Here is a 225,893-nt window from a genome sequence, read left to right on the forward strand (position 1 = left end):
TCGCGGACAGTGAAGTCTGGGACGTGCCCGACCCGGTGTCGGGGCGCGGCTACCAGGTCTTCGTTGCCCTGCCGCCGTCCTATGCAAAGCAGCCACAGCGGCGCTACCCGGTGCTGTATGTGACCGACGCCGATTACGCTTTTCCGATCATCCGGCAATTAGGACGCCGCCTGAACGTCGAAGGGCCCAAGATAGAGGAATTCATCCTGGTCGGCTTGTCTTATGGCAAGGGTGAAGATGGCGGGCCGAGCCGCCAACGTGACTACACGCCGACGCCCAATGGCCCAAGCTCGGCCCCCGCCAACGCCGTCCATGGCCAGTCGCGCGCCTATCAAGCGTATCTGCGCGATCAGGTCAAACCATTCATCGCGGATCGTTATCGGGCCGACACTGCCCGCGCAATCTTTTTGGGGCACTCTTACGGCGCCCTGCTTGGGACGCAGATCCTTTTCACCGAGCCCAGCTTGTTCAGCGGCTATATCCTCGGCAGCCCGTCTCTCTGGTATGACAAGCGGTATGCCTTCACGCTCGAAGCGCAATACGCCAAGCAGAATCAGGACCTCGCGGCAAATGTCTATCTGTATGTCGGCGCCTTTGAGGCTCTGCGCAAAGGGGATCGGCGCTACAACCAGACGGTGGACATGGTCGCCGACAACCGGGCGCTGGAAACGGCCTTGCAGGGCCGCAAGTACCCGGGCTTGAAACTGAAATCAGCGGTCCTGAACGACGAAGACCATCTCAGCGTCGCCCCGCGTGGATTCACGCAGGGCCTGAAATATCTGTTGCCTGTCCGCTGAAACCAATGCCGTCCCCACGCGCCCATCAGCGCCAGGACCGGCTTCCCACATGAATGTTTACTACCGGACAGCAAGGTTTCTGATACATTGACGCCCAAAATCAATACAAGCGCGGCCATTTTGCGGCCCCGCTTGCGCCGGGTATGACAGCGGCGCGCAGATGGTCTTTCCAGGGCATGCCGCGCTGAAGGGCTCAACTCTCAACAGTAGAACTTTGGGGTAACGGTCAAAATGAGAAAATTGGCACTGCTTGTTGTCTTGCCATCGCTGCTTGTGGGGTGCACTTCTGGGCAGATGAACATGCTGATGGGCACGCGCAATAAAACCTATAACGACGTCAATTCAATCTGGGTCGGCAGTACCGAAGAACAACTGATCTCGAAGTGGGGTCCCCCCAAAAAGAGCTATACGCTTGAAAGCGGTGCAAAAATCGTTTCATACGAAGAAATCTGGGGCCCTATGTCCGCGTATCACGTATGCATCGAAAAGTTCATGATCGACAAAGGCGTGGTGACCAAGTGGGGGATTTCGGATTGCCCATCGCGCATTTCGGGCACCCTGCCGAAAGACAGCCCTATTCCGCAACCTACCATGTAGGGAAAAGCGTCCTTGCGCGACACGCGCAAGGATTAGCCGGGTTGCGTCGGGCCTGCAAATAGATTCACACCCCTGCCCACCCTTGGGCTGTTTGCTGCGCCCGCCGCGCCTGTTTGTCCGCATACATAAGCCGGTCAGCTTCCTTGAGCGCGGCTTGTAGCGAACTGACAGCGGGATCCACGCTGACAATGCCAAAGCTTGCGCCTCGATAGTCGAAACTGCACTCATCTGAGGTATAGGTACCGATCAGCGGCAGCGCCAGCCGGCTGCGCATCTCGTCGACGACCCTTTGCGGATCGTCGGACGCGGACGGGGTCACGAGTCCAACCACAACGAACTCGTCGCCACCCCATCGACCCAGCACATCGCTTGCCCGCAGAGCCGCCGACATGCGCCGGCCAACCTCGATCAAAAATTTGTCGCCGGCCTCATGCCCATAGGTGTCGTTGATGGGTTTGAATCCATCCAGATCGATAAAGGCCACCAGCACCCATTGCTGCGTGCGCTTTGCCAGAGCGAACAACCGCTCCAACTCGGCCAATACTGCGCGTCGATTCGGCAGGCCGGTCAGCGCGTCATAGTTGGCCGCATACCGTTCATCCTGTCGGCGCATCACGATTTGGCGGGCCACATGGCCAGATAGCAGGATCACGATCAAGCCAAACACCGCAACCAGCCCCGCCATCCAGACATGCTGTCTGCGCATGGGAGCAAGATGCTCCAAACTCGCCAACGTGAGCAACTGATATTGGGTACCCGACAACGGCTGTTGCCGCAGCAGATAGGGCCTGCCTTCGATGAGCCACTGGTCGGCACTGTCTGACCCGTCTGCCGCGCGCACATCCATGAGCTCGCCTGGCTCTTCTTCGCCGTCCGGCGGAAGAACCGTGCCTGGCGGAAGAAGCGCCGCGACGTTGCGTAGCATGAACGGCTCCGACGAAGCCGTGATCACGCGCCCCTGGCGATTCACGATCAGCGCAACATGGCGCCCTGTCAGATAAAGCGCCACCTCTGGCGCGTCGAACTTGACCGTGACTGAGCCCAACGGCACGTCGTTCGAGTCCTCGATGCGACTGGCCACGAAATAGGATGGCGATTTATTCAGACGAGCAATACCGAACGAATGGCCATTGCCGGTGCGCAACGCATCAATGAGGTAGGGCCGGCCCGAGTAGATCATGCCCACGATGCTGTCCGGTTCGGCCCAATTGCTGGCCGTCACCGTATCGTCCGACATATTGTTCATGTAAATGCGCGCGTAACGCAGATCACTGGCCAGTGCGTTCATGACGTCGCCCACCCTGCGCACCAAGGGGTCTCGCGCAAACTGCGCAGCGCGCTCTTGCCGTGTCAGCTCGGCGACGCCTGGCGGGTCTGTGCGATAGCGAATTGCGAGCTCAATCACCAGACTCTGCCGCGCCACCATATTGGCCACGCTCACCATCTCGGTAAACAAGCGGTCCATCACGCGCACGGTCGTTTTAGACTCGTATTCGGCGCTGGCCGCCAGTCTAGCCAGCTGCGCAGTCACGATTCTCTGCGAAACCCACCACCCCAGGCCCGCTATCAGCGCTATCCAGACGACGGCCAACCACAGTGTGACCCGGCGCACGGAGGGCCGCATCTGTTGTTCACGCCTGCCTTGCTGCAGCAACACGTCGCTCCCCTCACGAAACAAGCGTCCAAAACAACTTTCTGTATCGTTCGTGGCCCTATTGCTCCTGGCTGGAGTATAAGCGTCGACTCTCTGGCGATCCTATGAAAATCCACTATTCAAGCGCCCAATATCCCCCGGGCCTTAATAATCTTCACATGGCAGCTATGCCTAGCAACACAATATCGTGAGAAAAGCTCCCCGGCGCTTTTGTTGACAATCCTTGACGGTGGGATTCCGGCGATATCCGCCACACACGTTCCCATGGGGATGATCGGGGGGGTAAACGCCTATAAAGTTGAGCACCCCACGTGCCGTATTAACTGCGTGGTTTGCATCTACTGACAGAGGAATGGTCGTGTCCAACAAGAATAGCAATCGGCCGGGATGGTCAAAATGGATAATCCTGGCCGCATCCGCGGCCAACTTCACGAACCCGACGTACGCGCAGTCAGTCGTCGGTACCGGCGAGGTATTGCCCGGCCCGGTCCAGACGCCGGATTGGGCTGTCGGAGGCGACCTGACTGTTGGCGATTCCCTCACCGGGACGTTGACCATCACCAATGGCGGTTCCGTAACCAATGACGGGGCGTACATTGGAAACCTGAATGGCGCCGTGGGAGCGCTGACGGTGTCGGGCCGCGACGCCGGTGGCACGGCGTCCACCTGGACCAGCCTCGGCTCCGTGCTCGTCGGGGTGGATGCTGGCAGCAGCGGCACACTGACGATCCTGGATGCTGGCATGGCCCAAAGCGACTCGGGCACCATCGGCAGCAATAACGGCAGCGTCGGGAGCGTTCTCGTTTCCGGGCCGGGGTCAACGTGGAATCTCTCGGCGGGCAGAGCATTCATGATCGGCGAAAGCGGCCGGGGCACGCTGCGGATCGACGACGGCGGCGCCGTGCACAGCGGCCAGGGCATTATCGGCTGGCTCGCCGGCAGCGATGGCAGCGCTATCGTGTCGGGCCGGACAACAGTCTGGGATCCCTTCAACAATATCTACGTAGGCTTCGAGGGTCTTGGCGACCTGCGCGTCCTGGAAGGCGCCACCGTGCGCACAGTCGGATCATCCGCGCCGGGCGCCGCCGCAACGATCTACATCGGCAACCAGGCGGGCGGCGTGGGCACGGTGACCGTTTCGAGCACAACGGCCGATATCTCTACGCTTGCCGCGAGCGACCGAATCGAAATCGGCTCGGCCGGCACGGGAACATTGACTATCGACAAGGGCGGGCTGGCGGTCGCCGGTAGCGATACGTGGCTGACCGTCGCCAGCACCGCCACCGGTACGCTGAACCTCATCGGCGACGCCAGCGGCCGCGGCGTGCTGGAGACCGGCTCGGTCATCAAGAGCGCTGGCAACGCCACTTTCAACCTGAATGGGGGTGTCCTGCGCGCCAACCGCGACGAGGCTGACTTCTTGAATGGCTTCTCGACGCAGGCGATTGGAAGCGAAGGTGCTTGGTTCGATACCAACGGCTACGAGGTAGGAGTATTGACCGCGTTCTCGGGGACCTCCAACCTCAACAAGCTGGGCGCCGGCAGGCTGACCTTGTCGGGCAACAGCGCCGCGTTTACGGGTACTACCGACATCCAGGCTGGCACGCTCCAGGCCGATGGCGTCCTCGGCGGCCCGGTGAACGTTTTCTCGGGAGCACGGCTGACCGGCACGGGACGCGTCGGTGCGACGGCCAACCGAGGCACCATCGCCCCGGGGCCGCGCAGTGGCTTCGGCACCCTGACGGTCGCCGGTGACTACACGGCACAGGGCGGCAATCTGGAAATCCGCACCCAGCTTGGCGGGGATAACTCGCCAACCGATAAGTTGGTCGTCACGGGCGACACCGCGGGCGCGACACCGGTCACCGTGAAAAACATGGCAGGCACTGGCGGGTTGACCCAACGGGGCATACAGATCGTGCAGGTCAACGGGGTCTCGGCGGGACAGTTCGACCTGGCTAACGGCGACTACGTCATCAATGGGCGTCCAGCCCTGGTAGCCGGCGCCTACGGCTATGTCCTGCAGCAGGACTCCGCAGACGGCGGCTGGTATCTGCGATCGTCCCTAACCGATCCCGGCACACCGCCAACCGATCCAGGCACGCCCCCAATCGGCCCCGGCACACCTCCGACCGGTGGCGTTTCGCCGGGCGTCGAACCGCCCTTGCTGTATCAGCCCGGTGTGCCGGTCTATGAAGCCTACGCCAACACGCTCCTTAACTTGAGCCGGCTACCCACCCTGCGCCAGCGCGTCGGCAATCGTCTCTATGATTCGGCGGATGTCGGCCGCAACGGCGTATGGAGCCGGATGGAGGGCACGACAAGCCGGCTCGAACCTTCCACGTCCACCACGGGCGCACGCCAGGACATCGACAGCTGGAAGGCGCAATTTGGTGTTGACCGTATCCTGGCGGGTCAAGAACAAGGGTCCCGCTTAGTGGGCGGCATGGCCTTTCACTACGGCAAGGCCGACACACACGTGTTTTCGGCATATGGCAACGGCACGATCGACACTACCGCCTATGGCCTGACACCAACGCTGACCTGGTACGGCAAGAATGGCCTCTATATCGATACCCAGGCCCAGGCAACCTGGTTCGAGAGCGACCTGAATTCCCGGCTGGCCGGCAAGTTGAAGGGCGGCAGCCAAGCCAACAGTTACGGGCTGAGTATCGAAGCGGGCAAGGCGTTCGGACTGAACGAGCGACTGGCGCTGATCCCGCAGGCGCAGCTGACCTACGCATCGACCCGCTTCGATAGCTTCAATGACAAATTCGGCGCGCACGTTGAAAGCGACAAGGGGGACAGCCTGCTGGCCCGCGTCGGTATTGCGCTGGACTACAAAAGCAATTGGCAAACGGGTGGCGTGAGTCGGGAATCCAGCGTCTATGGCGTCGTCAACGTGAAACATGAATTCCTGGACGGAACCCGTGTACGCGTGGCCGACGTGCCGGCGGCCAGTCGCATGGCGCGAACCTGGGGCAGCGTGGGCGCGGGAGCAAACTACGGTTGGGCGGAACGTTATGCGATCTATGGTCAGGTCGACGCCGATGTGGACTTCTCCGGCAGCTATATCGTCACGGCGACGGCGGGCTTCAGAATGACGTTTTAGTGAGTTGCCCACCGCCGGTGTTCCGCCGTGGCAAAAACCGCTATACCGCTGCTATGCTTGGGTCACTGGCCGCCCCGCCGCAGCGCCGGGCCATGGCGACAGCCTAACCGCAACCCAGGAGCATCGACATGAAGCTATCCAAACGCGCGTTATTGGCAGGGCTGACGATATCCGCGCTGTCGGCAGTGGCCCCCGCAGCCATGGCGCATCACGGGTGGTCGTGGGCGGAATCCGAACAGATGACCTTGCAAGGCACGGTTGAGGCGGTTCAGGTCGCGCCGCCTCATCCCACGTTGAGGGTGCGAGCCAACGACGGTGTCTGGGTGGTCGAACTCGGCAATCCCGCCCAAACGAAGGAAGCAGGATTCGTCGAGGGGTCGGCCCAGCCGGGCGACCCCATCACCGCTATCGGCAACCGCGACCAGGATGCCGGCAACAAGCGCATGAAGGCCGTCCAGGTCACGGTGGGCGGCAAGACCTACGACATCTATCCCAGCCGCATCAAGAAACCCTGAGCCCCACGGCCTTCAGCCATGCCCGAACTGCTTCGGTTGGCGCTGGAACAGCTTACGGCCCTGCCGCCGGCGCTGTGGCTGCGACGGTCCGCAACGGTCTACCTTTTGGTCAACGCCGCTCATATCGGCGCCATCGGCCTGTTGATCGGTTCGATCGTTCCGCTGGACTTGCGCCTGCTCGGCGTCCTCAAGCCCACCTCCTTGGCGCTCCTGGCGCCCGTGCTGGCCAGGACAGCCTCGCTCGGCCTTGTTCTTGCCGTACTGACCGGCGCCACGCTGTTCACCGTGCGGCCGCAGGAATATCTGCAGAATCCGGCATTCGTGGTGAAGATGGGCTTGCTGGGCGCGGGCGCGATCAACGCCTGGCTCGTGCGCCGGGGCGGAGCATGGGGGCAGGTTTTACAGGGAGGCCGCCCATCCAGCGCGCTGCGCTGCCAGGCCGCCGTCTCGCTGCTGCTATGGACTGGCTGCCTGGTCGCGGGCAGATGGATCGGGTTCCTGTAGCCCGCTGTTCGCCTGAAGCCAGCGACCCAATGCAGGGGGTGATGCGTGCACGCTCTCTGCAACAGACATCGTTGGCTTGAACACGTTGCCGCTTCAGGCGATTCGCAGCGCATTCTTGAAGGGCATGCCCTTGTATGGCACTGCCCGTTCATGGTCAGCCCAGATGAGCAGCAAGCAGGTCCCTGACGTCGGATACAAAGGGGGGCTCGCCAGCGCGTGAAGGTGCAAGGCTGAACTCGACGTCTGGCAGAGCAGGCAAGCCCGCGTGTCCTTCAAGAGGCGCTGCCGTTGGGGGAATCGCCGACGCATTCAGGCAGGCAATCCCCAGGCCAGCGGCCAGTGCCAGATGCAAACTGCCAATATCTGACGCGATCTGCTCAACGCTGTAAGCGACACCATGCGCGTCGAGTGTATGAAGGGCAAATCGCTGCAGCGAACATGTATCCGGCAATACGACCAGAGGAAGCCGCCCTGTGGCCGCCGCCAGGACAAATGAATTGTCAGCAACCCAATGCAGGGGCTCGCGCCGCAACCGGATTCGCCCGGAACCAGCATCGTTCGGCGGATGAGCAGTGTGCAGTATCGTCATCGACACCCCGATATCGAAGCTTCCGGCGTTCGCTTCATGCTCGATCCATGCGCTTTTGCGGACACAGACGTGCAGGCGCAATTGCGGAAACTGTTCACGGATGCGCCTGATGATGATCGGCAACGTATGCGGACGAAAATAATCCGTGATGGCCAGGCGCAAGTCCCCGGTCAGTTGGGCTCCCTGCATGTCCCGCCAGGCAGCGTCACTTAGAGACAGCAACTTTTGCGCGTGGCCCACCAGCCGCTCCCCCGCCGGGGTCAGACTGACGCCCGCCTTCCCCCGGGCCAGCAGCGATACTCCGCAAGCTTGTTCAAGCTTGCGTACCTGTTCGCTGATCGCCGATTGTGATCGATACAAGCGCGGCGCTGCGGCAGACAGGCTACCCGCGTTGGACACGACCACCAGCGTGTTCAGGAGCTCCAGATCCAGAATGCGCGACATCCATCTACCTGTTCTTCAAATAGATATCATCTTATCTTCCTGCTTTTCACGTATCAAGCAGCGCCGGATACTGACGGCTCAGGAAACCGCTAGGAGAAAAGCATGCCTGGTATCGATATCACTATTTCCGGCCAACCCGACTCGGCCTTGACCCACCAGCTCGCCGCGCAACTGACCGAACTCACGTGCCGAATACTGAAAAAAGAACCGTCGCGGACGCGGGTGGTTGTCCGGTTTGTGCCCGAAGATCAATGGTTCATAGCGGGACGTTCCCTGGCCGAGCAGGGCAAAAAATCTTTCCAACTTGAAGTCACCATCACCGGCGAAACCAATACGCGCAACGAGAAGGCCGACTATCACCAGGCGGCATACGAACTCCTCGGCGGGCTTATCGGCAATGTGCACCCCCACTCGAGCATTCATGTCGTCGACTGCCAAGCCACTTCGTATGGCTATGGAGGGGTAACGCAAGAATGGCGCTACCAGCACGCGTGAGCCCTGGAGGCCCGGATCAACGCAGTCGAGCGGCAGAGTTGCCGGACTACCTGGCATCCATGGGGGAATTCAAGTCACTCATCGACGCCTACGTGGGCCATGAAGTGGGCGATCCTCAGCGCATTGCAGCGCTAGTCATGGCGCTCGCCTCGCGCGCTGAGATTCCCGCTCGTCTCGTGCTCGGCTCGGATGCCTGGCAAGTCGTTGAAGCAGAGGAACAAGGACGCCATCAGATCATGCAACGATGGAAATCAGTCACTCTTGCGGCAGATTTTGGCTCGGCGTGGCCCGAGTGGCCTGCGGAGTGATGTCACCCCCGAACGCCGCTCACGATGGGAAGCGTCCAACGGGCAGTTCCCCTTGGAGTCAGAGGCAAGCGCCCCTCAACCTCGGGGCGCTTGCCTGGCATTCAAACAGACTGACTTATTCAATGGGATTCGAGAGCGTCGCGACCCCGGTAATTTCCACTTCCACTCGATCTCCACGGCGCATGAAAACCGGAGGGTCCCGCTTGACCCCGACACCTCCCGGGGTGCCGGTGACGATGACGTCGCCTGGCTCCAGGGTCGTGAACGTTGAAATGTAGTGAAGCAGGCGCGGAATGCCGAATATCATTTGCTCGGTGGTTGCCTGCTGCATGACCTCACCATTGAGCCGGGTGATCAACGTCAATTCCTGCCCGTCGGCAATTTCGTCGCGCGTCGTCAGATAAGGCCCGAACCCGCCCGTCTTATCGAAATTTTTGCCGGCGGTGAACTGACTGGTGTGACGCTGCCAGTCCCGAATGGAGCCGTCGTTGTAGGGAGCGTAGCCGGCGATATGATTCCACGCGTCGTCTTGCGCGATGCGGCGCCCTCCTTTGCCGATGACAATCGCGATCTCGCCTTCGTAATCGAATTCGATCGATTCCGGCGGACAGATCAGCGCTTGCCCGTGCCCTGCCTGGGAGGTGGCGGATCGCAGGAACAGCGTGGGCTCGCTGGTCGGCTCACGCTTTGACTCGATGCGATGCTCTTCATAGTTCAGGCCGACACAGATGATTTTCCCGGGGTCGGGAATGACCGGCAACAAGTTGAGCTCAGTGAGCTTCAGATGCCCTGCCCGCTCAGCGGCCTGGCGCGCAATCTCGTTCAGCGCATCGGCCTTCAGTACCGACTTCAGCGTGGGAAACGTTCCCTTGGTGAGCGCCACGCCGTCCAAGACGTGGTCTCCCTTCAGGATTCCCCAGCTTGTTCCTGATGCATTCTCGTAGCTGACCAGCTTCATGTTGTCCTTCCTCTTGGTGTGTCAATCAATCTTCACGTTGCGTTCTTTCACTAGCGACGCCCATTTGTCCCGCTCCGCGACGATGAGGTCGCGCAGTTCGGCCGGCGAGCTGCTTACAACCACTGCGCCGCGCTCCTTCACCACCGACGAGACTTCGGGCGACGCTACAGCCTTGACCAATTGATCGTGGAGTTTCTCGGTTGCGGCGGCCGGCAGGCCCTTGGGGCCGACGAAGGCGAACCAGATGTTGTCCTCAAAGCCTGGCAGCGTGTCGGCAAGCGGCGGGATATCGGGAAGCGCCGGCGAGCGGCTGGTGCTGGTGACGCCGATCGCCCGCAGCTTGCCCGCCTGTATGTAAGGCAGCGCCACCGGCAGGTTTTCGAACGCCATCTGGATCTGACCGGCGATCAAATCCTGCATCGCAGGGGCGCTGCCTTTATAAGGAACGTGGGTCAGCTCCAGCCCCGTGTCGCGCTGCAGCAGCTCGCCATTCAAGTGCCCGCTGGACCCCGTGCCCATGGACCCATAAGAGATCTTCGACTGATTGGCTTTCAGGTAGGCCAGGAAATCAGGCAGATTCTGTGCGGGCACCGATGGGTTGACAACCAGGACGTTCGGCAGAGACAGGGCCAGCGTCAAGGGAGAAATATCCTTGGCCGTGTCGACTTTCATGTCCTTGTAGATTGACGGATTGACCGTGAGGACGCTGGCCGGCACCAGCCCTATCGTGGCCCCGTCCGGGCTGGCGCGAGAGATTGCCTGCAGCCCGATCATGCCGTTGGCACCGGGGCGGTTTTCGACGATGACCGTGCGCCCGCCTTCTTTGGTCATCGCCTGGGCGGTCAGCCGGGCCACCGTGTCGCCCATCCCGCCTGGCGCGTACGGCACGATGATCGTCAGGGGGGGCTCGGCCGCATGGGCAAAAGCCAGCGTACAGGCGCACAGCACCGCGCCCGCCATCCGTTTCAGTGTGGTCGTCATTCCCTTGTCTCCTAAGCCTGCTGTTCTTTGAGCATTGTTTTTCAGGGGGCTAGGCAGCCTGTTGCACAGTCTGCCGGTACAACTCCGTCTGCGAGATGGCGAGGCTCCTTTCCCAGGGCCACCGGATACTTTCCTTCGCGGGCGTCAGGTCCACCGGTGCGCCGCCCAGGTACACCGCTCGAATGCGCGACTTGTCCTGCAAAACCTTGATGTCGGCGCAGGGATCTCCGTCGATCAGCAAGATGTCGGCGAGCTTTCCCGCTTCCAGGGTGCCGACGTTCTCCGGGTCGACGGCAATGGCGGCGTTGCGGGTGGCGCACGTGATCGCCTGCAGATTGGACATGCCCAGCATCGTGACGAATAGCTCCGGTTCGCGGGCGTGCCACTCGCCGTATGGCGTGACGGCAAAGCCCGTGTCTGTGCCGCACATCATCGTCACGCCCTGTTCGTGAGCATAAGAAAGGATTTTCTGGGCGTTGTCGACGTAGGCTTTGAAGCGGTCGATGCGCGCTTGCGTGCAACCGGCCAAGTGCCCCCAGTCGGCGATGTTTGCCATGAATGTCAGCGCGGGGCAGCAGGGTATGCCGCTGGCGGCCAGCTTGTCGGCTTCTTGCCGATTCATGCAGTCGGCATGCATGATCCAGTCCATGCCGGCCTCGATGCAGTCAACCACTGACTGGCCGCTGCGGGCGTGGGCCGTGACCCGCCGCCCAAGGCGGTGGGCTTCTTCCACGATCACGCGCAACTCTTCGGCACGGAACGACGGCACCGACGCGATACTGCCACCCGCGGGCGTGAGGATGGGGTTCTCTCCGCTGGCTGCCACTTTGATGAAGTCGACGCCGTTCTTGACCTGTTCCCGCACCACGTTGACCATCTCTTCGCGGGTTCGCGCCATGACGCCGACGCCGGAGTCCGGCGCGCCGATCCACGACGGAAAGTAGTCGGTCAGGGCCACGTTGTTGCTCAGATAGCGCCCCGCCGCGGAAATCCGGGGCCCGGGAAACAAGCCCGCCTTGATGGCGTCCCGCACGGCAACGGCCACATACCAGCTGCCACCCGGATCGCTGAACGAGGTAACGCCCGCCTGCAGGACCGATCGCGCGTGATAGACCCCGCGGATGGCGCGGTATTCCGCAGAGCCGTACAAGTCCTGTTCCTCGATCGCGCGGGCGACGCCGTAGCTGATATGGCAATGTGCATCGATGAGGCCGGGCATGACAGTCAGGCCGGAAGCGTCAACGATGTCCGCCGCGCTCGCTGGAAGCGGTTCTTCGCCCCGCGACCGGGCCACGATGCGCGTGATTCGGTTGTTGTCGATTTCAAGCCAGGCCAAGGGCGTCGGGACCGCCCCCGTACCGTCGATCAGCGTTCCGTTGGTGATGTAGTGCGGCATGAGTGCTTACCTCCACGTGACGCCAGCGGATTGGTATTGCCCCGTCTTGCCTTCAAGGAACCCGGTCAGGATCGCGTTAAAGTCATCGGGCCGCTCGTAGTAGGCTGTGTGTGCCGCGCAGGCCAGCAGCGCCAGTCGGCTGCGCGGCAGCAAATCGCGCGCGGCGATGCCGATGGCAGGAGGCACCACCTTGTCCTCTTCTCCCCAGATCAGTAACACCGGCCAGTCGTGCGCATTGAGCTTTGCGCCCACCACGTCCTGGTCCAGGTCTTGCGCGATGTAATCCCCCAGCGTGGCAAAGGATTCGGCTGCGCCCGGCGAGTTGTTGACCCGGAACTCCTCTTCCAGCATGGAAGGCGTGACCAGCGCCGAGTCGAAGATGACGCGCTGCATTTTGGTGGCGATCCCGTCGCGGGTCTGGTTATTGGCCCCCGCCCGGATCCGCCCGCGGGCTTCGTCGCCGATGGGCACGAGCCCCATGCTTCCCACCAGGACGATCCCATCGACCTTGTCCGGATGCGCACAGGCGAACGCCGACACCGCATGCCCGCCGAGCGACGTGCCGACAATGACCGCACGCTCCACGTCGACAGCCTGCAGCACGTCATGCAAGAACGCTGCATAGGCGGGAACGGAACAGGCGACGCCCTGCCCCTTCGCCGCAAAGCCATGGCCGGGCAGGTCGACGGCGAATGCGTGATAGCCGGCTTGGGCCAGAGCATCCAGGTTACGGACCCAGCGGTCGGCGCGTCCCCCGGTTCCATGGACAAACAACACGACTGGACCGGAAGTCCCGGATTCGAGTACCCGTGTGCGGGTTGTGCCGGCATTGATGGGATAACTGATCATGGCAAGGTGTCTCCTTAATGTTTAATTCACTTAGTGAATTGCTTATTCACAAATAGAACGTAAGAGCGGGCGCAAATCTGGCTCGACCTATCCCGCCGGAGGAGCCGACGGGTTGGGGCCGACAGTGACGACGGCCCTTTGAAAAATAGGTATCCTGAAGTAGAATAATTCACTAAATGAATTATCAATTCATAAAATACTACTGATCCGAATACGGCGGCGATATAAGGGATTTCACCATGACTACAAACTCTCAACCGCTTGTGGTTGGTTTATTGCGCGGGTTGTCGGTGTTGCGATGCTTTGACCACGGAAGGGAAATCCTGGGCAGCAGCGAAATCGCACGTATCACCGGCTTGCCACAACCCACCGTATGGCGTCTTTGCAAGACGCTCGAGCATGCCGGTTATCTCGTCACGACCGACGGCGGCACGCGGTTCCGGCCGGGCCTGTCGATCCTGACGCTGGGCTATGCCGCGCTGGACTCCCTGGAAATCGCGGAACTGGCTCGCCCCTTCCTTAGCGAAATTGCCGCCCGTTTCAATGGTGCAGCAAGCTTGTCCACGCGCGAAGGCGTCTCGATGCTGTATGTGGAACGATGTGAAGCCAAGGGCACCGTGCTGCACATCAATTTGCGGGTCGGATCAGAGGTTCCCATCATTCGGACGGGCACGGGATGGGGCTATCTGGCCGGACGCAAACCCGCCGAAAGGCAGGCCATCCTGGCCCAATGCAAAAGCGCGGATCCTGAGGCCTATCAACGATTCAGTGATCCCATGCAGGCAGCGCTTGAACAGTACCCAGCCGTAGGCTATGTAGAAAACGTCGGTGTGTTTTTCCCCGGCCTGACAACCGTGGCCGTGCCGCTCGTTTCCGAAACGGTTCAAACCGACTACGTGCTTAATTGCACGTCGCCGGCGGACGCCCTGAGTACCCCTGCCCTACGTGCCGAAGCGGGGGAAGCATTGAAGATGCTTGCGGAACGTCTTCGACCCGCCATCCTGCGCAGGAACTGACGCGACGCGGCGCATTGCTGGCCTGCTACTGCACACACACGGACCAAGCCCCTTTTACCGGCACTGCGCCTCTTCCAAATGCCGCGCCGTGGTGGCGCCTCACCCTCGTCGCAACGTTGCTGCGAAGGCCTGCAATGGCGTATTGAAGCGCGCGTCAAATGCCGTCTTCACGTCGACCTTGCTCGGGATATAGCCCGACTCGGCAAATACGTCGGCGATGCCTTGCAGCTCTTCGAAGACCGGCCCCGCGATCAACGAGGGCTCGCCGCCGCCGGGCGTACGGCGCGCGACCAGTCGGGAGACCTCGGCGTCCAGCCCTGCGCCGACCTGCGCCGCGGCCCACTGATCCGGATGCGCCTTGACCCAGGCATGCGAGCGCAGATCGCGCTTGATGAATTCCAGGATGGAGGCCTCGCGTGCCGGATCATCCAGGCTGTCCCGATTGGCATAGTGGAAGTTGTAGGCCGGGCGCGCGGGCACCGCCAATTGGCGCCCGCCGTGGCGGATTTCGGCGACGGCGGCGCTAGGATCCCAGATTGCCCACGCGTCTACCGATCCGTTGATGAAGGCGGACATGCCATCCGGCGGCGACAGGTAGACGGGCTTGATGTCTTCCCATTTCAGACCGCTTTCTTCCAGCATGTAGCGCAGCTTGTATTCAAAGCCCGCGCCCTTCACCAGCGACACCCGCTTGCCCTTCAGGCCCGCGACGTTCTGGATATCCGATCCCTTCGGCACCACGATTTCATGGAACAGGATGTTGGCGTAGGCGCTGCAGGCCACGGCTTTGCGCGGACGCGTAGCCAGGGCGATGACGTTGCCATCGCCGCCCGCCGTCATGTCGATCGCGCCCGAGGCCAGGGCCTCCAGCGCGGCCGGCGACGTGGGGAAACGCGACCATTCGATCTCGAAAGGCAGGTCCTGCAACTGGCCGGCCAGCTTCATGCGCAGGTCTGCGGCCAGCGCGCTGGGCACGCCGAAGCGCAGCTTGGCGTATTTGACGGCGGGCCGCGGTTGAGCGAACGCCAGCGGGGCGATCGCGCCCAACGCCAGCGCAGCGGAAGTCTTGAACAAAGTACGTCGATTCATCATGACAGAAAGGCAGCCAGGGCCGGTTAACGCTAAAGGAATCCTCGCGCGGACCTAGGCCGCGGCAGAGAGTGTGGGAACGCCCAATGCCGCCAGCAACTGCTGCTTGAGCGGCAACATGCGCGCATCGTCGCGCTGGCGCGGGCGCGGCGTCGAAACCGTGTGGTCCTGCACGATGGCACCGTCCTGCAGCACCAGGACGCGATCGGCCAGCATCACGGCCTCGTCCACATCGTGCGTGACGAGCAACACGGCGGGCCGGTGGTCTTCGAACAGCTTTTGCACCAGCACATGCATGCGGGCGCGGGTCAGGGCATCCAGCGCGGCGAACGGCTCGTCCAGCAACAGCAACTGGGGCGATCGCACCAGCGCGCGCGCAAGGGCCACGCGTTGCGCCTCGCCGCCAGACAGCGTCAATGGCCAGGCGTCCAGGCGATGGGCCAACCCGACCTCCTGCAGCGCACGCTCGGCCAGCGCACCCGAATCCGCTGCGCGCAGGGCGAAGGTGACGTTCTCGCGAGCACGCATCCAGGGGATCAGGCGGGGTTCCTGGAACACCACCGTGCGTACGTCGGGCACCTCGGCCCGGCCACTATCGGCGCTGTCCAGCCCGGCCAGGATGCGCAGCAAGGTGGACTTGCCCGAGCCGCTATGGCCCAGCAGGGCAACGAACTGGCCGGCCGGAATCTCAAGGTCAAGCGCGTCCAACACCGGTTTGCCGCCGAATGACTTGCTTAACCGCGCAATGCGCACCGGGCGGATGCCCGGCCTGTAGCGTGCGTCTGCCATCAGTGCCTCACAAACGACGGACGCCAGGCGAACACGCGCCGGTCCAGATAGCGGATCAACATATCGGTGCTCAGGCCCAAAAGCGCATAGACGATGAGACCGACGAAGATCACGTCGGTTTGCATGAATTCACGGGCATCCATGATCAGGAACCCAATACCGCTGGTGGCGTTGATCTGCTCGCCCACGACCAGGCTCAGCCAAGCCGTGCCCACCGCCAGGCGCAGGCCGACCAGGGCCGACGGCAGTGCGCCGGGCAGGATGATGTGGCGGATCATCTCGCGCCGTGTGGCGCCCAGTGTCCGGGCCGCTTCCACGATCTTGGCGTCGACGTGCCGGATGCCCGAAAACAAATTGATGTAGATGGCGAACGTGACGCCCAGCGCAACCAGCGCGATCTTGGGCGTTTCACCAATGCCGAACCACAGGATGAACAGGGGCACGATGGCCAGGTGCGGCAAGGTGCGCAGCATCTGCACCGTGGCGTCGACGATGTCCTCACCCTGGGTGCTAAGCCCGGCCATCAGCGCCAGCGTGCCGCCAACCGCGATACCAATCAGGAGGCCCGACGCGGCACGCGCCAGCGAGACCACCAGATGATGCGGCAGTTCGCCGCTGACCGTCAGCCGCCAGAACGTGTGCGCAATCGCCAGCGGCGACGGCAAGACCTCGGGCGATATCAGCCCGGCCCAGGCCAGGCCCTGCCAGACCAGTACCAGCAACAAGGGGGTTGCCGCCTTGCGCCAGCGCGACGATGCAAATGCCCGGCTCATGCGCGTCCTGCCGCGTGGCGGGAACGCGGATGCGGCAGTCCCAGGTTTTCGCGGAACGTCTTGCCCTCGTAGGCCGTGCGATACAGGCCGCGGCGCTGCAATTCAGGCACCACCAGTTCCACGAAATCGTCCAGCGCGTCGGGCAGGTACGGAGGGATGATATTGAAGCCATCCGCCCCCTCGTTCCTGAACCATTGTTCCATCTCGTCCACGATGGTTTGCGGCGTGCCGATCAATGTGTGGTGGCCGCGCGCGCCGGCTGCCTTCAGGTACAACTGGCGGATGGTCAAATTGCCCTCGCGCGCCGTTTGCAGCAGCAGTGCCTGCCGGCTCTGCCCGGCATTGGAGCTGCCCAGGTCAGGCACGGGACCATCCAGCGGATAACCGGACAAATCCAGGCCACCCAACAATTCACGCAACAGGGCCAGCCCCACGGACGGATGGATGCGATCCTGCAGCAGGTCGAACTTGGCTTGCGCCGCTTCTTGCGTGGCGGCGACGAAAGGGACGATGCCGGGCAAGACCTTCACATGGTCCGGGTCGCGCCCCTGGCCGGCCACGGCATCCTTGATGCCGCGATAGAACGCCTGCGCCGCACCCAGGCTGCGCTGCGCGGTGAAGATGACGTCGGCATGGCGCGCGCCCAGCCGCTGCCCGGTGTCGGATGACCCGGCTTGCAGGCGCACCGGATAGCCTTGAGGCGGGCGCGGCACATTCAGCGGGCCGCTGACGCGAAAGAGTTCGCCCTCATGGCCCAGCGTATGCAGCCGGGTCGGATCGAAGTACACCCCGCTGTCGCGGTCATACAAGAAGGCGTCGTCGTCCCAGCTGTCCCACAGGCCTTCGACAATTTCGACGGCCTCATGCGCCCGGGCATACCGCTGCGCATGCGCCACATGCTCGTCGCGGCTGAAGTTGCCGGCCTCGGCCTGATTGGCCGAGGTGATGATGTTCCACCCCGCGCGGCCCTTGCTCAGGTGGTCCAGCGACGCGAACTTGCGAGCCAGATGAAAGGGTTCGTTGTATGTGGTCGTGGCGCTGGCAACCAGGCCGACGTTCCGGGTAAGCGCCGCCAACGCGGACAGCAACGTGACCGGTTCCAGGTGGCTGACCAATGCAATGCGGCTCATGGCCTCGCGGTCTTGCCCGTACATGATGGCCGAGCTGTCGGCCAGGAAAAGAAAGTCGAACAGGCCGCGCTCGGCGCTGCGCGCCAATCGCGCGTAGTAGTCGATATCCGTGGCGTCGGCCAGCGGTGCGTTCGGATGCAGCCACGCCGCAATATGGAATCCGGTGGCGTTGATGAGGGCGCCGAGCTTGAGTTGTCTGGACATGGAAAACGCCGTGCTTGATAGCGGTACGAGTCTTAAGGTCTGGGCATGATACGTATACCTATGCGCATTCTTTAAATTGATTCGAGCAATTAGCAAACGCCAAAAAAGCCATGTTCTTTCAAGCCCTTTGTGCTTCAGAATGACGCCTCATCCAAACAATGCAACCACGTATTCCTATTTGAAAAGGCGTCCTCATGACCTCACTCGTTACGCCCCTGCCCTCCGACATCCTGCGCTCGATCGACGCCAATGCGGCCGATGGCTTCCAGGCGTTGCGCGTCGCCGTGCGCGACGCTGGCCCCATCGACGAAGCCACGCGTGAGCTTGTTCTGATCGCCGCCTTCGCCACCGCCGGCAACGAAATCGCCGTGCGGGCGCACACCGAACGCGCACTGGGCCTGGGCGTGACGGAAGACGCCTTGCGCCACGCCGTGCTGCTGACGCTGGGCGCCACCACCACGCTGATCCAGACCGTCAATGGCCTGAAGTGGATTCAGGAAGCTGCGCGGGCCGTCCAGGGCCAGCAGCATGGCTGACGCGCTGACGGTGGTATCCGCGGACGGCACTGCGCTGCACGTCGAAGTCCATGGCGACGCCGGCCCAGCGCTGCTGCTGGTGCACGGGTCCACGGCCACGGCCGCACGCTGGCGGCCCGTGTTGGCCGCACTGTCGGCACGGCACCGGGTGTACGCGCTGAACCGCCGTGGCCGTGCCGGCAGCGGCGACGGCCCGCAATATGCGATTGACCAGGAAGTGCAGGATGTGCAGGCGGTCATCGCCGCCCTGCCCGGCGAACGGCTGGTCCTGGTGGGCCATTCCTATGGCGCCATCTGCGCACTCGAGGCCGCCCTGCGCGAACCCCGGGTGCAGGCGTTGTCGCTGTACGAACCCCCGCTGCGCGACGCTGCCTCGGACGAAGACATGACCGCGATTGCCCAGGCCCGAGACGCCTTGGCCGCTGGACGCCCCGAAGACGCCCTGCTGCTGTTCTATCGGCTGGTGCTGAAGCTACCCGAAGTCGCCATCGACGGTCTGCGTGCCCAAGCCAACTGGACGCAACGCGTGCAGATCGCCCACACCGTGGTGCGCGAAATCGCAGCGGTGCAACACTACCGCGCTCCTTGGCCGGCGCTCAGCCGCTTGAACATTCCCGTCCAGCTGTTCCTGGGCGAACTCAGCCTGCCACGCTTCGCCCAAGCGACGCGCCAATTGGCCGACGCGCTGCCCGATGTGCAGACCGAGGTACTGACAGGCCAGGCGCACAATGGCATTGATGGCGACCCCGCCGCCTATACCAGTGCTTTGCTGGCGTTCATCGACACCCCGCAAGACGGCGCGCGCAAACCCGACCTGACCGACCCGCGTTTCGCGGCGCTGTATGACCGGCCCGGATTCCTGATCCGGCGCCTGCACCAGGTATGCAATGAGATGTTCGGCAGCGCATGTCGCAGCCTCGACCTGACCCCGAACCAATACAGCGTGCTTTTCCTGCTTGATCGTTGCGAGGTGCTGGACATCGCCGGTATCGGCCGGCTGGCTGACCTGGATCGCACCACCACGGCCCTGGTGGTCAAGATCCTGGCGGAACGGCGCTTGATTGAAAAGCGCCGCAGCAAAATCGATCAGCGCAAATACGACGTCAAGCTGACCGTGGCCGGACGGCGGCATCTGGAAGAAGCCGCCGCGCTTTCGCAAGCCTCGGTGGAACAACTGCTGGATGCCTACACCGAGCAAGAGCGCGAGTCCCTGATGATGCTGCTGCGCAAGGGGGTGCGACACTTCAGCAGAATGCTTTGACGGGTCTCGATCGAGAATATCCCCAACCCGTTCAAAGCCGCAGTGGCGGTGCCCGGACTACAGGCAATCAAGCTTCAACCGTGATGCCAGAAAATCAACGAAAGCCCGCACCTTGGCGGGTGGGAGCCTGTTCTCTTGCCAAAGCGCATGGATCGGCACCGGTTTGGGCTCGAAATCCTCAAGTATGGTTTCCACCTGTCCCGTGTCCAACAGGTGCCTGATCTGCCACATTGGCGAATAGCCGATGCCGAGTCCGGCGCTTGCTGCGGAATAGATCGCCGCCATCGTATTCGTGCGGAATGGCCCGCGGACCCCGACGTTGCGCGGCTTTCCGGCAATCTGAAAGGCCCACTGCCCTGGCCGCTGGTCAACGGTCCTGACGATACAGGCGTGCTGGCGCAATTCCGAAGGATGCGCGGGACGGCCGTGCGCTTCGAAATACGAGGGCGCGCCAAATACGACCCTGCGCAACGCCCCTAGCCGCTTGCCTTGCAGGCCGGAATCGGGCAGGTCCGCGATACGCACAACCAGGTCGAGGCCAGCGCCCGAAGGATCGACAAAGGAATCCGTCAATTGCAGATCGACTTCGACCTGCGGATACGCCCGCATGTATTCCGCGATGATCGGAACCAGGAAGTCGGGGCCGAATAGTATCGGCGCCCCCACACGCAATGTGCCGGAGGGCGCCTTCCGGCGATCAGCGACTTCCAGCCGAGCCTCCCCTATTTCCTCTAACGCCGGCTTTACCCGGCGAAAGAAAGTCTCGCCCGCTTCGCTCAGCGCCGAATGCCGCGTCGTGCGGTGGATGAGCTGAACGCCGACGTCCTCTTCCAGCGTCGCCAGGGAGCGGCTGACGGCCTGCAACGTGCGATTCAGGCGGCGAGCCGCCTTCGTCAGGCTGCCCGCTTCGGCAACATGGATGAATGCTTCAAGGTCTTCGAGGCGGCTCATTTTTCTCTCGGATATCGTGATTCTCTTTCAATACTGGAGCGTATTGTTCCACCAAACTTGAGAAAATACACTCGCTTCACTCATTCATCGATACCGAGGAGAAGCCCAGTGGAAAGCAATCAACCCGTCGTTCTGGTCGTGGGAGCCACCGGCAAATTCGCACGCATGGTCGTTCCTGAATTGGCGCGGCGCAACGTTGCGGTCCGCGCGCTCGTCCGCGACGAGGAACGCGCGGCTGTCGCCCGCTCGATGGGCGCAACAGAGATCGCCATCGGAGACCTGCGCGATGCTGGCAGCCTTGCCAGCGCTGTCCGGGGCGTCGATGGCATATTCCATATTGGCCCCGCCTTTGCTTCCGACGAAGCGGCAATGGGTATCGCCCTGGTCGAAGCCGCGCAGCAAAGCACGGTAAGAAAGTTCGTATTCTCGTCGGTGATCCAGCCGACAAACACGCGTCTGGCAAATCACGCCAGCAAGATACCGGTAGAGGACGCGCTCTACTCGTCCGGGCTGGAATATACGATCCTGCATCCCGCCAACTTCATGCAAAACATTGGGCTGGCCTGGCCGTCGATTCGCGACCATTCCTGCTTCGGAGAACCCTTTCCCAAGGACACACGGATCGCTCGTGTGGACTACCGGGATGTGGCGGAGATAGCCGCCATCGCCTTGACCGAGGACAGGCTGGCGTTCGCCACGTTGGAGCTATGTGCCGGCATGTACAGCCGTATGGAGATCGTGGCCGCCCTGTCCGAAGCGCTGGGGTATCCCGTCGCGGCGCTGCAGCCCAGTTTCAGCGAATGGGCAGCGAATGCGCGTCTTCCTTATAGCGAGGACCAATTGCTTCTGCTGTCAAAGGTCCTCGACCACTATCAAGCCTATGGACTGGGCGGAAATAGCCTTGCGCTGCGGGCTGCTCTGGGACGGGAACCGCGTTCGCTACAGGCATACATCAACGACCTGATCGCCGATAAAAAAACGGCCATTGGGAATAAGGAGCGTTGATATGCGCACACATCCTCCCAGATCAATCCTGCGGAAACTCCCGCCGGGCTATACCCGCTTCTTGATGCCGCTGCTTCTTTCAGTTTTCATGTCGGCCATCGTTTCGGCGGTGGCCACAAGCGTGGGTTTTGGCCCCGCCTTCATCACCAATTGGCCCAACGCCTGGGCCGCCTCCTGGATCGTGGCGTTTCCCAGTCTCTTGCTTTTACTGCCGCTGGTGCGCCGGATTGTCGCTTGGATGGTTGTCCAGCCGTAACCACGTTAAGTGCTCTGTGGCGCATGGCCGGGGCTGTCCCATACTACGAGGGCGCAGGCGCTCAGAAAGCTTCCTTACTCGACGGCTCCGGGCTACAGTGGCCCGTTGCCATGGATCGAGGAAGGATCGGTATGCCCGACGTAAGCCCGGATTTGAACGACAACGCGTTGTACAGAACCCTGCTGGAGTCAACCAAAGCGATTCCTTGGAAGATCGATTGGGCGACGATGAAATTCGCCTATATCGGCCCTCAGATCGAGGCATTGCTGGGTTGGAGCGCTGAAAGTTGGGCAAGCGTGGAAGACTGGGCCATGCGCATGCACCCCGAAGATCGCGAATACGTGGTGAATTTCTGCGTCACCCAATCCCAAGCCGGCGCAGACCACGAGGCGGACTACCGCGCGCTGACCAAAGACAACGGCTACGTGTGGATTCGCGACGTTGTGCACGTCGTGCGCAACGATAAGGGCGAAACCGAAGCGCTGATCGGCTTCATGTTTGACATCACCGAACGCAAGAAGACGGAAGAAAATCTACTGAGCCTGCAAAAGGAGTTGGAAGTCCTGTCCTTCAAGGATGGCTTGACGAACATTGCCAACCGGCGCCGCTTTGATAGCAGTTTCGAATTGGAATGGGAGCGGGCGCGCAGCGAACGCCGGCCGCTGTCCGTGTTGCTGCTCGACGTGGATTTTTTCAAGCAATACAACGACTTATATGGCCATACGCAGGGTGACAAGTGCCTGGTGGATATCGCCCAGACGCTGAGTTTGGCTCTGGATGGCCCTCGAGATCTGGTTGCGCGCTACGGTGGCGAAGAGTTTGTCGTGTTGTTGCCCGACGCCGATGCCGGGGTGGCGTTGAACGTCGCTGAACGTTGCCAACGACTCCTTCAGAAGAAGAATATCCTGCATGCACTGTCGCCACATGGCAGGCAGGTCACTGTCAGCATAGGAGCGGGCACGGTGATGCCAGAGGGAGAAGCGGAGCGCGCTGGCTTCATCAAAACCGTGGATCAACAGCTATATACGGCCAAGAACAACGGGCGGCACCGCATTGAGCATGTGCAGTGTGAGGCTTAAACACGCCAGCCTCCGGACCAGCCCAACCCTGCGGCTTGAATGAAAATCAACCTGAATGGACACGGCCCCTAACGGACACCGTCCAGCTCTGCGTACACCTGAGCCGCAGTCGTGACTTGCCGAAAATGATGCTTCCACAAATCGGTGCCAAGCCGCCCTGTCCTATCCAATGACGAGCCGACCGTCAGGTCTGTCAGCAAGGTGGGCGTGAGCCCGGCATCGAACAATGCAAAGCCCGCAGCAAGCACGCAGGTTTCGGTTTGAATGCCGCACACCAACACCCGGTCGACTTGAAGGCGCTTGATGTAGTCGATGGTTTCGGGCGTCTGCGCATAGCCATGCTTGACGAAAACCCTCTCCGCATCCACCAGGCTCTGGTCTTCGATCGCCGGGTGCCAACCCAGTTGCCGTTCAAAGGGAGTGACCTGCTCGTCATGCAGCTCGATCGACGCGATCGTCGGGACCCTCGCGGCAAGCGCGCGAATACCGTCTACCAGCCACTGCGGAGGGTTGAAGGTGGATTGGACGTCGACGACAAGCAATATCTGTCGCATGGGGGCTCCCTGCCTGATACCAAGGGGCACTATACCGTTTACGATACTTGAATCGCTTTCCGGCTGTCAGGAAAGCTCTAGAATCGCTACCAATCCTTGACTCCTCCAGGAGGGCCCAATGATTGACCACACCGGTATCGGCGTGGCCGATGTCGCACGCTCCGCCGTGTTCTACGACTCGGTCTTGGGAGCCCTTGGCCTTCGGCGCGTCATGCAGATTCCCAGCGACGACGGAAGCGATGCCATCGGCTATGGCATCGAGTATCCGGTTTTCTGGATCGACAAGTTTCATCCTCCTAGCGTGCGCCAGCACACTGCCTTCGCGGCGAAGAACCGCGCCGACGTCGACGCTTTTCATGCAGCCGCCCTGAGAGCGGGTGGAACCGATAACGGTGCACCCGGGTTGCGCGACATCGCCAACGGCTATCCGCCAGGCTACTATGCCGCGTTTGTGCTGGATCCCGACGGCAACAACATGGAAGCGGTCTGCCGTGGCGGCTGAAGCCGCGCGGCTGCAAGCCGCAAGTTGCAGCCGATAGCCCACGCACTTGGGCATTCGACGCTGCGTTCAGGAGACTCAGACCAATGGGAATGGAATACAAGATCAAGTTCACCGTTCCGGCCAACTACGATCCCTCGCTGTTTGCCAAGAAACTGCCAAGCCCGATCGACCTGCCTTCAATGGCGCAAATCTACAGTTATTCGCTTGAGCAGGACGGGTTCTACTTCGTGGACCACCTCGTGGACCGGCCGATTGCCTCAATGGCGCTTCGGATAGTCATTGATGAAGCGCTGAGCCACGCTGCGCGTATTGAAGTCTTCGAACCCGGAGAACCCCCGCGCCAGTTGTTCGCTGAAGACCGTCTCGACGCCTGGTTCGACGGTTCCGCCATATGTGTCGTTGCAACGGGCACGCACGGCGACCCGCTGGATTTGGGCGACGCCGAGGTCCGGGCGCTTATCGCCAAGCTTCAGCATTGCCTCGCGCAATCCCAAGCCGCAGATCAATAGAACGTTCGTCGTGCAGTCGCGACTTGCCCCGCAGCAGGCCTGCGGGCAGTTGGCGGCATGCCACTTGCTGCTGGACAGAGCGGCGCGTGAGGTCCCAGTGCGCCGCGGGTCACCTCCAAGGGACCATCAACCAGGAGCAACCATGGCGACACTTAAAGATCTGAACGTGGCGATTCTTGCAACCGACGGCTTCGAACAGGTGGAGTTGACCGGTCCGCGCCACAGCCTTCAGGCGGAAGGCGCGCGCACCGTGCTGATTTCCGCGCGTACCGAACCCATTTTGGGGATGCACCACGACAAGCCGGGCGATCGCTTCCCGGTGGATCTGACTTTTCTGCAAGCGGCGACAGAGCCTGGCGTGTTCGACGCGCTGCTGCTGCCGGGCGGCGTAGTCAATGCAGACGAGATCCGCATGCAGCCCAAGGCCCAGGAATTCGTGCGGGCGATGTTCGATGCCGGCAAGCCCGTGGCCGTCATCTGCCACGGCGCGTGGCTACTGATCTCAGCCGGCGTGGTGAAGGGGCGAAAGATGACTAGCTGGCCATCACTGCAGGACGACCTGCGCAACGCCGGCGCGGAATGGGTCGACGAGGAGGTCGTCGTTGACGGCAAGCTCGTCTCCAGTCGAAAACCGGACGATATTCCGGCCTTCAATCGGGCATTCATCGAAGTTCTGAAGGCAGCGCGTCGCTGACGCCTGTTTGGTGTCGGGCGGCGGGACCGGCCCCGTATAAGAACGGCGCTACAATCCTCGGCGGTTTTTGCCCTTGGGCCTCCGCTCAGGAGAGACACCGCAGCCCGCGTCGCGCCTGCCCTGCCTCCCTCTGATTCTTCATGGCAGTAATCCGGCCAGGCCGGATGCATTCCGCTTTTCGCGATCGAGGATTTCATGTCTCGGCAGTTGTTGGCTCTTGTCCTGGGGCCGCTTCTTGGCTTGTTCGTTGTCTGCATCGGCAACGCTTTCATTTCTTCTCTGACCACCCTTCGACTGGACGCCGCCGGCGAGTCCGCCACCGTCATCGGCTGGATTTCGTCTTCGTACTTCATCGGCCTGACGCTGGGCGCGATCTTCAACGACCGGCTGATTGTGCGCATCGGCCATATCCGCGCCTACAGCAGTTTTGCGTCGCTGATCGCGGTGACGGTGCTGCTGCAGGGCCTGATCTTCGGCGCCGGGCCGTGGTTCGTGTTGCGGCTGATCAACGGCTGGGCAAGCGTCGGCGTCTTCCTGGTGGTGGAAAGCTGGCTGTTGCTGGCCGGCGATCCGAAAATGCGCGGACGCCTGCTGGCGTTCTACATGATCTCCCTGTACGGCTCCGGCATGCTGGGCCAGATTCAGCTTGGCGCCCTCACCCAGCTGGGCGACATGGCGCCCTTCATGGTGGCGGGGCTGCTGGCCTCACTGTCGGTCATGCCGATGGTGATCATTCCGCGCATCTCGCCCCTGGTGGAACGCGTCGAACCATTGATGCCGCAGCATCTGATCCGCATGACGCCCACCGGAGTCATGGGCTGCTTCGGGTCGGGGGTGGCCATTGCGGCGGTCTACACCTTGCTGCCGCTGTACCTGCAGCGCATCGGCCTGGACGTGGCCGAAGTGGGCAAAATGATGGGCGCCGTGATCCTGGGCGCCATGGTGCTGCAGTATCCCGTTGGCCGCTGGTCCGATTTGCGCGACCGCCAGGTCGTGCTGATTGCGCTGGCGGTTTTCTGCACGGTGTTGAGTCTGTTGATCCTGCTGCTGCCCGCCGGTTCGCCGCTGCTGATCGTCTTGCTGTTCCTGTTGGGCGGCGGCGTATTCGCCATCTATCCCGTGGCGGTCAGCCACGCCGCTGATCGTGCGCCCGCGGATGCCCTGGTGCGCATGATCCAGGGCTTGCTGCTGATCAATTCGCTGGGGTCGGCGCTCAGCCCGCTGGCGATTTCGCAGGTGATGGCGAAGTACGGCGCAGCCGGGCTGTTCTGGTGTTTCGCCGTGCTGAACGTGAGCCTGATGGCCTTCTTCATGTGGCGCCGCCGCGAACGCCCTGCCCCGTCACCCGTCGCGCCCTTTGCCGCGGCCGCCCAGATGTCGCCGGCTGGCGTCGAGCTGCGCGTCACCGAGGATCTGGTCCAGGGCGCCCTGGACCATGAGATGACCGAAGACCTGACCAATGTGGTTCCCGGCATGGATGCGGCGGAACCCGTGCTGTCGGCCGCGCAGGAAACGCCGCCCGTATCGGGCGGCGGCTGACCCGTCCATCCGGCGGGGACGCCGATCCCCGCCGTAGCCTTAAGCGATTTCTGGCGGATCCAGATAGATCGGCTGGGCGGACGCCAGGCTCCCCTTCACTTGGCGCGTGAAATCATCGACCAGCACTTCTTCCTGGCCGGCTTCGATTCCCGCCAGGGCCGCCTCGGCCACCACGGCGGGGCCGGTCTTTTTCATGTCGAAGCCGTGCGTCATGTCGGTATCCATGAAACTGACATGCAGCCCCAACACGGCGGTTTTCTGGCTGCGCAGTTCAATGCGCAGCGCATTGGTAAAGCTCCATGTCGCGGATTTCGAGGCCGAATACGCGGCGAGCATCGGCCGCGCAAACCAGGTGGCATCGGACAGCACATTGATGATCGCGCCGCCGCCATGGCGGGCCAGCACCGGGGCGAAGGCCTGGCTGACCAGGACCGTTCCGTAATAGTTGGTGTCGAAGATCTCGCGGCTAAGGTCCACCATCGACGCGTCCAGCACGCTGCTGTTCAGGCGGGCGATGCCGGCGTTGTTCACCAGCAGCGTCGTGTCGCCACATTGCGCTGCCGCTTGCGCGATCGATGCCGGGTCGGTCACATCCAGCTTGACCTGAACGATGCCCGGTGTCTGGCTCTTGCCCGGCGCCCTGACGCCGGCATACACCTTTCGGGCGCCGCGTTTGAGCGCTGCCTGCGCAAACGCCAGGCCCAGACCGCGGTTCGCGCCGGTGACGAATACCACCGAATCCTTGATGTCCATGCTCAGGCCCCTTGATAGCGCGTGGCGGCGGTCTGCTTGGACAGGTTCGGAATGAGCTTCTGGCGCGCCGCCTCATAGGCATCCCAATCCGCCACGTCCGGCAGCGCAGGAATGGTGACCAATTCGCCTTGGTCGAAGCCGGCCAAGGCCGCATCCACCATGTCTTCGGCCCGCATCACGATGCCGGCGGGCAGATGCTCCAGGGGCACGCCCGCGGTCTCCCAGAATTCGGTGGCGGTGGCGCCCGGGGCAACGGCCTGGATGCGGATGTTCTTGTCGGCCAATTCGTGCTTGAGCGATTGGCTGAACGCCAGCACGAATGCCTTGCTGCCCCCGTACACGCCGTTGAGCACTTCCGGGTTGATCGCGACGATGGACGCGATGTTGATGACCGCGCCGCCGCCGCGCGCCACCATGCCGGGCACTGCGGCGTACGTCAGCCGCGTCAACGCCGTCACGTTCAGGTGGATCATGTCGGTCATCTTGCCGACGTCTGCCGTCAACAGCGGGGCGCTGGCGCCAAGCCCCGCGTTGTTTACCAGCAGGGTGATGCTGGCGTCGGTTCGCAGGACCTCTTCTACCCGCGCCAGGTCCGCCCAGTCACTCAGGTCGGCAGCGACGACTTCGATGGTGCGGCCGGTTTCATCGGCCAGACGGCTTGCCAATGCATCCAGGCGCTGGCGGTTGCGCGCCACCAGGATCAGGTTGTAGCCACGATTGGCAAGACGCTGTGCATAGACGGCGCCGATGCCGGAAGACGCGCCCGTGACCAATGCGGTGCCGGGTGAAGATTGCAGGGACATGGTTTGCTCCTTGGGACTCTGGAAACGCCGGAAGTGGCGTCGATGCAGGAAGAATAGGGAATTCCTGCTTTGTCCTAAAGGTCATATATGCCACTTTTTAGGACAGCGCTATGATGGCGGGATTCCATTTGCGCGGAGACCGCCATGCAACGCATGGGTTTTGTCGTATTCCCCGATTTCCAGGTAATGGGCTTTGCCGCCCTGACCGCCTTCGAGATCGCCAACGTGATTTCGGGCCAAGCCTATTACCGCATTCAACTACTGTCCGAGCACGGCGGGCCCATCCGGGCGTCCGCCGGCTTTACGGTCGACACGACCGCCATCGGCAGGAAGTCCTTCGACACCGTGGTCATCGGCGCCGGTATGGAGCCCTATCCGGCATCGGCGGGCATCCTGGATTTCGTGCGCCGCTCCGTGCGCACGGCCCGCCGTGTGGCCGCGCCCTGCATAGGCGCCTTCACGCTGGCCGAGGCCGGCGTGCTGGATGGCCGCCGGGCCACCACGCACTGGGCCTTTGCGCGCGAGCTGCAAGCCCGCTTTCCCCAGCTGAAGGTTGAAGAAGACCGCATCTTCATCATCGACGGCCCCGTCTGGACTTCTGCCGGGATGAGCGCCGGCATTGACCTGGCGCTGGCCATGGTGGAGAAGGACCTGGGGCCGGAGGTCGCGCGCGACACGGCGCGCAAGCTGGTCGTTTATCACCGCCGCGCGGGCGGTCAGTCGCAGTTTTCCGCCTTGCTGGCGTTGGAGCCGAAATCGGACCGCATTCAAAAGGCGCTCGACTTCGCCAAGCAGAATCTGCGTCGCGACCTGACCGTGGAAGACATGGCCAATGCGGCCAGTCTCAGTGCCCGCCAATTCAGCCGCGCGTTCCGCGCCGAGACCGGGCAGTCTCCCGCCAAAGCCGTCGAGAACCTGCGTGTGGAAGCGGCCCGGGTATTGATGGAGCAAGGCCGCCTGTCGATGGATACGATCGCCGACGAAACCGGGTTCGCGGATCGCGAACGCATGCGCCGCGCCTTTCTGCGTTCGTTCGGCCAGCCGCCTCAAGCCATGCGACGCCAGGCGAGGATGACGGGCTGATTAACCGCAGATGTAACAGGGTAGAAATACCTGCAATATCGTGAAGCCTGGACAATAAACAGGCCTCGTATACTCGCCTCCGCACCGAATATCTTGCCGGCCTTCAACGTAAGTTAATGACTGACTGCGCCAGAAGATCGCTCGTTCTATACAGAAATAAACAATCAAAACGCTTTTATAGAAATTCGACAGGACGTTTCCTAACTCATGAGAACCCTTCTGAAGGTCAGCCCGAGTATGCGCCAACGGTGCGTCCGCACCGCCATGGCCGGTCTGCTTGCCTCCACCTTCGCGGTATTCGCCGCGCCCGCGCTGGCCGCCGACGACAGCGCGCCCGTCATACCGCGATCCACGGCTGCCGCCGTGACGCCTCCCGACGCGGCCACGGTGATGTACTTCATCTACCAGATCGACGGCAAGGGCGAGACGACGTATGAAGTGGCGAACGGCAGCATCGCCACCTACTGGTTTGGCCATGCCTTCGAATCCGAAGGCAAGCACTACTACACCGGGTTTGTTTGGGAAACGGCGGAACGTTACGGCAAGCCGGGCGAAGACCAGGTCGGCCCCGAGACTCGGGTCAATCTCGCGGAATCCACCTTCGTATTGAACGATCCGGCCTCGGAACGCCCCTGGAAATTCCGCGGCTTGGAGCACACCATTGGCGAATTCGGCGCGTATGAAAGAGCGCCGGACGTCGATACCCGGCGCAAGCCGATCGAGCACCGCACGCCCGCAGGCAAGCTGTTGCTGGCCGTGCCGGACACCAGCTTCGAAAACGGCATCACGAGCGACGGGTATTCCCTTCTGGTATTCGATCCGGAACGGTTGAAGCAAGACTCCGACAACAAGGTCTGGACTTACGTGGGCAACGTCCTGACAGGCGAAGACAACAGCGCCGCCTGCGCAGACGGCGAAGTCATGCCGTGTACCAGCAGCACCGGCGAATTGGTGTTCTCCGCGGACGGCACCAACGACATGCCGCGCGTGACCGTCAAACCCAGTGGCACCACCATCTCGGGGCCGAACAAGACCCGCCAGTTGGGCGCCGCCGACGTCACGAATTACTCGTACGACGCCAAGACCAAACAGTACGTCAGCCGCTGACGCACAGCCGTAACACACAGCCGCTAATACACAGCCGCTACGCACGTAGCGGCCTTCACTGCCCCCACGCCATGAACCAGTTCCTGCTTGCCTTGATCGTGCTGCTTGCGGCGGCAAGCGTCGTCTATCGATACGTACGCCGCCGCCCTCACGACACAGGCCGCGCCATTGCCCGGGATGTGCTTGCCGGCGTCGCGGTCTATGGGCTGATCGGCCCGCTGATCGGCTTGCTGGTCGTGACGTTCACGATTTCGCTGCCGGCCACCCTGTTCAGCCTGGACGGCGTGCGCACGGCCTATCTATTCGGCGCGATGCCCGCCGTGCTGTGCGGCGTGACGGCCGGCGCTTTCAAAGCGGCGCGCACGTCGTGGCGCACGCCGGCATGGATATGCGTCGCCGGCGCGTTGTACGGGTTTCTTTTCATCCTGTCGGTCTTCGGCGCGCATCGCCTGGGCTACGTCATCGACGCCGCGAAGGCGGGCGCCCTGCCCGGTCTGGCTGCGGCCATCGTGTGCACGCTACTGTTCTACGGCAGGCCGCGGCAGGCGAGCGGACCTGCCGCGCAAGGACAATGACAATCCGCTGAAACCCCGCTGGGACAGCGCTTTCGCGCCCTCCGCTTAAAGGTGTTATTAAGCCTGCATGACTACAATTTCCGAATCGCATTCCCGATTCACCCGTCATGCCGTTGCAGCAGTTTTCATCGATACATCCCGACCGCGGCGGCATCCGTATCGCACCGCCCGATTCGCGCCAAGCCCCCTTGGCGTTGCAAGCCATCCAGCGCTTTCTGTCGGAACTAGGGCTTGGCGATACGGCAAACTGTTCGGGCGTAGCCGGCGCCGCGCCGGGCGCGCAAGCGTGGCTTAATGCCGCCTTCGCCGCGGCATGCATGCCGGACCACGACACGACGGGCGTCGCGCACACATTGAACCTGTGCACGCACGCAAACGACATCGACCTGGACCGCGAGATCGTGTTGGCCATGCTGGCCAGCCCGGTGGCGTTTTCGTTTCCCACCATCGCGGAACTGGAATCGGCGGTACGCATCCGCCGCTATATCGTCCAGGCTGCCCGCAAGACCGCATTGGCCTTCGATACGGTGCACGCCGAACGGCCGTCCGACTACTGGACCTATGATGAGGCGCGCGGCTTTACCGTGTTGCCGGGAAAGTCGCTGATCGAAGGCCTGCGCAAGGCCACGCAGCCCGAGGCCTCGGGCCAGTTGTATGCCTTCTCTTGCTACCGGGCCACGGAATACGTGACGGTGCTTGGCATTGCGCAGGAACTGCAGCAGGCCAATCCCGACCTGGGCCGTCGCCTGCAACGCCAATGGGAAACCCGCGCCGTCATGTCCGGCCGCTTTCACGAAGCCTTCCTGCACGAATACGGTTCGCTTGCCGATCCCCTGCCCCATCGCTTTTACGTGCCGGGCGACCGGCTGTGGTTCCGCAACCCAGATGCCGCCTCGTCGGACGTCGAGGGGTACGAGGGGTCATGGGTGTTCTATCTAGGCAATGGCGAGTTCAATAATTTCTGGGAACGCGGCAAGCCGTTCACGCTGACGACCAAATGCGTGGAGATCTTCCATTGGCGTCATGGGTTGAGCACGGACGCGGCCGGCAAGCTCTGCATCGACGAATGCATCGTCAAGGAACGCGTGAGGCAGACCCTGGCGGATCCCGAAGCTACAGCCGACGTCCTGGCGCGCATGACGCGGATCCGCGATCCGCAAGGCGTCTATGAACAAGGCGGCTGCATCGACGCGACGCGAGAACGGGTACGCTGGGTGCGCCCGGGCCATGCCGACATCGCCCTGCCCGAGTACCCGACGCCGCTGCCGTTGTGGTCGATCGCTGCCTGATCCCACCCCCGGCGCCCAGCGCGCGACTACTCGAAAAGCGAAGCTATCGCATACGGATGGATGGCAGGATGAATTCGAATTTCAGGCGGCGGGTGGCAAGCATCACCGCCGCCAGCACGGCGATGCCTGAAAGAATGCCCGACAGCCGTAGCAGCGCGGGCATCGGATCGTTTGCCCACTGGTGGTCCTGCACGAACACCATGATGAACGCGATGGTGAACTGGCGGCCGACATAGCTGGCACCCTGCGGGCCAGACTGCACATGGCATCCTGTCCAGACGCCCAACGACAGCACCAGCATGGACAGTACGGCCTGCCCCTGCGTCACCGGCAGCAGCGCCATTCCCAAGGCGCCGGCCAACAGGCAGCCGATCACGCGTTGCACCATTTTTTCGATGATGGGCTGGCGCGTCCCATCCACCAATTTGCCGGCCGGCAGCATCAGCACGGCAATCGCCGTCACCAGTGATTGCGCGAAGCCGGGCATATCCAGGAAGTACGTGGCCGCAGCCAGCAAGGCAATGGCCAGGGCGGCCTGCATGCCCAGCACCAGCCGGTTGCGCCGCAGCGATTCGGCCGAAGGTACCGGGATTGCCGCGGGCGGCGTCGCGCACTCGCCCCCGCCGAATGCCGTTGCCGATGCGGCGGGCGGCCGGATCCGCCGATACCAGCGCGGCCCGAAATGGAACACGCAGGCCACCACCACGCAAGCCAGCGTGCCGATCACGACTTCGGCCGCCCGCAAGGCGGCGAACACGGCCGTCGATTCCAGAGAATTCAGTACGTGCGCTTCGTAGGTCACCATCAGGGCCGTCACCCCGCCCAGCATCCAGGCGTAAGGCGCCTTGGATCCGTTGGCGTGATACGCCGCCACGCCGCCGATCGCGCCGAGCGCCGGCACGAACAGCCAGGGGCGATCACCGATCAACGGACCCGCGATGGCGCCCAGCGCCGCGCCCATCAAGGTGCCGATCACGCGGTGCGCGGCACGCTCCACCGACCCCGCGAAGCTGGTCTGCATCACGGCAAAGCCGCTGATGGCGGCCCACCAGGTATAGGACAGATGCAAGGCGTTCGCCAAGGCGACGGCAAGCGCGACCGACAGCACCGCTTCGGCACTGAAGATCGCGCGGTCCCGTGACGGCTTCCAGGCGGCCAGTTCACGCATCAACGCGGTAACGGCCGCCCGGCAGGTGCGTAGCAGCGTGCTGGCCAGGTTCATCGTATTCATCCTAGCGCCCGGCCATCCCCCCGGGCAAGCACGGCGTCAATCGGCCAACCCCGACTACGTTCGCAGGCTACTTCGCCAACCCAGCCGCCAACGCCAACGCGCGCTGCAGGAACGCGGACTGGTCATCCTTGCGGTAGCTGACGATGACTGGCGACACGAAGGCGTCGCCTTCGATCCGCACGTGGGCCACATCCTGCCGTTGCAAGCGCTGCACCGAAGCCGGCACCACCGACACGCCCAGACCCGCCGCCACCAGCCCGATCGCGGTCTGCAATTCGTTGGCCTCCTGGACGACCTGCAACGCGTAGCCCGCGGCGCGGAACAGCCCCAGCACATGGTCCGCGAAGTTCGGCCGTGGCCGCGCGGGGTACAGCACGAACGGCTCTTGCGCCAAGCGCTCCACCGATACGCTGCCCATCGCCGCCAACGGATGATGCAGCGGCACGGCGGCCATCAGCGGTTCGGTCATCAACACCCGGCGTTCGATCGCCGGATCATCCAGCAGGATCCGGCCGATGCCCAGATCAATGCGCCCTGCTTTCAACGCCTCCAGTTGCGGCAGCGTCGTCATCTCCGTCAGGCCCACTTCCACTTGGGGATCGGCGCTGCGCAGTTGGCGGATCAGTTCCGGCACGAAGCCATACAGGGTCGACGGCACAAAGCCGATGCCGAACCAGCGCCGCTGCGTTTGGCCCAGGCGGCGCGTGCCTTCCAGCACTTCCTCCAGGCGGGCGGTCAACAGCCGCGATTGCTCCAGCAGGAAGCGCCCGGCTTCGGTCAGCCGCAAGGCACGGGTGGTGCGTTCAAACAGCTGCACGCCCAATTCTTCCTCGAACTGGCGAATTTGACGGCTGAGCGGCGGCTGGGCGATGTGCAGCCGGGCGGCGGCACGCGTGAAGCTGCCCTCTTCCGCCACAGCCTGGAAGTAGCGCAGGTGTCTGAGCTGCATGGCTATTTAGACTATATAGGTATGAATAGGAACCCATATAGTCTTGGACTCAAGGTGAAAGCGCAAGCCATACTGGTGCCATCGCTTAATTTCTGGCAAAAAAAGTATGAATCCGGCAAGCATTCTCTCGGTTGAAGCCATTCTGGTGGATCTGCCCACCATCCGCGCCCATCAACTGGCCATGGCGGTCATGCAGCGGCAAACGCTCGTGATCGTGCGCCTGACGTGCAGCGACGGCATCGAAGGCATCGGCGAAGCCACCACCATTGGCGGCCTGTCTTACGGCGAAGAAAGCCCCGAGGGCATCAAGCTGGCCATCGATACCTATCTGGCCCCGGCTTTGGCCGGCCTGGACGCCACCAACATCCACGCGGCCATGCAGCGCCTGGAAAAAGTGGCCCGCGGCAACCGCTTCGCCAAGTCCGCGCTGGAAACCGCGCTGTTGGACGCCCAGGGCAAGCGGCTGAACGTGCCGGTGTCGACTTTATTGGGCGGCGCCGTGCGCACCCGCATGCCGGTGCTGTGGACCCTGGCCAGCGGCGACACCGCCCGCGATATCGAGGAAGCCGAGTCGCTGCTGCAAAGCCGCCGCCACAACACGTTCAAGCTGAAAGTGGGCCGCCGCGCCGTGTCGGAAGACGTGGCGCACGTGTCGCGCATCAAGCAGGCGCTGGGCGACCGCGCCCGTGTGACGGTGGACGTGAACCAGGCCTGGAACGAGGCCGATGCCGCCGGCGCCATCGCGCGTCTGGAAGCGGCCGGCGTGGACCTGATCGAACAGCCCATTCCGCGTGCCAACCTGGCGGGCATGGCCCGCCTGGCCGCCCGCTTCGTCGTGCCGATCATGGCGGACGAAGCCGTGAATGGCCCCGAAGACGCGCTGAACATCGCGCGCCAAGGCGCGGCCGACGTGCTGGCGCTGAAGATCGCCAAGTCGGGGGGCCTGTATGAGATGCTGCGCACCGCCGCGGTGGGCGATGCCGCCGGCATGTCGCTGTATGGCGGCACGATGCTGGAAGGCTCGGTGGGGTCGATCGCGTCGGCGCACGGCTTTGCCTGCCTGCCGCGCCTGTCCTGGGGCACCGAGCTATTCGGCCCGCTGCTGCTGAAGGACGACATCGTCGCCAACCCACCGCGCTATGCCGATTTTGAACTGGAACTACCCGCCGGCCCCGGCCTGGGGCTGACGCTGGACGAAGACAAACTGAATTTCTACCGGCGGGACCGCTGACGGCCCGCAGGGACGCAAACCACGACACCCGGCCGCGCCCGCCTTGAAGGGCGCACCCACAATAATTCAAGCATCACGGAGACAACCATGCGCATGCGCCATGTATTCAAACCCTTTGCCCGCGCCATGCTGGCCCTGTCGCTCTTGGGCGGCGCATCCGCCGCACTGGCCGACAGCTACCCTGACCGCCCGGTCAAATGGGTCGTGCCCTTCCCGCCCGGAGGCGCCATGGATAGCATCGCCCGCACGCTGGGCGAATCCATGGGCAAGCAGCTGAACACGTCCTTCATCGTCGAGAACCGCGCTGGCGCGGGCGGCAATATCGGCGCGGCTACCGTCGCACGCGCCAAACCCGACGGCTACACGATCCTGATCGTGGCCAACGGCATGGCCGTCAACCCCGCGCTGTACGCCGACTTGAACTACGACCCCATCAAGGACTTCACGCCGATCTCGCTGCTGGCCGTGGTGCCCAACGTGCTGGTCACCAATCCGTCCCGCACCAGCGCGACCAGCGTGCAGGACGTGATCGCCAAGGCCAAAGCCCAGCCACACCACTACACCTACGCCTCGGCCGGCGTGGGTACATCGATCCACCTGGCGGGCGAACTCTTCGTATCAATGACGGGCGTCGACATGCTGCACGTGCCCTACAAGGGCAGCGGCCCGGCCGTGGCCGACCTGCTGGGCGGCCAGGTGGACTACATGTTCGACAGCATCACATCGGCCAAGCCGCATGTGGCCAGCGGCAAGCTGCGCGCGCTGGCCGTCACCACCACCAAACGCTCCGCCGCCCTGCCTGACGTGCCGACCCTGCAGGAAGCCGGCGTGCCGGGCTATGAGTTGATGCCCTGGTTCGCGGCGTTCGCCCCCGCTGGCACGCCGCCGGAAGTGGTTGCCAAGCTGAACGAAGCCATGCGCAATGCGCTGGCTGAACCGAAGGTGAAGGCAACGCTGGATTCGATCGGCGCCGAGTCGATCGGAAGCAGCCCGGACGCGCTGCGCGACCATCTGGCCAAAGAAACCCAACAGTGGAAGACCTTGGTCAAGGAACGCAACATCAAGATCAACTGAGGCACCGAGGCGGGCAAGTCCGCCCCGACCCCTCAGGCCGGCGCAAGCGTTGCCGACGCATCCAGCAGATGATCGACAATGGCCAGTATCTGTTCGGCCGCTTGCCCGATGTGCCGCTCGAGCGCGGCCTCGGCCTTGTCCGCCTGGCCTTGGCGGCTTAGCGCGATCAATTCCTTGTGCTCGTCGTGGGCCTGCTGGCGGATGGGCGCATTGACGATCTGGAAGCGGAAGTAGCGTTCGGATTTCTCGTGCAGCGCGCGGACCATGCCTAGCGCCGCCGGCCGTTGCGCGGAACGGTACAGCAGTTCGTGCAGCTGCCAGTTCAGGCGCCCCCACTGCTCGGGCGCCGCTGAATCCATCTGCGTCACCACTTGCTCGGCGCGGTCCAGATCGCCGTCGTCATGCTGATGCACGGCCAGGCGGAACAACCAGGGCTCCAGCCGCATGCGGATATCGAAAAATTCCTGGACTTCCGTGCGCGACAGCATCGATACATAGGCCCCGCGGTGCGGAATCATGTCGATCAGCCCTTCGGCGCTGAGCTGGCGGATGGCCTCGCGCACCGGCAGCCGGCTCACGCCCAGCTCTTCCGCGAACAGCTCCTGGCGCAGCGCCGAACCGGGCGGGATGAGGCCGGAGAGGATGCGGTCGCGCAATTCATCCACCACCAGATCGACGGCGGTCTTGCGGACAAGCCGGCCGGCGGGTCCAGTCTGGGGACGGGGCGAAGAAACGGAAAGCGGCGAATTCTGAGACACGTAAAACCTGCCTGGTTGGGCCGCCCGACAGACGCCGAGCGGCATGGAAATACCGGCACCGGGCCCGTTGTGCCCAGGAAAACCCCGAGAGACAGCCGGTACCCGCAGCCCTTTTAATACGAGTATATTGGATCCATGATCCAGTTGGTACCGCCCGTCCCCGGACGTGGCGGTTCGAGGCCAGTCGCCTCGTTTTTTGGCCTTTTCTTTTTGGATCCAATATCCAATAACCAATATCCGCCTGAACATCAGCAGGCGGCCACGTACCAGGAGCCGCAGCATGAGCATTCAATGGAAAGGCGTTTTTCCCGCCGTCACCACCAAACTGAACCCCGATTTCTCGTTGGATCTGGACGCGTTGCGCCAAGGCCTGGAGCGGCTGATCGCCAATGGCGTGGGCGGGGTCGTGATGATGGGCATGGTGGGTGAGAACGCCCAGTTGTTGCCGGACGAGAAACTGACGGTCTTGCGTACGGCCGTGGAAACCGTGCGCGGACGCGTGCCGGTCATCTCGGGCGTGGCCGAAACCGGCACGGCGCGTGCCGCGGCGTTTGCCCAGGAAGCCGCGAAGATCGGCGTGAATGGCTTGATGGTGTTCCCCGGCCTGACCTACAAGTCGGACAACCGCGAAACAGTCGCCTTCTACCGCACGGTGGCAGAGGCCACTGCCCTGCCCATCCTGCTGTACAACAACCCGCGCGGCTACGGCGTCGACCTGACGCCGGACGTGGTGGCCGAATTGCTGGAAGCGCCGACCATCGTCGCCATCAAGGAAGAGTCCTACGACACGACCCGCGTAACCGATCTGATCACCCGTTTCGGTGATCGCCTGGCGGTAGTGTGCGGGGTGGACGACCTGATTCTGGAAAGCGCTGCGCTGGGCGTGACCGCCTGGGTGTCGGGCATGGCCAACGCCGTTCCCAAGGCCTCGGTCGATTTGCTGCGCCTGGCGGCCGAGGGCGATTTTGTCCGCGCCCGCAAGCTGTACGCGGCGCTGACCCCGCTGTTCCACCTGGATACGGTGGTCAAGCTGGTGCAGCACATCAAGCTGGCCGAGCACCTGATCACCGGCAGCGCCGAAACCGTCAAGCCGCCGCGCCTGGACCTGGCCGGCGCCGAACGCGAACGCACCATCGCCATCACCAAACAGACGCTTGCGGACCTGTCCGCCCTGGGTTACTGATCACTGATTCCGGAACCGCCACCATGCGACTCATCCGCCTGCCCGCGCTGGTCATCAGCGCCCTGATTGCCCAGTCTGCCGCCCACGCCGCCGACTATCCAACCCGCTCCATGGAACTGGTGGTCGCCTACCAGCCTGGCGGCGGTAGCGACAACACCGCCCGCGCCATCGCCGAAGCGGTGCGCCCCCCGCTGCTGGCGCAGCCCACGGTGGTGATCAACAAGCCCGGCGCAAGCGGCTCCATCGGCTGGGCGTACGTGGCCAACGCGCAGCCCGACGGCTACAAGCTGGTCCTGATGACCCCGGAAATGCTGGTGGTTCCGCTGATGGGCATCGGCAAAACGACGGTCAACGACTTCCAGCCGATCGCGCGCTTCACCGACGACCCGTCTTCGGTGACGGTGCGCGCCGATGCACCGTGGAAGACGGTGGAAGAGTTCCTGGAATACGCGAAGAAGAATCCGGAGCGGGTGGCGGTGTCCAACGCCGGGATCGGCACCGTGCCGCACATGGCGGCCGCCGCGCTGGGCGAACAGACCGGCGTGAAGTTCGTGCACGTGCCCTATCAAGGGTCGGCGCCCGCCATCATGGGCCTGCTGTCGGGCGACGTGCAGGCCACCACGGTCGCCTACGCCGAATTGCAGCAGCACGTCGACACCGGCAAGCTGCGCACGCTTGCCGTGATGGCGCCGCAGCGGCTGGAAAACCTGCCCGCCGTGCCCACTATGAAGGAACGCGGCGCCGACCTGCAATTCAGCGTATGGCGCGGCATTGGCCTGTCCAAGTCCGCCCCGGCGGACGCGGTGGCGAAATGGCGCGCCGCCGCCAGCCAGGTGGCGCAATCCAAGGAGTTCCAGACGCTCATGCGCAAGCAGAACCTGACGCCGTCCTATGCCGACCAGCCGCAGTTCGCCGCCGATGTGGCGCGCCAGGAGCAGGCCTTCAATACGCTGGTGCCCAAGCTGAACCTGAAACCGTAAGTCCAGCCGGGCCCCAAGCGCGTCACTCCACCGTTGCGCCGGACGTCTTCACGACTTCGGCCCAACGGGGTATCTCGGTGGCCATCAAGGCGCGCAACTCGTCCGGCGTGCTGCCCACGAGCTCCATGCCCATGGTCTTGCCCAGCTTCTCCTGCACGTCGGGCTCCTTCAGGATGACCGCGATTTCCTGCGCCAGCTTGTCCAGGATCGGCTTGGGCGTGCCCTTGGGTGCGTAGACGGCCTGCCAGGACGCCATCTGGAAGCCCGGCACGCCGGCCTCCTGCATGGTCGGCACTTCGGGCGCCAGCGAAATGCGGTCCTTGGTGGTGACGGCCAACAGCTTGAGCTTGCCCGTCTGCAGCAGCGGCAAGGCGGCCGTCATCTGATCGAACATGAACGTCACGGCGCCAGACGACACGTCCACCATCGCTGGCGGCGTGCCCTTGTACGGCACGTGCGTCAGCGGCACGCCGATCATGCTGGAAAAGAGCTCACCCGCCAGGTGCGTCGAGGTGCCCGCGCCCGAGGACGCAAACGTGCGCTTGTTCGGGTCGCGCTTGAGCAAGGCGATCAGGTCGGCGACCGAGTTCACGCCCAGGTTGGGATCGACCAGCAGCACGTTGGGCAGGTAGGCAATCAGCGACACCGGCTCAAAGTCCTTCACCGGGTCGTATTTCAGGTTCTTGTACAGGCTGGCATTGATGGCGTGCGTGCTGATGGTGCCGCCGAACAGCGTGTAGCCGTCGGGCGGCGCCTTGGCCACATAGGTCGCGCCGATGCCGCCGGCCGCGCCAGGCTTGTTTTCGACGATGACGTTCTGGTGCAGGCGGTCGCCCAGCTTCTGGGCCAGCACACGCCCCACCACGTCGGTCGAACCGCCGACCGTGAACGGCACCACATAGGAAATCGGCTTCTGGGCGGGCCAGTCGGCGGCGCTGGCCGACATGGCAAGCGTGCTTAGGACGGCGCCAGCCAGCAGCGCGCCCAACGCGCTGCGTCGTTGAGGTTTCATGTTGTCTCCTGCCTTGATTTATAGGTATGGTTCGCCGGCCGGGACGGCCGGCGGCAAGGCTCAGCGGCCCTGTTCTTTGCGCCAGGCGGCGAATTTGTCTTTGGTGCCCGGGTCGGTGGGCGGATACAGGCCCAGGATCGACGCTCCTTCTCGCACCTGGCTGGTCACGAAGTCTTCGAACGCGGTCATCTCCACGGCCTCGATCGAGATCTCGTCGGCCAGGTGCGCGGGGATCACCACGACGCCCTCGCGGTCGCCCACCACGATATCGCCAGGCCACACCGCCACGTCGCCGCAGCCGATGGGCGCGTTGATGTCCAGCGCCTGGTGCAGCGTCAGGTTGGTGGGCGCCGAGGGCCGCTGGTGATAGGCGGCAAAACCCAGTTCAGCGATTTCGGGCGAATCGCGAAAACCGCCATCGGTGACCACTCCCGCCACGCCGCGCTTCATCAAACGCGTGACCAGGATGGAACCCGCGGACGCGGCACGCGCGTCCTTGCGGCTGTCCATGACCAGCACAGCGCCTTCCGGGCAGGTCTCGACGGCGACGCGCTGCGGGTGCGAGCGGTCTTCGAACACCTTGATGGTGTTCAGGTCTTCACGCGCGGGGATGTAGCGCAGGGTGAACGCCGGGCCGACCATATTGGGCAGATTGGCGTTCAGCGGGCGCACGTCCTGGATGAACTGGTTGCGCAGGCCGCGCTTGAACAGGGCCGTGCACAGCGTGGCCGTGCTGATGCCGGCCAGGCGGGCGCGGGTTTCGGGATTCATTTGGGACACGATGACTCCGGGGTCGATAGACGATGAATAAGGGGGCACGCGGCGGGCACAGCCCGCCTGGCGTCTTCAGAAGATTTCGGGTTCCGGCACGGGCGCGCCGAATTCGGTTTCCAGGAAGTCGAAATCGCAACCGTCGTTGGCTTGCAGGATGTGCTTCGAATACATCCAGCCGTAGCCGCGTTCATAGCGCTTGGGCGGCGGCGTCCAGGCGGCGCGGCGCGCGGCCAGTTCTTCGTCGCTGATGTTCAGGTGAATGCTGCGGGCGGGCACGTCCACCGTGATCGTGTCGCCCGTCTTGACCAGCGCCAGCGGGCCGCCGATGTAGGCTTCAGGCGCCGCATGCAGGATGCAGGCGCCGTAGCTCGTGCCGCTCATGCGCGCGTCGGACAGGCGCAGCATATCGCGCACGCCCTGCTTCACCAGCTTGGTCGGAATTGGCAGCATGCCCCACTCCGGCATGCCGGGGCCGCCTTGCGGGCCGGCGTTGCGCAGGATCATGATGTGCTCGGGCGTGACGTCCAGGTTCTCGTCATCCACCGCGGCCTTCATGCTGGGGTAGTCGTCGAACACCAGCGCCGGGCCGGTGTGCTGCAGGAACTGCGGCGCGCAGGCGCTGGGCTTGATCACGCAGCCGTCGGGCGCGATATTGCCGCGCAGCACGGCCAGCGCGCCTTCGTCGTAGATGGCCGTGTCCAGCTTGCGGATCACGTCGTCGTTGTAGACCTCGGCGCCGGCGATGTTCTCGCCCAGCGATTTACCCGTAACGGTCATGGCCGACAGGTCCAGGTGGTCGTGCAGGCGCGACATCAGCGCAGGCAAGCCGCCCGCGTAATAGAAGTCTTCCATCAGGTAGGTGTCGCCGCTGGGCCGGATGTTGGCGATGACCGGGACCTTGCGGCTGGCGGCGTCGAAATCGTCCAGGCTGACCGCATGGCCGGCCCGGCGCGACATGGCGACCAGATGCACGATGGCGTTGGTGGAACAGCCCATCGCCATGGCGACGTTGATGGCGTTCTTGAACGATGCCAGGCTCAGGATGCGTTTGGGCGTCAGGTCGTCCCAGACCATGTCGACCACGCGGCGGCCGCATTCTGCAGACATGCGCATGTGGTTGACGTCCGCCGCCGGAATCGACGAGGCGCCCGGCAGGGTCATGCCGATGGCTTCGGCGATGGCCGTCATCGTGCTGGCCGTGCCCATCGTCATGCAGGTGCCGTAACTGCGGGCTATGCCCCCTTCCACTTCGGTCCATTGTTCTTGCGTGATCTTGCCCGCGCGGCGCTCGTCCCACAGCTTCCAGGCATCCGAACCCGACCCCAGGATCTTGCCCTTCCAGTTGCCGCGCAGCATCGGGCCCGCCGGCACGTACACGCAAGGCAGCCCGGCGCTGATGGCGCCCATGATGAGCCCCGGCGTCGTCTTGTCGCACCCGCCCATCAGCACGGCGCCGTCGACCGGGTGGCTGCGCAGCAGCTCTTCGGTTTCCATGGCCAGGAAGTTGCGGTACAGCATGGTCGTCGGCTTGACGAAGGATTCCGACACCGAGATCGCCGGCAATTCCACCGGGAAACCGCCCGCCTGGAACACACCGCGCTTGACGTCTTCGACGCGCTGCTTGAAATGGCTGTGACAGGGATTCAGGTCCGACCACGTATTGATGATGGCGATGATGGGCCGGCCGACCCAGTCGTCCGGGGCATAGCCCATTTGCATCATGCGGGAACGGTGGCCGAACGAACGCAGGTCATCCTTGGCCATCCAGGCGGCGCTGCGCAGACTTTCGTAGGTACGTTTCATAGGGGAATGAGAGTGAGGCGTGGTGGGCATGGGATCATTTAAACACTAATACATTAGTGCGTCAGCTAGGTAAAAACCCGCTACACTGCGGGCTTCGACCACCGTACTCCCGACACGCCTTCGGATGCAAAGCCAAAAGCTCAGACTGGACCGGTCGCGCCACGCCGCACCCCAGGTCTTTGAACACTTACGCGAACAAATCGTGTCGCTGGAACTCGCCCCGGGCACCGCGTTATCGCGCGTCACACTGGCCGAAACCTACGGCCTGAGCCAGACGCCCATCCGCGACGCCCTCATGCGCCTGGCCGAGGAAGCGCTGGTAGAGATCTATCCGCAGCACACCACCGTCGTCAGCCGCATCGATATCCCCGCCGCCCGGCAGGCCCATTTCCTGCGCCAATCGCTGGAACTGGAGATCGTGCACCTGTTGGCGCAACGGGCCGACCCGGTGCTGCACAAGCGCCTGCAAGCCAGCATCGACCTGCAACGCGTCAGCCATGCGAATGGCGAATACCAGCAGTTCATCGACGCCGACCAGGCCTTCCATCGCGACATGCATGCGGCTGCCGGCGTGACCAGCCTTTGGGAACTGGAGCAACGCTACAGCGGCCACCTGGACCGCCTGCGCCGACTGCATCTGCCCGAGGCCGGCAAGGCCGAACGCATCATGGACGACCACCAGCGCCTTCTGGACGCCATCGTGGCGCAGGAGCCTGGGCGGGCGCAGCAAGTGCTGCGGGAACACCTGTCCGGCACGCTCAGCCAGGTCGCAGAGATCTGCAAGCGCTATCCGGAATACGTGCTGGCGGAGTGATGCCTCGCGGCGCGGGTTACCGCGTCCCGTCGTCGGCCGATTTCTTGAATGCCGCGGTCAGCGCTTCGGACGTGTACGCCACCAGGATGGACGCCCCCTGCTCCTTCATTTCCCTGCCGAGTTCATCCCACACGCGCGTCAGCTTGGGCACGACCGAAGACGACTTCCCCTCGCGCCGCAACGAATTCAATTCGTCCGCGCTGAAGAATTTTGAATATGAGGCGGCAAGCGTCTCGTTCCACCTGGGCTGATATTTGGGCAGCGCCCCCGCCAGTTCCGTTTCGACGTAACGGTCGGCCTTGCTTTGCCCCAGATTCGATACCATCCCGCGATACGTGACGGTATTGGAGATGGTTTTCCGGGCCATCATCGGCAGGTTTCTGCCGACCTGCTGTTCCTCGACAAACCTCAGGGCCGCCGCGTAGGCTGATTCGTCTGCAGCGGAGGCTGGCGTTGACCAAAACAGGCCGGACGCGAGTGTCAACAAGGCGGCCGCCGTTGCCCGGCGAAGCGGGCGAGAAAACGTGTCGTCAATCTTAGCGAACAAGCATTCCATGGCATCACCCGAGGTAATGTGAAGTGAGTGTCTATTGCCTTGAATTCCAACGAGAAAAAACGTCCTGCCCGCTCAATCCAGCGGATACCGCCGGATCACCGTCTTCCCATCCCGCTCCGCCAGCGACATTAAGGCTTCGCCCGACGCGTCCATGCCCAACAAGCCCGTTTCCACGTCCTGCGGAACCTGGAACGGACGCCAGGTCTTGCCCTGGTCTCGCGTCGTGAAATAGGTTTTGGTGTATTCGTTGAATGAAAACAAATGGTCCGCGTAGGTCTTGATCACCCAGGCCTTGTGGCCGAACCAGGCATCGCCGATCCAGCTAGGTTTGCCCTGCACCGTGGGCGACGCCGAACGCTCGTTCCAGACGCGTTCGGCCTGATCCAGTTCGTAGATGGCGTTGCCCGAGGTCTCGAACACGGCTTCCCCTCGGGTATAGCGCGCATCGGGTGCCGGCACGGGGACCGGTGGCACGTGCGACGTGATGCGGAACGCGGGTGAGGCGCCGTCCTGGAACTCCACTTCGAACCGCCGGGTTTCCAGCACTTCATTCTTTTCCGACGCATTCAGGCTGATTCGCGTGCGCCAGCTCCAGCCTACGGCGCGTCTCTCGTCCAGGGGGTACAGCGACCAGTCATAGGCCAATTGGCCGCCGTCCTTGCCGGCTTTTTCCTGGAAGGCGCGGTCGAAGGCTTGCGCGTCGGGCCAGACCTGCTCGTCCAGCAAGGTGGCCGACCAGCGCCTGGCGCCGTCTTCGCTGACCAAGAGGCGCTGGCCGGCGTCGTGCCGCTCCAGGGCGATGACGCGATCCTGGGTCCGGAATACGGTGAACTGCAGCGGTGGCCCCAGCGTCACGTCCGGGTCGTAGGTCCAGGTCTTGCCCAAGTCATCAGAACGCAGCGTTTCCCAGGCGGCTGGGGGCTCACCCCCGGTCGGTGCGGCGGCGCTGCGCGGCGTGCCGGTGATCAGGTACAGCGTGCGGCCTTGGGGCGAACCGATCAGGCTGACGCCTGTGTCGCCGCTGATCGAACCCAGCAGTTCAAACACGCCCGTGCCCTGCCCGCCATAGATCAGATTGCGCGTGTCGGCCAGCTGCCACGGATTCTGAGGGCGCGTGTTCAGGGCAGGCACCAGCGTATCCAGCAGCGGCGCCTTTTCCAGTGCGGCCATCTCTTTGCCCGAGACCAGCCGTTGGCCAATCAGCAATTGGCGTTCGCCGAACCGTTGCAGGGACACCCGGGAAGACAAAGCAAATGGCGGGCCGTTGAGTTCGCCGATCACCTCGCTGCGCGCAAGCGGCTTGCCCAGGGGCACCAGTTGATAGATGCCATAGCCGATGATCCCCGCGACCGCGATCGCGGCGCCGCTGGCAAGCAGTCTAAGGTTCATGGCTGCAAAGCATCCTGATGCGTGGGCGCCCGCCATCTGGCCGGCGACTTTTAGGAAATTGACGAAACTATAGCGTGTCGCACATCGTTCTCTATACTGGCGTGACATACTCTCACGCCGCACCCGGCTGCACACGGAAACCCGACATGATCGCAAGGCACGCACGCTTCGCCCTGGCCCTGGCTATGCTGGGGACGGCCGGTTGGATGCAAACGGCAACTGCCGCGCCGCCCGACGTCTGCCAGGCCGTGACCGTGCGTGAAGGGGACCCGATTCCGCCCGATGCCTGCGCCGTCAATATCGTGCCTCGGAACCTGGACGTGTCGAACATCATCTTCGGCGACGGCCCGGCATGGACGCCACTGGATCCGCAGGCGATGCCCGGCGTCTTCTACGACACGGCGTCGATTGCGCCGATGACCGACCGGCCCGTCGTGATGGCGGTGACGGTCGCGTGGTTCTATGCGCAGCCGCGCGTGTCGGAGACGACCGGCCAGTCGTATGGTTCGGTGTCTCAGCCCGTTTTGCTGAACTGCAGCGCCAACACCTATACGGTCACTGAGACCCGGCATTATGCCGGCAACAATGCCACGGGCGCGCTGGTGGAATCGATTCCGGTGGCGGGGATCCACAATGCGCCGGTGGCGCGCGACCCCGTCCAGCGCAAACTGCGCGCGATGGTCTGCCCGCCCCCGGGCAAGACCGTGCGCAAGTAGGCTTGACGCCCTATCCGCGCCAATAGCGGTACAGCGTCCGCGCCGCCGCATCCAACAGGAAGCCCAGCACCCCGATCATCAGCACCATGGCCATCAGCTCGGAATAGGCCAGCCGATCACGCGTGTCCAGGATGAAATATCCCATTCCCGCAGACACGCCCAGCATTTCGCAAGGCACCAGCACGATCCACAGGATGCCGATGGCCAGGCGCACGCCGGTCAGGATATGGCCCAGCACGCCGGGCAGGATCACACTGCGCAAGGTCTCCCAGCGCGTGGCGGCCACGCTTTGGGCCAGTTGCAGCCAACGGGGATCCAGCTGCTGCACGCCGGCCGCAGTGTTCAGCACGATGGGCCAGACCGCCGCGAAGGTCAGCAGGAAATAGACGGGGTCGTCGCCCACGCCGAACACCATCACCGCAATCGGCATCCAGGACAGCGGCGAGATCATGCGCAGGAACTGCATGGCGGGCGACACCGCGGCCTCCAGCCGCCGCCAACTGCCGATCGCAAGCCCCAGCGGCACGCCGATCAACAGCGCAAAGCCCAGTCCCACGGCGATGCGCCGCAGGCTGACCAGGATATGCATGGGCAAGTCCGATGCGGTCAGCAGTTCGGCGAGGCTGACGAACGTGGCACCGGGCGAAAAGCGCCGCGCCATGCCGCCTGCGGGCGAGAAGACGTCAGTGCCTAGCCACCACAGCGCCAGCAAGGCTGCCAAGCCGGCCAGCCCCAGCGCGCACCGCCCGCCCAGGCCCAGGCCGGCGTTTCCGGCACGACTGGCCGGTTTGGCGGAAGATCCGGCTGGAGCAACGGCGGCGTGCCCTTGCGAGGCAGCGACGGACTCGCGAGCCGTCACGCCTGCACCATTTCGGTCCGCGTATAGGCGTCCGGGAAGCCGAAGCGGTTCAACCCGCCCACGGATTCGATCGCGCGTTTGACGTAACGGTCGTCGACCAGTTCACGCGCGGCGCGTGCCGGATCCAGGTCGGCCAGGAAACCCCGATCGGCCTCGATCAGCGTGTCGCGCAGGCGGCGCACCAGTTCCTCGGTATAGCTGGGAAACGGATAGGGTTGGAAGTCGATGCGCCGTTCGTCCCAGTCGGCGTGGCGGATGGCGCCAGTGCCCAGGTACCCCTCGCGGTCGGACGCGGGCGGCGCCAGCACCTTGGTCAGCGCCGGCAGGCCGTGCGGCGTGTAGCGGTTGATGCCTTCCTTGGACAGCAGCTGGGCGGTTTCGGCGCGGTTGTCGCGTATCCACAGTTGCGCCTGCACGATGGCGTCCACCACCTTTTGCGACCACTCTGGGCGTTGCTCCAGGTCGCGCTCGTGCATGAAGACCACGCAGCACGCATGGTTGCGCCAGACGTCACCGGTAAAGCGCAGCACCTTGCCCACGCCCAGGGTCTCAGCGACCGCGTTGAAGGGTTCGGCCACGATGTAGCCGGCGATGCGGTTCTGCGCCAGCGCGGGCGGCATGTCGGCCGGCGCCATCACGATCAGGTTGACTTCGTTTGCGCCGACCGATCCGTCTTTCCGCGCCACGGGCGTCAGGCCGTTCTCGCGCAGCAGATACTGCAGCATGACGTTGTGGATGGAGTACCAGAACGGGATGGCGACCGTCTTGCCGCCCAGTTCCTTGACGTTGTTGATGGCCGGCGCCACCGTCAGGCCCGATCCGCCCACGTGGTTCCAGGCCACGACCTTGGCCGGGACCTTGCTGCCGAAGCGCGCCCAGACCGTCATCGGCGACAGCAGGTGCACCACGTTCACCTGGCCCGAGATGAAGGCCTCGATCACCTGCGCCCAGCTGCGCAGCAGCGTGGGCTTTTCCGCCTTGACGCCGGCCTTGTCGAACAGGCCGTTGTTATGCGCCACCAGCAGCGGCGCGGCGTCGGTGATGGGCAAGTAGCCGATGCGCACTGGCGCGTCGGGCTCGCTTTGCGCGCGGGCGTTGAACGCCGACAGCAATGAGGTTGCGCCGCCTGCCGTCAGCAGGGCCGAGAGTTTCAACCAGTCGCGACGCGACATGTGTTCCAGGCACATCAATGAGCTCCTAGCAAGGGGTCAAACGTCAGTTCAAACTTGCACGGCATCGCCGCGCACGGCCCGCAGCGCAGCACGCAAGCGGGTCAGGATTTCCAGGCGCAGCGCGCCCATTTCGGGCAACAGGTCGGCGCGCGGGTGCGGCAGATCGACCTGCCATACGCCCAGGATGCGGCCGGGCGCGCCGCCCAGCAGCACGATCCGGTCGGCAAGCACCAGCGCTTCGTCGATATCGTGCGTGATCAGGACGGCGGCGGTGTGGAAGTCGGCCACCACCTTGCGCAGCAGCGCCTGCATCTCGCCGCGCGTCACTTCGTCCAGCGCGCCGAAGGGTTCGTCCAGCAGCAGCACCGACGGCTGGCGAGCCAGGCATCGCGCCAACGCGGTGCGCTGCGCCATGCCGCCGGACAACTGCGCCGGGCGCAGGTGCCGGGCATGCGACAGGCCAACTTCGTCGATGGCTTGGTCCACCCGCGTCCGGCGCTGGCTGTCCGTCAGCGCGGGTTGATGCTTGAAATCCAGGCCGAAGGCGACATTGCGTTCCAGAGACAGCCAAGGCAACAGGCTGGGATCCTGGAACGCCACGGCCACGCGGGGATGCACGCCCGTCAAGGGCGAGCCTTCCATCAACAGCGACCCAGCGGTCGCGGCCTGCAACCCGGCCAGCACGCGCAGCAGGCTGGACTTGCCCGCCCCGCTGGCGCCCAGCACGGCCACCACTTCGCCGCGTGCCAGATCCAGGTCCACGTCATGAAACACCGGACCCGCCGCGCCGGGATAGCGCAACGCCAAGCCGCGCGCCTGCAATACCGGCGACGCGCCGCCCGTCATGCGGCGGCCTCGGCAGCGAGTTTGGCCTGGCGTTTGGCCAGCTCGGTCTTCAACTGGACCAGACTCGGCGTGACGATCGGCAGGAACGCGGCTTCGCGCCAGCGCCGGGCGAAACCGGCGCCGGCAGGCTTCAGATACGCCGCGCCGCCGCTGGCCTGCAATTCCAGCTGCACGGCTTGATGGGCCGCTTCCGCCAGCGCGATGCGGATTTCGAACAAGGCCCAGGGTTCGGCCACGAAGCGTTCGCTACGCACGCCGGCGATCAAGCTGGCGCTAAGCGCTTCGACCTGCGCGTGCAGGGCTTGCAGCGGCTCGCCCAGGATGCCGCGCGATGCCTGGCCTTGGCCAGTTTGCGTGGCGGCCTGCAGGGCGCGGCGCGCCAGTCCGATGGACAGGCCGCATTGCAGCCCGGCGAACGCCGGCCGGGCGCGCGGCAAATACTGCCGGGCATCCGGATGGATCAACCATTCCGGGCCGATACGCACGCCCTGCACTGCCAGCGCCGCCGTGTTGCTGGATTGCAGGGCCAGCAAGGACAGGTCGGGGCTGCGGGCGAGGCCGGCGATGTCGTGCGGCAGCGCCACCACGGCAGGCGTGCCATCCGGCGCGGTGACGGCGGCGGCCACTAAAAAGCCTTGCAGGCGCAAGTTGGTCACCCAAGGCATGCGGCCATCCAGCACCCATTGGCCATCGGCTTGCCGGGCGCCGATCTGCAGGGACTCGATGCCCGACAGGAATTTCATGGCGTTGGACAGCGCGGTGGCGCCGGCGTGTTCGCCAGCCAGCAGCGGCGTCATCCAGGCGTTGGCCAAAGCCGTATTCGGGCTGCGCAGCAAGTATTCGATGAAGACGCGCTGGCTCCAGGCCACGAAGGCGCTGGCGACCGACCGCTCGGCCACTTGGGACACGGCCTCGATTGCGTCGCCGATGTCGGTGCCCGGCAAACCGCCCTGATCCGCCGGCACGCCGATTCGGAAGAGGCCCGCGTCGGCCAGCCGGGGCAGCACCGTGGCGGCGTCCAGGCTGCCGTCGTCCAGGGCATCGGCATGCTGGTCCAGCCATGCCGCCAAGTCCGGGGGCAAACTCCAGCCCGAGGCGGGGACTGCGCTAAGCGGTTGCCCCGCCATCACGCGCCGCTCCAGGCGTAGTCACGCAATTGGTCGTTCAGCGGCGTCTGGGCCAGGTTGTTGCCGAAGTTGCAGATGGTGGCCAGCCCGACGCCCACAATCACTTCCAGCGCGTTGCCGTCCGTGTAGCCGGCTTCACGCAGGGCCTGCAGGGCCTCGTCGCTGACACGGCCGCGCGTCTGGATCACGGCTTCGGTGAAGGCCGCCAACGCCTGCAGGCGTTCATCGGGCACCACGCCCTGGGCGCGCAGCGCGTCCACGACTTCGGGCGACAGCCGCGCCTTGTTGCGGGCCAGCGCCGTATGGCCGGCCACGCAGAACGTGCAGCCATGGCGGGTGCCCGCCACCAGTTGAACCACTTCGCGTTCCTGCAAGGTGAGGCCGGCGCGCGCATTGATCTGCGACAGCGTCTGGTAGGCCTCCAGCGCGACGGGTGCGTTGGCCAGCACCCCCAGCAGATTGGACAGGTATCCCGAAGCCTGTTCCGCGGCAGCCAGCGCGGCGCGCGTGGGTTCGGGGGCGCTTTGCGCGGTATGGACGGGCAGACGGGCCATGAAGATCTCCTGGAGTATCGTGGAAAAGCATATTGTGCGGGTGCCCGGCGGCAAGCGACAATGCACGAAGATCGCAACTTGATGCTAGATCTTATCGACTTTCAGCTATGCGCTTATAACCGGATTCGATCTTCCATCATCCTCCCAAACTGCGACGGCGTTCTGACCGGATCAGTTTGACGCCCCTACCCGGCCCTCTACTTTGCCTTTCACACCCGACCATACCGACCAAGCCGCCGTCGACGCCCTGTTGCTGTCCAGCCTGGAAGTCCAATCCAGCTTGTATCACCTGGGGCAATACTGCGGCAATTGGTCCGCCAGCACCAGCGGGCGGGCGCGCGCCAGTTTCCATCTGATCCTGCACGGCCGCTGCCGAGTCGACTTGGGCGAAGGGCAAGATGCGCTGACGCTGGCTGCGGGCGACGGCATCTTCTTCCTGCGCGACATCCCGCATGCCTTGACGCCGCTGGATCCGCCCGCCTCCGCCAGTGCCTTGTGCACGGCCATGGAGCCGCTGCTGCCGCGCCAGGCCGACAGCACGGGACTGGCCTGCGGGTTTTTCCAGTTCCGCCCCGGGTTGGCCGACCTGCTGGCCGATACGCTGCCCGACTACCTGGTGCTGCGCGCCGACGACGAACGCTTCCGCACGGCGCGCGGTGTTTTCGAATTGATCCTGGGGGAAACGGCGCGCGAACCGGGTGCGTCGCCCGTAGTGCTTGAACGGCTGACGGACCTGCTGATCTTCTTCATGCTGCGCCATCTGGCCATCCACGACCGGCAGGCCTATGGCCTGTTCGTGCTGGCGCGGGACCCGGCGATGGCGGGCCTGCTTCAGGCCATCCTGGAAGATCCTGCCGCCACGTGGAGCATGCAGGACATGGCGGACCGCCTGCATATGTCCAAGGCGACGTTCCATCGGCGCTTCACCCTGCAAAGCGGCACGACACCCGCGCAGCTGCTGCAACGATTGCGCATGCGCGTTGCGCGCCGCCACCTGAGCCAGGGCATGGGCATCCAGGACGCGGCCGAACGCGTGGGGTATCAATCCCAAGCCGCGTTCAGCCGCGTGTTCCAGCGTACGGAGGGGGTAGCGCCTTCGGCGTGGCGCAAGCGCGGCCCTGTCGTGGGCTAGGACCCGCCGGCGTTTTAGCCCAGCTTTAGCCCAAGCCCAGCAGCAGTTCCGCCAGCACGCCGGGATGCGTGATGTGCGCCTCGTGCGGGGCGGCGATGTCCACCCACTTCCAACCCTGCTGCGACTTCACCAGCTTGCGCGATTCTTCCAGCACCGCCAGTTCAGGCTGCGTGCAATGGATATAGGTGCGCGGACGCCCGTTGCCGATGGGATTCTTCAACGTCAGCGGCGTGGTGTAGCTGGCCAGCGGATGCGCGGTCAGGCGGCGCTTGACCCATTCGTAGTCCGCGCTGCCCGGGGTGAAGCCCCAGGCCGCGGGAATCGGATCCGGGATCGGCACGGCCAGGCCGCCCGTGGCCTTCGAGGCTGCGGCGATGCGCGCGTCGGCATCCGCCTTCGGGTAGACCGAAAACGCATTCTGGCCGCTTTGCAGCACGATGGCGTCGAAGTACACCAGGTGCGCCAGGCGCTCGGGAATGCGGTCGGCCACGCCGGTGATGGGAATGCCGCCGAAGCTGTGGCCCACCAGGATCACCTCATTCAACTCTTCCGTTTCGATGACCTGCACCAGGTCTTCGACGAAGGTATCGATGGTGATGCCCTTGTTCAGCAGGTGGGCGCGGTCGCCCATGCCGGTATAGCTGGGCGCGTAGACGCGGTGGCCGGCCGCCTGCAGGCGATCCGCTACCGGGCGCCAGCACCAGCCGCCGTGCCAGGAACCATGCGCGAGCACATAGGTCTTGGCCTTCTTGGCCGGCGCGGCGGCAAGCGCCGCCGACCCCGCCGCCAGGGCGGGCAGCCCGGCGGCCAGTTTCAACAGGGTTCTGCGGGGAATCATCGTCATTGCATTACACCTGCGCCAGCGCCTGTTCCAGGTCGGCGATCAGGTCATCGATGTGTTCGATGCCGATAGACAGGCGGACCGTCTCTTCCCGCACGCCGGCCTTTTGCAGCTCTTCGGGATTCAGCTGGCGGTGCGTGGTGGAGGCGGGGTGCGTGGCCAGCGACTTGGAGTCACCGATGTTGACCAGACGCGTGAACAGCTGCAGGGCATCCTGGAAGCGCGCACCGGCGTCGCGGCCGCCCTTCACGCCAAACGTGAACAGGCCCGGGACCTTGCCGCCCAGATACTTCTTCGCCAACGCGTGGTCGGGGTGATCCGGCAGGCCGGCGTAGTTCACCCATTCCACCTTCGGATGCTCGCGCAGGAAGTTGGCGACCTTGACGGCGTTCTCGACGATGCGGTCCACCCGCAGCGCCAGCGTTTCAATGCCTTGCAGGATCTGGAACGAGTTGAACGGCGAGATCGCCGCGCCCGTGTTGCGCAGCGGCACGACACGCGCACGGCCGATGTAGGCAGCGGCGCCGAAGGCTTCGGTGTAGACCACGCCGTGGTAGCTGACGTCGGGTTCGTTCAGGCGCTTGAAGCGCGCCTTGTGTTCGGCCCACGGGAACTTGCCGGAGTCGATGATGGCGCCGCCCAGGCTGGTGCCGTGGCCGCCCAGGTACTTGGTCAACGACTGCACCACGATGTCCGCGCCGTGCTCGATCGGGCGCAGGAGGTACGGCGACGGTACGGTGTTGTCTACGATCAGCGGCAGGCCGTGGCGGTGGGCCACGTCGGCCAGCGCGGCGATGTCGGTGATGTTGCCCAGTGGGTTGCCGACCGATTCCGCGAAGATGGCCTTGGTGCGGTCATCGATCTGCGCTTCAAAAGCGGCCAGATCGCTGGGGTTGGCAAAGCGCGTGGTGATGCCGTACTGCGGCAGCGTGTGCGCGAACAGGTTGTAGGTGCCGCCGTACAGCGTGCTGGACGAGACGATGTTGTCGCCCGCTTCGGCAATGGTCAGGATGGCGTAAGTGACCGCGGCCTGGCCCGAGGCCAGCGCCAGCGCGGCGATGCCGCCTTCCAGCGCCGCCACGCGCTGTTCCAGCACGTCGGTCGTGGGGTTCATGATGCGGGTATAGATGTTGCCCGGCACCTTCAGGTCGAACAGGTCGGCGCCATGCTGCGTATCGTCGAACGCGTAGGCAACCGTCTGATAGATGGGCACGGCAACGGCGCGCGTCGTCGGATCGGGGCGGTAGCCGCCATGCACGGCAACGGTTTCCAGGCGCCAGTTGGGCTTCTTCGGTTCAGTCATGTGTCTCTCCAGGAGATGCGTTATTGATGATTCAGATCAGACGGCAAGCGCGCGCGCGGCGCGCAAGATGCGTTCAACGTCTGCATGATTGTTATAGGCGCCGACGGACAAGCGCACGTAACCATACTCCACTACGCTGGCCACCACGCCCGCTTGGCTCAAATGGGCCAAGGCGGCGGCGGGATCGGCCACGCGCAATGCCGTGGTGGTGCTGCGCAGCGCGGCGTCGGGCGGCGACACCACGTGCGCGCCCAATGCGCGCAAGCCCTCGCTGAGCGCTTGCGACAGTTCCAGGACCCAGGGTTCGATGCGCTCGGGTTGCGCGCCTTCGATCAGGTCCAAAGCGCCGGCCCAGCCGGCGATGCCGGGATAGTTGAGGTTGCCGGTTTCCAGCCGCCGGGCATCGCCCGCATCGGACACGCCCACCTGCCATTGCAGGCCGGTCTTGTCCAGCGTGGTCACGCCCGACGGGCCGATGTACAGCGGATCCAGCGCGTCCAGCAGCTTGGGCGACACATGCAGCAGCCCCACACCCAGCGGGCCCAGCAAGCCCTTGTGCGCACCGCAAGCGAAGGCGTCCACACGCCATTCATCGACGTGGGCGCGCAACAAGCCCGCGCCCTGGATGCCGTCGACCACCAGCCATATGCCGCGTTCCGCGCAGCGGCGGCCCAGTTCGGCGATGTCGGTGCGCAAGCCCGTGCCGTACTGCACCCAAGACACCGCAATCAGGCGGGTGCGGGCGTCCACGTGCTGCCACAGATCATCGACCGTGTAGCGGTGCGATTGAGCTTGCGCCACCCGCACCTGCACGCCGCGGCGACGCAGGTTCAGCCAGGGCAAGGCGTTGGTGGGATGTTCCTGGTCGTCCACGATCAGGTTGTCGCCGTCCTGCCAGGCCAGGCCTTGCGCAACGGTGTTCAAGCCTTCGGTGGTGTTCTTGGTGAAGGCCAGCCGGCGCGCCTCTCCGCCGATCAGGCGGGCCAGGCGCACACGCAGCGCATCGGCATCGCGCAGCCATTGCGGCTTGTCGCTGCGGGCGTGCGTGATGCCATCGAAGAAGGCCGCGACGGCGTCCGCCACCTTGGGCGACAGCGGGCTGGTGTAGGCGATGTTGGCGTAGGCCTTGTCACGCGTGATGGGAAACAACTGCCTGAATTCGTCCTGCCAGCTCATGCGCGACCTTCCGTGTGAATGCAACTTGGTATGCCGGAATTCTAGGTATATGACGCGAATCTGGATAAGGCTAAGTTCTTATATTCATATGACCATATAGTCGCTCGAAAAACGCCGTCGGCCCCATAGAATTCATGCCTTTCTTGCATACACACAATACGGGAACGGCATGCGATTGACTCAACTCTTCAAGGCGGCGGGCGTCGCCGCGGCGCTGACGATTGCCGGCGCGGCGCACGCCGGCACGGTGGACACCATCAAGAAGCGCGGCGAACTGGTGTGCGGCGTCAGCCAGGGTTCGGCGGGGCTTTCCATTGCCGACAAGCAAGGCCGCTGGACGGGCCTGGACGCGGACCTGTGCCGTGCGCTGGCCGCCGCCGTGTTGGGTGACCCCGAGAAAACGCGCTTCGTCCCGCTGAGTTCGCAGCAGCGCTTCCCGGCGCTGCAGTCGGGCGAGATCGACGTGCTGAACCGCAACACGACCATCACGTCCAGCCGCGACGCGGGTCTGGGCATCGTGTCCGCCGGCATCGTCTTCTATGACGGCCAGGGCTTCCTGGTGCCGCGCAAGCTGGGCGTGAAAAGCGCCACCGAACTGGATGGCGCGCAGGTCTGCGTGCAGCCCGGCACGGTCAACGAACAGAACCTGGTCGACTACTTCAAGAAGCAAAAGCTCACGTACCGCCCGGTGGTGATCGAGAACCTGGTGGAACTGGAGCAGGCTTTCTATGCGGGCCGTTGCGACGTCTATCTGTCGGACGCCTCGACGTTGGCTGCCAGCCGCGCCGCGCGGGCCGGCAAGCCCGACGACTTCGTGATCTTGCCCGAGCGCATCAACAAATCGCCGCTGGGTCCGTTCGTGCGGCAGGATGACGCCAACTGGGCCGCCATCGTGCGCTGGACCGTCAACGCGCTGGTCGCCGCCGAAGAGCTAGGCATCACGGCGAAGAATGCCGACAGCCAGACGCAAAGCACCGACGCGCAAGTGCGCCGCCTGCTGGGCGTGGAGCCGGGCATCGGCAAGAGCTTCGGCCTGGACGAAAGCTGGGCGAAGAACGCCATCAAGGCCGTGGGCAACTACGGCGAAGTGTGGGACCGCAACCTGGGCGCGGCCACGCCGCTGAAGCTGGACCGCGGCCTGAACGCGCAGTGGAACCAGGGCGGCCTGCTGTATTCGCCGCCGTTCCAGTGAGTGTGATCCCCTGAACGCGGCAGGCGGGCCTTTGGCCCGCCTTTTGCATTGGCACCGGCCATCATGACTGCAACGACCCTTCCCTTCCCCCCTCCTGGCCCGCTGCGCCGCTGGCTGCCGTCGGTAGCCTGGATCCTGGCGCTGGGCGGCATGGCCGCCGTGCTGCTGCTGCACATTGAATCCGTACAGACGGCGCGCGGCATCCAGGGCGGATTCGGCTTCCTGTTCCAATCCGCGGGCTTTCGCATTTCGGAAAGCCTGCTCGCCGTCTCGCCCGACGATCCTTACTGGATGTCCATCGCGGCCGGCCTGGTCAATACACTTACCGTGGCGGCCGTGGCCATTCCGCTTGCGACCGCGTTGGGCATCGCGCTGGGCCTCATGCGCCTGTCGTCCCATGCCTTGACCGCGCGCTGCGCCGCCGCCATCATCGCGCCGCTGCGCAACACGCCGGTGCTGCTGCAACTGTTCGTCTGGTACGGCTTGCTGCTGCGGCTGCCGGACCTGCGGCAAGCGTGGTCGCCGCTGCCTTCCGTGCTGCTGTCCAACCGTGGGTTGGCGCTGCCCGCCGTGCAGGGCTGGCTGCCGTATGCCGCCGTCCTGCTGCTTGCCGTGGCGCTGGCCTGGCGTGCCAGGCGCCGCTGGGGCAACGGCGCGGCACTCGCCGCATTGGCCGTCGCCGCCTTGGCCTGGGCCTTGCTGCCCGCCATGCAGGTAGACCTGCCGGTCAAACGCGGCTTGGGGCTGCAAGGCGGCTGGCAGCCCAGCATCGAATTCGCGGCGCTGCTGATCGGTTTGGTCGTCTTTCATGCGGCCTACATCGCCGACATCGTGCGCGCCTCGGTCCGCGCGGTGCCCGTCGGGCTGGTCGAGGCGGGCCAGGCAATGGGCCTCGCGCCTTGGGGCGTGCTGCGGCTGGTGATCGCCCCCTACGCCACGCGCGTCGCCCTGCCCCCCTACGCAAACCAGTGCCTGGCACTGGTGAAGAACAGCACGCTGGCGATCGCGATCGGCTACCAGGAATTGATGGCCGTCATCAACACCGCCATCACCCAGACCGGCCTGGCGCTGGAGGGCATTGCATTGGCCGTAGCGGTCTATCTGACGCTGGCGCTGGTGCTGGGCGGGGGCCTGTCGGCCTGGAACGCGCGCAATACCCGGCACGGCCCTGGCGACACGCACGGCGCGCGACTGAGCGACCGCCCCTTGTGGCGCGCAACGGGAAGCAACCCGCATCCGTGGCGCGGCAAAGTCCTGTCGACGGTGTTGGCCGTGCTGCTGGCCGCGGTGGCCTGGACAATGCTGGACTGGGCCGTGTTGCGGGCCGTCTGGCTGGGCGACCCTGCGGCCTGCGCCAACGCTGCCGGCGCCTGCTGGGCCGCCGTGGGGGAAAACCTGCCGCTGCTCTTCTTCGGCACCATGTCGCCCGCCGACCGCTACCCGGCCTTCATCGCCTGCGCGGCGCTGCTGGGCGGAATCGGCTTGACGCTGGGCGCGCGCCGCCTGCCCGCCCGCGCGCGCGCCGCAGCGCTGGCCATCCTGTTGCTGATCGTCATCAGCGCCCTGACTGGTTGGCCGTGGGGCGGCGCCCTGATCGGCCCGCAGCGCTGGGGCGGCTTGCTGGTGACGTTGATCCTGGCCATCGCCGCCTTGGCCGCCGCCGTGCCGCTGGCCTTTGCGCTGGCCCTGCTACGCCGCTCCGGCAGTCGCGCAGGTTCGCTCGCTGCCGCCGGCCTGATTGAAGCCGTGCGCGGCGTTCCGCTGGTGACGCAACTGCTGTTCGCATCCTTTGTGCTGCCCATGCTGCTGGGCGGCGGGGTCTCGAAGTTCAGCATGGCGCTGGCCGCGCTGACACTGCACACGGCTTGCCTGCTGGCCGAAGTGCTGCGCGGCGCGTTGCAAGCCATCCCGCCTGGCCAGATGATGGCGGCGCGGGCGCTGGGCATGCGCCCCGCCCCGGCCTATGCCTCGGTCATCTGGCCGCAGGCCCGCCGCATTGCCGCGCCGGCCGCGCTGGGCGTCTTCGTGGGCGCCGTCAAAGACACATCCCTGGTCAGCATCATCGGCGTGTTCGATGTGCTGGGCGCGGCCAAGGCGGTGGTCGCCGGAACCGAATGGCGGCCCTACCACGTCGAAGTCTATCTGGCGGTGGCGCTACTGTACTTCGCGGCCAGCCTGGCGTTGTCGAAGGTTGCGCGGCGGATGGAGGCCCGCGCCGCCTAGAATGCGCCGACTCAGCCCTTGTTCAACGCCGCGGCGGCCTTGATCAATGCCTTGAACGCCTTTTCATCGATGTCGTCGCCTTCATGGATGTCGATGGCGCGGCGCGTGTTGCCCTCCAGGCTGGCGTTGAACAGCCCCGCCGGATCGGCCAGCGCCGCTCCCTTGGCGAAGGTCAGCTTCACCGCCGCCTTGTAGGTTTCGCCCGTGCAGAGGATGCCGCCATGCTCCCATACCGGCACCCCGCGCCATTTCCAGGTTTCGGCCACGTCCGGGACGGCCTGCTTGATCCACTTTCTGACCTGGGCCAGCGCGTCGCCGCGCCAGTCGTCCAGTTCGCGGATCCTGGCGTCGATCTTCTCGGAAGCGGTAGCGTCCTGCTCCGCGCCGGCTGCCTTGCTGGTCTTTGTTGCCATGCCTGTCGCCCTCCTCGTCGGGATGGAATCAGCCCGCCCGCGAACCGAGCGGCGTGCGGTTCAGAAATCGGTCGAAGGCGCTGAGATACGCCGCCTCCGCCGCGGTCAGCTTGCGCTGCTTGTGCCAGGTCAGGAACACGTCCATCTCGGCCACGGATTCGGCCGGCGGCAGCCGCCGCAGTTCACCGTTGACCACATCCTGGCGGATCAGGTGTTCCGGCAGGAAGCTCAGCCCGATGCCGGCCACCACCATGCGCCGAACCTCTTCGATGTTGGACGAGGTGCCGACGATCCGGCCGGTGAAACCCTGCTGGTCCCGGAAGATGGTCAGCGGCGACAACGTGTCGCCGATCTGGTCGCTGGCGAAGCACACGAAGTTCTGATCCATCAGGTCTTCGATGCTGACCCGCTGCTTGGAGAACAGCGGATGATGGCGCCCGCAGACGACGGCGTAGTGGTGGCGCAGGAACAGGCGCCGTTCCAGTCCCTCGACGGGTTTGCGGCACAGGCAGATGCCCAGTGCGGGCACGCGTTTGGTCAGCGCGTCCAGGATGGCCGCGCTGGGCAGCACGTCCATATGGAATTCGATCTTCGGGTAGCGCCGATGAAACTGCGCCAGGAAGTCGTCGTAGGCCGGGCTTTGCACCTTGCTCATCACCAGCAAGCGCAACGTGCCCGCGATTTCGGCCTTGTCCTGGATAGCGGCATTTTCGATGCGCGCCATGGTGCCGTACATGTCCCGGGCGATCGCGTAGACCTCGTCGCCCAGGCCGGTCAGCCGGAATTCGCCATTGCGGCGATGCAGCAACATGCCGCCCACCGCGTCTTCCAGCCGCTTGAGCGCCTGGCTGACCGCGGGTTGGCTCAGATGCAGCGCCTGCGCGGCGCGGCCGACCCCGCGTTCCTGCACCACGAACATGAAGGTGCGCAGCAGGTTCCAGTCCATGCGCTCGGGCGCAAGCGGCAATGAGGTGGGATTTCGGGCGGGCGGCTGGGGCATGGCGTCGCGTACGGGGTCCGGGAAAAGACAGGATCGAACCCACGCAAGCGACGCCGCGTCCCAGTGCTCAGACGCCGGCCAGCCCCGCAAAAAACCGCGACGCGTTGGATTCCAACCCTTCGATATAGTAGCCGCCTTCCTGCACGATCAGGGTCGGAAGCCGCAGGCTGCCCACCTCGCGGCCCAGGCGCTCGAAGCCGTCTTCCGTGACGCTGACCATGGCTTGGGGGTCTTTCTCGAAAATATCGAAACCCAGCGACAGCACCAGCGCGTCAGGCTGGAACAGTTCGATCGCGCGGCGCGCCTGAGCCAGGCGTTCGAAGAACACCGATTCTGGCGACCCGTGCGGCATCGGCAGGTTGACGTTGTAGCCATAGCCCTCGCCCGCCCCGCGTTCGTCCTCGAAGCCCGCGACCACGGGATAGAAGTTCTCGGGATCGCCGTGGATCGACACGTAGAGCACATCGCTGCGTTCGTAGAAGATCTCCTGGATGCCCTGGCCGTGGTGCATGTCGGTATCCAGGATGGCCACGCGCTGATACTTCGAACGCAAGCGCTGGGCGGCGATGGCGGCATTGTTCAAATAGCAGAACCCGCCAGCCGCGTCACGACGCGCATGGTGGCCGGGCGGCCGGCAGATCGCGTAGGCGTGGCGGTCGCCCACCAGCACGGCCTCGGCCCCGGCGACGGCGCACTGCGCCGACCAATAGGCCGACTGCCAGGTTTGCGGACCTACCGGGCAACTGCCATCGGCCAGGTAGCGGCCGGCCTTGGCCAGCACGCCGCGCAGCGCGTTGGGTTCGCGCACGAACACGTTGGAGACGACTTCGCCGCCCCAGTCGCCCGGCAGCTTCATCCAGTCCTCATGGGCGCTTTGCAGGAACTGCAGATAGTCCAGGGAATGCACGGCCGACAACGCGCCTGCCCCATGGTCGGCCGGCGCCTGCACGTCGAACCCCAGCTTGCGCGCCGCCTGCACCAGGCCGTCCAGACGCGCCGGCACTTCCTGGGGCGTGCGCATCTTGCCGCGCGAAAAATACGTCTGTGGATGGTGCAGCTTCTGGTCGTCGTGAAAAAATGCCTTCATGCTTGCTGATCCTTCAGTTGGAATTGCTCGGTGCGCTGGCCCACATTGCCCAGCAGCAGGACGGAAACCAGGGAAAGCAAAGAAATCGCCGAAAACAGCAACGCCAGCGGCCACCACTGGCCTTTGAAGTTCTCGGCCAGCACGGTGCCCAGCAAGGGCGTCAAACCACCGAAGATCGCGCCCGACAGCTGATAAGCCATCGAGATGCCGGTGTAGCGGATGCTCGTCGGAAAGCTGTCGCTGACGTAGCCCGCGATCACCGCGTAATAGGCGCCCATGAAGAGTACCGCCACCCCCACGCCCAGCGTAATACTGGTAAGCGAGCCCTGGTCGACCAGGTTGAACATGGCGTAAGGCGTGAACATCGACACGAATGCCATCGCGCCCAGGAAGCGCAGGTTGCCAACGCGACTGGCGATGTAGGCGGCCAGCGGCGTGATGAAGAACTGCATGATCGACACAACCAGCAGGCAATCCAGGATCACCGCCCGGTTCAGCCCGACGTACTGCGTCGTGTAGGCAATCATGAACGTGTTGGTGAAGTAGAAGCCGGCAATGCCCAGCACGTTGGCGCCGACGGCCAGCGCCAGCAGACGGGGTGCACCGCGCAACACCTGCGCAAGCGGCGCCTGGGCGGGCTTGGCCGGTTTGTGGGATGGGGCGGACTTGGCGCGGTCGGCCTGCGCCTGCTTTTCAGCCAGGAAGTCCGGCGATTCGTTGACACTTAGCCGGATCACGAAACCCACGACCAGCAGCACCGCCGAAAACAGGAACGGCACGCGCCATCCCCAGCTGAGGAACGCCGCGTCGTCCAGGCCCGTCACCAGCTTGAACATCAGCATCGACAGGATCAGCCCGGCGGGGCTGCCCAATTGCGCGAAGGACGCGAAGAAGGTGCGCTTGCTCTTGTCCGGCGAATGCTCGCCGGCCATCAGCACCGCCCCGCCCCATTCGCCGCCCACGGCAATTCCCTGCACGATCCGCAGCAGGATCAGCAGCACGGGCGCCCAGAAACCGATGGATGCATAGGTGGGCAACAGGCCGATCAGCACCGTCACCGTGCCCATCATGACCAGCGTGATCACCAGGGATTTCTTGCGGCCGATCTTGTCGCCGATATGGCCGAAAATCGCGCCGCCCAACGGCCGGGCGAAGAAGCCCACCGCGAACGTGCCCAAGGCGGCCAGGGTTCCGTAGAAGCCCGTGGCCGACGGGAAAAAGAGTTTGCCGAACACCAGCGCGGCGGCGGTGGCATAGATGTAGAAGTCGTACCACTCGATCATGGTGCCGACGAAAGCGGCGGTGGACGCGCGCACCGGCTGGTGCCCCGTCGCAGGTTTTCCCCTCATGTTTATCTCTCTTAAGGTAGGTTGAGGTCTATCAGCCCGCTGTTATAGCCCTGGCCCAACCATAAGAAAAATTCTTATTTCTTATCCGCCGAATTACTTCGGCTAATGAGTAAAAACCCTTATCACGTATTTTCGCGCCGCCGTCTTGCAGCTAGCCCGCGGCCCCGCTCATCCGCTGCAACCACGCCGGCCGCGGTGCCGCATCCAGCCAGTTCTTCACGATCAGCCCCAGCTCGGTATCGCCCGATATTCGCAGCCGGCGCTGGAAGAACAAGGTGTCCGCGTCGGTCTCAGCCCGAATCAAACGGAACAGGTCAGCCAGCTTCGCGCCCAGTTCCAATTCACATGGTGCACGGCTCCACGCAGGCCGGAACGCGCTGTCGCGCACCGTAAAGGCACTGCGCAGGCCCAGGTCTTCGATGGTGATGGCGAAACTGCGGCCGTCGAGTTCCGGCGGCGGGGACAGCCATTTGAGCCGTCTTGCCAATTCCAATCCCGCCACGAAGTGCAGGGATACCACCGGCGTGGGCACACGCCGGCCCAACTGCGCGAATAGGGCCGGCGGGTTCAGGTTCCAGGTCGCGCTCATGCAGTGGCCTCCAGCAATTCGATGCCGGAGCGGCCGTGGTAATAGCCGTTGCACCGTCCGATACCCGCAGGTGGCGCGACGGCGGCGGGCGTGCCGCCGCGACGCGTCGCGTCCAGCGCGGCCACGGCGTCCAGCGTGCCCGCCGACTGCGGGCTGACACGCAGCACGTCGACGCCCATGCGGGCCAGTTGAGGCGCCTGCGCCAGCAAATCCAGGCAGGCGGCGGACTGCACCTGGATGCCGTTGATGCCCAGGAATTCACGCGACTCGCGCGTGCGCATGTCCAAGCCATCTGGGTGTTCGATGCAGCGGAACCCGCAATCGTCCTTCTTCAGCCGAAAATGCCGCGCGGTGAAGCAGCGTGCGGAAAAGGCCAGTGCCATACGGCCCCACACCATCACTTCGGCCGCCATGTCTGCCGGCCGCTCTTCCAATAGCCGTGCGAGCGTGCCGCCGTCCATTTCCAGCGGCGCCACGAAGCGCACCGCGCCCTGGCTTGCCAGCCATTGCAGCGTGCCGCCGTGATAGGCGTTCACGTGCGGGCCCGCCACGAAAGCACGGCCTGCCAGGTGCCGCACGGCGCCCAGTTCGCCCGCTTCGACCATGAAGTCATCCTGGTCGCAAAGCTTCTTCAGCGCGTGGGCCTCTGCCCCGGTTTCGATCAGGGTGCGCCCGGACAGCACCACGGTCTTGCCTGCGGCGCGAAGGTCACGCGCCAGGCCCAACCAATCATCCGCCCGCAATTCGTGGCGTCGGCTACAGACCGTTTCGCCGATATAGAGGATGTCGGCCGCGCTGTCGGCCAGGTCGGCGTAGAAGTCCAGCGTACGCTGGCGCGGCCAGTAATACAGCAACGGGCCGACGGATATCTGGAATGCGTTCGATTTCATTTCCATGGACGTTCAAATGCGCCTTGGGTGACTTGGGATCCTTCCGCGTGGCGCGCCAGCAAGGCGTTCCATTCGGGTCGCGGCGAAAAGCGCGCGGCGTCGGCATGCACGCTGTCCAGCGCCGCACGCAAGGTCGACACCACTTGCGTAACATAGGCCGGGCTGCGCTGGCGGCCTTCGATCTTGATGGCGGACACGCCCATTTCGGCCAGGCGCGGCAACAAGCCGATGGCGTTCAGGCTGGTCGGTTCTTCCAACGCATGGTCGGCCTGCCCGTCGATTTCGAAGCGGCCTTTGCACAAGGTGGGATAGGCGGCGGGTTCGCCGGGTTCGTAGCGGTCGATCAAAATGCCGGACAGGCGCGCGTCCATGCGGCCGTTTTCTTCCACCCAGCGCACGGCGTGCGCGGGCGAACAGACGCCCTTGTTGTTGGGCGAATCGCCGGTGGCGTACGACGACAGCAGGCACCGGCCTTCGGCCATGACGCACAGGCTGCCAAAGCCGAAGACTTCGACTTCCACACTGACGTTGGCACAGATGCGCGCGACTTCGGCCAGGGTCAGAACGCGTGGCAGCACCACGCGGCGGATGCCGAATTGCTCTTTCATCAATTCAATGGCGTCGGCATGCGTGGCGGATCCCTGCACGGACAGATGCAGGCGCAAATCGGGATAGCGGTCGCTGGCGTAGGCCAGCAGCCCGGGGTCGGCCATGATGACCGCATCCGCGCCCAGCCCGTGCGCGGCGTCTACCGCGTCGCGCCATTCCTGCGCGCGGCCCGCCTGCACGAACGTGTTGATGGCGAACAGCACCTGACGCCCCTTGCGATGCGCCAGTTCGACGCCTGCACGGATGTCGTTTTCGGTGAAGTTGAGCCCGGCGAAATTGCGAGCGTTGGTCGCATTCTTGAGCCCGAGATAGACGGTGTCGGCACCCGCCTCAATGGCGGCTTTCAAGGCGGCGAGGCTGCCGGCCGGGGCCACGAGCTCGATGGGAGAGGTTCGAGTTTGCATGCCGGCCAGTCTAGGGTCCGGCGGGCATCCCGGCCTTGTCGCAGATCAAACCGGGGTGCGGCCGCAAGCGTGATGGCGCGGCGCTATTCCTCGGAATGCAGCCCGTGTTCCACGGCGTACACGGCGACCTGCACGCGACTGGTCAGGTTCAGCTTTTTCAGCACGTTCTGAACGTGGATCTTGACGGTGCTTTCGCTCACATCGAGCTCGCGCGCAATGACCTTGTTGCTGGCGCCGCGCGCCAGGCATTGGACGATTTGCGTTTCGCGCGCCGTCAGCCGGTGGCGTTCGGCGCTGCCAGAAGCCTGGGCCGCCTGCGAGGCCGCCCCGCGGAACTGGTCCACCAGCTTGGCCGTCATGCTTTCGGCAATGACCGATTCACCGGCGGCGGCGCGGCGGATGGCAGAGGTCAGGACCTCGGCGTCGATGTTCTTCACCAGATAGCCGCGGGCGCCGTCGCGCAGCGCCTGGCCCAGTTCGTCGGCCTCTTCCGAGACCGTCAGGATGATGACCGCACAGGACGGCAGGTCCTGCGTCAGTAGTTGCAGCGTTTCCAGGCCGGACAGGCCGGGAAGGTTGAGGTCCAGAAGGATGACGTCGGGCTGGAGTTCCTTGGCGCGCTTGATGCCTTCCACGCCGTCGCCGGCTTCGGCCACCACTTCGAAATCGGGTTGGCGTTGCAGCAGCAGGCGCACGCCCGAGCGGAAAAGTGTGTGGTCATCGACAAGCAGGATACGGATAGGCATGTTCAGAACGTGTCAGGCGGCCTGGCGCTCGCTGCCAGGCAAGGTCAGCGCCACGCGCGTGCCGGCGCCGGGCTGGGATTCCAGTTTTATCACGGCGCGCATCCGCGCGGCGCGCTCCTGCATGATGTGCAGGCCCACGTGGGACTCGCCGCGCGCAGCCACTTCGGCGGGGTCGTAGCCCTGCCCGTCATCCTGGATCAACAGCGAGAAGTCGCGTTCGTTGTTGACCGACACCTGCACCTGGCTGGCCTCGGAGTGCTTGCGCACATTGGACAGTGCCTCTTGCAGGATGAACAGCACTTGCAGTTGCTGCTCGGGCGGCAACGGACCGCCCTCGTCCCCTCCGAAGCGCAGCTCGGTCTGGATGCCGGTCTGTCGGCGGAAGCGCTCCACGGTGGATTCAATGGCGGCTTGCAGATCGCCCTGCCCCAGCTTGCTGCGGAAATTGGTCAGCAATTCGCGCACGTCCTGGTAGCTTTCGTCCACGCCCGTACGCAACAGCGGCAGGATCTCGCTGATCTCTTCCTGGTCGCCGCGCTTGACTGCCGCGTCCAGCATCTGCAGTTGCAGGTTCAGGAAGTTCAGGCCTTGCGCCAGGCTGTCATGCAGCCCCTGGGCGACCAGCCCGCGCTCCTGCACCACCGCCAGTTGGCGGGCCTGCGCGCTAAGCCGCCGGTTATCCAGCGCCACGCCCAGGTGCTGCCCCAGGGTTTCCAGCAACTGGGAGTCCGACGGCGCCAGACGGCGTTGCTGGCGGAAATGCAGCGAATACGATCCCAGCACTTCGTCGCGGGTCACAATACGGAACACCGCCACACTGGCAAAGCCCTCGCGTTGGCAGTTCAGATCCAGTTCGGGCGGCGAATGACGGAAATCCTGGATGACGATGACGCCTGCCTGGCGCGTTGCGACGCCGCAGTAGCAGTCGTCCACCTTCATGCAGTGCTCGGATTCCACGAGCTCGTTCGACAGCCCCACCGACACCACGAGGTTCAGCTTTTCATTGGTGGGGTCCAGCGCGCGGATGCTGCCGCCTTCGGCGTCGAACTGCAACATGACGCGGCGCAGGAAGCCGTCGCACATGGCTTCGATCTCGTTGGGCTGGTTCAGGAAGGCCGCCATGTCGTAGAGCGCGCCGATATCCCGGTTCTGCGCGGCCAACTGCGCCGTCTTGTGCTCGACGCGCTGTTCCAGGCCGGTGTACAGGTCCTGCAGCTCGTCCGCCATGCGGTTGTAGCCTCGGGCCAGCAAGCCGAATTCGTCCTGGCTTTCCACCGGCAGCCGCGTGCTGAATTCGCGTTCGGCCATGCGCTGCAAGCCGTCACGCAACCGCAGCACGGGCGCGATGATCCATAGGTACAGCAGATAGATCATAGCCAGCGTGCCAGCGCTGGCGATGGCCGCCAGAATGCCTTGCGACAGGCGCAGCGACGTGGTCTTGCCGGCGTTGTCCTGTTCGATCATCCGTACCAGCGTGTCGGCGCGCGATACGAATTCCGGCAGGGTCTGCAGATAGGCGGCCGCATCGGGCTGCGCAATGGCGCGCAAGGCGGCCGGCCGCATCACGTCTTTCCAGTAGCTGGCCACATCGTGCCATTGCGCACGGATCGCTTCGTCACTGGGGATGAACAGCGGACGGGCGGGGTTGCCTCTTGCCAGCCGCGCAATGGTCTCGTCCAGCACCGCGATCTGTTCCTGGGTGCGGACTTCTCGGCCGGCTTGCGGGCGCATCAGCTCCACTGCCACGCGGTTGGCGCGCATGCGCAGGCTGCCCGTGTCGTTGATGGCGGCGCCCGCCCCTTCCAGTTGCCACGACAGCCACAGCGTCCAGCTGATCATGGACAGCACCACCACCAGCGCCGCCAGCGAACTGGCGATGATGCGCGTGGACAGGCGATGCCGGGGGGAAGGCAGGCCGTCAAGCCCGGAGATGCGTGAAGAAGACGTCATGAAGATCGGTGCAGGCGGCGCGGTACGTTTGATAGTGTAGTCGCCTTCAACCCAGGCCCAGCGCGCCGCACAGGAAGTCCGCCACTTGGGCCGGGTCGTTCAGCGGCAAGCAGGGCAACGCGGTGTCCAGCGGCGCGTCGGTCACGATCGCCAGGAAACTGCCGTCTTCGGCGTGCAGCGGCGGCTTGCCCAGCGCGGGGCGGTAGACCTCGATGCGCGGGATCGCCGCCTGCTTGAATCCTTCCACCAGCACCAGGTCAGCCGGTGACAGGCGTGCCAACTGGTCCGCCAGGGACGGCTCCGGCGCATCCCGCAGTTCGTGCACGATGGCATACCGGTACGGCGAGGCCACCATCACCTCCTGGGCGCCCGCCAGCCGGAAGCGCGCGCTGTCCTTGCCAGGGGGCTCCATCTGGAAGTCGTGATGGCTGTGCTTGATGACATTGACGCGCAGCCCCCGCGCCGCCAGCAAAGGCAGCATCGCTTCAATCAACGTGGTTTTGCCGCTGCCGGACCGGCCGGCGATACCGAAAACTGGGCTCATGCATGCTCCGTAAACAAGGGACAGACCATAGGTAAGAACGCGTCCGCCCGCGGCGAGTATGCCAGCAATGCCCCGGCCACCAGGTCGAAATACCAGCCATGCAGCGTCAGGTCGCCCGCCTGCACGGCGCGGCGCACGAAGGGCAATTCCTCAAGGTTGCGCAGCGAAATCAGGATGGACGCCTGCTCGCAGGCGCGGCGGCGTTCGGCGTCGGTGGCGTGAGGCATCTGGCGCAGCACCCGATGGCGGGCCGGCTCGGCGATATCCATCCAGCGCTCCAGATAGTCGGTTTCGCCGTCGCTGCGCGTGCGCCGTTCCATCAGCGCCCGGATGCCGCCGCAGTGCGCGTGCCCCAGCACGATGATGCGGCTGACCCGCAACTGCTCCACGGCAAACTGTATGGCAGCCAGCACGCCCTGCAAGCCGCGGTCGGCGCTGGTGGGCGGCACCAGGTTGGCCACGTTGCGCACGGCGAAAATGTCGCCAGGGTCGCAGCCCAGCATCATGGCCGGGTCCACGCGGGAATCGCAGCAGCCGATCAGCAAGGTGCTGGGGTGCTGGCCGTCTCGCAGGTTGCGGTACAGCGCGGGCGCTTCTTCGTAATATTGCTGTTGAAAGCGCTGGAAGCCGTCGATGAAGCGTTCGATGTCTCCCATCTCAGCCCCCTGTCTGCGCCATGAACCGGACGATGCGCTCGGGGCGCGTGACGAAATCATGGCGTTCCGGCTTGGCGGCAATGCCTGCCAGGATCGCGCGCACCAGTTCGGCGTCGCTGGCTCCGCCGCGCAGGAGACGGCCCAGCGGCACCCGGGCTTCCTGCCCCAGGCACAGGTACAACGTGCCGTCCACGCCCAGCCGCACCCGGTTGCAGGTGGCGCAGAAGTGCCGCGACATGGGCGTAATCACGCCCAGCACCGGCGCGCCCTCACCCGCCGTCCAGTACCGCGCCGGGCCCGTTCCCGAAGCCGCCAACGCCGGCACCAGACCCGCCTCGGCGGCCAGGCGCGCGCCCATGGCATTCAAATCCGTGTGGGTGAAGCCGCGGCCGCATTCCCCCATCGGCATGGGTTCGATCAGGCGCAGGACAAAGCCCTGCCCCATGGCGTAGTCCAGCAGGCGGCGCACATCGGCCTTGGGCGTGGCGGCATGCACCACGCTGTTCAGCTTGATGGGCGAAAAGCCTGCCTGGCGGGCGGCCGCCAGCCCCGCCAGCACGGAATCCAGGCAATCGCGCCCGGTGATCTGGCTGAAGGCTGCGGCGTCCAGCGTGTCCAGGCTGATGTTCAGCCGCGTCACGCCCGCGGCGCGCAGGTCTTCGGCATGACGAACCAGTTGCGTGCCATTGGTAGACACCGACAGGTCGGTGAGGCCCGGCATCGCCGCGATGGCACGGGCCAAGCCCGCCACGCCGCGGCGCAACAGCGGCTCGCCGCCAGTCAGCCGGACCTTGCTGACGCCCAGGCGCACGAACAGGCCCACCAGCCTGGCCATTTCGTCATGGCGCAGCCAGTTGGCCGGGGTTTCGAAGCCCCTGAAATCCTTGGGCAGGCAGTAGCTGCAACGCAGGTCGCAGCGGTCTGTGACCGAGACGCGGAGGTAGTCGATCCGGCGTCCGAAGCCGTCTGTCAGGGGTCCTGCAGCAGGCTCGTCCATCATGCGGCGCTCCCGCCATAGACGCGTTCGGGCTCGCCGCCCGCTTCCAGGTCAATGCCCTGGACGTCGGCGCGTTCGACCAGCAGCTTGGTGTATTGCCGCCAGGCGGTGTCGCGGCTCATGGACGTGAGCGCCATGGCGATCTGCTGCGCCACGTGTTCATAAGGCAGCAGCCGGCCTTCGATGCGGCGCGTCACCCGCACGATGTGCAGGCCATGGCGGGTCTGCAACAGTTGCGGCAACAGGCCGCCCGAAGGCAACGCGAAGACAGCGCGCTCGAACTCCGGCACCGTGTCGCCACGGCCCAACTGACCCAGGTTGCCGCCCACCGTCGCCGACGGGCAGTTGGATTGCTCGCGCGCCACCTCGGCAAAGCGCGAGGGATCGGCCAGCAATTCCTGCAGCACGACGTTGGCATGGGCGCGCAGCATGTCCAGGTTCACGGTGGGTGTCACCTGGAACAGGATGTGGTCGGCCTCGACCAACTCTCCCACCATGAAGCGCTGCGGGTGCATCTGGTAGAAGCGGCGACAGGCGGCCTCGTCGGCCTCCGGCGCGGGCGCCTGCGCGGCGAGCAAGGCGCTGATGGCGCCCTCCTCGTCCTCGGCATCCAGGCCCAGACGGGCCGCTTCGTCCAGCAGCACCCGGCGCAAGACCAGCGCGGTAACCGCGTGGCGCACGGGGTTGCCGGCTTCCGCGTGCAGCGGCAGTTCGCGTTCCAGATCCGCGTCGTTCAGTTCGACGCCATTGACGATGACAGGCATGTTCGGCTCCTGGTGCGTGGGTTCAGCGCGGGCGGACCAGTTGCCAGGCGCGGCCCAGATAGCCCAGCGAGGCGAAGCCGCTCCAGACGTGGACGAGACGCGTGAACGGGAAGATCACGAACAAAGTCAGGCCCATGAACAGGTGCGCCTTGAATAGCAGCGGCACGTCGGCGATATGGCTGGCGGCGTCGCCCTGGAAGGTGACGATGTGCTGCGCCCACGTCATCAGGCGCACCATCATTTCACCGTCCATGTGACCCGCGGACAGCACGATGGTCGACAGGCCCAGCAGCAAGGTGACGAGGATCCACAACAGCAGCAGCTTGTCGCCGGGACGCGTCGTGCGGGCGATGCGCGGGTCGGTCAGGCGGCGGTGGATCAGGATCAAGAGGCCGATCAGGCAGATTCCGCCCATGACGCCGCCGGCCACCATCGCCACTGTCTGCTTCAACGTATGCGAAACGCCCAGCGTGTCCCACACCACCACCGGCGTCAGCAGCCCGGCAAGATGCCCGAAGAACAGGCCCAGGATGCCGACGTGGAACAGGATGTTGCCCAGCCGCAATTGGCCGCGGTGCAGCAACTGCGAGCTGTCCGTCTTCCACGTGTATTGCTCGCGCTCGAAACGCGCCAGGCTGCCCAACAGGAAGACCGTCAGCGCGATGTAGGGGTAGATGCCGAAAAGAAACTGATTCAGGGAATTCATGATGCGTCTTCCTGAGCATTAATGGGCGGCCGGCGCCCGGGGGTAGAAGCGCACGGTTTGCGCGCCATCGCCCGAAAACGGCCGCAACAGCGGCTCTACGCCGTCCTGGCTGACGCCGTAGGTCTCCATGGCTTCGTCCATGTCGCGCACGGGTGCTTCGGTCTGTTCCCGCGGAATCACCCGGGACTCGGCGCGCAGCACCGCGAAGATGCCAGCGTAGGGGCTGCCGCCCTTGGCCAGCCGCGCGCCGATGGCCGCCAGTACGTGAATGGCTTCGTCCAGCAGGTCCTGCGCCTGGGCCGGATCGATCACGCCCAGGAATTCCAGGAACAGCGGCACGTGGTCCGGCAGTTCGGACACGACCGGCTCGAACCCCTGGCCGCGGTAGGTCTCCAGCAGGTCGACCATGGCCTGGCCGCGGTCGCGGCTTTCGCCGTGCACGTGTTCGAACAGGTGCAGCGAGTGCGAACGGTTGCGGTCGAACGTCGCCACGTAGTTCTCCTGCACGGCGATCAGGTCGTTGGTGGCCAGGTAACCGACCAGCGGCTGCAGGGCTTCCTCGGCGTCGGGGAAGTCAGCCAGCATCGACTCCACGTCGCCCAAGGCATCCAGCAGTTCAGGCTCGGGATAGCTGAGCAAGGCGGAAAGCAAGCGGTACAAATTCATGGTTTTCTCCTTTCCTAGCGGGCCAGCGCGGCCTTCTTGCGGGATTTCGGCATTTCGATGAAGATCTCGCTGCCTTGGGGCTTGCGACCGAACAAGGTGCCTTCGGACACGCCGCCCGAGCAGCCGTTGCCGAAGGTGAATCCGCAACTGCCCTTCTCGTTGAAGCTGTCTTCCACCACTTCCTTATGGCTGCTGGGCACGACGAAACGGTCTTCGTAGTCGGCAATGGCCATGATCTTGTACATGTCCTGTACGGTTTCCTCGGTCAGGCCGACCTGCTCCAACAGCGCCGTATCGCGTTCGCCGTGCACGGTCTCAGACCGCTTATAGGCGCGCATGGCCAGCATGCGCTCCAGGGCCTGCAGCACGGGGGCTTCCTTGCCCGCCGTCAGCAGGTTGGCCAGGTAGCGCACCGGGATGCGCAGGCTGGACACGTCCGGGATCATGGCGCTCTTGCCCACGGTGCGCTGCGGCATCTGGCCGGCTTCGGCTGCCGTCTGGATGGGCGACAGCGGCGGGATGTACCAGACCATCGGCAAGGTGCGGTATTCAGGGTGCAGCGGGAAGGCCACGCGCCATTGCACCGCCATCTTGTAGACGGGCGACTGGCGCGCAGACTCCAGCCACGATTCCGGAATGCCCTGCTCGCGCGCGGCGGCGATCACTTCCGGCGAATGCGGGTCCAGGAACAGGTCCAACTGCGATTCATACAGGTCCTGCTCGTTGGCGGTGGCCGCGGCGCGTTCGATCTGGTCGGCGTCATACAGCATGACGCCCAGGTAGCGGATGCGGCCGACGCAGGTTTCCGAGCAAACGGTGGGCTGGCCGGCTTCAATACGCGGATAGCAAAACGTGCACTTTTCCGCCTTGCCGCTGCTCCAGTTGTAGTAAATCTTCTTGTACGGGCAGCCCGAGATGCACATGCGCCAGCCGCGGCACTTGTCCTGGTCCACCAGCACGATGCCGTCGTCTTCACGCTTGTAGATGGAACCGGACGGGCAGCTGGCGACACAGGCCGGATTCAGGCAGTGTTCGCACAGGCGGGGCAAGTACATCATGAAGGTGTTCTCGAACGTCGAGTACATCTCTTTCTGCACGCCTTCGAACAAGGCGTCGCGGCTGCGCGAGCTGAATTCCCCGCCCAGGTCGTCTTCCCAGTTCGGGCCCCATTGGATCTTGTCCATCTTCTTGCCGGTCAGCACCGAAATGGGCCGCGCGGTGGGCGGCGTCTGCAGCAAGGGCGCGTTCTGCAGGTGCTCGTAGTCGAAGGTGAAGGGCTCGTAGTAGTCGTCGATGGCCGGCAGGTTCGGGTTGGCGAACAGGTTGGCCAGGATGCGCAGCTTGCCGCCCTGGCGCGGTTCCAGCTTGCCGGCGGCCGTGCGCTTCCAGCCGCCCTTCCACTTGTCCTGGTTTTCCCATTCCTTGGGATAGCCGATGCCGGGCTTGGTTTCCACGTTGTTGAACCAGGCATATTCGACACCGTCGCGGCTGGTCCAGACGTTCTTGCAGGTGACCGAGCAAGTGTGGCAGCCGATGCACTTGTCCAGGTTCAGCACCATGCCGATTTGGGCGCGTATCCTCATGATTGCTTCTCTTCTTGTTGCGTTGCCTGCGTGGCGGGGTCTTCAACGAGCGGGCCTTCCAGCCAGTCCACTTTCTTCATCTTGCGCAACACCACGAACTCGTCGCGGTTGGCGCCGACCGTGCCGTAGTAATTGAAACCGTAGGCCTGCTGGGCGTAGCCGCCGATCATGTGCGTGGGCTTGAGCACCGTGCGCGTGACCGAGTTATGGATGCCGCCTCGCTTGCCGCTGGTTTCCGCCCCCGGCACGTTCACGATCTTTTCCTGGGCGTGGTACATCAGGCACATGCCCACCGGCACGCGCTGGCTGACGACCACCCGCGCGGTCAAGGTGCCGTTGACGTTGAAGACTTCGACCCAGTCGTTGTCCACCAGCCCGGCCTGCTTGGCCTCGGCTTCCGACACCCACACGTGGGGGCCGCCGCGGCTGAGCGTCAGCATGCGCAGGTTGTCCGAATACGTACTGTGGATGCCCCATTTCTGGTGCGGCGTCAGCCAGTTCAGGACCAGTTCCTTTTCGCCGTTCGGGTAGCGGCCCAGCATGGGCGCCACCGTCTTGGTGTCGATGGCCGGCTTGTAGACGCAGGAGCCTTCACCGAAATCCAGCATCCAGCGGTGGTCCTGGTAGAACTGCTGGCGGCCGGTCAGCGTGCGCCATGGGATCAGTTCGTGCACGTTCGTATAGCCGGCGTTGTAGCTGACCTCTTCGCTCTCCAGGCCCGACCAGGTCGGCGCCGAAATGATTTTGCGCGGCTGCGCCTGGACGTCGCGGAAACGGATCTTGTCGTGCTCGCGGCCGGTGGCCAGATGGGTGTGGTCGCGCCCGGTGATCTTGCCCAGCGCTTCCCAGGCCTTGACCGACACGTGGCCATTGGTCTCGGGTGCGAAGGTCAGGATCATTTCGGCCGCGTCGATGGCGGTGTCCAGGCGCGGACGGCCCTGGCTGACCCCGGCTTCCGACACGCTTTCATTGATGCCAGCCAGCTCGCGCACCTCGTGCTCGGTGTTCCAGTTGATGCCCTTGCCGCCGTTGCCCAGCTTGTCCAGCAAGGGGCCGACCGACGTGAACTTGCGGTAGATGTCGTTGTAGTCGCGTTCCACGACAGTCATCGACGGCGCGGTCTTGCCCGGCACCAGATCGCACTCGCCCAGCTTCCAGTCGCGGGGCTCGAAGGCCTGGCCCAGTTCCCCAGGGGTGTCGTGCATCAGGGGCGTCATCACCAGGTCGCGGCGCTTGCCCAGGTAGGGGCCGCCGATCTCGCTGAACTTCTTGGCCAGCAGCTTGTAAATCTCCCAGTCGGTCTTGCTCTCCCACAGGGGCTGCACCGCTTCGCTCAAGGGGTGGATGAAGGGGTGCATGTCGGACGTGTTCAGGTCGTCCTTTTCGTACCAGGTGGCCGTCGGCAGCACGATGTCGCCGTACAGGCAGGTCGTGCTCATGCGGAAGTCCAGCACCGTCAGCAAATCCAGCTTGCCTTCGGCCGCATCGTCCTGGAATGTCACTTCCGTGGGCTTGATCGCGTCGCCTTCGTCGCCGAACACCGCGTTTTGCGCGCCCAGCAGGTACTTCAGGAAGTACTCGTGGCCCTTGCCGCTGGAGCCCAGGATATTGGAACGCCAGACGAACATATTGCGCGGGAAGTTGGCCGGATCGTCCGGGTCTTCGCACGACATGCGCAGCGCACCGGACTTCAGCTGTTCAACCGCATGCGCGATGGGGTCACGACCTTCGGCCTCGGCCTGGGCCACCACATCCAGCGGGTTGGTGCGCAGTTGCGGGGCCGACGGCAGCCATCCCATGCGCTCGGCGCGGGCGTTCAGGTCGATCATGCTGAGTTCGCCGTACTTGGCGCGGTCGGCGGTCGGGCCCAGGATTTCCTGCACGTTCAGCTTTTCGTGGCGCCACTGGCTGGTGTGCGCATAGAAGAACGACGTGCCGTTCATCTGGCGCGGCGGGCGCGCCCAGTCGGAACCGAACGCCAGCGGGGCCCAGCCGAACTGCGGGCGCAGCTTTTCCTGGCCCACGTAATGCGCCCAGCCGCCGCCGCTCTTGCCCACGCAGCCGCACATCATCAGCATGTTGATGATGCCACGGTAGATCATGTCCATGTGGTACCAGTGGTTCAGGCCGGCGCCCACGATCACCATCGACTTGCCTTCGGTGTCGTGCGCGTTTTGCGCGAATTCGCGCGCCACCTGGATCACTTGCGCGCGCGGCACGCCGGTGTGCTTTTCCTGCCAGGCCGGCGTGTAGGGCACGTCGTCGTCGAACGAGGCCGCGACGTTGCCGCCGCCGAGTCCTCGGTCCAGGCCATAGTTGGCCATCTGCAGGTCGTACACCGTGGCGACCAGCGCCTCGGTGCCGTCGGCCAGGCGGATGCGGCGGGCCGGCACATTGCGCACCAGCAATTCGTCGTGTTCGCTGCCGAAGTACGGAAAGCCCACGCCGACGACATCGCTGCCGGCGTCCAACAGGCTCAACGTCGGTTCAATGTCGCGGCCACTGCCGCCGTCCTTGGATTCCAGGTTCCAGCGGCCGACCTTTTCGCCGCCGTTGACCGCGCCCTCGCCCCAGCGAAAGCCGATGCTGCCGTTGGGCGCAACCAGGTCGCCGCTCTTGGCGTCCAGCACCAGCGTCTTCCAATCGGGGTTGTTCTGTTCGCCCAGCGCGCCCTCCAGGTGCGAGGCGCGCAGGAAGTGGTCGGGGGCATAGAAGCCGTCGCGGGGTTGCAGCAGCACCAGCATCGGCATGTCGGTATAGCGCCGCACATAGTCCTGGAAGTAGGGCGACGGGTTCGCCGACAGGTGGAATTCCTTCAGGATCACGTGGCCCATGGCCATCGCCAGCGCGGCGTCGGTGCCCTGCTTGGGCGCCAGCCAGATGTCGCCGAACTTGACCATTTCGCCAAAGTCGCTGGAGACGGCCACCGTCTTGGTGCCTTTGTAGCGGACCTCGGTGTAGAAGTGGGCGTCGGGCGTGCGGGTCTGGGGCACGTTCGAGCCCCACACCATCAGGTAGGTCGAGTTGTACCAGTCGGCCGATTCCGGCACGTCGGTCTGTTCGCCCCAGATCTGCGGGCTGGCCGGCGGCAGGTCGCAATACCAGTCATAGAAGCTCAGGCACACGCCGCCCAGCAGGCTCAGGTAGCGAGCGCCGGCGGCGTAGCTGACCATGGACATGGCCGGAATCGGCGAAAAGCCGATCACGCGGTCGGGGCCGTACTTCTTGATGGTCAGCGCATTGGCGGCGGCGATGATCTCGGTGGCCGTATCCCAGTCGGCGCGCACGAAGCCGCCCAGGCCGCGGATCGACTTGTAACGCTTGGCGCGCACGGGGTCCTGGCTGATCCATTCCCACGCGGCGATCGGGTCCATGGTCTTGCGCGCTTCGCGCCACATTTCCATCAGGCGGCCCCGGATCATCGGGTACTTCACCCGCTGCGCCGAATACACGTACCAGCTGTAGGACGCGCCCCGGGGACAGCCGCGAGGCTCATGGTTGGGCAGGTCGGGACGAGTGCGGGGATAGTCCGTCTGCTGCGTTTCCCAGGTGATCAGGCCATTCTTGACGTAGACCTTCCACGAGCACGAGCCCGTGCAGTTCACCCCGTGGGTCGAACGCACGACCTTGTCGTGCTGCCAGCGGGAGCGGTATGCATTTTCCCACTTGCGGTCTTCGTTGACCGTTTCGCCGTGGCCGTCCGCAAACGTGGACTTCACCCGCGACATGAACTTCAACCGGTCCAGAAAATGACTCATTGTGTTTCTCCAAGAACGCCGGCCTGGCCGGCGCGTACTGCGATCGTTGCCGTTGAATCCACTTTAGGCGCCGCTCTGTCCCCCGCCTATTCGCCAGTGGCACAGGCGGCGCACGGCAGAGTGACTAGTCACCCAGTCAGCACGGCACCGGGGCATTGCGGCGGGCGTAGAACCACCAGGTGATCACCATGCAGGTGGCGTAGAAGCCGATGAAGCAATACAGCGCGGCCTGCACGCTGCCTGTCATTTCCAGCGACGTACCGAAGCTGCGGGGAATGAAAAAGCCGCCGTAGGCCCCGATGGCGCCGGAAAACCCCAGCACGGCCGCCGATTCCTTGGCCGCTTCGCTCATGGCCTGCTTCTGGCCGGCCGCGCCCTTGCCGGTGGCCGCCTGCGTGCGTTCGCGCAGGAAGATCACGGGGATCATGCGGAAGGTGGACCCGTTGCCCAGGCCGGTCAGCGCGAACAGCACGATGAACATGGCCAGGAAGCCGTTGAAGTCGCCGCCCTGCCCGGCCACGGGCAGGAACATCACCACGCCCAGCACCGCGGCGATCATTCCGGCGAAGGTGAGCAAGGTGACGCGCGCGCCGCCGAGCTTGTCGGACACCCAGCCGCCCACCGGACGCGTGAGCGACCCCACGAGCGGCCCCAGGAAGGCGTAGGCCGTGGGGTCGACGTTCGGGAACAGGGTCTTGGTCAGCATGGCGAAGCCCGCCGAGAAACCGATGAAGGAGCCGAAGGTGCCCACATAGAGCCAGCACATCAGCCAGTTGTGCTTGCGCTTGAAGATCACGGCCTGGTCGGCAAACGACGCGCGGGCGTCGGCGATGTCGTTCATGCCGAACCACGCGGCGATGGCCGCGATGGCGATGGGGATCACCCAGATGAAGCCGGCGTTCTGCAGCCACAGGTTCTGCTGCGCGCCATTGACGGTGATTTCCTGCGGGGCGCCGCCGGCCACGCCGAAGACGCCCACCGAGATCACGACCGGCACCACGAACTGCGCGAGCGAGACGCCCAGGTTGCCGATGCCCGCGTTCAGGCCCGTGGCCAGACCCTTCTTTTCCTTGGGGAAAAAGAAGCTGATGTTGGCCATGCTGGAACTGAAGTTGCCGCCGCCCAGGCCGCACAACAGCGCCAGGATCAGCAAGGTGGGGAACGAGGTGGTCGGGTCGCGCAGCGCGAACCCCATGCCCAGCGCCGGGATCAGGAGCGAGGCCGTGGAAATGGCCGTCCACTTGCGGCCGCCGAAGACAGGGACCAGAAAGGAATAGAAGATGCGCAACGTGGCGCCCGACAGCGCCGGCAGCGCGGTCAGCCAGAACAGCTGATTCTTCGACAGCATGAAGCCCGCGCGATCCAGGTTGACCACTACCACGCTCCACAGCATCCAGATGCTGAACGCCAGCATCAGGGCGGGGATGGAGATCCAGAGGTTGCGGTTGGCGACGCGCGCGCCGGTCTGCTTCCAGAAGCCGGGATTATCGGGCTCCCAACGCGACAGGACTTGAGTGGACATGATGAAGGCTCTTTGTAGGGGTGGGAAGGATCAGGCGGATTGCTTGGCGACGGCCGCCGACGCGCTGGCCGCGCTTTCGGGCCGGAAACTGAAGTGCATGAAGATCAGCGATACGCAGACCGTGCCGTACAGCAGCATGAAAGCGCTGGAGCGCACGCCGGTCAGGTCGAGCAGCACGCCGAACAGGATGGGCAGCACGAAGCCCCCCAAGCCGCCGGCCAGGCCGACGATGCCGGACACGGCGCCGATGTTCTCGCCGAACTCGTCCGAGATGAACTTGAAGACCGAGGCCTTGCCGATCGCCATGGCGATACCGACGATGAAGAGCAGCACGGTGAACGACACCGGTCCCAGCGCGATGCCGAAGCTGCGCGGACCATTGGCGGTCATGATGGTGAATTCGGTTTGCGGATAGCTCAGCAGGAAGAACGCCACCCAGCACACCCACATCACCCACCAGGTGGTCTTGTAGGCGCCGTGGCGGTCCGAGATCCAGCCGCCCAGCGCGCGCAACACGCCGCCGGGCAACGAGAAGCAGGCCGCCAGCAATGCGGCCAGCTTCATGTCGAAGCCGTATTCGCCGATGTAGTACTTGGTCATCCACAGCGCCAGCGCCACATAGCCGCCGAACACCACCGAGTAGTACTGGCAGTAGCGCCAGACGCGCGGGTCCTTCAGCATGGCGAACTGCGCCGACAAGGAGGCGCCCCGCGTGACGCGGTGCGCCGGGTCGGAGGCCGAGAACATCCAGAACAGCACGGCCGTGACAAGCAGCGCCACCGCATACACCTGCGGCACGATGACCCAGGCGCCGCCGGCGGCGGCGATCAGCGCCGGCGCCACGAACTTGGTGATGGCCGACCCCGAATTGCCCGCGCCGAACACGCCCATCGCCAGCCCCTGCTTGTTGCGCGGGAACCAGCGCGCCACATACGGCGTGCCGACCGAGAACGAGCCGCCCGTCAGGCCGACGAACAGCGCCAGCACCAGGAACTGCCAGTATTCGGTGGCGTAGGACAGCAGCCAGATCGGCACCACCGCCAGCAGCATCAGGATGAAGAACACCGGCCGGCCACCGTAGCGGTCGGTCCAGATGCCCAGCGGCACCCGTACCAGTGACCCGGTCAGTACCGGCATGGCGGCCAACAGGCCGAATTGGGTTTCGGACAGGCCCAGTTGCGCCTTGATGGGGATGCCCAGCACCGCAAAGATCATCCAGACCGCGAAACAGATGGTGAAGGCGAACGTGCTGGAAATCAGGACCCGCATCGGCCTGCCGGATGGGGAAGTTGCTGCTGTCATGGTTACTCTCGCTTGGCTCACGGATACAGGGAATTCAGGGCTCTAGCCTAGGGACCGCATGCCCGTGCCGCCATTCGCCGGCTGACCATCCGGCCCCGCCAATGTGCCTAGTCACTGCCGGGTTCCCGGGCATGTTTGCGCCAGATCAAACAATCGCGCTGGCGGGTGGGCAGGCGCAGGATTAATATGCATTTCAAATACACCTTTAATCCGACAGACCGCCATGCCTCCGCTGCTGACCATCGACGAACCCGCTGCGCCCGCCCGGCAGCCCCGCCCCCAATGGGGCGCTTTCACCGAAATGGGGTTCCGTCCGCTGTATCTGGCGGGCTGCTTCTGGGCGCTGGCGTCCGTATGGCTGTGGGTGCATGCGCCGGCCCGCATCACGGGCGTCATGGGCGGCATGTTCTGGCACGCGCACGAGATGCTGTGGGGCTTCGTTGCCACCATCGCCGTGGGCTTCCTGCTGACGGCGGGCGCCAACTGGACGGGCAAGAATCCGTTGCGCGGCAACGCGCTTGCGGGCCTGTGCCTGCTGTGGATCGTGGCGCGCGCGGGCTATCTGGTGCCGGGCCGGCCCGCGTTCCTGGTGGCGGCCGCGGCGGATCTGGGCTTCTTCCTGTGGGGCGCCGCCGCCTTGGGCCGCGCCGTGTGGATGACGCGCAACCAGCGCAATGCGGGGGTGCCTTTCCTGATGCTGGGGCTGGCCGCCGCCAACGCCATGTACCTGTGGGCCGTGGTGCAAGGCGATTATCTTGCCCTGATGCGTTACTTCAACGCCGGGCTGCTGTGCATGGCGGTACTGACGCAGCTGATCGCGCGCCGCGTCCTGCCCTTTTTCGCCAAACGCGCCGTGGCGGGCCTGGATATCCCCGCGCACACGCGCAGCGGACATTGGCAGTTGGGGCTAGGCGTGGTCGCCATCGCCTGCCTCACGGCCGACGCCCCGCGTTTGGCCGCGCTGGCGCTGGCGGCGACCGGACTGATCGCGCTGGCGCAATGGGTCTCCTGGAAACCCTGGGCCGTGCGCCGCGTGCCGCTGCTATGGATTCTGTATGCGGGCTATCTGGGCGTGGGGATCGGCCTGCTGGTGGGCGCCGCGCATCTGGCCGGCTACGTCGTGCGCCCGGCCTGGCCCGCGCATGTGATCGGGGTGGCCGGGTTTTCGGTGCTGATACTGGGCATGGTCACCCGCACCGCGCTGGGCCACCTGGGACGGCCGCTGCAGACCGACCGCAGCATGGTGGTCAGCTACGCGTTGATGATCCTGGCGGCGTTGCTGCGCCTGGCCGCCCTGCTGCCCACTGCCGCCACGGTCGGCTTGCTGCATGCCGCCACGACAGCCTGGGTGCTGGCCTTGGCGCTGTACCTGTGGCGCTTTTTCCCGATGATGATTCGCCCGCGCGCCGACGCCGCCAAGTCGGCGGCACCCGTCATTCGCGTGGTGCCCGTGGCCCGACGCACCTGACGCCGGGCGCCGCCCATCAGTCGCGGCCTTCGCGGCGCTCGATGGCCGCGATTTCGCGCTTCATCGCCTTGAGCCAGGACTTCAGCAGGCCCTGGTCCGAGAACTGCATGACTTCGTGTTCCAGTTCGCGGATGTATTCCTGTATGTCGACGATATCGGCGTCCAGGTCTTCCATCACCGTTTCCGGGTCGAACGAGGCGAACGGATCCAGGTCGTAGCGCAGCTTGAAGCCTTCTTCCGCGTAGGCCGCCTGGTGCAGGACGTCGTCCAACTGGGCTTGCAGGACGGCGTTGACTTGCGGCAGGCGCGCCTCGTCGATGTCGGCGGCCGTGTCCACATCGGCTTGAAGGTCGGGATTCTGCGCAGCCTGGCTGACGCGCACCTGCTCGGCGTCGTGCAGGGCTTGCCATGCCACGGCATTCGGTGTGTTGCTGCGGGTGGCCAGACGCGCCAGCGCCAGCAGCTCCTCGGCTTCGTCGTCTACGTATTGGTCCTGGATCAGGGCAAGCAGCCGGGCTGGCGACAACACGCCCGGGTCGGTGTCCGGATCCAGCCCCAATGCATCCGCCAGTTCCACCTTGGCGTCTTCGGTCTCGTCGGCCGCATCCGCGTCATAGTCCGACCCGCCGTGCTTTTTATAAAGCACTTTCAGGCGCCCGGTGTCGCAGGCCGCCGGCAGCTCGCTCTTGGCGGCCAATTCCAGCAGTTCTTCGGAAAACTCCACCACCAGTTCAGACACGAATTCGCGTTCCGACTTGGACAGCCCCATGTTCTTGTGCGCGTGGTCGAAGCACAGCACCAGCTTCATGCGCAGTTCTTGCAGCTTTTGCTCCAGCGGCGACAGCCCTTCGGAATACTTGCGCTGGTAGTCGGCCTCAACCGCCTGCCATTGCCGCACGCGGGCGCGTTCCGTCTCCAATCGGGCTTGAAGGCGTTCGAACAACTGCCGCGGACTTTCGAGGGGATGCTCACCCATGGACCTGCTCCTTGCTGACCTGCTATTGAAAATAGCCGCCACTATAACGACTAGCCAGTCACGCCGCGGCGGAACTTGCGCCCAGGCGTGCCAATTCGACGCGATTGCCGCCCAGCGCCTTCGCGCGGTACAGCGCATGGTCTGCCGCGGCAAGGCCGGCGGCCAACGGCGGCACGTCGCCGTCGAACTGCGCCAGGCCGACGCTGACGGTGGCCGGTATCCCCACGCCCCGCGCAGGATCCGCCATCGTCTCGGCGAAACGCCTGACGATGGCTTCGGCCAGCAGGTGGGCGCGGCGCGCGTCGTCGCCCGACAACAGGCACGCGAACTCTTCGCCGCCGATCCGGGCCAGTACGGCGGCCAGGCCGACCGTGCCCTGCGCCACGCCCGCAAACGAGGTCAGGACCTTGTCGCCCGTTTCGTGGCCGTGCAGGTCGTTGATCGATTTGAAATGGTCAAGGTCGAACGCAAGCATGGCAACGGGGCCCTGCCCGGCCGGGCCGCCGATGACGCGCGCGCCCTGCTCGAAGAACCACCGGCGGTTACCCAGCCGGGTCAGATAGTCGGTCTGGGATTCCTGCAGCAATTGGCCATGCGTTTCTTCGCGGATCAGCTTGACCAGCGTCATGGGCAAAATGACCGAATACAGCACGCCCTCGTACATGGTGATGTTGCTGGCGGCCCTCAACACCTCCTGGCCGAAGGTCGCCACCATCCAGGGCAGCACGCCCGCGCGGCCGGCATACAGCAACGCATGAATGGCCGTCACCACCACGATGATCCGTCGGGCCGGCAGCGCTTGCATGGCTCGGCACCGCAACATCTCCAGCGACGTCATGCCACTGATCAGGGCAATCGGCACCGCGCTGGCGTAGGCCCACACGACATCCTGCCATCGCGTCCCGGTCACCGCCCACACCAGCGCCATCACCGCCAGCAGCGCCACGGATCCGGCGCGGTATTGACGCCCCCGCAGGGACGCCACGCCGTTGAGCACCAGCAGATAACCCGAAAGAATGACAAGGTTGCTGAGCGCCGAGCCGAACGCTCCGGGAAGATCCCGCCGGAACAGGACCAGCACGCATCCCATCGCCAACGTGGCAAAGCCAGTTCCCAGCATGCGCAGCGTCTTGCTGCGCAGGGGATGGGCCCGAAGCTCCCAGAAGATCATCCCCGCGCTGGCCAGCAGCGTCCCGATGATAAGGAGATATAGGGTATGGAGATCGACGTACATGCCGTAGAAGAGGCGCATTGCGCCGGTACTTCGCGGCGACGGCCGGATTTTACGTTGAATTCCAGACAACCATATGGCGAAAACCCCTCTTGAAAACCTTCGTTAATAACGCTAATCATTATTATTAATATAGAATCTCGGCTGTCCGCAACATCCTGACTGGCAGCCCAGATGTCACTGCCCTCTTTCGCGGGCCACCCTTCCCGAACCCAGCGCCTGATCCTGATCGCCGCCGCCCTGTTGCTGGCCGTGCTGATCGCGGTTGCGTACGGGTTGATGGGGAGTCAAGGCCCCGCCCCCGCCCGCCCGCCCGAATACGGGCAAATTCCCGTGGCTGTCAGCGTAGCCGCCGCCCGCATGGGCCCGCTGCAACGCGATCTGCACGCGCTGGGCACCATCACGCCGCTGGCGCAGGTGACTTTGCGCAGCCAGGTCGACGGCGAACTGGTCCGCCTGCATTACACCGAAGGCCAGGCCGTCACCCGGGGCCAATTGCTGGCCGAAATCGACGCCCGGCCCTATCGGGCCGCGCTCGCCGCCGCCGAGGGAGAACTGGCGCGCACCCAGGCGTTGCTGGACAACGCCCAGGCCGATTTGCAGCGCTACCGGCGCCTGGCGCGCCAGGAATCCGTGGCGGGTCAGCAACTGGACACCGCCGAAGCCCAGGTGCGCGCGTACACCGCGCAGCGCCAATTGAACCGGGCCCAAGTCGCCGATGCCGAACGCCTGCTGGGTCATACGCGCATCGTCGCCCCGCAGGACGGCCGCATCGGCCTGCGCCGCATCGACGCCGGCAACCACGTGCGGGCCGACGATGCCAACGGCCTGACCACGCTGGTGCAGACGATGCCGATTTCGGCGATCTTCAGCATTTCCGAGACCCGGCTGGACATCCTGCGCCGGGCGCAGGCCAAGACGGCGGTGCTGCGGGTGCAGGCCTGGGACGCGGACGACCGCCGCATCCTGGCCGAAGGCACCCTGGAAGCGCTGGACAACCGCATCCAGACAGCCAGCGGCACCGTGCGCCTGCGCGCCCGCTTCGACAACGCCGACGAATCGCTGTTTCCCAACCAGTTCGTGAACATCAGGCTGGCCGTGGTGCAGCAGGACAATGTCATCACCATTCCGTCGGCCGCCGTGCAATATGGCTCCGAAGGCGCCTTCGTGTTCGTCATCGGCGACGACCAGCGCGCCACGCGCCGGGTCCTGCAACTGGGTTCCGCCAACGCCGGCCACGTGGTCGTGGAAGCGGGCCTGGCCGTTGCCGAGCGCGTCGTAGTCGAAGGCGTGGACCGCCTGCACGACGGACGCGACGTCCAGATCGTCGAGCCCCTAGCCGTCCCGCCCCTTACCTGATCCGCGCATGAGCCTGTCACGCCCTTTCATCCTGCGCCCGGTCGCAACGTCCTTCCTGATGATCGCCTTGCTGCTGTCGGGCATCCTGGCCTGGCGCATGCTGCCAGTCGCCGCCCTGCCGCAGGTGGATTACCCGATCATCCAGGTCACGACCCAGTACCCCGGGGCGAGTCCGACCGTCACGGCGCGCGCGGTCACGGCGCCGCTGGAGCGGCGATTCGGGCAGATCCCAGGCTTGAAACAGATGTCGTCCACCAGCGGCAGCGGCATTTCGGTGATCACGTTGCAATTCTCGCTGGACGTATCGCTGGGCGTGGCCGAACAGGAAGTGCAGGCCGCCATCAGCGCCAGCGGTTCGCTGCTGCCGACGGACCTGCCCACGCCCCCCATCTACCGCAAGGTCAACCCCGCCGACGTGCCCATCCTGACGCTGGCCGTCACGTCCGATTCGCTGCCGCTGCCCAAGGTCTACGACCTGGTGGACACGCGTATGACGCAACGCCTGTCGCAACTGTCCGGCGTGGGCATGGTCAGCCTGACCGGCGGACAACGCCCGGCCGTGCGGGTGCAGGTCAACCCGATGGCGCTGGCCGCCCGCGGCTTGCAGCTGTCCGACGTGCAGGAAGCCATCAGCAAGGCCAATTCGAACCAGCCCAAAGGCAGCTTCGACGGCCCGGTGCGCTCGGTCATCATGGACGCCAACGACCAGTTGCAAAGCGCGGAGGAATACCGCGAGCTGATCGTCGCCTGGAAGAACGGCGCACCGGTGCGGTTGGGCCAGGTCGCCACGATCGAGGACGGCGCTGAAGACCGCTACCTGGCCGCCTGGGTCGACAAGCAGCCCGCCGTGCTGGTCAACATCCAGCGCCAGCCAGGCGCCAACGTCATCGCCGTGGCCGATCAGGTCAAGGCGTTGCTACCCCAGCTGACGGCCAGCCTGCCCGCCGCGGCACAGGTGCGCATCCTGACCGACCGCACCGAGAGTATCCGTGCGTCGGTCCGCGGCGTGCAGTGGGAACTGGTGTTCGCCGTGGGCCTGGTGGTGTTGGTGACCTTCCTGTTCCTGCGCAACCTGCCCGCCACCCTGATCCCCAGCCTGGCGGTGCCGCTGTCCCTGATCGGCACCTTCGGGTTCATGCATCTTGCCGGGTTTTCCACCAATAATCTGACGCTGATGGCCCTGACCATCGGCGCGGGCTTCGTGGTGGACGACGCCATCGTCATGCTGGAGAACATCGCGCGCTACCGCGAGCAGGGCCACAGCCCCATGTCGGCCGCGCTGAAAGGCGCCGGCCAGATCGGCTTCACGCTGGTGTCGCTGACGCTGTCGCTGATCGCCGTGCTGATACCTCTACTGTTCATGGAAGACGTGGTGGGCCGGCTGTTCCGCGAATTCGCCATCACGCTGGCGGTGGCCATCCTGATATCGCTGGCGGTGTCGCTGACCCTGACGCCGATGATGTGCGCGCGCCTGCTGCCCGCGCACGTGGAATCCCGTCCCGGGCTGCTGGACCGCGTGCAGGCCCGCTACGCCGGCTGGCTGGACGTGACCTTGCGCCACCAGCGCCTGACGCTGCTGGTCATGGTGGCCACCGTGGTGCTGACGGGCCTGCTGTACCTGGCGGTGCCCAAGGGATTCTTCCCGGTGCAGGACGGCGGCGTGCTGCAAGGCGTGACCCAGTCGTCGCAGAACACCTCATTCGACGCCATGTCGCGCCGCCAGCAAGCGGTGGCGCAATCGCTGTTGGCCGACCCGGACGTGCAGAGCCTGTCGTCGTTCATCGGGATCGACGGCATGAACACCACGCTGAACACCGGCCGCCTGCTGATCAACCTGAAACCCTGGGCCGAGCGCAGCGCCCCGCTGGCAGACATCATGGCCCGGCTGGACTCCCGCGCCCGCGAGGTGCAGGGCATTTCGCTCTTCCTGCAGCCCGTGCAGGAACTGAACATCGAAGACCGCGTCAGCCGCGGCCAGTACCAGTTCACGCTGACCTCGCCCGACAGCGCGCTGCTGACCCAGTGGAGCCACGCGCTGATGCAGCGCCTGGCGCAATCGCCCGAATTGGCCGAGGTCTCGTCCGACCTGCAAGGCGACGGCCGCCAGGCCTTCCTGCAAGTCAACCGCGACACCGCCGCGCGGCTGGGCGTGACGATGGACGACGTGGTGCAGACGCTGTACAACGCGTTCGGCCAGCGCCAGGTCGCCACCCTGTTCACCCAGTCCAACCAGTACCGCGTGGTGCTGGAAGTGGACCGGCGCCTGGCCTTGAGCCCCGACGCGCTGGAACGCATCCATCTGCAGACCGAAGACGGCCAGGCGATTCCGCTGTCGGCGCTGGCCACCGTCAGCGAGCGCGCCGTGCCGCTGGCCGTGAACCACCTGTCGCAATTCCCCGCAGTGAACCTGTCGTTCAACCTGCCGCCGGGCGGCTCACTGGGCGAGGCCATCGCCGCCATCGACACCGCCCAGCGCGACATCGGCATGCCGCCCAGCGTCGAACTGCGCCTGCAGGGCGCGGCGTCGGCGTTCCAGGCGTCGCTGTCCAACACGCTGTGGCTGATGCTGGCTGCCGTGGTCACGATGTATCTGGTGCTGGGCATGCTGTATGAAAGCGCCATCCACCCCGTCACCATCCTGTCGACCCTGCCGTCGGCCACGGTGGGCGCGCTGCTGGCGCTGCTGCTGACAGGCCGGCCGCTGGACCTGATCGCCGTCATCGGCATCATCCTGCTGATCGGGCTGGTGAAGAAGAACGGCATCATGATGGTGGACTTCGCGCTGGAAGCCGAGCGCGCGCGCGGCCTGCCGCCTGAAGCCGCCATCCGCGAGGCCGCGCTGCTGCGCCTGCGCCCCATCCTGATGACGACGCTGGCCGCCTTGTTCGGCGCGCTGCCGTTGATGCTGGCCACGGGCTCCGGCGCCGAATTGCGCCAGCCGCTAGGCTGGGTAATGGTGGGTGGGCTGCTGGTCAGCCAGGTGCTGACGCTGTTCACCACCCCCGCGGTCTACCTGTTCTTCCACCGCCTGGGCCAGCGGCGTGGCGTTGCCGCCAAGCCCGCCCGGACTGACGGGCCCGCGGCATGATCCGGGCGTTGCTGCACCGGCCTGTCGCCTGCATCTTCCTGGCGCTGGCGCTGACACTGCTGGGCGCGGTGGCCTGGCGCCTGTTGCCGGTGGCGCTGCTGCCCCAGGTGGATTTCCCCACCATCGAAGTGCGTGCCGACCTGCCGGGCGCCAGCCCCGAAAGCATGGCCAGCACCGTGGCCGCGCCGCTGGAGCGCGCCTTGGGCAGCATCGCCGGCGTCAGCGCCATGACCTCGTCCAGCAACCAGGGCGCCACGCGCGTCCAGTTGCAGTTCGACCTGGACCGCGACATCAACGAAGCGGCGCGCGACGTGCAGGCCGCCATCAACGCGGCCCGCGCCGAATTGCCCGCGGGTATGCCGGGCAACCCCAGCTACCGCAAAATCAACCCGTCGCAGGCGCCCATCATGGCGCTGGCGCTCAGCTCCCCTACCCGCCCGGCCGGCCAGCTCTACGATCTGGGCGCGACGGTGCTGGCGCAGAAGATCTCGCAGATCAACGGGGTGGGCGAAGTGACGATGGGCGGCAGTTCGCTGCCCGCCGTGCGGGTGCAGGTCAATCCCAACGCACTGGCCCACTATGGCGTGGCGCTGGATGAGGTGCGCGCGGCCATCTCGGATGCGGCGCCCATGCGGCCGCAGGGCCAGCTGGATTCGGCCGGCCAGCGCTGGGAAGTCGGCACGCCAGCCCAGCCGCGCACCGCCCAGGAATACGAAAGCCTGATCGTGCGCCACGAAGATGGCGCCGTCATCCGGCTGGCGCAGGTGGCGAAGGTCAGCGATTCGGTGGAAAACCGATACAGCAGCGGCTTTCACAACCGCAACCCGGCCGTCGTGCTGACCATCAGCCGCCAGCCCGGCTCGAACATTATCGAAACCATCAAGGCCATCAACGAAGCCCTGCCCGGCCTGCGCGCGCTGATGCCGGCCGACGTGGACCTGACCGTGGCCCTGGACCGCTCGCCCGGCATCAACGCCACGCTGCGCGAAGCGCACGTCACGCTGGCGCTGGCCACGGCGCTGGTCATCCTGGTCGTGTGGCTGTTCCTGGGCAATGCGCGCGCGGCGGCGATCCCCAGCGTGGCCATTCCGGTCTGCTTGATCGCCACTTTCGCCGTCATGTACGTGTGGGGCTTTTCGCTGAACAACCTGTCGCTGATGGCGCTGATCGTGGCCGCCGGCCTGGTGGTGGACGACGCGATCGTCGTGCTGGAGAACATCTCGCGGCACATCGAACGGGGCCTGTCGCCCAGAAAGGCGGCGCTGCGCGGCGTGCGGGAAGTCGGTTTCACGCTGGTCGCCATGACCGTGGCGCTTAGCGTGGTGTTCGTCTCCATCCTGTTCATGGGCGGGCTGGTGGAACGGCTGTTCCGCGAATTCTCGATCACGCTGGTGGCAGCCACGGTGATTTCGCTGGTGGTGTCGGTGGCCATCATCCCCGCCCTGTGCGCGCGCTGGCTCAAGCCGGGCGCGGCGCATCAGGCGCCCCCCCCTCGTCCCTCTCGCATGCAGGCGGCGTTTGCACGGGTGCACGACTGGTACGGCGCGTCGCTGGCCCGTGTGCTGGGCCATGCGCGCCTGACGCTGTTGCTGCTGGCGGGCGTCATCGGGCTGAACGTCTACCTGTATGTGGACGCCCCCAAGGGCTTTTTGCCGGTGCAGGATACCGGCCAGCTGGTCGGCTTCGTGCGCGGCGACGACGGGTTCTCGTTCCAGGTCATGCAGCCCAAGATCGACCAATACCGCCAGCTGGTGCTCAAGCACCCGGCCGTGCAAGACGTCATCGGCTACAACGGCGGCGGGCTGGGCATCAGCAATTCGCTGTTCCTGATCCGGCTGAAACCCGTGTCTCAGCGCGACGAGTCCTCGACCGAGGTCATCAACTGGCTGCGTACGAACTCTCCGGCGGTGCCGGGTGGCATGTTCTTCCTGAACGTGGACCAGGACCTGCGCATGCCCGGCGGCTTCGGCAACTCGGGCGACCACGAACTGGCCATCATGGCCAGCGACGTGCCCGCCCTGCGGGAATGGTCCCGCAAGATCTCCAAGGCCATGCAGGCCATCCCGGAACTGCGCGACGTGGATGCCGAAGGCGATGGCGCCACCCAGCAGGTCGTAATCAACATCGACCGCAGCGCCGCGCAGCGCCTGGGCGTGGACATGAACACGATCAGCAGCGTGCTCAGCAATTCCTTCAGCCAGCGCCAGGTGGCCACCCTGTACGACGCCATGAACCAGTACCGGGTGGTACTGGAACTGGACCCCCGCTACACCGAAGACCCCGAGGTGCTGGAACAGGTGCAGGTCGTGGCCGCCGACGGCACGCGCGTGCCGTTGACGGCATTCGCGACGTACGAGAACGGCCTGGTCAACGACCGCGTCTTCCACGACGGGCTGTTCGCGGCCGTAGGCGTCGGCTTCTCGCTGGCCGAAGGCGTGTCCCTGGAACAGGGGCTGGCCGCCATCGACGCCACCATGGCAAAACTGATGGTGCCGTCATCCATCCAGACGCGCCTGGGCGGCGACGCCCGCAACTTCCAGCAAAGCGTGCAAGACCAGCCCTGGCTGATCCTGGCGGTGCTGATCGCCATCTATCTGGTGCTGGGCATCCTGTATGAAAGCCCGCTGCATCCGCTGACCATTTTGTCGACACTGCCTTCGGCGGGCGTGGGCGCACTGCTGGCGTTGCGCTTAGCCAACATCGAGTTCACCCTGATTGCGCTGCTGGGGCTGTTCCTGCTTGTCGGCATCGTCATGAAGAACGCGATCCTGATGATCGACTTCGCGCTCAGCCTGGAACGGCGTGAAGGATTGACGCCTGAACAGGCCATCCACCGCGCCGCAATGCTGCGCCTGCGGCCCATCGTCATGACCAATCTTGCGGGGCTGCTGGGCGCGCTGCCACTTGTGCTGGGCATGGGCGAAGGCTCCGAACTGCGGCGCCCGCTGGGCATCGCGATCGTCGGCGGCCTCATGATCAGCCAGTTCCTGACGCTGTACACGACGCCGATCGTCTACCTGGCGTTGGAACGGCTGCGGCTGAAAGTCCGCTCCACACGGGCCCGCACGGCTTAGTCCCATCGCCCTAGTCCGGCAGGACCAGTGCTTCGCATATCAATCCCCAGGCGTACATGGTAATGTCGGTGCGTGTATTCCGATAACAGCGCGTAACCACGGCGTTCCGGCGCCGACGCAGAAAAAGGGGACTATGCACGCGTCCACGCCACCCATTGTTTTTCCGCATCAAGTGGCGAACCCATCCCCGGTTTCTGATTCGTTGAAGCTTCAAACGCTGTTTACGTGATTGATCAGGCCGAAGAGACCATGACTGTGCAAACGGAATTTCCCATTGTGGGTATTGGCGCTTCCGCTGGCGGCGTCGAGGCGTTGGAAGGCTTTTTCCGCGCCGTGCCCCCGAAGCCGGGGTTGGCGTTCGTCGTGCTCACCCATTTGAGCCCCGTGCGCGAAAGCCACCTGCCCGAGGTGATCCAGCATTACACCGGCCTGAAGGTCCAGACCGCCACGCAGGACGCGGAAGTCCTGGTCGACAACGTCTACGTCCTGCCCGCCGATGCCGTGATGTCGATCCACGAAGGGCGCCTGCGGCTGCGCCAACGGGTACCCGAGCAGCGTGGCCCCCGTCCGATCGACCTGTTCTTCACGTCGCTGGCGCTGGATCGCGGCGAATTCTCGGCGGGCGTCGTGCTGTCCGGCGGCGACTCTGACGGCACGCTGGGCATCAAGGCCATCAAGGAGCAAGGCGGGTTGACCCTGGCGCAGTCGGCCGATGGCTTCGGGCCGAGCAGCCCGGAAATGCCCGCCAGCGCGATCGCCACCGGCCTGGTGGACTTCATCGTGCCGGCGGATCAGATGGGCGCCAAGCTGGTCGATTTCGCGGTCGGGCTGGGCCACCTGGACGATCTGGACGACGCTGCGGCCCAAGGGCCGGAGCGCGGCCGGCTGGAAGCCGCCAAGCACGAGATCTACGCCTTGCTGCGGACCCGCATCGGCCACGATTTCAGCGGCTACAAGAGCAAGACCTTCATGCGCCGCGTGCAGCGCCGCATGCATGTGAACCAGATGCCCACGCTGGCCGCCTATGTCGAATTCCTGAAGCAGAACTCCCAGGAAGCGGGCGCCCTGTTTCGCGACCTGCTGATCAGCGTCACGAATTTCTTTCGCGATGCCGAAGCCTTCGAATCTTTGCAGGAACAGGTCATTCCGCAACTGCTGAAAGACCGCGGCGCGACGGAAACCATACGCCTGTGGGTGCCCGGCTGCGCCACAGGCGAAGAGGTCTATTCCCTGGCGATCCTGCTGCGCGAACACCTGGACACCCTGGCGACGGCGCCTCGCGTGCAGGTTTTCGCCACTGACATCGACGACCGCGCCCTGGCCGTCGCGCGCGCGGCGCGATATCCCGCCGCCTTGCTTGAGGGGGTATCGCAGGCGCGGCGCGAGCGCTATTTCGTGGCCGATGGCGACAGCTATGTGGTCAGCAAGGCCGTGCGCGACCTGTGCATTTTCTCGCCGCACAACGTGTTGCGCGACCCGCCGTTTTCCCGGATCGACCTGGTGTCGTGCCGCAATCTGCTGATCTATTTCGGCGGCGGCATCCAGAAGCAGGTCATTCCCACCTTCCACTATGCATTGCGGCCGGGCGGCTATCTGTTCCTGGGCATGTCGGAAAACGTCACCCAGTTCAACGACCTGTTCAGCCCGATCAACAAGAAACACCGGATCTTCCAGCGCCGCACGGATATCGGCGCGCAGCCACGCCCTACGATCACCCTGCCCTCCATGCATAAACCGGACCTGCCCCATTCCGCGCTGCGCCGCGCGCAGACCGGCGCTTCGGCGCTGCGCCAATCCGTCGATAGCCAGGTGCTGGCGCAACATGCGCCGCCCCACGTGCTGGTCAACCGCGACGGCGACATCGTCTATTACTCCGGGCGCACCGGCAAGTATCTAGAGGCCGCCGCCGGCGTGCCGACGCGCCAGGTGCTGACCCTGGCGCGCAAGGGGCTGCGCCTGGACCTGCGCACGCTGTTGCACGAGGCCGCGGAAACCGGCCGGCCCGCGGTACGTGAGAGCGTGGCCGTGGAAGGCGAGGACGGCCGCGTCCAGATGGTGACCCTGACCGTGGAGCCCCTGGCCGACCACAAGGAAAACGAACCGCTGTTCCTGATCCTGTTTGCTGACCACGGCCCCCCGCTGAACCGCGACGAAGCCTACGCGCAAGGCAGCATCACGCAGCAAGGCGCGGCCCAGCAGATCGAGCTGGAACTGCGCGACACGCGCGAGCGCCTGCAATCCATGATCGAGGAATACGAGACCGCGCTGGAGGAACTGAAGTCTTCCAATGAAGAGCTGGTGTCGGTCAACGAGGAATTCCAATCCACCAACGAGGAATTGGAAGCCTCCAAGGAAGAGCTGGTATCGCTGAACGAAGAACTGCACACCGTCAACGCCGAACTCCACGGCAAGGTCGACGAGCTGGACCGCAGCAACAGCGACCTGCACAACCTGTTTGAAAGCACGGCGATCGCCACGTTGTTCCTGGACCGCGACCTGATCATCCGCAGCTTCACGCCGGCCATGGGCGACGTCTTCAACATCCTGCCCAGCGACTGCGGCCGCCCCATCACCGATCTGGCCAGCCGTTTCGACCTGCCCTCCTTCGCTAACGACATCGCCCAGGTCTACACCCACTATCAACCCATCGAACGCCGCATCGCCGGCACCCTGGACGGCAAGCACTACCTGCTGCGCCTGGTGCCTTACCGCAGCAGCGACAGCCAGGTCGACGGCGTCGTCGTGACATTCATCGACATCACCCTCATTACCCGCGCCGAACGGCGCCACCGCGTCCTGATATCCGAACTGCAGCACCGGACCCGCAACTTGCTGGCGCTGGTGCAGAGCGTGGCGCGGCGCACCTTAGGCGACGGCGAACCCTTCCAGCGTCTGGACACGCGCCTGGCCGCCCTGAGCCGCGTACAGGGCATGCTGAGCGAAACCAACGGGGAAAAGATCGAATTCAGCGGCGTCGTGCATCGCGAACTCGACGCGGTTGGCAACGAACGCCAGGTCACGATCAACGGTCCCGAGGTCCGCATCAGCCCGGAACGCATCCAGACCCTGGCGCTGGCCGTTCACGAACTGGCGACCAATGCCGTGAAATACGGCGCACTGCGCTATGAATCGGGCCGGCTGGACGTGAAATGGCGGATCGAACGCCGCGACGCCGACACCGAGCACCTGGTCCTGGATTGGACGGAGTCCGGCCTTCCCGCCGCGCCGGACGCGACGCATCAGGGCTACGGCCGTGAATTGATCGAGCAGACGCTCGTCGTCGCGCTACGCGCGCAGACCGCCCTGGAGTTCAAGGCGGACGGCATCGCCTGTCATATCGACATGCCGCTTGAGCACGCAAACGAAGCCAACGACGACGCGACGCCCAAGTAATCCTGGCTCCCGCGGCCGTCTTCACTCGCGGGAGCCGATTCGGCGGGCTTACTCCGGCAACCGCGTCGCCGCCGTCAACCGTTCGGCCATGAACGCCAGGAACTCGCGCGCCAGCAGCGGCAAAGTCCTGCCCTGCAATGTCAGCACCTGGATGCTTCGTTGCCGCATTTCCGGATTCGTGAACGGCACGCCCGCCAATTTGTCGCTGCCCACCTGGCCCATCAGGGTCAGATACCCCGTCAGCGCCACGATCCGGCTGCCGGGCAGCATCGGCAGAAACGCCGCCGAATGGTTCGACACATAGGCCGGTTCGATGTGCAGCCCCGCGTTCGCGCAGGCCGTATCGAACAGTTGCCGCACCGTCGTGCCCTGGTCGCCCAGCGACAGCGGATAGTCCGCCAGATCCCGCATGCCCACGCTGCGCCGGCTGGCCAGCGGATGATCCCGGCACATCACCGCGTACACCGGCGCCCGCGTCAGCAGTTCGGTCTTCAAGCGTTCGTCCTGCACGGTGGAATAGCGCAATGCGATCTGCGACAGGCCTTCCAGGATCTGCCGGCTGACCTCCTCGGGCCGCTCCACATGCAGATGAAACCGCGCCTGCGGCCGTACCTGCTTGAATTCGGCCATGCTGAGCGGCAGGAAGCGATGGGCGAAACCTTCGGTACACGCCAGCCGGATGGTGACGTCGCCCACGTGGCCGCGCTGGCGGATCTGGGTGGTGACGCGCTCGGCCTCCAACGCGGCGGCGTTGGCGTAAGCCGCAAGCTGCCGGCCGGCTTCGCTAAGCGCCATGCCGCGCGCCTGTCGCTCGAACAGCACGATGCCCAGGTCGTCTTCCAGCTTGGCGATCTGGCGGCTGATGGCCGAAGCCGCCACGTGCTGGGCGGCGGCAGCCCCGGCAATCGATCCGCAACGGACGACTTCCAGGAAATACCGCAAGGCCAGTGAAATCATGATGGGCTCCGAATTCATGCCTTAAAAGCATGGGAAAGATGCTAATTATCTAATTGTGGCACGGGGTGAAGCGTAATAACTTTGTGCTTCCTTTGCGTACCCGAGAGCCGATGTGATTCGCGAACAAGCCGTCCTCCATGCCGTTGAAGCCTTTGATTCCGGCGCCCTGCTGGCCACGTTGACGCGTCGCGTCGCCTACGCGACGGAAAGCGAAGTGCCGGAACAGGCGCCCGCGCAGCATGCCTACCTGAACGAAGACCTGATCCCGCTGCTGACGGCGCTGGGCTTTTCCTGTGAGGTCCACGCGAATCCCGCCGGGGTCGACCTGCCCATCCTGGTCGCGCGCCGTATCGAACAGCCCGGCCTACCGACCGTGCTGATGTATGGCCATGGCGACGTCGTGCGCGGCAACGCCGCCAAATGGGAAGCCGGCCGCGATCCCTGGCGCCTGCAAGTCGAGGGCGACCGCTGGTACGGCCGCGGCACGGCCGACAACAAGGGCCAGCACTCCATCAATCTGGAAGCGCTGCGGCAGGTCATCGCCGCACGGGACGGCAAACTGGGTTTCAACACGACCTGGCTCATCGAAACCGGCGAAGAAGCGGGCTCGCCCGGCCTGGCCGCCTTCTGCGAAGCCCAGCGCGACGCGCTGGCGGCCGACGTGTTCATTGCCAGCGACGGCCCGCGCCTGAATGCAGAACGCCCCACGCTCTTCATGGGATCGCGCGGGGCAGTCAATTTCGAATTGAAGCTGCGCGCACGCGAACGCGGTTACCACTCCGGCAACTGGGGCGGCCTGCTGGCCAATCCGGCCATCGTGCTGATGCACGCCATCGGCACGCTGGTGGATGCCAAGGGCCGCATCACCGTCGATGGCCTGCGCCCGCCCCCCATCCCGGCCGCGGTGGCTGACGCCTTGGCCGACCTGCACGTGGGCGGCGGCGAAGACGACCCCGAGATCAACGCCTGGTGGGGCGAACCCGGCCTGTCCGCGCCCGAGAAGGTGTTCGGCTGGAACAGCCTGGACGTCCTGACCTTTGGCGCGGGCGATCCCGCCAAGCCCGTGAACGCGATCCCGGCGGAAGCCGTGGCCTGGTGCCAGCTGCGTTTCGTGGTGGGCACCGACTGGCGCGCGCTGGAAACCCATGTGCGCGAACACCTGCGCCAGGCGGGGTTTGCAGACGTGCAGGTGCGGATCGGCATGCAGGCCGGCGCCACGCGTTTGTCGCCCGACAATGCCTGGGTGCGCTGGGCCGCCGCGTCGCTGGAACGCACGACCGGCAAGCGGCCCGCGCTGTTGCCCAATCTGGGCGGCTCGTTGCCCAACGATATCTTTGCCGACCAACTGGGCTTGCCCACCCTGTGGGTGCCGCACTCCTACCCGGCTTGCGCGCAGCATGCGCCCAATGAGCACCTGCTGGGCAGCGTGGCGCGCGAAGGGCTGGCCATCATGGCCGGCCTGTTCTGGGACCTGGGCGACCAGGGCCCCGCCCTGCGTGACGCGGCGGTGGCCTCGGCTACCGCGTGAATGCGTCTTCCCTTTTTCGCTTTCCCCTTTTGACTGATCGAGAGCTTTGCCATGACCGCTAGATTTTGTGCCGCCGTGATGGCGTTCAACCTTGCCGTCGCCGCCTATGCGGGCGAGGCCCATGCCGCGTATCCCGAACAGCCGATCAAGATCGTCGTGCCGTTCACGCCGGGCGGCGCCACCGACGCGGTGGCCCGGCTGCTGGCCAACAAGCTGTCGGGCAGCCTGGGGCAATCCGTGATCGTCGAGAACCGCCCTGGCGCGTCCACCGTGATCGGCGCCGACGCCGTGGCGCGCGCGCAGCCCGACGGCTACACCCTGCTGTTGTCGGGCAGCACGACCTATACCGTGCTGCCGGCGCTGAAATCGTCGTTGCCCTATGACCCGATGCACAGCTACGAACACATCGCCATCGTTGCGATGGCCCCGGTAGTGCTGTTGGCGCAGAACGGGCTGGCGGCCAATACGGTGCAGGAAGCCGCCGCGCTGGCCAAGCAGCAAAGCGACAAGGGCGGCCTGATGTACGGCACCTTCGGCCCCGGCTCCGCGCCACACCTGGCTGGCGAAATGTTCGCCGAAGCCGTGGGCGCCAAGATGATGCCGGTGCCCTACAAGGGCAGCGCGCAATTGATCACGGCCATGATCGGCGGCGAGGTCGCGTTGGGCGTGGACACGGTGTCGTCGGCCGCGCCGCAAGTGCGCGCGGGCAAGGTCCGCGCACTGGCCGTCACGGGCGAACACCGTGTACCGCAGCTGCCGGACGTGCCCACCTTTACTGAGGCGGGCATTGCCCAAGTGTCCTTTGTGGGCTGGTACGCGCTGGCCGCCCCCGCGCGCACGCCTGCGCCGGTCATCGACACGCTGAACCGCGCGGTCGCCAAGATCATGGAAGATCCGCAGGTGCGCCGCGCAGTGTCGGATCTGGCGCTTGAGCCGGTCTACCTGCCGGGCCAGGCGTTCCAGGAACAGATCGCCCGCGAACTGCGCACGTTCGGCGACGTAGCCAAGCGCGCGAACATCACGCTGGACTGATCGGGACGGCCCAGCCGGACACGGCGTCCGGCCGGGCCCCGCCGGATCAATACTTGTAGTTCACGCCCAGCATGGCGCTGAACGGCGCGCCATAGTAGTTGCTGTAGACGTTGGTGCTGGCGTAGTACTTCTTGTCGAAGATGTTGTTCAGGTTCAAGGTTGCCGACCACTGGCGGTTGAACTGGTAACGCGCCATCAGGTCCACCAGCGCATAACCGCTTTGCGACGACTCCAGCGGCTGGCCGCCCGGGCCGCGGCTGGAATAGTTGCTGCCGCTTTCCCACCGCACCCCGCCGCCCACCGTCAGGGCGCTTAGATCGCCCGGCAGGCGATACGTGGTGTACAGCTTGGCGATGTGGCGCGGCAGGCCGACTTGCGTGATGAAACCGTGCGGCAGGCGGCGGTCCACATAGGCGTAGGACAGCTGCATCTGCCAGCCCGGCGTCAGTTCGCCGGTGATTTCGGCTTCCACGCCCCGCATCACCGCGCCGTCGGCGGCCACGTAGGCGTTGTCGCCATTCGGGGCCAGACGGTCGCCGTCCAGCATGGCGTAGTTGTCCTGACGGGTCCGGAACAAGGCCAGCGAGCCGTTCAGGCGACCGTCCAGGAACGCCGACTTCAGGCCGATCTCATAGGTGTTGCCCTTGATGGGTTCCAACACGCTGCCCGTCACGCTTTGCGCCTGTTGAGGCTGGAAGATGCTCGTGTAGCTGGCATAGGCGGACAAGGTGCTGGTCAGGTCGTAGACCACGCCGGCATAGGGGGTGTAGACGCCCTGCTCGCGCATGTTGTCCGGGTAGGACGAGCCATCGTCATAGTTGTAGGACGCCTGCTGGTCCCACCACGTCACCCGCGAGCCCAATACCAGCGACAGCGCGTCAGTCGGACGCAGGCGTAGCGCCCCATAGATCGACGCCTGCTTTTCGGTGTAGTAGCGCTTGCCGGTCGATTGCCAGTCCGGCTCGGGCATGTCGCCGTTCCACTGGCGGATGTCGGGAATCTTGGCGTCATAACCCGGCGCAACCCAAAGCGGATACATGTCGTAGTCGCCCCGGGTGCGCGATGCGCTTGCACCCACTACGAGGTCGTGCTGGCGGCCGAAGGCGTCGAACGCGCCGGTCAGGCTTGCATCGACGGCATTCTGGGTCTTGGGAATGGGCCATTTGGCCACCCACACCGACGCGCCCTGGCCCGTCGTCGGGTTGGCCCAGCCGTTGCTGCTGAACCAGCCATAGGTGCGGTCGTTGTCGTCGCCGGTGCGGGACACGGTTACCGAACCCTTCCACAACGGCGCGAACTCGTGGTCCAGCGTGGCGAACACGTTGTAGCGCGTGCGGTCCTGGCGGCTCCAGTTGGTCGCCGAGTTGAAGCGTTGCGGGAAATCCGTTTTCGTGCCGTCCGCATACGCGGCCGGAAAGCCGAAGTACGAGCATGCCGTGCACTTCTTGCACTGATATTCCGCGCCGAGCGTCAGCAGGGTGCTTTCGGCCAGATCCGCCTCGACCACGCCGTAAAGCAATTGCGAATCCTGCTTCACGCGGTCAACGAACGAACCGCCCTCCTGCCACGCGCCGACCAGCCGGCCCCGCAGCTTGCCTGACTCGTCCAGCGGGCTGCCCAGGTCGAATTCCGTGCGCTTGTAGTCCCAGGAACCGACGGCCGCGCCCACGCCCGCCTCGAACTCGCGGGTGGGCCGCTTGCGCACCAGGTTGATCGACGCCGCGGGGTTGCCCGCGCCGTTCAACAGGCCGGTGGAACCGCGCACCACTTCGATCCGGTCGTACAGCGCGGTGTCCAGCCCCAGGGCATTGAAGTCCTTGTGCGTGGGCACGCCGTCCACTTGCATGTTGGTGATTTCCATGCCGCGGGCGTACAAGCCCTTTTCGTTGTCGTCGGCCGACCCCTTCTTCTTGAAGGTCAGGCCCGGCGTGTTGGCGATGGCGTCCTCCAGGGTGTTAAGCCCCTGGTCCGACAGGCGCTGGCGCGTCATCACCGAAACCGATTGCGGTGTCTCACGCAGGGTCATCGGCAGCTTGGTGGCGGTGGTGGACAGGCCCACCGTGTACGAGTCCGTGCCTTCGCTGGGCGCGGGCTCGCGCGAGCCCAGCACTTCGACCGGGGCAAGCGTCTGCGCACCGGCCACGCGCAGGCCGTAGTTGTTGCCGCCCTGGCTGACAGCCTCCAGCCCGGTGCCCGCCAGCATGGCCGCCAGGCCCGAGGCAATGCCGTAATCGCCTTGCAGGCCGGCGCTTTGCTTGCCTTGCGTCAGTTGCGCGTCGAAAGACAGCACCACGCCCGCCTGGGCGGCAAAGCGGCCCAGCGCCAGGCCCAGCGGGCCCGCGGGCACATCGTAGCGGCGGGCGGCGTCGGCCGACGGCGCGGCTTGCGCCAGCGCAGGCGGCGCCGACGCCAGCCCCATCAGGGCGACAAAGACGGCGCGCGCGATCGGCGCCAGCGGACCGGGATGGCGATGGAAAGACGTAGTGAAAGGCATAAGCTCGAGGTTTTCCGTGAATCAAATCCGACGTAATCCCTGCTAAGTCGGACGAGCACGGAAAAAGGACAATGCCAGGTGAAAATAAATCAGCCGCGGGCGACGACCCGGGTGTAATAGCGGGTGAAACGCGACACCCGGACGGGCAGCGCGCGTTCCACGGCGGCCAGCGCGCGGTCGGTGTCGTCGATCGGGAACGCGCCCGACACCCGCAGCGACGCGACCGCCTCGTCGCAGCTGAGGCGACCGGGACGGTAACGGTCCAGCTGCGCAATGAAGTCGTCCAGGCGCAAGCCATCCACGATCAAGAGGCCGCGGGTCCAGGCGTCGGGTTCGCCCGTGACGGCGCCGTCATGGCGGGCGCCCGCCCCTTCCAGCACGCCCTGTTCGCCCGCATTCAGCACCAGCGGCGGCCTTCCGTCCAGCGGCAGCAGCTCGACCGCATGCCGGAGCACCGCGACGCGCGTCTGCGTGTCTTGCCGGTTGACGGTGAAGCGCGTGCCCAGCGGGCGCACCGTGCCATGCAGCGTCGTCACGCGCAAGGGCGGCAAGCCCTGCGCGGCGTGTTCGGTATCAATCAGGATCTCGCCCGCGTGCACGGTGATATGGCGGCCGCGCGAGTCCACGGCCACGTCCACCGCGCTGGCGCTGTCCAGCCACAGCAAGGTGCCGTCCGTCAGGACCAGTTCGCGGCGTTCGCCCGTTCCCATGCGGTAGTCAGCCAGATAACTGGCCGCCATCCGCTCGACCGGTAGCGTGCGCCAGGCCACCAGGCCGCCGGCGCCAAGCAGCGCCACCGCCCCCAGGCCGTTACGCAGCACGGCGCGCCGCCGCGTGAAGTGATGGTCGGCCCGGTACAGCGTATCGGCGGCCAGCCGCGCAGGCGCCGCGCCCAGCGTGCCGCGCAGCCGTTCGACCTGCCGCCAGATGCGGGCATGTTCGGGGTCGGCCGCCAGCCAGCGGCCATGCGCCGCCACATCGGCCGCGCTGACGTCATCGGCGCATAGCCGCGCATACCATTGCGCCGCCGCGGTAATTGTCTTGTCCGCCATCGCCGCCTACTGTCGTTCCAGGGCGTAGACCAGGCACTGCTCGGTCGCGCGCGCCATGTACTTCTTGACCGAGCTGACCGTCACGCCCAGCTTGGCCGCGATGTCGGCATAGCTTGCGCCTTCCAGCTGCGACATGAGGAAAGCGCGCCGCACCTTGTTGCCCAGGCCGTGCAGCATGGCGTCGATTTCGCGGATGGTTTCCAGCAGGATGGCCTGCGTCTCGGGCGAGATCGCGTGGCCCTCGGGCTGCTGCGCCAGGGTTTCCAGCCAGGCCCGTTCCAGCACCTGGCGGCGGATGTGGTCGACCAGCGTGCGCTGCGCCACCGTGGCCAGAAAGCTGCGCGGCTGCCGCACGCCCTGCAATTGGGCCATGGACGCGGGCGAAGCCAGCAGGCGGAGGAAAGTGTCTTGCGCCAGGTCAGCGGCCTCGGCGGGCACGCTCAGGCGGCGCAACAACCAGCCGCGCAGCCAACCGTGATGGTCGCGATAGAGCAAGCCCAGCTCGCGGTGCTCCAGAGATTCCGAGGACGACATGGCCGTAGCGCGACCGCTTCCTGATTTTTAAGAATGGGAATTGTAATCATTATTGATGATGGCGGGCAATTGCCCGCCATCTTCCCGGATGCCTACCCGCCGCTACACCATGGGCGGCACCGTTTCACGCTCGGGGTGCCGGTGCTTGGCCAGCGCCTCGATGAACAGGCCCGCGCTTTTCGCCGGCGAGCCGCCGCCCATCAGCAGGCCGCCGTCTGACTCGTCAGGCGCAATGCCCGCCGATCCGAACAACTGCCCGCCCCGTCCCAACGCCAGCAGCGTCTTGCCGTGGCGGAAGGCGTCGCGCAGGAATTCCAGCGCCCGCCCGTCCGTCTGCAAGCGCCCCACGGCGCCCTCGCCGCCCGGGACGATGGCCCCATCGAACAGCCCCGAAGGGTGGTTGTCCAACGACGCGTCCGCGTCCAACGTGCTGCCGTCCTCGGCCTGCACCGGGCCGATGCGCTGGCCCACCAGCCGCACCACCACGCCTGCCTTGATCAGCGCATCTGCCACGGCCGACACGGCCGCGCCGTCCACGCCTTCGGCCACCAGGATGGCGACCTTGCGCGTGGCGACGCCGCCATCGCCCGGTCTTGCGGTCAGCGACAGCGTCGGCGACACCTCGACCTCGGGCTTGGGCGGCTCGGCGATGGCGCGCGGCAAGGGCTCGGGCAAGGCCATGCCCAACTGGTCGGCCACGGCCATGGCCAGCTCGTCCGACACGTTGCGCAGCGACGCCACCATGCGCTGCCGGATTGCCGGCACCGTCAGCTTGCTTAGCTCAAAGGCGAAAGCGTTGATGATGTGCTGCTGTTCCCAGTCTGTCTGGCTATTGAAGAACAGCGTGGCCTGGTTGTAGTGTTCGGCGAACTTCTCGGGATGGCCGCGCAGTTCGTCGCCCGTCACCGGTTCCGGGAATGGCACGAAACCTTCCATGCCGGCCTGGAAGGGGCAGCCGCCCGCCAGCGAATTCGGTTCATAAGCGACCCGTCCGCGATGGATGGCCTGGCGATGCATCCCGTCGCGCTGGTTGTTGTGCACCGGGGCAAGCGGCGCATTGATGGGGATCTCGTGGAAATTCGGGCCGCCCAGGCGCGAGATCTGCGTGTCCACGTAAGAATGGATGCGCCCGGCCAGCAGCGGGTCATTGGTGAAATCCACCCCCGGCACCACGTGCGCCGTACAGAAGGCGACCTGCTCGGTCTCGGCGAAGAAGTTGTCGGGGTTGCGGTCCAGCACCATCCGCCCGATGGGCCTGACCGGCACCAGTTCCTCGGGCACGATCTTGGTGGCGTCCAGTACGTCGAAGCTGAAGCGTTCCGCCTCTTCTTCGGTGAAGACCTGCACGCCCAGTTCCCACTCGGGGCCGTTGCCGGCGTCGATGGCTTCCCACAAGTCGCGCCGGTGAAAGTCGGGGTCGGCCCCCGACACCTTGACCGCTTCGTCCCACACCTGGGAATGGGTGCCCAGCACGGGATTCCAGTGGAACTTCACCAGCCGCGATTCGCCCTGGGCGTTGACGAAGCGGAACGTGTGCACCCCGAAGCCCTGCATCATGCGGTAGCTGCGCGGAATGCCGCGATCGGACATCACCCACATCAACATGTGCGTGGATTCCGGCATCAGCGACACGAAATCCCAGAACGTGTCGTGGGCGGATGCGGCTTGGGGCATGCCATGATGCGGCTCGGCCTTCACCGCGTGCACCAGATCCGGGAACTTCATGGCGTCCTGGATGAAGAAGACGGGGATGTTGTTGCCGACCAGGTCCCAATTGCCTTCATCGGTGTAGAACTTCACCGCGAAGCCGCGCACGTCGCGCGCCGTGTCCTTGGAGCCGCGTTCGCCCGCCACGGTCGAGAAGCGCACGAACACCGGCGTGCGCTTGCCCTTTTCGGCGAACAGCGACGCGGCCGTCAGGTCGGTCAGCGCCTCGTAGCATTCGAAGTAGCCGTGGGCGGCCGAGCCGCGCGCGTGCACGATGCGTTCAGGGATGCGCTCATGGTCGAAATGCGTGATCTTCTCGCGCAGGATGAAGTCTTTCAGCAAGGCCGGGCCGCGCAAGCCCGCCTTGAGCGAATGCTGGTTGTCCGCGACGCGCACGCCCTGATTCGTGGTCATCATCTGATCGCCAGCATCCGAGCGCACGCGCGCCAGCCGGCCATCCACGGCATTCACGCCCGGGGCGGCCGCGTCGACGGTCTTGTCCGAGACCTCGCTTTCCGACAAGGTGCTGGCGCCCACGGACGGATCGGCAAGGGGTACGTGCGCACCGGTGACCGGGCAGCGTGCCGCCTCGGCGCCGTATTCGGCAGCCTTGTCGGCATTGTGGGGGATGGCCGCCACCGTGGCGCCCACGGCGGCGGCTCGCTTGAGAGCCGGATGGCCGGGCTTGCCGGCGGGACCGGCAGCGGGACCACTATCGGTATTCATATAAGCGGTGTCGAGTGCACCGCCGCCCTTGCCTGCGGGGGGCTTGCCTGCGGGTTTCTTGCTTGCCATGGTCGGTCTCCTAGTGTTTCAGCATCTTGTCGCGCGACTGTTCGGCGCGGGATGCGCCGATCGCGGATTCCACCTGCTTGACCTCTTCGGGCGGCGGCAGCACGGCCGGAAAGCCCAACGACTCGATCCACAGTTCGCGGGACCAGCCTTGCGTGTGATACAGGTGATGGTCTTCGTCGGTCGCGACGGCGTCATAGGCCTGCTTCAGGATCTTGGCTTCCTTGCCCGTGTGCTGGTCGGCAATCACCCCGATCAGCGACCAATTCGCGTGATCCTTCGTTTCAGCCAGCACCACGCACTCGGTCGCCACCAGCTGCGCGGCATCCGGGTCGCCTGCACTGACCGCCATCTTCATGGCCTTGACCAGCGATTCGCCCAGATGACGGACGACCCCGCGGCCCGGTGTCTGGGTTTCGGGGTCGAGTCCCAGTTGTTCAAACACGGTCAAAAGGACGCGGTGGTGGGTACGCGTTTCTTCCAGGTATTCCTTCCATTCTTTCTTCAGGTCGTCGTTGATGGCACAGGACACCGCGGTCTCGTAGACGGACAGGCCGCCGATCTCGGTCTCAAGCGCCTGATAGAGCAGTTCGTGGATCTGCTGGGCGTTTCCGGCTTTGTGTTTCATCAGGGGGCTCCTTGTTCAGTGGCACCTGCGGGCTGACCAGCCAGGGGCGGACAGTCAAGCGGATGAGGCGCCACTACAGCAATCCCCATGCCTGATCGCGCAACGCCTGCCCTCGCGAAACGGAAGGGCCCGAAATCCTTAGCATCGCAACTCCGGCCCCAATTCGCTTAGAATTGGAACCATTCTCAATAAAATCAAAATCCGTCCGGCTCGCGGCGGCAACAACGAATAAAGAGGCTCGTTCTGAAATCCGGTTTCCGCCTATCCATGGCCTGGTTGCATACCTGGGTCGGTCTGTGGTTTTCCTGGCTGCTGTTCACGGTGTTCCTGACAGGGTCGCTGGCCGTGTTTTCCGAGCCCATCACCCATTGGATGACGCCCGAGCACCACGCGGCCGAAGCCCTGGCTGCCCAGCGGGAAAGCGCGCCCGTGGACCGCGCCCGGCGCCTGGAGCTGGCGATCGACTACATGTCGCGCAAGCACGCAGGCGCCGAGATGTGGGAGATCTGGCCCGTCAACCGCTCCCACGAAAACAGCCTGTCGGTCTATTGGTTCGACCAGAACGGCCAGTATGCCGATGCGGAACTGGACCCCGCGACCGGCGCCGAAATGGATGACCATCACGACGAGGAAGGCCGCGCCACGATGGGCGGCACGCACTTCGTGAACTTCCACTACACGCTGCACGAAAGCCATTACGGCCTGTGGATCGTGGCCTTCGCCACCATGGCGATGCTGGTGGCGCTGATTTCGGGCGTGGTCACCCACAAGCGCATCTTCAAGGACTTCTTCACGTTCCGCGTGAAAAAGGGGCAGCGTTCGTGGCTGGACGCGCATAACGCGGTCGCCGTGCTGACCCTGCCCTTCCAGTTCATGATCGCGTACACCGGCATCGTGATCTCCAGCGCCGAACTGATGCCCGCCCCGGTCGCTGCCCAATACGGCGCCGGCATGGAAGGAACCCGCCTGTACCTGGCCGAGATGCAGGGCGAAGTCAAACCGCTGCGCACCGGCACGCCGCTTGCAATGCCTAAGCTGGAACCCATGGTGGCCCAAGCCGAAGCGCTGATCGGCCAGGCCGCGCGCGCCATCGTCATCAACAACCCCGAAGACAGCTCCATGCGGATTGCTGTCTACGGCTGGAACGAAGACCGCGACACCTTCCACAACATCAGCGCCACCACCGGCATGGCCGAATTCTCGGGCGCCACGGGCGAACTGCTGCGCACGCGGCCCGCCGGCGGCGTCAATGGCGGCACGCCCGCGCTGGTGCGCCAGGTGATGAGCGACCTGCACATGGCGCGCTTTGGCGGGCTGGCCATCCAGTGGCTGTACTTCATCTGCGGGCTGGCGGGCGCCGCCATGATGGGCACGGGCGCCGTGCTGTTCATGGTGAAGCGGCGCGCCAAGCTGGGCAACGAATTCGGCGGCGCCACGGCGCGCATGTACCGGCTGTTCGAAGGCCTGAACGTAGCCGCGCTGGCCGGCCTCGCCGTGGCGTGCGTCAGCTACTTCTGGGCCAACCGCCTGCTGCCTGTGGCGCTGGAGAACCGGGTGCTGTGGGAACTGCGCTGCTTCTTCGGCGTATGGGCGCTGATGTTGGCGCTGGCCTGGCTGTGCAGCCCGCGCCGTGCATGGATCTCGCAGCTGGGCTTGTTGGCAGCGCTGTGCCTGCTGCTGCCGCTAATGTCGTTCGCGACGCTGGGCGACCATGTCTTCGCGCAGATCGCACGCGGCGATTGGGAAAGCGCCGGCGTTGAACTGACGGCCGTCGCCTTTGGCGTACTATCCGCCTGGGCGGCCATCCGTTTGTGGAAGAAGCCCCTGTCCGCGCCCGCCCAGCGCAAACCCCGCGCGAACCAAGAGGCAGCGGCATGAACATGAACGACGTATTCGCCATTGTGATGGCTTTGCTGCTGACCTACTCCGGCATGGCCTGCCTGAGCCTGGCGATGCCGCGCCATTACGACCAGGTCTGGGGCCGTGATCCATCGGCCGGCCATACGCGCGTACTGCGTGGCGCCGGCGTGCTGTTGCTGGCGCTGGCGCTCCTGCCTTGCGTCGGCCTGTGGGGCAATACGGTGGGCGTGGTCGCGTGGCTGGGCTGGCTGTCCGCAGGCGCGCTGCTGTGGGTGGGCATGCTGTCCTGGGCGCCGCGGCCCGCCGCCAGCACCGCCGCCCTGGCGGTGGCCATTTCGCTGGCGGGCATCGGCATCGGCTTCTGAGGCCTACTGGGCATTGCGCTTTGCGCGGGCCCCTTCCCTGTGTTTGACCCGCATCAAACCAGGCTGATATCGCGCGCAGGCTACGCGTCGATAGCACCATATGTGGTGGTAGAGTTTTCACACCCCACTACATATGGTGTCAATAATGCCTATCCAACACATCCTCAAGCGTGACGGCCGCGTCGCGGACTTTGATCGCGACAAGATCGCGCACGCCATGGCGGCGGCCGGAACCAGCACCGGGGAGTTGGATCTGGCGGGCGCGCAGGCGCTGACCGATATCGTCATCGGCGCCTTGGCGGACCAACCCTGCCCCGGCGTCGAAACCATCCAGAACCGCGTCGAAGAAGCCCTGGTCCAGGCGGGCCACTGGCGCACCGCCCGCGCGTACATCGTGCACCGCGAACAGCATGCCCGGTTGCGCTCGCTGCGCCACACCCTGGTGGATGTGGAAAGCGCCATGGAGGAATACCTGGACCAGCGCGACTGGCGCGTCAACGCCAACGCCAACCAGGGCTACAGCCTGGGCGGCCTGATCCTGAACGTGGCGGGCAAGGTCACCGCCAACTACTGGCTGTCCAACGTCTTCACGCCCGAAGCGGGCCAGGCGCACCGCGACGGCGACATCCACATCCACGACCTGGACATGCTCAGCGGTTATTGCGCCGGCTGGTCGCTGCGCCAGCTGCTGACTGAAGGCTTCAACGGCATTCCCGGCAAAGTCGAATCCACCCCGCCCAAGCACATGTCGGCCGCCATCGGCCAGATCGTCAACTTCCTGGGCACGTTGCAGAACGAATGGGCCGGCGCGCAGGCCTTCAGTTCCTTCGACACCTACATGGCGCCCTTCATCCGCCGCGACGCGATGACGTACGCCGAGGTGAAGCAGGCCATGCAGGAACTGATCTTCAACCTGAACGTGCCCAGCCGCTGGGGCACGCAGACGCCGTTCACCAACCTGACCTTCGACTGGACCTGCCCGGCCGACCTGAAGGAACAGGTGCCCTACGTGGGCGGCCAGGAAATGCCCTTCTGCTATGGCGACCTGCAGGCCGAAATGGACATGATCAACCGCGCCTACATTGAAGTGATGATGGCCGGCGACGCCAAGGGGCGCGTGTTCACCTTCCCCATTCCCACCTACAACATCACGCCCGACTTCGACTGGAACCATCCCAACACCGACCGCCTGTTCGAAATGACGGCGCGCTACGGCCTGCCCTATTTCCAGAACTTCCTGAATTCGGACCTGGAACCCCATATGGTGCGGTCCATGTGCTGCCGCCTGCAGCTGGACCTGCGCGAACTGCTCAAGCGCGGCAACGGCCTTTTCGGATCGGCGGAACAGACCGGATCGGTAGGCGTGGTCACCGTCAACTGCGCACGCCTGGGCTACACCTGCCAAGGCGACGAGGCGAAGTTGATGGCGCGCCTGGACACGCTCCTGGGCCTGGGGCGCGACGTGCTGGAGACCAAGCGCAAGGTGGTGCAGCGCTACATCGACCAGGGCCTGTACCCCTACACCCGGCGCTACCTGGGCACCTTGCGCAACCACTTCAGCACGCTGGGCGTGAACGGCATCAACGAGATGATCCGCAACTTCACGAACGATGCCGAGGACGTGACCACCGCCGCCGGCCATGCGCTGGCCGTGCGCCTCCTGGACCGCGTGCGCGACCGCATGACCGAATTCCAGGAGCAGACCGGCCACCTCTACAACCTGGAGGCCACGCCTGCCGAAGGCACGACCTACCGCTTCGCGCGCGAAGACAGGAAGCGCTATCCCGGCATCCTGCAGGCGGGGTCCGACGCCCAGCCCTACTACACCAATTCCAGCCAGCTGCCGGTGGGCCATACCGACGACCCGTTCCACGCGCTGCAACTGCAGGAAACGCTGCAAAGCAAGTACACGGGCGGCACCGTGCTGCATCTGTACATGAACGAAGCCGTGTCGTCCGCCGAAGCATGCAAGCAGCTGGTGCGCCGCGCGCTGTCGAATTTCCGGCTGCCGTACATCACGGTCACCCCCACGTTCTCGATCTGCCCCAACCACGGTTATCTGGCCGGGCATCACGAGTTCTGCCCCAAGTGCGACGCCGAACTGTTGGCCAAGCAATCCGCGTGCTGCGCACCCGCCTAGCGCGCGACATCCCGCCGCGCGCAAGCCCGGCCTTCACCCCAAGGAGTCCTCGATGCAAACCTTGACCGTCCCCGCCCCAACCGCTGCGGCACCCGTCCTGCAACTGGACGACAGCCAGCGCGTGCGCTGCGAAGTCTGGACCCGAGTGATGGGCTACCACCGTCCCGTCTCTTCCTTCAACACCGGCAAACAAGGCGAATTCAATGAACGCCGCTTCTTCGTCGAGCAACGCGCCTGAAGGCGCGCCTCAACACGCCGAGCCCGGTACGCGCAGGCTGGCCGCAAGGCCGGCCTACGCGGCCCCGCCCCAACCCGTTGCCCAACCGCTGCCGCGGCATTCGCCCGCCATCGGCGGGCTGGTGCCCTTTTCCACGGTGGACTGGCCCGGGCAACTGGCCGCCGTCGTCTTCATCTCGGGCTGCCCCTGGCGCTGCCATTACTGCCACAACACCGAATTGCAAACCCGCGCCGCCCGGTACGACTGGCGCGAAACGCGAGCCTTCCTGGCCACGCGCACCGGCCTGCTGGACGCCGTGGTGTTCTCGGGCGGCGAACCCTTGAGCGAACCCCGGCTGCCGGCGCTGATCCGCGACGTGCGGCGCATGGGATATCGGGTGGGCCTGCACACGGCGGGCATCTATCCCTTGCGCCTGGCCGATGTGCTGCGCCATCTGGATTGGGTCGGGCTGGACATCAAGGCCGATGCGCAGGGCTACGACGACATTACCGGCCGCCGCGATTCCCAGCGCCCCGCGCTGGCCTGCCTGACGCAACTGCTGTCCGCCGGCACGGAGTTCGAATGCCGCATCACCTGGCATCCCGACTGGCTGGATGAAACGCGGCTGCTGGCGCTGGCTCGAGAATTGGCGCGCCGCGGCGTGCGGCGCTTTGCGGTGCAAGGCGCGCGCAGCTCGCCAGGCATCCCGCCCGGCCGTGCACTCAGCACGCAGGCGCAAGCCCGGCTGGCCGAGTGGTTTACGGAATTCGCCTATCGCTGAGCCAACAACGCCGCCAGCGTCGCGTGAAAGCGCGGCGATCCGATCGCCCCAACGTTGCAGCGCGACCAGGGCGACGTGGCCGTCGGGTCCACGCTGAACACGCGGCCTGGCGCCATGATGACCTTTTCGGGCATCAGGTCGGCCGCCAACGTCAGCGAATCGGACACGCCGGGAAACGCCGACCACAGGTAAAGCGAACTCCCCGGCCGCGCAAAGACCTCGGCTCCCAACGAATCCAGCACCTGCAGGGCATGGCCGGTGGCGGCCTCCAGCCGTTGCCGCAGCCTGACCAGATGCCGCTCGTAATGCCCGTCGCGCAGCATCACATCCACCATGCGTTCGCAGTATTCCGAACTGCTGACGTGCACCAGCGCTTTCAGGTCGGCCAGGTCGCTGGCCAGCGCCGCGTTGCAGGCGATGAAGCCCACTCGCAGCGCCGCCGAAAACGATTTCGAGAAGCTCCCGATATAGATGGTGCGCTCCAACTGGTCGAGTGCCGACAGCCGGACCGCGGACGTGGGCTTGAAATCGGCCAGCGAGTCGTTTTCCACCACCATCAGGTTGTAGCGCTCGGACAGCTGCAGGACCTTATAGGCCTTGGCCAGCGAAATATCGGAACCGGTAGGGTTGTGCGCCAGCGACTGCGTGAAGAACAGCCGAGGCTTTTCGCGCTGCAACAAGGCTTCCAGCGCCACCACGTCGGGCCCATCGGACAGGCGCGGCACGCCCAGCATGCGCACGCCCGCCAGCTTCAGCTTGCCGAACAGGGGGTAGTACCCCGGGTTGTCCACCAGCACCGTCGCGCCCGGCGGCACGAAGTAGCGGATCACCAGATCCATGGCCTCGTTCGCGCCGTGCGTCAGTACCAGTTGCCGGGGCGCCACGTTCACGCCGACGTCGCCCAGTTTGCGCACCAGACTTTCGCGCAGCGGCGCGTAGCCGAAGCGGCTGCCATAGCGGAACAAGGCGCCCAGGCCTGTGCGCACCACCTTCTGGTGATAGCGGTCCATGCGCATGTCAGCCAGCCACTCCACGGGCGGAAAGCCGTCGCCGGCCTGCACTGCGTCGGGCTGCGTCTTGAGTTGCTCGCGCATCAGCCACACGATGTCCATCGCGCGGCTTAGCTGCCCGGGTTCCTCGTCAGCCGTCTTGCGCGCGAAATCACCGTCCAGCACGAAGAAGCCCGCGCCGCGCCGCGGTTCCACCAGCCCTTGGGCCACCAGCATCTCAAACGCCACGACCACGGTGTTCTTGGCGTACCGGTGCAGCTGCGAGAGCTCACGCAAAGACGGGAGTTTGTCGCCCGGCCGGTACACGCCGTCGGCAATCTGCTGGCCGATCAGCTTGGCCAGGCTTTCGGCGATGGGCGCGGCGCGCGGCCGCCTGCCCGGTTTGCTTGCGTCTTCCATACGTTGTTTTCCGCTTGAGTCCGGGCCAGAATTGGTGCAGTGCGATGGTACTGTTTGCCCAAACTGTACCTCTCAATAGCGGTACAGTTTACCTAGAATCAGGCCACTTAATTCTTATACGGAGACCTGCCATCGTGGCCGATTCACGCTTGCCCAACTTTCGCGCGCTGACCCCTGCGCAACGCCTGGCCACGATTGCGGACGCCGCTTCGCTGACCCCTGAAGAACAGCAGTTGCTGGCCCGCCCGGGCGCGCTCGGCCTGGACCGTGCCGACGGCATGATCGAAAACGTCATCGGCGCGTTCGAACTGCCGCTGGGCGTGGCGGGCAACTTCCAGGTCAATGGCCGCGACGTGCTGGTGCCGATGGCGGTGGAAGAACCGTCCGTCGTGGCGGCAGCCTCTTTCATGGCGAAGCTTGCGCGCGAATGCGGCGGCTTCGAGACGTCCAGCAGCCGTCCGCTGATGCGTGCCCAGGTCCAGGTGCTGGGCTTGACGGACCCGCATGGCGCGCGCCTGGCGCTGCTGCGCGAACGCGAGCGCATCGTCACGCTGGCCAACAGCCGCGACAAGGTGCTGATTGGCCTGGGCGGCGGCTGCCAGGACCTTGAAGTCCATGTCTTTCCCGACACCCCGCGCGGCCCGATGATCGTGATGCACCTGATCGTGGACGTGCGCGACGCGATGGGCGCCAACACCGTCAACACCATGGCCGAGGCCGTGGCGCCGCTGGTCGAAACAATCACGGGCGGCTCGGTACGCCTGCGCATCCTGTCCAATCTGGCCGACTTGCGTCTGGCGCGCGCCCGCGTGCGTCTGACGCCCCAGGTGCTGGACACCAAAGACCGCAGCGGCGCCGAGATCATCGAAGGCGTGCTGGACGCCTACACCTTCGCCGCCGTCGACCCCTACCGCGCCGCCACGCACAACAAGGGCATCATGAACGGCATCGACCCCGTCATCGTGGCCACCGGCAACGATTGGCGCGCGGTGGAGGCCGGCGCGCACGCCTATGCCGCCCGCTCGGGCCGCTACACGTCGCTGACGCAATGGGAAAAGGACACCTCCGGCGCGCTGGTCGGCACGATCGAGATGCCCATGCCCGTGGGCCTGGTGGGCGGCGCGACCAAGACGCATCCGCTGGCCAAACTGGCGCTGAAGATCATGGACGTGAAATCGGCGCAGGAACTGGGCGAAGTGGCGGTCGCCGTCGGCCTGGCGCAGAATCTGGGCGCGTTGCGCGCGCTGGCCACCGAAGGCATCCAGCGCGGCCACATGGCGCTGCATGCCCGCAACATCGCATTGGTGGCCGGCGCCGTGGGCGCCGAGATCGATACCATCGCCAAGCGCATGGCGGCGGAGCAGGACGTCCGCACCGACCGCGCGCTGGCCTTGCTGGAGGAACTGCGGCAGTCGCGATAAGCCCGGCCGGCCCCGGCCATATAAGAACAGAGGCGGCGCGCGGCATGGCCCGCGCCGCCCGACCCCAACGGAGAGAGACATGGAAGCAAAATCCCCGGCGCCATCCTGGCGCCTGGCCGAGGTATGGAGCGACACCGTGGACCTGCGCCAACTGGCGTGGGCCATCGGCATCGGCATCACCATCAGCGTGGCGGGCTTCTATGCCGCCAGCCGCTGGTTGCGCGGCATGGTCGCGTCCCCCGAGCTGGCGCACGCCTACGCCATGCTGGCGGGGTTGGCCGGCTGCGTGATCGCCGGCGTCATCTGCGCGCGCCTGTTCCCGCCCAAACGCGAAGTCATCGAACACACCTCCACCCATGACCCGGCCTGGCGCGCCGAAGTGCTGGCCGAACTGGCCGAGCAGCCGGGCGGCCTGGGCACGCTGGCCGATCTTCCGGAAGCCGTCGTGCGCGAACTGAAGGAACTGGACCTGTACGACCTGTTCACCGAGCCGCCCGCCGCCCAGGCGTCCGTCGCGCCCGCCCGCCCCCTGGGCGCATCCAAGGAGGCACTGGCATGAGCGATCCCGCCCTGCTTGAACAAATCATGGTAGCCGCCGCGATGGGGCTGCTGGGCGCGGTGGTGTTCGCCGCGATCGGCCTGGTATCCGGCACCGACGAAACCACGACGCTGGCCCCTTTGACCTTGCTGGTGGTGCTGCTGGGCGTACCGCCCGCCGGCGTATTCACCTTCTTCCTGGCCGGCGCGGTGGCCAAGCACATGACGCACGCCGTGCCCACTGCCCTGCTTGGCATTCCCGGCGACACGCTGGCCACACCACTGCTGCAGGACGCGAACATGCTGCGCAAGCTGGGCGTGCCGCACATCGCCCTGCGCAAGATGGTGTCCGGCGCCATCGTGGCCGCCTTTGTCGCCGTGCCGCTGGCCGTGCTGTTCGCCGTGCTGCTGGCGCCGTTCGGCGCCGCCATCACCAAGTCCGCGCCGTGGATCTTCCTGGCGGCAGCTGTGCTGATCGCCTATTTCTCGGCTGGCCGCTGGGCCGCGGTGGCGCTGCTGGTGCCCTTCGTGGTCGTCATCATCGCGCTGCAAAGCCTGACAGCCAAGTACGGCGTCAAACTGAGCATCAGCTATTTCCTGGGCATCGCCATCGGCCCGCTGATCGCAGACCTGTTCACGGTGATCTCGCCGATGGGCCGCGCGAAGATGATGCGCGACAAGGTGCGCACGTTCTCGCTGGCGCCTGACGTCAAGGGCTGGTCGGGCTACTTCCCCAATCCCTTGAAGGTGATGGACCGCACCCAGACGCGCTGGACCCTGGCCACGGCGGCGATTTCCAGCGCCACCTTCGTGTTCAGCCCCGTCGCCATGACCGTGGTGCTGGGCGAACTGGTCGGCTCACGCATCAAGCACGCCTACCATCGCCTGACGACGGTGCTGTCGGCGCGCAATGGCGTCACCGAAGCCACCTACATCGCCGAGGCGCTGATTCCGCTGATCGCCTTCGGCCTGCCGCTAAGCCCCGTTGCCGCCGGTCCTGCCGCCCCGCTCTTCAACGCCCCGCCGCGCTTTACCGTGGATGCCGCCACGGGTCAGACGCACAACCTGCACAACTTGCTGAACCACTGGGAATTCCTGGGCTACGGCATGCTGGCAGTGCTGCTGGCGGCGCTGGTTTCCTACCCCTTCGCGATGAACTTCGCGCGCCGCGCCGCGCTGTTCGTGTCGCGCAAGGTCAGCCACGAAGCCATCATCGCCACGTTCGTGGGCCTGATCATCGTGATCAGCATCTGGGAAGGCCAATTCCTGGGCCTGCTGGTGATCCTGACGATGGGCCTGTTCGGCGGCCTGCTGTCGCGGCTGTTCGGCTTCAATACCGGCGTGCAGTTCATGGGGTACTACACCGCCGTGCTGTCGGTGCCCGCCATCGTGAAGTTGATGGCGTAGGCCTCCCTAGTCCGGCAACTGCGCCTCCAGGATCGCCCCGGTCGCGGATTCCGTCATCACGACGGAACCGCCGCCGGGGCGTATCGCCACATTGGTGACGGTGCTGGCGCCGAGTGGGCTTTTCAGGAAGTGCGTGACCTCGCCCCGCGAATTAAGCACGAAAACACCTCCCAAGCTGGCGTGGGCCACCAGCAACCGGCCGTCCGGCGTGGTTGCCAGGCCATCCGGCCCGCTGGTACCGAAAAACGTCCGGAACGCCCCCATCTTGGTGATGGAGCCATCCGGCATCACGGGCGCCCGCCACACCTGATTGGCCCGGGTCACCGCCACGAAGAGCACTTTTTCCTCGGCGTCCAGGGCGATGCCATTAGGACTGGGCGCGTTCGCCAGCAGCAAGTCCAGGCGGCCGGCGTCGGCGTCGTAGCGGTAGACGCGCCCCTGCGGGTCGTGCAGCCCGGTCTGCCCCTGATCCGTGAAATACAGCCTGCCGGCTCGATCGAAAACCAGGTCATTCACGCCCTTGAACGACTCGCTGTTGCGGTGCCCCAGCACCGCTTCCACCCGGCCGCTCGCCATGTCGCAACGCAGGATGCCCAGCCGGTAGTCAGCCACCCACAAGCTGCCGTCGCGATGCAGCGCCAGCCCGTTGGGCCAGCCACCGGTTTCGGCGACCGTGTGCCAGTCGTGCATGCCGTCGACCCGCAGAATGCGCCCATGCGGAATGTCCGTTACATAGAGCGCGCCCGACGCGTCGAACACTGGCCCTTCCAGAAAGCAGTCGACGATATGGCCCGCCTTGTTGGCGTCGGCCCAGGCGCTGCGCTGCTTGCGCCGCAAGCCTTCAGGCAGGACGGCGATGACCTGTGCCTCGATGACGACGGGCGGCGTGAAGTCCAGATTCCACATGGCAACCCCCTTATTCCGGCTTGATACCGACGCGTTTTCCCACGTCCGCCCAAAGCACGACCTGATGCTGGACATAGCCGCCGAACTCGCCCACGGTCATCGACCGGTGCTGCGCGCCTTGGCGCGCCATGTTCTCGCGCATCGCCGGGTCGCTCATCACCTGGGAGACCAGGCGATTCATCTTGTCGACGATGGCAGGCGGCGTGCCCTTCGGCGCGGCCAGGCCGAACCAGTTCAGCACCTGATAGGACGGCAAGCCCGCTTGCGCGAACGTCGGTACGTCAGGCAACGTCGCCAGGCGCGCGTCGCCGCTGACGGCAAGCGCCCGCACGCGGCCGCCTTGCACAGGCGGAATTGCGGTGGGCGCCGCCGTGACCAGCACGTCGATCTGCCCGGCCATCACGTCCGCCAGCGCCGCGCCGGCGCCCCGGTACGGAATATGCGTCAGCGAAATGCCGGCTTCGCTCTTGAACATCTCGGCCGCCAGATGTGTCGAACTCGCCTGGCCGCCGGACCCGTAATTCAGCTTGCCGGGATGGGCGCGCGCATAGGCCACCAACTGCTCCATCGTCTTGAAGGGCGACTTCTCCGGCACCAGCAGCACCAGCGGCGTTTCAATGATCTCGCTGACGTGGATCAGGTCGTTCCGGTAATCCCACGGCAGCTTCGCGAACAGCAGCGGCAGCATCGTGTAGGTGGTGTCCGTCACCAGGAAAGTGCTGCCGTCGGGCGCCGACCGCACCACTTCCTGGGTGGCGATCGTGCCGGACGCGCCGGTCTTGTTGTCGACGATAAAGGTCTTGCCGGTCGCCTCGGACAGCTTCTGCGCGACCTGGCGCGCGGCGTAGTCCGTCGTGCCGCCAGGCGAATACGGCACGACCAGCCGCACGGGCTTATCGGGCCAGGCGGCCGCGTCGCCCGCGGCGTGGACCGGCAGGCAGGTCATGCCGATTACAGCGGCGGCCAACAGGCGGGGCATGGCGCGCCCGCACTTGAAAATGGATTTCATCGGGTTGTCTCCTTCGGGTTCTAGCTAGCCGCTTCAAGAGGCGGTCTGGATATTGGCCTCGCGGATCAGGCGGGCCCACTTCTGCTGTTCCTGCAGGATGTATTGCTGCGCCGCCTCGGGTGTGCCGCCCATCGCGGTGCTGCCTTCCGCGGTGAAGAGCGCCACCGTGGCCGGATCGGCCAGTACCTTTTCCACGACGCCGTTCACCGCCTGGATCACCTCGCGGGGCGTGCCGGCCGGCGCCACCAGCGCCTTCCAATCCAGCGCCTCGAAGTCGTCGAAGCCGGACTCGGCCACCGTAGGGACGTCGGGCAGGATCGGCAGCCGCGCCCGCGCGGTCACGGCCAAGGGGCGCAGCACTTTACCTTTCAGCATTTCCTGCGCGGCCTGCGGCGTGGCGAACATATAGTCGGTGTTTTCGCCCAGCAGGTCGTTCAGGGCCGGGGCCGCGCCGCGGTACGGCACGTTCAGCACTTCGAACTTCGCCTGGTACGCCAGCAGCTCGCCCGCCAGATGGCCCACCGTGCCTGACCCCGCCAGGGCCTGCTTGATGGAGCCGGGCGCGGCGCGGGCGTCGCGCACCAGATCGGCCAGCGTGTTCCAGCGCGCGTTGGCTTTGACCACCAGCACCACGGGCAGCGACGCGATCAGCGCGACGGCAGCGAAATCCTTGCCCGCGTCAAACGGCATCTTCGGCATCAACGCCGGATTGATGGCCAGGTTGGAGGTCTGCCCCAAGCCCAGCATGAATCCGTCGGGCTTGGTCTTGGCCACATAGTCCAGGCCGATGTTGCCGCCAGCGCCCGGGCGGTTTTCGACCACGACCGACCAGCCGGCCAGGCCGGTGATCTTGGCGGCGATGGCGCGGGCCACGGAATCTGTTCCGCCGCCGGGCGTGTAGGGCACGATCAGCCGGATGGGCCGGCCATCAGGGTAGCCGCCGGCCGTCTGCGCCCGCAACGGCAATGCGGCCGCGCAGAGGGCTGCGCCCAGGAATGAGCGTCGGGATAGAGTCATCATGAGGGTTTGTCTCCTTGTGTAATGTGCCTTGCCTTCAAGGCCGCGATTTCATCGTCGCGATAGCCGGCGGCGCGCAAGAGCTCGTCGGTGTGTTCGCCCACGGCCGGTGGCTGCAAGCGGATGGGCGGCTGGACGCCGTCCAATGTCAGCGGGGCCAGCGGCACCCGGGTTTCGCGGCCGTCCGGCAACGTGACCGGCGCAAGCCCGCCCGTGGCCTTCAGGTGCGGATCGTCGAAGAGCTGCTCGGGCCGGGTGATGGGCGCGAACGGCAGGCCCTCTTGTTCGAACCGGGCCGCCAGTTCCGACGCGCGGTAGCCGGCCAGATGCGAACGCAGCTGCGGCATCAGCCAATCGCGGGCCTGCACCCGGTCGTTATTCGTCTTCAGGCGCGGGTCCGCCAACCATTCCCCCAGGCCGAACGCGCGGCAGAAGATGCCCCATTGCTTGTCGCTGACGACTGCCAGGAACACCTGTTCGCCATCCTTCACCGTGAAGACGTCGTACACGGCCCATGCGGAAATGCGGCTGGGCATCGGCGCCGGCGCATTCCCCGTCATGGCGTGCTGCATCATGTGCTGCCCCACCAGGAAGACGTTGTTTTCGAATAGCGAGGCCTGCACTTCCATGCCTACGCCGGTATGTTCGCGTTGGGCCAGCGCCGCCATGGCCCCCATCGCGCCGAACATGCCGCCCATGATGTCGTTGACGCTGGCGCCGGCGCGCAGCGGATCGCCGGCGCGGCCCGTCATGTAGGCCAGCCCGCCCATCATCTGCACCACCTCGTCCAGGGCGGTCCGGTTCTCGTACGGCCCCGGCAGGAACCCCTTGTGGCTGACATAGATCAGCCGGGGGTTGCGTGCCTTCAGCGCGGCGTACCCCAAGCCCAGTTTTTCCATCACGCCGGACTTGAAGTTCTCGCTGACCACGTCGGCCGAATCGATCAGGCGAAGCGCGGCCTCGATGCCTTCTGGCTGCTTCAGGTCCAGCGCGATGCTCTTCTTGTTGCGGTTGAACATGGGGAAGAAGCCCGCGCCCGAGCCCAGCAGCCGGCGCGTGGAATCGCCCCCCATCGGTTCGACCTTGATGACCTCGGCGCCCAGGTCCGCCAGCAGCATGCCGCAGGTGGGCCCCATCACCATGTGGGTGAACTCGATGACGCGGATGCCTTCGTACGGAAGACGGGACGGGGAACGGCTGGACATATGAGCACCTTCAAAAGGAATGGATCGACGCCCTGCGGCAGGTTTCAGGCAAAGCGCCGCCCTGCGCGGCCGGCGCGTGTAGCGCCCTGCCGCGTTGGCATCGCGATCGGTAAAGGGGGGCTAGCGCGGTGGCGTGAAACCCTTGGGTAATCCAGCGTCGGGCGTCATGCCGTACAAGGGCTCGCCCGGCAGGCCGGCGGCAAGCGGCGTGCGCGCCGCGATGATGTTTTCCAGCGAGATCCCGGTACGCACGCCCATCGCCTCGAACATGAACACCAGATCTTCCGTGACGACGTTGCCCGACGCGCCGGGCGCGTAGGGGCACCCGCCCAATCCTCCCAGCGAACTGTCGAAGGTGCGCACGCCCTCGTCCCAGGCCGCCAGGCAATTGGCCAGTCCCAATCCGCGGGTGTTGTGCATATGGGCCGCGCCGGCATGCGAACCGATTTCGCTGCGCAAGCGCCGGAACAGGCGGCGCACCTGGGCGGGGTTGGCATAGCCCACGGTATCGGACAGCCCGGACTCGTCCGCGCCGGCCGCGACGCACATTGCCGCCAGCCGGATGACGTCGTCCTCCGGCACCAAGCCTTGCAAGGTGCAGCCGAACGCCGTTGAAATGCCCGCTTCCAGCTTCACGCCGGGCGCGATGGCGTCGCGCAGTTGCGCGATGGCGCGGACTTCTTCGACCATGTCTTCGGGCGTCTTGCGCACGTTGGCCAGCGAATGGGCGCGGCTGGCGGAAACCGGCATCGTCAGCTTATGGACGCCTGCGCGCAACGCGGCCTCCGCGCCGCGCAGATTTGGCACCAGCGCCATCACCGTCACCCCGGCATGCCGGACCGCATGGGCAACCACTTCCGCCGCATCGGCCATTTGCGGCAGCAGCCGGGCCGGCACGAACGACGCCACTTCGATTTCGCGCAATCCCGCCGCGACCAGCGCATCGATCCACCGCAACTTGTCGGCCGTCGGCATGGTGGCCTTCACCGATTGCAGCCCGTCGCGCGGTCCGACTTCGCTGATCAGAACGTCGGTGGGATTTGGGGCGTCATGCGCCATGCTTTCGTCTCCATAATATTCTATCTAATAGAATGATGTTCTTTAGAATAGAATTAAATGCGAACAGGAAATCGCTGTCAAGCGCGTTTTAGGCCCAACGCCAAGCGGCCCTATGCCTACAATGGCCGCCAATCGTTCTAAAGGATGGAATATGCCGACTGTAGTCCGACGCAGCGCCGGAGCTGGCCATGCCCCGTAAAGCCGTCACCGAATCCGTGGCAGACGCCGATGCCGCGGCAGGCGGCGTGGCCGCCGTCGACCGCGCGATGAGCCTGATGGCGGTCTTCACGCCCGCTGACCGCACGCTGTCGCTGGGCGAACTGGCCGACCGCACACGTCTCTACAAGAGCACCGTGCTGCGCCTGCTCGCGTCGCTGGAGCATGCGCAATGGATCCGCCGCCTGGACGACGGCCGCTACGCGCTGGGCCCCGAAGTGGCCCGCCTGCACAGCATTTATTCCGCCTCGTTTTCGTTGGAGCAGGTGGTCATGCCCGTGCTGCGCGAACTGGTGGCGACGACCGGCGAAAGCGCGGCCTATCACGTGCGCCAGGGCGATGCGCGCCTGTGCCTGTACCGCGTGGATTCCCCGCATCCGGTGCGCGACCACATCCGGGCGGGCGACCTGCTGCCGCTGGAACGCGGCAGCGGCGGGCGCGTGCTGATGGCCTATGACGACATCCTGGGCCATGCGCCGGGGCCGGATCAGGCGCTGTATGCCCGGATCCGCCATGATGGCTATTTCGCCGCGATGGGCGACCGGCTGAGCGAAGTGGCGGGCATCTCCGCCCCCGTTTTCCTGTTGTCGGGCGGCATCGCGGCGGCGGTGACGCTGACCGCCCCCGCCCACCGTTACAACCCGGATCACCTGACGCCCGTGCGGGAGGCCGCCCGCCGCCTGACGGGCCGCGTCGGCTGAGCGCAAGCGCCCTGCCATTGCCCGGCGGCTTGATCCCGCGCAAGGCGACCCGTCATCCCTTGTTCTAGCCTCTGTCCACTTGACCAGAGGAAAGACTCAACATGACGTGGTTCAAATCACTCAAACTCGCCGGACGCGAATTGCTGCCCATCGTTCAGGGCGGCATGGGCGTCGGCGTGTCCGCTCACCGTCTGGCCGGCACCGTTGCCAGCCAGAACGCGGTGGGCACCATCGCCAGCATCGATTTGCGCCATCACCACCCGGATCTGCTCGAAAAGACCGACAAATGCAATGACCGCGACGCCATCGACCGCGCCAATCTGGAAGCGCTGGACCGCGAAGTGCGCGCCGCGCTGGACACGGCGCAAGGGCGTGGCCTGGTCGCGGTGAATGTCATGAAGGCCGTGCGCGGCCACCCGGCGCTGGTGCGCCAGGCCTGCGAAAGCGGCGCGCAAGCCATCGTGATGGGCGCCGGCCTGCCCATGGACCTGCCCGAAATGACGGCCGACTTTCCCAAGGTTGCGCTGGTGCCGATCCTGTCGGAAGCGCGCGGCGTGGCCGTCGTGCTGAAAAAGTGGATGAAAAAGGGCAAGCTTGCCGACGCCGTGGTCATTGAACATCCGGGCCACGCCGGGGGGCATCTGGGCGCCGCGCGCCTGGACGACATCCACCATGAACGTTTCGATTTCCAGCGCGTGCTGACCGAATGCCACGCGTTGTTCGACGAGCTGCAACTGGGCCAGGACGCGCCCCGCCTGATCGTCGCCGGCGGCGTGGGCAGCCATGATCAGGTGCGCCACTGGCTTGCCAACGGCGCCGATGGCGTACAAGTGGGCACGGCGTTCGCCGTCACCCGGGAGGGCGACGCGCACGAGAACTTCAAGCGCGTGCTGATGGACGCCGACCCGTCGGAACTTGCCGAATTCACCAGCGTGGCCGGCCTGCCCGCGCGCGCGGTGGCAACGCCTTGGTTAACCCGCTACCTGCGCCAGGAAAAAACGCTGCAGGACGGCACGCGCGCTGATCCGCGCCGGTGCAGCCAGCGCATGGATTGCCTGACGCAATGCGGGCTGCGTGACGGCCTGTCGAAATTCGGCCAGTTCTGCATCGACCTGAAACTGGCGGCGGCGCTACGCGGCGAGGTCAGCCGGGGCCTGTTCTTCCGCGGCGCGTCCAAGCTGCCGTTCGGCGGCGCCATGCGTTCGGTGCGCGAACTGATGGACTATCTGCTGCACGGGCAGATGCCCGCCACCGCCTGACGGGGCGCCTTGGGGCCTGCCGGCCCTAACGCGCCGCCGACAGTTCGAACTGGAACACCGCGCCGCGCTCGGCGCGTTCCACCAGCCGGATCTCGCTCTGGTGCAGTTGCAGAATGCGCTGCACGATCACCAAGCCCAGGCCGCCCCCGTCGCGCGGCCCGCGGCTCAGCGCAGACGCCCGCGTGAACAGGCCGGCGCGCAGTTCGGGCGGAATGCCCTGGCCCGAATCGCTGACCTGCACCTGCACCCGGCTCTGCGCCACGCCCAGTTGCAGTTCGATCCGGCCGCCCGGCGGACTGTGGCGAATGGCGTTGTCCAGCAGGTTCGTCAGGACGCGTTCGATCAGCCCCAGATCCGCGCGCACCAGCGGCAGCGCCTGCGGGATGTCGGTGGTCAATTGCTGCTGGCGTGCTTCGGCAGCCAGTTCGAATTTCTGCAGCACGTCCTGTACCAGTTCCGGCAGCGAAAACGTTTCCGGCTCCGGCCGCACCAGACCAGATTCCAGCCGCGCCAGCTCGAACAATTCCTGGGCCAGCCGGCCCACCTTGCGGCTTTGCGCCAGCGCGATGTCCAGATAACGGCGGCGTTCGCCGGCATCCAGCGTTTCGTCTTTCAGGCGCAGGGTTTCCAGGTAACCGTGCAACGACGTCAGCGGCGTGCGCAGATCGTGCGAGATATTGGCGACCAGGTCGCGCCGCTGCTGGTCCTGACGCGTCAACTCGCGCCATTGGTCGGATATCCGCCGGCCCATCTGCACGAAGCTGCGCCGCAGCACCGAGATCTCGTCCCCGTTGCGGTCCGACGCGTCGCCAGGGCGCTCCAGCGCGGCCAGCGCCTGGCCGTCGTCGCCATCAAAAGCCCGCACCGCCCGGGTCAGGCCGCGCAACGGCCGCGTAATCAGGGCAAACGCAGTCAGGCCCGCCACCAGCCCAAGCAAGGCCACCAACGCGATCGACCACAGCGTCGTGCGCAAGACCGAGCTGCGCGACACGGACATCGCCAGCGCATCGTGCGCCTGGCCTTGCAGCACCACGTAGACATAACCCTTGTCCTGCCCCGCCACACGCACGGGCGCCGCGCTGAACACCTTTTGCACCCCGGCATTGCGCGGGTCGTCGCCCACGATGGGCAGCATGCCGCCCTCCAGCAGTCGTTTGACCGGCGCAAGGTCCACGTGGTCGCGCTTGATCTGGCCGGCGGGGGCCGCGTCGCCGACGATACGGCCGTCGTTGGACAGCAGGTAGACCTCGACCGCCGGGTTGACCGCCATCAGCATGTCGAACAGCGAACGCACCGCGTCCGGCTTCCACCCATTGGTGTCCATCAGTTCCGTCGTGCCGGCGATATGCTGCGCCAGCCCGCTGGACAAGCGCTGCACGACCTCCTGCTCGTAGCGGGAATTGGCGGCGATCTGCAGCCAGGCCGATGCGCCGCAGCAGGCCAGCAACAGCAGCGCAAAGACGCCGGACAGGCGTTGGGTCAGGGTGAAGCGTTTCATGATGCGCCTCCCGTCGCGCCCGGCGCTGCCGCGAACTTGTAGCCCCTGCCCCAGACGGTCAGGATGCGCTGCGGGTTGGAGGGATCGGCCTCGATCTTGGTGCGCAGCCGGTTGATGTGCGTATTCACCGTGTGCTCGTAACCTTCGTGCTGGTAGCCCCACACATGGTTCAGCAGATCCATCCGGGAAAAGACCTTGTCGGGGTGGCGGGCAAAGAAATGCAGCAGGTCGAATTCGCGCGGCGTCAGGTCCAGCCGGCGCTCGTCGACGTCCACGGTGCGTGAGATCGGATCGATGGAAACACCGTGCACGGCCAGGCTGCCGGCATCGATGCGCGCATTGCGTTCAACGGCATCACTGCGGCGCAGCAGCGCCCGCACCCGCGCCACCAGTTCCAGCATGGAAAACGGCTTGGCGAGGTAGTCGTCCGCGCCCAGTTCCAGGCCCAGGATGCGGTGCACTTCGCTGGACCGGGCGCTGGTGATGATGATCGGGGTGTAGCGCGCCATGGCACGCGCCCGCTTGCAGATCTCAAGCCCGTCGATGCCGGGCAGCATCAGGTCCAGGACCAGCGCGTCCCAACTGCCCTCTTCCAGCCGCCGCATGCCTTCGTTGCCGTCGGCGGCATGTTCCACCGCATAGCCTTCGTCGCGCAGGTGCAGGCGCAGCAATTCGGCGATGTGGGCGTCATCTTCAACTATCAGCACGCGTCGGGGCGTATCCATGTGGGGGCTCGGGCCAGTTCAGTACCGCCATTGTCGCCAATCCACCGGCGGGGAGTTATCACAAATATTTTAAGTTTGCGTGAGGACTCCGATATCGGGCCCGGGGAAGAATGGCTTCAACGACAGAACGCCCCGGAGACCCGCCATGTTGGCAAGCCCCGCAAGTCACGATACACCGGCCGCCCCGCGCCCGGCTGGCGCCATCCATCCCGGCTGGTTGCGGACGATGCATTGGATCAATGCGCTGGCCGTCGTGATCATGGTGATGAGCGGCTGGCGCGTCTATAACGCCGCCCCGTTCTTCGACTTCACCTTCCCCAACGGCATCACGCTGGGCGGCTGGCTGGGCGGCGCCCTGCAATGGCACTTCGCCGGCATGTGGCTGCTGTTCGCCAACGGCCTGCTGTATCTGGCGCTGAACGTGGCCACCGGCCGCCTCTGGCGCAAGTTCTTCCCCGTCAGCCCCCGCGGCGTGGCCGCGGACCTGGGCGCCGCGTTGCGCGGCAAGCTCGCCCACGACGACCTGCGCCACTACAACCAGGTGCAGAAACTGGCGTACCTGTTCGTCATGGCCGACATCGTGGTGCTGGTGCTGTCCGGGCTGGTGCTGTGGAAGTCGGTGCAGTTCGATGGGCTGCGCGACCTGCTGGGCGGCTATGAATTTGCGCGCCGCATCCATTTCTTCGCCATGGCGCTGCTGGTGGCGTTCGTGGCAGTCCATCTGGTGATGGTGGCGCTGGTTCCGCGCAGCCTCGTCGCCATGATCCGCGGCAAATAAGGAGCCCTTCGTGAGCCAGAAAAGACGCTTGTCGCTGTTGGGCCTGGACGGCCCGGCCATCCTGAAAGAAGCCAGGAACCTGCTGGCCAAACGGGTCGAGCAGCCTTCGCGCCGCACGTTCCTGCGCAACAGCCTGACGCTAGGCGGGCTGGCGATGCTGTCGGGCTGCTCGCTGTCCGACGACGAGAACGTGGAGAAGGCGCTGGCCACCGTGTCCCGCTTCAACGACCGCGTGCAAGGCTGGATCTTCGACCCCAACAAGCTGGCGCCGACCTACCCCGAATCGATGATCACTCGGCCGTTCCCGTTCAACGCCTACTACGGCATCGACGAAGTCCGCCAAGTCGAGGAAGCGTCGTTCCGGCTGGAAGTCACCGGCATGGTGGCCGACAAGCGCCAATGGCGGTTGGAGGAACTGCGCGCCATGGCCCAGATCGACCAGGTCACCCGGCACATCTGCGTGGAAGGCTGGAGCGCCATCGGCAAGTGGGGAGGCGTGCCGTTCTCGACGTTCTTGAAGCGCGTGGGCGCCGACCTGACCGCGAAATACGTGGGTTTCAAATGCTCGGACGACTACTACACCAGCATCGACATGCCGACGGCGCTGCACCCGCAGACCATCCTGGCGTTGACCTACGACGGCAAGACCTTGCCCCCCGAATACGGCTATCCCATGAAGCTGCGCATGCCCACCAAGCTTGGCTACAAGAACCCCAAGCACATTCGGGCGATTTTCGTCACCAACACCTACCCAGGCGGTTACTGGGAGGACCAGGGCTACAACTGGTTCGGCGGCAGCTAGGTGGAAATCCTGTTTGACCTCTCTTTCTCAAAGGAATACATCATGAAGACACTCACCACCGCCGCTTTCTCCCTGTGCCTGGCCTTTGGCGCCGTGGCCGCCCATGCCGCCGACAGCATGGGCAAAGACAATATGGCCAAGGATTCGATGCCCAAGGACAGCATGTCGAAAGACGGCATGTCCAAGGGCGGCATGGCAAAGGATGGGATGGCGAAAGACGGCATGGCCAAGGACGGGATGTCCAAAGGCGGCATGGCCAAGGACGGCATGTCGCACGACGGGATGAAGAAGGATTCCATGTCGAAGGACGGTATGTCGAAGGACGGTATGTCGAAGGACGGTATGTCCAAAAGCGGCATGTCCAACGACAGCATGAAGAAGTAAACGCTGAAGTCAGACTGGCGGCCGGCCTCGCGCCGCCCGCTGGCGAGCGGACCCCGCCCCTCCCTATTCCCCTAGCCGGAGCCATGCCATGACTTTGAATCGCAGAAATTTCCTGAACCTGGGCGGCGTCGCGGCCCTGGCCGCCGGCCTGGCCCCGTTGCTGGCCGCACGCAGCGCGCCGCCCGCAGCCTCGTTCCCCTACGCCTTGACCGACGCCCAATGGCGCGCCCGCCTGACGCCCGCGCAGTTCGACGTGCTGCGTCGGGAGGGCACCGAAAGACCCTACACCAGCCCCCTGAACGATGAACACCGCACCGGCACGTTCTCTTGCGCGGGCTGCGAACAGAAACTGTTTTCCTCAAGCACCAAATTCGACAGCGGCACCGGCTGGCCCAGCTTCTGGCAACCGCTGGCGGCCGCCGTCGGCGAAACCCGGGACAGCAGCTTCGGCATGGTCCGCACTGCCGTCTATTGCGCCAACTGCGGCGGCCACCTGGGGCACGTCTTCGACGACGGCCCCCGCCCGACCGGCCTGCGCTACTGCATGAACGGCGTGGCCATGACCTTCGCCCCGCAGGCTTAACCACACCGCCCTATCAGGACCCCACACCATGAACATTCCGTTTCGCAAGCTCTGCGCCACCCTGGCCGCCGCTTCTGGCCTGCTGGGGGCTGGTGCGTCCCAGGCGGCCGAATCCGCCTTCATCATTCCGCCGCCCGCCGTCGATCAGGCGAATGACGCCGCCCCGCAAGAAAAGGCCGTCATCGCCGGCGGCTGCTTCTGGGGCGTGCAAGCCGTGTTCCAGCACGTCAAGGGCGTGACCAGCGCGGTGTCCGGCTATGCCGGCGGCAAGGAAAACACCGCCAACTACGATACCGTCAGCAGCGGCCGCACCGGCCACGCCGAGGCCGTGGAAATCACCTATGACCCCAAGCAGGTCAGCTATGGACAGCTGCTGCAGATCTATTTCTCGGTAGCGCATGATCCTACCCAGCTGAACCGCCAGGGCCCGGACAGCGGCACGCAATACCGCTCAACCGTCTTCCCGGCCAACGACGGCCAACGCAAGGTGGCCGAGGCCTACATCGCGCAGCTGAACCAGACGGGCGTGTACGCAAAGGCGCTGGCGACCACGGTGGAACCGCTGCAGGGCTTCTATCCGGCCGAGGGCTACCACCAGGATTATCTGGTGCGGCACCCGTACAGCATGTACATCATGGTGAACGACATCCCCAAAGTGGAGAACCTGGCCAAGACCTTCCCGGACCGGTATCGGGACAAGCCGGTGCTGGTGAACTGAGGGTGTGCTTGCCCCTCGGCGTCCAAGAGGGCGAGCAATCGCCCTGCTGGCGCGTCGCCCTACTGCTTGGGCATAAGACTTGCTGACAAGAAAAAGCACTACGGCCCGCCCGGGGCCCCCGGTCTGGTCAACTCTGCCGCCATCGTCCTAACGCAACACGGAGGGCGACTGCCGCGCGCAACATAAAGTGCCAAAGGCGAAATTCCAAAGGAGATCAGCGATGAGCGAAAAAACTGCAATGGTCGGCTTGGCCGTCCTGCTGGGCGTCTTCTCAAGCGTGCCGGCCGCTTCGGCGCAGGGCTCGCCGCAGTCGGTAACCGAAGTTCGCGTCGACGTTGCGAAGGTGGACGCGGGATACCGCGCGTCGAAGATGAGCGGTTCCACCGTCTACAACAGCAAGAAGGAAAAGATCGGCACCGTCGACGACCTGATCCTGGGACCTCCGGATTGGGTGCCGTACGCCGTCCTTTCGGTCGGAGGCATACTCGGCGTGGGCAATCATCTCGTCACTGTGCCCCTGGCAAAAATGCAAATCACCGACGATCAGTTAGTGCTGCCCGAGGCAACCAAGGACACGCTGAAGGCGCTACCCGAGTTCAAGTACATGAAATAGGGGCGTGTCGTCGCATTGCGCGGTCCTGCCGTTGGGGCTGCGGCCGATCAAGGCTGCAGCAAGGCGATGCGGGGCTTGCACGCGGAGTGCTGCCGATCGCGTTGGCCTCTGTCTGTGGGGGATCGTTTGCGGGATGAAGTGGCCGCCCAGCGGCGCGCCGTCATCGCGGCAGAAGGCGGCATGGCAGTGCACCAGGGGCGCACCGGCATTCGCGCCGCCGTGGTCGAGGGCATCGCTACCGCCACGGAGGTCTCGACCATCGGCATCGTCTACGCCGCGCTGGTGGGGGCCACCCTCATGGGAGGGTTGCCCGGCGGGGCGGGCACCTTCACACACCAGATGGGAATCCATGCAGTGCACTACGCGATGGTCGTCATCCTGTCCATGGGCATCGGGCTCTTCGCGCCGCCCTTCGGCGTAGGGTATTACGCGGCCTGCGCCATTGGCAGGGTTGCCCCCGAGGTTGCCGGACGGGCCGGAAGGCCTGTCCGGTGCTGCGCAGGATGCGGATGCACTGGATTTCAATGCGCATTGCGATATATGGACGGCGATGTCCAAATAGGGACAATTTAGGTTTGCGTACCCATTTAGCTGTCTGCTCCACCGATAGCTGAAGGCTGAATCAGCTTGATGCCGCGCGCGGCGTTGTAGCCGTGAATTTCTTTCACATCGAGTTTGCGCATGAATTCAATGGTGTCTGCGTCGATGATCTGGCCAGGAACCATGATCGGGAACCCGGGTGGATACGGGATGACGAAGTTTGCGGATACCAACGCCGGACCGTTAGCCAACCGATCATCCAACGCTGAACTGGTAAGCGGCAAATATTCGCATTCGTCCTCGTTATAGGCCGCGAAGAATGCGGTCCGCATGTTGCCTTCGGTCGTAGCGCTGGCCGGGTTGTCGCGATAGCCGTCATGAAAGCAACTGAAATTGGGCAAGTTCGGTACGTCCTCCATCAAGCTGGCCACCTTTGCCATGAACGCCGCCCTACCCGCCTCACCTTCGGCACGGAGCCTCGCCTCTATACCTTCAGAGATTTCGACCAGCACCTTGATGAGCGCCGCGACATCGCTGCGGGTATTGTTGATATTGCTTTGCAACAGAACGCTATTGCGAGAAGTCTTGTTCAGCTGGATGTTGTATTTGGACGCCAGCAGATTCTTGAAAGCGGTACCGTCAAAGCCTGCCGTGCCGCACACCAGCGTCAGCCGAGTCGGATCCAGGCAGAACTCATCGTCCTTCAACGCCTTCACCGCGGTCAGCCAATTCATGCCGGATGCGAGATAGTCCGTGAATCCCGATTGGCGAAATTCTTGGGGAATCATCTTGTCCGCGCCCAGAACGCTGAAATAACGCGAGATAAGCGGATGCCGAGCAACTTCACGCCGGATAGCCAACGCGACTTCAACGGCACGCATCACCAGTTCGTAACCCTCCAGCTCCATTTGCCGACGAGCGATATCCAGGGAGGCGATGATCTGTGCATTAGGCGATGTCGACGCATGAATGAATACTGCTTCGTGGAAGGCGGAAACGTGATGATCGTAATCTTCGTCGCGCACGGCCACAATCGATCCCTGACGCAGACTCGACATGGACTTATGAACAGAGTCCGTCTCATAGACTCGTATGCGCATGGCCTGGGGATTGGGCACCAGTTGCCGCTCAAGCAGGCGCGGATCCCTGGGGTCCCATTGCGCGCCAAGCTCCTGGGTCTGAGCGTCCCAGGCTTGCTGGGCCGCGGGGTCGTCGCGCCACTGCGCCAGCGCGGCAGCCGCACCCATCGCCGTGCGTGGCCGCAAGAACGGTGACCAGCGCGCGAATCCGAACCACGCCTCGTCCCACAGGAATATCAAGTCGGGTTTGATAGCCAGGCATTCCGCCATCACCTGACGAGTGTTGTAGATGTGGCCATCGAATGTGCAGTTGGTCAGCGTAACCATGGCGACCTTGTCCAGCCTACCCTCTGCCTTCAGGTCCAACAGCGCCTGCTTGATCGTGCGCAGCGGCACGGCGCCATACATCGAGTATTCCGTCATGGGAAAGGCCTCTACATACAGTGGCTGCGCCCCGGAAAGCACCATCCCATAGTGATGAGACTTGTGGCAGTTGCGGTCAACGATGACAATGTCGCCCGGTTTGGTCACGGCCTGGTAGACCATCTTGTTAGACGTGGACGTTCCGTTGGTCACAAAAAAAACGTGGTCCGCACCCACCGCGCGTGCGAACTTTTCCTGTGCGACCTTGATGTTGCCGGTGGGCTCCAGCATGCTGTCCAGGCCACCGGTCGTGGCGGATGTTTCCGCCAGGAACAGATTCAGGCCGTAAAACTCGCCGAAGTCGCGGATCCAGTTTGACTTGATGATGGACTTACCGCGAGCAATCGGCAGCGCATGAAAGGTGCTGATCGGCCGCGCGGCGTAGTGCTTGAGATTGTCGAAATGGGGTGTCGTCTGGCGGTCCCTGACCCCTTCGAGAATATTGAGGTGTACCTCCATCGGTTCCTCGGCCTCGTAAAACACGCGGCGAATGACCGACGCTGCGGGATCCCCGGCAAGTTGCTCGACCTGTCGGTCCGTCAGCAGGTAGATATCGAGCTCCGGCCGTATGTTGGCGATGAAGCGCGCCAGCGTGACGCCGGACTCGGCAGACGGAGCACCCGTGAAAGTGCCCATGTGCTGGTACGCCTCCAAGAATTCCCGCAACAAATGCGTATCGTGCCTGGATTCAAACGGGATGCCGTCATAGATGACGACGGCCTCAATCTTGCCGTTCAGTATCGTGGCCAGCACCGCGTCCTCGAAGCTTCCCACCAGCACGGGTTCATAGACAACGGGGTCATCCGGCCGCCGCAATTGACGGATCTCCTGGCAAATCGAAGCCGCGCGTGTGGCAGCCATGGAAGAGACGAACAGGGTTTCAAAGTACGGCCGTCGCGTGGCCGCGCCCAATCCTGGCGGCAAACGGTCGGGCGCCTCCGCTGATGTCTCGTCGGCCTCGTCCCACTCGCTAGCGTCATAGCGATAACTGCCCGACAGCAAAGCGTTGCTCATGCGAAGCACGAGGCGGGCCGTGCCCAACGCATCGCCGTCCGCAAGCCGGTCATCAAGCGCCCGCAGCAGCTGGACGCCTGGATAAGCGAAGTAGGCCTCCATGGCGCGAAGACCGGCCAAGGCTTCCTGCACGGGCACGGCTCCTCCCTGGCTTTTTCCCGCCCTGGCCTGCGCTGCCCACCGCTTCGCCTGCGCGTTCAGATCTCGCCATCGATCCAGCCGCGCGGCCGAGTTCGAAAACAGGTGGTCCAGATGGCTGCCGTTCATATCACGACTCATGGTGTTCCCCTGTTGGTGTAGGCGATGCGCGCCTTGCACGTAATGGATAGGATGGCAATGACTGGGACATCAAGCGGCTTCACGTCGCCGAAAGCGGCCTTAAGCCAGCAGCATGATGACGACCATCCCCCAGATCGTGAGCAAGGTGTTGCCCACGGCGTAGGTGACCGTGTAGCCCAGCCCTGGCACCTGGCTCTTGGCCACTTCGCACACCATGCCGAGCGCAGCCGTCGTGGTGCGGGATCCGGCACAAATGCCGAGGATCAGCGCAGGATGAAATCGGAAGACAAACTTGGCGAGCAGCATGCCGACGATGAGCGGAACGGAAGTGGCGAAGATGCCCCAAAGGAACAGACTGATGCCCAGCTTCTGCAAGCCGACGACGAATCCTGGCCCGGCAGAGATCCCCACCACGGCAATGAATACGTTCAGCCCGACGGAGTTCATGAACCACAGCGTGGGTTCCGGAATCCGGCCAAAGGTCGGGCGAATGCCGCGAAACCATCCGAACACGATGCCGGCGATGAGCGCTCCGCCCGCAGTGGACAGCGTCACCGGAATCCCACTGATGTTGATGACGAATGCGCCGACCAATGCGCCGATCGTAATGGCAAGCGAAACGAACGCAACGTCGGTGACGTTGGTGGGCCGATCCACGTACCCCACTTCCTTGGCCGTGGCGTTGATATCCTGCGTACGGCCGACCACCGTGATGACGTCGCCGCGATACAGTTTGGATTTTGGAAGGACGGGTATGGACGTTTCGGTCGGTCCGCGCCGAATGTGCTTAAGAAACACGCCGCGAGCGCCCGGCCAGCGCGAGAGTTCCTCCAGCGTCTTGCCATCCACCTTCTTGTTCGACACGTAAATGTCGACGCCTTCAGTCTGCATATTGAGCAGTTCGGCATCTTCAACTTCGCGACCACTTGGCCCCAGCCGGGCGATCAGTTGATCCCGCTTACCGCCGATGGCGACGATGTCGCCGGCTTCGATAAGGGTGGTCCGGTCCACTTCCATGATGGTCCCGCCGCGGCGCACCCTTTCCACAAAGGCGCGGACGCCGTCCTGGGTGCCGGCCTCGATGTCTCCGATGGCCCTGCCGATGAAGGGGCTCTGCGCCGCGATCGAATAGGCTCGAACCTCGAAATCGTGCCATTCGGTCGCGCCCTCCCCGCCTCGGCCCGCGCCCAGCATCGCTTCATACTCCTTGCAGGCTCCGACCAGATCGATGCCCAGCAGCTTCGGACCGATCTGCGCCAAAATGATGGCGGAGCCGACCGTGCCGAAGATATACGTCACGGCATAGGCGATGGGCATGGCGTCCAAAAGCGCCTGGGTTTCCTCGGGCGTGCGGCCCAGCCGATTGATGGCATCGGTAGCCAGGCCCATCGAGGCCGAAATCGTCTGGGATCCGGCAAACAGGCCCGCAGCGGATCCGATATCGTATCCGGCAAGCATCGCGGCAACCACCGCTGAACCCAGGGACAGCAACGCCATGACGACAGCGAAAAGCGCCTGCGGCAAACCATCCTTGGCGATGCCGCGCACGAACTGCGGCCCGACGCCGTATCCCACCGCAAACAGGAACATCAGAAAGAACACCGACTTCACATTCGGCGATATCTTGACCCCCAGAACGCCGATGCCGATGGCGACCAGCAAGGTGGCGGTGACGGCGCCCAGGCTGAAGCCCTTGAAGCTCTTGCCGCCAACCCAATACCCGATGCCCAAGGCCAGGAAGATGGCAATCTCGGGATAGGCTTTAAGTGTAGAAACGAACCAGGTCATGGCCGGCTCCTTGATAGAGACCATGCATTGGCGAGCGGACGGCGTGCGCGCGCGCTAAGTGGCTTCTAGATTGCCTTGGTGGTCGTGGTGGCATCAGGAGCCTTGCCGTTGTCCTTGCCGCCCTTGCTGCCCTTGCCGCCCTTGCTGCCCAGCGCGCGATATCGCTCCAGATACTCATCGCGCAGGTTGCGCACGCACTGGCCGATTTTCACGTAATCCTGTTCGTTCAAATTCGCCAGCGACACGCGGCCAGAAGGATGCACCGTCCCGAACCCTTTGCCCGGCAGCAGCACCACGCCTGCTTCTTCGGCCAGCCGGAACAACAGTTCGTGGGGCTTGATATTGGCCAGCAACCATTTGACGAATTCCGGACCGACCTCGCGGCTCATCTGCTCCACGTCGAGCAGCGTGTAGTAGTCGACGACGTTCTCGTCTACCGCGTCGGGTGCAGCTCCCATGCCGCGATACAGCGCGGCCTTGCGCCCTCGAATCAGCCGCTTCATGGCTGCCTTGTAATGGTCCGCGGTATCCATAAGCGAAAACAGCGAAAACAGCACCATCTGCACTTGTTGGGGCGTCGATAGGCCAGCAGTGTGATTGAGGGCCACGGTGCGGCTGTCGGCGACGATCCGGTCGATGAACAGCAGCTTCTCGGGAGCGGTCGTGATCGATGCATAGCGCGCATTCAATCCGTCTTTTTCCGCCTGCCCGAGTTGCGCGATCTTTTCATCGAAGAGATTAGATTTATGCGCAGCAATTACGCCCAAGCGCCAGCCCGTAGCGCCAAAATATTTGGAGTAGGAATAGACCAGCAGCGTATTGCGCGGGCATAGTGCGAAAAGAGAGACAAAGTTGTCGGCGAATGTCCCGTAGACGTCGTCGGTCAGGATGATGAGGTCAGGACGATCCTTGACGATATCGGCGAGATACCGGAGGCTTTCGTCACTGACCTTCACGGACGGTGGATTGCTGGGATTCACCAAAAAGAACGCCTTGACCTTGGGATCACGCAGCTTGTCGAGCTCAGCTTTTGAATACTGCCAGCCATTGGCTGGATCGGCGTCGATCGACAATTCCGCCAAGCCAAACTCGGCCAACTCGGGAATTTCGATATAGGGCGTAAAGATGGGCTTGCCCAGCGCGATGACATCGCCTGCCTGAAGCAGATGATTGATCTTCATCGAATTGAAGAGATAGGTCATGGCCGCAGTTCCGCCTTCCACGGCATAAAGGTCGAAGTCCCCGGCAAACGGGTGGCCCCCAATCATCTCCCTGCGGATGTACTGTTTCACGATCTTTTCGCTAAGCCGTAGCATGCGGTCCGGCACGGGATAGCTGCAAGCAAGAATGCCCTGACACATCTCGTAGATGAATTCGCCTCCATCAAGGCCCAGTTGGTCCCGGACGAACGACACCGCCCCGGAAAGAAACTTTATGCCGGGAACCTCATGATGGCTGCGAGTGAACAGATCGAAGCGCTCTTCGATCCCCTCGCGTCTGGGAAAGCCCCCCACCCCTTCAGCCAGATAGGAGAATGATCGCTCGGATTCAGTCATGGCAAACAGGCCCAACTGCCAGAATCCATGGCGGGGGACCGTAGCCACAAAATTGGGATTTCCTCTCCCTGCATTGAGCATCAGCCGGTTGGTGACGCTGCCGGCCAGGGTGATGAGTTCGTCTTTTAGTTCGAAGGGAGAAAGGCTGGCGGAGGAGGACGCATGTTTGATATCCATTGAGCTTCTCCAGATCATGGACGCAACAAAAGACGCCGCGAGAATGTGGCGTTCGAGCCCCGAACCAGGAGACGCTGGATTGCGTAGGACCTGGCAGATCCCCTTGTATAGGGAACATCAAACCAGCTTAGTGACAGCGTTGTAGCGGGTACATACACAGTTTTGAGTATGGACGCCGCGGTCGCTCGCGAAGCCGCAGGCGGCTCGCGCCGCCGCCGTGACTTGAGTTATTCCAACCGGAACTGCGGCAAGGCAATCTCGGGGGAGGCCTGCTCGAAGCACACGTACACACGGCTTCCTATCCGGACCGCCTCGGGCGGACTGTCGATGATGTTGGCCATCATGCGCACGCCCTCATCCAGGTCGATCATGGCGACGACGTACGGCACTTTTTCACTCAAGGCCGCATTGCTCGGGCGCCGGTTGATGGTGTAGGTGTAGACGGTTCCCAGGCCTGCGGATTCGATCCACTCGATGCTGTCCGACAGGCAGGCCGTGCAGAACTCGCGCGGATAGAACTGGCGCGCCTTGCAGCAGCCGCATTGCTGGATGACCAGGCGGCCTTCCTTCGCGGCATCCCAGTAGGGCTGGGTGATCCGGGTCGGTTGCGGCAGCGGGCGTTGAACGTGGTCCATGGTCAGACTCCGAGAATCAGGGTGGTGTTGCAGGAAAAAACCAGCCCGGGCGCATGGACCAGAGCCAGTTCGGCCTTGGGCAGCTGGCGCTCGCCGCATTCCTTGCGCAACTGGTGCACGGCCTCGAGCAGCAGCAGCATGCCGAACTGGCCGGGATGGTTGTAGGACAGACCGCCGCCCGAGGTATTGATGGGGAAGTCCCCCCCGGGAGCCAGGCGTCCATCCGCCACGAAGGCCCCGCCCTCGCCGCGCTTGCAGAAGCCCAGCTCCTCCAGCGACTGGATCACGCCGATGGTGAAGTGGTCGTAGATCTGCACCACGTCGATGTCCGCCCGCGTGACGCCGGCCATCTCCAGCGCGGCGTCCGCCGTCTGCGCCACATTGGTGTCCAGCCAGTCCGCGGTATTGAAGGGCGTGTAATGATGCGAGAAGGATTCGGCAATGCCCATCACGTAGACCGGTGGGCGTTTGAGCGTACGAGCGCGCGCGGCGGACGTGACGATGACGGCGCCGCCGGCGTCGGTCACCAGGCAGCAGTCGCGCTGGCGCAAAGGATCGGCAATCATCTTGGAAGCCATGACTTCCTCGATCGAGGTTTCCTCGCGCCGGTAGGCCTTGGGATTGAGCTGCGCCCATTTTCGCGCCGCCACCGCCACTTCGGCCAGGTCCTTGTGGGTGGTGCCGTAGCGCTGCATGTGCAGCTGCGCCACCATCGCGTAATAGCCGATGGGACTCAGCTGCCCATAGGGCGTGATGAACTGCCCACGCGGCATGCGCATGTCCTCCGGCGTACCGCCCACCTTGCGCGTGCCGTCCGACAGCTGGGTGCTGCCGTAGGCCACCAGCGCCACCTCGCACATACCGGCCTCGATCGCGGCCATGGCGTGGCGGACGTGCATGACGCTGGACATGCCGCCCACGCTGGTTGAATCCACGTAGCGCGGGCGTATGCCCAAATATTCGGCCAGATGCAGTCCGGCGAACTTGTCGTCAACGTGCGCGAACACGCCGTCGACGTCCTGGAGAGTCAATCCCGCATCGCGCAGGGCGCGGGCCGCCGCCTGCGCCTGCAGGTCCAGCGAGGTCATCCCGGGTACTTTCCCGAGGTCGGATTCGGCGGCGCCAACGATGGCGACCGATTTCGAAAGATGCTTGGTCATGTAGGAATCTGCTCCTGTCGAAGTCCAAAAATAGGGTTCAAAGCGTCCGGGCGATCAGCTCGCGCATCACTTCAGAGGCGCCGCCGTAGATCCGATTGGGCCGCACGTCGGTATAGGCGCGGGCGATGGGATACTCGCGCATGTAGCCGTAGCCGCCGTGGAACTGCAGCAGATCGTCGATGGCGCGGGTGGCTTCGGACGCCCACAGCTTGGCCATGGCGGCGCCCCCGGCGTCGAGTTCGCCATCCAGGTATTGCTGCACGCAGCCGTCGACGAAGGCTCGGGTGGCGGCGGCCAGGGTCTTGATGTCGGCCAGCTTGAAGCGGATGTGTTGGTTGTCGATCAAGGCCTTGTCGAAGGCACGGCGTTCCTTGGTGTAGTCGACGGTCCACTGCAGCGCGCTCTCCAGCGCCATCGCGCAGCGCACCGCGATCATCAGCCGTTCGCGCACAAGCTCCTTCATCAGGTAGCCGAAGCCCTGCCCCGGTTCTCCCAGCATGTCCTCGTCCGGCACGAACATGTCCTGGAAGAACAGTTCGGCCGTGTCCTGCGCCTTCTGCCCGACCTTGTCCAGCAGCCGCCCGCGCGTGAATCCGGGCGTCGAGGCAGCGACCCAGAACAGGCTGATGCCGCGCGAGCCGGCGCCGGGATCCGTCTTGGCCACCACCAGCACGCGATCAGCATGGAAGCCGTTGGTGATAAAGGTCTTCTGGCCGTTTATGACGTAGCCGCCCTGAGCCCGGGCCGCCGCGGTGCGAATCGCCTTGACGTCGCTGCCCGCGCCTGGCTCGGTCATCGCGAGAGACGCCACGATGTTGCCCTGGGCCATGCCGGGCAGATCGCGCCGCTTCTGGCTTTCGGTGCCGAAATTCAATAAATACGGCGCCACGATGTCTGAATGCGTGGTGAAACCCGTCACGCCCGTAGCCAGCGCGCGGGCGATCTCCTCCACGACGATGATGGTGTGCAGGAAATCCCCGCCGCCGCCGCCGTATTCTTCAGGCGTGCTGGGCAGCAGGATGCCCGCCGCGCCGGCCTTGCGCCACAGGTCGCGCGGCACCAGGCCGTCTTGTTCCCATTGATGGTGATGGGGCGTGATCTCGTTTGCAATGAAGCGCGCCACCGTGTCGCGGAACAATTCGTGCTCCGCCGAGAAGAGCTTGCGTTGCTGGTTCATGCTGCCTCCTGATCTGTCATGAAGGGCCTCCTAGGGCCAGTAGCGCTGCTTGACCAGGCGCTTGAGCAGCTTGCCCGTCTCGGTGCGCGGCATGTCGGTGGAAAAATCCACGCTCTTGGGGCACTTGATGGGCGAGATGCGCTCGCGGCAATACGCGATCAGCTGCTGCGCCAGGTCAGCGCTGGCCGCGCCGGGATCACGCAATTGCACGACCGCCTTGACCTCCTCGCCGAATTCGTCGTTCGGCACGCCGACCACCGCCACATCGGCCACGGCGGGGTGCGTGCAAAGCAGGTTCTCCGCTTCCTGGGGATAGATGTTGACTCCGCCCGACACGATCATGTTGGACAGGCGATCGGTCAGGTACAGATAGCCGTCCTGGTCCAGGTAGCCGATATCGCCATAGGTGGCCCAGCCGCGCGCGTTGTAGGCGCCGCGCGTCTTGTCCGGATCCTTGTGGTATTCGAACGAACCGCCCCCCGAAAAGTAGATGACCCCGGCCTGGCCCGCCGGCAGTTCGGTCAGCCCGTCCTCGCTCATGATGTGCGCCTGGCCGAACTCCGGTCTGCCCACCGAGCCGCGATGCGCCAGCCATTCCTCGGAACCCAGCGACGTACGCCCGACCAGTTCCGTGCCGCTGTAGTACTCGTACAGGATCGGTCCCCACCACGCGATCATGGCTTCCTTGACGTCGGCCGGGCACGGTGCGGCCGCATGCACCGCGTAGCGCAGCGTGGACAGGTCGTGGCGCGTGCGCTCTGTCTCTGGCAGGCGCAGCAGACGGATGAACATGGTCGGCACCCATTGCGAATGCGTGACACCGTAGGCGGCGATGGCCTCCAGCGCCGCGGCCGCATCGAATTTTTCCATCATGACGCAGCTGCCGCCGGCGCGCAGCGCCGCCATGTTCCAGCGCACCGGGGCCGCGTGATAGAACGGCGCCGTGGACAGATAGACCGTGTCGCGATCGAACGCCTTCCAGGCGCTGCTGGGCGAGTCGCCGACACGGAAGTAGCGGTTGGCGACCGATAGCGGACGCTTGATTCCCTTGGGCAGGCCGGTGGTGCCCGACGAATAGAGGAAGTCCGTGCCTTCCGGGGTTTCCGGCAGCGCCACGTCGTCGGCGTAGCGGCCGACCCAGGCCTCGTACTGGATCGCACCGGCGTCCGCGTCGTCCATGCAGACGCGCAGCACGCCGCGCGCATCCAGGCTGTCCTCATCGGTTTCGGTCTGCGTGCAGCCGGAATAGAACAGCACGCGCGCGTCGCAGTTCTCGATGATGTAGCGCGCTTCCTCGCGCTTGAGATGCCTGCTGATGGTCGTGTAGTACAGGCCGACGCGATGCGCGGCCCACAGCAGTTCGAAGAACCGCGGATGGTTCTCCAGGAATACTGCAATCCCGTCGCCGGCCTGCAGGCCGGCATCCAGCAAGGCCGCGGCGCATTTGCGGCTGCGCAGCTCCAGCTCGCGCCAGGTCACCGTGATACCGGACGGAATCATGCGGTAGGCGATGCGATCGGGCATCTCCCGGGCATGGGCTTCAAGTGCAGACATGGTTCACCTCTGGTTTGCTCAATTGGCCAGGCGGGCAACGCCGTTGCTTAGCACCACTCTCCCGCGCTCGTCGGCCAGCGCGCGAAATTGCAGGCGGTCGCCATCGCGCCAGATTTCCACGCGCAGCGTCTCGCCCGGGAAGAACGGTGAGGAAAAGCGCGCGGCGATCGCACCCAGCCGTTGGGGCGACGCAGCTGCGCAGGCCTGCAGCAAGGCGCGCGCAGCCATTCCATAGGTGCACAGCCCGTGCAGGATGGGCCGCTCGTAACCGGCGGCGCGCGCCATGTGCGGCAGCACGTGCACCGGATTGAGGTCGCCATTCAGGCGGTACAACAAGGCTTGCTGCGGCAGCGTGGACAGCAACACGACCTGATCGGGTTCGCGCTGTGGCGTGGCCGGCAACGCCTCCGGCGGCTCGTCGCCCTGGCCAAAGCCGCCATCGGCGCGGCAGAACGACACGTGCTCCACCGTGGCCAGCGGTGCCCCGCTATCGGCGTCGGAAATGTCGCGCACCGTCACCACCAGCGCGCCCTTGCTGGCGCCTTTGTCCACCACCCGCGTGACGCGGGTCTGGCTGCGCACCGCCCCGGCCGCGGCCAGCGGGGCGTGAAACGTCATGCGGTGCTCGCCGTGCAGGATCTTCACCCAGTCGATGCCGGTGGCCGGGTCGGCTGCCCAACCGTTGGGCGCGCCGAGGGTGGCCAGGAAGGTCGGCACCACGGCCGTCCCCTCTTCGTGCACGTAGCGCAGCTCGTCTTCATTGGCCGGATCAGTGCCGTAGCCCAGACCCAGCGCATAGATCATGCAGTCGCGCGCGGTGTAGCGGTCGACGCGGTCTTCGAACTTCCAGTTGCGCAGGCGTTGATAATCGATTGCCATGGATCATGCCTCCCTAAGCATGCCGGCGGCGACCTTTCCGCCGCCGGCGTACAGGTCATTCCGCCTTGATGCCGGCGGCTTTGATGATTTTTTCCCAGCGGTCCTTTTCCGACCGGATGAAACCGTCGAACTCGGCTGCCGTGCCGCCCAGAGGAATGCCGCCCTGCTGCGCCAATTGCTTCTTCACGTCTTCATCGGCCAGGACTGCATTGAGCTCCGTATTCAGGCGCGCCACCACGGCCGGCGGCGTGCGCGCTGCGACCAGCACGCCCAGCCAGGCACCGACATCCACATCGGGATAGCCTTGCTCGGCCAGCGTCGGCACGTCGGGCAATATCTGGCTGCGTTCACGGGTGGTGACGGCCAGCGCCCGCAGCCTGCCGGCCTTGACCAACGGCGCCACGGTGATCACGTTCTCGACCGTAAAGTCGACCTGGCCAGCGACCAGGTCGTTGGTGGCCGGCGCCGCCCCCTTGTACGGCACGGTGACGGCCGTGAACTCCAGGCGATTCTTCAGCAGTTCGCCGCCCAGGTGTCCGGAGGTCCCGATCATCGACACCGCCATGGACAGGTTGCCCTGTTTGCCGCGGGCATAGTCACGGAACTCCGCCAGCGTCTTGACGGGCGCGTTGGCGTTGACGACCAGCGCATTCGGCATGGTGATGATGCGCGCCACCGGCGCAAAGTCGGACATCGCATACGGCAGCTTGCTGTACAGCGTGTAATTGACCGCGTTCGGCCCGCTGCTGCCCATGACCATCGTGTACCCGTCGGGCTCGGCCCGAAGCAAACTCTGCATGCCCAGAATGCCGGCCGCGCCGGGCACGTTTTCGACCACTACCGGCTGCCCCAGCCGTTCAGACAATTTCTTGCCCACGATCCGGCTGGTGATGTCCAGGATGCCGCCCGGCGAACTGGGCGCGATCAGCCGCAAAGGTCTGTTCGGGTAGCCCTCCGCCGCTCGCGACTTCTGCGGCAAGGCCAATGAAGTCATCAGGCCGGCAAGGACTGCCAGCGCGACTCGCCTGCGTTTGTTCATGTCTGTCTCCTGATAGTTTTCGTCTCGCGGGCTTGTGGCGCCCGCTGTCTGGACTCCGCTGGGCGGATCCCTTACTGCGCGTCAATCCACCTTCATGCCGGTCACGTCGACCACGCCCTGCCACTTCCGCACTTCGGTCTTCAGGAAAGCGCGGGCCTCCTCCGGGCCGCCGGTCAGGGGCCGGGCGTAGATCCGGTCCATGAACTCCTGCACATCGGGTTGCGTGTTGATGTCAGCGACGGCGTCGGCCAGTTTCTTTAAGACCGGTGCCGGCACCTTGGCGGGCGCCGCCATGAAGTACACCGCTTCCACGTCGTAGCCTTTGAGGCCGGCCTCTTCGATGGTGGGCAGGTCCGGCATCGCCTTCATGCGTTCGCGCCCGGTCACCGCCAGCGCCTTCAGCTTCTTGGACTGCACCAGCGGGATCGCGGTGGAGACGCTGCCGAACATCATGTCTACCGTGCCCGACATCAGGTCCACCTCGGCCGGGCTCACCCCCTTGTAGGGCACGTGCGTCATGTCGACGCCGGCCATGACCTTGAACAATTCGCCGGCCAGATGAATGGAAGAGCCCATGCCGGCCGACGCGAAGGTCAGCTTGTTGCCGCCGGCCTTGGCCTTGCGAATCAGGTCGTCGACGCCCTGGATGCTGGAGCCGGGCGGCACGACCAGGATGTTGGGTGTGGACGCCACCATGCCGATGGGCATCAGATCGAGCTCCCAGTCGTAGGGGTTGCGCTTCATGGCGGCGTTGGCAGCCACATAGTTGGCCGCCATCGCGATGATGTAGCCATCGGCCGGCGCCTGCGTCAGCGCCTGGATCGCGATGTTGCCGCCGGCGCCCGGACGGTTTTCCACGATGAACGTCTGATTGAAACGCTCCCCCAGCTTCTTGGCATACAGACGGGCGAGCAAGTCGGTGGCGCCGCCCGGCGCGAAGCCCACATAAACCCGCACCGGCTTATCCGGATAAGCGTCGGCCGCGCCCGCTGCTCCGACAGCAGTCAGGCTCAGTACCGCGGCCAACAATCCCTTCAACATTTCCATGAGTCGATCTCCTTCCGTTTTTTTTAGAGATAGGGGAACGTCGGGCCAGCTTATTCCGACATGCCGAACAGTATAACGACGTGCCGATATTAATTGTCAATATTTCCGGTGGTGTGTATATTTGTTCGGAACCTCGGAATAAATTCGAACCTGCTCGTCGCCTATCCCGAGATATCGGATTTCGGGCCCAGGGCGGCGGGCACTATCAGCTACAGAAGGGGAATGGAGATGGACCTGCAACTCACCGGTAAAGTCGCCGTCATCACGGGCTCCGGCCGCGGCATCGGCTACGCCTCGGCGCTGGCTCTGGCGCAGGAAGGCGCGCGGATCGTCATTACCGATATCAACCCCGAATCGGTGGAACAGGCGGTTGGCGGCCTGAAACAGGCGGGCCACGATGCCATCGGCGCCGTGCTGGACGTCTGCGATCCTGATCAAGTCCAGACCATGGCCGAGCTCGCGGCGCACGCGTTCGGCGGCATCGACATCCTGGTCAACAACGCCGGCTTCACACGCGACAAGTACCTGCTCAAGATGCCGGTGGAGGACTGGGACTCGGTGGTGGACACCATCCTCAAGGGCGCCTACTACTGCACCAAGGCTGCCCTGCCCTCGATGATGGAAAGGAAGTGGGGCCGCGTCATCAACATTGCCTCGCGCGCCCACTGGGGCAATCCCGGCCAGACCAACTATTCGGCCGCCAAGGCCGGGCTGATCGGATTCACCCGCGCGCTGGCGCTGGAACAAGGCAAATTCAACATCACCGCCAACGCCATCGCCCCGGGGCTGATCGAAACGCCGCTGGTGCGCGGCCTGTCAACCTATGACACGCTGCGCGCCAATGCGTTGGCGCGCCAGCCGGTGCCGCGTCTGGGCGCGGTCGAGGACATCGCCAATGCCGTGGCCTTCCTGGCTTCCGAGCGGTCCTCTTTCATCACGGGTGAACTGCTGCACGTGACCGGCGGCCGCTACGCTTCCTGATATCCCTTCCCCGCGCCCCCACTCCGGAATCCGATCAACCATGCAAAGCGCAAGCCCTGCCAGCCCGCCCCCGCTTCCCGTCCAGCAGCCCCTGGAAGTCGGCCATCGTTTCGAATCAGCCGGCCGCACCATCACCGAGGGCGATATCGTCAACTTCGCCTGCCTGTCCGGCGACTTCAACCGCCTGCACGTCGACCACGAATACGCCAGCGCCACGCCCTTCGGCCAGCGTATCGCCCACGGCCTGCTGGTGCTGTCCGTGCTGTCCGGACTGACCACCCAGTCCAGCGGCTACCGTCAGCTGGAACCTTATGTACTGGCTCTGATCGACATCCATTGCCGCTTTCCCAAACCTACCTTCATCGGCGACACCATCGTGGTGCGGGTGACGGTGGCGGAAAAAACCGGGCAGTACCGCCCAGGCAAGGACAAGGTGGTGTTCCGACGCGAAGCCATCAACCAGCGCGGCGAGGTAGTGGTTCAGGCAGACTTCGCGATGATTCTGCGGTCCATGGAGGGTGCAGCATGAAACCGTTTGCAGATCTGAGCCGCTTCATCAATCCGCGCAACGTGGCCGTGGTCGGCGCCTCCGCCCGCGAATCCAGCCAGGGGCGCCGCCTGTACGACAACCTGGTACTGCATTCGTCGGTGCCCGGCGAGGTGTACGCGGTCAACCCGGCCTACCAGGAAATCGGCGGACGGCCGTGCTGGCCCTCCATCAGCGCCCTGCCCGAGGCCGAGATCGACGTAGCGCTGATCATGATCAACGCCACGCTGGTACTGGATGCCTTGCGGCAATGCGCGGCGCGCGGGATTCCCTTCGCCGTGGTCATGACATCCGGCTTTTCGGAAGCGGGCGAGGAAGGCCAGCGGCTCGAACGCGAGATCGCCCAGTTGTGCGAGTCCACCGGCCTGCACGTCTACGGACCGAACTGCCCCGGCTTCGTGAATGTGCGCGACCGCCTGGGCATGACCTTCTCGCCCGCTTTCAAGGACGATCTGAACGCAGGCTCGATCGGCCTGGCGACCCAGGGCGGCGGACTGGGCCGCAACTTGCTGCAGGGCCTGTCTTTCGGCCAGGGCGTGGGCCTGTGGTTTTCCGCCGGCAACGAGGTGGACCTGGAAATTCCCGACTTTATCGCCCACATGGCGAACGATCCGAAGATCAGCGTAATCGCCCTGCTGATGGAAGGCGTCAAGCACGGCCGTCGGCTGACCGCCGCGCTGGAACTGGCGCGTGCCCGCAATAAGCCTGTGGTGGTGCTGAAGGTGGGGCGCTCGGAAGCCGGGGTGCGCGCAGCGCAGTCGCACACGGCGTCGGTGGCCGGCACCGCCGCCGTCAACAGCGCCGTGTTCCGCCAGTTCGGCGCCATAGAGGTGGACGACCTGGACCAATTGCTGGCGGCCTCGCGCCTGCTGACCCGGATCACGCCCAAGAGCGGCAACGGCTTGTGCATCTATACCTTCTCGGGCGGTACCGCCGCGCTGGCGGCCGACATCGCCGGCGCGGCGGGCCTCCCGATGGCAGTGTTCGCGCCCGAGACCAAGGCCGCCCTGTGCAAACTGCTGCCGGATTTCGCCAGCATGGACAATCCCGTCGACACCACCGCCGACATCCTGCGCAACCCGGAGGCCTCTGCCGCATGCCTGCGCGCGATATGCGCCGACCCACAGGTGGGCACGGTCCTGTTCCCGATCCCCATGGATTACGGTTCCATCACCGACGGCATGGCCCAGGCCATCGCCACGGTGGCGGCCGAAACCGACACCTTGATCGTGCCGGTCTGGATGAGCCGTCGCCTGGGCGGCGGCTTCCAGTTGCTGGAGACGGCCGGCCTGCTGCCTTTCCTGTCTCTGTCGGACGCCATCGCGGCCCTGTCCAAGGCCATCCCGTGGAAGCTGCCCGCGCACGAGAGCGCCGCCGCTCCCCAACAAATGGCAGCCGCGGCCGGCAAGGGTTGCATGCTTAGCGAAGCCGCCGCCAAATCCCTGCTGCGGGAAGCCGGCCTGCCCATACCTGAAGGGGTGGTGGCCGCCAGCGCCGCGCAGGCGGCCCAGGAAGCCGAGCGCCTGGGCTTTCCCGTAGTGATGAAGGTGGTCAGCGCCCAGATCGCGCACAAGACCGAAGCGGGCGGCGTCAAGCTGGGCATCGCCAGCGCCAGTGCGGCGCGGGATGCCTATGCCGCTATCCACGAGTCCGTCGCGCGCCATCGTCCCGACGCCACCATCGACGGCATCCTGGTGGAGCGCATGCTGCCGCCAGGCGGCCGCGAGGTGCTGGTCGGCGTGCACAGCGACGCGGCCTTCGGCCTGGTGCTGACCTTCGGCCTGGGCGGCATCTTCGTCGAGACCATCCGCGACGTGGCCCACCGGATGATTCCGCTGTCGCGACACGACGCGCGTGCGCTGCTCGGCGAGATCCGCTACGCCGAAGTGCTGGACGGCGTGCGCGGCCAGGCGCCTGCCGATCTCACGGCCCTGGAGGACCTGATCCTGCGGGTATCGGACTTCGCCTGGAGCCACCGCGACGCCTTGCAGGAAATGGAGCTCAACCCGGTCTGGGTCGGCGCCGAAGGACAAGGCGCGATGCCGCTGGACGCGTTGATCGGCTTGCGCCCCGGCGCCGACCCCGCCCTGGGCCAACGCCAGCCATGAGCGCCACTGGACTCTCCTTCCCGAACATACTCGCCTAGGACACGCATGGACTTCTCATTGGACTCCACCCAGATCGAATTGCGCGATTCATTGCGCCGGTACCTGGCCGCCGAAGTCGCGCCGATCGTCAACCGCTACGAAGCCGAAGCCCGCGTGGTGCCGCAGGACATGGTCCGTGCCATGCGCGACTTCGGCCTGCTGGGCGGCATGCTGCAGGAAAAGGACGGCGGCTATGGCTTGCCGATGACGACCTACGGCATGCTGATAGCCGAGCTGGCGCGCGTCTGGCCTTCGCTGCGCAGCATCGTCAGCACCAGCAATCTCGCCGCCTCGGTGCTGAGCAACGGCGGCTCGCCCTACCTCAAGGAAAAGTATTTGCCGCGGGTCCTGTCGGGCGACGCGATCGCCGCCTTTGCCCTCAGCGAACCCAACATCGGTTCGGACGCCGCCAACGTCGAAACCCGCGCCGTTGAAACCGCGAGCGGCTGGCGAGTCAACGGCCGCAAGCTCTACATCAGCCTGGGCACGGTGTGCGAGCTGGGCGTGGTGTTCGTGCAGACCCAGCGGCAAAATGGCGAGCGAGGCGTTTCCTGCCTGCTGTTCGAGCGCGCCATGGCGGGCTTTTCGTCCAGCCCCATCCACAAGATGGGCATGCTGAGTTGCCCGCTGGGCGAACTGCTGTTCGAAGACGTGGAGATTCCGGCGGCCAACCTGATCGGCACCGAGGGCAAGGGCTTTGCGCTGGCCAAGAAATACCTCAACATCGGCCGCTGCGTGGTGGCGTTCTCAGCGCTGGGCATTGCCGAGGCCGCCTATGAGGCGGCGGTAAAATACGCCGGCGACCGGGTCCAGTTCGGGCGGCCCATAGGCGGCTTCCAGCTGGTGCAGCATATGATCGCCGACATGATGACGCTGGTCGAGACCTCGCGCCTGCTGTGTTGGCGCGCCGCCGACGCGCTGGACCGCAACGCCGCCGACAGCCAAATGCTATGTTCGATGGCCAAGCGCCACGCCACCGACGCCGTGCTGCGCGTGGCGGAACTGTCCATGCAAGTGCATGGCGGCGCGGGCTACACCACGCTTTTCCCGGTCGAGCGTTATTACCGCGACGCCCGCCACCTGAGCATTGCCGAAGGCACCAACCAGATTCAGGCCTTGCTCATGGCGCAAAGCGTATTGGGCATATCCGCCTTGAAATGACCGGCTACGCCAAAGCCCCGGCCGGCTCCCCACTCAACTCCGACATCCTATGCCGCAAATTCTCCCTACCGCGCAACGTGTGCTGCAAGTCTTCGAAGTCTATGCGCGGGAACGCCGTCCCCTGACGAATTCGGAAATGGCGCGCTTTCTCGATCTGGCCGACAGCAGCTGCTCGGACCTGCTCTACACGCTGCGCCAGGCCGGCTATCTGCTGCGCACACCGAAATCGCGCTACTTCCACCCGACGGGCAGGCTGCTCGACGTGGCGCAAGGCATCTCGGCGGCCGACCCGCTGCAGGCCTTCGCATCCGAAGCGCTGGAGATCCTGACGCGCCAGTCCGGTGAGTCCTCCATGTGCGGCCTCCTCGACGGCAACAAGGTGAAGATCTACGCCAGCCAGGAGAGCCCGCGCGCCTTGCGCTACGTGGTGCAGCCCGGCACCACCTTCGACCTGCAGGTCGCCGCGCTGGGCAAGGCCTTGCTGGGCGAGATGGACGCGACGGAACGCAATGCACTCATCGACACGCTGCCGTTCGAGCACGTCACGGCCAGCACCATCACCAACCCCGACACCTTGCGTGCGCAGATCGAATCGCAGCGGGCCAAGCACTACTTCAACAGCCGCGACGAGGGCAATGAAGGCGTGTCGGCCGTCGGCATCGCGGGCCGCGTGGGCGGCCAGCTGACGGCGCTGTCCATTGTCGGCCCCACCCACCGCATGGATGCCAACATGGAGAAGTACATCCAGATCATCCTGGACGCGCGCGCCGAATTCTTCGAGTCCTGAAATACGCAATCATGGAGCGACGATAGACATGGCTGGTCCTCTGAGCGGATTTACGGTGGTGGAAATGGCCGGCATAGGGCCCGGCCCGTTCTGCGCCATGATGTTGGCGGACATGGGCGCGGACGTGATCCGCATTGACCGGCTCACGCCCGGATTCCTGGGCGGCGGCGGCACCGTCATCGACAGAGGCCGCCGCACGATCGCGCTGGACCTCAAGCAGCCCGGCGCGGCCGATATCGTATTGCGGCTGCTGGACAAGGCCGACGCCCTGCTCGAAGGGTTCCGGCCGGGCGTCATGGAAAGGCTGGGCCTGGGGCCGGACGAATGCCTGGCGCGCAATCCGCGGCTGGTGTACGGACGCATGACCGGCTGGGGGCAGGACGGTCCGCTGGCGCAGTCCGCCGGCCATGATCTGAACTACATCGCCATCACCGGCGCCCTGCACGCCATGGGACATGCCGAACTGCCGCCCGCGCCGCCGCTGCACCTGGTCGGCGACATGGGCGGTGGCGCCATGATGCTGGCCTTCGGCGTTCTTTGCGGCCTGCTTGAAGCCGGACGCACTGGCCGGGGCCAGGTGGTGGACGCGGCCATCTGTGACGGCGCCTCCCTGCTAGCCAGCGCCTACCACGGCAAGCTGCAAGATGGCGGCTGGATCAACCAGCGCCAGTCCAACATGCTGGATGGCGGCGCCCACTTCTACGGCTGCTACACCTGCGCCGACGGCAAGTACGTCTCCATTGGCGCCATCGAACCACAGTTCTACCGCCTGCTGCTGGAACGCTGCGGGATCGACGACCCGGATTTCCAGCAGCAATGGGATCGCGCGCAATGGCCGCAGCTGCGCGCCAAGCTGGCGGGCATCATCGCCGGCAAGACCCGTGAGCAATGGTGCTCGCTACTCGAAGGCACGGACGCCTGCTTTGCGCCCGTGCTCGACTTCGAAGAAGCGCCGCGGCACCCGCATCACCAGGCGCGCGGCAGCTTCGTCGAAAGCGGCGGCACGCTATACCCCGCCCCCGCGCCGCGCCTGTCGCGCACGCCGGGGCAGGCCCGCGCCGTACCCAAGCCGGGCGAGCACACGGAAGAACTGCTGGCGGAACTGGGTCTGGCGCAAACCGAGATCCAGGCCCTGCGCGAACGCGGCGCCATCGCCTGACGGGCCCGCGGCAGCTTGCGGCCAGGCTCGCGTGCGCGGCCCGGCCATCATGGAATGCAGACATGGAGAACGATACGATGCAAGTCATCTCTAGCGAGTTCAAGACCCTGCTCTATGCCGTCGAAGGCGGCGTCGCCACCATCACCCTCAACCGCCCTGCCCAGAGAAACGCGCTGGACCTGACCATGCGCGAGGAGCTGGCCCACCTGGTGGATGCGATCCGGCGCGACCGCGGCGTTCGCGTCGTGATCCTGGCGGGCGCCGGCGGCGCCTTCTGCTCGGGCGGAGACATCTCCACCATGGGGTCTGGTGGTTCCGCCGAGCAAGCGCGGGAGCGCATGGCCAGCCTGCTCCTGACGATAGAAGGCCTGATCACGCTGGACCGGCCGGTGATCGCAGCAGTCGACGGCCCGGCCTATGGCGCCGGGCTGGGCCTGGCCCTGACCGCCGACCTGGTCCTGGCGTCGCCGCGCGCGCGCTTCTGCCTATCGTTCCTGCGGCTGGGGGCCATTCCCGACTGCGCCACGATGTACACCCTGCCGCGCATGGTGGGCCTGCAGCGGGCCAAGGAGCTGGCCTTTTCCACCCGCGAGTTCCAGGCACAGGAAGCCAAGGAGATGGGCATCGTGTTCGAGATCCAGCCGCAGGAGCTGATCCACGAGCGCGCGCGGCAGATCGCGCTGTCCATGGTCGAACTGCCGATGGCGGCGCTGGCGATCACCAAGCGCGGCTTGAATGCATCGCTCAACAGTGATCTGAACACCATGCTGGACATGGAGGCTGCAGGCCAGGGCGTGGCGCGCTCTTCCGAATACCACCGCGAGGCCGCCGGCCGCTTTCTAGACAAGGTGGCGCAGCGCTTCCAATGGCCGGTGGCGAACGCCTGATAGGCCATTGATCACCGGATCGACTTATTCAAGCATGCCGTTGACGAACGCCGGCCTTCAACCCGGCCCGTCGCTCGCCGCGGCCAGCAGCGGCACGATGATGTCGCTGATCGGCGTCGGGATGCCGTGGGCCCGGGCGCGACGCGGGACGACGCCGTTTCGGATGTCCCATTCGAGGGGCCGGCCGGCTTCGCGGTCTGTCAGGATGGACGTGCTCAAGTCGGCGGAAGCGGCTTGCAACTTGGCGAGGATTTCCTGCGGTACTTCGTCGCCCAGATTGGCTCCCTCGGCGCGCGCCACGGTCAGGCATTCTCGCAAATATGCCAGCGAGAGCTCGGCGATGTCGGGCCGGACGAACATGCCGGCGCGCCGATGCGTCAGGGCCATCAGGCCGGCCACCGCGTTCTGCAGCAGTTTGCGCCAGGCTACCGACGGGAAATCCGCGGTGATCTCCACGGCGCACCGAGTACCCCGGAGCCCCTCCGCCACCACGCGGGAGGCCGGCGAGTCCGGCAGGCTCAGGCGAGCTTCGCCTCGCAAGCGTACCGAGCCGTCGGCTTGAGCCTGCGCAGGAAACCACACGACAGCCGGGACGACCCGCGCACGCGGCACGTGCTTTGCGACCGCTTCCAACTGTTCGACGCCATTCTGCAGTACGCACACGGCGGTATCCGGACGGCACAATGCCGCAAGCCAGCCTGACGCCGTCTCGGTCTGCGTCGCCTTGACCGCGAGAAAAACCAGGTCCACCTTGCGGTCGATCCGGTCCGGCTCGGTCTGCACGGGGCCCGGAACGATGACGCGACGATCGCCATCATGCAGCGTGAGCTGGTCGCGGGGCGTGCGTCCGCACAACAGCTGCGGGTGGCCGACCTCGTGCAGCGCGGCGGCGATCGTTGTGCCGATGGCGCCCGGGCCCACGATGGCAATGGTGATATCTGTTGCGGGACTCATGAACTGGATTCCTTCGTAGCGCGTGCGGCCAAGATGTCGTCTGACTTCAAGACGGAACAGGCATACCTTAAAGCAGAAATGTCGTCTGGCACCTTAAAGCCCTGCACGTTGAGGGGGGGATAAATACCGCTGTCCGCACGCAATGAGTGCGTCAAACGCAAGGGTCTATTCATGCTCTCGCTGCACGGTATAGGGGTAGGATTCTGCTTTTTGCAGCAGATGCGAGGCACACCATGGAGCACCCCGACCTGAACCTTCTGCTCGCGTTGGACGTGCTGCTAGAGGAAGGCAGCGTGAGCGGCGCGGCCAGGCGCATGAATCTGAGCCCACCCGCCATGAGCCGCACCCTGGGCCGCATCCGCGAGACCCTGGGCGACCCGGTCTTCGTGCTGGCAGGCCGCAAATTGGTACCGACCCCCAGGGCATTGGCGATGCGCGAGCAAGTACGTGTGGCGGTCCAGCACGCGACCCAGGCGCTCGCTCCTGCCACCGAATCCAATTTGACGACGCTGGAGCGGCGCTTCAGCGTGCGCGCCAATGACGAATTCGTGGGCATCCACGCTGGCCGTTTGCTGGAGGCGATGGCACGGGACATGCCCCGCGCCATGCTGCGTTTTTCTCCCGAGGAAGACGATGTGGACGTCGAGGCGTTGCGCAGCGGTCGTATTGACCTGTTTATCAGTGCATCCCGCAAACTCGGCCCGGAAATCAGGGTGCAGCCGTTGTTCACCACCACGTTCGTCGGCGTCGCCCGCGAGAACCATCCGATTTTCGAGGACGACATTACGCCCGAACGGCTCACCCGTTGGGGGCACATCGGCATTTCCCGGCGCGGCAAGTCCGCGGGCCCTCTCGACGTCGCATTGGAGGCCCAAGGCCTGCACCGGCATGTGTCCCTGATCGTGCCCACGCCCCCTGCCGCCCTGTTCACATTGCAGGATTCCGACCTGCTGCCGCAAGGATGAAATTCCAATTACCCCGCGTGGCTAGCTTTTCAGCAATCACCACGCCCAGGCGGGTTGCCGTAAACTCAGCATCACATCGCCATCCGCCTGGCAGGGGCCACGTTACATCCCCAGGCCCCGCCCCCGGGCCGCCCCATACGGCTAACCCCCTTCTCCCATGTTCCAACTACGGCAGCTGAAAATCTTCGTCGCGGCAGTGGAAACATTGAGCTTCACGCAAGCCGCCAAACGGGTACACCTGTCCCAGCCTAGCGTGACGGAACAGGTGCGAGCGCTTGAAGAAAGCGTCGGCCATGCGCTCTTCATCCGCCAGAACAATCGCCTGCAACTCACCGCAGCCGGAGAAAAACTGGCCATCCGCGCGCGCGAGTTGCTTGCCATGGCCGATGATGCCTACCGGGAAGTCCGCGACAACGTCGACAACCCAGGCGGCACGATCCGGGTCGTTGCCCCGCAGACCTTGTGCACTAGCGTGCTGCTTCCGCAACTGCTGCACTTTGCGGGCATGCATTCCGACACACAGGTCGCGGTGCAGGAAAGAAACTCCGTGGCGACGGCCCAGGCGGTGATCGATGGAACGGCCGACCTCGGCCTGGTGCACGGGTGGCCGGCGCAAGACGCCAACTTGCGGGCGGAAGTCATTGCCCGGGACATGCCGGTGGTCGTGCTGCCCTCTGGCCATCCCCTCAGCCAGACAGCCCGCATAAGCCCTGACGCGCTTGCGGCGTTCCCGCTGATCGTCACGATGGAAGGCTGCCGGTATCGGGAATACCTGGAGGCCCTGTTGCAGGACGCCTCCGTGCGGCCCCGTATCCGAGGTACTGCCGACAGCGTACCGGCCTTGATGCAGATGGTGGCCGCGGGCCTTGGGGTCTCGATCCTGCCACGGATGGCGCTGGATCCGGCGGCAACCGCGGCACGGGTCCAGTGGCGACCACTGTCGACAGGGGGAGAAGGTCTTCCCATCTGTCTTCTCACCCTGCATCGCGCACCCACGCGCCAGGTAGCAGCCTTCATCGATATGATCCGGCTTGCGGCGACTGCTTCAGACGAGCCGATGCCCGCCATCGACATGCAGCACGGTGCCGGTCGTATAGCCATTGCCAAGTAGGAAGACGATGGCATCGGCGATATCGTCGCCGGTGCCGACCCTGCCCACGGGAAGCTGCTCGGCCATCGATGCCAAGAGCGGTTCGCTGTCGGCGCCGGCCACATCCTTCCAGATCGGCGTACGGACCCAGCCCGGCGATACGGCATTGATCCGCAACGGCGCAAGCTCGACGGCCATCGCACGTACGACCCCTTCCAGTGCGGCATTGATCGCCGCCACGGCCACGCCCTTGGGCCTGGGCCGATAGGCGGCGATGCCGGAAGTCAGTGTGATCGAGCCGTGTGCCGGCATGCGCTGGGCGCCATGCTTGGCCAGCAGGATGGGCGCGACGACCTTTGAGCTGATGGCCCGATCCAGTGCGTCCAAGGAAAGCTGCGGCAGCAACTCGTAGGCGCCACGTATGTCGGCGGCCGTGCAGACCAGGTGATCCACCCGGCCGGATTCCTCGAACAGCCGCTGCACTTGCGCTTCGCTTGTCACATCCACCTGATGCAGGCGGGGCACGCCAAACGCCCGCAGCGCCTCGCGCGCCGCATCAAGTTTTTCGCGGGATCGGCCCACGATCAGCACCTCGCAATGCAGGCGCAGCAACTGTCCACTGACGGCCAGCCCCATGCCGGAGCTGCCGCCGACGACCAAGATGCGTTGTCCCGCAAGACGGTTACCCATGCTCATCTCCTTGAAAATCGTATTTGGAAGTTCGGAATGAGCGATGGTGGCGTGACGCGCCGTCAGGCGCCAGAAGGAATGTCCGATCGAGGCATTGGCCTTTCCGATGGGGATCCGCATCTGCGGTATTCTCAAGGCGGTCCGTCCGACGCCAGCCAGTCATTTCGTCGAATAGCATCAACCGACCGACAAGGAAATCATCATGAATAACCCTTTGCGCGCGTTCATCATTGCCGCATCCGTCTCTGGGCTTGCCGCTTGCGCCACCCCGCAGGCCAACATCCCCATCACCGGCAACACGCACGCGGGCGCAACGTTGAAAGCTGACGTCGCCCAGAACCTTTCCATGCAGGCCCAAATACAATCGAATTGCCAAAAGGTCGATGCGATTCAAACCGAGGTCGTGAAGATCAATCCGGTCGGCACCGGCAATTCGGCCGCGTCCCGGCAGTACGGAAGCGTCGATGAACGATGGATTGTGCAACTGTGCAACCAGCAGATTCCGTTCAAGGTGACGTTGACACCGGACGGCCAAGGCGGAACGTTCTTTTCCACGTCTCGAGACAGGTAGTACCCAACCCCGAACCCGTCGGTTCGGCTTCTATGCAGGAATTTATTCAATGAGCAGCATTTTTCCAGGCGATATGTGGGCCGTGGGCGAAACCCGCGTCAACGGTCTGTCGGTCATCGTTCGTTTTCGTACCGGGATGCCGTCAGCGCCTGATCGTCAGATCCATGAGAACCTGATCATCATCTCGTGGCCCTATACGGGCATCGAGTCCGGCATGCCCAATGACGAAGACAAGCAGCACACCAATCGCTTTGAAGAGGCCATCGAGCAAGGCTTCGAGAACTCCGATGTGGGTGTGCAGGTGGCGTGCCTGACAGGCAATCACGTGAAGGAGTGGCGTTACTACACCAATGACGTCGAAGCCTTCCTCGACGCGTTCAACGCCTGCCTGGCGGGACATCCGGTCTATCCCCTCAACCTGCGCATGTTCAAGGATCCGGATTGGAATGCCCTGTCGGAACTGCAGCCCGCAGGCTCTGAACAGATTCACTGAAGGACGTTCGGCAGCGCCTGCCATACATGGACCGGCGCTGGCTTTTCAGATCTGCTTGCCGCTGCAAGGCGGCAAGTGCGGGCACCGGTCAACTCTCGGAGCGCGCCTTCATCGAACTCAGAAGCTGGGCTTCCTGGCGTTCGACTGATTGATGAATTCGATCCGCGCGTCAGACCACGCCGGGTCATAGAGCCGGATGCTCACGCCCGTGTAATTCAAAACGGCCTGCTTCATATCGATCGAGCAGCCCATACCCGGGTTCGAGCTCGGCTTCTGGCACCATTCCAGGGAAAGGTCATTGGGATAGTTTGACTGCCTCCCGTACTTCTGTACGACTGCCTGGCCCATGGCAGCCTTGTTGGCGGGGGTCCACGGCATTTCATAATTGATCAGAGACACCGCCAGGGGCCGTTGTTTATCGACGGGAACTCGCGGCTCGAAGTGAACCACCAGCTCGACGCCGTCTTTCCGATAACTGAAATCCAGTGGCGTTTTCGTGTTGGTGACGGGGTTCAGCGTTGCATATCCCGCCTTCATTTCGCTTTTGCTGACTTGGAAATTCTTCGCCGCTGCGGCGACGGCCTCGTCGTAATCCATACCGGTTTTGACCCCCGCGATATCAAAGGTCCGCGCGTCCACAGACCGGGGAGCTTCAGCGTGCGCAGGGGCGAGCACGGCGACGTTCAGAGCGGAAATCAGAAAAGCAGCTTTCAACTTCAAAATAAAATCCTCGACAAATGGTGCCGCGGATTATCCATTCAGGACGCCATGCCGTCCCCAATAAAATGCAACGGAATTTATCTGACGATTGAATCCGGCTGCGTGGCGGTTATTCCCGATGCGCCGCCTGTGCCCGCAACCATTGCGCCACTGCCTGGACCGGCGCCGAGCGCGGCCGGTCCGCGTACGTGGCCAGGTGATAGGTGTGCCCGTCGATCGCCGGGCCGAAGGGCTGCACGAGGTGGCCGGCCTGCAGTTCGTCTGTCACCAACGCCAAGCTGACCAGCGCGATGCCATGACCGGCGACGGCCGCCTGTATGGCATGGCCTTCGTCCGAAAAACGGAGGCCGCTTGCCTGAGGCGGTTCTGCCCGTTGCGCGACCTTGAACCAGCGTTCCCACGTGGGGTTGTCGGGCTGCGGCCGCTTCCAGTCGAAACGGATCAGTGGCACGCGCTCCAAGTCTTCCGGGGACGTGACGCCCAGGCGCGGGTTTGACACCGGCGCGAACCGGTCGTTGAACAGGGGCTCTGTCACCAGACCAGGATACGGCCCGCGGCCATAGCGAATTGCGATATCGACCGCCGTCGATCGCAAGTCGACGAGATCGTCGCTGGCCAGCAGCTGCAAGTCGATGCCGGGGTGCCGGGACCGGAAGTCGCTCATGCGCGGCACCAGCCATTTCACGGTGAAGGCATTCGTCGCGGAAATGCTGACCTGGGTCCGCGTTCGCTGTTGCATCAACCGGGCCAGCGTCGCCTCGAACGCGTCGAACCCGTCACGCAACACCGGGTAAAGCAGCATCCCCGCATCGTTCAGCGTCACCTTGCGCACTTGACGATCGAACAGTTCAAGACCGGTCTGTGCTTCCAGCGCCCGGATCTGGTGGCTGACCGCGGTCGGGGTCACGGACAGTTCGTGGGCGGCAGCCTTGAAGCTACCCAGGCGCGCGGCCGCTTCGAATGCGCGAAGCGCAGAGAGCGGGAGAAATCGGCGTTGCATGCGTAGCGCCTGACCTATAGATGAGAACTTCTCTTCTTATAGCTGACAAATGAACCTTTGTCACGAGCGGTGGTGGTGCCTACATTGGAGGCCTGAACCGGCCATTCCCTGGCTGACTTCCCCTCCCCCTACAAGTGAAGGAAATCGCATCATGCTGCAACGCGTTAAGACCCAACCCGACAATTACGAACCTTTCCTGCTGTCGCAAGGCATCCAGTACGGGAATCTGCTCTTCATCTCCGGCCAAGCCGGCGCCGCCGACGACGGCAAGATCGTCTCGGGCGGCTTTCTGGCCCAAGGCGAGCAAGCTTTTTCCAATTTGCGCCGGGCGCTGGAAGCCGGCGGTTCCAGCCTGGCCGAGGTGATCAAGGTCACCATCTTCGTGACCGACATGGGGCATTTCGATGACGTGGTGGCGCTGCGCCGCCGCTTCTTCTCGGCCCCCTACCCGGCCGACACAATCGCGGAGATCAAGGCGCTGTACGACCCCGCCGCCATGATCGAGATTGAGGCAATCGCGGCCGTACGCCAGCCGGAGGGCCGCTGACATGAACGCGCCCACCGATCGTCATCCAGGCGCTGCGCGCACCGCGCACGCCAGCTTGTTCACGCCGCTTCGGGTGGGACGGGAATTGCGCCTGTCCAACCGTCTGGCCGTGGCGCCCATGACCCGGGTCAGCGCAACGGCGGACGGCCACGCCACCCCGCTGATGGCCGACTACTACGAAGCCTTTGCCGCCGGCGGCTTCGGCCTGGTGATCACCGAGGGCATTTATACGGACAAGGCCTATGCGCAGGGCTATCTTTTCCAACCCGGCCTGGCGGATGACGCGCAGCGTGACGCGTGGCGCACCCTGGTGGATCGTGTGCATGCGCACGGCGGCCGCATCGTCGCGCAATTGATGCATGCCGGCGCGCTGTCGCAGGGCAATCCTTATCGCACCGGGACGAAGGGCCCCTCGGCGGTGTTGCCAGCGGGGCAGCAAATGGCCTTCTATCGGGGTGAAGGGCCGTACCGCTTGCCCGACGCGATGTCCGCCGATGACATCGCCCAAGCGATCGAAGGTTTCGCGCAGGCGGCGCGCCGAGCGCAGGAAGCAGGATTTGATGGTGTCGAGATACACGGCGCTAATGGGTACTTGCTGGACCAGTTCCTCACCGCCCACACGAATCTGCGCCAGGACCGCTACGGCGGCAGCCTGGAGAACCGCCTGCGTGTGACGGCGGAAGTCATCCAGGCCGTCCGGCAGTCGACGACACAGCCCTTTGTCGTGGGGGTGCGCAGCTCGCAGGGCAAGGTCAACGACTTCACGCACAAGTGGGAAGGCGGCGAGGCCGATGCGGCGCAGATCTTCGGCACGCTCGGCGCGCTACCCATCGATTACCTGCACACGACCGAGTTCGAAGCCTGGAACGCCGCCTTCGGCGCGCCAGGCGCCAGCCTCGCCGCGCTGGCGCGTCGGCATGTTTCGGTGCCGGTGCTGGCAAACGGGTCGCTGCATGAAGCGACGCAGGCTGCCGGGATGCTGGCGCGGCAGGAGGCGGACTTCGTGTCGCTGGGCCGTGGCGCGCTCACGCACGCCGACTGGCCCCTGCGGCTGCGCGCTGGCCAGGCGCACGAGACGTTCGATCGCGGGTTGCTGGCGCCGATCGCTGACTTGGCCAATGCGGCTCGTCATCGTACGGCCCGCGCAGAGGCGAAGTAGCCAGTCGCATGAAAATGCCGTTGCCTACACCGAGCGGACGAACAGGCCTCGCAGCTTGTTCCAGAAGTCGCCGCCCAGCACGAAAAAGCTCGCGATGAGCATGACGTCTCCCAGCAGTTGAAGCTGCCACAGGTTGGGCCTGAGCCCGGGCCAGATCTGGTCGATGTAGGGTTCAAGCATCGACGTCAGCAGCGGCAGGACGAACATCACCAGGCCAATGGCGTGGCGGACAGGACCGACCTTCTGCACCGGCGCGAGGCGCTTGGCGTGGCCGAAGACGATCGCCTTGAGCTGCTGGAATCCTTCTTTGCCCATGACGGCGATGCACGAGATCAGCAGCACTTTGTTGGCGATGAAGATCGCGCCCGTCAGGGCCGCGATGCGCGGGCCCGGTGTGTCCATCGAGGCCGCGATCGGGATCAGGAGCCACAGCGCGAAGGCCAGGATGAACATCCCGATCCCGCACTTGAAGCGCCAACCGGTGGTGGAGGCAGCATGGGGTTGAGTGTCTTGCGGGGTCATGGCGGGCTCCTTTTGAGTCTTGCAGGCAAATAGCGGTGAAGAAGGCCGGGTTTGCGCGGCGTCCGGGGTTGCGGTTCAAGCAGGCGCAGCATCAGGCAGGCATAGAGCGTGACGACGATGAACAGTCCCATGCGCACCGCGAAGGCGGTGTAGACGTCCTTGCCCGCGACACTGTCCTGCACCGATTGGCCAAGCAGGATGATCAGCGTCACCAGCGTGTTCAACCAAAAGCTGGGCGGATGCCGCGTCGGGGCTAGTCGATAGAGTTTGCGCGCGGCCACCAGGCCAAACAGCAGCATCCACAGGAAGAACATCCACAGATTCACGAACAGGCTCAGCGCGCACCAGAAGACGATCGCCAGTGCACCCCCCAACAGCGTCGAGCCCAGCAGCTCGCGCGCAGCGCCCTGCGCCGCGGCAACACCACTCTGTCGGCCCAGGCTGATCGATTTCAGGATGATGGGCATGTAGCCCAGCGGGTCGGTCAACGCCAGCAGAAAAGCGGGCAGCACGACCAGCGACGCACGCAGCGCCAGCCGGCTGGCCTCGTTGTCGGGCAGCACCGGAGGCGGCGGCACCGGCGCGTTAGGCAGTTCAGGAAGCAGCCAATGGCAGAACCCCAGCACCAGGACGGCGACAAACAAGCCCTTGACCAGCGCCTCGATCACGATCGCAGCCAGCCTGAAATCGATGGTGCCGGCGGCCGAAATCATGGTCAGGCCGATGGCCAGGAAAAAGGACACGAGGTTGTTGCCACCGCGCATGCCGAAGCGAAAGGCAAGAAAAAGCCCCAGGCCGATCAGCAGCACGCCGCTTAACGGGTAGTAGCGCAGCACCGGGCTGAGCAATAGGCCCAGGGCCGTGGTCACGAGGACCACGACGATCAGGCCCAGGCCGGCCTTGAACGACAGCGGGCGGTTCATCGAGGCCAGCAGGAACAGGCCGAGCACCGGCGCGACCATGGGAATCGGCAGGTCCAGGCCGAAACCGATGGCCAGGCAGAGCGCGGTGCCGATGGCCAAGCGCAGCGCCCGCCGGGCACGAGGGTCGGGATCAGCATGCGTAGCGTCAGAGGGCATAGCGTCAGTAGGCATAGGAAAGCCAGCTCATCAGGCGCAAGTACACGCGGCCCAGCGGGTTGAGCGGATTGCCCGGAAAAGGAAACGCCATGACCTCTGCCTGCCCCCCTACGCGCACGCCCCGCAAATTGGGCAATTCCCCCGGATTGATCTCGACCGCGACCGGAAAGCGTTGCGCCGGGCGCAACCAGTCGCGGCTGTTTTGCACCGTCGGCAGGCTGCCAGGCGGCGTGCCGGGCCCGACGCTGACGCCATACCCCACGCTGCGCACGCGGCCCTCGAAGATTCTGCCGGGCAGCGCATCCAGCACCACCGACACGGGCGTGCCGGCTTCGACATGGCCCAGATTGTTTTCCGTCATTTCCGCGTTGATCCAGACGTCGTGGATGGCGATCAGCGTCATCACCGGGTTACCGGCGGCGGCGAATTGACCGACATCGGTGCGCAGGTCGGTGACCAGGCCCGCCGCTCGGGCGCGCACCTGCGTGTTGGCCAGATCCAGTTCTGCCTTTTCCACGGCGGACGCGGCGCTGCGCAGCTTGGCGTTGTCTTCCTCGTTGCCGCCCTCTTGTTCGCGCGCCCGCTGCACTTCCGCCCGCGCCGCTGCGACCTGGCTGACGGCCTGCGCCAGGTTCGCCCGCGCGATCTCCAGCCGGCGCAGCGAAATCGTGCCCTGGTCGTCGCGGTACAGGCGCTCGAGTCGGCTGCTGTCCTGGCGCGCCCTGACCTCATTGGCCTGCGCCGCGCGCAACGACGCCTGCGCGGAATCAATGCCGGCCGTGCTGGCGCCGATCTGCCGGCGCGTCGCCTCCAGGTCTGCGCGGGCGCGGTCCAGGGCGATCCGGTAATGCTCCGGATCCACTTCGAACAGGATGGCGCCGGCCTGGACGTCCTGGTTGTTCCGCACATGCACCTTGGCCACGCGGCCCGATACCTCCGAGGCTACGGATACGACAAAGGCCTGCACGCGCGCCTGTTGCGTGTAAGGCGTGAACCGGTCGGCCAGCAGATACCACACCAGGCTCGCCACGATCAGCAGGCCGACCCACCTGACGCCCTTCCGGGAGGGGTCGGAAGGAGGTGGCGGCGGCGGAGCCGCGGGTGGCGCTGAGGGCGTTGGGGGCGCGGGAGCGGCGGGGGGACGGGGCGTGTCACTCATCGGATCGCACCTTCTGCACGGAAGGACCCGCGGCGGGGCCGGAGGGCTCGGACAACAGATCGCCCCAGTCGGTGCGCTGCCGCATCTGGTCGCGCGTGGCCGGGTCGAGCACGGGCGCGTCGCTGTGCCAGCCGCCGCCCAGCGCCTTGTACAAGGCAATCAAGTCGCTTACGGCGGCGCCCCGGTTCACCACGTAGGCGTCCTGCTGGGCGGCCAACGCGCGCTGGGCGTCCAGCACCCGCTGGAAGTCGGAGTAGCCCTCGCGATACAGCGCGTTGGCCAACGTCAGCGAGCGCCCGGCAGCCACTGCCGAGTCATGCAGGATGCCATCACGCTCCAACGCCTTGATCAGCCCGCTGGCGGCGTCATCGGCCTCGCGCGCCGCTTGCCGGACCGCGTCCTGGTAAGCGACGATCAGTTGCTGAAGTCGGGCGTCCTGCACGCGCACGTTGTTTTTCAGGCGGCCGTAGTCGAACACGTTCCAGCTCAGCGTGGGCCCACCCAGCAGCGCCATCCCGCCCGACGTCCCGGCCAGCGACGTGGCGGACCAGACGATGCTGCCCAACAGGGCCACCGAGGGATAGAGGTCCGCCTCGGCCACGCCGACCAGCGCCGACTGCGCCGCGATACGAAATTCCGCGGCGCGGATGTCGGGGCGTCGCAATAGCAAATTGGCGGGAACGTCCTGCAGGACCGCCCGGTCGATCAACGGCACGACGGCCGCCTTTTCCGCCTGCGCCGGCAATTCCGGCATGGGGCCCGGCGGGCGGCCAATCAAAATGGCCAGCGCGTTGCGCGTCCGCGCGATCTGGCTTTCAAATTCAGGGATGGTGGCCAGGGTGCTCAGATACTGGGTCTTTGCCTGCTGCAGGTCGAGTTCATCCGTCTCGCCGCTTCTGAACAGCCGTTCGGTGATTTCGTAGCTGCGCTTCTGGATGACGGCGTTGTCGCGGGCAATGCGCAACCGCGCCTCGGTCGTGCGCAGGGCGAAGTAGCTTTCGGCGACTTGGGCATGCAGCAACACCAGCACGTCTTCACGATGCGCCTGGGCCGCAAAATATGACGCATCCGCCGACTCGATAGCACGACTGAATCGCCCCCAGAAATCCAGTTCCCAGCCGATATCGAATCCCGCGCTGTATTGCCAGAAGCTGCTGGGGCGCGGGTTCCCCTCCGCCGAGCGCGAAGACCGGCGCTGATACAGGGCGTCGGCGCCCACAATCTGGGTTTGGGGATAAAGGCCGCTGCGGGCGATGCCAAGCTGCGCGCGGGCTTCCATGATCTGCAGCCCGGCGATTTTCACGCCCGGATTGTTCGCATCGGCCTGCGCGATGACATATTCCAGGACGGGGTCGTCGAAAAGCCGCCACCATTCTCTGGCATCTGGTTGCGGCCGCGCCTGGGTGGCCAGCTGCAACGCCGGCGTGTCCCATTGGCCGGTCCATGCCTCGCGTGTAGGTTCGAAGTCTGGGCCAAGCTTCACGCACCCCTGCAGGCAGAGCATGCCAGCCAGCAGCAGACGACGGTAACGAGTCAGCAGCGACATTGGGCTAAAGCTCGATCAAAAGCCGAACCGCAACAATTCAAGCTGCCGCGCGTACTGCGGCGCGTGCCGCGTGAACGCCCTTACACCCCGCGTCTATGCGTGCCAGCCCTTGCCTGCCGGCGGCGCTTGCGCCTGGCGGTCAATATCGACGGTGCCTTTTCGCCTTGGCGAGTTGCCTTCGTTTGGTCAGTGCAAACATGCCCGCAAATGATTTGGTTCTTTTACTGCTTCCCGCCGCCCGCGCCTATTGGATAAAAGCCTTAGTCGCGGCGGGAGAATGCGGTCGCCGCAGGCCATGCGTCCCGAATTAGGTATCCGGCTACGGTACTCTCGCCAGCCCGATGCGGGGTGAACGTTCTTGGGCCGGGAAATGAACAAGCCGGGGGCATAAAAAACCGCCCAGGCCGTCATGGCTGGGCGGTGGTTCGTGCGCGCGGGGTGAGCGCCGGGATCAATGGCCCGTGGAGTCGCCCTGGCGGCTGGCTTCGAACAGGAACCAGGTGCGGCGTTCGGTCTCGTCGATCCAGTTTTCGATCAGGCTGGAGCTGGCGATGTCGCGGTGCTCGTCGGTGATGTTGTGGGCTTCGCGCAGCGAGGCCGCCAGCACCTTGTTGTCTTCGCGCAGCTCGGCCAGCATGTCCAAGGGCTGGACGTAATCGGCGTCGTTGTCCGAAATGCGCTGGGTGCGCGCAATGTGCCCGATCGAACGCAGCGTGGTGCCGCCGATCTTGCGGATGCGTTCCGCGATGGGGTCGGTCATGGCGAACAACTGGTCGCCTTGCTCGTCAAGCAGCAGGTGGTAGTCGCGGAAGTGCGGACCGCTGACGTGCCAGTGGAAATTCTTGGTTTTCAGATACAGCGCGAAGACGTCGGCCAGTAGCTGGTTCAGTGCGGCGGAGATGTCGCGGGTGGCACCAGCCGCCAGGTCGGTAGGCGTTGCCAGCGGAAGTTTGCGCCGCTCTTTGAGCGTCTTGGTGGTCTTCTCATTCAATTTCTTGGCCATGAATTGCCGCTCCTTGGAATGATAGAAAGTACGCAGTCTCGGCATGGACTACGCCATGCGAGATACCCCAGGGTAATCCCGCACGCGGCCTTTGCCAATGGCCTGAATCAACTGGCGGCAAGCTGAACGCCTGACGCCGCCCTGCTCCCTCAGCCTTTCAGCGCAAACCCGGGCCCGTCGCCGGTGCGGCTTGCGGCAAGCAGCGCAAGCGCCGCCTGGATACGGTCGCTGACGGAACCCTCCGGCAACGGCGGCGCCAGGCCCAACGCCATCTGCCGCAGGGGCTCGGCGATCACCATGGAAAGCAGCAGGCCAGCGGTGACGTGCGGCTGTCGGATCTGGATCAGGCCGCGTTCGCCCAACCGGGCGAGCCAATCGCCCAACATCGCCGTGCCCCGTTCGATGCCGTTCTTCTGATACACGGGCAGCAGCGCCTCACGCGCCGGGAAGTCCGCCGTCAGCAATCGAAACATGCCCACTGCGTCGGCCGACAGCGCACGCGCTGCAATCACGTCCAACACGCGGGCCAAGGCGGGCAACACCTCGGCGGACGTCTGCACTTCCTGGGCCATCACGGGTTCGAAGGCATCCGTCCAGCCGCGTACCACCTGCGCCACCAGATCCTCTCGATTGGCGGCATACCGATAGACGGTTTTCTTGGCCATCCCGGCCCGCTTGGCAACCGCTTCCAGCGTGGTCGCGGCATAGCCGGCGTTCAACAGCAGCCACGTTGCGGCTTCAAGCGCCGCCGCCAATTGTTCCGATTCCGGCCGGGCCGGACGCCCGCGTGCACGGGGCGCGGCGGTTGGGGATGTTTGCGGCATCGACGCCGTCCTCCTGAGTGTTCCGGATGCGATCTTACACGCCCGTTTATTTAGGAAACGTTTTAAGTTTCTTTATTATAGAATGGGTGCTCCCCAACTCGGAGCCTCTCCATGGCCACCCCGCACCCCGACGATTCCCACATCCTGGCAGACATCGACACCCTGCTGGACCCCTCCCCCTTGCGCCTGGAAACGGGCATCACCCGGTTGCCCGGCGGCGGACTGGTGGTGGCCGCGCGCACCGACCTGCACGGCTGCAAGGGCCGCATGCTGGACTGGTGGTTCACGTTTTTCGAAACCACCCAGCACATCAAATGGTGGCACCCGCAGGACCATGTCGAGCATCGCGGGTGGGACGCCCACTGGCGGCGCGGCGAAAGCTATATCGGCGCATCGATCCACGCCGTGGAATCCCTGGCCGACATCCCGCCCGTGGCCGCGAAGCTGAAATTCCACGACCCGCGCGAATGCTTCGATCCGCTGCGGCTGCAGGCGGCACGCGAATGCCAGGACGTGTCGGCCGCAATCTATGCACGCATCGGATTCGGCGAACACATCACGCTGGACGCCGACGGCGATCCGCTGGACGGCGACATGATCCATCTGGCGCGCGACACGCCCTTCGGCTGCGTGTTGCGCAGCCGCTTCTACCTGGGCAAGTCCAGCGCGCACCCCCAGCACGACGTGCCCGATGCGATGGGCCTGAGCCTGCTGCGGCATTGCTATACCGAATTCACCCACCTGTCGCGCTTCCTGCCGTCGATCTATTACGGCGAACACGCCAACGGTGAAAAGGCTCCGCTGCCCTGGTAGCGCCCGCCGCGGGAAGGAGTATGCTACGCGCCTTCGTCTCAGCCAGATTCACACCATCGCTATGCGCGGCAATCCCGACGCCAGACAAGGCGCCATCGCGTTGCACGGGTTCTACTTCCTGTATTACGGCCTGCAGGGCGTCAGCATCCCTTTCCTGCCCTTGTGGTTTGCCAGCCGCGGCGTGGATCCCGCCGTCATCGGGCTGATCGTCGCCACCTCCTTCCTGCCCAAGATCCTGTCCACGCCGGTCGTGGCCCATCTGGCCGACCAGAGCGGCCGCGCGCACGCGCTGATCGCCTCGGCGCTGGCGGCGTCGCTCGTGCTGTTCATCTGCTATCCGTTTGCGCAGACGGCAGGCTGGATGCTGGCCATCACGCTGCTGCTGAACGCCGTCTTTCCGGCCGTGCTGCCGCTGATGGACCGCATGGCGATCGCCAGCGGCAGAAAGCAAGGAAACGCCTACACCATCATGCGGGCCTGCGGATCGCTGGGCTTTGCGGCAGTCACCGTCATCGGGGGCTACCTGATCAAGACTTTCGACGCCGACTGGGTGATGTGGCTGTCGATCCTGCTGATCGTGGCCTGCCTGGCTTGCGTGCGGCTGCTGCCACAGGCCGCGCGCCCTGCCGCTGACGAGGCCCCCGTCGAACGCGTGCGCCTGCCCATGCTGGCGGTACTGCGAGACCGGCCGCTGCTGATGTGCATCGCGGCGGCGTCGCTGGTCCAGGCCAGCAACGGCTTCCTGTATTCCTATTCCACGCTGTATTGGACCGCCAGCGGACTGACGACCGCGCTGATTTCGCTGCTGTGGGTCGTGGGCGTCAGCAGCGAAGTGCTGTTCTTCTTCCTGGCGCCCAAGGTCCTGGCCCGGACCGGCGCGCAATGGCTGATCCTGATGTCGGCCGTCATGACGGCGATCCGCTGGGCGGGCCTGTCCGCCACCACCGACCCGGCGCTGATCGCCGCACTGCAACTGCTGCAGTGCTTCACGCTGGCCGGCAACAACGCCGCGATCATGTGGTACATCACCCGCCACGTCCCCGCCGCCTGCAAAACCTCGGCGATCGCGCTCTACGCGCTGCTGTCGGGCGGCGTGTTCATGTTCGGCAGCATCCAGCTGGGCGGCGCGCTGTACCGCAGCTATGCGCCGGGCGGCTTCATCGTGATGGCCGTGTGCGCGCTGTGCGCGGTACCGCTGGTTATCTATTCGGAAAAGCTGCGACGGGTCTCGTAGGATGGGTGAAGCGCGAGAATCCTTAAGGAAGAACCCCGCTGCCCAACGCGCGTAACCCATCAAGCAGCGGTGGAATCTTTGACAACGCAGCCAGGGGATCATCGCTGCATGATGGGTTCTTTTCCCCTTCGGCCAGGGAACCATCGCTGCTTGATGGGTTACGCGCGGCCGAGGGCGGCGTTCTGTTGGCGGAATTGGCGCGCTCCACCCATCCTACGTCCTTGCATATGCCCCAATCCCACGTCCTTTCGTACGCCCCCAATTCCACGTCCTCGCGTACGCCCCCATCCCACGTCCGTGCGTACGCCCAATCCCACGTCCTCTCATACGCCCCAATCCCACAACCAAAGAAAAAGCCCCCGAAGGGGCTTTCGTCAGCAGCAGCCGATCCGTTTCTTGCCGCCGTAGCGCGCGTCCTGGCGCTCGCGGAAGAAAGCTTCGTACGTCATCGGCTCCTGGTCAGGGTGGGTACGCCGCATGTGTTCCACATACGTCTCGTAGTCCGGCACGCCGACCATCAACCGGAGCGTCTGCCCCAGGTAACGGCCGGCGGCGCCGGCGGCTGAACTCATGTTGCCAAACAGCATGCGGCGCCTCCTTGGCGGTCAGTCCGCGCCCGCCGCGGCGGGCAGCGTTTCGTACGGCGTCTCGCGCGAGGTCGGCTTGTTTTCGGCGCGGGCGCGCTGCACCGACTTCAGGCCGAACACCACGATGCTGACCACCACGAACATGAAGATCGCGCACAGGCCGGCGTTGATGTAGTCGTTCATCACCACGCGCGACATCTCGCCCAGCGACTTGGCCGGGGCCAGCACTTTGCCTTCGGCGATGGCCGCGTTGTACTTGGCGGCGTGGGCCAGGAAGCTGACGCGCGGGTCGGCGTCGAACAGCTTCTGCCAGCCGGCCGTCAGCGTGCAAGCCAGGAGCCACAGCGTGGGCAGGATCGTGACCCACGCGTAGCGGTCGCGCTTCATCTTGAACAGCACGACGGTGCCCAGCGTCAGCGCAATCGCGGCCAGCATCTGGTTGGCGATCCCGAACAGCGGCCACAAGGTGTTGATGCCGCCCAGCGGATCGACCACCCCCTGATACAGGAAGTAGCCCCAGGCCGCCACGCACAAGGCGGTGGCGATCAGGTTGGCGGGCAGCGAATCCGTGCGCTTGAGCGACGGGGCGAAGGTGCCCAGCAGGTCTTGCAGCATGAAGCGGCCGGCACGCGTGCCCGCATCCACGGCGGTCAGGATGAACAGCGCTTCGAACAGGATGGCAAAGTGGTACCAGAAGGCCATCATGCCGGGGCCGCCGATGGCCTGGTGCAGGATGTGCGCCATGCCCACGGCCAGCGTCGGGGCGCCGCCCGCGCGCGAGATGATCGTGCTTTCGCCGACGTCCTTGGCCGTCTGGATCAGGTCTTGCGGCGTGACCACGAAGCCCCAGCTGGACACGACCTGGGCCACCTGGTCCGGCGTGGTGCCGATGACGGCCGCGGGGCTGTTCATGGCGTAGTAGATGCCCGGCTCGATCACGCAAGCCGCCACCAATGCCATGATGGCCACGAACGATTCCATCAGCATGCCGCCGTAACCGATATAGCGGGCCTGGGTTTCGTTTTCGATCAGTTTGGGCGTAGTGCCCGACGAGATCAGGGCATGGAAGCCCGACACGGCGCCGCAGGCGATGGTGATGAACAGGAACGGGAACAGGTTGCCCGACCAGACCGGGCCGGTGCCGTCCACGAACTGCGTCAGCGCGGGCATCTTCAGTTCCGGGGCCACGACCACGATGCCGATCGCCAGACCGACGATCGTGCCGATCTTCAGGAAGGTCGACAGGTAGTCGCGCGGGGCCAGCAGCAGCCACACGGGCAGCACGGCGGCGATGAAACCGTAGATGATCAGGATCCAGGTCAGGCCCTTGCCATCGAAGTCGAACATCGGGCCCAGGACCGGATGCGCGGCCACGTCCTGGCCAAAGGTGATGGCGGCCATCAGGCCGACAAAGCCGATGATGGACACTTCGCCGATCTTGCCCGGACGGATGTAGCGCAGGTACACGCCCATGAACAGCGCGATGGGGATGGTGGCCGCGACCGTGAAGGTGCCCCACGGCGAATGCGTCAGCGCCTTCACCACGATCAGCGCCAGCACGGCCAGGATGATCACCATGATCATGAAGGCGCCGAACAGCGCGATCACACCGGGGATCTTGCCCAGCTCGGACTTGACCAGATCGCCCAGCGAACGGCCGTCGCGGCGGGTCGAGATGAAGAGAATCGTGAAGTCCTGCACGGCGCCGGCGAACACCACGCCGGCCAGGATCCACAGCATGCCCGGCAGATAACCCATCTGCGCGGCCAGCACGGGGCCCACCAGGGGGCCGGCGCCGGCGATGGCGGCGAAGTGGTGGCCGAACAGCACGTGCTTGTTGGTGGGCACGTAGTCCAGGCCGTCGTTGTGCTTCCAGGCCGGCGTCATGCGCGAGGCGTCCAGCTGGAAGACGTTCTTCGCGATGAAACGGCTGTAATAGCGGTATGCGATCAAATAGACGCATACGGCGGCGATCACCACCCATAGCGCGTTGATGGTCTCCCCTCTGGCCAGCGCCACGGTGCCCAGCGCGAATGCGCCCAGTACCGCAACCGCCAGCCAGACCAGGTGCTGACCCAGTCCCTTACTGCTGGTATGCATAAGTGCTCCTCTTGCCTCCCGCCATGCTTGTGGCGTGAAACGCTTTTTTCGTCCCGCGGAAGGCAGACTCATTGTTGTGGGGTGGCGGACGCGCACGCGCCCGCGCTGCGTCCTGGGGACGCGGGCGTTAGTATTTCGTTTTGCCCCCCCGGCAACAAGCGCGAAACTACGCAAACGAGCTACGTGTTACTACGCAATGCGCCGCAGCATAAATCGCCGGGAACCGTAAAATCCGGCACGTGAACGGGCCGTTTCCCCGCGGAGCCGGCCGTGATGCATCGCACCAATCGCTACCCGGGCTGAACCCCACAATATGAAGTTGCGCCTGAAAATCCTGCTGCTTGCCGCGGTCCCCCTGCTGGTGGCCGTGGCCGCCATTACCGTGGCTGTCTACGTGCAGGGCCTGCAGCTGGCCCAGCGCGAAAAGCAGGTCGTGGAAAGCGCCTGGCTGGCCAGCAAGGAAAGCGAACTGCGCCATTACGTCAGCCTGGCCTACAGCGCCGTCGCCCCGCTGCAGGCGGCGGGCGACGACGAGGCCTCGCGCCAACGGGCGCTGGAACTGCTGGCGCAAATGGAGTTCGGCCACGACGGCTATTTCTTCGTCTACGACCTGCACGGCAAGAACCTGATGCACCCGCGCCAGCCCGAGCTGGTGGGGCAAGACCTCTGGAACCTGCGCGACACGCGCGGCCAGTCCGTCATCCAGAACCTGCTGACGGCCGCCCGCCGCGGCGGCCAGCAAGGCGAAGTGGTGCACTACCTGTGGGAGAAGCCCTCCACGCACCAGACCGTGGAAAAGCTGGGCTACGTAGTGGTGTTGGACCGCTGGGGCTGGATGCTGGGCACCGGCATCTACCTGGACGACGTGGAACAGGCCCTGGTGCGCATCGACGCCGCCGCGCAGGCCAACATCCGCAGCATGTTCGCCTGGGTGGCGGGCATTGCGGCCGTTTCCATCCTGGGGGTGGCGGCTTGCGGCCTGGCGCTGAACATCAGCGATCACCGGCAATCCGACGCCAAGCTGCGGCTGATGGCCCAGCAATTGGTGCGCTCGCAGGAAGACGAACGCGCCCGGCTGTCGCGCGAACTGCACGACGGCATCAGCCAGGTGCTGGTGTCCATCAAGCTGTCGCTGGAAGCCGCAAGGGAACGGCTGCGGCAATCGTTGCCGGAACAACCGCAGGCGCTGGCCCACATCGACCGCCCGCTGGGCGGCGCGCTGGACCGCCTGAACAGCGCCGTGGGCGAGGTGCGCCGCATCTCGCACAACCTGCGCCCCACGCTGTTGGACGACCTGGGCCTGCCCGCCGCGCTGGAACACCTGGGGCGGGAATTCGCCATTCCCAGCACGGACGGGGCGCCGCCCTTGGCCGTGCGCCTGCGCACCACCGGCCGCCCGGTCAAGCTGCCCGACGCCTACGCCACGGCGCTGTTCCGCGTCACCCAGGAAGCCCTGACCAACGTGATGCGCCATGCGGGCGCCACCCGCGCCGACATGACGCTGGCCTACAGCGCGCACGACCTGCGCCTGACGATTTCCGACGACGGCCGCGGCTTTGACTTCGCCGCGGTCCAGCAAGACCCGCGGCGCGGCATCGGCCTGCGCAACATGCGGGAACGCATGAGCGCGCTATCCGGTAACCTGAGCTTCCATTCCACCGCCCAAGGCACCACCTTGCAGGCCTGGCTGCCCCTGCCGGGCGCGGCTGCCCCTACCGCGACGACCCAAGCATGACCGACACCCCTGACGCCATCCGACTCCTGCTGGTCGACGACCACCCCCTGGTGCGCGACGGCCTGCGCCTGCGCCTGGAAACCGTGCCGCGCCTGCGCGTGGTGGGTGAAGCCGGCAATGCGCAGGCGGCGCTGGCCTTCCTGGCCGCGTGCCTGGCGCAAGACCCCCAGGGCGACACCCTGCCCCATCTGGTGCTGATGGACCTGAACATGCCCGGCGTGGGCGGGCTGGAGCTGACAGCCCTGCTGCACGAGCGCTATCCGCAGATCGCGGTGCTGGTGCTGTCCATGCACGACAACCCCGAGTACATGGTGCAGGCGGTGAAGGCCGGCGCCCGGGGCTATCTGCTCAAGGACGAGCCCGCCGAAGAAATCGTCACCGCCATCGGCGCCGTCGTCGCGGGCCGCACCTATTTCAGCGCGGCCGCCGCCGTGCGCCTGTCGCAGGCCAGCGCCCCCGCCACCCTGCTGACGCAGCGCGAACGCGACGTGCTGCGCCACATCGCCGACGGCCAGGCGAACAAGCAGATCGCCCTGGCGCTGGGCCTGTCCGTGCGCACGGTCGAGACCCACCGGCTGAACATCAAGCGCAAGCTGGGCATCGACGGACAGGCCGAACTGATCAAGTACGCCGTGGAGAACCGGGGCGTCTGACCCCCGGGGTTCGCCCCGGGCGCCTGACCCGCCGCCCCGGCTGCGGTAGACTTGCCTGCATTCCGGCGTCCCGACGCCACACGACACAACGCCACGACGAGCGCGCTGCCCCAGGAGTCCCCCCATGTCATTGGAAAAGAACTACACCGCCATTCTCGAAGCACTAGGGGAAGACCCGTCCCGCGAAGGGCTGGCCGACACGCCCGCCCGCGCGGCCAAGGCCATGCGCCACCTGTGCCGCGGCTACAGCCAGAACCTGGACGAAATCGTCAACGGCGCGTTGTTCACCTCCGACACCCGCGAAATCGTGCTGGTCAAGAACATCGAGCTGTACTCGCTGTGCGAGCACCATATGCTGCCCTTCATCGGCAAGGCGCACGTGGCCTACCTGCCGGCCGGCCGCGTCCTGGGCTTGTCCAAGGTCGCCCGCATCGTCGAGATGTATGCCCGCCGCCTGCAGATCCAGGAAAACCTCAGCCGCCAGATCGCCGAGGCCGTCCAGACCGTCACCGGCGCGGCCGGCGTGGGCGTCGTCATCGAAGCCCAGCACATGTGCATGATGATGCGCGGCGTGGAAAAGCAGAACTCGTCCATGGTCACGTCCGTGATGCTGGGCGAATTCCACGACAACCCGTCGACCCGGGCCGAATTCCTGAGCCTCATCCGATAGCAGGACACACCCCCCTCTTTTGGGGCATATCGCGGGCCCGCCCGCTGCGATGACGATGCCAGACATGGCAGCGCCGGCGCGGCAGGCGGGCCCCGCCGCTTTGGGCTCCCGGCTTTTGGCTCCTACTGATCCAGGCATCTGGCCCTAGCGTTCTGGTCCCATCCGGGCAAACTGGCATCCAGCAAGCCGGCCGCGCCGGGGCGCGGCCGATCCCTCCCGGAGACCACCATGAACGCGATATTCCGCCACATCCGCCGCTGCACCCTTGCCGGCCTGGCCGCCGCGCTGCTGGCCGCACCCGCTTATGCCCAGACCAAGCTGGTGGTCGGATATCAGCTGATCGTGGGCCCGTTCCTGTCCGCCATCGCGGACGGCAGTTTCGATTCCGCATTGAAGGAAGCCGGCTACCAGGTCGACTGGCGGCAGTTCACGTCCGGCGGTGATATCTCCACGGCGCTAGCCTCCGGCAATGTGCCGGTCGGCGTCCTGGGGTCCACCGGCATCACCTCGGCCGCCACCCGGGGCGTGGACATGCAGCTGTTCTGGGTTCTGGACAACATCGGCAAGTCCGAAGCGCTGGTCGCGCGCAACGGTTCCGGCATCAACAGCACCGCCGACCTGAAGGGCAAACGCGTCGCCACCCCCTTCGTATCGACCTCCCACTTCCACCTGCTGGTCGGGCTGGAGCAGGTGTGGAAGATTTCGCCGCGCGACGTGCGTATCCTGAACATGCAGCCGCCGCAGATCGTGGCCGCCTGGCAGCGCGGCGACATCGACGCGGCCTATGTCTGGCCGCCCGCGCTGACGGAAATCGCCAAGAGCGGCAAGATCATCGCCGATTCCCAGCAGATCGGGGCGGCCAGCGTGCCCACCTTCGACGGCATCGTGGTCGACCGCGCCTGGGCCGCCAAGAACCCGAAGTTCATGGCCGCCTTCACCGGCGTGCTGGCCAAGTCCTACGCCGACTACCGCGCCAACGGCGCCAAGTGGACGGCCGAATCCCCGCAGGTCAAGGGCATCGTGCGCCTGATCGGCGGCAAGCCCGACGACGTGGTTGAAGCGCTGGGGCTGCTGGTGTTCCCCACCGCGCAGGAACAGGCCTCGAACGAATGGCTGGGCGGCGGCAAGGAGTCGGGCGCGGCGCGGGCCTTCGCCGCCAGCGCCACATTCCTGAAGGACCAGAAGCAGATCGACCGCGCTTTGACCGACTACAGCCCGCACGTCACGGACCAATACGCGAAGGCCGCGGCCAAATAAACGGCCCGGCGCGCGACAAGGGGAGCCCGCATGACCATGCCGTCCACCTCCACCGCGCAGCGGCTCTGCGCGGAACAAGTCAGCGTCACCTATCCCGGTCTGCACGACAGCGGGCCGGTGGTTGCGCTGCAAAACGTCAACCTGACCATCCAGCCGGGCGAATTCGTCGTCGCGCTGGGCGCCTCGGGCTGCGGCAAGACCACCTTGCTCAGCCTGCTGGCCGGGTTCCTGTCCCCCACCGAGGGGGAAATCACGCTGGGGGGCCGCCCCATCGTGGGGCCGGGCGCCGACCGCGGCGTCGTCTTCCAGAAGCACGCCCTGCTGCCCTGGCTGAACGTACTGGAGAACACGGAATTCGGCCTGAAGCTGCAGGGCGTGGACAAGGCGACGCGACGCGCCCGGGCCCGCCGCAACCTGGAACTGGTGGGGCTGCAGGACTTCCATCGCCACATGATCTATCAGCTGTCGGGCGGCATGCAGCAACGCGTGGGCATCGCGCGCGCGCTGACCTGCGACCCCGCCATGCTGCTGATGGACGAGCCGATGGCGGCGCTGGACGCCCTGACGCGCGAAACCATCCAGGAACTGCTGCTGGATATCTGGCGCCAGACCAGCAAGATGTTCTTCTTCATCACCCACAGCGTGGAAGAGGCGCTCTTCCTGGGTTCGCGGCTGATCGTCATGTCGCCCCGCCCGGGCCGCATCACGCACACCTTCACGCCGGACTTCAACCGGCGCTACCTGGAGACTCGCGATGGACGTGGCATCAAATCCAGTCCCGACTTCATCGCCATGCGCGAAGAAGTCCTTGGCATCATCTACGGCGACGAGCGCGCCGCCGCCTCGCCCGAAGCCGTCCATGTCTAGGAACCGGTCGGGGCACAAGCCCGCGACGCCCGGGATGGTCTACGGCGCCCCGGGCGCGGGCTACAGCGGGCACATCAGCCTGTTGACCAGCCTGGCATTGATCGCCCTGTGGTTCCTGGTGACCAGCGCAGGCTGGGTGCGGCCACTGTTCCTGCCGTCCCCCATTGCGGTCTACGACAAGTTCGTCTCGGCCATGACGGACGGTGTTGCCAATTCCACCCTGGCCGAGCATGCCCTGGCCAGCCTGACGCGCGTCTTCAGCGCATTCTTCCTGGCCTGCCTGACGGCGATTCCCGTGGGCATCCTGATGGGCGTGAACCGCTATGCGCGCGGCATCTTCGACCCGCCCATCGAGTTCTACCGCCCGCTACCGCCGCTGGCCTACCTGCCGCTGATCATCATCTGGTTCGGCATCGGCGAATTCCCGAAGATCCTGCTGATCTACCTGGCCATTTTCGCGCCCATGGCGATCGCCGCGCGGGCCGGCGTGCGTTCGGTGTCCATCGAACAGATCCATGCCGCCTACGCGATGGGCGGCACGCGGATGCAGATCGTCTGGCACGTGATCCTGAAGGCGGCCATGCCCGAGATCTTCACGGGCATGCGTATCGGTATCGGGGTGGGATGGACCACGCTGGTCGCAGCCGAAATGGTGGCCGCCGACCGGGGCCTGGGCTTCATGGTGTTGAACGCCGCCCAGTTCCTGGCCAGCGACACCGTCATCATGGGCATCATCGTGATCGGCGTGTTCGCCTTCGCCTTCGATCTGCTGGTGCGCTACCTGGAGAAATTCGCCATCCCCTGGAAGGGACGCATCTAGGACGTTTTCCAACAGGGCAATCCCCCATTTCTTCCCCCTGGCCGCTCCTCTATCCTGAGGCACAGATCCGGACCCCGCCCGCAGCGTGCGGCGGGGTCCGCATCGCCGTCACAAGGAGCCGTCATGTCCAGCCAGGCCTCGATGCTCAAGCCTGTGTTGTGGGAACGCCTGTTCGAAAGGGAAAGCGCACCCAACCTCAGCCTGCAGGGCCGGGTGCGCCAAATGCTGGTGTCGGCCATCCTCAGCGGCCATCTGCCGCCCGGCATGCCAGTGCCCTCCAGCCGGCAACTGGCCGATCAACTGCACATCGCCCGCAATACGGTCGTGTTCGCCTACCAGCAACTGGTCAGCGAAGGGTATCTGGTGTCGCGCGAACGCAGCGGCCACTTCGTCTGCGATTCCGTCATGCAAGGGCATTCCGGTTCGGCCGCGGATGCCGCGCACGCGGCGCCGCCGGATACCGTGCCGGACCCGCAGCGCGTGCGCTGGGACGAGCGACTGCGCTTCCGGCCGTCGCGGCAACGCAATATCACCAAACCTCAAGACTGGCAGAAGCAGCCCTACCCCTTCGTGTACGGCCAGTTCGACCCCGACCTCTTTCCCACCGCCGAGTGGCGCGAGTGCTGCATCAAGGCCCTGTCCGTGCTGGATATCCGCAGCTGGGCACCCGACCTCATCACGCACGATGACCCGACGCTGATCGAACAGATCCGCACGCAGGTGCTGCCCCGCCGGGGCGTCTGGGCCGACGCCGAGGAAATCGTCATCACCGTGGGCGCGCAACACGCGCTCTACCTGCTGGCCGATCTGCTGGTCAACGACGACACCGTGGTCGGCATGGAAGACCCCGGCTACCCCGACGCCCGCAACATCTTCGCTAGCCACACGCGCCACTTGCTGCCGCTGCCGGTGGACGAACGCGGCCTGTGCACGGGCACGCACCTCTTGGGCTGCGACTACGTCTTTGTCACGCCCGGCCATCAATGTCCCACCACGGTGACGCTGGCGATGGAGCGCCGGGAAAACTTGCTGGCGCTGGCGCGCCAGGCCGACAGCATGATCATCGAAGACGATTTCGAAAGCGAAAGCCGCTGGGGCGAAGGCGCCATTCCGGCACTGAAAAGCCTGGACCGCGACGGCCGTGTCATCTATGTCGGCAGCCTGGCCAAGTCGTTCGCGCCGGGCCTACGCATTGGCTACATCGTCGCGCCGCGCGAACTGACGCGCGAACTGCGGGCGTTGCGCCGGCTGATGCTGCGCCACCCATCCGCCTATATCCAGCGCGCCTTCTCGCTGTTCATTTCGCTGGGCCATCACCATTCGCTGCTGCGCAAACAATCGCAGGCCTACCAGAAGCGCGGCGCCGAGCTTGCCCAGGCGCTGGCCCGGCACCTGCCCGACTTCAAGGCGATCCCCATCACAGGTTCTTCGTCCTGCTGGCTGGCCGGGCCGCCCTGGCTGGACGCCGCCGAATTGTCCGAGGCCGCGCTGGCCGAAGGCGTCGTCGTTGAACCCGGCAACGTGTTCTTCATGAACGGCACGGAGGCGCCCCGCAACTACCTGCGCGTGGGCTTTACGTCGATCCGGCCCGAGCATATCGGGCCGGGCATCGAAAAGCTGGCGCAAGTGGTGCGCCGGTACCGCATGCGTGCGGCGGCGTAGGGCTTGCCCTCTGGTCCGGGCTGCAATGCCCGGCTACAGGTGTTCGTCCCGCAGGTGGTACCAGCGGTACAGCAAGCCCTGCCCGATCCGCCGAAATGGCGCGAACAGATGCCCCGGCAACGGCGAATCGTAGATGGGCAGGTCCCAGGCGGGCCCGTCCTTACCCATCATCCGTTCGGCCAGGCGCTTACCCGCGTGCGCCGAGAACGCCACGCCGTTGCCGCCGTACCCGAACGCGTAGTACACCGGCAACGCGGGATCCGGCTGGGTCACGCGCGGCATCATGTCGTGGCTGACGTCCACCCAGCCCCACCAGGAGTAGGCGACGTCCACGCCCCGCAGCGACGGAAACTTGCGCGCCAGGCCTTCGCGCAGCAGCGCCAGATGCCGGGGATGCTGCGCATCGGCGCCGCGCAAGGCGCTACGGCTGCCGATCTGCATGCGGCCGTCCGGCAGCAGGCGGTAGTAGAAGCGCAAGGTGCGCGTATCGGTGATGAACACGGTGCTTTTCAAGCCCGCGGCCTCGCGTTCGGCGGGTGACAGCACCCGCGTGACCAGCGAATTCGACAGCACCGGCATGATGCGGTTGTCCAGCAAGGGGTTCACGCCCTGGGCGGTATAGCCACCGGTCGCGAACGCCACGCGGCGCGCCCGCACCACGCCGCCCGGCGTCTCCAGCAGGATCACGCCGTTTTCCACACGCCAGCCCAGCACCGGACTTGACGGGTGCACGCGTACGCCCAGCGCCCGCGCCTGACGCAAATAGCCGTATGCCAGCTTCAGCGGGTGCACGCCCACGCCGTCGGGCTCGTGCATGGCGCCGACCGCTTCGTGGTCGTCGACGTAACGCTCGCGCAGTTCCGCTTTGCTGAGCATCTTCGCGTCGTAGCCGAACACCTCCCGCATCACACGGGCCTCGTTCTGCAGAAAGCCCATCTTCTTCTGGCGGTGCGCCGTGTATAGATGCCCGCCCGGCTGCGCATCGCAATCCACCTGCGCGACCAGGCTCTTCCAGTATTCGAAGCCTTCGCGGATCTCCGCGTCCAGGCGGCGGGCGGTATCCAGCCCCCAGCGCGCAATCCACTGCGACCGGTACAGACGCCCAGACGCATTCTGCCCCTGGCCGCCGTTGCGGCTGGTGCAGCCCCACACGACGCGGTTGGCTTCCAGCACCACGGCGCGCACGCCGAAGTCGCGCGCCAAGGTCAGCGCCGCCGACAGGCCGGTGAAGCCCGACCCCACGATCACCATGTCGGCGTCGACGTCGCCCTGGATGGGGCCGTCGTCCTCCGGCGGTTCGCCGGCGCTGGCGACCCAGTACGTAGGCGCGTAGTCCTGCCCCCGGCCGGGCGGCGACACCAGGGGGTCATAGGTCGGGTTGTAGGCGTTGGCCCCTGGGGTGGCCGCGCGAGGCGGGCGGGAGGTGTCGAAGGGCATTTGGGTATCCATGCTTCGAATCCGAGTCCTGGGTGTGTCCGGGAAAGTGCCGGGGGGGTGTCCGGGGCTTGACAGGCCGGGCCTCAGGCACGGACCGGCAGCGCCGGGCGCTGCTTGCGGAATGCGTTCTTCACGCGGATCTTGCCGTCCTGGAACGTGAAGACATCGACCATGTCGGCCTCCACCCGCGAGCCGTCCGCGGCGGTACCGGTGAACGTGCATTCGGACACGCCGCGGTCGCCTGCCACCCAATGCCGGCCGTTGTTCCATTGCGCGTCGGGAAAGTTCTTCCACGCCGCGGCGAACGCGGCGCGGACCGCCTCTGTTCCGGTGTGCCGGCTGCCGCAGGCCTCGGGGCCGCCCACGGTCTCGAACACGCAGTCCTCGCTCATGAAGCTCATCAAGGCATCGATATCGTGGCGGTTCCAGGCGGCCGCGAATTCGGCCAGCATTTCCACGGTGACGGTCTTGTGCATTGCCAACCCTCCGATAGACGCCGGCGCGGCATGCGCCCGCGTACAGGATCCAAGGTAAGTGAGCGGTCCCGCAGGGTCTAGAACCAGAAAAGGGAAATCGCTTGCACCAGTCATGACGCCGTGGCGGGCGCAAGCATCGCGGAGACTTGTCGCGGATCGATCGCGTCGCGCAAGCCGATGAACACCAACCCGGTCGCGCCCAATCCATCGGGCGGCGCGGCCTGCGTGTCGTAGCGCACGCGACGGCCTGCCCATTGCACCAGCACCAGACCGTGCCGGTCAGTGCGGACCCATCCCTTGGCCCTCAACAGTTGACGGGGCATTTGCCGCAACTGCCCCGTCAACTGGTCGGCATTCAGCGTGCCCGACGCTTCCCAGAGCCAGCTTTGGAAGGGATGGTCGGGGTCCTGCCCAGGCATCGCGCCGCGATGCCCGGCGTGGCCGCAGCCCGCATGCGCACACTCGTGGACAGACGCGCCCGGCATCGCCTCGCCCGACAGATAACGCAGGTCGACGCGCCCTTCCCGCGCGTCAATCATGGCCGCGCCCTGCGTCACGTCCTTCAGCCACCCCTGAACCTCGGCCAGCGCTCGCGGCGTCGCCAGGTCTGTCTTGTTCAGCACCAGCAGATCGGCCGCCTTCAACTGCCGCGCCACGGTATCGCTCAGCAAGGGATCGGCGGCCAATGCGCGCACGTTCGCCACATCCACCAACACCACAACGCCTTCCAGTTGCAGCAAGGGGTCGCACATGCCCACCTGCGCGATCCGCGAGGGGTCCGACACGCCGCTGGCCTCGATGACGATCCATTCCGGCAGCGGGTCCAGCGCAAGCACACGCGCCAGCGCATCATCCAGGCCACCAGCCATCGAGCAGCACACGCAGCCGTTAGCCAGACGGATCACCGCGTCCGCACGTTGCGCGACGAGACCCGCGTCGATATCGATCGGCCCGAAGTCATTGACCAGCACTGCCGCCCGGCGGCGGCTGGTGCTCAGCACATGGTTAAGCAGGGTCGTCTTGCCCGCGCCCAGAAAGCCGCCGACGACCGTCAGCGGAATGCGCGCCGCGCCGGTGGCGGCCATCTCAGGCGCCTTCCAGCGCCAACGGCCGTCCGCCGACGACGGTTCCCAGCACGGCGACGTCCTTCAACCGGTCGGCCGGCACCGTCGTGGGATCGTCTTCCAGCACGCAGAAGTCGGCGTACTTGCCCACTTCGATGGACCCGACCAGATGGTCCATGTGCAAGGTATAGGCGGCACCCAGCGTGACGGCATGCAGCGCCGCATCCACGCTGATCCGCTCGGACTCGCCCAGAATGCGGCCCGAGGCCGTTTGGCGGTTGACCGCGCACCAGGCGGTGAACAAAGGTCCAAGCGGCGTGATCGGCGCATCGGAGTGGATCGAGAACGGGACCCCCGCGCGCGCCGCCGACGCACAGGCGTCCATGCGGTTGGCGCGGTCGGGCCCCATGGTAAGTGCGTAATGGGCGTCGCCCCAGTAGTAGAGATGGTTGGCGAACAGGTTGGCGCACATGCCCAGGCTGGCCATTTTCCGGAACTGCGCCGCATCGGCCATCTGGCAGTGCTGCAACGTGTGGCGGTGGTCCCGGCGCGGCGTGCGGCGCAGGGCAAGGTCCACGGCCTCGATCGCACGTTGTGTGGCTTCATCGCCATTGGTGTGGATGTGCAATTGCACGCCGGCATCGTGATAGGCCTGCACGGTCGTGTCCAGCTCGGCGGGCGCGATGACCCAGATGCCGTTGGGGGCTCCGTTGTAATAGCCGGGCCAGCGCACCCGGGCGGTGAAGCCCTGGATCGATCCGTCCACCACCAGCTTGACCATGCCCAGGTGCAGCTTGTCGTGATTCAAGCGCTTGGCGGCCGCCAGTTTTTCCAGGCAGCGCGCGGGATCACCGGCATACGTCAGCGCCGAGGCGGCGGGCACGATGCGCACGGGATAGTCGGGTTCGGCCGTGATGCGCGCCAAGGTCGCCACGCCCTCGTCGCCCAGTTCGTTGACCAGGTCCGTGGCGGTGGTCACGCCCGCCCATTGCGCCACCTTGCCAAACATGCGCAGCCCGTCTTCCGACAGCCCAACCGTGCGGAACGGGCTGCCAATCAGCCGCATGACCGGAAACATGGCCGCAAATTCGCACAGCTCGCCGCTGGGCTGGCCGTCGTCCATCCGCGTCACGCCTTCGATGTCGGTATCGCGGTCGATGCCGGCCCGGGCCAGCATCGGCGTGTTCACGTTCATCAGGTGCATGCTGGCGTGCATGACAACAACGGGGCGCGCCGCGGACACACGATCCAGATGCTGGACGCCCATGCGCTGGCCGTCGAAGAAGATGGGATCGAAGCCCCAGCCGATCAGGGTTTCTCCCGCCGGCAGGCTGCGTTCGGCCTCGCGCAGCCGGTCGGCCACCGCGTCGAAACTTTTCAGGCCTTCCCAAAGGCGGCCATCGGGCCCACGGCGATCATAGAAGCCCACGTACACGAATTTCCACATGCCGCCTTCGGGCAGATGGCAATGCCCTTCCACCAGGCCGGGCATCAGCACCCTGCCGGCATACCGGTCGTCCACGTCCGCCGGCCCCCAGCCTGCCAGGTCTTCCCTGCTGCCCACGCCCAGGATGCGGCCGTCCCGCACCGCGACGTGGGTGGCGCGCGGCTGGGCCGGGTTCATGGTCAGGATGCTGCGGGCGGCGTAGATCGTCGTCTTGCCTTCAGGCCGGGTCATCGAGGGTTCCTTGTGACGGTTGGATTCAGCCCTGCAACGGCGCCACCACGGCGCCGTCGCGGACCTCTACGAAATGGCAGGCAACGCGGTGGCCCGGCACGACTTCGCGCAGTTCGGGCTCGCGCGTCGAACAGGCGGGCTGCGCGGCGGGGCAACGGCCGGCAAACCGGCAACCCGGCGGCGGGTTCACCGGACTGGGTGGGTCTCCCATCAGCCGCACGCGGCGCGCGGCCGATTCGCGCCCGCCCTTGACTGTCGGTACCGCCGACATCAGCGCCACGCTGTAGGGATGCAGCGGGCGCGTGAAGAAGGCGCGGCGCGAAGCTTGTTCGATGATCTTGCCCAGATACATCACCGCGATGTCGTCGCAGATGTGCTCGACCACGGCCATGTCGTGCGAAATGAACAGGAACGATTGCCCCTGCTCCCGCTGGATACGCCGGAGCAGGTTCAGAATCTGCGCGCGGATGGCAATGTCCAGCGCCGACACCGGCTCATCGCACACGATCAGGTCCGGCGCGCTGGCCAGCGCCCGGGCCACGTTCAGGCGCTGCCGTTGCCCACCGGAAAACTGGTGCGGAAATAGTTGGCGCTGTTCGGGCCGCAGACCCACCATTTCAAACATTTTGGCCACGCGCGCTTCGCGCCCGCCGGGCGGGTCGATGCGCATCAAGTCCAGCGGCGCCCGCACAATGTCTTCGGCGCGCTGGCGCGGGTTCAGTGACGAATACGGATCCTGGAACACCAGCTGCAGGCGGCGTCGCATCTGCCGCAACGAGGCGCCGCCCAGGGCGGTCAGGTCGGTGCCGTCGAAATGGATGGAACCCGCGGTTGGGTCCGCCAACCGCAGTACGGACAGCGCCGTGGTGGTCTTGCCGGAGCCGGACTCGCCCACGATCGCCAACGTACGGCCACGTGCCAGGTCGAACGACACGCCGTCCACCGCCTTGACCACGACCGGCTTGCCGTCGGCGCCCTTGCCCCCCACGGGAAAGTGCACGGCCAGGTTCCGGACGGACAACAATGCGGGAACATGCGATTGCGGCGTCATGCGGCCTCCTGATAGAGCCAACAGGCCACGTCCTGGCCCTCGTCCACGCGCACCAAGGGCGGGAATTCACTGCGGCAACGCGCCAGCGACCGGGTGCAGCGGTCCAGAAAGGGGCACCCCACGCCGCGGTCCCATACCGAGGGCACCACGCCAGGTATCTCGGGCAGGTCCGGCCGGATATCGTCGGGTTCGCGGTCCAGTTCGGGCAGGCAGGCGATCAGCCCCTGCGTGTAGGGATGGCGGGGATGCGCCAGGATCTGCCGCACGCCGCCCTGCTCCACGACCCGCCCGCCGTACATCACGACGACGCGATCGGCCATTTCCGACACCGCGCCCATGTCGTGCGTGATCAGCAGAACGGCAGTGCCGCGCCGCGCCTGCTGCTCGCGCAGCAGGTCGAAGATCTGCGCCTGGACGGTGACGTCCAGCGCCGTGGTCGGTTCGTCGGCGATCAGGACGTCGGGATCGCAGGCCAGTGCAATGGCAATCATCACCCGTTGGCGCATGCCACCGGACATCTGGTGCGGGTAGTCGTCCACGCGCCGCTCGGGCACCGGGATGCCCACCGACTTCAACATGTCGATGGCGCGCGCGCGGGCGTCGGCGCGGCTTAGGCCCTGGTGCAGCCGCAAAGGCTCCGCAATCTGGTCGCCCACCGTGTACACGGGATTCAGCGCGGTCATGGGTTCCTGGAAGATCATCGAGATCTTGTTGCCGCGCACCCGCCGCATGGCCTCGTCGTCGTGCAGCGCCAGGTCCGCGCCCGACAAACGGACGCGGCCGGCGCCGATCCGCCCCAGCGCCGGGATCAGCCGCATGATGGCCAGCGCCGTCATGCTCTTGCCGCAGCCGGACTCCCCGACCAGGCACAGGGTTTCGCCTGCACGCAGCTGGAAGCTGACCTGGCTCAATACCTCCGCCACGCGGCCACGCGAGCGGAACTCCAGGCTGAGCGCCTCGACTTCCAGGGCGGGAACTTCCAGGCGCGCGTTCATGAGCGCCCCCGCGACGTGGGATTCAATGCGTCGTTCAGTCCGTCGCCGATCAGGCTGACGGCCAGCACCGTCAGGAAGATGGCCGCGCCGGGCAGCGTCACCGCCCACCACGCCGTCAGGATGTAGGGGCGGTTACTGCCGATCATCAGCCCCCAGCTCATGATGTTGGGGTCGCCCAGCCCCAGGAACGACAGGCCCGCTTCGAACAGTATCGCCGTGCCGATGGCCAGCGTGGCCGACACGATCAGCGGCGCCAGCGCGTTGGGCAGGATCACGCGCCAGATGATGCGCGCGTCGCCCGCGCCGATCACGCGTTCGGCCAGCACATATTCCCGCCGTTTCAGGCGCAGGAACTCGCCCCGCGCCAGCCGCGCGGTGCCGGTCCAGCTGACCACGCCGATCGCCACCGCGATGGTCGCAAGCGATGGGGTGAACAACGTCACCAGCACCATCGCGAAGAGCAAGGTGGGCAGCACCTGGAAGAATTCGGTGATGCGCATCAGCGTCTCGTCGACCCAGCCGCCGTAGTAGCCGGCCAGCGCGCCGACCGTCAGGCCGATGGCCATCGACAGCACCGCGGCCACCACGCCGACCAGCAAGGTGGCGCGGCCGCCATAGACCATGCCGGTCAGCACGTCGCGCCCCAGGTAGTCCGTGCCCAGCAGCATCTCGCCGCCGGGCGGTTCCATGGGCGCGCTGGCGATCTCGAACGGGTCCGCCTGCATCAGCATCGGACCGAAGATCGTCACCGCCAGGATGGCGGCCAGCAGCAGCACCCCGAAGACGGCCGACGGATTGCGGACGAACACCCGCAAGGCCTCGTAGGATTGCCGCGACGGGGCGCGCGACGCCGTGGCAGCTACGGCAGGCAGGGGAATCACGGAAGGCGCTTGGCTCATGATGTCTTGATCCGAGGATCGATCAGGCGGTAGGCCAGATCGGTTAGCTGATTCATCACCACCACCAGCAGCGAGGCGAACAGCAGGATGCCCAGCAATGTCGGGTAGTCGCGCCGCAGCACAGAGTCGAACGCCAGCCGCCCCAGCCCGGGCCAGTTGAAGACCGTCTCGACGAGGATGGCGCCTGCCAGCACGTTGCCGAACTGCAGGCCCAGCATGGTCACCACCGGCAGCACGCCATTGCGCAAGGCGTGCTTGTACAGGACCGAGCGCTCCGGCAACCCCTTGGCGCGGGCCGTGCGGATGTAGTCGGCGGACAGCGCTTCCATGACACTGGCGCGCGCCAGGCGGCTGTACTGCGCCAGGTAGACGAACGCCAGCGTGAACGCCGGCAGCGCCAGGTGATGCAGCACGTCCACCACACCCGCCCAGCCGTCCTGCGGCCCACCCGCCGACCGCATGTCGGACACCGGGAAGACCGGCAGCACCGACGCAAACAGGATGATCAAAATGATGCCCGTCCAGAAAACCGGCGCCGAATAGCCCACCACAGACAGCAGCGTGATGCCTTGCGACAGCGGTCCGTTGGGCTTCCTGGCGGCCAGTGTGCCCAGCAGCGTGCCCACGATGAAGGCGCTGAACACCGAGGTCACCACCAGCAGCAGCGTGGCGGGCACGCGATCCCAGATCAGGTGGGCGACGGGTACGTTGAAGAAGTAGGAATAGCCCAGGTCGCCGCGCAGCACCTGCGCCAGGTACAGGCCCAACTGCACCAGAAAAGGCTTGTCCAATCCGTACTGCGTACGCAACTGGGCCCGCAGGTCTTCGCTGATGCCGCCCATGGAACCGGCGATGGTCTCGACGGGATCGCCGGGCGAAATATGGATCAGCAGGAAATTCAGCGTCACCACGGCCAGCAGCAACAGGCCCGCGTAGGCAAGACGGCGCAAGATGAAACGCAGCATGGCGGCTCCGCCTTATTGCAGGTAGACGTCGTCCAGCGGCGACAACATGCCCCATATCCCCTCGGGCATGCCGTGCACCTTCTTGGACGTCAGCGTGTGGTACGGAATCACCGTCAGGAAATCGATCGGCACGTCTTCGGTGACCAGGCGCTGGAACTCGGCGTATTGCGCCCGGCGCTTCTCCACGTCGGTCTCCATGCCCGCCTGCGCCAGCAGCTCGTCGACCTTCGGGTTGGAGTAGGACTGCGTATTGGTCCAGATGATGTCGCGGATGTTGCTGGACAGGTAGGTGCGGTGCACGCCGATGACCGGGTCTCCCCAGTTGAAGACAATATCGGTCGTCATGTCGAAATCATGGCTGGCGATGCGCTTGGCCCAGGTCGGAAAATCGGGCGATGCGCGCACCTGCACCGCGATGCCCACCTTCTTCAACTGGCTGCGCAGGTACTCGGCCACGTTCTTGCCCTGCACGTCCGAGCCGGGCATGTAGTCCACCGTCAGCGTCATGCGCTCGCCCTTGGCGTCCTTCTTGAAACCGGCCTCCTCCAGCAGCTGCTCCGATTTCTTGAGGTCCAGCGGGTACTTCTTCACGTCCGGGGTGGCGTAGGGGCTGGTGCCCACGATCGGGCCGTCAGCGGGTTTGGCGAACCCCGCGTTCAACGCCTTGGTGATGAAGCCCTTGTCGGTCGCGTAGGCGATGGCTTGCCGCACGCGCACGTCGTTCAAGGGCTTGCGCGCCGTATTGAAGGCCAGCCAGCTCAGCGCACCGATGCCCTCGTAGCCGCGATTGGTCATGACGATGGCGGCGTTGTCCTTGGCGCGCCGCAAGATGGTCGGCTCGGTCATGAAGGGCAAGGCCCCGATGTCGCCACGTTCCAGCCCGATCAACAGATTGGTGGCGTCCGGATTGATCTTCACCACGATGCGGTCCAGATACGGCTTGCCCGGCAGGAAGAACTTGTCGAACCGCTCCAGCACGATCTCCTGGCCGGGCTTGAATTCCTTGAACTTGAATGGGCCCGACCCCACTACGTCCGTCGAATTCCGGGGATGCGTCTTGATGTCTTGCCCATCGTCGTAGATATGCTTGGGCAACACGGGCATCAGCGCCGGCGACAAGGCCAGCAGGATCGCCGGGTGCGGCTGGCTCATGCGCAGCACGGCCGTATAGGGATCGGGCGTCTCGACGGATTGCACGGGCGCAAACATGGTCTGAAACGGGTGATTGTTCTTGACCACCATGACCGAGAACGCCACGTCTGCGGACGTAATGGGCTTGCCATCATGAAACACGGCGTCTTTGCGCAAATGCAGCGTCAGGGACTTGCCGTCCGGCGCCAATTCCCACGATTCGGCCAGATAGGGTTGCGGCTTCCAGTCCGCGTCGTAACGCAGGGGGCTGGCAAAGAGCTGCGCACTGGGCAGCGCGGTTGCCGTACCCGATTGCACCGCGCCGTTCAGATGTCGGGGCACCTGGGTCGATCCCACGACCAGCGTGCCGCCGGGCTTGGGCGCATCCGCCGCCACCGCCCCGCCCGCCATCGCCATCACCGCCAGAATCGTTGCCAAGCCTTGTCGTGCGCTGCGCATGATTTTTCCCTTGATGTGTTTGCTACACCGGCCACTCGTTGGATGGCTTTCGCGTAAGCGTAGCCATCCAATGGACCAGGCCTTAGTACCAAACAGGCAGAGTCTTTGGTGCCAGCGACGCCAGCGAGACGGTCATGCGGAAACGGCGGCGCTTGCCGCGCAGGCGCGTGCATACAGGACGGCGACCGCGCAGCTGTTGACGCGCGCCTGCATGGAGTCGGAGCGGCTGGTCAGCAACACCGGCACACGCGTGCCCAGCACGAGGCCGGCCGTGCCCGCACCGGCCAGCCAGGTCAGCTCCTTGTAGAGCATGTTGCCCGCCTCGATGTCGGGCACCAGCAGGATGTCGGCGTCGCCGGCCACGCGCGACACGATGCCCTTCTGGTCCGCCGCGTCGCGCGAGATCGCGTTATCGAACGCCAGCGGCCCATCGATATCGCCGCCCCGGATCTGCTGCCGGTCGGCCATCTTCGACAGCGCGGCGGCGTCCAGCGTGGCCGGCATCGACGGATTGACGGACTCGGTCGCGCACAGCACCGCAAGCTTCGGGCGCGTCACACCCAGCGCCCGCGCCAGGTCGATGGCGTTCTGGGCGATGTCCGCCTTTTCCTGCAAGGTCGGCGCGATGTTGACGGCCGCGTCCGTCAGGATGAACAACTTGGGATACGCGGCTACCGCCATGACGAATGCGTGGCTGATGCGGCGGTCCGTGCGCAGCCCGGATTCGCGGGCCACCACGGCCGACATGAAATGGTCCGTGTGCAGGCTGCCCTTCATCAACATGCTGGCCGCGCCATCGCGCGCCAAGGCGGCGGCGGCCCGCGCGGCAAGCTTCTCGTCATCCGGCGTGTCCACGATCTCAAGTTCGCCGGCACGCACGCCCATCTCGGCCAGCAAGGCCGCGATGCGGCGCGCCGGGCCCACCAGCACCGGCTCGATGTAGCCGGCGTCCCGCGCCTGAACGGCCGCGCCCAGGCTTGCCGGGCACAGGGGATAGGCCACCGCGGTGCGCAGCCGCCCGGCCGATAGCGCGGCATCGCGCAGGGGTTCGAACAATCGGTCGATTGCCATGGGTACGTGCTCCTGCCGCGGATGTCCGCAAGGTCAAATGGAATGCCTGCGGCGCGGCACCGGCCGCGCCGCAGGCATCGGTCACCCCTTGACGGGATCGATCGACAGCGGCACTTCGCCCGAATGGAACGGTTGGTTCACGTACTGCTTGTACTTGTCCAGCAAGCGCAGCGGCTGCTTGAGCGCGTCGCGCCGGAACGGGTCGCCCAGTTCCTGGCTGACCATCATCTCCAGCACCGTGGTCTTGCCTTCCGACTGCGCCTTGCAGGCGGCCTGCAACGCGGCGCCGACCTGATCGGCGTGCTCAACACGGATGCCTTCCGCGCCCATCGCACGGGCCAGTTCCGCGAAGCTGGGGTTGATCAGGTTGCTGCCTACGAAGCGACGCCCGTAGAAGTCCACCTGGTTCTTCTTTTCCGCCCCCCACTGCCCGTTGTGAAAGACCACCGCCGTCACAGGGATCTTCTCGCGCACGCAGGTCAGCAATTCCTGGAAGCTCATGCACCAGGCGCCATCACCCACGTAGGCCACCGCCGGCCGGTCGGGGCGGCCCAGCTTGGCGCCGATCAGCGCCGGCAGCGCATAGCCGCAGTTGCCGAAGCTCATGGCGGCCAGCATGGAGTTCGGTTCGTCAAAGCGCAGATAGCTGTTGGAGACCGAGCAGATGTTGCCGATGTCGGTGGATACCATCACCTGCTTGGGCATCGCGCGTTCCAGCTCGCGCAGCATGCGGCGCGGATGCATGCGGCCGCCGCCGTGTTCGATGATGTCCAGGCTCCAGTCGTCGCGCTCGTGCGACCACCCGTCCAGTTCCTTTTCCCATTCGGCCTTCTGCGACGCGATCTCGTCGCCGCGCGCCGTCTTGGTACGCGTGCAGGCCACGTCGCGGTCCTTCAGCTTGGCGGTCAACGCCGCGGCGGCCGGCCGCGCGTCGCCGCAGATGCCCACCGACACCGGACGCACCAGGCCCAGCATGCGGTGGTCGGCGTCCACCTGGATGATGCGCGCGCCTTGCGGCCAATAGTCCAAGCCGTGCTGCGGCAAGGTGCCGAACGGCCCCAGGCGCGTCCCCAGCGCCAGCACCACGTCGGCTTGAGACAGCAGTTTCATGCCGGCCTTGGCGCCCTGATAGCCCAGCGGCCCGCACCACAGCGGGTGGCTGGCGGGGAACGCATCGTTATGCAGATAACTGGTCACTACCGGCGCGCCCAAGAGTTCGGCCAACGCCACGCATTCAGCTTGGCCTTCCGAGAACAGCACGCCGCCGCCCGCCACGATGACCGGGAACTTGGCCTCGGCCAACAGGCGGGCCGCCGCTTCCAGGTCTTCTTCCGAGCCCGGCCCGCGGCGGATGCGACGTGGTTCCGGGATGGCCACATCGATTTCGCCGTAGAAGTAGTCGCGCGGAATGTTCAGTTGCGTGGGGCCGCGTTCGGCCATTGCATTGTCGAAGGCCTTGGCCGTGAATTCCGCCATGCGGTCCGGGCGGTTCACATGCGCCTGATACTTGGTGATGCGCGAAAAGATGGGCAGCTGTTCGGTTTCCTGGAAGCCGCCCAGCCCCATGCCGGACGTGCCGGTCTCGGGCGTGATCGCCACCACCGGGCTGTGCGCCCAATACGCGGCGGCCACGCCGGTCACGAAGTTGGTGATGCCGGGGCCGTTCTGCGCAATGCATACGCCGTGGCGGCCCGTCACCCGGGAATAGCCGTCCGCCATGTGCGCGGCGCCCTGCTCGTGCACCGTGGGCACGAAGCGGATGCCTGCGGCGGGGAACAAGTCCAGCGCATCCATGAAGGCCGAACCGACGATGCCGAATACGTCTTTGACGCCCTGCGCGACCAGCGTTTCAACAAACGCTTCGCTGGGGGTCATGTGTTGCTTGCTGCTCATGGTCTCTCTCCTGGCAGGCCGGCGCTTGTGTGGTTGCATCGTGGCCGGGGTGATTCGATACTGCCGGAGAAAACCCGCCCGTCCCACCCCTCTGCGTTTCATTTTCTGTAAAATCCGTGCGACGATGGGCCATTGGCCGCCGAATCTTCAAATATTGAAAGATGAAAGACGAATCCTCCGCCGCGTTGCGCGCGCTGACCTTGCTGGAGCAGGTCGCCCGATCCGAATCACCCGTGTCGCTGGCAGCGCTGACCGACGCCACCGGGCTGCCCAAGCCGTCCGTATTGCGCATCCTGACGCGCCTGGTCGAGGCCGGCATGTTGCTGCGCGAACCGGCCGGCAAAAGCTACGTCAGCGGCCCCCGCCTGAGCGCGCTGGCGCGCGAGACGCTGCTGAATTCGCCCTTGCGCGGCGAACGCCACCGCATCCTGGACAGCCTGGTCGATGAAATCGGCGAAACCTGCAACTGCACCATGCTGGACGGCGACGAAGTCATCTACCTGGACCGCGTGGAAACCGCCTGGCCGCTGCGCGTGAACCTCCAGACCGGGTCGCGCGTGCCGCTGCACTGTTCGGCCAGCGGCAAACTGTTCCTGGCCCATATGCGGCGCGAGCCCCGCGCGCGGCTGCTGGCCGCCGCCCCCTTGCCGCGATACACGCCGAACACCTTGTGCGACGTCGCCGCGCTTGAGCAAGAGCTGCGCGCCATCAAGAAAGAAGGCGCCAGCTTCGACCGCGAAGAATTCCTGCTGGGCATCGTCTGCATGGCCGTGCCCATCCTGCATGGGCCGCGCGTCATCGCCGCCGTAGCCCTGCACGCGCCGGTCGCCCGCCTGTCCATCGACGGCGCGCGAGCCTGGCTGCCCCGCATGCAGGAAGCGGCCCGAGCGCTGGCGGGCACATACGAACCGCAGCCGTAGCCTGCGGCGGCATGCGCACTACGTCCCTGATTTGATTTATCTGGGCGCCCGGCCCGCCCGGGCGAAGGTCTGGCCATGCCCAGGGCTTACACTGTCGGTCGACTCTGTTTTTCGCATTTTTTGCGATCCCTCCTATTGTGACCAACACGCCCTTCTCCTCCCTGCCCCTCTTGCCCGCCCTGCTCGACAACCTGCAAAGCCTGGGGTTCGAGCAAATGACGCCCATCCAGGCGCAAAGCCTGCCCCTCATCCTGGAAGGCCGCGACATCATCGCGCAAGCCAAGACGGGCAGCGGCAAGACCGCGGCGTTCGGCCTGGGCGTGCTGCAGAAGCTGGACACGAGCCGCCTGACGCCCCAGGCGCTGCTGGTCTGCCCCACCCGTGAATTGGCCGATCAGGTCGCGCAGGAACTGCGCCGGCTGGCGCGCCTGATTCCCAACGTCAAGATCCTGACCCTGTGCGGCGGCGCTGCCGCCCGCCCCCAGGCCGAATCGCTGGCGCGCGGCGCCCACCTGGTCGTCGGCACACCCGGCCGCATCCAGGACCACCTGACGCGCGGCAGCCTGGATCTGGCCGGCCTGACCACGCTGGTGCTGGACGAAGCCGACCGCATGGTCGACATGGGCTTCTATGACGACATCGTCGCCATCGCCTCGCACTGCCCGGCCAAACGCCAGACGCTGCTGTTTTCGGCCACCTACCCCGACAACATCCGCAAGCTCAGCGCCCGGTTCCTGCGCAACCCGGCCGAAGTCAAGGTCGAAGCGCAGCACGACGCCAGCCGCATCGAACAGATCTTCTACGAAATCGACGGTAAGGACCGCCTGGACGCCGTGGCGCGCCTGCTGGCGCACTTCCGCCCCGTCTCCACGCTGGCCTTCTGCAACACCAAGATTCGCAGCCACGACCTGGTCGAACGGCTGCAGGCCGACGGCATCAGCGCCCAGGCCTTGAACGGCGACCTGGAACAGCGCGAACGCGACGAGATCCTGATCCAGTTCGCCAACCAGAGCTGCGCGGTCCTGGTCGCCACCGATGTGGCCGCCCGCGGGCTGGACATCCAGAACCTGGGCGCCGTCATCAACGTGGACGTCACCAAGGACACTGAAGTCCACGTGCACCGCATCGGCCGCAGCGGCCGGGGCGATCAGAAGGGCCTGGCGCTCAGCCTGTGTTCGCCCGACGAAATGCGCTGGGCCAACCTGGTCGAGCAATACCAGGGTTCGCCGCTGAAGTGGGGCGACATCAAGTCCTTGAAACCCAAGGCCGACCGCCCCCTGCGCGCGCCGATGGTCACGCTGTGCATCCAGGGCGGCAAGAAGGACAAGCTGCGCCCGGGCGACCTGCTGGGCGCCCTGACCGGCGACGGCGGGCTGACCTTCGAACAGGTCGGCAAGATCAACATCACCGAATTCAACTCCTATGTGGCACTGGACCGCCAGATCGCCAAGCAGGTGTTCTCGCGCGTATCCAACAGCAATATCAAGGGCCGCCGGTTCCGCATGCGGTTCCTCGAAGAATTCTGATTGCTGCCGGGACAGGGAATTTTTCCGGTCGACCGGTCGAAAGACCGCGATGAAAGCTTGATGATTTTGCTCGGGTTTTGCCATAATGGCCCCGCCTGGCCCGGCGTTGCCGCCTCAATCGGGGCGCGCCGGACGCGGAACCAAAGGTAAACAGCGTGCTCCAACGAGCCGCTGTCCCCTTAACCATCACAAGAGAAACTCACCATGATCAAGTCCGACGATACCGGCAAGCTGATCCTGCGCCTGACCCTCGGCATTCTGATTCTGCTCCACGGCCTGTCCAAACTGATGGGCGGCGGCGTCACCGGCATCAGCGGCATGCTGTCGTCGCACGGCCTGCCGGGCTTTCTGGCCTATGGCGTGTACGTGGGCGAAATCATCGCCCCCGTGCTGCTCATCATCGGCGTTTACACCCGCCTGGGCGGCCTGATCATCGCCATCAATATGGTGGTTGCGATCCTGCTGGCCCACACCGGCCAGTTGGGCACCATCACCAACACCGGCGGCTGGGCCCTGGAACTGCAAGGCATGTTCCTGTTCACCGCCCTGGCCATCGCCTTCATGGGCGCCGGCCGTTTCAGCCTGGCCGGCAACGGCGGCCGCTGGAACTAACCACCTGGCTTGGCGTTGCGCCCTCACCCGGCGCGATACAAGACAACGGGGTCGCTCAGGCGGCCCCGTTGTTTTTTCCGCAGAGATTGATACGAACGACATGCGCCGTCACGCAGCCGCAAACATCCGTCACTTGAAAGCTGTTTCGGAACGATTACAGCCGCGAACTCCCGCCTGAGGGTATGGCCTAATCCGTATCAGCGCATTAGGAAGTAAGCCACACACCTGGCGCTGGTTGGGAGTGACTCAAATGAAGAAGCGTCTGCTGCTGGTGCTGGCCATAGCCAGTTCGTTGACCGGATGCGTCGTGGTGCCGGCTCGCCCGGCCTACTACCGCCCGGCCCCCGTCTATTACACGCCGCACTACTATTACCCGGCGTACCCCGCTCCGCATTACTACTACCGCGGATATTGATCCTCGCACCCGAGGCGATCAGGAACAGCCATGACACCGTCCGTCCGGATTTCCCGCTTTCGGCCCCTGGCCACCGCAGCTTTGCTGGCGATTTGTGCCGGCGCGGCCGCGCAGACCTATGCGCCGCCCCCCGCGCCCGCTGCCCCGGCCTATGACAACGGCGACCCCGCCAACGCCAACCTGGCCCTGGTGGACCGCAGCCCGGAACCACCGCCGCCCCTGCCCGTCTATGTGCAGCCGCCCGCACCGGCAGACGGCTACATGTGGGTGCCCGGCTACTGGAGCCGCAATCGCTACGGCTTTTTCTGGGTGCCCGGCGCATGGGTGATGGCCCCCTACCACGGCGCGCTCTGGACGCCGGGCTACTGGGGCTTCGTGAACGGGCTGTATGTCTGGAACGCCGGCTACTGGGGCCCTCATGTGGGCTTCTATGGCGGCATCAACTACGGCTTCGGCTATGTCGGCATCGGCTACGTCGGCGGCTACTGGAACCGCGACCGCTTCTACTACAACCGGTCCGTGACGAACGTGAACGTGACGCGCGTCACCAATGTCTACAACCACACCGTCGTCGTCAACAACGTCGACAACCGACGCGTGAGCTACCACGGCGGGCCTGATGGCATCCGCCGCAACGCCGACCCTCGCGAATTGGCCGCCCGCAACGACCGGCACGCCCCCCCCACCGACATGCAGCGCGGGTTCGTGCGCGATGCGGGCAACAACCGCGCGCAGTTCTACGATCACAACAAGGGCCGCCCGCCCCAGGCGTTCGTCGACCATCCCAACAACAACGGGCGCCCGCCTGACGCGCCACGTCCCGGCGGCGAGGCGCGCCCGGGCAATGGCCCAGGAAACAATCCCGGCAATGGACGGGACCACGGCCGCGACAATCGCCCGGGGCCTGGCGCCGGCAATGGCGCGCCCGCCGCCAACTTCGCTGGCGGCCAGAGTCCGGGACAAACCGTCACGGGCACGGCGCGTCCCCCACAATCGCCAGCGCCGCAGCAGGTGCGGGACCCGGCCCGCGACGCGGCGCGGGACCAAGCCAGGGGTGCGCAGCAGCAAGCGCAACAACAAGCACAGCAACAAGCGCAACAACAAGCACAGCAACAAGCGCGCGACCAGCAGGCGGCGCGGCAGCATCAGGATCGCGAGCAGCAACAGCAGGCACGGCAGGCCAGGGACGCACAGCAGCAGGCCCGCCAGCAACAGGCCCGCGATAGCCAGCAGCACCAGCAGCAGCAGCAACAGGCCCGCGAGCAGCAGCAGGCACGCCAACAAACCTCGCCGCGTCCGGAAGGACACCCGCAGCAGGGCGGCGGCCGAGACCGTGAAGCGCAGCGCGGCGAGGGTCGCGGCGGGCCGAACCGCGACTGAACTGGACCCCTGCCAACGGCGGGACTACAGTAGGCACTTTGCCGCGCCCGCCCGCGCGCCACACTGGATATCGGAGCCTCCCATGAAACGCCTTGTCTCCTGCTTGATGCTTTGCGGCCTGCTGGCCGGCACGTCGGCCCAGGCCGCCTTGAACGTGGGCGCGCCCGCGCCTGACTTCAGCACCCAGGCCTCACTGGGCGGCAACGTCTTCACATTCAAACTGACCGAGGCCTTAAAGCAAGGGCCCGTCGTGCTGTACTTCTTCCCGGCCGCGTTCTCCAAGGGCTGCACGATCGAAGCGCACAACTTCGCCGAAGCCACGGACGAATACAAGTCGCTGGGCGCCACCGTCATTGGCGTGTCGACGGATGATATCGACACGCTGAACAAGTTTTCGGTCAGCGAGTGCCGCAGCAAGTTCGCCGTGGCGGCTGATGGCGACGGCAAGATCATGAAGGCTTATGACGCCGTGCACGACAAGCGCCCCGACTACGCACAACGGATCTCGTACGTGATCTCGCCGCAGGGCAAGATCCTGTATGAATTCACGGATATGAACCCGGACTCGCACGTGGCCAACACCATGCGCGCGCTGCGCGACTGGAAGGCGAAGCAGTAACACGTAAAAAAAAGCCCGGGTATTCGTCCGGGCTTTTTTACGACGGCGCTTGCGGCCTAATTGAACGGCCAGACCGGCGGATGCGTGCCGGGCGGATTGGACGGGCGCGTCCACCGCGCCGGCGTTTCCGAGAACCGAGCGGCATGGCGCACCGCCAGCAATTCGCCGAAGCCCGACGGCTCGGTTTCCAGCAAGCCCTCGAATTCCGGCATCTGACAGGCCAGCCCGCCGTCCACCCGGCCCAGGCTGCGCAGCCAATGCGCGGTTTGCGCCAGCGACACGCGCACGTGCCAGCTGCCACCCTCGGTCACCTGCCGCGCCAGCGCGACTTGCGCGCCGAATGCCATCAGATACCCGGACGCATGATCCAGAATCTGCATGGGCAGGGGCTTGGGCGCTTCCTGTCCTGCCGCCTGCGCCTCGGCGTGGTTGAAGCCCGTGGCCGTCTGCACCAGCGAATCGAACCCGCGCCGGTTGGCCCAGGGGCCGGTAGTGCCGTAGGCCGATAGCGACACATAGACGATGCCAGGCCGGATGCGCGCGGCGTCCTGCGGCCCAAAGCCCAACGCGGCCATGCCGCCCGGCCGATAGCCCTGCACGAACACGTGCGCGCTGCGCAACAGGTTGCCCAGCGCGATGCGGCCGTCGGCCGTGTCCAGGTCGGCCAGCACCGACAGCTTGCCGCGGCTGGTGTCGATGATGTTGTCGATATTGGGCAGTTGCGGCGAGTTCACCAGCATCACGTCTGCGCCATAGGCGGCCAGCGCGCGGCCACAGACGGGCCCGGCGATGATGCGAGTCAAGTCCAGTACCCGGATGTCCTTCAGCGGCCGCGCGTCGTGCCCGTACTTGGGCAAGGGCCGCGGGTCGGCCTCACCGATGCGTTCGATGGTCATCAGGGGCTGCGAGGCGATTGCCTGGCCCTGCGCATGGCGGTCCCATTCGTCAAAGCTGCGCATGGCGGCAACCACCATGCCGGCATCGGCGGCGACCTGCTCGAAGTCCAGCGCCTTCCAGCGGCTCAGCGCGCGCTCCACCGTTTCCCGCGTGGTGCCCTCACCGGTCGGACACCCCAGCAATGCCAACGCACCGTCGCGATGATGCGCGAAGTTGGCGTGGATGCGCACCCAGCCCCCGTCGCCGCAGCGGTACACACCGCTGACGGGATCCCACGGATTGGGCGTCACGCCGTTGATCTTGAAATGGCTGCGACATTCCTGAGCGGCGTGCAGCATGTCGACCGAAACCTGTTGCCGCGCGCCGCCGCGCAGATGCCAGAGTTCGGCCGCAGCCAGGGCGGCAGCGGCCATGCTGGCTTGCGCCGCCGCGCCAACCGCAAAGGACGAGGGCAGCACAGGGTCTGCGCCGGTCAGCAACACGTGATCCAGCGACTCGTCGGGAAGGTCGAGTGAACGCCACAGTTTTTGCAGGACATCGAGCGACGTCTTGCCGGCGGGTGTGCGTCCCCTCAGAAAGGACGGGCGTAGGTCCATCAGATTTCCCATAGCGTTCACTTTTGCTCTCGTCGTTAAGTGAATTACATGGCGCGGGGACAAGCGCGTCAATACGTATGCGGCCTCAGCGTGTTTCATGGTTTGACCGCGTGCTGTCGTGGAAACCTCGGATCTGGCCCAGGGCCCACCCGTCCCCCGCCGCTTTGCCCCGGTCACATCTACTCGTAGTTTTTACATCGTCTTCCATGGACGGGCCGCGCGATAGAATGCCAGCCTCAATGGCCGGGCGCGCCTGTCCGCCGATTTCCGTCCTGGATTGCCCTAGATGAACACGCTGCTCTGGCTACGCACCGATCTGCGCCTGCACGACAACCCCGCCCTGGCCGCCGCCGCCGAAAACGGCACGGTCACTGCGCTGTTCCTGGCGTCGCCCGGCCAATGGCGCCTGCATGGCGACGCGCCTGCCAAAGTGGATTTCTGGCTGCGCAACCTGCGCGAACTCTCGGCAGACCTGGGCAAGCTGGGCATTCCGCTCAAATTATTGACGGTCGCGGACTGGAGCGAGGCGCCCGGCGCCATCACCGGCTTCTGCCAGGCCCACGGCATTGGGCAAGTCCACGCCAATACCGAATGGGCCATCAACGAACGCCGCCGCGATGCGGCCGTAGCCGACGCGCTGCAAGCAAGCGGCGTGGACTGGACGCTGCATCACGGCGCCTCGCTGCTGCGCCCCGGCACGGTGCTGACAGGCAAAGGCGAGTGCTACCGCGTCTACACCCCCTATGCGCGCACGTGCAGGGAACGCCTGCGCACCGCGCCGATCCGCCCCGTGCCCGCCCCCCGCGCCCAAACCGCGCCGGCGTGGAAGGCCGACGCCCTACCCGATACCTTCGACGGATTCCCGCCTGCAAGCGATGCCGTGCGCGCGCTGTGGCCCGCCGGCGAAACCGCGGCCAGCGACCGGCTGGCCGCCTTTGCCGACGGCGTCATCGATGCCTACAAGGACGAGCGCGACTTCCCGTCGCTGCCCGGCACCAGTTGCCTGTCGCCCTATCTGGCGGCCGGCGTGCTGTCGCCCGGGCAAGCGCTGCGTGCGGCGCTGGCAGCCAATCATGGCGAATTGGATAGCGGCAAGGCCGGCGCCGCCACATGGATCAACGAACTGCTGTGGCGCGAGTTCTACCAGCACCTGCTGGCCGCCTACCCGTCGCTGTCCATGCACCAGCCCATGAAACCGGAAACCGCCGCTGTGCCGTGGCGCGACGCGCCCGCAGACCTGCATGCCTGGCAGCAGGGAAAAACGGGCATTCCCATCGTCGACGCCGCCATGCGGCAGCTGCTGGCGCTGGGCTGGATGCACAATCGACTGCGCATGGTGACCGCCATGTTCCTGTCCAAAAACCTGCTGATCGATTGGCGCTTGGGCGAAGCCTGGTTCATGGCGCAATTGGTGGACGGCGACCTGGCCGCCAACAATGGCGGCTGGCAATGGAGCGCCTCCACGGGGGCCGACGCGGTGCCCTACTTCCGCGTGTTCAATCCTCTGTCGCAATCCCGCCGGTTCGATCCTCGCGGCGTCTTCCTGAGGGAATGGCTGCCTGAACTGGCGCACCTGGACGATCAAGCCATCCATGACCCCAGCCCCATGGAACGCGCGGCCGCCGGCTATCCCGCGCCCATCGTGGACCTGGCGCAAAGCCGGCTGCGCGCGCTGGAAGCCTTCGGCAACCTGCCTGCCGTATGACCTACACCGCATGAATTTACGTTTTGCATAACATTCCAATATCTTGATGTAGATCAACCCCGCGCACGCGCCCCTCCCCGATGATCCCCGGCTGCACCACGCCCCCGCCCATCACAGGACGACAGACGCATGCGCAACAATCAGCCGGTTTACAACAAGGAATACACGCTTCACGACGAGCAGTACCTGATCTCCCGCACCGACGCCCGTGGCCGCATCATTTACGCCAATCCCGCGTTCGTGGAAGTCAGCGGCTTCTCTCGCGAGGAACTGGTGGGCGCCGCCCACAACATCGTGCGCCACCCGGATATGCCCGAAGCCGCCTTCGAGGACTTGTGGCGCACCATCCAGCGCGGCGAATCCTGGACGGGCGTCGTCAAGAACCGCCGCAAGGATGGCGGCTACTACTGGGTGCTGGCCAATGTCACCCCCATCATCGAGCGCGGGGAAACCGTCTGTTATGCGTCGGTTCGCGTCAAACCGACCCAAGCGCAGATCGACGCAGCCGACAAGCTCTACAGAAGACTGCGCGACGGCACGGCGCGCGGCGTGCGCCTCGTGCGTGGCCAGGCACGGCCAACGGGCATCGCCGGCGTCCTGGCCCGATTGAAGCTGTGGCGGCTGACCGGCGTGCGTTCGCGCATGCTGGCCTGGGCCATGCTGGCGTCCACCCTGTTCCTGGGCGCGGCCGGCGTCGCGCTGTACGGCATGTTCGACCGCATGCAGCCCGAAGAACTCGCCATCGCCGCGGCCGTGCTGGCGGCAGGCGTGGTCCTCATCTTCGCCTCAGGCTGGGGATTCGCGCGCAGCATCTCGGGGCTGCTGGCGACCGCCACCGACTTCACGCGGCAGATCGCCGCGGGCAACCTCAGCACGCCCCTGCCCTCGGCCAGCCTGCGCGACGAGATCGGCGCCCTGAAGTTCTCACTGGAAGTCATGCGCAAAAGCCTGGTCAGCATCACGCGCGACGTGCACGACGGCATTGAAAGCGCGCTGCACTCCGCCTCCGAGATCGCCGACGGCAACGAGGACCTGTCCGCGCACACGCAACGCCAGGCCGCGTCGCTGGAAGAAGCCGCGGCCAGCATGGAACAGCTGGCCGCCACGGTGAAGCAGAACGCGTCGAACGCCCACGGCGCAGACCGGATGGCTAGCCAGGCCTCGGACGTGGCCAAGCGCGGCGGCCAGGTCGTAAACGAAGCCGTAGCCGCCATGCACGGGATCGTCGAGAGTTCCTCGCGCATCACCGAAGTGGTGGGCATCATCGACGGCATCGCGTTCCAGACCAACATCCTGGCGCTGAACGCCGCTGTGGAAGCCGCGCGCGCCGGCGAATCCGGCAAGGGCTTCGCGGTGGTAGCCACCGAAGTGCGCAGCCTGGCGCAGAAAAGCGCCACCGCTGCCCGCGAAATCAAAGCGTTGATCGAAGCGTCCAACGAGCGCGTCAACGATGGCGTGCGGCACGTAGAGCGTGCGGGCGCCGCCATGCTGGACATCGTGGATTCCGTGCAGCAGGTCACGCAGATCATGAATGAGATCGCGGCCACCTCCACCGAGCAGCACACCGGCATCGACAACGTCAGCCGCACCATTTCGGAAACGGATACCGCGGCCCAACGCAATGCGGTGCGGGTCGAGCAGGCCGCGCTGGCCGTGGACAACCTGCGCACCCGAGGCGCGCAATTGCGCCACGCCATCGAAGTGTTCCGCGTGGCCGGCAGCCAGACGGTGCTGCCCAAGCGTGCCGCCACGCCTGTGCCGGCGGGATTGATCGCGACGCCCAGCGCGCGGCCGTTGCTGGAAGGCCAGGCCTGACGACGACGCGAGGCCGGCTCAGGCGCCGGCCGCCGCCTGCTTGTCCAAGCGCTTGATGAATACCTGCAGTTCTTTTTCGACCTGTTTGTCGCCACGCGCCTGCGCGGCCTCCATGCCCGAGTTCCACGCCGCCCGTGCGCCTTCCACGTCGCCCAGGCCCAGGCAGGCCTTGCCCAGCCATTTCCAGGCGACCGAGTAAGCGGGGTCGAACGCCAGGGCCGCCCGCAAGTGCGGCTCGGCCTCGCGAAAGCAATCCTGCTCGACATAGGCCTTGCCCAGCGAAAATCGCAGCAGCATGTTGTCGGTGCCCTTGGCCAGCATGGCCTCTAGGCGTTCAATCATTCCTTCCATTAACGGGCTCCCGTCGGTCACTGAACACTGATCGGGCATGATAGGACGACACCGTCGCAACAGCGGCAATACCCTTGATGCAAGTCTGAAATTAGGAAGCCCCATCTAAAATGAATGGTTTCCTTGCGTTTCAAGACCAGCTCAACAGGGAATGTCTGGACGATTGTCCTGTCCCACAATAGGTTGCCTATGAAAGGTGCTTGTTCCATGATGCTCTCGCGCTTGTCTCTACTTCGACTCGCACCCCTGCTCTTGCTCCCTCTCGCATCTGCCGCGGTGGCTCAGCCTTCAGGCGCCGTCACTACCACTGCAGCGGACTCCCGATTGCGCAACGCAGCGCTGGTGAACCGCATCACGTGGGGTGCCACCCCAGCAGAATTGGCTCGCATCCAGGAGATCGGCGCTGAAAGATATCTGCAGGCCCAGTTGCACCCCGATCCTCGCGCGAAGTTACCCCAGGAAGTGCAGCAGCAGATTGATGCGCTGTCGATCTATCACGTATCTGATAAAGACGCGCAAGCCCAACAACGCAAGATGCGTCAAGATGCACGAGACTTACCCCAGGCCGCCAAACAAAAAGCGTTGCAGGAGTCTCGAAGAATCTCCCGCGAACGCGCTGACGAGACCGCGTATCGGGCAATTTGGCGTGCCTTGTACTCGCCTAACCAGCTTCAGGAACAAATGACGTGGTTTTGGACAAACCACTTTAGCGTCTTTTCTGGCAAGGGCGATATCGGCACCTATCTAGCCCAGTATGAAGAACAAGCCATCCGTCCGTACGCGCTGGGAAAATTCCGCGATATGCTCCGGGCCACCGTCCGCTCGCCTGCCATGCTGGTGTACTTGGACAACACCCGGAACATCAAAGGCCATCTGAACGAAAACTATGCGCGCGAACTGATGGAGCTGCACACGCTGGGCATCAAAGGCGGTTACACGCAGAACGACGTGCAAGAACTGGCCCGCATTCTGACGGGACTGGGCGTGCGAAATAGCGACAAACCGCCCCAGGTCAAGCCCGATCTGCGCGATCAACTGGTGCAGGACGGCCTGTTCCAGTTCCACCCGGAACGCCACGACGCCGGCGATAAGGTATTCCTGGGCCATAGAATCAAGGGCGGCGGACTGGATGAGGTGGATCAAGCCATCGACCTGCTGGCGCGACATCCGGCGACTGCGCGCTTTGTCAGTGAAAAGCTTGCCGCATACTTTCTGGGCAACGCTCCCTCTGCCCAGCTTGTTGACCAGATGGCTAAAACCTTCCTCGCGAAAGACGGGGACGTCGCTGCGACACTGCAGACGCTATATGCCTCGCCGGAATTTGCCGACTCGCTAAAGACTGGCGTATTCAAGGATCCCGTGCATTACGTCTATTCGTCGATGCGGCTCGCCTACGCCGACTCGCCGCCCGTCCGCAACCCGAAAGCCGCCATGTCCTTGCTGCGCCAGATGGGGCAAGGCTTGTATCAACGCAAGACTCCAGACGGTTATCCACTAGCCATGTCCGACTGGTCTGGCTCCGGCCAGATGACCCAGCGTTTCGAAATAGCGCGCACGATCGCCGCCGCCCCTCTGGTCTTCTACCGAACGCAAAACGATCCAGACAAGGTTGCGCCGCCCCGCATTGGGCGTTTGTTGAACTCCATCACGGAGCTCGGCCTCTTCACGAATCTATCGCGCTCTACGCGCGACGCCATCGCTCAGGCCAAGACACCAGCGGATGCTAATACGTACCTGTTGGCCTCGCCTGAATTCATGCGCCGTTAGGAGAACAAAATGGATCGCCGCCATTTGCTTCACATGATTGCCGCCGCCCCGCTGATACTGGGAAGTAGCCGTCTTTACGCCGCACCTGCGGCCTCGGGCAACCGCTTGCTAGTCGTCTTCATGCGCGGGGCCTACGATGCCGCCAGCCTGCTGGTGCCCACATCCAGTGACTTCTACTACGAATCCCGGCCTAGCATAGCAATCGGACAGCCCGGCAGCAGCAGCGGCGCTGCATTGCCCTTGACCGATAGCTGGGGCCTGCACCCAGCCTTGGCCGACAGCCTGATGCCGTTCTACCAAAAAAAACAATTGGCCTTCGTTCCATTCGCGGGCACGGAAGACCTGAGCCGCAGCCATTTCGAAACTCAGAACAGCATCGAACTCGGACGAGGTGCGGGGAAGAACGGCAACTACCGATCAGGCTTTCTCAACCGTCTGACAGCCGCATTGGAGGGCTCGAATGCGCAGCCAGCCGCGTTCACGTCCGAAGTACCTCAGATCCTACGGGGCGAAGCTCGCGTGCCTAACATCGACCTGGGGGGAGCCACCCGCAAGTCGCGCCTTACGGACGAGGACAATCGCGCCATCGCTGCCATGTATCGCGATACGGAACTGGACGCATCTGTTTTGGAAGGCCAACGCATCATGAGCGCATCGCGCCAAGAACTCGATGCGGAAATGAAAGCAGCCAATGGCAATGCCGTGTCCACAGACAAGTTGGAAAAAGAAATCCGCCGCATCGCCCGCTTCATGACCGACCGCTACAACCTGGGCTTTGTCGACGTGGGCGGCTGGGACACGCACGTGGGCCAAGGCGCCGCCACCGGCGCGCTGGCCAACCGCCTGGGGCAACTGGGCCGGGCGCTTGCCGCCTACGCCGACGCGATGGGCCCTGCGTGGCAACAGACCACAGTCGTCGTGATCAGCGAATTCGGCCGGACCTTTCGCGAGAACGGCAACAAGGGCACCGACCACGGGCATGGCACCGTGTATTGGGTGATGGGCGGCAATGTGCGCGGTGGTCGCATCGCGGGCCGGCAAGTCGCGGTCAAGCGCGACACCCTGTTCCAGGATCGCGACTACCCCGTGCTGAACGAATACCGCGCGGTCTTCGCCGGCCTGTTCTCGCGGCTGTACGGGCTGGACAAGGCACGCCTGGCGCAGGTTTTTCCCGGCGTGGCCCCGCTGGACTTGAAGTTGGTCTGAGTTCCAGCGCCGGCGCCGGGCCAGGCGCTACACTCGACGGGCAAGCCAGCGCACTGGCGCCCTCGCGTCCAGACGCCTGACACAGGAGCCCGCATGAGCAATATTTTCGATTTCACTGCCCGCGACATCAACGGGGAGGACCAATCCCTGGACATCTACCGCGGCCGCGTGCTGCTGGTGGTGAACGTCGCCTCCAAGTGCGGCTTCACGCCGCAATACGCGGGCCTGGAAGAACTCTACCGGTCGCTGCGCGACGACGGGCTGACGGTGCTGGGGTTTCCTTGCGACCAGTTCGGCCACCAGGAACCCGGCGACGAAGCCGAGATCCGCAACTTCTGCTCGACCCAATACGACATCACCTTCCCGCTGTACGCCAAAGTCGACGTCAATGGCGCCGACGCGCATCCGCTGTATCGTTGGCTGAAGGGCGAAAAGCCCGGCGTCTTCGGCACCGAAGGCATCAAATGGAACTTCACCAAGTTCCTGGTCGGCCGCGACGGCCAGGTCATCAAGCGCTACGCGCCGACGGACACGCCGGCGGGCCTGAAGGACGACATCGTCCGGGCGCTCTCCGCGCCAGTCTGAGCCCGCAGGAGGCAGCGCCTGAACCGCCCTAGCGCAAGGGCGGCAGGCGCCGACGCACCGTGTGCGCCTTGACGATGGCGGTATTGGTTTCAGCGAACTCCGTCACGCGCTCAAGAATTCCGTCCAGGTGCGAAATCGACCGCAGCACCACGCGGGCGATGAAGCAATCATCGCCCGTCACCTTGTCGCATTCCACGAATTCCGGGATTTCCTGGATCAGCCCTTCCACATGCCGCAACTGCCCGGGCAAGGGGCGGATGCGCACGATGGCTTCCAAGGTGTAGCCCAACGCCACCGGATCCACATCCAGCGTGTAGGCGCGGATCACGCCCGACTCCTCCAGCCGCCGCAGGCGGTCCGCCACGCTGGGCGCCGACATGCCCACCTGCCGGGCCAGATCGGCCGTGGTGGTGCGCGCATTGGCCGACAGGGTCTCGACCAGGCGACGATCGATGCCGTCCAGAACAGGGCTTTCGTTTTTTAGGTCGTTTTGCATAAATTCCACCTAAAAGAAGGTATGACATTAAAAACACCACACGAACATCATATAACCAGCTTGATCTGCCTGGGATAATTTCTCCATCGTACATCGCGGACAGCCCGCCCGGAGAAACCTCATGAATCCCGCATCAGAACGCCTCGGCCTGGCGCAAATGGCCGCCGCCATGACCCTGTCCGGCACACTGGGCGTGTTCGTCATCGAGTCCGGCCAAAGCGCCTGGAACGTCGTTTTTTTCCGCTGCGTCTTCGGCGCCTTGTCGTTGTTCCTGTATTGCTGGGCGCGCGGGCTACTGCGGCCCGGCCTGTTCACGGCCCGCACGCTGGCCCTGGCGCTCGCCGCCGGCGCTGCGCTGGTCCTGAACTGGGTGCTGCTGTTCTCGGCCTACCGACTGGCGTCCATCTCGTTGGCCACGGCCGTCTACAACGTGCAGCCCTTCTTCCTGATCGGGCTGGGCGTGCTGTTCCTGGGCGAACGCCCTACACGCGGCAAGCTGGCCTGGTCGGTCGTGGCGTTTGCGGGATTGCTGCTGGTGCTGCGCCTGTCGGAAACCGGGGGTGCGGGGGGCAGCGAATACCTGTCGGGGCTGATGCTGGGCCTGGGCGCCGCCGCCCTCTATGGCATCACCGCCATCATCGTCAAGCGGCTCACGGGCATCCCGCCTCAGGTGCTGGCGCTGGTGCAGGTGACGCTTGGCGCCATCATGCTGCTGCCCATGGCGGATTTCAACGCCCTGCCCGCCGCGCCCTTGCAATGGAGCTACCTGGTCGCCCTGGGCCTGATCCACACCTGCCTGATGTACATCCTGATGTATTCGGCCATCCAGAAGCTGCCCACCACGTCCACCGCCGCGCTCAGTTTCATCTACCCCGCCGTGGCCATCATGCTGGACTTTCTGGTCTACGGCCACCGGATGGACGCCACGCAGGTCGTGGGCGTGGCGATGATCTTCCTGGCTGCCGCGGGCGTCAGCCTGAACTGGACCTGGCGCCTGCCGGGCCGCCCGCGCCCCGGCGCCGGCACGGCCTGACCGCGGCAGCGGCACCGGAAACCCGCACCCCGGCCCCGGTTATTCGGGGCCGGGCCGAGCCGTCCCCGCTATCATGGCTTTTCCATCCGCCGGCCCCCGCCGGCGGCGCCAAGATTCCCAGGACGCTCCCCATGATCGATCTCTACTACTGGACCACCCCCAACGGCCACAAGATCACGCTGTTCCTTGAAGAAACCGGCCTGCCCTACAAGATTCACCCGGTGAACATTAGCCGCGGTGATCAGTTCAAACCTGAATTCCTGGCCATCGCGCCGAACAACCGCATTCCCGCCATCGTCGACCAGGCGCCCGCCGACGGCGGCGCGCCGATCTCGCTATTCGAGTCGGGCGCCATCCTGCAGTATCTGGCCGAGAAGACCGGCCGCTTCCTGCCCGCCGACGTGCGCGGCCGCGCCGAAGTCTCGCAATGGCTGTTCTGGCAGATGGGTGGTCTGGGGCCCATGGCCGGCCAGAACCACCACTTCTCGGGCTATGCGCAAGAACGCATCGCCTACGCCATCGACCGCTATGTCAAAGAGACCAACCGCCTGTACGGTGTGTTGAACAAGCGTCTGGCCGACCGCGAATTCGTGGCGGGCGACTACTCCATCGCCGACATGGCCGCCTACCCGTGGATCGTGCCCCACGCCAAGCAGGGCCAGGACCTGAACGACTTCCCGCACCTGCAGCGCTGGTTCAACGCCATCGCCGCGCGACCCGCCACCCAACGCGCCTATGCGCTGGCCGACACCATCAATACCGCCCCGTCCATCAGCGACGAGGAGTCCCGCCGCATCCTGTTCGGCCAGACCGCGCAGCAAGTCACCCGCTGATCCGCCGGAGACCGCCCATGACAGCACCGAAACTGGCGTTCCGCCGCGCGCGCGCCGAAGACCTGCCGCATATCATCGCGATGCTGGCCGACGACGAATTGGGCGCCGCGCGCGAAGACCCGTCCGTGCCGCCGAATCCGCGATACATTGCCGCGTTTACCGCGATCAACCAGGATTCCAACCAATTCATGGCAGTGGTCGAGCAGGATTCCCACCTGGTCGGCTGTTTGCAGTTATCGTTCATACCCGGCCTGTCGCGGCAGGGCCAATGGCGCGGACAAATCGAGAGCGTGCGCATCGCCTCGTCTTACCGCGGCCAGGGCCTGGGACGCGCCATGTTCGAATGGGCGATTGAACAATGCCGCATCCAGGGATGCGGCCTGGTCCAGCTGACCACCGACCGTGCGCGTCCGGACGCGCGCCGGTTCTATGAAAGCCTGGGTTTCAAGGCCAGCCACGATGGCATGAAGCTCAGCCTGTAGTGCAAGTAGATGATTTTGCAAGGAGCGCCCATGCATGGCGAATATAAAGTCCCCGGCGGCAAACTGGTCGTTGCGGATCTGGAAGTGCGCGACGGCCGCCTGGCCGACGTGCGTATCAGCGGCGACTTCTTTCTTGAACCGCCCGAAGCGCTTGAAGCCATCAACAATGGCCTGAACGGCATGCCGGCCGACGCCGGCGAACTGGAACTGGCGGTTGCCGTCCAATCGGCCCTGCCCGCCGATGCCGAACTGTTCGGCTTTTCCGCCGAGGCCGTCGCCGTCGTCCTGCGGAGGGCGCTGGCATGACGCGCACCGACTGGAACGACTACGACTGGCAACTGATCCACGAAGGCCCGCAGGAGCCGTCGCTGCACATGGCGCTGGACGCCGTCATCACCGATGAAGTCGGCGCCGGCCAGCGGCCGCCCACCTTGCGCATCTGGGAATGGTCCGCCCCCGCCGTGGTGATCGGCCGCTTCCAATCCCTGAAGAATGAAGTCGATCCCGACGGCGCCAAGCGCCACGGCATCGAGGTCGTGCGCCGCGTAAGCGGCGGCGGCGCGATGTTCATCGAGCCCGGCAACTCCATCACCTATTCGCTCAGCGCGCCGCAAGCGCTGGTGCACGGCATGAGTTTCCAGGAATCCTATGCCTTCCTGGACGCCTGGGTGCTGACCGCGCTGCAGGGCCTGGGCATCAAGGCCTGGTATCAGCCCTTGAACGACATCGCCTCGGACATCGGCAAGATCGGCGGCGCCGCGCAAGCCCGCCGTGCCGGCGCCGTGCTGCACCACGTGACCATGTCCTATGACATCGACGCCGATAAAATGGTCGAAGTCTTGCGGATCGGCCGCGAAAAGCTGTCCGACAAGGGCACCACCAGCGCCAAGAAGCGCGTTGACCCGCTGCGCACGCAGACCGGGCTGGCACGCGAGGTCATCATCGACCGCATGGTGGAAACTTTTGCCGGCCTGCACCGTCTGACCCCCGGGCAGATTGGCAGCGACACGCTGGCGCGCGCCCGACAACAGGCCGAAGAGAAGTTCTCCACCCCTGAATGGACCGGCGTGGTGCCCTGACCGCCAAAGCCTGTTGCCATCAAGCCTAGATTTTGTGGAGGTAGTTCAATGCGTCGCACGTTCACGCCGCAAGGCGCGATAAGCGGTCTGATCCTGGGCGCTGCCCTGTTGGCGCTTGCCGGCTGCGGCAGTGCGCCGCCGGCGAACATCACCCTGGCCAGCCCCTCCTCCTCCACGCCGGAGAAGGTAGGGGACCTGTCCACCGAACACATCAAGTGGGCCTCGAACAAGCCCGGCTGCGAGGGAGACTGCCCGCGCATTGAAATCGATAGCGTGGCGTTTCCCGGCATCCCCAAGCTGACGGCGCTGGTGGATCACGTGCTGGCCTACATGACCGGCACCGACGCCAACCGCCGAGGCCCGTACAACACGCTGTCGGAATACACACAGTATTTCTGGTCCACGGCCCGTCCGCGCGACGCCACCTATTTCAAGGCCAACGTCAAGGACACCGTGGGCGACATCGTGTCGATCGAACTGCACACCGAGCAGTTCCTGACGGGCGCCGCGCACGGCATCCCCGCCACGCAGTATCTGAACTGGGAACGCAGCCGAGACCGCGTCATGAGCCTGGACGAAGCGCTGATCCCTGGCCGTCGCGCCGAATACGTGGCGGCGCTGCAGCGCGCCCACGCCAAGTGGCTGACGGCAAATCCGGACGCCAAGCGGGACCCCGCGGCCTACAGCAAGATGTGGCCCTTCCAGGAAAGCGACAACTTCGCGCTGACGCGCGACGGCATCGTCGTGAAGTACGACGCCTATTCGATTGCGCCGTACTCGCATGGCGAGCCCGAGCTCAGCATCCCGTACGCGGACCTGCGCGGCATCTTCAAACCGGAGTTGCTGCCGAAGTCGTAGCCAATACCGGTTGCGGCGAGCTGCAAGCAAGCCGTCGGGCGCGACGGTTTGCACCCCAATACGCGAAGGCCGGCAACAGGCACCTGCCTGTTGCCGGCCTTTTGCACGCGCCGCGGCGCGCAAGGTCTCTTCGAGACCGGGGTTCGGGTGAGCGGACTGAGAGTGGAGCTAGGGAGGTGGCCGCTTTTTTCGCGTCTGTGGCCGGGTAAGACGCCCAGTCCGCTCAATGCAACCGCGGCCTGAAGGAGCCGGCGGCGCGCCACGTGTGCGCCCGCCGCCGGCTCACGTCAGGCGCTTAGAAGCGGTGACGGACACCCACGATACCGACGGTGCTCTTGACGCCGTCGACAAACGCGAAATCGGTGGCGTACGAGCCCAGCGCGTACAGGTTGGTACGCTTGGACAGGTTGTACGTGTAGCCGATGCTGTAGACGTTCATCGTCGACTCGTTGCCGGCCGTCAGCGGGTTGCCGTTGGGGTCAGCACGCTGCCACGATGCCAGGATGCTGCTGGCGCCCAGCGGCACGGTCAGGCCGACCAGGTACGAATTGGCCTTGAAGCCCGACACGCCGACGTTCGAACCGAAGCTGCCAGCGGCGGGGTTGCCGGCATCGCTGCCGAACGCGCTGACGCTTTGGCCGGTGAACCAGCCGTCGCGCGTCTGGCCGAAGCCCAACGCCAGCTTCACGACTTCGAAGTCGTACGCGCCGGCGATCGTCCACGACTTGGGCGTCGCGTCGTTGTTCATCTGGTTGGCAACGTTCAGCTGGTCGTAGGTCAACGCAACGTTCACCGGGCCGTTGACGTAGCGCAGGCCGGTCGTGATGGCGCGCGTGTTGTCGGCGGTCTTGAAGCCGGTTTGCGCGGTAGTCGTGTCGGACGCGTTGAACGAATAGCCGACGCCGAACTGGAAGCCGCTGAACGACGGGGTCGAGTACTGCACCATGTTGTCGTGGCGGACCGTATTGGCGGCGCTGAAGGCCACGCCGACGTTGGCCTGGCCGTAGCTGCCGGCGAACGGATCGATCGCGGCCAGATACTTCGAGGCGATGTTGGTCTGGCGGCCGAATTCCAGCAGGCCCCAGGAATCGCTCTTCAGGCCGACAGTGGCTTGGCGGCCGAACAGGCGGCTGCTTTGGCCCGACTTGCCGTCGCCCGAGTTGAAGCCGCTTTCCAGCGTGAACACGGCGCTCAGGCCATCGCCCAGGTCTTCGGCGCCGCGCAGGCCCCAACGCGAACCGCTCGACACGCCATTGACCATGCCGAACTTGGATTCTTTGTAATCGTTATTGCCCTTGATTTGCTGGAAGCCGATACCAGTATCGATCAGGCCGTACAGCGTCACCGAGGTTTCGGCTTGGGCCACGCCGGACAGGGCGGCGAACAGCGCGGTGACGAGCAGAGTCTTTTTCATTGCGTAATCCCTTTGATTGAACATACATGCGCAGGTGGCTGGGTTTGCATGGCAAACGGCGTACGGCGCATGGCAGGAACGAATTCTAGGGACGCAATGTGTCAGTTTTCTAGACGCAAGGAAAACCCGTCCAAGATCTCGAAAAAAAGGCCAACTTGTAGTCTGAGCTCCACACCTGGGGCCAGTGTATGGCGCGGCCGCAAGGCTGTCATCGGGGTGTGTTAACAAGCAACATTCGGCGCGGATGCCGGCACGCCGCGGGGTAGGACGAGCGTACCGGGGCCGGATGCTTAGCGAGCCCCCTGCAGCGGCAGCAGCCGCCGATAGCCTTTGGGCAGGGGATGTTCGGCGTGTTCTGCCACCGTGCGCGCCAGCCGCGCTGCCAGCGCGTCCGGGAACGGCGTGGCGCGCCGCGTGTTCAGGTCGACGTGCAACGACAACTGCTCCATCGTGGCCGCCAGATAGCCGTCGCGCGTCTGCGTCAGCTCCATCAGGCAGAGCAGCCGCTTGTTGTCGGACTCAAGCAGGCGAACCTGAAGCATCAGGGGATCCCCCTCCAGCACTTCGCGCAGGTAGGCCACGTGGACGTTCATCGTATAGATGCCGCAGCGCGTGGCCTCGGTATAGTCCAACCCGACGCCCACCTGACTGAGCAATTCGAATCCCACCCGGTCGAAGATGCCGACATAGTGGGCGGCGTTCAGATGGCCGTAGGCGTCGATCCAGGCGGGATCCACGGCAAGTGTCGTGGATGGCAAGTGTTGCGTCATGCGTATCTCCTGAAATGGAAATCGCCCCTTTCGGGGCGATTTCTGTTTTTGTCTCCCTCTACCTCCTCGACGAGTCGTTCAAGAACGCCTCGCCGATTCAGTCATCAAGGATACAGGCCGCGCACTTGGCGCGCTTGCAGGATCCGGGTGCAAGCCACGATGAACGCGGCAGTGCGCAACGTGACCTTGTGTTCCTTGGCCACTTGCGACACGGAACCGTAGGCTTCGCGCATGATGCGTTCCAGGCGCTGGTTGATCTCTTCTTCGCTCCAGAAGAAGCTGGAGAAGTCCTGCACCCATTCAAAATAGGACACTGTCACGCCACCGGCGTTGGCCAGCACGTCCGGCACCACGTAGACGCCGTGTTCGGCCAGGATGTCGTCCGCTTCCGGGGTGGTCGGGCCGTTGGCGCCTTCCACCACGACCTTCGCGCGCACCTTGGGCGCGTTCTCGGCGGTGATCTGGCTTTCCAGGGCAGCCGGGATCAGGAATTCGGTTTCCAGCGTCCAGAATTCGTCCTTGTCAAAAGCTTGGCCGCCCGAGAAGCCGCCCACGCCGCCGTGTTGCGACACGTGCGACAGCAGCTTGTGGACGTCCAGCCCTTCGGGGTTGTGCACCGTGCCGGTATGGTCCTGCGCGGCGATGACCTTCGCGCCGGCTTCATGGAACAGGCGGGCGGCGGTACCGCCCACGTTGCCGAAACCCTGCACGACCACGCGCGACTTCGAGACGTCGATATTCAGGTCGCGGGCGGCTTCGCACGCCACGACGAACACGCCGCGGCCGGTCGCTTCGACACGGCCCAGGCTGCCGCCCAGCGCGATCGGCTTGCCGGTGACCACACCGGTGGCGGTCGCGCCTTCGTTCATGGAATAGGTGTCCATCATCCAGGCCATGGTCTGGGCGTTGGTGCCCACGTCAGGCGCGGGGATGTCTTTGGACGGACCCACGATCACACCGATTTCGCTGGTGTAGCGGCGCGTCATGCGCTCAAGTTCGGATTGCGACAGGTTGCGCGGATCGACACGGATGCCGCCCTTGGCGCCGCCGTAGGGCAGGTTCACCGCCGCGTTCTTGACCGACATCCAGGCGGCCAGCGCCATCACTTCAGACAGGGTCACATCTTGGTGGAAACGCACGCCGCCCTTGCCCGGGCCGCGCGACACGTTGTGCTGCACGCGATAGCCCTCGAAGTGGGCGATCGTGCCATTGTCCAGTTCGATCGGCACATCGACGATCAGCGCGCGCTTCGGGCGCTTCAGGGTCTCGACCCACCGGCTCAGCGTGCCGAGGTACGGGGTGACCCGGTCGACTTGTTGCAGGTAATTACCCCAGGGGCCGAGGTCATCGGCATTCAGATAAGACGGCAAGGCATGGGTGGGAGTTTGAGACATGAGCATGATCTCCTGACAAAGTTGCGCCATTTTATCCACGAAAGTTATAGCGTCCCCATTTAAATTTAAAATATATTAAATAGGGACATATAGCTGTTGCGGATACCGTACGGGTCACACGCCCGGTCTTGGAACTGCCCCTATCCTAAGCTCCCGTTCCGCAAGCGTCCAGCTTGCCCGGCCGCCGCTTCGCCGGCGCGGGGCCACCCTAGCGGGCACGCAAAAGGGGCGACCTTCCCTGAAGAAGCCGCCCCTTGATCACCGCATACGCCTTCAGGCCGACAGCAGTTGCCAGGCCAACCGGGCCGCCGCGCGGGCGCCGTGCCCGTCCACGTCGAAGCGCGGGCTGTACTCCGCCATATCGGCCAGCCGGAGCTTGCCGCTGGCTTTCACCCGCAGCACGATTTCCTCGATCACCGACATCGGCACCCCATAAGGCGCCGGGGCCGACACCCCGGGCATGACCGCCGCAGGCAGCACGTCCAAGTCGATCGTCAGGTAGACATGGCGCGCGCGCGCCAGCAAGGCGTCCACGTTGGCCAGGCGGGCTTCCAGATGGCGTTCCTGCATGTCGTGGTCTTCGACCCAGACCGCGCCGACCTCGGCCGCCCGGGCGTACAGCGCGGGCGTATTGGCCAGCCGCGACACGCCCAGGCAGGCGTATTGCAGCGCCTGCCCGCGCGCTTCGCAGTAGCGGGTGATCTGGTCGAACGGCGTGCCCGAACTGCCCGGACGGCCCGTGCGCAAGTCAAAGTGCGCGTCCAGATTCAGCACCAGCACGGGGTCCGTATCGCCACGGGCTTCCAACCAGCGCGCCAGGCCCTGGAAGCTGCCCCAGGCGATCTCGTGGCCGCCACCCAGCACCAGCGGGCGGGCGCCCTGCCCCAACAGTTCCGCCACACGCAGGCCCAGGCGTTCCTGGGCGTCTTCCAGCTGGTCGCCGACGCACGCCACGTCGCCCGCGTCCAGCAGTCGCGTCAAGCCATGGGCAGGCAGACCCGCCAGGAACTTGCGGATGCCGGCCGGGCCTTCGGCCGCGCCGACACGCCCCTGGTTACGCGCAACCCCGGCGTCGCAGGCAAACCCCAACAGCACGGGCTCGCCCTTTTCGACCTGCCCCGCGGCGGCCTCGACGATATGCGCCAGGCGGCGCGTGTCGCCTTGCTCGGCGCTATCGTCCCGCGCCTTCCACACGCTTTTATCCAATTGCGGGGAAGTCATGTCGCCGCCCCCTGCCCTGCGCTCAACACGGCTTGGAGGAATTCCCGGGTACGCGGTTCGCGCGGCTGGCTGAAGATCACCTCAGGCGGGCCGGATTCCAGGATCACCCCGCCGTCCATCACGGCCACGACGTCGGCCACGTCGCGGGCGAAGCCCATTTCGTGCGTCACGACCATCATCGTCATGCCTTCGCGGGCCAGCAGCTTCATCACCTGCAGCACTTCGCCCACCAGCTCCGGGTCCAGCGCCGACGTCGGTTCATCGAACAGCATGACCTTGGGCTGCATGGCCAGCGCCCGGGCGATCGCCACGCGCTGCTTCTGCCCGCCCGACAGGCTGGCCGGCATGGCGGCAGTCTTCTGCGACAGGCCCACCTTGCGCAGCAGGTCTTCAGCCAGCGCATTGGCCTCGTCGCGGCCCATGCCGCGCAGCTTGCGCGGACCGACCGTCACGTTCTCCAGCACCGACAAGTGGGGAAACAGGTTGAAGCCCTGGAAGACCATGCCCACCTGCATGCGCAACTGGTTCAGTTGCGCCTCCGGCAGCAGCTGGCCGTGGTCGAGCAACGTCTGGCCGCAGATGTCCACGGTGCCGGCTTGCGCCACTTCCAAGCCGTTGCAGCAGCGCAGCAAGGTGCTTTTACCCGAACCGCTGGGACCGATCACGACCACCACCTGCGAAGGCAACACGTCGAAATCGATGCCCCGCAGCACGGCGTGGTCGCCGTAAGACTTGTGCAGGCCGCGGATGCGGATCATTTCCTGCGGATTGCCGAACTGGTTCATTGCACCATCCCTCCGGCGCGCAGGCGTTGTTCCACCTTGCGCAAAATCACCATGGCGGCGGTTGTCAGGACCAGATAGATCAATGCCACCACCAGATAGGTTTCCAGCGAGCGATACGACACGCTGATGATCTTCTGCCCTTCATGCATCAGATCGTGAATGGTCAACAACGACACCAGCGCGGAATTCTTGATCAGCGCGATGAACTCATTGCCCAGCGGCGGGATCATGCGCACCACCGCCTGCGGCAGGATGATGATGCGCATGGCTTGGCCGGACGACATGCCCAGCGAACGCGCCGCTTCCGTCTGGCCACGGTCGACCGACTGGATTGCGCCCCGCACGATTTCCGACACGTAGGCGCCGGAATACATGCCCAGGCCCAGCACGCCGCAGGCGAACGCCGGCAGCGTCACGCCGAACTGCGGCAGGCCGAAGAACCAGATGAACAGCTGCACCAGCAACGGGGTGCCGCGAAAGAACAGCAGATACGTGCTGCACAGGTGGTAGATGACGCGGCGCTGCGGGTTGAGCCGGCCGACGCCGACCAGCAGGCCGATGACGCAACCCAGCAGCAAGGCGCCGGCGGTCACCTCGACGGTGACCACCGCGCCGCGCAGTAGCGCGTCGAAGTCGGCAAAGACGGGAGAGAAATCCAGGTTCATTTCGCGGGCGCCTCGAACCACTTGGTCACGATGGCCTGATAGCTGCCGTCGCTCTTCAACTTCTGCAGCGCCGCGTTCAGCTCGCGCGTCAGTTCAGGCTTGTTCTTGGGCACCGCGATGCCGTAGTCCTCGGTGGTCACCTGGTCGTTCAGCACCGTCAGGCCCGTGGTGCTTTGCGCGAACAGCTTGGCGGCAGGCTTGCCCGTCACAGCGGCGTCGGCGCGGCCGATCTGCACCAGGTTGAACATTTCCTGGTTCTTTTCGACTTCCACGCGCTGCACGGCCGGGAAGTGGTCCTTCAGGTAGTTGACCGACTTCGTGCCGACCTGCACCGACACCTTGCGGCCGTCCAGGTCCTTCAGCGTCTTGATGGGGCTGTCCGTCTTGGTCAGCACCACCAGCCCGCCCGCGTAGTACGGGTCGGTGAAGTCCACGACCTTGCTGCGCTCGGGCGTGATGTAGATGGCGGACACGGCGATGTCGGCGCGGCCGGCCTGCAGGGCGGGAATCAGACCCTTGAAGTCGATGTCGATCCACTCGACTTTCTTGCCCATGGCGCCTGCCAGCGCTTCGACCAGCTCGATGTCGAAACCGGTGCGCTTGCCGTCTTTGACAAACTCCATCGGCGGGAAGGTGGCGTCAGTGACGGCGCGGATGGTTTCCTGGGCGTGCGCGGGGCCGGCGCTCCAGGCCAGGCCCAGCGTCAGGGCGGCGGTCAGCAATGTGCGGCGAGTGGTCATGGTCAGTCCTATGGGAAAGGGGTACGGCGATGAGTACGGCGGATGAGATACGGCGGATGGGTACGGCGATGGTTGCGGTACAGCGTGGAATTCAAACTGGCGGGGCAAGCCGGAGCACGGCGGGTCAGTGCACCTTCAAACGTTCGGAAATGCGGCGGGCGGCGCCGACGGTCAGGTCGATCAGCGCCCGGGGACGCTGGGCGGCGCGGGTAGACGGCGCCATCAACGTGATCGAGGCCACGGCCTGGTTGGGTCGCTGGAAGATGGGCACGCTGACGCCCCACACGCCGGCGTCGACTTCGCTATCGGTCACGGCGTAGCCTTGGGCACGGATCGATTCCAGTTCGTCGGCCAGACGGGCCGCATCCACGCCGGCTTCGGCGGCCAGATAGGCCAGCGCGGCCTGCAAGCGCGCTTGCGGCATGAAAGCCAGCAGGGATTTCGCGGAAGCGCCGCGCGCCAGCGGCAGGCCCCGGCCCTTGGTGAAGGAACAGCGCAGCGGGTGCTGGCTTTCCACCATGTCCAGACAGACGGCCTGGTCCTTGACGGCCACCAGCAGGCCGATGGTTTCACCGGACGCCGCGGCCAGCGCGGCCATGTCGGGTTGCGCCTCGTGAATCAGGAAAGACGACTGGTCAAAGCCCCAGGCCAGTTGGACGCATAGCGGCCCCGGGCCGTACTCGCCTTCATGCTCGGCCACGAATCCCCAGCGCTTGAGCAACGCCACCTGCCGGTACAGCGTGCTTTGGGCCAGGCCAGTCTTCTCGGCCAGCGCCGCGATCGTCAGCGTGCCATCGTGCCGGGCCAACGTGGCCAACACATACAGGACACGGTCTGCGCCCGCCCCTACCGAGGGTTCCGACATCAAGATATAGCTCCAAGCGATGAGCGCTCAGATTATCAATTTCCGGCTATATCCTTGCTTTCAATTCCCGAATATTGAGAAACAACAGGGAAAACCCCGAATTCCTGGGCGAAAAAATGGCGCCGCAAGGCGCCAAACAGTCCGAAATTGCCGGCGAACCGCTTCGGACTGGTATCCGCTGCAGCCGGGATCTGCCCTCAAGCCAGATGGGCGGTCGACCCCAGGATGCGTTCGGCGCAACGGGCCCAGTACAGCAGCCGGGCGTCTTCCTTGACGAAGCCCACCATCTGGAAGCCCAGCGGCAGGCCGTTGGGCCCGCGCGCCGGCGTAATCGGCGGCCGACAGCCCCTCGCCCATCGTCAGGTAGTCGATCAGTCCCGGATCGCACAACTGCGCGTGCGCCAATCCCCCTCTGACGCCGCCACGACAGAACCGCGCAAGGCGCCTCGACCCACGAAGTCATCCGCGACCTGCGGGAACGCATCGCCTCGCAGGCGTTGCTGCCGGGCCGTTCAGAGATGGGAATCAAGCAATACCGCGCCCTGCTGGACGCGATGGTTCGCGGCGACGCCGACGAAGCCGAGCGCTGCGTGCGCGAACTGAATGCCAGCGCCCGCGAGTACATCGAGCGCTACAAGAACTACGTAATTTAAGCGGTGCGGGCGGGAGGCCAGCCGTGGCTGACCCGCCCGGGCCAGGCGCCGCGCCTCAGGGCGAAGCCGGCGTGTCGTAGTTGTTCAGCTTCACGCCCGACACGCCGCCCACGCTGGGCGATGCCGCCGGCGCGGGCGCGTTGCCCGACGCCGCAGCCGGGGCGGGCGGCACGTCAGGCGCTGCCGTCGGGGCGATCGCTTCCGGCACCGGGGCCGTCTCGGCCTCGGCAGGCGCCGGGTTGGCGGCTCGGCGCGCACGCTTGGCATCGTCCGCGCGTGCCACCATGGCCGTCAGTTCGGTCGCCAGTGACGCTGATTTGCCGTTGCGGGCCCAGTCGGCAGCGCTCTGCCCTTTCAGGTCGCGCGTGGTCACATCGGCGCCCGACTTCACCAGCAGGTCCACCATTTCTTTGTTGCCGCCCAATGCCGCCATCATCAGCGGCGTCTCGCCCCCGGGAGCCGGTGCATTGACGATGGCCTTTTTCGACAGCAGCAGGCGCGCCATCTCCATTTGCCCTTTCGATGCCGCATAGTGCAGCGGCGTCCATCCCAGCCGATTGACCTGCGCCCCGCGGGCGATCAACGTCTTCGCCCGCTCGGTCTGGCCGGCGATCGCTAGGTACATCAGCGGCGTCTCGCCCGCCGGGTTCTCGGCGTTCAAATCGGTGCGCTTGTCCGCGGCGATCACGTCAAACACCTTCCAGGCGCCATCCACCACCGCGCGCATCAGCGCAGGCTGGCCGTTCTTGTAGCGCACGTTGGGATCGGACCCGTGGGCCAGCAGGTCTTTGATGTCGTCCGGATAGTCATTGGCAACGTAGACCCACCAGTCGCCAGGGTTGGCCGCATGCGCCATCGGCGCCGCCAGCCCAACCGCCAGGGCCAACAGCGCTCCCCGGCAACGCGACAACAGAAAGTGACGGGCGGTCGGGGCTTGGGCGGTCATGGCTATCCTAGGAATCAGATTGAATAATCAGGTTTAACTTATTTCTTTATCTTATTGAAAAGACGGAAGAAATTGTCGGTGGATGCTTGCGCCACTTCGGCCACGGTGATGCCTCTCAGGTCGGCGATCTTCTCGGCTACGTGGATCACCTTGGACGGGTCATTGAGCTTGCCCCGATATGGCACGGGCGCCAGATACGGCGAGTCCGTCTCGATCAGCAGGCGGTCCAGCGGCACCTTGCCGGCCACCTCATGCACCACCTGGGCGTTCTTGAACGTGACGATGCCCGACAGCGAGATATAGAAATTCTGGTCCAGCGCGGCCTGCGCCACTTCCCAACTCTCGGTAAAGCAGTGCATGACGCCGCCCACTTCCGACGCGCGCTCTTCCTGCAGCACGCGCACCGTGTCCTCGGCAGACGCACGCGTATGGACGATCAGGGGCAGCCCGGTGTCGCGGGCGGCGCGGATATGGCGGCGGAAGCGCTCGCGCTGCCAATCCAGCGGTTCGGACAGGCGGTAGTAGTCCAGGCCGGTCTCGCCGATGGCCACGACCTTGGGGTGTTCGGACAGCCGGACCAGTTCTTCCGGCGACGGATCAGGCGTGTCCTCGTAATCGGGGTGCACGCCCACCGAGGCCCACAGGTTCGCCTGCGGTTCGACCAGTGCCATCAGCCCAGGCCACTCGGGCATGTTGACACTGACCACCAGCGCGTGGGTCACCTGGTTGGCGGCCATCCGGTCAAGAATGGCCGGCAGATCAGCCGCCAGCTCCGGAAAATTCAAATGACAGTGGGAATCGACGTACATGTTTTGACTACAGAAAAAGCCGCGGCGCCCCAACCCGTTGCCGGGCGAATCGCCGCTGGATCAGGGACTTACGCTTGGCAGGATAGCACCACGCGTTGCAGGGTAGCGTGCGCGAACAGCTTGGCGTTCAACGGATGAGTGGCCAGCGCGCGCTGGCGCGTCAGCCAGCGCGCGGCTTCGGCCACGCGGGCGCGGTCCATGCGTGCGGCGACCTGGGCAACGCCCGTGGCCAACGCAGGAAAGTACCGCACCGGCGCACCCGCGTTGGCCAGCATCAGGTCGGTGTACACGCGTTGCAGCGCGTCGATCCATTCACTGGCCGGCACCTTCTCCAGCGATTCGGCCAAGGTGCCCACGTCGGGCGAATGCCCCTGGGCCAGCGGGCCGATCAGCTGTGACAACCACGGTGGACAAGCAGTGTCGCCCGCTTGCGCCAGGCGCAACGCGGCCAGCGGCGCGCCGCCTGCCGCCGCCAGCCATTCGCGCGCGGGCTCAACGTTCTGCGCGCGCAACCATTGCAGCGCGGTGTCCGGGTCCGGCGCCGGCAGGGGCAAACGCCGGCATCGCGACACCAGGGTCGGCAGCAGGCGATCCGGGGCGTCCGCCACCAGCAGGAAAACCGTATGGGGCGGCGGCTCTTCCAGCACCTTAAGCAAGGCGTTGGACGACACCACGTTCAGCGCATGGGCCGGATACAGCAGCGCCACGCGCCAACCACCGCGGTGCGTCGCGGTATTGAACCAGGACTCCAGCGAACGGATCTGGTCGATGCGGATTTCCTTGGACGGCGCGCGCTTGGCGGGGCCGACGGCAGGTTCGGCATCTTCAGCCGGCTCGGCGGCGTCCGCCCCCTCTTCAACCGCCACGGCTTCGGGCCGGATGCGGCGCAAGTCGGGGTGGTTGCCGCTGGCGAACCAGGCACAGGCGGCGCAATGGCCGCAGGCCAGCCCATTCTCGGGCGTTTCGCACAGCAGGCTGGCGGCCGCGGCAATCGCGAAATCCAGCTTGCCAATGCCGGCCAGGCCGTGCACCAGCCAGGCGTGGGCGAAACGGTCGCGGTTGCCCAGCCAGGCCCGCGCCGTGTCCATCTGCCAAGGCAGGAATTGGGGGGCGCTCATGCCGGCACGGCCAGCAGCGCGCGCAGCCCCGCTTCCAGTTCCGTGCGGATCTGGTCGATGGACTGCGTGGAATCCACGATATGGATGCGGCCGGGGTCGGCCTTGGCACGAGCGTGATAGGCCTGGCGGGTGCGCTCAAAGAACTCGGCGCCCTCGCGCTCGAAACGGTCGGGCTCGCGGGCATCGGCCAGACGGGCGCGAGCCACCTCCAGCGGGACGTCGAACAGCCAGGTGCGTTCGGGTTGCCCCGCCTGCATCCAGTCTTCAAGCACGGCGATGCGCGCGGCGCCCAGGCCCCGTCCGCCGCCCTGATAGGCGTAGGTGGCGTCGGTATAGCGGTCGCATACCACCCAGGCCCCGCGCGCCAGCGCCGGTTCGATCACCTGGCTGGCATGCTCGCAGCGGGCCGCGAACATCAGCAAGGTCTCGGTATCCAACCCCATCGTGTCCGTCAACACCAGGGCACGCAGCTTCTCGCCTAGCGGCGTGCCGCCCGGTTCGCGCGTGGACACCACTTCCACGCCTTGCGCACGCAAAAAGTCCGCAATCCAGACGGTGTGCGTGCTCTTGCCCGCGCCGTCCACGCCCTCCAGCGTAATGAAGCGTCCGCGTGAGGTCATTGATCTTGTCCTTGTGCTGTTTCGGAATCGGTTTCGGGGCTTGCGCCGGCAGCCGCGCCGGCATCGGCGGGCGCGGCTGCGGGGGCACTGGGCGCCCCGGCAGGCGTGGGCGCGGGCGCCGGCACGGCGGTCGGGCGCGTGGTCTGCCCCTGCCCCAGAATGTAGCGGGAGACGTTGCGGTTATGCCCCGACAGGTTTTCGGCGAATTCGCTGGTCCCGTTGCCGCGCGAAACGAAGAACAGGTATTTGTGCTGCTCGGGCTGCACCGCAGCAAGCAAGGCCGCCCGGCCCGCGGCGGCGATCGGCGTCGGCGGCAGGCCCGGACGCGTGTACGTGTTCCAGGGCGTATCGGTCTGCAAGTCGCGCTTGCGGATGCGTCCCTGGTAATTCTCGCCCATGCCGTAGATGACGGTGGGGTCGGTCTGCAACAGCATGCCGATCTTCAAGCGGTTGGTGAACACGCCGGATACGCGCCGGCGGTCCGGGCCGTGGCCGGTTTCCTTTTCAATGATGGACGCCAGCACCAGCGCTTCGTAAGGCGTGGCCACCGGCAGGCCGGACTGGCGCTTGGCCCACGTGTCCTGCAGGATGCGCTGGCCCTCCTGATAGGCGCGGCGCAGCAGATCGTAGTCGGTGCTGCCGGGCGTGAAGATATAGGTATCAGGGAAGAACATCCCTTCGGGATGCGTGATGTCCGACCCCAGCCGCTCCATCAGCGCTTCATCGCTGGTGTCGCCCAAGGTCTGCTTGACGTCCGGATGCTCACGCAGCGCCTGGCGGATCTGGCGGAAGGTCCAGCCTTCCAGGAAAGTGATCTGGCGTTGGGTCATGTCGCCGCGCGCCAGGCGTTCCAGCAGCAGCCAGGGGGTATCGCCATTGATGGCCTGGTATCCTCCCGCCTTCATCAGCTTGTCTTGCTCAGTCAGGCGGGCCATCCAGACAAAACCTGGCTCCCACATCGGCACGCCGACCGCATTGAGCGCGCGCGCGACCGTACGCGGGCTGCTGCCCGGGTCCACTACAAAATCGATCCTGTCGGCCGGTAAATGCATGGGCCGGTGCATCCAGCTCCATGCGGCGCCCACGGCTGCCGCGGCGGCAATCACGATAAGCAGGAATGACCACAAGACGTAAAAACGGAGTCGCTTCTTCATAAGTCCCAGAAGTTTAATGGATCAGGCGGACCTGTCGCGGCAAAAGAGGGGTCGGAATGCGCGGCACAGCCCTGCGCCTGTCGGGGGCTTGGTGCTTGCACCGGGGGAAGGCGGCTATCATCTGCTCTTTGATGACGCGATAACACCGCCGCCATGCACGCTTTCTATGCTTCGATTCCCGTCCGCCCCGAAGGTTGCGCGCAATGCGCCCCGCTGGAAGATTTTGTGGTTTTCAGCGCGTCCGGCGCCGATGCCCTGACCTTCCTGCACGGCCAGCTGACGCAAGACGTCACCGGCCTGCCCGCCGACGCCGCCCGCCTGGCGGGCTACTGCACCGCCAAGGGCCGCCTGCTGGCCACGCTTGTCATGTGGCGTGCGGCCCCCGGCGCGGATGATGCCCCGCAACTCTATGGCCTGGTCCGCCAGGACCTGTCGCAAGCGTTGATCAAGCGCCTGTCGATGTTCGTGCTGCGCGCCAAGGTCAAGCTGGCCCCCGCGCCGCTGAACGTCGCGGGCGTGCAGGCAACGGCCGAAGACGCCGCCGCGCTGGAAGCCGTGACCGGCGCCTTGCCGCGCGCCGCATGGCAGCGCGCCGACCTGCCATCGGGCACCTGGATCGCCGCGCCCTCGGCCGACGGCCGCCTGCGCTGGTGGTGGATCGCGTCCGACGAACAATTGAATGAGGCCGCCCCGCTAGCTGCCGTGCTGGGTTTGGCCCCCGCCTCGCAATGGCAGGTGGCGGACCTGGCCGCCGGCATCCCCTGGATCGCCACGGCCACGCAAGACGTGTTCATCCCGCAGACCGTCAACCTGGAACTGATCCAGGGCGTCAGCTTCACCAAGGGCTGTTATCCGGGCCAGGAAGTCGTGGCGCGCAGCCACTACCGCGGCACCGTCAAGCGCCGCATGGCTTACGGCACCATTGCTGACGCCAGCCTGCTAGGCGCGGCGTTGGCGGGCGTGGACGTGTTCGACGCCACCCAGCCCGGCGAGCCGATCGGCCGCGTCGTGGATGCCGCCAGCGAAGCCGGCGTCGCCTCCGTACTGTTCGAAACGACGCTTGCCGCCCTGCCCGAAGGCGACCTGCGGCTGGGCGCGGCGGACGGCCCCCGCATCGCCGCGGCGCCGTTACCCTACTCGATCACGCCCTGAGGCCTTCCGTTGCCCGGCGCTGGCCTTACACGGCCACGCCAAACAGCGCCCCGACGGCGGCCGTTGCCGCCATCGCCAAGGCCCCCAGCACCGTCACGCGCAGCGCCGCCGGCCCCTTGGGCGCGCCCCCGGCGCCTGCCGCCAGTGCGCCAAGCGCCGCCAGGCACACCACCGACGCGCCGATCACCCAGACAATCAATTGCGGCAACGGCGCCGTCACGGCTACCGCCAACGGCAACGCCGCCCCCCCCGCGAACGACGCCGCGGAAGCGACCGCCGCCTGTACCGGACGCGCCCGGTTATGCAAAGAGATACCCAATTCGTCACGCGCATGCGCGTCCAGCGCGTCGTGGCTGGTCAATTGGCGAGCGACTTGCATCGCCAGCTCGCGCGACAGGCCGCGCGCCACATAGATGTCGATCAGTTCGGCCAGTTCTTCCTCCGAATTACGCTTCAACGACCGCTGCTCCATGCGCAGGTCGGCCGCCTCGGTGTCGGCCTGTGAACG

208 protein-coding genes and 2 pseudogenes (2 of these 210 running past the window's edge) are annotated in these 225,893 nt (G+C 65.3%); 95 read left to right on the plus strand and 115 right to left on the minus strand.

Annotated elements, in window-relative coordinates; translation table 11 throughout:
- Nucleotides 1-797, plus strand: the 3' portion of a protein-coding gene (locus CEY09_RS07500) for an alpha/beta hydrolase (protein ID WP_234818245.1). It extends 130 nt beyond the left edge of the window; 797 of the gene's 927 nt are visible here — the last part of the coding sequence; its start codon lies beyond the left edge, outside the window; the stop codon is at nt 795-797.
- A 300-nt stretch (nt 798-1,097) separates the two neighbouring features.
- Nucleotides 1,098-1,394 (plus strand): hypothetical protein, encoded by a 297-nt coding sequence (locus tag CEY09_RS07505; protein WP_234818246.1) that lies wholly within the window; start codon nt 1,098-1,100, stop codon nt 1,392-1,394.
- Between the two features lie 64 nt (nt 1,395-1,458).
- Here the strand turns inward: CEY09_RS07505 and CEY09_RS07510 are convergent, their stop codons facing one another.
- A complete protein-coding gene (locus tag CEY09_RS07510) occupies nt 1,459-3,018 on the minus strand; it encodes a sensor domain-containing diguanylate cyclase (RefSeq protein ID WP_088588151.1) in 1,560 nt (519 codons plus the stop codon).
- Between the two features lie 382 nt (nt 3,019-3,400).
- On the opposite strand from CEY09_RS07510, the gene CEY09_RS07515 reads away from it, so the two are divergent.
- From CEY09_RS07515 to CEY09_RS07525, 3 genes are all read left to right on the plus strand, one after another.
- Nucleotides 3,401-6,160: an autotransporter family protein gene (locus tag CEY09_RS07515; RefSeq protein ID WP_088588152.1), complete on the plus strand. Its 2,760-nt coding sequence runs from the start codon at nt 3,401-3,403 to the stop codon at nt 6,158-6,160.
- A gap of 128 nt (nt 6,161-6,288) precedes the next feature.
- Complete coding sequence (locus CEY09_RS07520; protein ID WP_088588153.1) at nt 6,289-6,675, plus strand: DUF6152 family protein; 387 nt, start codon at nt 6,289-6,291, stop codon at nt 6,673-6,675.
- 18 nt (nt 6,676-6,693) lie between these two features.
- On the plus strand, nt 6,694-7,179 hold the full coding sequence (locus CEY09_RS07525) for a DUF6644 family protein (RefSeq protein ID WP_088588154.1): 486 nt from the start codon (nt 6,694-6,696) through the stop codon (nt 7,177-7,179).
- Nucleotides 7,180-7,333: 154 nt separating this feature from the next.
- Here the strand turns inward: CEY09_RS07525 and CEY09_RS07530 are convergent, their stop codons facing one another.
- Complete coding sequence (locus CEY09_RS07530; RefSeq protein WP_088588155.1) at nt 7,334-8,212, minus strand: LysR family transcriptional regulator; 879 nt, start codon at nt 8,210-8,212, stop codon at nt 7,334-7,336.
- A gap of 102 nt (nt 8,213-8,314) precedes the next feature.
- Between CEY09_RS07530 and CEY09_RS07535 the strand changes: the two genes are divergently transcribed.
- Together CEY09_RS07535 and CEY09_RS07540 are read left to right on the plus strand one after the other, a co-directional pair.
- A complete protein-coding gene (locus CEY09_RS07535; RefSeq protein WP_088588156.1) occupies nt 8,315-8,707 on the plus strand; it encodes a tautomerase family protein in 393 nt (130 codons plus the stop codon).
- A gap of 38 nt (nt 8,708-8,745) precedes the next feature.
- Nucleotides 8,746-9,015, plus strand: a complete 270-nt coding sequence (locus CEY09_RS07540) for a Rossmann-fold NAD(P)-binding domain-containing protein (RefSeq protein WP_088588157.1) — start codon at nt 8,746-8,748, stop codon at nt 9,013-9,015.
- 115 nt (nt 9,016-9,130) lie between these two features.
- Here CEY09_RS07540 and CEY09_RS07545 read toward each other — a convergent pair whose 3' ends face one another.
- The 4 genes from CEY09_RS07545 to CEY09_RS07560 are packed head-to-tail and all read right to left on the minus strand — an operon-like array spanning nt 9,131 to nt 13,199.
- Nucleotides 9,131-9,973 carry a fumarylacetoacetate hydrolase family protein gene (locus CEY09_RS07545; protein WP_088588158.1) on the minus strand — a complete coding sequence of 281 codons (843 nt, stop codon included), beginning with the start codon at nt 9,971-9,973 and terminating at the stop codon, nt 9,131-9,133.
- Between the two features lie 21 nt (nt 9,974-9,994).
- Complete coding sequence (locus CEY09_RS07550; RefSeq protein WP_088588159.1) at nt 9,995-10,954, minus strand: Bug family tripartite tricarboxylate transporter substrate binding protein; 960 nt, start codon at nt 10,952-10,954, stop codon at nt 9,995-9,997.
- Between the two features lie 49 nt (nt 10,955-11,003).
- Nucleotides 11,004-12,350 (minus strand): metal-dependent hydrolase family protein, encoded by a 1,347-nt coding sequence (locus CEY09_RS07555; RefSeq protein ID WP_088588160.1) that lies wholly within the window; start codon nt 12,348-12,350, stop codon nt 11,004-11,006.
- A gap of 6 nt (nt 12,351-12,356) precedes the next feature.
- Nucleotides 12,357-13,199, minus strand: coding sequence for an alpha/beta fold hydrolase (locus CEY09_RS07560; RefSeq protein ID WP_088588161.1), 843 nt, complete (start codon nt 13,197-13,199; stop codon nt 12,357-12,359).
- A gap of 239 nt (nt 13,200-13,438) precedes the next feature.
- Between CEY09_RS07560 and CEY09_RS07565 the strand changes: the two genes are divergently transcribed.
- On the plus strand, nt 13,439-14,215 hold the full coding sequence (locus tag CEY09_RS07565; protein ID WP_081534039.1) for an IclR family transcriptional regulator: 777 nt from the start codon (nt 13,439-13,441) through the stop codon (nt 14,213-14,215).
- A 99-nt stretch (nt 14,216-14,314) separates the two neighbouring features.
- Here the strand turns inward: CEY09_RS07565 and CEY09_RS07570 are convergent, their stop codons facing one another.
- The 4 genes from CEY09_RS07570 to CEY09_RS07585 all read right to left on the minus strand — a co-directional run bounded on the left by CEY09_RS07570 (nt 14,315) and on the right by CEY09_RS07585 (nt 18,200).
- Complete coding sequence (locus CEY09_RS07570) at nt 14,315-15,289, minus strand: ABC transporter substrate-binding protein (protein WP_158218658.1); 975 nt, start codon at nt 15,287-15,289, stop codon at nt 14,315-14,317.
- 69 nt (nt 15,290-15,358) lie between these two features.
- A complete protein-coding gene (locus tag CEY09_RS07575; RefSeq protein ID WP_088588163.1) occupies nt 15,359-16,093 on the minus strand; it encodes an ABC transporter ATP-binding protein in 735 nt (244 codons plus the stop codon).
- The gene (locus CEY09_RS07580) at nt 16,093-16,866 is read right to left on the minus strand and encodes an ABC transporter permease (protein ID WP_088588164.1); all 774 of its coding nucleotides are present in this window, start codon (nt 16,864-16,866) and stop codon (nt 16,093-16,095) included. The genes CEY09_RS07575 and CEY09_RS07580 overlap by 1 nt, the downstream gene beginning before the upstream one ends.
- Nucleotides 16,863-18,200, minus strand: a complete 1,338-nt coding sequence (locus CEY09_RS07585; RefSeq protein ID WP_006223177.1) for an LLM class flavin-dependent oxidoreductase — start codon at nt 18,198-18,200, stop codon at nt 16,863-16,865. Before CEY09_RS07585 ends, CEY09_RS07580 begins: the two co-directional genes overlap by 4 nt.
- A gap of 194 nt (nt 18,201-18,394) precedes the next feature.
- On the opposite strand from CEY09_RS07585, the gene CEY09_RS07590 reads away from it, so the two are divergent.
- Nucleotides 18,395-18,736, plus strand: coding sequence for a carboxymuconolactone decarboxylase family protein (locus CEY09_RS07590; protein ID WP_088588165.1), 342 nt, complete (start codon nt 18,395-18,397; stop codon nt 18,734-18,736).
- Nucleotides 18,729-19,997 (plus strand): alpha/beta fold hydrolase, encoded by a 1,269-nt coding sequence (locus CEY09_RS07595; protein ID WP_088588166.1) that lies wholly within the window; start codon nt 18,729-18,731, stop codon nt 19,995-19,997. The genes CEY09_RS07590 and CEY09_RS07595 overlap by 8 nt, the downstream gene beginning before the upstream one ends.
- A gap of 57 nt (nt 19,998-20,054) precedes the next feature.
- Here CEY09_RS07595 and CEY09_RS07600 read toward each other — a convergent pair whose 3' ends face one another.
- Nucleotides 20,055-20,948 carry a LysR family transcriptional regulator gene (locus tag CEY09_RS07600; protein ID WP_088588167.1) on the minus strand — a complete coding sequence of 298 codons (894 nt, stop codon included), beginning with the start codon at nt 20,946-20,948 and terminating at the stop codon, nt 20,055-20,057.
- 108 nt (nt 20,949-21,056) lie between these two features.
- Between CEY09_RS07600 and CEY09_RS07605 the strand changes: the two genes are divergently transcribed.
- The 3 genes from CEY09_RS07605 to CEY09_RS07615 all read left to right on the plus strand — a co-directional run bounded on the left by CEY09_RS07605 (nt 21,057) and on the right by CEY09_RS07615 (nt 23,288).
- Nucleotides 21,057-21,953, plus strand: a complete 897-nt coding sequence (locus CEY09_RS07605) for an NmrA/HSCARG family protein (protein WP_088588168.1) — start codon at nt 21,057-21,059, stop codon at nt 21,951-21,953.
- Nucleotide 21,954: 1 nt separating this feature from the next.
- Complete coding sequence (locus tag CEY09_RS07610) at nt 21,955-22,209, plus strand: DUF2798 domain-containing protein (RefSeq protein WP_088588169.1); 255 nt, start codon at nt 21,955-21,957, stop codon at nt 22,207-22,209.
- A gap of 131 nt (nt 22,210-22,340) precedes the next feature.
- Nucleotides 22,341-23,288, plus strand: coding sequence for a sensor domain-containing diguanylate cyclase (locus tag CEY09_RS07615; RefSeq protein WP_088588170.1), 948 nt, complete (start codon nt 22,341-22,343; stop codon nt 23,286-23,288).
- Between the two features lie 68 nt (nt 23,289-23,356).
- On the opposite strand, the gene CEY09_RS07620 is transcribed toward CEY09_RS07615, so the two are convergent.
- Nucleotides 23,357-23,842, minus strand: a complete 486-nt coding sequence (locus CEY09_RS07620; RefSeq protein ID WP_088588171.1) for an isochorismatase family protein — start codon at nt 23,840-23,842, stop codon at nt 23,357-23,359.
- A gap of 118 nt (nt 23,843-23,960) precedes the next feature.
- On the opposite strand from CEY09_RS07620, the gene CEY09_RS07625 reads away from it, so the two are divergent.
- From CEY09_RS07625 to CEY09_RS07640, 4 genes are all read left to right on the plus strand, one after another.
- A complete protein-coding gene (locus CEY09_RS07625) occupies nt 23,961-24,344 on the plus strand; it encodes a VOC family protein (RefSeq protein WP_088588172.1) in 384 nt (127 codons plus the stop codon).
- An 89-nt stretch (nt 24,345-24,433) separates the two neighbouring features.
- On the plus strand, nt 24,434-24,853 hold the full coding sequence (locus CEY09_RS32475) for a hypothetical protein (RefSeq protein WP_234818247.1): 420 nt from the start codon (nt 24,434-24,436) through the stop codon (nt 24,851-24,853).
- A gap of 142 nt (nt 24,854-24,995) precedes the next feature.
- Entirely contained in the window at nt 24,996-25,547 is a 552-nt protein-coding gene (locus tag CEY09_RS07635) for a type 1 glutamine amidotransferase domain-containing protein (protein WP_088588173.1), read from the plus strand.
- A 195-nt stretch (nt 25,548-25,742) separates the two neighbouring features.
- On the plus strand, nt 25,743-27,086 hold the full coding sequence (locus CEY09_RS07640) for an MFS transporter (RefSeq protein ID WP_088588174.1): 1,344 nt from the start codon (nt 25,743-25,745) through the stop codon (nt 27,084-27,086).
- Between the two features lie 39 nt (nt 27,087-27,125).
- On the opposite strand, the gene CEY09_RS07645 is transcribed toward CEY09_RS07640, so the two are convergent.
- The gene (locus CEY09_RS07645) at nt 27,126-27,839 is read right to left on the minus strand and encodes an SDR family oxidoreductase (protein WP_088588175.1); all 714 of its coding nucleotides are present in this window, start codon (nt 27,837-27,839) and stop codon (nt 27,126-27,128) included.
- A gap of 2 nt (nt 27,840-27,841) precedes the next feature.
- Entirely contained in the window at nt 27,842-28,642 is an 801-nt protein-coding gene (locus tag CEY09_RS07650) for an SDR family NAD(P)-dependent oxidoreductase (RefSeq protein WP_088588176.1), read from the minus strand.
- Between the two features lie 144 nt (nt 28,643-28,786).
- On the opposite strand from CEY09_RS07650, the gene CEY09_RS07655 reads away from it, so the two are divergent.
- From CEY09_RS07655 to CEY09_RS07670, 4 genes are all read left to right on the plus strand, one after another.
- Entirely contained in the window at nt 28,787-29,725 is a 939-nt protein-coding gene (locus CEY09_RS07655; protein ID WP_088588177.1) for a GlxA family transcriptional regulator, read from the plus strand.
- Between the two features lie 207 nt (nt 29,726-29,932).
- The gene (locus CEY09_RS07660; protein WP_234818248.1) at nt 29,933-30,832 is read left to right on the plus strand and encodes a hypothetical protein; all 900 of its coding nucleotides are present in this window, start codon (nt 29,933-29,935) and stop codon (nt 30,830-30,832) included.
- Nucleotides 30,833-30,903: 71 nt separating this feature from the next.
- Entirely contained in the window at nt 30,904-31,407 is a 504-nt protein-coding gene (locus CEY09_RS07665; protein WP_088588179.1) for a spermidine synthase family protein, read from the plus strand.
- A 107-nt stretch (nt 31,408-31,514) separates the two neighbouring features.
- Complete coding sequence (locus CEY09_RS07670) at nt 31,515-32,696, plus strand: hypothetical protein (protein ID WP_088588180.1); 1,182 nt, start codon at nt 31,515-31,517, stop codon at nt 32,694-32,696.
- 43 nt (nt 32,697-32,739) lie between these two features.
- Here the strand turns inward: CEY09_RS07670 and CEY09_RS07675 are convergent, their stop codons facing one another.
- Entirely contained in the window at nt 32,740-33,927 is a 1,188-nt protein-coding gene (locus CEY09_RS07675; RefSeq protein ID WP_234818249.1) for an FUSC family protein, read from the minus strand.
- Between the two features lie 67 nt (nt 33,928-33,994).
- Nucleotides 33,995-34,876, minus strand: coding sequence for a LysR family transcriptional regulator (locus tag CEY09_RS07680; RefSeq protein WP_088588182.1), 882 nt, complete (start codon nt 34,874-34,876; stop codon nt 33,995-33,997).
- 106 nt (nt 34,877-34,982) lie between these two features.
- Here CEY09_RS07680 and CEY09_RS07685 point away from each other — a divergent pair, with 106 nt between their 5' ends.
- Both CEY09_RS07685 and CEY09_RS07690 read left to right on the plus strand, forming a co-directional pair.
- Nucleotides 34,983-36,107 (plus strand): muconate/chloromuconate family cycloisomerase, encoded by a 1,125-nt coding sequence (locus tag CEY09_RS07685; protein ID WP_088588183.1) that lies wholly within the window; start codon nt 34,983-34,985, stop codon nt 36,105-36,107.
- Nucleotides 36,108-36,194: 87 nt separating this feature from the next.
- Complete coding sequence (locus CEY09_RS07690; RefSeq protein WP_088588184.1) at nt 36,195-37,181, plus strand: Bug family tripartite tricarboxylate transporter substrate binding protein; 987 nt, start codon at nt 36,195-36,197, stop codon at nt 37,179-37,181.
- Between the two features lie 32 nt (nt 37,182-37,213).
- Here the strand turns inward: CEY09_RS07690 and CEY09_RS07695 are convergent, their stop codons facing one another.
- Complete coding sequence (locus CEY09_RS07695; protein WP_088588185.1) at nt 37,214-37,939, minus strand: GntR family transcriptional regulator; 726 nt, start codon at nt 37,937-37,939, stop codon at nt 37,214-37,216.
- A gap of 280 nt (nt 37,940-38,219) precedes the next feature.
- Here CEY09_RS07695 and CEY09_RS07700 point away from each other — a divergent pair, with 280 nt between their 5' ends.
- Nucleotides 38,220-39,122, plus strand: coding sequence for a dihydrodipicolinate synthase family protein (locus CEY09_RS07700; protein WP_088588186.1), 903 nt, complete (start codon nt 38,220-38,222; stop codon nt 39,120-39,122).
- Nucleotides 39,123-39,145: 23 nt separating this feature from the next.
- Entirely contained in the window at nt 39,146-40,102 is a 957-nt protein-coding gene (locus CEY09_RS07705) for a Bug family tripartite tricarboxylate transporter substrate binding protein (RefSeq protein ID WP_088588187.1), read from the plus strand.
- Nucleotides 40,103-40,124: 22 nt separating this feature from the next.
- On the opposite strand, the gene CEY09_RS07710 is transcribed toward CEY09_RS07705, so the two are convergent.
- The 3 genes from CEY09_RS07710 to araD form a co-directional block, all read right to left on the minus strand.
- Entirely contained in the window at nt 40,125-41,114 is a 990-nt protein-coding gene (locus CEY09_RS07710; protein WP_006223209.1) for a Bug family tripartite tricarboxylate transporter substrate binding protein, read from the minus strand.
- A gap of 60 nt (nt 41,115-41,174) precedes the next feature.
- Nucleotides 41,175-41,885, minus strand: a complete 711-nt coding sequence (locus tag CEY09_RS07715) for a ribonuclease activity regulator RraA (protein WP_006223210.1) — start codon at nt 41,883-41,885, stop codon at nt 41,175-41,177.
- Between the two features lie 75 nt (nt 41,886-41,960).
- Nucleotides 41,961-43,691 carry an L-arabinonate dehydratase gene (gene araD, locus CEY09_RS07720; protein ID WP_088588188.1) on the minus strand — a complete coding sequence of 577 codons (1,731 nt, stop codon included), beginning with the start codon at nt 43,689-43,691 and terminating at the stop codon, nt 41,961-41,963.
- Between the two features lie 124 nt (nt 43,692-43,815).
- Between araD and CEY09_RS07725 the strand changes: the two genes are divergently transcribed.
- On the plus strand, nt 43,816-44,505 hold the full coding sequence (locus tag CEY09_RS07725; protein WP_088588189.1) for a GntR family transcriptional regulator: 690 nt from the start codon (nt 43,816-43,818) through the stop codon (nt 44,503-44,505).
- Nucleotides 44,506-44,521: 16 nt separating this feature from the next.
- Here CEY09_RS07725 and CEY09_RS07730 read toward each other — a convergent pair whose 3' ends face one another.
- Entirely contained in the window at nt 44,522-45,052 is a 531-nt protein-coding gene (locus CEY09_RS07730) for a hypothetical protein (protein ID WP_143219545.1), read from the minus strand.
- Between the two features lie 81 nt (nt 45,053-45,133).
- Entirely contained in the window at nt 45,134-46,450 is a 1,317-nt protein-coding gene (locus CEY09_RS07735; protein ID WP_088588191.1) for a hypothetical protein, read from the minus strand.
- 146 nt (nt 46,451-46,596) lie between these two features.
- Between CEY09_RS07735 and CEY09_RS07740 the strand changes: the two genes are divergently transcribed.
- Nucleotides 46,597-47,166 (plus strand): surface-adhesin E family protein, encoded by a 570-nt coding sequence (locus tag CEY09_RS07740; RefSeq protein ID WP_088588192.1) that lies wholly within the window; start codon nt 46,597-46,599, stop codon nt 47,164-47,166.
- A 10-nt stretch (nt 47,167-47,176) separates the two neighbouring features.
- On the opposite strand, the gene CEY09_RS07745 is transcribed toward CEY09_RS07740, so the two are convergent.
- Genes CEY09_RS07745 through CEY09_RS07765 form a run of 5 tightly spaced genes read right to left on the minus strand, consistent with a single transcriptional unit; the run spans nt 47,177 to nt 51,724 of the window.
- Complete coding sequence (locus CEY09_RS07745) at nt 47,177-48,025, minus strand: ABC transporter permease (RefSeq protein ID WP_208625055.1); 849 nt, start codon at nt 48,023-48,025, stop codon at nt 47,177-47,179.
- A complete protein-coding gene (locus CEY09_RS07750) occupies nt 48,022-49,212 on the minus strand; it encodes an ABC transporter substrate-binding protein (RefSeq protein ID WP_088588193.1) in 1,191 nt (396 codons plus the stop codon). Before CEY09_RS07750 ends, CEY09_RS07745 begins: the two co-directional genes overlap by 4 nt.
- Before the next feature lie 33 nt (nt 49,213-49,245).
- Nucleotides 49,246-50,043 carry an ABC transporter ATP-binding protein gene (locus tag CEY09_RS07755; RefSeq protein WP_088588194.1) on the minus strand — a complete coding sequence of 266 codons (798 nt, stop codon included), beginning with the start codon at nt 50,041-50,043 and terminating at the stop codon, nt 49,246-49,248.
- Nucleotides 50,040-51,170 carry an acyl-CoA dehydrogenase family protein gene (locus CEY09_RS07760; protein ID WP_088588195.1) on the minus strand — a complete coding sequence of 377 codons (1,131 nt, stop codon included), beginning with the start codon at nt 51,168-51,170 and terminating at the stop codon, nt 50,040-50,042. The genes CEY09_RS07755 and CEY09_RS07760 overlap by 4 nt, the downstream gene beginning before the upstream one ends.
- Nucleotides 51,170-51,724, minus strand: a complete 555-nt coding sequence (locus CEY09_RS07765) for a carboxymuconolactone decarboxylase family protein (RefSeq protein WP_088588196.1) — start codon at nt 51,722-51,724, stop codon at nt 51,170-51,172. Before CEY09_RS07765 ends, CEY09_RS07760 begins: the two co-directional genes overlap by 1 nt.
- 202 nt (nt 51,725-51,926) lie before the next feature.
- Here CEY09_RS07765 and CEY09_RS07770 point away from each other — a divergent pair, with 202 nt between their 5' ends.
- Nucleotides 51,927-52,856, plus strand: a complete 930-nt coding sequence (locus tag CEY09_RS07770; RefSeq protein ID WP_088588197.1) for an AraC family transcriptional regulator — start codon at nt 51,927-51,929, stop codon at nt 52,854-52,856.
- Nucleotides 52,857-52,881: 25 nt separating this feature from the next.
- Here the strand turns inward: CEY09_RS07770 and CEY09_RS07775 are convergent, their stop codons facing one another.
- From CEY09_RS07775 to CEY09_RS07785, 3 genes are read right to left on the minus strand one after another with little or no spacing between them, the layout of a single operon-like run.
- Nucleotides 52,882-53,700 carry an alpha/beta fold hydrolase gene (locus CEY09_RS07775; protein ID WP_234818250.1) on the minus strand — a complete coding sequence of 273 codons (819 nt, stop codon included), beginning with the start codon at nt 53,698-53,700 and terminating at the stop codon, nt 52,882-52,884.
- 4 nt (nt 53,701-53,704) lie between these two features.
- Nucleotides 53,705-55,000, minus strand: a complete 1,296-nt coding sequence (locus CEY09_RS07780; RefSeq protein WP_006223226.1) for an O-acetylhomoserine aminocarboxypropyltransferase/cysteine synthase family protein — start codon at nt 54,998-55,000, stop codon at nt 53,705-53,707.
- Nucleotides 55,001-55,036: 36 nt separating this feature from the next.
- Entirely contained in the window at nt 55,037-56,176 is a 1,140-nt protein-coding gene (locus CEY09_RS07785) for an aminotransferase class V-fold PLP-dependent enzyme (RefSeq protein WP_088588198.1), read from the minus strand.
- A gap of 169 nt (nt 56,177-56,345) precedes the next feature.
- On the opposite strand from CEY09_RS07785, the gene CEY09_RS07790 reads away from it, so the two are divergent.
- The gene (locus CEY09_RS07790) at nt 56,346-57,368 is read left to right on the plus strand and encodes an amino acid ABC transporter substrate-binding protein (protein WP_088588199.1); all 1,023 of its coding nucleotides are present in this window, start codon (nt 56,346-56,348) and stop codon (nt 57,366-57,368) included.
- A gap of 63 nt (nt 57,369-57,431) precedes the next feature.
- Entirely contained in the window at nt 57,432-59,591 is a 2,160-nt protein-coding gene (locus tag CEY09_RS07795) for an ABC transporter permease subunit (protein ID WP_088588536.1), read from the plus strand.
- A gap of 11 nt (nt 59,592-59,602) precedes the next feature.
- Here CEY09_RS07795 and CEY09_RS07800 read toward each other — a convergent pair whose 3' ends face one another.
- The 19 genes from CEY09_RS07800 to CEY09_RS07890 form a co-directional block, all read right to left on the minus strand.
- Nucleotides 59,603-60,004: a DUF1801 domain-containing protein gene (locus CEY09_RS07800; RefSeq protein ID WP_088588200.1), complete on the minus strand. Its 402-nt coding sequence runs from the start codon at nt 60,002-60,004 to the stop codon at nt 59,603-59,605.
- A 28-nt stretch (nt 60,005-60,032) separates the two neighbouring features.
- The gene (locus CEY09_RS07805; protein ID WP_088588201.1) at nt 60,033-61,004 is read right to left on the minus strand and encodes a LysR family transcriptional regulator; all 972 of its coding nucleotides are present in this window, start codon (nt 61,002-61,004) and stop codon (nt 60,033-60,035) included.
- A 67-nt stretch (nt 61,005-61,071) separates the two neighbouring features.
- Entirely contained in the window at nt 61,072-62,091 is a 1,020-nt protein-coding gene (locus CEY09_RS07810; RefSeq protein ID WP_088588202.1) for a histone deacetylase family protein, read from the minus strand.
- On the minus strand, nt 62,088-63,440 hold the full coding sequence (locus CEY09_RS07815) for an MFS transporter (RefSeq protein ID WP_088588203.1): 1,353 nt from the start codon (nt 63,438-63,440) through the stop codon (nt 62,088-62,090). The genes CEY09_RS07810 and CEY09_RS07815 overlap by 4 nt, the downstream gene beginning before the upstream one ends.
- A 151-nt stretch (nt 63,441-63,591) precedes the next feature.
- Nucleotides 63,592-64,029, minus strand: a complete 438-nt coding sequence (gene ubiT / locus CEY09_RS07820) for a ubiquinone anaerobic biosynthesis accessory factor UbiT (protein WP_088588204.1) — start codon at nt 64,027-64,029, stop codon at nt 63,592-63,594.
- Nucleotides 64,026-64,919, minus strand: a complete 894-nt coding sequence (locus CEY09_RS07825; protein ID WP_377785517.1) for a U32 family peptidase — start codon at nt 64,917-64,919, stop codon at nt 64,026-64,028. Before CEY09_RS07825 ends, ubiT begins: the two co-directional genes overlap by 4 nt.
- Nucleotides 64,916-65,932 carry a ubiquinone anaerobic biosynthesis protein UbiU gene (gene ubiU, locus CEY09_RS07830; RefSeq protein ID WP_006223236.1) on the minus strand — a complete coding sequence of 339 codons (1,017 nt, stop codon included), beginning with the start codon at nt 65,930-65,932 and terminating at the stop codon, nt 64,916-64,918. The genes CEY09_RS07825 and ubiU overlap by 4 nt, the downstream gene beginning before the upstream one ends.
- Before the next feature lie 83 nt (nt 65,933-66,015).
- On the minus strand, nt 66,016-66,678 hold the full coding sequence (locus CEY09_RS07835; RefSeq protein WP_088588206.1) for a response regulator: 663 nt from the start codon (nt 66,676-66,678) through the stop codon (nt 66,016-66,018).
- 12 nt (nt 66,679-66,690) lie between these two features.
- Nucleotides 66,691-68,628, minus strand: coding sequence for a type IV pili methyl-accepting chemotaxis transducer N-terminal domain-containing protein (locus tag CEY09_RS07840; RefSeq protein ID WP_088588207.1), 1,938 nt, complete (start codon nt 68,626-68,628; stop codon nt 66,691-66,693).
- A gap of 46 nt (nt 68,629-68,674) precedes the next feature.
- Nucleotides 68,675-69,172, minus strand: coding sequence for a molybdopterin-guanine dinucleotide biosynthesis protein B (gene mobB, locus CEY09_RS07845; RefSeq protein ID WP_088588208.1), 498 nt, complete (start codon nt 69,170-69,172; stop codon nt 68,675-68,677).
- Complete coding sequence (locus tag CEY09_RS07850; RefSeq protein ID WP_088588209.1) at nt 69,169-69,828, minus strand: carbonic anhydrase; 660 nt, start codon at nt 69,826-69,828, stop codon at nt 69,169-69,171. Before CEY09_RS07850 ends, mobB begins: the two co-directional genes overlap by 4 nt.
- 1 nt (nt 69,829) lies before the next feature.
- A complete protein-coding gene (gene moaA, locus CEY09_RS07855) occupies nt 69,830-70,828 on the minus strand; it encodes a GTP 3',8-cyclase MoaA (protein WP_088588210.1) in 999 nt (332 codons plus the stop codon).
- Nucleotides 70,825-71,589, minus strand: a complete 765-nt coding sequence (locus tag CEY09_RS07860) for a peptidylprolyl isomerase (RefSeq protein ID WP_088588211.1) — start codon at nt 71,587-71,589, stop codon at nt 70,825-70,827. The genes moaA and CEY09_RS07860 overlap by 4 nt, the downstream gene beginning before the upstream one ends.
- A 22-nt stretch (nt 71,590-71,611) precedes the next feature.
- Nucleotides 71,612-72,295, minus strand: coding sequence for a respiratory nitrate reductase subunit gamma (gene narI / locus CEY09_RS07865; protein ID WP_088588212.1), 684 nt, complete (start codon nt 72,293-72,295; stop codon nt 71,612-71,614).
- 18 nt (nt 72,296-72,313) lie between these two features.
- Nucleotides 72,314-72,961, minus strand: a complete 648-nt coding sequence (gene narJ / locus CEY09_RS07870; RefSeq protein ID WP_006223244.1) for a nitrate reductase molybdenum cofactor assembly chaperone — start codon at nt 72,959-72,961, stop codon at nt 72,314-72,316.
- A 14-nt stretch (nt 72,962-72,975) separates the two neighbouring features.
- The gene (gene narH / locus CEY09_RS07875) at nt 72,976-74,544 is read right to left on the minus strand and encodes a nitrate reductase subunit beta (protein ID WP_006223245.1); all 1,569 of its coding nucleotides are present in this window, start codon (nt 74,542-74,544) and stop codon (nt 72,976-72,978) included.
- Nucleotides 74,541-78,302 carry a nitrate reductase subunit alpha gene (locus CEY09_RS07880; RefSeq protein WP_088588213.1) on the minus strand — a complete coding sequence of 1,254 codons (3,762 nt, stop codon included), beginning with the start codon at nt 78,300-78,302 and terminating at the stop codon, nt 74,541-74,543. Before CEY09_RS07880 ends, narH begins: the two co-directional genes overlap by 4 nt.
- A 136-nt stretch (nt 78,303-78,438) precedes the next feature.
- Complete coding sequence (locus tag CEY09_RS07885; RefSeq protein WP_088588214.1) at nt 78,439-79,824, minus strand: NarK family nitrate/nitrite MFS transporter; 1,386 nt, start codon at nt 79,822-79,824, stop codon at nt 78,439-78,441.
- Between the two features lie 30 nt (nt 79,825-79,854).
- The gene (locus tag CEY09_RS07890; RefSeq protein WP_234818251.1) at nt 79,855-81,126 is read right to left on the minus strand and encodes an MFS transporter; all 1,272 of its coding nucleotides are present in this window, start codon (nt 81,124-81,126) and stop codon (nt 79,855-79,857) included.
- Between the two features lie 223 nt (nt 81,127-81,349).
- Between CEY09_RS07890 and CEY09_RS07895 the strand changes: the two genes are divergently transcribed.
- Nucleotides 81,350-82,594 carry an NnrS family protein gene (locus tag CEY09_RS07895; RefSeq protein ID WP_088588216.1) on the plus strand — a complete coding sequence of 415 codons (1,245 nt, stop codon included), beginning with the start codon at nt 81,350-81,352 and terminating at the stop codon, nt 82,592-82,594.
- A 16-nt stretch (nt 82,595-82,610) separates the two neighbouring features.
- On the opposite strand, the gene CEY09_RS07900 is transcribed toward CEY09_RS07895, so the two are convergent.
- Nucleotides 82,611-83,570, minus strand: coding sequence for a molecular chaperone DnaJ (locus CEY09_RS07900; protein ID WP_088588217.1), 960 nt, complete (start codon nt 83,568-83,570; stop codon nt 82,611-82,613).
- A 58-nt stretch (nt 83,571-83,628) separates the two neighbouring features.
- Nucleotides 83,629-84,804, minus strand: a complete 1,176-nt coding sequence (locus CEY09_RS07905) for a GGDEF domain-containing protein (RefSeq protein ID WP_088588537.1) — start codon at nt 84,802-84,804, stop codon at nt 83,629-83,631.
- Nucleotides 84,805-84,975: 171 nt separating this feature from the next.
- On the opposite strand from CEY09_RS07905, the gene CEY09_RS07910 reads away from it, so the two are divergent.
- The 4 genes from CEY09_RS07910 (at nt 84,976) to CEY09_RS07925 (ending at nt 95,715) form a co-directional block, all read left to right on the plus strand.
- Nucleotides 84,976-86,160 carry an efflux RND transporter periplasmic adaptor subunit gene (locus tag CEY09_RS07910; RefSeq protein WP_088588218.1) on the plus strand — a complete coding sequence of 395 codons (1,185 nt, stop codon included), beginning with the start codon at nt 84,976-84,978 and terminating at the stop codon, nt 86,158-86,160.
- Between the two features lie 7 nt (nt 86,161-86,167).
- Nucleotides 86,168-89,248, plus strand: a complete 3,081-nt coding sequence (locus CEY09_RS07915) for a multidrug efflux RND transporter permease subunit (protein ID WP_088588219.1) — start codon at nt 86,168-86,170, stop codon at nt 89,246-89,248.
- On the plus strand, nt 89,245-92,322 hold the full coding sequence (locus CEY09_RS07920; RefSeq protein ID WP_088588220.1) for an efflux RND transporter permease subunit: 3,078 nt from the start codon (nt 89,245-89,247) through the stop codon (nt 92,320-92,322). Before CEY09_RS07915 ends, CEY09_RS07920 begins: the two co-directional genes overlap by 4 nt.
- Before the next feature lie 249 nt (nt 92,323-92,571).
- Nucleotides 92,572-95,715, plus strand: a complete 3,144-nt coding sequence (locus tag CEY09_RS07925; protein ID WP_088588538.1) for a CheR family methyltransferase — start codon at nt 92,572-92,574, stop codon at nt 95,713-95,715.
- A 48-nt stretch (nt 95,716-95,763) separates the two neighbouring features.
- Here CEY09_RS07925 and CEY09_RS07930 read toward each other — a convergent pair whose 3' ends face one another.
- Nucleotides 95,764-96,672 (minus strand): LysR family transcriptional regulator, encoded by a 909-nt coding sequence (locus CEY09_RS07930; RefSeq protein ID WP_088588539.1) that lies wholly within the window; start codon nt 96,670-96,672, stop codon nt 95,764-95,766.
- A 112-nt stretch (nt 96,673-96,784) separates the two neighbouring features.
- On the opposite strand from CEY09_RS07930, the gene CEY09_RS07935 reads away from it, so the two are divergent.
- On the plus strand, nt 96,785-98,200 hold the full coding sequence (locus tag CEY09_RS07935) for a M20 family metallopeptidase (protein ID WP_088588221.1): 1,416 nt from the start codon (nt 96,785-96,787) through the stop codon (nt 98,198-98,200).
- Between the two features lie 51 nt (nt 98,201-98,251).
- Nucleotides 98,252-99,232 carry a Bug family tripartite tricarboxylate transporter substrate binding protein gene (locus CEY09_RS07940; RefSeq protein WP_088588222.1) on the plus strand — a complete coding sequence of 327 codons (981 nt, stop codon included), beginning with the start codon at nt 98,252-98,254 and terminating at the stop codon, nt 99,230-99,232.
- 46 nt (nt 99,233-99,278) lie between these two features.
- On the opposite strand, the gene CEY09_RS07945 is transcribed toward CEY09_RS07940, so the two are convergent.
- From CEY09_RS07945 to CEY09_RS07965, 5 genes are all read right to left on the minus strand, one after another.
- Nucleotides 99,279-101,726, minus strand: coding sequence for a TonB-dependent siderophore receptor (locus tag CEY09_RS07945; RefSeq protein ID WP_088588223.1), 2,448 nt, complete (start codon nt 101,724-101,726; stop codon nt 99,279-99,281).
- An 89-nt stretch (nt 101,727-101,815) separates the two neighbouring features.
- Nucleotides 101,816-102,778: a FecR domain-containing protein gene (locus CEY09_RS07950; RefSeq protein WP_088588224.1), complete on the minus strand. Its 963-nt coding sequence runs from the start codon at nt 102,776-102,778 to the stop codon at nt 101,816-101,818.
- Between the two features lie 6 nt (nt 102,779-102,784).
- The gene (locus CEY09_RS07955; protein WP_088588225.1) at nt 102,785-103,312 is read right to left on the minus strand and encodes a sigma-70 family RNA polymerase sigma factor; all 528 of its coding nucleotides are present in this window, start codon (nt 103,310-103,312) and stop codon (nt 102,785-102,787) included.
- 102 nt (nt 103,313-103,414) lie between these two features.
- Nucleotides 103,415-105,814 carry a catalase gene (locus tag CEY09_RS07960; RefSeq protein WP_088588226.1) on the minus strand — a complete coding sequence of 800 codons (2,400 nt, stop codon included), beginning with the start codon at nt 105,812-105,814 and terminating at the stop codon, nt 103,415-103,417.
- Nucleotides 105,815-105,824: 10 nt separating this feature from the next.
- Nucleotides 105,825-106,439, minus strand: coding sequence for a ferritin family protein (locus CEY09_RS07965; protein WP_088588227.1), 615 nt, complete (start codon nt 106,437-106,439; stop codon nt 105,825-105,827).
- Between the two features lie 267 nt (nt 106,440-106,706).
- Between CEY09_RS07965 and CEY09_RS07970 the strand changes: the two genes are divergently transcribed.
- The 5 genes from CEY09_RS07970 (at nt 106,707) to CEY09_RS07990 (ending at nt 111,802) form a co-directional block, all read left to right on the plus strand.
- Nucleotides 106,707-108,317: a PepSY-associated TM helix domain-containing protein gene (locus CEY09_RS07970; protein WP_088588228.1), complete on the plus strand. Its 1,611-nt coding sequence runs from the start codon at nt 106,707-106,709 to the stop codon at nt 108,315-108,317.
- On the plus strand, nt 108,314-108,664 hold the full coding sequence (locus tag CEY09_RS07975; protein ID WP_006223268.1) for a DUF3325 domain-containing protein: 351 nt from the start codon (nt 108,314-108,316) through the stop codon (nt 108,662-108,664). Before CEY09_RS07970 ends, CEY09_RS07975 begins: the two co-directional genes overlap by 4 nt.
- 145 nt (nt 108,665-108,809) lie before the next feature.
- Nucleotides 108,810-110,804, plus strand: a complete 1,995-nt coding sequence (locus tag CEY09_RS07980; RefSeq protein ID WP_088588229.1) for a ribonucleoside triphosphate reductase — start codon at nt 108,810-108,812, stop codon at nt 110,802-110,804.
- A 52-nt stretch (nt 110,805-110,856) separates the two neighbouring features.
- Nucleotides 110,857-111,042, plus strand: a complete 186-nt coding sequence (gene nrdD, locus CEY09_RS07985; RefSeq protein WP_088588230.1) for an anaerobic ribonucleoside-triphosphate reductase — start codon at nt 110,857-110,859, stop codon at nt 111,040-111,042.
- On the plus strand, nt 111,008-111,802 hold the full coding sequence (locus CEY09_RS07990) for an anaerobic ribonucleoside-triphosphate reductase activating protein (RefSeq protein WP_175216723.1): 795 nt from the start codon (nt 111,008-111,010) through the stop codon (nt 111,800-111,802). Before nrdD ends, CEY09_RS07990 begins: the two co-directional genes overlap by 35 nt.
- On the opposite strand, the gene CEY09_RS07995 is transcribed toward CEY09_RS07990, so the two are convergent.
- A complete protein-coding gene (locus CEY09_RS07995; protein ID WP_088588231.1) occupies nt 111,793-113,211 on the minus strand; it encodes an aminotransferase-like domain-containing protein in 1,419 nt (472 codons plus the stop codon). The two genes, CEY09_RS07990 and CEY09_RS07995, sit on opposite strands and share 10 nt — an antisense overlap.
- A gap of 131 nt (nt 113,212-113,342) precedes the next feature.
- Between CEY09_RS07995 and CEY09_RS08000 the strand changes: the two genes are divergently transcribed.
- From CEY09_RS08000 to CEY09_RS08010, 3 genes are all read left to right on the plus strand, one after another.
- Nucleotides 113,343-114,632: a hydroxymethylglutaryl-CoA reductase, degradative gene (locus CEY09_RS08000; RefSeq protein WP_088588541.1), complete on the plus strand. Its 1,290-nt coding sequence runs from the start codon at nt 113,343-113,345 to the stop codon at nt 114,630-114,632.
- 79 nt (nt 114,633-114,711) lie between these two features.
- The gene (locus CEY09_RS08005) at nt 114,712-115,191 is read left to right on the plus strand and encodes a hypothetical protein (protein ID WP_088588232.1); all 480 of its coding nucleotides are present in this window, start codon (nt 114,712-114,714) and stop codon (nt 115,189-115,191) included.
- Nucleotides 115,188-116,576: a tripartite tricarboxylate transporter permease gene (locus CEY09_RS08010; RefSeq protein WP_006223276.1), complete on the plus strand. Its 1,389-nt coding sequence runs from the start codon at nt 115,188-115,190 to the stop codon at nt 116,574-116,576. The genes CEY09_RS08005 and CEY09_RS08010 overlap by 4 nt, the downstream gene beginning before the upstream one ends.
- Before the next feature lie 6 nt (nt 116,577-116,582).
- Here CEY09_RS08010 and CEY09_RS08015 read toward each other — a convergent pair whose 3' ends face one another.
- The 5 genes from CEY09_RS08015 to CEY09_RS32485 form a co-directional block, all read right to left on the minus strand.
- The gene (locus tag CEY09_RS08015) at nt 116,583-117,482 is read right to left on the minus strand and encodes an SMP-30/gluconolactonase/LRE family protein (RefSeq protein ID WP_088588233.1); all 900 of its coding nucleotides are present in this window, start codon (nt 117,480-117,482) and stop codon (nt 116,583-116,585) included.
- A 10-nt stretch (nt 117,483-117,492) separates the two neighbouring features.
- A complete protein-coding gene (locus CEY09_RS08020; protein WP_088588234.1) occupies nt 117,493-118,491 on the minus strand; it encodes a Bug family tripartite tricarboxylate transporter substrate binding protein in 999 nt (332 codons plus the stop codon).
- A 33-nt stretch (nt 118,492-118,524) separates the two neighbouring features.
- The gene (locus tag CEY09_RS08025; protein ID WP_088588235.1) at nt 118,525-119,511 is read right to left on the minus strand and encodes a Bug family tripartite tricarboxylate transporter substrate binding protein; all 987 of its coding nucleotides are present in this window, start codon (nt 119,509-119,511) and stop codon (nt 118,525-118,527) included.
- Nucleotides 119,508-120,713, minus strand: a complete 1,206-nt coding sequence (locus CEY09_RS32480) for a CaiB/BaiF CoA transferase family protein (protein ID WP_113914592.1) — start codon at nt 120,711-120,713, stop codon at nt 119,508-119,510. The genes CEY09_RS08025 and CEY09_RS32480 overlap by 4 nt, the downstream gene beginning before the upstream one ends.
- A gap of 120 nt (nt 120,714-120,833) precedes the next feature.
- On the minus strand, nt 120,834-121,772 hold the full coding sequence (locus tag CEY09_RS32485) for a hydroxymethylglutaryl-CoA lyase (RefSeq protein WP_113914591.1): 939 nt from the start codon (nt 121,770-121,772) through the stop codon (nt 120,834-120,836).
- A gap of 188 nt (nt 121,773-121,960) precedes the next feature.
- On the opposite strand from CEY09_RS32485, the gene CEY09_RS08035 reads away from it, so the two are divergent.
- Both CEY09_RS08035 and CEY09_RS08040 read left to right on the plus strand, forming a co-directional pair.
- On the plus strand, nt 121,961-122,689 hold the full coding sequence (locus tag CEY09_RS08035; protein ID WP_088588236.1) for an IclR family transcriptional regulator: 729 nt from the start codon (nt 121,961-121,963) through the stop codon (nt 122,687-122,689).
- Between the two features lie 101 nt (nt 122,690-122,790).
- Entirely contained in the window at nt 122,791-123,948 is a 1,158-nt protein-coding gene (locus tag CEY09_RS08040; RefSeq protein ID WP_006223283.1) for an NAD(P)H-dependent flavin oxidoreductase, read from the plus strand.
- Between the two features lie 25 nt (nt 123,949-123,973).
- Here CEY09_RS08040 and CEY09_RS08045 read toward each other — a convergent pair whose 3' ends face one another.
- Together CEY09_RS08045 and CEY09_RS08050 are read right to left on the minus strand one after the other, a co-directional pair.
- A complete protein-coding gene (locus CEY09_RS08045; RefSeq protein WP_088588237.1) occupies nt 123,974-125,446 on the minus strand; it encodes a sensor histidine kinase in 1,473 nt (490 codons plus the stop codon).
- Nucleotides 125,443-126,171, minus strand: coding sequence for a response regulator transcription factor (locus CEY09_RS08050; RefSeq protein ID WP_088588238.1), 729 nt, complete (start codon nt 126,169-126,171; stop codon nt 125,443-125,445). Before CEY09_RS08050 ends, CEY09_RS08045 begins: the two co-directional genes overlap by 4 nt.
- A gap of 145 nt (nt 126,172-126,316) precedes the next feature.
- On the opposite strand from CEY09_RS08050, the gene CEY09_RS08055 reads away from it, so the two are divergent.
- The 7 genes and pseudogenes from CEY09_RS08055 to CEY09_RS08085 form a co-directional block, all read left to right on the plus strand.
- Nucleotides 126,317-126,949, plus strand: coding sequence for a cytochrome b/b6 domain-containing protein (locus tag CEY09_RS08055; RefSeq protein WP_006223286.1), 633 nt, complete (start codon nt 126,317-126,319; stop codon nt 126,947-126,949).
- Between the two features lie 10 nt (nt 126,950-126,959).
- Nucleotides 126,960-127,751 carry a molybdopterin-dependent oxidoreductase gene (locus CEY09_RS08060; protein ID WP_088588239.1) on the plus strand — a complete coding sequence of 264 codons (792 nt, stop codon included), beginning with the start codon at nt 126,960-126,962 and terminating at the stop codon, nt 127,749-127,751.
- Nucleotides 127,752-127,793: 42 nt separating this feature from the next.
- On the plus strand, nt 127,794-128,135 hold the full coding sequence (locus CEY09_RS08065) for a pentapeptide MXKDX repeat protein (protein WP_088588240.1): 342 nt from the start codon (nt 127,794-127,796) through the stop codon (nt 128,133-128,135).
- Between the two features lie 88 nt (nt 128,136-128,223).
- Complete coding sequence (msrB, locus tag CEY09_RS08070; RefSeq protein ID WP_088588241.1) at nt 128,224-128,718, plus strand: peptide-methionine (R)-S-oxide reductase MsrB; 495 nt, start codon at nt 128,224-128,226, stop codon at nt 128,716-128,718.
- Nucleotides 128,719-128,746: 28 nt separating this feature from the next.
- Nucleotides 128,747-129,436, plus strand: coding sequence for a peptide-methionine (S)-S-oxide reductase MsrA (gene msrA, locus CEY09_RS08075; RefSeq protein ID WP_088588242.1), 690 nt, complete (start codon nt 128,747-128,749; stop codon nt 129,434-129,436).
- A 220-nt stretch (nt 129,437-129,656) separates the two neighbouring features.
- Nucleotides 129,657-130,049: a PRC-barrel domain-containing protein gene (locus CEY09_RS08080; RefSeq protein ID WP_006223293.1), complete on the plus strand. Its 393-nt coding sequence runs from the start codon at nt 129,657-129,659 to the stop codon at nt 130,047-130,049.
- Nucleotides 130,050-130,256: 207 nt separating this feature from the next.
- Nucleotides 130,257-130,622: pseudogene (locus CEY09_RS08085) on the plus strand (TRAP transporter large permease subunit); the annotation flags it as partial.
- Between the two features lie 14 nt (nt 130,623-130,636).
- Here CEY09_RS08085 and CEY09_RS08090 read toward each other — a convergent pair.
- The 10 genes from CEY09_RS08090 to CEY09_RS08135 form a co-directional block, all read right to left on the minus strand.
- Complete coding sequence (locus CEY09_RS08090; RefSeq protein WP_234818252.1) at nt 130,637-133,384, minus strand: aminotransferase class I/II-fold pyridoxal phosphate-dependent enzyme; 2,748 nt, start codon at nt 133,382-133,384, stop codon at nt 130,637-130,639.
- Nucleotides 133,385-133,483: 99 nt separating this feature from the next.
- Nucleotides 133,484-135,172 carry an aspartate-alanine antiporter gene (gene aspT, locus CEY09_RS08095; protein WP_088588244.1) on the minus strand — a complete coding sequence of 563 codons (1,689 nt, stop codon included), beginning with the start codon at nt 135,170-135,172 and terminating at the stop codon, nt 133,484-133,486.
- A 65-nt stretch (nt 135,173-135,237) separates the two neighbouring features.
- Nucleotides 135,238-136,905, minus strand: a complete 1,668-nt coding sequence (locus CEY09_RS08100; protein WP_088588245.1) for a bifunctional aspartate transaminase/aspartate 4-decarboxylase — start codon at nt 136,903-136,905, stop codon at nt 135,238-135,240.
- Between the two features lie 227 nt (nt 136,906-137,132).
- On the minus strand, nt 137,133-137,540 hold the full coding sequence (locus CEY09_RS08105; RefSeq protein WP_088588246.1) for a Zn-ribbon domain-containing OB-fold protein: 408 nt from the start codon (nt 137,538-137,540) through the stop codon (nt 137,133-137,135).
- A 2-nt stretch (nt 137,541-137,542) separates the two neighbouring features.
- On the minus strand, nt 137,543-138,700 hold the full coding sequence (locus tag CEY09_RS08110; protein ID WP_006223307.1) for an acetyl-CoA acetyltransferase: 1,158 nt from the start codon (nt 138,698-138,700) through the stop codon (nt 137,543-137,545).
- 37 nt (nt 138,701-138,737) lie between these two features.
- On the minus strand, nt 138,738-139,877 hold the full coding sequence (locus tag CEY09_RS08115; protein ID WP_088588247.1) for an acyl-CoA dehydrogenase family protein: 1,140 nt from the start codon (nt 139,875-139,877) through the stop codon (nt 138,738-138,740).
- 30 nt (nt 139,878-139,907) lie between these two features.
- Nucleotides 139,908-141,431, minus strand: coding sequence for an AMP-binding protein (locus CEY09_RS08120; protein ID WP_088588248.1), 1,524 nt, complete (start codon nt 141,429-141,431; stop codon nt 139,908-139,910).
- 18 nt (nt 141,432-141,449) lie between these two features.
- Nucleotides 141,450-142,310, minus strand: coding sequence for a MaoC/PaaZ C-terminal domain-containing protein (locus CEY09_RS08125; RefSeq protein ID WP_088588249.1), 861 nt, complete (start codon nt 142,308-142,310; stop codon nt 141,450-141,452).
- A 55-nt stretch (nt 142,311-142,365) separates the two neighbouring features.
- A complete protein-coding gene (locus CEY09_RS08130) occupies nt 142,366-143,349 on the minus strand; it encodes a Bug family tripartite tricarboxylate transporter substrate binding protein (protein WP_088588250.1) in 984 nt (327 codons plus the stop codon).
- 81 nt (nt 143,350-143,430) lie between these two features.
- Entirely contained in the window at nt 143,431-144,396 is a 966-nt protein-coding gene (locus CEY09_RS08135) for a tripartite tricarboxylate transporter substrate binding protein (protein ID WP_088588251.1), read from the minus strand.
- A gap of 228 nt (nt 144,397-144,624) precedes the next feature.
- Between CEY09_RS08135 and fabG the strand changes: the two genes are divergently transcribed.
- From fabG to CEY09_RS08170, 7 genes are all read left to right on the plus strand, one after another.
- A complete protein-coding gene (gene fabG / locus CEY09_RS08140) occupies nt 144,625-145,377 on the plus strand; it encodes a 3-oxoacyl-ACP reductase FabG (protein ID WP_035212577.1) in 753 nt (250 codons plus the stop codon).
- A gap of 40 nt (nt 145,378-145,417) precedes the next feature.
- Complete coding sequence (locus CEY09_RS08145; RefSeq protein WP_088588252.1) at nt 145,418-145,906, plus strand: MaoC/PaaZ C-terminal domain-containing protein; 489 nt, start codon at nt 145,418-145,420, stop codon at nt 145,904-145,906.
- Complete coding sequence (locus CEY09_RS08150; RefSeq protein ID WP_088588253.1) at nt 145,903-148,032, plus strand: acetate--CoA ligase family protein; 2,130 nt, start codon at nt 145,903-145,905, stop codon at nt 148,030-148,032. The genes CEY09_RS08145 and CEY09_RS08150 overlap by 4 nt, the downstream gene beginning before the upstream one ends.
- Nucleotides 148,033-148,077: 45 nt before the next feature.
- Nucleotides 148,078-149,232 carry an acyl-CoA dehydrogenase family protein gene (locus CEY09_RS08155; RefSeq protein ID WP_088588254.1) on the plus strand — a complete coding sequence of 385 codons (1,155 nt, stop codon included), beginning with the start codon at nt 148,078-148,080 and terminating at the stop codon, nt 149,230-149,232.
- A gap of 49 nt (nt 149,233-149,281) precedes the next feature.
- Nucleotides 149,282-150,019, plus strand: coding sequence for an IclR family transcriptional regulator (locus tag CEY09_RS08160; RefSeq protein ID WP_088588255.1), 738 nt, complete (start codon nt 149,282-149,284; stop codon nt 150,017-150,019).
- 28 nt (nt 150,020-150,047) lie between these two features.
- On the plus strand, nt 150,048-151,178 hold the full coding sequence (locus CEY09_RS08165) for a CaiB/BaiF CoA transferase family protein (RefSeq protein ID WP_088588256.1): 1,131 nt from the start codon (nt 150,048-150,050) through the stop codon (nt 151,176-151,178).
- A 62-nt stretch (nt 151,179-151,240) separates the two neighbouring features.
- The gene (locus tag CEY09_RS08170) at nt 151,241-152,065 is read left to right on the plus strand and encodes an enoyl-CoA hydratase/isomerase family protein (protein ID WP_088588257.1); all 825 of its coding nucleotides are present in this window, start codon (nt 151,241-151,243) and stop codon (nt 152,063-152,065) included.
- 57 nt (nt 152,066-152,122) lie between these two features.
- Here the strand turns inward: CEY09_RS08170 and CEY09_RS08175 are convergent, their stop codons facing one another.
- Complete coding sequence (locus CEY09_RS08175) at nt 152,123-153,019, minus strand: oxidoreductase (protein WP_088588258.1); 897 nt, start codon at nt 153,017-153,019, stop codon at nt 152,123-152,125.
- A 233-nt stretch (nt 153,020-153,252) separates the two neighbouring features.
- Here CEY09_RS08175 and CEY09_RS08180 point away from each other — a divergent pair.
- Both CEY09_RS08180 and CEY09_RS08185 read left to right on the plus strand, forming a co-directional pair.
- Nucleotides 153,253-153,972 (plus strand): annotated as a pseudogene (locus tag CEY09_RS08180) (LysR family transcriptional regulator); the annotation flags it as partial.
- 169 nt (nt 153,973-154,141) lie between these two features.
- Nucleotides 154,142-155,095 carry a LysR family transcriptional regulator gene (locus CEY09_RS08185; protein ID WP_088588259.1) on the plus strand — a complete coding sequence of 318 codons (954 nt, stop codon included), beginning with the start codon at nt 154,142-154,144 and terminating at the stop codon, nt 155,093-155,095.
- Here the strand turns inward: CEY09_RS08185 and CEY09_RS08190 are convergent.
- Entirely contained in the window at nt 155,030-155,884 is an 855-nt protein-coding gene (locus CEY09_RS08190) for an SDR family oxidoreductase (protein ID WP_234818253.1), read from the minus strand. The two genes, CEY09_RS08185 and CEY09_RS08190, sit on opposite strands and share 66 nt — an antisense overlap.
- A gap of 82 nt (nt 155,885-155,966) precedes the next feature.
- Here CEY09_RS08190 and CEY09_RS08195 point away from each other — a divergent pair, with 82 nt between their 5' ends.
- Nucleotides 155,967-156,335, plus strand: a complete 369-nt coding sequence (locus CEY09_RS08195) for a hypothetical protein (protein ID WP_088588260.1) — start codon at nt 155,967-155,969, stop codon at nt 156,333-156,335.
- Between the two features lie 49 nt (nt 156,336-156,384).
- On the plus strand, nt 156,385-156,828 hold the full coding sequence (locus CEY09_RS08200) for a DUF695 domain-containing protein (protein ID WP_088588261.1): 444 nt from the start codon (nt 156,385-156,387) through the stop codon (nt 156,826-156,828).
- Between the two features lie 117 nt (nt 156,829-156,945).
- Here CEY09_RS08200 and CEY09_RS08205 read toward each other — a convergent pair whose 3' ends face one another.
- Together CEY09_RS08205 and CEY09_RS08210 are read right to left on the minus strand one after the other, a co-directional pair.
- Entirely contained in the window at nt 156,946-157,548 is a 603-nt protein-coding gene (locus CEY09_RS08205; RefSeq protein ID WP_088588262.1) for a hypothetical protein, read from the minus strand.
- A gap of 109 nt (nt 157,549-157,657) precedes the next feature.
- The gene (locus CEY09_RS08210) at nt 157,658-158,548 is read right to left on the minus strand and encodes a LysR substrate-binding domain-containing protein (RefSeq protein WP_088588263.1); all 891 of its coding nucleotides are present in this window, start codon (nt 158,546-158,548) and stop codon (nt 157,658-157,660) included.
- Between the two features lie 151 nt (nt 158,549-158,699).
- On the opposite strand from CEY09_RS08210, the gene CEY09_RS08215 reads away from it, so the two are divergent.
- Together CEY09_RS08215 and CEY09_RS08220 are read left to right on the plus strand one after the other, a co-directional pair.
- Nucleotides 158,700-159,095: a RidA family protein gene (locus CEY09_RS08215; protein WP_088588264.1), complete on the plus strand. Its 396-nt coding sequence runs from the start codon at nt 158,700-158,702 to the stop codon at nt 159,093-159,095.
- A gap of 1 nt (nt 159,096) precedes the next feature.
- Complete coding sequence (locus tag CEY09_RS08220) at nt 159,097-160,254, plus strand: NADH:flavin oxidoreductase (RefSeq protein ID WP_088588265.1); 1,158 nt, start codon at nt 159,097-159,099, stop codon at nt 160,252-160,254.
- Nucleotides 160,255-160,278: 24 nt separating this feature from the next.
- On the opposite strand, the gene CEY09_RS08225 is transcribed toward CEY09_RS08220, so the two are convergent.
- The 6 genes from CEY09_RS08225 to CEY09_RS08250 all read right to left on the minus strand — a co-directional run bounded on the left by CEY09_RS08225 (nt 160,279) and on the right by CEY09_RS08250 (nt 166,387).
- Nucleotides 160,279-160,776, minus strand: coding sequence for a transporter suffix domain-containing protein (locus tag CEY09_RS08225; protein WP_088588266.1), 498 nt, complete (start codon nt 160,774-160,776; stop codon nt 160,279-160,281).
- Nucleotides 160,773-161,870, minus strand: a complete 1,098-nt coding sequence (locus CEY09_RS08230; RefSeq protein ID WP_088588267.1) for a DUF2955 domain-containing protein — start codon at nt 161,868-161,870, stop codon at nt 160,773-160,775. Before CEY09_RS08230 ends, CEY09_RS08225 begins: the two co-directional genes overlap by 4 nt.
- A complete protein-coding gene (locus CEY09_RS08235; RefSeq protein ID WP_088588268.1) occupies nt 161,860-163,014 on the minus strand; it encodes an HlyD family secretion protein in 1,155 nt (384 codons plus the stop codon). Before CEY09_RS08235 ends, CEY09_RS08230 begins: the two co-directional genes overlap by 11 nt.
- Nucleotides 163,007-164,560 (minus strand): efflux transporter outer membrane subunit, encoded by a 1,554-nt coding sequence (locus tag CEY09_RS08240; protein ID WP_088588269.1) that lies wholly within the window; start codon nt 164,558-164,560, stop codon nt 163,007-163,009. Before CEY09_RS08240 ends, CEY09_RS08235 begins: the two co-directional genes overlap by 8 nt.
- A 451-nt stretch (nt 164,561-165,011) precedes the next feature.
- On the minus strand, nt 165,012-165,563 hold the full coding sequence (locus CEY09_RS08245) for a Dps family protein (RefSeq protein ID WP_088588270.1): 552 nt from the start codon (nt 165,561-165,563) through the stop codon (nt 165,012-165,014).
- 149 nt (nt 165,564-165,712) lie between these two features.
- Nucleotides 165,713-166,387 carry a TetR/AcrR family transcriptional regulator gene (locus CEY09_RS08250; RefSeq protein WP_088588271.1) on the minus strand — a complete coding sequence of 225 codons (675 nt, stop codon included), beginning with the start codon at nt 166,385-166,387 and terminating at the stop codon, nt 165,713-165,715.
- Between the two features lie 111 nt (nt 166,388-166,498).
- On the opposite strand from CEY09_RS08250, the gene CEY09_RS08255 reads away from it, so the two are divergent.
- Both CEY09_RS08255 and CEY09_RS08260 read left to right on the plus strand, forming a co-directional pair.
- Complete coding sequence (locus tag CEY09_RS08255) at nt 166,499-167,200, plus strand: DAPG hydrolase family protein (protein WP_088588272.1); 702 nt, start codon at nt 166,499-166,501, stop codon at nt 167,198-167,200.
- A 61-nt stretch (nt 167,201-167,261) separates the two neighbouring features.
- A complete protein-coding gene (locus CEY09_RS08260; RefSeq protein ID WP_088588273.1) occupies nt 167,262-168,434 on the plus strand; it encodes an MFS transporter in 1,173 nt (390 codons plus the stop codon).
- Nucleotides 168,435-168,808: 374 nt separating this feature from the next.
- On the opposite strand, the gene CEY09_RS08265 is transcribed toward CEY09_RS08260, so the two are convergent.
- Entirely contained in the window at nt 168,809-169,021 is a 213-nt protein-coding gene (locus CEY09_RS08265; protein ID WP_085946884.1) for a YbdD/YjiX family protein, read from the minus strand.
- Nucleotides 169,022-169,039: 18 nt separating this feature from the next.
- Nucleotides 169,040-171,121, minus strand: coding sequence for a carbon starvation CstA family protein (locus CEY09_RS08270; RefSeq protein WP_088588274.1), 2,082 nt, complete (start codon nt 171,119-171,121; stop codon nt 169,040-169,042).
- 313 nt (nt 171,122-171,434) lie between these two features.
- On the opposite strand from CEY09_RS08270, the gene CEY09_RS08275 reads away from it, so the two are divergent.
- The 7 genes from CEY09_RS08275 to pdxR all read left to right on the plus strand — a co-directional run bounded on the left by CEY09_RS08275 (nt 171,435) and on the right by pdxR (nt 178,785).
- Complete coding sequence (locus tag CEY09_RS08275; protein WP_006223340.1) at nt 171,435-172,856, plus strand: cache domain-containing protein; 1,422 nt, start codon at nt 171,435-171,437, stop codon at nt 172,854-172,856.
- Entirely contained in the window at nt 172,853-173,509 is a 657-nt protein-coding gene (locus CEY09_RS08280; protein WP_088588275.1) for a response regulator, read from the plus strand. Before CEY09_RS08275 ends, CEY09_RS08280 begins: the two co-directional genes overlap by 4 nt.
- 124 nt (nt 173,510-173,633) lie before the next feature.
- The gene (gene folE, locus CEY09_RS08285; RefSeq protein WP_006223342.1) at nt 173,634-174,179 is read left to right on the plus strand and encodes a GTP cyclohydrolase I FolE; all 546 of its coding nucleotides are present in this window, start codon (nt 173,634-173,636) and stop codon (nt 174,177-174,179) included.
- Between the two features lie 228 nt (nt 174,180-174,407).
- Nucleotides 174,408-175,436: a taurine ABC transporter substrate-binding protein gene (tauA, locus tag CEY09_RS08290; protein WP_088588276.1), complete on the plus strand. Its 1,029-nt coding sequence runs from the start codon at nt 174,408-174,410 to the stop codon at nt 175,434-175,436.
- 30 nt (nt 175,437-175,466) lie between these two features.
- The gene (locus CEY09_RS08295) at nt 175,467-176,303 is read left to right on the plus strand and encodes a taurine ABC transporter ATP-binding protein (RefSeq protein ID WP_006223344.1); all 837 of its coding nucleotides are present in this window, start codon (nt 175,467-175,469) and stop codon (nt 176,301-176,303) included.
- Entirely contained in the window at nt 176,296-177,123 is an 828-nt protein-coding gene (locus tag CEY09_RS08300; protein ID WP_035212592.1) for an ABC transporter permease subunit, read from the plus strand. The genes CEY09_RS08295 and CEY09_RS08300 overlap by 8 nt, the downstream gene beginning before the upstream one ends.
- A 123-nt stretch (nt 177,124-177,246) precedes the next feature.
- Complete coding sequence (pdxR, locus tag CEY09_RS08305; protein WP_088588277.1) at nt 177,247-178,785, plus strand: MocR-like pyridoxine biosynthesis transcription factor PdxR; 1,539 nt, start codon at nt 177,247-177,249, stop codon at nt 178,783-178,785.
- Nucleotides 178,786-178,818: 33 nt separating this feature from the next.
- Here pdxR and CEY09_RS08310 read toward each other — a convergent pair whose 3' ends face one another.
- From CEY09_RS08310 to xsc, 11 genes are all read right to left on the minus strand, one after another.
- Nucleotides 178,819-180,234 (minus strand): NAD(P)/FAD-dependent oxidoreductase, encoded by a 1,416-nt coding sequence (locus tag CEY09_RS08310; RefSeq protein ID WP_088588278.1) that lies wholly within the window; start codon nt 180,232-180,234, stop codon nt 178,819-178,821.
- A gap of 71 nt (nt 180,235-180,305) precedes the next feature.
- Nucleotides 180,306-180,698, minus strand: coding sequence for a nuclear transport factor 2 family protein (locus CEY09_RS08315; RefSeq protein WP_088588279.1), 393 nt, complete (start codon nt 180,696-180,698; stop codon nt 180,306-180,308).
- A 110-nt stretch (nt 180,699-180,808) separates the two neighbouring features.
- On the minus strand, nt 180,809-181,783 hold the full coding sequence (locus CEY09_RS08320) for a CobW family GTP-binding protein (protein ID WP_088588280.1): 975 nt from the start codon (nt 181,781-181,783) through the stop codon (nt 180,809-180,811).
- 1 nt (nt 181,784) lies between these two features.
- Nucleotides 181,785-183,440, minus strand: a complete 1,656-nt coding sequence (locus CEY09_RS08325) for an amidohydrolase (protein ID WP_088588281.1) — start codon at nt 183,438-183,440, stop codon at nt 181,785-181,787.
- 25 nt (nt 183,441-183,465) lie between these two features.
- Complete coding sequence (locus tag CEY09_RS08330; RefSeq protein ID WP_088588282.1) at nt 183,466-184,491, minus strand: ABC transporter ATP-binding protein; 1,026 nt, start codon at nt 184,489-184,491, stop codon at nt 183,466-183,468.
- Nucleotides 184,488-185,486, minus strand: coding sequence for an ABC transporter ATP-binding protein (locus CEY09_RS08335; protein ID WP_088588283.1), 999 nt, complete (start codon nt 185,484-185,486; stop codon nt 184,488-184,490). Before CEY09_RS08335 ends, CEY09_RS08330 begins: the two co-directional genes overlap by 4 nt.
- Complete coding sequence (locus tag CEY09_RS08340; protein ID WP_088588284.1) at nt 185,483-186,385, minus strand: ABC transporter permease; 903 nt, start codon at nt 186,383-186,385, stop codon at nt 185,483-185,485. Before CEY09_RS08340 ends, CEY09_RS08335 begins: the two co-directional genes overlap by 4 nt.
- Entirely contained in the window at nt 186,382-187,350 is a 969-nt protein-coding gene (locus tag CEY09_RS08345; RefSeq protein WP_006223354.1) for an ABC transporter permease, read from the minus strand. The genes CEY09_RS08340 and CEY09_RS08345 overlap by 4 nt, the downstream gene beginning before the upstream one ends.
- 12 nt (nt 187,351-187,362) lie before the next feature.
- Nucleotides 187,363-188,940: an ABC transporter substrate-binding protein gene (locus CEY09_RS08350; protein ID WP_088588285.1), complete on the minus strand. Its 1,578-nt coding sequence runs from the start codon at nt 188,938-188,940 to the stop codon at nt 187,363-187,365.
- Nucleotides 188,941-189,072: 132 nt separating this feature from the next.
- Nucleotides 189,073-190,011 carry a bifunctional enoyl-CoA hydratase/phosphate acetyltransferase gene (locus tag CEY09_RS08355; protein ID WP_088588286.1) on the minus strand — a complete coding sequence of 313 codons (939 nt, stop codon included), beginning with the start codon at nt 190,009-190,011 and terminating at the stop codon, nt 189,073-189,075.
- Nucleotides 190,012-190,092: 81 nt separating this feature from the next.
- On the minus strand, nt 190,093-191,904 hold the full coding sequence (xsc, locus tag CEY09_RS08360; RefSeq protein ID WP_088588287.1) for a sulfoacetaldehyde acetyltransferase: 1,812 nt from the start codon (nt 191,902-191,904) through the stop codon (nt 190,093-190,095).
- 161 nt (nt 191,905-192,065) lie between these two features.
- On the opposite strand from xsc, the gene CEY09_RS08365 reads away from it, so the two are divergent.
- The 6 genes from CEY09_RS08365 (at nt 192,066) to CEY09_RS08385 (ending at nt 197,376) form a co-directional block, all read left to right on the plus strand.
- Nucleotides 192,066-192,824 (plus strand): IclR family transcriptional regulator, encoded by a 759-nt coding sequence (locus tag CEY09_RS08365; protein WP_006223358.1) that lies wholly within the window; start codon nt 192,066-192,068, stop codon nt 192,822-192,824.
- Between the two features lie 137 nt (nt 192,825-192,961).
- The gene (dbpA, locus tag CEY09_RS08370) at nt 192,962-194,350 is read left to right on the plus strand and encodes an ATP-dependent RNA helicase DbpA (RefSeq protein WP_006223359.1); all 1,389 of its coding nucleotides are present in this window, start codon (nt 192,962-192,964) and stop codon (nt 194,348-194,350) included.
- Between the two features lie 204 nt (nt 194,351-194,554).
- Entirely contained in the window at nt 194,555-194,962 is a 408-nt protein-coding gene (locus tag CEY09_RS08375; RefSeq protein ID WP_006223360.1) for a DoxX family protein, read from the plus strand.
- A 250-nt stretch (nt 194,963-195,212) separates the two neighbouring features.
- Nucleotides 195,213-195,377 (plus strand): hypothetical protein, encoded by a 165-nt coding sequence (locus CEY09_RS32270; protein WP_006223361.1) that lies wholly within the window; start codon nt 195,213-195,215, stop codon nt 195,375-195,377.
- A gap of 30 nt (nt 195,378-195,407) precedes the next feature.
- Complete coding sequence (locus CEY09_RS08380) at nt 195,408-196,757, plus strand: BcpO-related WXXGXW repeat protein (RefSeq protein ID WP_088588288.1); 1,350 nt, start codon at nt 195,408-195,410, stop codon at nt 196,755-196,757.
- A gap of 82 nt (nt 196,758-196,839) precedes the next feature.
- Nucleotides 196,840-197,376 carry a peroxiredoxin gene (locus CEY09_RS08385; RefSeq protein WP_088588289.1) on the plus strand — a complete coding sequence of 179 codons (537 nt, stop codon included), beginning with the start codon at nt 196,840-196,842 and terminating at the stop codon, nt 197,374-197,376.
- Between the two features lie 56 nt (nt 197,377-197,432).
- On the opposite strand, the gene CEY09_RS08390 is transcribed toward CEY09_RS08385, so the two are convergent.
- Nucleotides 197,433-198,881 carry a CoA transferase gene (locus CEY09_RS08390; protein ID WP_088588290.1) on the minus strand — a complete coding sequence of 483 codons (1,449 nt, stop codon included), beginning with the start codon at nt 198,879-198,881 and terminating at the stop codon, nt 197,433-197,435.
- Nucleotides 198,882-199,155: 274 nt separating this feature from the next.
- Here CEY09_RS08390 and phrB point away from each other — a divergent pair, with 274 nt between their 5' ends.
- Nucleotides 199,156-200,574 (plus strand): deoxyribodipyrimidine photo-lyase, encoded by a 1,419-nt coding sequence (gene phrB / locus CEY09_RS08395; RefSeq protein WP_088588291.1) that lies wholly within the window; start codon nt 199,156-199,158, stop codon nt 200,572-200,574.
- Between the two features lie 129 nt (nt 200,575-200,703).
- Nucleotides 200,704-202,389, plus strand: a complete 1,686-nt coding sequence (locus CEY09_RS08400) for a methyl-accepting chemotaxis protein (RefSeq protein WP_088588292.1) — start codon at nt 200,704-200,706, stop codon at nt 202,387-202,389.
- A gap of 18 nt (nt 202,390-202,407) precedes the next feature.
- On the opposite strand, the gene CEY09_RS08405 is transcribed toward CEY09_RS08400, so the two are convergent.
- The gene (locus CEY09_RS08405) at nt 202,408-202,740 is read right to left on the minus strand and encodes a tetratricopeptide repeat protein (RefSeq protein ID WP_088588293.1); all 333 of its coding nucleotides are present in this window, start codon (nt 202,738-202,740) and stop codon (nt 202,408-202,410) included.
- A gap of 324 nt (nt 202,741-203,064) precedes the next feature.
- Between CEY09_RS08405 and CEY09_RS08410 the strand changes: the two genes are divergently transcribed.
- The 3 genes from CEY09_RS08410 (at nt 203,065) to CEY09_RS08420 (ending at nt 206,298) form a co-directional block, all read left to right on the plus strand.
- The gene (locus CEY09_RS08410) at nt 203,065-204,507 is read left to right on the plus strand and encodes a DUF1800 domain-containing protein (protein WP_234818254.1); all 1,443 of its coding nucleotides are present in this window, start codon (nt 203,065-203,067) and stop codon (nt 204,505-204,507) included.
- Between the two features lie 9 nt (nt 204,508-204,516).
- Nucleotides 204,517-205,713 (plus strand): DUF1501 domain-containing protein, encoded by a 1,197-nt coding sequence (locus CEY09_RS08415; protein WP_088588295.1) that lies wholly within the window; start codon nt 204,517-204,519, stop codon nt 205,711-205,713.
- 93 nt (nt 205,714-205,806) lie between these two features.
- Nucleotides 205,807-206,298, plus strand: a complete 492-nt coding sequence (locus CEY09_RS08420; RefSeq protein ID WP_088588296.1) for a glutathione peroxidase — start codon at nt 205,807-205,809, stop codon at nt 206,296-206,298.
- A 28-nt stretch (nt 206,299-206,326) separates the two neighbouring features.
- On the opposite strand, the gene CEY09_RS08425 is transcribed toward CEY09_RS08420, so the two are convergent.
- Entirely contained in the window at nt 206,327-206,794 is a 468-nt protein-coding gene (locus CEY09_RS08425) for an Lrp/AsnC family transcriptional regulator (protein ID WP_006223372.1), read from the minus strand.
- A 121-nt stretch (nt 206,795-206,915) separates the two neighbouring features.
- Between CEY09_RS08425 and CEY09_RS08430 the strand changes: the two genes are divergently transcribed.
- From CEY09_RS08430 to CEY09_RS08455, 6 genes are all read left to right on the plus strand, one after another.
- On the plus strand, nt 206,916-207,827 hold the full coding sequence (locus CEY09_RS08430) for a DMT family transporter (protein ID WP_088588297.1): 912 nt from the start codon (nt 206,916-206,918) through the stop codon (nt 207,825-207,827).
- Nucleotides 207,828-207,958: 131 nt separating this feature from the next.
- Complete coding sequence (locus tag CEY09_RS08435) at nt 207,959-208,660, plus strand: glutathione S-transferase N-terminal domain-containing protein (protein WP_006223374.1); 702 nt, start codon at nt 207,959-207,961, stop codon at nt 208,658-208,660.
- 17 nt (nt 208,661-208,677) lie between these two features.
- On the plus strand, nt 208,678-209,142 hold the full coding sequence (locus tag CEY09_RS08440; protein WP_088588298.1) for a GNAT family N-acetyltransferase: 465 nt from the start codon (nt 208,678-208,680) through the stop codon (nt 209,140-209,142).
- 30 nt (nt 209,143-209,172) lie between these two features.
- Nucleotides 209,173-209,448 carry a lipoate-protein ligase small subunit gene (locus CEY09_RS08445; RefSeq protein ID WP_006223377.1) on the plus strand — a complete coding sequence of 92 codons (276 nt, stop codon included), beginning with the start codon at nt 209,173-209,175 and terminating at the stop codon, nt 209,446-209,448.
- Complete coding sequence (locus CEY09_RS08450; protein ID WP_088588299.1) at nt 209,445-210,221, plus strand: lipoate--protein ligase family protein; 777 nt, start codon at nt 209,445-209,447, stop codon at nt 210,219-210,221. The genes CEY09_RS08445 and CEY09_RS08450 overlap by 4 nt, the downstream gene beginning before the upstream one ends.
- Nucleotides 210,222-210,269: 48 nt before the next feature.
- Entirely contained in the window at nt 210,270-211,079 is an 810-nt protein-coding gene (locus CEY09_RS08455; RefSeq protein WP_088588300.1) for an RsiV family protein, read from the plus strand.
- Nucleotides 211,080-211,374: 295 nt separating this feature from the next.
- Here CEY09_RS08455 and CEY09_RS08460 read toward each other — a convergent pair whose 3' ends face one another.
- The 8 genes from CEY09_RS08460 to CEY09_RS08495 all read right to left on the minus strand — a co-directional run bounded on the left by CEY09_RS08460 (nt 211,375) and on the right by CEY09_RS08495 (nt 218,933).
- On the minus strand, nt 211,375-212,493 hold the full coding sequence (locus CEY09_RS08460) for a porin (protein WP_088588301.1): 1,119 nt from the start codon (nt 212,491-212,493) through the stop codon (nt 211,375-211,377).
- Between the two features lie 290 nt (nt 212,494-212,783).
- Nucleotides 212,784-213,263, minus strand: a complete 480-nt coding sequence (locus tag CEY09_RS08465; protein WP_088588302.1) for a thioesterase family protein — start codon at nt 213,261-213,263, stop codon at nt 212,784-212,786.
- 104 nt (nt 213,264-213,367) lie between these two features.
- Entirely contained in the window at nt 213,368-214,657 is a 1,290-nt protein-coding gene (locus CEY09_RS08470; RefSeq protein WP_006223382.1) for a Glu/Leu/Phe/Val family dehydrogenase, read from the minus strand.
- A gap of 273 nt (nt 214,658-214,930) precedes the next feature.
- Complete coding sequence (hutG, locus tag CEY09_RS08475) at nt 214,931-215,878, minus strand: formimidoylglutamase (RefSeq protein ID WP_006223383.1); 948 nt, start codon at nt 215,876-215,878, stop codon at nt 214,931-214,933.
- Nucleotides 215,875-216,663 carry an amino acid ABC transporter ATP-binding protein gene (locus CEY09_RS08480; RefSeq protein ID WP_088588303.1) on the minus strand — a complete coding sequence of 263 codons (789 nt, stop codon included), beginning with the start codon at nt 216,661-216,663 and terminating at the stop codon, nt 215,875-215,877. The genes hutG and CEY09_RS08480 overlap by 4 nt, the downstream gene beginning before the upstream one ends.
- Nucleotides 216,660-217,328 carry an amino acid ABC transporter permease gene (locus tag CEY09_RS08485; protein ID WP_006223385.1) on the minus strand — a complete coding sequence of 223 codons (669 nt, stop codon included), beginning with the start codon at nt 217,326-217,328 and terminating at the stop codon, nt 216,660-216,662. The genes CEY09_RS08480 and CEY09_RS08485 overlap by 4 nt, the downstream gene beginning before the upstream one ends.
- On the minus strand, nt 217,325-218,068 hold the full coding sequence (locus tag CEY09_RS08490) for a transporter substrate-binding domain-containing protein (RefSeq protein ID WP_006223386.1): 744 nt from the start codon (nt 218,066-218,068) through the stop codon (nt 217,325-217,327). Before CEY09_RS08490 ends, CEY09_RS08485 begins: the two co-directional genes overlap by 4 nt.
- Before the next feature lie 124 nt (nt 218,069-218,192).
- The gene (locus CEY09_RS08495; protein WP_088588304.1) at nt 218,193-218,933 is read right to left on the minus strand and encodes an IclR family transcriptional regulator; all 741 of its coding nucleotides are present in this window, start codon (nt 218,931-218,933) and stop codon (nt 218,193-218,195) included.
- Nucleotides 218,934-219,394: 461 nt separating this feature from the next.
- Here CEY09_RS08495 and CEY09_RS08500 point away from each other — a divergent pair, with 461 nt between their 5' ends.
- On the plus strand, nt 219,395-219,586 hold the full coding sequence (locus CEY09_RS08500) for an FCD domain-containing protein (protein WP_337360713.1): 192 nt from the start codon (nt 219,395-219,397) through the stop codon (nt 219,584-219,586).
- A gap of 55 nt (nt 219,587-219,641) precedes the next feature.
- On the opposite strand, the gene CEY09_RS08505 is transcribed toward CEY09_RS08500, so the two are convergent.
- The 5 genes from CEY09_RS08505 to mltG form a co-directional block, all read right to left on the minus strand.
- Nucleotides 219,642-220,532: an ankyrin repeat domain-containing protein gene (locus CEY09_RS08505; RefSeq protein ID WP_088588305.1), complete on the minus strand. Its 891-nt coding sequence runs from the start codon at nt 220,530-220,532 to the stop codon at nt 219,642-219,644.
- A 38-nt stretch (nt 220,533-220,570) separates the two neighbouring features.
- Nucleotides 220,571-221,341 carry a TatD family hydrolase gene (locus CEY09_RS08510; protein ID WP_088588306.1) on the minus strand — a complete coding sequence of 257 codons (771 nt, stop codon included), beginning with the start codon at nt 221,339-221,341 and terminating at the stop codon, nt 220,571-220,573.
- Between the two features lie 68 nt (nt 221,342-221,409).
- Nucleotides 221,410-222,459, minus strand: a complete 1,050-nt coding sequence (gene holB / locus CEY09_RS08515) for a DNA polymerase III subunit delta' (protein WP_088588307.1) — start codon at nt 222,457-222,459, stop codon at nt 221,410-221,412.
- A complete protein-coding gene (tmk, locus tag CEY09_RS08520) occupies nt 222,456-223,079 on the minus strand; it encodes a dTMP kinase (RefSeq protein WP_088588308.1) in 624 nt (207 codons plus the stop codon). The genes holB and tmk overlap by 4 nt, the downstream gene beginning before the upstream one ends.
- Nucleotides 223,076-224,233 (minus strand): endolytic transglycosylase MltG, encoded by a 1,158-nt coding sequence (gene mltG, locus CEY09_RS08525; protein WP_088588309.1) that lies wholly within the window; start codon nt 224,231-224,233, stop codon nt 223,076-223,078. The genes tmk and mltG overlap by 4 nt, the downstream gene beginning before the upstream one ends.
- 153 nt (nt 224,234-224,386) lie before the next feature.
- Here mltG and ygfZ point away from each other — a divergent pair, with 153 nt between their 5' ends.
- Nucleotides 224,387-225,385: a CAF17-like 4Fe-4S cluster assembly/insertion protein YgfZ gene (gene ygfZ, locus CEY09_RS08530; protein WP_088588310.1), complete on the plus strand. Its 999-nt coding sequence runs from the start codon at nt 224,387-224,389 to the stop codon at nt 225,383-225,385.
- A 25-nt stretch (nt 225,386-225,410) separates the two neighbouring features.
- On the opposite strand, the gene CEY09_RS08535 is transcribed toward ygfZ, so the two are convergent.
- Nucleotides 225,411-225,893 carry the 3' portion of a VIT1/CCC1 transporter family protein gene (locus CEY09_RS08535; protein ID WP_006223407.1) on the minus strand. It continues 207 nt past the right edge of the window, so 483 of the gene's 690 nt are visible here — the last part of the coding sequence; its start codon lies beyond the right edge, outside the window; it ends in the stop codon at nt 225,411-225,413.

Source organism: Achromobacter marplatensis (assembly GCF_002209535.1).
Lineage (GTDB): Bacteria > Pseudomonadota > Gammaproteobacteria > Burkholderiales > Burkholderiaceae_B > Achromobacter > Achromobacter marplatensis.

Bases quoted from the DNA above. Each gene is read 5' to 3' on its own strand.
- CEY09_RS07690 (WP_088588184.1), top strand. From the start codon at position 36,195: ATGCGCATGCGCCATGTATTCAAACCCTTTGCCCGCGCCATGCTGGCC.
- CEY09_RS08195 (WP_088588260.1), top strand. From the start codon at position 155,967: ATGAATAACCCTTTGCGCGCGTTCATCATTGCCGCATCCGTCTCTGGG.
- CEY09_RS08455 (WP_088588300.1), top strand. From the start codon at position 210,270: ATGCGTCGCACGTTCACGCCGCAAGGCGCGATAAGCGGTCTGATCCTG.
- moaA (WP_088588210.1), bottom strand. From the start codon at position 70,828: ATGATGGACGAGCCTGCTGCAGGACCCCTGACAGACGGCTTCGGACGC.
- CEY09_RS08510 (WP_088588306.1), bottom strand. From the start codon at position 221,341: ATGTACGTCGATTCCCACTGTCATTTGAATTTTCCGGAGCTGGCGGCT.
- CEY09_RS07550 (WP_088588159.1), bottom strand. From the start codon at position 10,954: ATGACGACCACACTGAAACGGATGGCGGGCGCGGTGCTGTGCGCCTGT.
- CEY09_RS07560 (WP_088588161.1), bottom strand. From the start codon at position 13,199: ATGATCAGTTATCCCATCAATGCCGGCACAACCCGCACACGGGTACTC.
- CEY09_RS08460 (WP_088588301.1), bottom strand. From the start codon at position 212,493: ATGAAAAAGACTCTGCTCGTCACCGCGCTGTTCGCCGCCCTGTCCGGC.
- CEY09_RS08145 (WP_088588252.1), top strand. From the start codon at position 145,418: ATGCAAAGCGCAAGCCCTGCCAGCCCGCCCCCGCTTCCCGTCCAGCAG.
- CEY09_RS08345 (WP_006223354.1), bottom strand. From the start codon at position 187,350: ATGCTGCGTTTCATCTTGCGCCGTCTTGCCTACGCGGGCCTGTTGCTG.
- CEY09_RS08125 (WP_088588249.1), bottom strand. From the start codon at position 142,310: ATGGCAATCGATTATCAACGCCTGCGCAACTGGAAGTTCGAAGACCGC.
- CEY09_RS08115 (WP_088588247.1), bottom strand. From the start codon at position 139,877: ATGAACCAGCAACGCAAGCTCTTCTCGGCGGAGCACGAATTGTTCCGC.
- CEY09_RS08260 (WP_088588273.1), top strand. From the start codon at position 167,262: ATGCGCGGCAATCCCGACGCCAGACAAGGCGCCATCGCGTTGCACGGG.
- CEY09_RS07625 (WP_088588172.1), top strand. From the start codon at position 23,961: ATGATTGACCACACCGGTATCGGCGTGGCCGATGTCGCACGCTCCGCC.
- tauA (WP_088588276.1), top strand. From the start codon at position 174,408: ATGAACGCGATATTCCGCCACATCCGCCGCTGCACCCTTGCCGGCCTG.
- CEY09_RS32475 (WP_234818247.1), top strand. From the start codon at position 24,434: ATGGAATACAAGATCAAGTTCACCGTTCCGGCCAACTACGATCCCTCG.
- CEY09_RS08065 (WP_088588240.1), top strand. From the start codon at position 127,794: ATGAAGACACTCACCACCGCCGCTTTCTCCCTGTGCCTGGCCTTTGGC.
- CEY09_RS08470 (WP_006223382.1), bottom strand. From the start codon at position 214,657: ATGTCTCAAACTCCCACCCATGCCTTGCCGTCTTATCTGAATGCCGAT.
- CEY09_RS07650 (WP_088588176.1), bottom strand. From the start codon at position 28,642: ATGTCCCTGCAATCTTCACCCGGCACCGCATTGGTCACGGGCGCGTCT.
- CEY09_RS08270 (WP_088588274.1), bottom strand. From the start codon at position 171,121: ATGCATACCAGCAGTAAGGGACTGGGTCAGCACCTGGTCTGGCTGGCG.
- CEY09_RS07810 (WP_088588202.1), bottom strand. From the start codon at position 62,091: ATGAAGGCATTTTTTCACGACGACCAGAAGCTGCACCATCCACAGACG.
- CEY09_RS07660 (WP_234818248.1), top strand. From the start codon at position 29,933: ATGAGAACCCTTCTGAAGGTCAGCCCGAGTATGCGCCAACGGTGCGTC.
- CEY09_RS07960 (WP_088588226.1), bottom strand. From the start codon at position 105,814: ATGGCAAGCAAGAAACCCGCAGGCAAGCCCCCCGCAGGCAAGGGCGGC.
- CEY09_RS08120 (WP_088588248.1), bottom strand. From the start codon at position 141,431: ATGTCTGCACTTGAAGCCCATGCCCGGGAGATGCCCGATCGCATCGCC.
- narH (WP_006223245.1), bottom strand. From the start codon at position 74,544: ATGAGGATACGCGCCCAAATCGGCATGGTGCTGAACCTGGACAAGTGC.
- CEY09_RS07940 (WP_088588222.1), top strand. From the start codon at position 98,252: ATGACCGCTAGATTTTGTGCCGCCGTGATGGCGTTCAACCTTGCCGTC.
- CEY09_RS08400 (WP_088588292.1), top strand. From the start codon at position 200,704: ATGCGCAACAATCAGCCGGTTTACAACAAGGAATACACGCTTCACGAC.
- msrB (WP_088588241.1), top strand. From the start codon at position 128,224: ATGACTTTGAATCGCAGAAATTTCCTGAACCTGGGCGGCGTCGCGGCC.
- CEY09_RS07920 (WP_088588220.1), top strand. From the start codon at position 89,245: ATGATCCGGGCGTTGCTGCACCGGCCTGTCGCCTGCATCTTCCTGGCG.
- CEY09_RS07955 (WP_088588225.1), bottom strand. From the start codon at position 103,312: ATGTCGTCCTCGGAATCTCTGGAGCACCGCGAGCTGGGCTTGCTCTAT.
- CEY09_RS07975 (WP_006223268.1), top strand. From the start codon at position 108,314: ATGAACATGAACGACGTATTCGCCATTGTGATGGCTTTGCTGCTGACC.
- CEY09_RS08300 (WP_035212592.1), top strand. From the start codon at position 176,296: ATGTCTAGGAACCGGTCGGGGCACAAGCCCGCGACGCCCGGGATGGTC.
- CEY09_RS08040 (WP_006223283.1), top strand. From the start codon at position 122,791: ATGACGTGGTTCAAATCACTCAAACTCGCCGGACGCGAATTGCTGCCC.
- hutG (WP_006223383.1), bottom strand. From the start codon at position 215,878: ATGACTTCCCCGCAATTGGATAAAAGCGTGTGGAAGGCGCGGGACGAT.
- CEY09_RS07620 (WP_088588171.1), bottom strand. From the start codon at position 23,842: ATGCGACAGATATTGCTTGTCGTCGACGTCCAATCCACCTTCAACCCT.
- CEY09_RS08110 (WP_006223307.1), bottom strand. From the start codon at position 138,700: ATGACCAAGCATCTTTCGAAATCGGTCGCCATCGTTGGCGCCGCCGAA.
- CEY09_RS08005 (WP_088588232.1), top strand. From the start codon at position 114,712: ATGGAAGCAAAATCCCCGGCGCCATCCTGGCGCCTGGCCGAGGTATGG.
- CEY09_RS07910 (WP_088588218.1), top strand. From the start codon at position 84,976: ATGTCACTGCCCTCTTTCGCGGGCCACCCTTCCCGAACCCAGCGCCTG.
- CEY09_RS08295 (WP_006223344.1), top strand. From the start codon at position 175,467: ATGACCATGCCGTCCACCTCCACCGCGCAGCGGCTCTGCGCGGAACAA.
- CEY09_RS07825 (WP_377785517.1), bottom strand. From the start codon at position 64,919: ATGAAATCGAACGCATTCCAGATATCCGTCGGCCCGTTGCTGTATTAC.
- CEY09_RS07545 (WP_088588158.1), bottom strand. From the start codon at position 9,973: ATGAAGCTGGTCAGCTACGAGAATGCATCAGGAACAAGCTGGGGAATC.
- CEY09_RS07700 (WP_088588186.1), top strand. From the start codon at position 38,220: ATGAGCATTCAATGGAAAGGCGTTTTTCCCGCCGTCACCACCAAACTG.
- CEY09_RS08020 (WP_088588234.1), bottom strand. From the start codon at position 118,491: ATGAAATCCATTTTCAAGTGCGGGCGCGCCATGCCCCGCCTGTTGGCC.
- CEY09_RS07915 (WP_088588219.1), top strand. From the start codon at position 86,168: ATGAGCCTGTCACGCCCTTTCATCCTGCGCCCGGTCGCAACGTCCTTC.
- CEY09_RS07565 (WP_081534039.1), top strand. From the start codon at position 13,439: ATGACTACAAACTCTCAACCGCTTGTGGTTGGTTTATTGCGCGGGTTG.
- msrA (WP_088588242.1), top strand. From the start codon at position 128,747: ATGAACATTCCGTTTCGCAAGCTCTGCGCCACCCTGGCCGCCGCTTCT.
- CEY09_RS07805 (WP_088588201.1), bottom strand. From the start codon at position 61,004: ATGCCCCAGCCGCCCGCCCGAAATCCCACCTCATTGCCGCTTGCGCCC.
- CEY09_RS07840 (WP_088588207.1), bottom strand. From the start codon at position 68,628: ATGACGTCTTCTTCACGCATCTCCGGGCTTGACGGCCTGCCTTCCCCC.
- CEY09_RS08055 (WP_006223286.1), top strand. From the start codon at position 126,317: ATGTTGGCAAGCCCCGCAAGTCACGATACACCGGCCGCCCCGCGCCCG.
- CEY09_RS07530 (WP_088588155.1), bottom strand. From the start codon at position 8,212: ATGTCGCGCATTCTGGATCTGGAGCTCCTGAACACGCTGGTGGTCGTG.
- CEY09_RS07665 (WP_088588179.1), top strand. From the start codon at position 30,904: ATGAACCAGTTCCTGCTTGCCTTGATCGTGCTGCTTGCGGCGGCAAGC.
- CEY09_RS08280 (WP_088588275.1), top strand. From the start codon at position 172,853: ATGACCGACACCCCTGACGCCATCCGACTCCTGCTGGTCGACGACCAC.
- CEY09_RS07710 (WP_006223209.1), bottom strand. From the start codon at position 41,114: ATGAAACCTCAACGACGCAGCGCGTTGGGCGCGCTGCTGGCTGGCGCC.
- CEY09_RS07590 (WP_088588165.1), top strand. From the start codon at position 18,395: ATGACCTCACTCGTTACGCCCCTGCCCTCCGACATCCTGCGCTCGATC.
- CEY09_RS07520 (WP_088588153.1), top strand. From the start codon at position 6,289: ATGAAGCTATCCAAACGCGCGTTATTGGCAGGGCTGACGATATCCGCG.
- CEY09_RS07895 (WP_088588216.1), top strand. From the start codon at position 81,350: ATGCCTCCGCTGCTGACCATCGACGAACCCGCTGCGCCCGCCCGGCAG.
- araD (WP_088588188.1), bottom strand. From the start codon at position 43,691: ATGAAACGTACCTACGAAAGTCTGCGCAGCGCCGCCTGGATGGCCAAG.
- CEY09_RS07515 (WP_088588152.1), top strand. From the start codon at position 3,401: ATGGTCGTGTCCAACAAGAATAGCAATCGGCCGGGATGGTCAAAATGG.
- CEY09_RS08010 (WP_006223276.1), top strand. From the start codon at position 115,188: ATGAGCGATCCCGCCCTGCTTGAACAAATCATGGTAGCCGCCGCGATG.
- CEY09_RS08430 (WP_088588297.1), top strand. From the start codon at position 206,916: ATGAATCCCGCATCAGAACGCCTCGGCCTGGCGCAAATGGCCGCCGCC.
- CEY09_RS07990 (WP_175216723.1), top strand. From the start codon at position 111,008: ATGAACGCCGCTTCTTCGTCGAGCAACGCGCCTGAAGGCGCGCCTCAA.
- CEY09_RS08425 (WP_006223372.1), bottom strand. From the start codon at position 206,794: ATGCAAAACGACCTAAAAAACGAAAGCCCTGTTCTGGACGGCATCGAT.
- CEY09_RS07725 (WP_088588189.1), top strand. From the start codon at position 43,816: ATGCAAAGCCAAAAGCTCAGACTGGACCGGTCGCGCCACGCCGCACCC.
- CEY09_RS07575 (WP_088588163.1), bottom strand. From the start codon at position 16,093: ATGGCAGACGCACGCTACAGGCCGGGCATCCGCCCGGTGCGCATTGCG.
- CEY09_RS07760 (WP_088588195.1), bottom strand. From the start codon at position 51,170: ATGGCGGGGCAACCGCTTAGCGCAGTCCCCGCCTCGGGCTGGAGTTTG.
- CEY09_RS08045 (WP_088588237.1), bottom strand. From the start codon at position 125,446: ATGAAACGCTTCACCCTGACCCAACGCCTGTCCGGCGTCTTTGCGCTG.
- CEY09_RS07815 (WP_088588203.1), bottom strand. From the start codon at position 63,440: ATGAGGGGAAAACCTGCGACGGGGCACCAGCCGGTGCGCGCGTCCACC.
- CEY09_RS08375 (WP_006223360.1), top strand. From the start codon at position 194,555: ATGATCAAGTCCGACGATACCGGCAAGCTGATCCTGCGCCTGACCCTC.
- CEY09_RS08490 (WP_006223386.1), bottom strand. From the start codon at position 218,068: ATGACCACTCGCCGCACATTGCTGACCGCCGCCCTGACGCTGGGCCTG.
- CEY09_RS32480 (WP_113914592.1), bottom strand. From the start codon at position 120,713: ATGTCCAGCCGTTCCCCGTCCCGTCTTCCGTACGAAGGCATCCGCGTC.
- CEY09_RS07670 (WP_088588180.1), top strand. From the start codon at position 31,515: ATGCCGTTGCAGCAGTTTTCATCGATACATCCCGACCGCGGCGGCATC.
- xsc (WP_088588287.1), bottom strand. From the start codon at position 191,904: ATGAGCAGCAAGCAACACATGACCCCCAGCGAAGCGTTTGTTGAAACG.
- CEY09_RS07945 (WP_088588223.1), bottom strand. From the start codon at position 101,726: ATGCCTTTCACTACGTCTTTCCATCGCCATCCCGGTCCGCTGGCGCCG.
- CEY09_RS07585 (WP_006223177.1), bottom strand. From the start codon at position 18,200: ATGTCCAGACAACTCAAGCTCGGCGCCCTCATCAACGCCACCGGATTC.
- CEY09_RS07595 (WP_088588166.1), top strand. From the start codon at position 18,729: ATGGCTGACGCGCTGACGGTGGTATCCGCGGACGGCACTGCGCTGCAC.
- CEY09_RS08310 (WP_088588278.1), bottom strand. From the start codon at position 180,234: ATGGATACCCAAATGCCCTTCGACACCTCCCGCCCGCCTCGCGCGGCC.
- CEY09_RS08130 (WP_088588250.1), bottom strand. From the start codon at position 143,349: ATGAACAAACGCAGGCGAGTCGCGCTGGCAGTCCTTGCCGGCCTGATG.
- CEY09_RS07535 (WP_088588156.1), top strand. From the start codon at position 8,315: ATGCCTGGTATCGATATCACTATTTCCGGCCAACCCGACTCGGCCTTG.
- CEY09_RS08090 (WP_234818252.1), bottom strand. From the start codon at position 133,384: ATGAGTCGTGATATGAACGGCAGCCATCTGGACCACCTGTTTTCGAAC.
- CEY09_RS07850 (WP_088588209.1), bottom strand. From the start codon at position 69,828: ATGGGAGACATCGAACGCTTCATCGACGGCTTCCAGCGCTTTCAACAG.
- CEY09_RS07510 (WP_088588151.1), bottom strand. From the start codon at position 3,018: ATGCGGCCCTCCGTGCGCCGGGTCACACTGTGGTTGGCCGTCGTCTGG.
- nrdD (WP_088588230.1), top strand. From the start codon at position 110,857: ATGCAAACCTTGACCGTCCCCGCCCCAACCGCTGCGGCACCCGTCCTG.
- CEY09_RS07780 (WP_006223226.1), bottom strand. From the start codon at position 55,000: ATGACTGAACCGAAGAAGCCCAACTGGCGCCTGGAAACCGTTGCCGTG.
- CEY09_RS08170 (WP_088588257.1), top strand. From the start codon at position 151,241: ATGGAGAACGATACGATGCAAGTCATCTCTAGCGAGTTCAAGACCCTG.
- ygfZ (WP_088588310.1), top strand. From the start codon at position 224,387: ATGCACGCTTTCTATGCTTCGATTCCCGTCCGCCCCGAAGGTTGCGCG.
- fabG (WP_035212577.1), top strand. From the start codon at position 144,625: ATGGACCTGCAACTCACCGGTAAAGTCGCCGTCATCACGGGCTCCGGC.
- CEY09_RS08080 (WP_006223293.1), top strand. From the start codon at position 129,657: ATGAGCGAAAAAACTGCAATGGTCGGCTTGGCCGTCCTGCTGGGCGTC.
- CEY09_RS08135 (WP_088588251.1), bottom strand. From the start codon at position 144,396: ATGGAAATGTTGAAGGGATTGTTGGCCGCGGTACTGAGCCTGACTGCT.
- CEY09_RS08165 (WP_088588256.1), top strand. From the start codon at position 150,048: ATGGCTGGTCCTCTGAGCGGATTTACGGTGGTGGAAATGGCCGGCATA.
- CEY09_RS07880 (WP_088588213.1), bottom strand. From the start codon at position 78,302: ATGAGTCATTTTCTGGACCGGTTGAAGTTCATGTCGCGGGTGAAGTCC.
- CEY09_RS32270 (WP_006223361.1), top strand. From the start codon at position 195,213: ATGAAGAAGCGTCTGCTGCTGGTGCTGGCCATAGCCAGTTCGTTGACC.
- CEY09_RS07555 (WP_088588160.1), bottom strand. From the start codon at position 12,350: ATGCCGCACTACATCACCAACGGAACGCTGATCGACGGTACGGGGGCG.
- CEY09_RS08245 (WP_088588270.1), bottom strand. From the start codon at position 165,563: ATGGCCAAGAAATTGAATGAGAAGACCACCAAGACGCTCAAAGAGCGG.
- CEY09_RS08480 (WP_088588303.1), bottom strand. From the start codon at position 216,663: ATGAACCAGTTCGGCAATCCGCAGGAAATGATCCGCATCCGCGGCCTG.
- CEY09_RS07755 (WP_088588194.1), bottom strand. From the start codon at position 50,043: ATGACGGGCGGCGCGTCGCCGGTATTGCAGGCGCGCGGCTTGGCGTTG.
- CEY09_RS07795 (WP_088588536.1), top strand. From the start codon at position 57,432: ATGACTGCAACGACCCTTCCCTTCCCCCCTCCTGGCCCGCTGCGCCGC.
- mltG (WP_088588309.1), bottom strand. From the start codon at position 224,233: ATGAAGAAGCGACTCCGTTTTTACGTCTTGTGGTCATTCCTGCTTATC.
- CEY09_RS08175 (WP_088588258.1), bottom strand. From the start codon at position 153,019: ATGAGTCCCGCAACAGATATCACCATTGCCATCGTGGGCCCGGGCGCC.
- ubiT (WP_088588204.1), bottom strand. From the start codon at position 64,029: ATGAGCGCGACCTGGAACCTGAACCCGCCGGCCCTATTCGCGCAGTTG.
- CEY09_RS08025 (WP_088588235.1), bottom strand. From the start codon at position 119,511: ATGATGACTCTATCCCGACGCTCATTCCTGGGCGCAGCCCTCTGCGCG.
- CEY09_RS08155 (WP_088588254.1), top strand. From the start codon at position 148,078: ATGGACTTCTCATTGGACTCCACCCAGATCGAATTGCGCGATTCATTG.
- CEY09_RS08200 (WP_088588261.1), top strand. From the start codon at position 156,385: ATGAGCAGCATTTTTCCAGGCGATATGTGGGCCGTGGGCGAAACCCGC.
- aspT (WP_088588244.1), bottom strand. From the start codon at position 135,172: ATGACCTGGTTCGTTTCTACACTTAAAGCCTATCCCGAGATTGCCATC.
- CEY09_RS08235 (WP_088588268.1), bottom strand. From the start codon at position 163,014: ATGAGTGACACGCCCCGTCCCCCCGCCGCTCCCGCGCCCCCAACGCCC.
- CEY09_RS07645 (WP_088588175.1), bottom strand. From the start codon at position 27,839: ATGGACATCAAGGATTCGGTGGTATTCGTCACCGGCGCGAACCGCGGT.
- mobB (WP_088588208.1), bottom strand. From the start codon at position 69,172: ATGAGCCCAGTTTTCGGTATCGCCGGCCGGTCCGGCAGCGGCAAAACC.
- CEY09_RS08255 (WP_088588272.1), top strand. From the start codon at position 166,499: ATGGCCACCCCGCACCCCGACGATTCCCACATCCTGGCAGACATCGAC.
- CEY09_RS07950 (WP_088588224.1), bottom strand. From the start codon at position 102,778: ATGGCGGACAAGACAATTACCGCGGCGGCGCAATGGTATGCGCGGCTA.
- CEY09_RS07615 (WP_088588170.1), top strand. From the start codon at position 22,341: ATGCCCGACGTAAGCCCGGATTTGAACGACAACGCGTTGTACAGAACC.
- CEY09_RS07885 (WP_088588214.1), bottom strand. From the start codon at position 79,824: ATGTCCACTCAAGTCCTGTCGCGTTGGGAGCCCGATAATCCCGGCTTC.
- CEY09_RS07715 (WP_006223210.1), bottom strand. From the start codon at position 41,885: ATGAATCCCGAAACCCGCGCCCGCCTGGCCGGCATCAGCACGGCCACG.
- CEY09_RS07680 (WP_088588182.1), bottom strand. From the start codon at position 34,876: ATGCAGCTCAGACACCTGCGCTACTTCCAGGCTGTGGCGGAAGAGGGC.
- CEY09_RS08485 (WP_006223385.1), bottom strand. From the start codon at position 217,328: ATGAACCTGGATTTCTCTCCCGTCTTTGCCGACTTCGACGCGCTACTG.
- CEY09_RS08365 (WP_006223358.1), top strand. From the start codon at position 192,066: ATGAAAGACGAATCCTCCGCCGCGTTGCGCGCGCTGACCTTGCTGGAG.
- CEY09_RS08450 (WP_088588299.1), top strand. From the start codon at position 209,445: ATGACGCGCACCGACTGGAACGACTACGACTGGCAACTGATCCACGAA.
- CEY09_RS08190 (WP_234818253.1), bottom strand. From the start codon at position 155,884: ATGCGGATCCCCATCGGAAAGGCCAATGCCTCGATCGGACATTCCTTC.
- CEY09_RS07860 (WP_088588211.1), bottom strand. From the start codon at position 71,589: ATGCCTGTCATCGTCAATGGCGTCGAACTGAACGACGCGGATCTGGAA.
- CEY09_RS08325 (WP_088588281.1), bottom strand. From the start codon at position 183,440: ATGACCCGGCCTGAAGGCAAGACGACGATCTACGCCGCCCGCAGCATC.
- CEY09_RS07905 (WP_088588537.1), bottom strand. From the start codon at position 84,804: ATGTACGTCGATCTCCATACCCTATATCTCCTTATCATCGGGACGCTG.
- holB (WP_088588307.1), bottom strand. From the start codon at position 222,459: ATGAGCGCCCCCCAATTCCTGCCTTGGCAGATGGACACGGCGCGGGCC.
- CEY09_RS08185 (WP_088588259.1), top strand. From the start codon at position 154,142: ATGTTCCAACTACGGCAGCTGAAAATCTTCGTCGCGGCAGTGGAAACA.
- CEY09_RS07775 (WP_234818250.1), bottom strand. From the start codon at position 53,700: ATGACGATGATTCCCCGCAGAACCCTGTTGAAACTGGCCGCCGGGCTG.
- CEY09_RS07610 (WP_088588169.1), top strand. From the start codon at position 21,955: ATGCGCACACATCCTCCCAGATCAATCCTGCGGAAACTCCCGCCGGGC.
- CEY09_RS08440 (WP_088588298.1), top strand. From the start codon at position 208,678: ATGACAGCACCGAAACTGGCGTTCCGCCGCGCGCGCGCCGAAGACCTG.
- CEY09_RS07900 (WP_088588217.1), bottom strand. From the start codon at position 83,570: ATGGGTGAGCATCCCCTCGAAAGTCCGCGGCAGTTGTTCGAACGCCTT.
- CEY09_RS07740 (WP_088588192.1), top strand. From the start codon at position 46,597: ATGATCGCAAGGCACGCACGCTTCGCCCTGGCCCTGGCTATGCTGGGG.
- narI (WP_088588212.1), bottom strand. From the start codon at position 72,295: ATGAATTCCCTGAATCAGTTTCTTTTCGGCATCTACCCCTACATCGCG.
- CEY09_RS08105 (WP_088588246.1), bottom strand. From the start codon at position 137,540: ATGGACCACGTTCAACGCCCGCTGCCGCAACCGACCCGGATCACCCAG.
- CEY09_RS08315 (WP_088588279.1), bottom strand. From the start codon at position 180,698: ATGCACAAGACCGTCACCGTGGAAATGCTGGCCGAATTCGCGGCCGCC.
- CEY09_RS08160 (WP_088588255.1), top strand. From the start codon at position 149,282: ATGCCGCAAATTCTCCCTACCGCGCAACGTGTGCTGCAAGTCTTCGAA.
- CEY09_RS08220 (WP_088588265.1), top strand. From the start codon at position 159,097: ATGAACGCGCCCACCGATCGTCATCCAGGCGCTGCGCGCACCGCGCAC.
- CEY09_RS07835 (WP_088588206.1), bottom strand. From the start codon at position 66,678: ATGCCTATCCGTATCCTGCTTGTCGATGACCACACACTTTTCCGCTCG.
- CEY09_RS08505 (WP_088588305.1), bottom strand. From the start codon at position 220,532: ATGACCGCCCAAGCCCCGACCGCCCGTCACTTTCTGTTGTCGCGTTGC.
- CEY09_RS08435 (WP_006223374.1), top strand. From the start codon at position 207,959: ATGATCGATCTCTACTACTGGACCACCCCCAACGGCCACAAGATCACG.
- CEY09_RS08230 (WP_088588267.1), bottom strand. From the start codon at position 161,870: ATGCCTACTGACGCTATGCCCTCTGACGCTACGCATGCTGATCCCGAC.
- CEY09_RS08225 (WP_088588266.1), bottom strand. From the start codon at position 160,776: ATGACCCCGCAAGACACTCAACCCCATGCTGCCTCCACCACCGGTTGG.
- CEY09_RS08350 (WP_088588285.1), bottom strand. From the start codon at position 188,940: ATGCGCAGCGCACGACAAGGCTTGGCAACGATTCTGGCGGTGATGGCG.
- CEY09_RS08050 (WP_088588238.1), bottom strand. From the start codon at position 126,171: ATGGATACGCCCCGACGCGTGCTGATAGTTGAAGATGACGCCCACATC.
- CEY09_RS08335 (WP_088588283.1), bottom strand. From the start codon at position 185,486: ATGAACGCGCGCCTGGAAGTTCCCGCCCTGGAAGTCGAGGCGCTCAGC.
- CEY09_RS07705 (WP_088588187.1), top strand. From the start codon at position 39,146: ATGCGACTCATCCGCCTGCCCGCGCTGGTCATCAGCGCCCTGATTGCC.
- pdxR (WP_088588277.1), top strand. From the start codon at position 177,247: ATGTCCAGCCAGGCCTCGATGCTCAAGCCTGTGTTGTGGGAACGCCTG.
- CEY09_RS08495 (WP_088588304.1), bottom strand. From the start codon at position 218,933: ATGTCGGAACCCTCGGTAGGGGCGGGCGCAGACCGTGTCCTGTATGTG.
- CEY09_RS07580 (WP_088588164.1), bottom strand. From the start codon at position 16,866: ATGAGCCGGGCATTTGCATCGTCGCGCTGGCGCAAGGCGGCAACCCCC.
- tmk (WP_088588308.1), bottom strand. From the start codon at position 223,079: ATGACCTCACGCGGACGCTTCATTACGCTGGAGGGCGTGGACGGCGCG.
- CEY09_RS07785 (WP_088588198.1), bottom strand. From the start codon at position 56,176: ATGAGCTGGCAGGACGAATTCAGGCAGTTGTTTCCCATCACGCGTGAC.
- CEY09_RS07750 (WP_088588193.1), bottom strand. From the start codon at position 49,212: ATGTGCCTGGAACACATGTCGCGTCGCGACTGGTTGAAACTCTCGGCC.
- CEY09_RS08215 (WP_088588264.1), top strand. From the start codon at position 158,700: ATGCTGCAACGCGTTAAGACCCAACCCGACAATTACGAACCTTTCCTG.
- CEY09_RS07980 (WP_088588229.1), top strand. From the start codon at position 108,810: ATGCCTATCCAACACATCCTCAAGCGTGACGGCCGCGTCGCGGACTTT.
- CEY09_RS08465 (WP_088588302.1), bottom strand. From the start codon at position 213,263: ATGACGCAACACTTGCCATCCACGACACTTGCCGTGGATCCCGCCTGG.
- CEY09_RS07925 (WP_088588538.1), top strand. From the start codon at position 92,572: ATGACTGTGCAAACGGAATTTCCCATTGTGGGTATTGGCGCTTCCGCT.
- CEY09_RS07640 (WP_088588174.1), top strand. From the start codon at position 25,743: ATGTCTCGGCAGTTGTTGGCTCTTGTCCTGGGGCCGCTTCTTGGCTTG.
- CEY09_RS07765 (WP_088588196.1), bottom strand. From the start codon at position 51,724: ATGGCCCGTCTGCCCGTCCATACCGCGCAAAGCGCCCCCGAACCCACG.
- CEY09_RS07655 (WP_088588177.1), top strand. From the start codon at position 28,787: ATGCAACGCATGGGTTTTGTCGTATTCCCCGATTTCCAGGTAATGGGC.
- CEY09_RS07970 (WP_088588228.1), top strand. From the start codon at position 106,707: ATGGCCTGGTTGCATACCTGGGTCGGTCTGTGGTTTTCCTGGCTGCTG.
- CEY09_RS07890 (WP_234818251.1), bottom strand. From the start codon at position 81,126: ATGACAGCAGCAACTTCCCCATCCGGCAGGCCGATGCGGGTCCTGATT.
- CEY09_RS08265 (WP_085946884.1), bottom strand. From the start codon at position 169,021: ATGCTGTTTGGCAACATGAGTTCAGCCGCCGGCGCCGCCGGCCGTTAC.
- narJ (WP_006223244.1), bottom strand. From the start codon at position 72,961: ATGAATTTGTACCGCTTGCTTTCCGCCTTGCTCAGCTATCCCGAGCCT.
- CEY09_RS08210 (WP_088588263.1), bottom strand. From the start codon at position 158,548: ATGCAACGCCGATTTCTCCCGCTCTCTGCGCTTCGCGCATTCGAAGCG.
- CEY09_RS08415 (WP_088588295.1), top strand. From the start codon at position 204,517: ATGGATCGCCGCCATTTGCTTCACATGATTGCCGCCGCCCCGCTGATA.
- CEY09_RS08250 (WP_088588271.1), bottom strand. From the start codon at position 166,387: ATGCCGCAAACATCCCCAACCGCCGCGCCCCGTGCACGCGGGCGTCCG.
- CEY09_RS08405 (WP_088588293.1), bottom strand. From the start codon at position 202,740: ATGGAAGGAATGATTGAACGCCTAGAGGCCATGCTGGCCAAGGGCACC.
- CEY09_RS07525 (WP_088588154.1), top strand. From the start codon at position 6,694: ATGCCCGAACTGCTTCGGTTGGCGCTGGAACAGCTTACGGCCCTGCCG.
- CEY09_RS32485 (WP_113914591.1), bottom strand. From the start codon at position 121,772: ATGGCGCATGACGCCCCAAATCCCACCGACGTTCTGATCAGCGAAGTC.
- CEY09_RS08240 (WP_088588269.1), bottom strand. From the start codon at position 164,560: ATGTCGCTGCTGACTCGTTACCGTCGTCTGCTGCTGGCTGGCATGCTC.
- folE (WP_006223342.1), top strand. From the start codon at position 173,634: ATGTCATTGGAAAAGAACTACACCGCCATTCTCGAAGCACTAGGGGAA.
- CEY09_RS07635 (WP_088588173.1), top strand. From the start codon at position 24,996: ATGGCGACACTTAAAGATCTGAACGTGGCGATTCTTGCAACCGACGGC.
- CEY09_RS07800 (WP_088588200.1), bottom strand. From the start codon at position 60,004: ATGGCAACAAAGACCAGCAAGGCAGCCGGCGCGGAGCAGGACGCTACC.
- CEY09_RS07790 (WP_088588199.1), top strand. From the start codon at position 56,346: ATGCGATTGACTCAACTCTTCAAGGCGGCGGGCGTCGCCGCGGCGCTG.
- CEY09_RS08035 (WP_088588236.1), top strand. From the start codon at position 121,961: ATGCCCCGTAAAGCCGTCACCGAATCCGTGGCAGACGCCGATGCCGCG.
- CEY09_RS08320 (WP_088588280.1), bottom strand. From the start codon at position 181,783: ATGGCCGCCACCGGCGCGGCGCGCATTCCGCTGACGGTCGTCGGCGGC.
- CEY09_RS07685 (WP_088588183.1), top strand. From the start codon at position 34,983: ATGAATCCGGCAAGCATTCTCTCGGTTGAAGCCATTCTGGTGGATCTG.
- CEY09_RS08150 (WP_088588253.1), top strand. From the start codon at position 145,903: ATGAAACCGTTTGCAGATCTGAGCCGCTTCATCAATCCGCGCAACGTG.
- CEY09_RS08385 (WP_088588289.1), top strand. From the start codon at position 196,840: ATGAAACGCCTTGTCTCCTGCTTGATGCTTTGCGGCCTGCTGGCCGGC.
- ubiU (WP_006223236.1), bottom strand. From the start codon at position 65,932: ATGCAAACTCGAACCTCTCCCATCGAGCTCGTGGCCCCGGCCGGCAGC.
- CEY09_RS08420 (WP_088588296.1), top strand. From the start codon at position 205,807: ATGAGCAATATTTTCGATTTCACTGCCCGCGACATCAACGGGGAGGAC.
- CEY09_RS08445 (WP_006223377.1), top strand. From the start codon at position 209,173: ATGCATGGCGAATATAAAGTCCCCGGCGGCAAACTGGTCGTTGCGGAT.
- CEY09_RS08275 (WP_006223340.1), top strand. From the start codon at position 171,435: ATGAAGTTGCGCCTGAAAATCCTGCTGCTTGCCGCGGTCCCCCTGCTG.
- CEY09_RS07930 (WP_088588539.1), bottom strand. From the start codon at position 96,672: ATGATTTCACTGGCCTTGCGGTATTTCCTGGAAGTCGTCCGTTGCGGA.
- CEY09_RS07995 (WP_088588231.1), bottom strand. From the start codon at position 113,211: ATGGAAGACGCAAGCAAACCGGGCAGGCGGCCGCGCGCCGCGCCCATC.
- CEY09_RS08100 (WP_088588245.1), bottom strand. From the start codon at position 136,905: ATGGATATCAAACATGCGTCCTCCTCCGCCAGCCTTTCTCCCTTCGAA.
- CEY09_RS08380 (WP_088588288.1), top strand. From the start codon at position 195,408: ATGACACCGTCCGTCCGGATTTCCCGCTTTCGGCCCCTGGCCACCGCA.
- phrB (WP_088588291.1), top strand. From the start codon at position 199,156: ATGAACACGCTGCTCTGGCTACGCACCGATCTGCGCCTGCACGACAAC.
- CEY09_RS07675 (WP_234818249.1), bottom strand. From the start codon at position 33,927: ATGAATACGATGAACCTGGCCAGCACGCTGCTACGCACCTGCCGGGCG.
- CEY09_RS07505 (WP_234818246.1), top strand. From the start codon at position 1,098: ATGCTGATGGGCACGCGCAATAAAACCTATAACGACGTCAATTCAATC.
- CEY09_RS08390 (WP_088588290.1), bottom strand. From the start codon at position 198,881: ATGGGAAATCTGATGGACCTACGCCCGTCCTTTCTGAGGGGACGCACA.
- CEY09_RS07965 (WP_088588227.1), bottom strand. From the start codon at position 106,439: ATGAAACACAAAGCCGGAAACGCCCAGCAGATCCACGAACTGCTCTAT.
- CEY09_RS08330 (WP_088588282.1), bottom strand. From the start codon at position 184,491: ATGACGCCGCAATCGCATGTTCCCGCATTGTTGTCCGTCCGGAACCTG.
- CEY09_RS08340 (WP_088588284.1), bottom strand. From the start codon at position 186,385: ATGAGCCAAGCGCCTTCCGTGATTCCCCTGCCTGCCGTAGCTGCCACG.
- CEY09_RS08015 (WP_088588233.1), bottom strand. From the start codon at position 117,482: ATGTGGAATCTGGACTTCACGCCGCCCGTCGTCATCGAGGCACAGGTC.
- CEY09_RS08355 (WP_088588286.1), bottom strand. From the start codon at position 190,011: ATGGCAATCGACCGATTGTTCGAACCCCTGCGCGATGCCGCGCTATCG.
- CEY09_RS07600 (WP_088588167.1), bottom strand. From the start codon at position 20,948: ATGAGCCGCCTCGAAGACCTTGAAGCATTCATCCATGTTGCCGAAGCG.
- CEY09_RS07735 (WP_088588191.1), bottom strand. From the start codon at position 46,450: ATGAACCTTAGACTGCTTGCCAGCGGCGCCGCGATCGCGGTCGCGGGG.